A 224,045-nucleotide genomic window follows, 5' to 3' on the forward strand; every position below is an offset into this window, starting at 1 on the left:
CTCGACGGTCTCGGCGTCCATCTTGCCGAAGGGCGTGTGGGCCCAGCCCACGATGCAAGCGGTCATGGCTCGTGTTCCTCGCGTTTCCGCCGGGAGAATGGCGGTTGCGGGCTCGTCCGGCAAGGCGCGTCGCCGCACGGCTCGCGTGCAGGATCGCGCGGGCTGCCTGCGGCCCGGCGGCGACGCGACGAGGGTCCGTCCGCATAGGTCAAGGCGTAACGGAACGGGCGGCTTCCCGGCCGCGTTGACGGCGCGAACCATCGAGGAGGAAAAAACAATGACCGCGAATTCGGCGACTTTGCTCGACGAGGCGGCGCGCCATGGCCAGGGCGACGCTCAGGCCGGCCTGCCCAAGCGCAGCCGGGACGATCTTGTCACGTTGTTGAGCCAAAACGGCGTCCGCGTCAGTGCGAGCGACAGCGACGCGGTGTTTGAACGCTATTCGGAAACCTACGACCAGAAGGAGCGGCAGGAGCAGCTCGTTGACGCCGGGTCCGAAATGTCGTTCCCGGCCAGCGATCCGCCGTCCTACATGGCGGGCGCCTCCGTGGCGGGCGGACCGCCCGAGGGCTCAGAAACCCGCGAGGCCGCCAATACCACCACCGAGGACCCGGCCGAGGTTAAAAAGGTGGCGGAGACGGACGGCACCGGCGGCCACAAGGCCGACCACAAGGGCGGCAAGGAAACCGCCAACGCGTCCCGGCGCTGACGCGACGTCGCAACCGATCTCGCCCGATCATGCGTCTCTGCGTCGGATACGGCGTCGTCGGACGCAGCCGATCGGCCGCCGCCCGGCCGGATGACGCTCTAGGTTCCGTGCGTCCAGAGGAGCAGCACGACGCCGCCCACGATCAGCGTCATGCCGATGATTTCGCGGGCGGTGGTCTCCTGCCCGAAGAGCCGCTTCGAGACCGCCTGAGCGAGCAGGACCTCCACGAGCGCCAGCGTCCGCACATTCGCGGCGCTGGTGAGCGAAAAGCCGAGGAACCAGAACTGGGACGCGAAAGCGCCGGCGAAGCCCGCCATCAGGGACGGACGCCAGGCGCCGAAGCTCTTCATCAAGGCGGGCCTGTCGAAAAGGCCAAGCCAGACCACCAGCAGCGCCGTCTGCATGCCGAGCGACCACGCCAGGGTGGTGGTGGCGCGTAACACGAAGGAGCCGCTCTCCAGCGTCAGGATGGCGCCGCGAAAGCCGATGGCCGAGAGGGCGAAGAACGCGCCCGCCACGATGCCGAGCACGGCGGGCCGTAGGCCGGCGGCGGTAAGGCCGGGCGAGCCGGGTTTCACGGCCATCATGACGACCCCGGCCGTCGCCACCACGATCGCGAGGGCGCCGCCCAAGGTCAGATGGTCGCCCAGGAACAGGAGGCCGAAGATCGCCACTTGCACGGGCTCGGTCTTGATGTAGGCGGTGGTGACCGCGAAGGAGCGCTCGCGCATCGTGGCAAGCATCAGCACCGTCGCGAGGATCTGCGTGACCGCGCCTCCGAGAACCCAGGCGAGGTAGCGCCCCGTGGCGGCTGGCGCGGCCTCCCCGCCGATCTGCGAGACGGCCAGCAGAAACAACAGCGCGAACGGGAAGCCATAGAGGAAACGGACCTGCGACGCTCCAACGGTGCCGAGCGTTTCGGTGAGGCTCCGCTGCATGGCGTTGCGCGCCGTTTGGGCCACCGACGCCACCAGCGTGGTCAGGATCCAGAGATAGGCCATGCCGGCGACCTTCCACGTACGGGGCCTTCGCTCGCCCGAACGTGGCCATGATCGGCGGGTAGCACTCGCCGCCGTGCTAGGCAAATCGCGGGGCGCGGGGTAGAAATCCGTGTCCGCGTCAGGCAGCCCCCGGGCCGCCGTGATCGCCAGAGCGAGCAAGGCCGACGTCACCCCCTCGCCGGCCCCACCTATGCATTGTCTAGGCCCGCACGGTCTCGCTAGGACTGGGCGCGAACCGGAACGATCTGATGACACGAGTGTCCCGCCGCGTATCCGCATTCCCCTCTGGTTTCTTCTCCCTTCTCGACTGTCGCGCCGCACGCATGATCGGCCGCGTGGGACTCATCCTGTCGGCCGTAGCCGTCGGGGCGACCACCGCGCAGGCTGCTGCCCCCTATGTGGTCGCCGACGTGAGCACGGGACGCGTGCTGTTTTCCGAAGACGCCACGATGCCGTGGTACCCGGCTTCGGTGACCAAGCTGATGACCACCTATGTGGCGCTCAAGAAGGTGCGCGAGGGCAAGATTTCGTTCGACACCGCGATCCCGATCTCGGCCGCCGCGAATTCAGTTCCGCCGTCCAAGATCGGCGCGAAGCCAGGCCTCGAGGTGACACTCGAGAACGCTCTCAAGATGATGCTCGTGAAGTCCGCCAACGACATGGCGGTTGTGATCGCCGAGGGCGTCGGAGGCACGGTTGACGACTTTGCCGCGTTGATGAACCAGGAGGCCGCCCGCCTCGGCATGCGCGAAAGCCACTTCGTCAACCCGAACGGGCTCTTTGCAGACGGGCAGCAAACCTCCGCCCGCGACCTCGCAATCCTCACCATCGCACTGCTGCGCGACTTTCCGGATCACGCCGACCTGTTCCACATCGGGTCGGTGAAACTCGGCAAGCGCGTGCTGAAGAACACCAACGGGCTGATCGGCCGGTACCAGGGCATCGAGGGCATGAAAACGGGCTTCATTTGCCCGTCGGGCTTCAACCTCGTCGCGGTCGCAAGCCGAAACGGCCAGCGTCTCGTCGCGGTCGTGATGGGAGCGGCTTCCGGATCAGACCGGACCCTGAAGGCCGCTCAGTTCCTCGACAAGGGCTTCAGCGGCGGCTACGGCGGCATCTTCGGCGGTGGCGGCGGTTCCCTGCAGTCGCTTCCCGCGTCGTCCGTGACCACGCCGCCCAACATGCGCGAGGACATCTGCGTCCACCGCAAGGGCGCGCCCGCCTCCGAGGAGGAGGCCGAGCCGCAGACTACCGTTCAGGCTCCCGGCGGCAACGAGGACGGCCGCGCCGCCCCGATGGCGATGGCCGCCGTGAGCCCGCAGAGCGGCATGGCGACGGGCCCGCGCACGCTGGGCCCGCGCGCCGCGCTGGACGTGCAGACGGTGTTCATCGGGCGGACCGAGCGTTCAGCCAGCGCTCCGCAGGCTGCCAACGCGCTGTTCACGCCCGTGCTGACCGCCCGCAAGGCGCCCGAGAAGGGCGCACCCAAAACGGCCGCCGCCTATGCGGACCCCGCCACCGAGGCGACGCCAGACATCGAGGTGAAGCCCGCCAACGTAAAGCCGCTCAAGGCCGGCGCGATCGCGCCCGGCGTCAAGGCTAAGGCCGCGCCCCGCCACGGCGCCATCGGCAAAGCTCCGGCCGTGGCGGCGACCAAGCCCGCAGACCTCAATAACGAGCAGGCTGAGCCCGCCAAGGCGCTGGAGGGCAAGAGCGCCCGTCCGGCCGGCAAGCTCGTGTCGCCGACATTGCGCAAGACTGCGACCGGCAAAGGCAAGCCCGCCATTCACGCGAAAACGCAAGCCAAGCCCGCGCCCGCGAAAGCGAAGCTTGATCCCAAGGGCAAGCCTGTTCAGAAGAAGGTTTCGGCCGCCGCTCCGGATGCCGGTAAGCCGCCCGCCAGCGCCGAGTAACCCGAACCGGCTCGGCCGGCCCGACTGGAAGCCGCCGCCCCATGACCGCGCCACCCTCCGCCTCGGGCGGCTTCCTGCTCGCGCTCGCCGGGGCCGCGGCCTACGGCTTCAACATCACCTTCGCGCGCATCGCCGCCTTCGAGGGCGTGCAAGGGCCCCTGATGGTGGTGTTCCGCGTCGTCGTCATGCTGGCGCTCGCGGTCTGCATGGCGATCGTGCTGCGCGGCGGCCTCTCGGTGGCGACACGCGATCGCCCCGCGCTCGGCGTTCTCGGCGTCGCGAGCGCCGGCGTTGGCATCTGCTACCTCTCCTCCGTGGCGTTCATCCCGGTCACGGTCGCGGCGGTGGTGTTCTACACCTATCCGGTGCTGATCGTGCTGCTTAGCCCCTTCGTGGAAGGTAAGCGGCTCTCCGCGCCGCTGCTCGGCGTCGCCGCGCTGGCGTTTGTCGGCATCGTGCTGGTGCTGGGCCCGGCCTTCGACAGCCTCGATCCGCGCGGCCTTGCGCTCGCCTTCGGAGCAAGCCTGTCGGCGGTGGCGCAGTTCTTCGCCGCGACGCGCTGCGGCGGCGTCGGGGCGGCCCCGAAAGTGTTCTGGGTGCACGTGATCTGCCTGCCCGCCGCGCTTGCGGCGGCGCTCGCGACCGGAGGGCTGCGCGGCCCCGAGGCCCTGCTGGCCGCACCCTGGGCGGTGGCGCTGACGATTGGCGGCTTCGTGCTCGGCTTCGTGTTCCAAATGGCCGCGCTTGGGCGCGTCAGCGCAGTGGCGGGCGGGCTCGCCTTCTGCCTCGAACCCGTCGTGGCCGCCCTCACCTCCGCGCTGGTGCTGGGCGAGCGGCTCGCGCCGGTCCAGTATGCGGGCGGCGCGCTGGTGATCGGGGCCATCATGGCCAATGTCGCCTTGCAGGGACGCCGGCCCGCCAAGCCCGCGATCGCGTGAGGACCAGCATGCAGGCTCCCATTCCGCTCACGATCCTCACCGGCTTCCTCGGCGCGGGCAAAACCACGCTGCTGAACCGTCTGCTGCAGGATCCCGCCCTCGCCGACACGGTGGTGATCGTCAACGAGTTCGGCGAGATCGGGCTCGACCACCTGTTCATCGAGGCGGTGGACGGCGACATGGTGCTCCTGTCGTCCGGCTGCCTGTGCTGCACGGTGCGGGGCGACCTCGTCGCCGCGCTGGAGGATCTTCTCACCAAGCGCGACGCTGGCGACATTTCGCCGTTCCGCCGCGTGCTGGTTGAAACCACCGGCCTCGCCGACCCCGCCCCGATCCTGCAAGCCGCCCTGTCGCATCCCTATCTGGCCACCCGCTACGCCATCGACGGCGTCGTCACCGTGGTGGACGCTCTCACGGGCTTCGCCACGCTGGACGAGCATTCCGAGGCTGTGAAGCAGGCCGCGGTGGCGGACCACATCGTGTTCACCAAGACGGACCTGCTGGACGAAACAACACAGCCGACCTTCGAGCGCCTCAAGGCGCGCATCAGCCGCCTCAACCCGGGCGCGCCGCTGCTGGACGCCGCCGCCGGAGAGGCTGACGCGGCCGCCCTGCTGGGCGCGGGCCCGTTCGACTTCGCCGGCAAGATCCCGGACGTCGCCGCCTGGCTGCGCGAGGAGGCCTATGCCGACGCGAACCACGGCGCGCACGACCACGTCCATGACGAGCGCGACCAACACGCCCATGACGTGAACCGGCACGACGCCCGCATCCGGGCCTTCTGCCTCGCCACCGACAAGCCCGTCCCGCTGGCCGCGCTGGACATGTTCCTGACGCTGCTGCCCTCCGCGCACGGGGCCAAGCTGCTGCGGATGAAGGGGATCGTCCATCTCGCCGGCCAGCCGGAGCGGCCGCTGGTGATCCACGGCGTCCAGCACGTGATGCACCCGCCGGTGGCGCTTCCCGCCTGGCCGGACGCCGACCGCCGCACCCGCATCGTGTTTATCACGCGCGATCTGGACGAGAGCTTCGTCCGCCGGATGTGGGACGCCTTCACGGGCACGCCCGCCATCGACACGCCCGACCGCGCCGCCCTGATGGAAAACCCGCTCTCGCTGCGTAACGGCTGAGCGCCGCGGCGGCTGAGCGCGTCAGCCTTTCAGGATCACAAACAGCAGGCCTTCGCCGTCCCGTTCGGCGGCCAGCAATACATCGCCGGTTTCGTTCAGCAGATGCGGGATGTCGATCGCCGCCATCGGATCCGTCGCGTTGGCGCGCAGCACCGCGCCGGCGGGCAAGCCGGCCAGGGCCTTGCGCACACGCAGCGCAGGCAGCGGACATTTCAGCCCGCGCAGGTCGAGGTCGTGGATGGGCTCGGGGGTGGGCGTCATGCGGGCCGTCTACCACGGCTGGCCCGGCGAGCGGAACGTCGATTTAACCCCTCGCGTCCCATGCTCGCTCCATGATCGTCACCCCGGCCGCAGCTTCACCCGTCCGCGTTGCGGCGTTCGGCGCCGCCGACGCCGCGCCGCCTATGGCGGCTTGGCGCACGCTGGCCGCGCAGGGCGACGACCGCAATCCGTTCTGGGAGCCCGCCTTCGCGCTTCCGGCCGCGACGCTGCCCGGCGTCGCACCGCCGTTGTTCGTGGCGTGCTGGCGCGGCGAGCGCATGACGGCGCTGCTGGCGCTGGAGCGCCCCCGACTGGGCGCTGCGTCGCCGCTGCTGCGCGCCTGGTCGCACGATCAGGCCGTGCTCGGTGCGCCCTTGCTGGATCCGCTTCACGGCGCCGAGGACATCGGCGTCGCGCTCCGTTGGCTCCAGTCGCGCCACCGGCTCGCCGGGGCGTTGCTGTGGCGTTGGATGCCGGAGGACGGCCCCGCGGCCGCGGCGCTGGCGGCCGCAGGGGCGCGGCCCGTCCGGCTCGACGCGCATGAGCGCGCCGCCCTGGCGAACGCCAGCCCGCTGCCGGTCAAGAAGCGCAAGGAACTCGGCCGGCTGCGCCGCCGCCTCGCCGAGCAGGGCCGGCTCGAGAGCGTGTCCGCCGCGGCGCCGGACGACGTCGAAACGGCCTGCACGGCATTCGCGGCGCTTGAGGCACGAGGCTGGAAGGGGCGTCGCGGCAGCGCCTTTGCGAGCCACCCCGACCGGCTCCGCTTTCTGCAGGCCGTCACGCAGGGTTTGGCCCGCGATGGCGGCTGCCGCATCGACCGCCTCACGCTGGACGGCGAAACGATTGCGGCCGGCGTCTTGCTCGGAGGCGGCCCGCGCGCGCTGTATTGGAAGACAACCTATGACGAGCGCTTCGCCGCGTTCTCTCCCGGCGTCCTGCTGACGGTGGATGTCACCGACCGCCAGCTCGCCGACTCTTCCGTCCGGCTCACCGACAGCTGCGCGGTCGCGCATCATCCGATGATCGATCGGCTCTGGGCTGGCCGCGTCCGCGTGTCGGACTGGTGGATCCCGCTTGGCCCCACGAGCACAGCGATGCTCGCCACCGAACGCGCCCGCCGGGCGCTGCGCGCAACCGCCAAACGCATGCTCGGCCGCGGTTAGCCGCGCGCCCTGAGCTCGCGGCGGATCACCTTGCCGGTGGTGGTGAGCGGCAGGTCCGGCACGAAGGCGATCTCACGCGGGTACTCGTGCGCGGAGAGCCGCTCTTTCACGAAGCGCTGGATCTCGGCCGCGAGCGCGGGCGTCTCGGCCACACCGCGCTTCAGCACCACGAAGGCCTTCACGATCTCGGTGCGCAACGGGTCCGGCTTGCCGATCGCCGCCGCGTTGGCGACCGCCGGATGGCGCAGGAGGCAATCCTCGATCTCGGTGGGGCCGATGCGATAGCCCGCGGACGTGATCACGTCGTCATCGCGGCCCACGAAGCGCACATAGCCGTCAACGTCCGTCTCACCCTGGTCGCCCGTCGTCATCCAGTCGCCGATGAACTTGTCGCGCGTGGCGTCCGGACGGTTCCAGTAGCCCAGGAACATCACCGGGTCGGGGCGCCGCACCGCGATCTGGCCAAGTTCGCCGGGCGCGCAGGGCGACCCATCTGGGCGGATCACCGCCACGTCATGGCCCGGGATCGGCTTGCCGATGGAGCCCGGCCGCACCACGCCCAGCGCCGCGCAGGAGCCGAGCACGAGGTTGCATTCGGTCTGCCCGTAGGCCTCGTTGAAGGTAAGGCCCAGCGCCTCGCGGCCCCAGTTCAGCGTCTCGGCGCCCAGCGCCTCGCCGGCGGATGCGACAGTGCGCAGCGCCAAACCGGGAAAGCGGGCGCGCGGGTTCTCGACGGCTCGCAGCATGCGCAGCGCCGTGGGCGGCACGAAGATGTTGCGAACCTCCAAGTCCGCCATCAACCCGAAGGCCTCCTCGGCGTCGAACTTCTCGAATTTCCGCGCCACCGCGGTTACGCCAAAATGCAGCGAGGGCAGCAGCCCGTTCAGGAGGCCGCCCGCCCAGGCCCAGTCGGCCGGCGTCCAGAGGCGGTCGCCGGGCTGCGGAAAGAACTCGTGCACGAGCTCGAAACAGGGCAGGTGCCCGAGCAGCACGCGGTGCCCGTGCAGCGCCCCCTTGGGCGGCCCAGTGGTGCCGGACGTGTAGATCATCAGGGCCGGATCGTCCGGCGTCGTGACGAGCGGCGTGAATACGGCGCTTTCGCGCGCCAGCTCCTGGTGAAAGCCCAGGGCGTCGCCCTCGGGGCCTTCCACCGAGAGCAGCAGGGAGAGCTGCGGCAGGTCGGCCCGCAGGGCCGCCATGCGCACAACCCCGGCCGCGTTGGTGATCAGCGCGGAGACGCCCGCGTCCGCCAGCCGGTAAGCCAGCGCGTCCGCCCCAAACAATACCGCCAACGGCAGCGCGATCGCGCCCATCTTATAGGCGGCCACATGCGCGACCGCGACCTCGCTTGCCTGCGGCAGGAGAATGCCGACCCGGTCGCCCGGCTTTACGCCATGGCGCGCCAGCAGATTGGCGAGGCGGTTGGAGGCGTCCCGCAGGGCGCCGAAAGTCATCGGCGTCACCACGCCGGCCGGCGAGACGTCGAGCACGGCCTCCCGCTCGGGATCGACCGCGGCCCACTTGTCGCAGACGTCGACGCCCATGTTGTAGCGGGCCGGAATGTTCCACTGGAACTCAGCCCGGAGGCGGTCGAAATCGCGGATATCGGGAAGCATGGCGGGAGACCTGAACGCGGACGCGGCGCGACGTTACGCTCTTTGCTGCAGTGCGAAAAGAGTGACGAAGGGGATGGGGTTAAGGCGCGCTTCGGTTTGGGCCGAGCGGCCCCGCGGATCCCTCTCCCGCGTCAGCGGGGAGGGCAGGGAGGGGTGGCGCTGCGCTTGCGGGATTGGGGCGCAGGACTGCCCCCTCGGTCGGCTTGCGCAACTCTCTCCCCGCTGCGCAGGAGAGAGTTGCGCGCCCTTTCACGTCGCGTTCACCTTCAGGCTCTCACTCTCCCCTCATGCACGCCGCCGACGATCTTCGCGCAGCCCTCGCGGTCTGGACCCGCCATCTCGCTTCCGAGCGTCGGCTGTCGCCCAAGACGCTGGAGGCGTACGAGCGCGACATGCGCCAATTCGTGGCGTTTCTGGCCGAGCGCGCCGGCCTGCCCGCCGGGATCGCAGAGGTGAAGCGCCTGCGGCCGGCCGACATTCGCACCTTCATGGCGGCGCGGCGCGCCGAGGGGGTGGGCAGCCGCTCGCTGATGCGGGCGCTGGCCTCCATCCGGTCGGGGCTGCGCTTTCTGGAGCGCGAGGGGCTGGTGGACGCCTCGGCGCTGTCGGCGATTCGCGGCCCAAAGCTGCAGAAGAGCCTGCCCAAACCGCTCTCGGCCCCAAACGCGCGCCGCCTCTCGGATGCGGACCTCCGCGCCGGCGAGGATCGCGAAACCTGGGTGCTGGTGCGCGACGCCGCCGTGCTGGCGCTGCTGTATGGCTGCGGCCTGCGCATCTCCGAAGCGCTGGGCCTGAAGCGCAGCGAGGCGCCGGTTGGCGGGCAGGACATCGTCACGGTCACCGGCAAGGGCGGCAAGACCCGCATGGTGCCGGTGATCCCGGCCGTGTCGGCCGCCATCGCCGAATATCTCGAGCTCTGCCCCTACACGCTGGCGCCCGGTGAGCCGCTGTTTCGCGGCCAAAAGGGCGGGCCGCTGTCGCCCCGCATCATCCAGCTCGCCATGGAGCGCCTGCGCGGCGCGCTGGGCCTGTCCGACACCGCCACCCCGCACGCGCTGCGGCACTCCTTTGCGACGCACCTCCTGGCGCGCGGCGGCGACCTGCGCGCGATCCAGGACCTGCTCGGCCACGCTTCGCTGTCCACCACGCAGATCTACACCGAGGTGGACACCTCCCGCCTCCTCGCCGCCTACAACGCCGCGCATCCGCGCGCCGGTTGACTGCCGGACAGGCGAAGCCGTGCCACGCCTCAGACCGGCAGCAACCCGTCGGTCTTCACTTCCTCCATCACCGCATAGGTGCGGCTTTCCTTCACGCCCGGAAGGGACAGGAGAACGTTGCCGAGGAAGTTCCGGTAGGCCGCCATGTCGGCCACGCGGGTTTTCACCAGATAGTCAAATCCGCCCGCCACCATGTGGCATTCCAAGACCTCGGGCGAACGGCGCACCGCCTCGGCGAAGCGCTCGAAAACATCGGGCGTAGTCTTGTCGAGGCTGACCTCCACGAACACCAGAAGGCCGCGCCCGAGCTTTTGCGGATCAAGCGTTGCGCGGAAGCCCGTGACGAACCGCTCGCGGAACAGGCGCTTCACACGCTCGCTCGTGGCGGTCGGCGACAGGCCGATCTTGTCGGACAGGTCTACGGTGGTGATGCGGCCATCCTCCTGCAAAATCCTGAGAATCTTGCGGTCTGTGCGGTCCAGATCATCCATGCGAGATTTCCACTATGGTTGGCCGGATTCATAGTGGCTTCTGTTGAGATTTGGCAATAGCCGGCAGTTTAGATACGGCGAAAGACGAGCTATGGTGACGAAGTCGCCACTCCTTCAGGTCGCAGGACGCCTCTGATGCAAAGCTTGTCCCCGTTCCGCGCGGCCTATGCGGCCGATGACGTCGTGATCGCCCGTACGCTGCTGGCCCGCGCGACGCTTCCAGCCGATCGCGAGGCTCGGATCGACGCCACGGGCCGCAAGCTCGTGGAAGCGATTCGGCAAAAGGGCGGCGGGTTGGGCGGCGTCGAGGAGTTGCTGCGCGAGTATTCGCTGTCCAGCCGCGAAGGGCTCGCCCTGATGGTGCTGGCGGAGGCGCTGTTGCGTGTCCCGGACAGCAAGACGGCTGACAAGCTGATCGAGGACAAGCTCGGCCAGGGCGACTTCGCCAATCACGAGACGCGCTCCAATGCGTTGCTGGTCTCGGCCTCGTCCTGGGCGCTCGGCATCACGGCCCGCATCATCCAGCCGAACGAGACGCCCGAGAGCATCCTAGGCTCGCTGACCAAGCGCATCGGGCTGCCGGCGGTTCGCACCGCGACGCGCCAGGCGATGCGGGTGCTGGGCAGCCATTTCGTGCTCGGCCAGTCGATCGGCGAGGCGCTGGACCGCGCGCGCTCGGGCTCCGGGCGGCTGTTCCGCTACTCGTTCGACATGCTGGGCGAAGGCGCCCGCACGCAGGAGGACGCCGACCGCTATGCGGCGTCCTACGCGGCCGCCATCGAGGCCATCGGCCGCGCCGCCGGCAACGAGCCGCTGCCCAACCGGCCCGGCATCTCGGTGAAGCTCTCGGCGCTGCACCCCCGCTATGACGCGCTCTCGCGCGACCGCGTGATGGCCGAGCTCGTGCCCGTCGTGGTGGAACTGGCCCAGAAGGCCAAGAGCTTCGACCTGAATTTCACCGTGGACGCCGAGGAGGCCGACCGCCTCGAGTTGTCTCTGGACGTGATCGCGGCCGTGCTGGCCGACCCTAGCCTCGCCGACTGGGACGGCTTCGGCCTCGCCATCCAGTCCTACCAGAAGCGCGCCCCCGAGGTGATCGACTGGATTGCCGCTCTGGCGCGGCAGCACGGCCGCAAGCTGATGGTGCGCCTGGTGAAGGGCGCCTACTGGGACACCGAGGTGAAGCGCGCGCAGGAGCGCGGGCTCGCCGACTACCCGGTCTTCACCCGCAAGGCGATGACCGACCTGAACTACGTCGCCTGCGCCGAGAAGCTGCTGGCCGCCCGGCCGGCGATCTACCCGCAATTCGCCACCCACAACGCGCTCACGGTGGCGACCATCCTGGAGCGCGCCGGCGACACGCAGGGCTTCGAGTTCCAGCGCCTCCACGGCATGGGCGACGCGCTCTACGGCAAGCTGCTGGAGGGCGCGCCCGGCCTCGCCTGCCGCACCTATGCGCCGGTCGGCGGCCATCGCGACCTGCTCGCCTATCTGGTGCGCCGCCTGCTGGAGAACGGCGCCAACTCGTCCTTCGTGTCGGTGGCGGCCGACCCGAACGTGCCGGTCGAGACGCTGCTCACCCGCCCGGCGACCATCATCGGCCATCCGGACGCCGCCCGGCACCCGCGCGTGCCGTTGCCGAAGGATCTCTACGGCCCCGGCCGCCGCAACTCGGCCGGCGTCGAGCTCGGCCACGAGGCGAGCCTGCACGCGCTCATTGCCGAGATCGAGGCGGCCCGCTCGTCCGGCCTTGTCGCCGCCACGCTGATCGACGGCGCGCCCCAGCCCGGCGCCGAGCGCCCGGTTCTGTCGCCATCCAATGGCGCGACCGCCGTCGGCCGCGTCCGCGAGGCCGACGAGGCCACGGCCGACCGGGCCGTCGACGCCGCCCAGCGCGGCTTCCGCGACTGGGAGCGCGCGCCCGCCGCCAAGCGCTCCGCCGCGCTCGAAAAGGCCGCCGACCTGCTGGAAGCGCGGCGCGGCCTTCTGCTCGGCCTGCTGCAGACCGAAGCCGGCAAGACGCTGGACGACGCCGTCGCGGAGCTGCGCGAGGCGGTCGATTTCCTGCGCTACTACGCCGCCCAGGCGCGCGACCTCTTCGGCGAAGGCGAGGTGCTGCCCGGTCCCACCGGCGAGGACAACCGCCTGCTGCATCGCGGCCGCGGCGTGTTCCTGTGCATCAGCCCCTGGAACTTCCCGCTGGCGATCTTCCTCGGCCAGGTCTCGGCCGCGCTGGCGGCCGGCAACGCCGTGGTAGCCAAGCCCGCCGAGCAGACGCCGCTGATCGCCCACGAGGCCGTGCGCATGCTGCACGAGGCGGGGGTGCCCGGCTCGGCCCTGCACCTCGTCACCGGCGACGGCCGGGTCGGCGCGCGGCTCGTCGCGCACAGGCGCATCGCTGGCGTCGCCTTCACGGGCTCGACCGAGGTGGCGCGGCGCATCAACCAGACGCTCGCCGCCAAGGACGGGCCGATTGTGCCGCTGATCGCCGAGACGGGCGGCATCAACGCCATGATCGTGGACGCCACGGCGCTGCCCGAGCAGGTGTCGGACGACGTCGTGATGTCAGCCTTCCGCTCCGCCGGCCAGCGCTGCTCTGCGCTGCGCCTCCTTTGCGTGCAGGAGGACGTGGCCGACAAGATGATCGACATGATCGTCGGCGCATCGCGAGAGCTGAAACTCGGCGACCCGCGCGACCTCAGCGTGCAGGTCGGCCCGGTGATCGACGCCGAAGCGAAACAGCGCCTCGAACAGCACATCGCCAAGCTGAAGGGCTCCGCCCGCGTTCATCTCGCCGCCGAGGCTCCTGCTACGGGCTACTTCGTCGGCCCGCATGTCTTCGAGCTGAAGCGGCAGGGAGACCTCGCCGAGGAGGTGTTCGGCCCCGTGCTGCACGTGGTGCGCTGGAAGGCGGGCGAACTCGGCCAAGTGCTCGACGCCATCGAGGCGAGCGGCTACGGCCTGACGCTCGGCGTCCATTCGCGCATCGACGGCACGATCGCCGAAGTCGTGTCGCGCCTCGACGTGGGCAACTGCTACGTCAACCGCAACATGATCGGTGCCGTGGTGGGCACGCAGCCCTTCGGCGGCTCCGGCCTGTCCGGCACGGGCCCAAAGGCGGGCGGCCCCAACTACCTGAAGCGCTTCGCCGTGGAGCAGACCGTCACGATCAACACCGCGGCCGCCGGCGGCAACGCCAACCTGATCGCGATGGGCGAATAGGGCGCCCCGCAGCGTCACCAACGAAAAAGGGCCGCGCGAGCGGCCCTTTGCGTATCCGGTGAAGCTTGGCCTCAGTGTGTCGGGTGCGACAGCGTCTGGCGCAGCGTCACGAGGTGCGAGAGGCGGTCCGACGCGGCGCGGCGGCTGTCCTCGCTGCCGGCCTTGTCGAAGTCGGCCTCGGCGGCCTTGATCTCGGCGGCCAGCACCTCGTCCGACACGTCCTCCACCGGAATGGCCTGCTCGGCAAGGATGGTGAGGCCGCGCGGGGACACTTCGGCGAAACCGCCGCGCACGAACAGGCGCTGCGTGTTGTTCTGCGGGCCGGTGACCACGACCACGCCGGGGCGCAGCGTCGACATCAGCGGCGCATGGTCCTTCAGCACGCCGAAGTCGCCCTCGCTGCCGGGAACAACGACCTGCTCGACCTCGGCCGAGATCAGCAGCCGCTCGGGCGAGACGAGTTCGAACGGGAACGTGGCCATAAGATTCTCCAACCGGAACAAGCGAACCCGGCGACCGAGGCCGCCAGGATCAGCAAAGGCTTACGCGGCCTCGGCGGCCAGGCGCTGGGCCTTCTCGATCGCCTCCTCGATGGTGCCGACCATGTAGAAGGCGGCCTCCGGGAGGTGGTCGTACTTGCCTTCCACCAGGCCCTTAAAGCCCTTGATGGTGTCGGCCAGCGGCACGAGCTTGCCGGGCGCGCCGGTGAACACTTCGGCGACGAAGAAGGGCTGCGACAGGAAGCGCTCGACCTTGCGGGCGCGCGCCACCGTGGTCTTGTCCTCTTCGGAGAGCTCGTCCATGCCCAGGATCGCGATGATGTCCTGCAACGCCTTGTAGCGCTGGAGCACCTGCTGCACCTGGCGGGCCACCGCGTAGTGGTCCTCGCCGACGACGAGCGGCGAGAGCATGCGGGAGGTGGAGTCGAGCGGATCCACGGCCGGGTAGATGCCCTTCTCGGCGATCGAGCGAGACAGCACGGTCGTGGCGTCGAGATGCGCGAAGGACGTGGCCGGAGCCGGGTCCGTCAAGTCGTCGGCCGGCACGTAGATGGCCTGCACGGACGTGATCGAGCCCTTGGTGGTGGTGGTGATGCGCTCCTGCAGGGCGCCCATGTCCGTCGCAAGCGTGGGCTGGTAGCCCACCGCCGACGGGATGCGGCCCAGAAGCGCCGACACCTCGGAGCCCGCCTGCGTGAAGCGGAAGATGTTGTCCACGAAGAACAGCACGTCCTGGCCCTTGTCGCGGAAGTTCTCCGCGATGGTCAGGCCGGTGAGCGCCACGCGGGCGCGGGCGCCCGGGGGCTCGTTCATCTGGCCGAACACGAGGGCGCACTTGGAGCCTTCGCCGCCGCCCTTCTTGTTCACGCCGGACTCGATGAACTCGTGGTAGAGGTCATTGCCCTCGCGGGTGCGCTCGCCGACGCCGGCGAACACCGAGAAGCCGCCGTGGGCCTTCGCGACGTTGTTGATCAGCTCCTGGATGAGCACGGTCTTGCCCACGCCCGCGCCGCCGAACAGGCCGATCTTGCCGCCCTTCGCGTAGGGAGCAAGCAGGTCCACCACCTTGATGCCCGTCTCGAGGATCTGCGCCTCGGTGGACTGCTCGGCATAGCTCGGGGCCGGCGCATGGATCGGGCGAACGCCCTCGTTGGCGACCGGGCCGCACTCGTCGATCGGCTCGCCGATGACGTTGATGATGCGGCCGAGCGTGCCGTCGCCCACCGGAACCTGGATCGGCGAGCCCGTGTCGGTGACCGGCTGGCCGCGGACCAGACCTTCGGTCGTGTCCATCGAAATGCAGCGCACCGAGGATTCGCCGAGATGCTGGGCGACTTCGAGCACGAGGCGCGCGCCGTTGTTGGTGGTCTCGAGCGAGTTCAGGATCTCGGGCAGATGTCCGTCGAACTGGACGTCGACGACCGCGCCGATCACCTGGGTGACGTGTCCCGTCGCGACGCCTGCCTGGAAGGTGGTGGCCATGGTTTCAGTCCTTAGGTCTGGCGAGCGCTCGCGCGCCCGGGGTCTGGCTCAGAGCGCTTCCGCGCCCGAGATGATTTCGATGAGTTCCTTGGTGATCATCGCCTGACGAGTCCTGTTGTAGGTCATCGTCTGCTTCTTGATCATCTCGCCGGCGTTGCGGGTAGCGCTGTCCATGGCGCTCATCTGCGAGCCGTAGAAGGAGGCCTGGTTCTCCAGAAGCGCGCGCAGCACCTGCACGGAGATGTTCTGCGGCAGCAGCGTCGAGAGGATCTGGCTCTCGTCCGGCTCGTACTCGTAGGAGGCCGTGGAGCCGCCCGCGGCCTGCGCCGGGATTTCGGCCGGGATGATCTGCTGCGCGGTCGGGATCTGGGCGATCACCGACTGGAAGCGCGAGAAGAAGATCGTCGCGACGTCGAACTCGCCGGCCTCGAACATGCCGATGATCTTCTTGCCGATCATGTCGGCCGTATCGTAGCCCAGCGTCCGCACCGAGCGCAGCTCGATGAAGTCGACGATCAGGCTGGCGAACTGCCGGCGAAGGATGTCGTAGCCCTTCTTGCCGACGCACAGGATCTTCACCGTCTTGCCCTGCGCCTGCAGCGACAGGATGCGCTCGCGCGCCAGACGGGCGATCGACGAGTTGAACGCGCCCGCAAGGCCGCGCTCACCCGTGAACACGACGAGCAGTTGCACGTCGCTCTTGCCATTGCCGGAGAGCAGCACCGGGCCGCCCGACGTGACGCCGCCCGCCACGTTTGCGAGCACCGCCGACATGCGCTCCGCAAAGGGACGCGCGGCCTCAGCCGCCATCTGGGCGCGGCGCAGCTTAGCCGCCGCGACCATCTGCATGGCCTTGGTGATCTTCTGCGTCGCCTTCACGGAGGCGATGCGATTGCGCAGATCCTTCAGCGAAGCCATTGCCCGCCCTTCCTCGTATCAGCTCAGGCGATGCGTCAGGCGAACGACTTGGCGAACGAGTCCACCGCGTCCTTCAGCTTCTTGGCGCTGTCGTCCGACAGGTCCTTCGAGGTGCGGATCGCATCCAGAAGCTCCTTGTGGGACGTGTGCAGCAGCCCGAGCAGGCCGTCCTGGAACGCGCGGACGCGGTTCACGGGCAGCTGGTCGAGGTAGCCGTTCACGCCGGCGTAGATCACCGCGACCTGCTCTTCCATCTGCAGCGGCGAGAACTGCGGCTGCTTCAGGAGCTCGGTCAGGCGTGCGCCGCGGTTCAAGAGGCGCTGCGTGGTGGCGTCGAGATCGCCGCCGAACTGCGCGAAGGCCGCCATCTCGCGGTACTGCGCCAGCTCGCCCTTGATCTTGCCGGCGACCTTCTTCATCGCCTTCGTCTGGGCCGAGGAGCCCACGCGCGACACCGAGAGGCCGACGTTCACGGCCGGGCGAATGCCCTGGTAGAACAGGTCGGTCTCCAGGAAGATCTGGCCGTCCGTGATCGAGATCACGTTGGTGGGGATGTAGGCCGACACGTCGTTGGCCTGCGTCTCGATCACCGGCAGAGCCGTCAGCGAACCCGAACCCTGGTCCTTGTTCAGCTTGGCGGCGCGCTCGAGCAGACGCGAATGCAGGTAGAACACGTCGCCCGGGTAAGCCTCGCGGCCCGGAGGACGACGCAGCAGCAGCGACATCTGGCGGTAGGCGACGGCCTGCTTGGACAGATCGTCATAGATGATCACGGCGTGCATGCCGTTGTCGCGGAAATACTCGCCCATGGTGCAGCCGGTGAACGGCGCCAGGAACTGCATGGGGGCCGGATCCGACGCCGTGGCGGCGACGATGATCGAGTACTCCAGCGCGCCCTGCTCTTCGAGCACCTTCACGAACTGGGCGACGGTCGAGCGCTTCTGCCCGATCGCGACGTACACGCAGTAGAGCTTCTGGCTCTCGTCCGTGCCGGCGTTGATCGCCTTCTGGTTCAGGATCGTGTCGAGCGCGATCGCGGTCTTGCCGGTCTGGCGATCGCCGATGATCAGCTCGCGCTGGCCGCGGCCGATCGGGATCAGGGCGTCCACGGCCTTGAGGCCGGTGGCCATCGGCTCATGCACCGACTGGCGCGGGATGATGCCGGGGGCCTTCACGTCGACCCGCATGCGCTTGTCGGCGACGATCGGGCCCTTGCCGTCGATCGGGTTGCCGAGCGCGTCCACGACGCGGCCGAGCAGGCCCTTGCCGACGGGGGCGTCCACGATCGCGCCGGTGCGCTTGACCGTCTGGCCTTCCTTGATGTCGCGGTCGGAGCCGAAGATCACGATGCCGACATTGTCGGTCTCGAGGTTCAGCGCCATGCCGCGCACGCCGTTCTCGAACTCGACCATCTCGCCCGCCTGGACGTTGTCGAGCCCGTACGCGCGGGCGATGCCGTCACCGACGGACAGAACCTGCCCGACCTCGGTGACCTCTGCCTCGGAGCCGAAATTCTTGATCTGCTCCTTGAGGATCGCGGAGATTTCTGCGGCGCGGATATCCATCAGCCGACCTCTTTCATCGCAGTACGAATGCCGTTGAGTTTCGTGCGCAGGGAAGCATCGACCATCTTGGAGCCGAGCTTCACGACGATGCCGCCGATGATCGCCGGGTCGACCTTGACGTCGACCTCGACCATCTCACCGGCCACATCCTTCAGGGCCTGCTTGATGTCGCCCAACACCTTCTCGGAAGGCTGCTCGGCGACGGTGACTTGTGCGCGAACGACGCCCTTCTGCTTGTCCGCCAGGGTGCGATAGGCACGCACCATGTCGTGGACAGCGAAGAGGCGGCGCTTGGCCGCGACCAGCTTCAGGAAGTTGGCCGAAAGCCCGCTGATCTGGAGGTTCGCCAGGATGGGGCCCATGGCCTTCTCCTGGTCTTCGGCCGAGAACACCGGGCTGCGCACGAAGCGCTCCATGTCAGGGTTCTGGCGGATAGCGGCGTCGAACCGGTCGAGCTCGCCGCCGACGGAATCGATGGCGTTCGCCTCATGGGCGAGTTCGAAAAGCGCAGCCGCGTAGCGGCCCGCCACACCGGAAACGATCGTGTTCTCTTGAGCCACCGGCCGTCTCTCATCTGTCCGGACGCTTCGCGCCACGAACCTGCGCACGAAACGATCGGCGTAGGACTGTCGTGGGCGCCACGTCTGGGGTGGAACGGACCCGCATGCAAGAACCGGCCGCGCTGCGCGCTGACCCGTCCCGACGCCGGTCCGAAAGGCGCGCGTGAACTAGCATGATGATCTTGGGTGCGCAACCCGAGCGGCGCCCTTGAGGTGCGCGACTTTCGGGGAGGAGTGGGCTTCAGTCTTCAACCCAAGATGCGTGGCGCTGACGCCAGCGTTTCGACAAAATTGGCTGAAAACGCAGGCTGGCCATGGTCCTTTTAAAAGTATGCTCGTCCCTTGCCTTGCTGGCGATCGCGATCCTTTTGCTCATGCACGGCGCACTTTATGCGCGTTTCGGGCTTACAGCGTGGGGCGAGGTGATCGAACATACACCTGGCAAGGACGCCGATACCATGGACGACGCACTTTTTCAGTTTAGCGATCACGAGGGGAATGAACACACGGTCGAGCTAAGCTTGTTCCGTAGCCATCTCGGCGATAAGCGGATGCTCGCTTATCTGCCCTGGAACCCCAGCGGTTGCCGTGTAGCCACAGAGCCTATCTGGTCAGATGATGTGTGGGCGGTGTTCTTTTGCGTTATCGGGATAGTGGCGATTTGGGATTGAAATTAGCTGTCGTCGGCATGTCGGGCGCGCACTTACAAAAAGCTCATCGGGTCGACGTCCACCTGCACCCGCGTGTTGCCGGTCGTCTTCGGCGCCTCGCGCAGCCAGTGGCGAAGCCAGTCCTGCAGCGGAAACTCGCGGGCGGTCTTCACCAGGAGGCGAAAGCGGTGGCGGCCGCGCACCACCGCGATGGGGGCCTCGGCGGGGCCGAGCACCATGACGTCGGGGTGGCGCGGGGCGCAACGCGCCAGCGCGCGGGCGTGGGTTTCGGCCGGGCCGCGCTCGTCGGCCGATACGACAATGGCCGCAAGCCGGCCAAATGGCGGCAGACCCGCCGCCTGCCGCATCGCGATCTCTTCCTTATAGAAGCGCTCTGCATCGCCCGAGAGCAGCGCCTTCAGCACCGGGTGATCGGGCTGGAAGCTTTGCAGCAGCGCCCGTCCGGACGTCGCGCCGCGGCCGGCCCGGCCGGTGACCTGCTGGAGGATCTGGAACGTCCGCTCGCCGGCGCGCGGATCGCCGGACGCAAGGCCGAGATCGGCGTCCACGACGCCCACCAGCGAGAGCATCGGGAAATTGTGGCCCTTGGCAACCAGCTGCGTGCCGATAACGATCTGGAACTCACCCTCGGCCACCGCCTCCAGCTCGCGTTTCAGCCGCTCGGTCCCGCCCGGAAAATCGGAAGAGAGCACCAGCGCGCGGGCGCCCGGGAACGTCTCGGCCACCTCCTCAGCGAGGCGCTCGACGCCGGGGCCGCAGGCCGCGAGGCAGTCCAGCGCTCCGCAGGACGGGCAGGCGTCCGGCCGGCGCTCCACATGGCCGCAATGGTGGCACACCAGCGCCCGGCGAAAGCGGTGCTCCACCAGCCAGGCCGTGCAATTGGGGCATTGGAAGCGATGCCCGCACGCATTGCACAGCGTCAGTGGCGCGTAGCCGCGGCGGTTGAGGTAAAGCAGCGACTGCTCGCCCCGCTCCAGCGTCTCGCGCACGGCGGTGACGAGCCTGGGCGACAGCCAACTCCCGCGCGGCGGTCCATCCCGGCGCATATCGATGGCGGCGAGGTCCGGCATCGCCCGGCCGCCGAAGCGCTCGGGCAGCCGCACATGTCCGTAGCGCCCGAGCTGCGCGTTGACGCGGCTCTCGATCGAGGGCGTCGCGGAGGCCAGCACCACGGGCGCGCCCTCGATGCGGCCACGCACCACCGCCATGTCGCGGGCGTGGTAGTGGACGCCGTCTTCCTGCTTGAACGCGTGCTCGTGCTCCTCGTCGACGACCACGAGGCCGAGATCCCGGAACGGCAGGAACAGCGCCGAGCGCGCGCCCGCCACCACGAGCGCCTCGCCGGACGCCACCGCCGCATGCGTGCGCTCGCGCCGCCGCCCGGTCGCGCCCGAATGCCACTCCGCCGGCCGCACGCCGAAGCGCTGCTCAAACCGCTGGAGAAACTGCGCCGTCAGGGCGATCTCGGGCAGCATGATGAGGGTTTGCCGGCCGAGCCGGATCGCTTCGGCGACCGCCTCGAAGTAGACCTCGGTCTTGCCCGAGCCGGTGACGCCTTCGAGCAGCGTCACCGAAAATGTTTTGGCGAGAACGGCGTCGCGCAGGATTTGGGCCGCGTCGGCCTGCCCGGCTTCCAAAACAGGATGCTGGTGGTCGGGATCAGGCCGCGGCGCGATGGGCGGCGGCGGGATGCCGACCGTTTCGAGCGTGCCCTCGTCGACAAGGCCGTCGATCACGCCGACGCTCACGGCCGCGGCGTCCGCCAGCGCGCGCTTGGGCAGGGCGAAACCGCCCTCTGCGGCCGCCAGCACGCGCTGCCGGGCCGGCGTCATGCGGCTCGGCGGCGGGCCCGAGAGGCGCACGCCCGTGGTGATGCGCTCCGGCGAGGCGTCCGGATCTGGCGCGCGCAGGGCCATGCGCAGCACCATGCCCTTCGGCGCGAGCGTGTAGCGCGCCACCCAGTCGACCAGCTTGCGCAAGTTATTGGACAGCGGCGGGCAGGCGATCTTCGCGGTGATTTTCTTGAGGTTGGAGCCGGCAGCCCCACGGCGAAGCTCCCACACGACGCCCACCGTCTCGCGCGGGCCGAACGGCGCCTGCACGACGCAGCCGGGCGCAAGATCGAGGTGATCAGGAACCGCGTAGGAGTAGCACTGGTCCAGCGCGACCGGCGTCAGCACCTCGGCGATCAATGCGCCTTGCGCTTCGGTATCCGTGTCGGGAGCGTCCGCCATCGCCATTGGGCAGGCTTACCAGATTCGATCGACGGCCGCGCCAGCTTGGACGCCGGGCAGCGCCGCGTCGGGCCCGGGCCTCAGCGCGCCGGCTGCGGCTCGGCCTTTTCCACAGGCAGGATCACGGCCATCAGCGCGCCGTAAGGCAGGAGCGCCAAAAGCGCGATCACGAGCTTCACGGCGAAGTCGCTGATCGCAAGGCTCTGCCAGAGCGCCATCGGATGCTGGCCCAGGAACGGGATCATCACGGACATTTCCGGGTCGCCCGCAAACGCGATCGAGAAGAACAGCAGCGTATCGAGCGCCGAACCCACGACGCTGCCCACCAGCGGGGCGCGCCACCAGGTCTGCCGCCGCAACTGGTTGAACACCGAGACGTCGAGAAGCTGGCCGACCAGGAACGCTGTTCCGGACGCAATCGCGATGCGGGGCGTCGCCAAAGCGAAAGACAGCGCCACCGCGATTACGAAGCCCACGATCACGAGCTTGCGTGCGACGCCGACGCCATAGCGGCGGTTGGTGAGGTCCGTCACCAGAAACGAAACCGGATAGGTAAACGCACCCCAGGTGAGGTAGTCGCCGAGCCCCCAATACATGAAGGGGTGCTGCACCAGGATGTTGGACGCCACCACGACCAGCGTCATTGCGACGACCGGCAGGGCCAGGGTCCTGAAATCAGGGATCAACATCATGGCGACGCTCCTGGGCCGGTGCCCGTCCGATACGCGAAAAGCCCCGCCAAGGGGCGAGGCTTCAGGCGTGACAATCCAAAAAGGATGTAGGCGCTTACAGCGCCGCCACGGCCTCGTTGGCCACGGCCTTCTTGGCGATCTCGCGCTTCAGCTCGCGGGCCCCCTGCGACAGCGTCTCTTCCGAAGACTTCGCCAGGAACGCGTCGAGGCCGCCGCGGTGCTCCACGGAGCGCAGCGCATGGGCCGAAACGCGCATGCGCACGGCGCGCTGCAGCGAGTCCGACTGAAGCGTCACATGGAACAGGTTCGGCAGAAACCGCCGCTTGGTCTTGCGGTTCGAATGGCTCACCAGGTGGCCCGACTGCACACCCTTGCCCGTCAACTCACACCGACGCGCCATGGTCGATCGTCCTTCGTGTTCTGAGCCGCGGGTCTCACGACGACGATGTCGCCGAAAAGCAGAAGGCGGCCGAGGCCGCCGCCGGAACCCACGCAGCAATCAAATGGTGGCTGCTCTATAGTGGCGAGCCGCAGCAGCGTCAACCGCCAAACCGGCGACGAAAGCGTGCTCCGGTGCTGCCATTCGCCTGTTAGCCCGCGAATCAGCCATGATCAACGCGCCACGAATCCGACGCTTTCGCGCGCGAAACAACCTTATCGTGCGGATCTGGCGAGGCCAGACCGGGAAACCATGATCGCCATGACTAAAAATCCCCCCCAAGGCTCAAAGGCTCGCCTCGCCGCTGCGGCCTCGATCGCGGCGGCCGTTCTGATCGCCGCCATTCCGGCCCGCGCCGACAACGTCGCCATTCAATATGGCCTCACGCTGGCTGGCCTTCCGATCGGCACCGCCTCCATGACCGGGTCGGTGACGCGCGAAAGCTACAAGCTCGACGTCCAGGCCAGGATGACCGGGCTCGCCGGCATGCTGACCAGCGGGCGCGGCGCCGGCGTGGCGACGGGCGCCAACGCGGGCGGCAAGCTCCTGCCCGCCACCTACGCGCTCTCCTCCGGGGGCGGAAGCCAAGTTTACACCGTCCAGATGGCGCTCAAGGCCGGCGACGTCGCGGCCGTTGAGATCAACCCGCCCCTGGACGTCAAGGTCGACCGCGTGCCGGTGCTCGACAGCCACAAGCGCGGCGTGGTGGATCCCGTCAGCGCGCTCCTGTTCCCGGTGGCGGGCCGAGGGCCGCTGCTCGAGCCGGCGTCCTGCGATCGCACCATCCCGGTCTTCGACGGCGCCGGCCGCTTCGACGTCACGCTCAGCTATACGGGCAAGAAGGACGTGGACGTCCCCGGCTACAAGGGGCCTGTGGTCGTCTGCTCGGCGCGCTACACGCCGATCTCGGGCCATCGCACCGGCCGCAAGGCGACGCAGTTCATGGCCGACAACCGCGACATGGAGGCCTGGCTCGCGCCGGTCGAATCCGCGCACACGCTTGTGCCGGTCCGGATCGCGGTGCGCACCATGGTGGGCTCCACCGTGATCGAGGCGACCAAGTTCAGCATCACCCGCACGGCCGACGCCGGCGGCGCGCCGACCGCCACGGCGGCCCGGGCCACTCCGGCCGAGCAGCAGCGCAATTAACCAACCTCTGCCCCCGCGACGCTCCATAACGAAGCGCTCCGGTTAACGCCGGAGCGCTTTTTTGCTGCGCATTTGAACGGCCCGAGAACGCCCAAGCGCCTGTCCGGACAGGGTTGCCGCTGATTCGTGCCCGTCCCGTTCCGGGTTACGGCTAATCGTAAAGGCAAGCGCCCCGTTCTGCTCCCGGGCTGGTTCAGACTCTGTCCACCTTGACCGCCACTCAGCGAGTCCCGCACCGGGACGTCAGGTTAACGGCGCCGCGTCGTGAAGGCGCGCGTCGGCGCAGGCCGGCGTTAGCGGCCCTAGGCCGGCGCTGGCGTCGCAGTGATTCGTGCATGCTCCGTTCGGTGCTGTTCCGCTTCATGAACGGGGGACGAGCTATGATCGAGTTGAGTAGGCGCCGCTCGTTAACCTTTGACGAAAACCGAGGCTCGTTCCAGCCGATCCCACGCCGGGACACTCGTTAACCAACGCCCGCTACGGAGCCTGCTGACAAACCGCTCGAGGGCCGCGCCGCTCGAGGACGCAAACCAGTGCGCGCCGATTCGTGCCGGCTCTGTTCCGGCCTGTTCCGCTCCGTTAATCGGCCGTCGAAAGGCATTGGGCGTTCGCTGCTCGACGCCGCGTCCCGCGACGGGATTGCGGGTTAACGTTCTAGGGGCGCGGCAGGTCATCGGGAGCCCCCTTCGTCCCATAGGCCGCCTTGCACACCAGTGATTCGTGCCCGCTCCGTTCTGGCTTCCGGCTCATCGTTAACTCTGCGGGTCCATGCGCATCTTGAGGTTCCCGCTTCGGCACGAAACATCTAATGCCTGCCCTATCGCGCGGTCCGCACGCTCCAATGCAGAGCGTCACGCGACCAAGGCGTTGCTTGGGATTGCGGTGATTCGGGCCCGATCTGTTCGCGCCCTGGCCCAATCGTTAACCCGAGCAGGAAAGATCCCGCATGCAGATGCAAGACTTCGAACACGAACGGTGAGTCTTGCCGGGACTGGTCGACTCTGGGGTGAATCCAGCCTGCCTGCCTCTTTCCGGTTGCCGCAGGCGCCGAACCTGATGATCTTGACGAGCCTCGACCTGCCGCTCCGCAAAACTTTGCCCGAGTCCTGGAAGACTCGCCCGCAAGCGCCGATTCGACCCCGATTCGTTCGGGGCTCGTTCGCTTTATTTTGTGCCAGCGTCGCCCGGCTCCGTGCTAAACGACTCCGCGAAACAACTCCCGACCTTGGCCAATGGCCGCGCCCATGCTCGCCGGCGCACCGGCCTCTCCCCATATCCAGGTCCGATGCTGCCACGCTCCCTTCCGCCTTCCATTCGCGCGCGCGGCGTCACGGCCGTGCTCGGGCCGACCAACACCGGCAAGACGCATCTGGCGATCGAGCGCATGGTGGCGCACGGCGGCGGGCTGATCGGCCTGCCGCTGCGACTGTTGGCCCGCGAGGTCTACCAGCGTCTCGTCGAGCGAACCTCCGTGGACGCGGTCGCGCTCGTGACCGGCGAGGAGAAAATCAAGCCGCCGGGCGCGCGCTTCTGGGTCGCAACCGTGGAGGCGATGCCACGCGATCTCGAAGTCCCTTTCGTGGCCATCGACGAGATTCAGCTCGCGGCCGATCGCGATCGCGGCCACGTCTTCACCGATCGCCTGCTCAACATGCGCGGCCGGTCCGAGACCCTGCTGATCGGCGCCGCCACCATGAAGCCGCTGATCGAGCGGCTGTTGCCCGGCGCCAACATCGTTTCGCGGCCTCGCCTGTCGCAGCTCACCTTCGCGGGCGAGAAGAAGCTCACCCGCCTCCCCCGGCGCAGCGCCATCGTGGCCTTCTCGGCCGAAGAGGTCTACGCGATCGCGGAGCTGATCCGCCGCCAGCGCGGGGGAGCCGCGGTCGTGATGGGCGCTCTGTCGCCCCGAACCCGCAACGCCCAGGTCGAGATGTACCAGTCGGGCGACGTCGACTACCTGATCGCCACGGACGCGATCGGGATGGGGCTGAACCTCGATGTGGATCACGTCGCCTTCGCGGCCGACCGCAAGTTCGACGGCGCCATGCACCGGCGGCTCAATCCGGCCGAGTTCGGCCAGATCGCGGGCCGCGCCGGCCGGCACCTGCGCGACGGCACCTTCGGCACCACGGGCCGGTGCGAGCCCTTCGACACGGAGCTCGCGCGGTCGTTGGAGGACCACGTCTTCGACGCCGTGAAGGTGCTGCAATGGCGCAATCCCGAGCTCGATTTCGGCACCGTCGCGCGGCTGGTCGCCTCGCTGGACCGCAATCCCGCCGAACAGGGCCTCACCCGCGCGATCCCGGCCGATGACGTGATCGCGCTCGAGACGGTTGCGCACGATCCTGAACTGAAGGCCTTCGCGTCGAGCCCCACCGCGGTGTCGCGGCTGTGGGACGTCTGCCAAGTGCCGGACTATCGCCGCGTGGCGCCGGCCGCCCATGCCGACCTGGTGGGCACAATCTATCGCCAGCTCATGCGCGACGGCCGCCTGTCGGAGGACTGGTTCGCGGCCCGGGTGGCCGAAGTGGACAGGACGGACGGCGACCTCGACACCCTGTCGAACCGCATCGCCCAAGGTCGCACCTGGACGTTCGTGGCCAACCGGCCGGACTGGCTTCGCGATCCTGAGCATTGGCAGCGCGTCACCCGTCAGGTAGAGGACAGGCTGTCCGACGCATTGCACGAGCGTTTGGCGCAACGATTTGTGGACCGCCGCACGAGCGTGCTCATGCGGCGCCTGAGAGAGAATGCGATGCTCGAGGCGGAAATCACGGCGGCGGGCGACGTGCTCGTCGAAGGCCACGCGGTCGGCCGGCTGCACGGATTCCAGTTTGCGCCGGATCCGCAGGCCGGGGGCCCTGAGGCCAAGGCGTTGCGCAATGCGGCCCTGAAGGCGCTCGCCAACGAGATCGACACGCGCGCCGCGCGGCTGTCGGGCGCGGGCGACGACGCTTTCGTGCTCGCCAATGACGGCGCTGTGCGCTGGCAGGGCGAGGTGGTCGCCAAGCTCACGGCCGGCGAAAAGCTGCTGGAGCCGCGCCTTCGCCTTCTGGCGGACGAGCAGCTCACCGGCGGCTCGCGCGAGCAGGTCCAGGCCCGCCTCGATCTCTGGATCAAGGCGCATGTCGAAAAGCTGCTCGGGCCGCTGCTGAAGCTCGAGAACGCCGAGACGCTGACCGGCATCGCGCGCGGCCTCGCGTTCCAGATCGCCGAGGCGCTGGGCGTGCTTGAGCGCTCCAAGGTTGCGGACGAGATGAAGCATCTGGACCAGGAAGGTCGCGGCGCGCTGCGCAATTTCGGCGTGCGCTTCGGCGCCTACCATCTCACCGTCCCGGCCTTGCTGAAGCCGGCCCCGCGGGGTCTCGCGGCCCAGCTTTGGGCGTTGAAGCATGGCGGTTCCGAGCCCAAGGGCCTCGACGACATCCTGCATCTGGCGGCTTCGGGCCGCACCTCCATCCCGGTCGACAAGGAAGTGGCGCGCGGCCTTTACCGCGCCGCCGGCTTCCGCGTTTGCGGCGAGCGCGCCGTGCGCGTCGACATCCTGGAGCGCCTGGCGGACCTGATCCGCCCGGCCATCCACTATCGCCCCGGCGTGACGCCCGGCGAGCCGCCGGCCGGCGCGGCCGATGGCGAAGGCTTCGTGGTCACCACCGCGATGACGTCGCTTTGCGGCTGCGCGGGCGAGGATTTCGCCTCGATCCTGCGGTCGCTCGGCTACCTCGTCGACCGTCGCCCGGGCCCGGCCATCACGGTCGCGCTCGCCCCGATGGCGCCGACCACGCCGGCCGTGCAGGCCGCCGCTCCGGCGGCCGATGCGCCTGCGGAAGCCTCCGCCGCCGAGGCAGCCGCCACCGACGCGAACGTCGCGGAAGCAGCCTCGACCGAAACGGTCACGGACGCCCCAGGGGGCGAAACGGCTGCGCCGGCCGAGGCCGCGACGGCCGACGTCGGCTCCGAAGCCGCCGAGCCCACGCCCCTCGACGCCATCGCGGCAGACTTCGCTGTCCGCGGGGTCGCGCCCGAGGCCGCAGACGCTGCCGCTGCTCTCGACGCCGAGGATGCGGCTCAGCCCGCCATCGCAGAGGCGGTCGCCCAGCCGGCTTTGGCCGACGAGTCCGAGACCGCCCTCACGGCCCAGCCGATGGTCGATGCGGCCGGCTCCGACGCTCCGGCCGAAACCGCCGAGCCGGCGGCTCCCGCCGAGCCGATCCTGATCGAGGTCTGGCGCCAGCATCGCCACCAGGGTGGGCAGCGCCCCGCCCGCGATCGCAATGCGCGTGGCCAGGAACGCAACGGCCAAGCGCGCAACGGCCACGCCCGCAACGGCGCAGCCCCCGGCGAAGCGCCGCAAGGCGAGCGCGGCCCCCGTCCCGATCGTGGCCCCCGGCCCGAGCGCGGACCGCGCCCCGCGCGCCCCGAGGGCGGCGGCGAAAATCGGCAGGATGCTCGGCCGGCCGGTCGGCCGGATCACCGCGGCGACAACCGCCCGCAGGGCGAACGCCCCGACCATCGTGGTCCACGGCGCGACGACCGCTTCGGCAAGGGCGGCCCGAACCGTGGCGGCCCGGCCAAGTTCGGCGGCAAGCCGGGCGGCGGTGGAAAGCCCGCCGGCGGTTGGACCGATCGTCCGCCGCGCGAGAAGGCGCCTGATCCCAACTCGCCCTTCGCCAAGCTGCTCGCCCTGAAGGCTGAGCTCGAGTCCAAGCAGAAGGGCTGACCACATGGCGCGCCGCCACGGGTCCGGGTCCGCGCAAGACCGTGAGCCTGAAGGCGGCGCAGCCGATCGCCAGCGCCTCGACAAGTGGCTGGTCTACGCGCGCTTCGCCAAGACCCGGACGATCTCGTCGGAGTTGATCGAGAACGGGCGCGTCCGGGTGAACGGCGCGCGCGTCACCAGCCCGGCGCGTGGGCTCGCGGTGGGCGATGTCCTGACCCTGGCCCTGCCGCACGCCGTACGGGTGATCCGTGTCACCGGTGTGGCCGAACGACGCGGCTCCTTTCCGGACGCTCAGACCCTCTATGAGGACGTGAGCGGCTAAGGCGCGACGGCGGCGTATTGCCAGCGCTTTGCGTCTCGGCTAGGCATCCGACCGTGAGGGACCAACCCGACGTCTTTTCGCGATCGTGAAAGGCGACGGATATTCGAAGGACGTGCGCGCGGATCGCAGATCGCGCCTCGTCCTTGCGCCGGCACTGCCGGCCCGGGAGTTCGCAATGACGTATGTCGTCGTCGAAAACTGCATCAAGTGCAAGTACATGGACTGCGTGGAAGTGTGTCCGGTAGACTGCTTCTACGAGGGCGAGAACATGCTCGTCATCCACCCCGACGAGTGCATCGACTGCGGCGTCTGCGAGCCGGAATGTCCCGCCGAGGCGATCAAGCCGGACACCGAGTCCGGGCTCGAGCCCTGGCTGAAGCTGAACGCCGAATACGCCAAGGGCTGGCCCAACATCACGGTGAAACGCGACGCGCCCGGCGACGCCAAGGAGCATGACGGCGAACCCGGCAAGCTCGACAAATATTTCTCGCCGAATCCCGGCCAGGGCGACTGATTCCACCCAGGGGTCGCCCCGCCGCAAGGGAGAGTCGCTGCCGCAACAAAGCGACAGCGGCTCGAAACCTTTGATTCACACACCCATTTGTGATAGGGTGTGTTTAGTCGATCACATCTGGCGCGCTCGCCCCTTACTCTGTCCCAATCTTTGAGTGAAATGCCCCGCTAGTGGCTGAGCGGGACTGGCAAGCGTTTTCGATTTTTCGGCTGAATCATGAGACGGCGTGGGTATTCAATTCGCGCCGCGGGGTTATTCGTCGGCTTCGGCCGGCCTTCGCACGTGGCGGCTTGGCCCACTGGGCCCGGCCTCAGGGAGATGTCCTGAATATGACGACCGCTAAGAAGAGCGCCAATCGCCAAGGTTACAAGACGGGTGAATTCGTCGTCTACCCGGCGCACGGCGTCGGCCAGATCATGGCGATTGAGGAGCAGGAAGTCGCCGGCTTCAAGCTGGAGCTGTTCGTCATCTCCTTTGAGAAGGACAAGATGACCCTGCGGGTGCCGACCGCCAAGGCCACTTCGGTGGGCATGCGCAAGCTGGCCGAGAACACGCTGGTCACCAAGGCGCTCGAGACCATCACGGGCCGCGCCCGCATCAAGCGCACCATGTGGTCCCGCCGCGCGCAGGAGTACGAGGCGAAGATCAACTCGGGCGACCTGATCGCGATCGCCGAAGTGGTGCGCGACCTCCATCGTTCCGACGCTCAGCCCGAGCAGTCCTATTCCGAGCGCCAGCTTTATGAGGCGGCTCTCGACCGGATGGCTCGCGAAGTCGCGGCCGTGAACCGGCTTCACGAGACCGAGGCCCTGAAGCTGATTGAATCCCAGCTCGCCAAGTCGCCGAAGCGCCTCAAGACCGCTGACGCCGATACGGACGCCGAGGTCGAGCCGGAGGCCGCCAACGAGGCCGAGGACGACCAGGAAGAAGCCGCCTGACCGTTTGCGGCTTCCACGAGATTCAGAGAGAGCCCGGCTTCGCGCCGGGCTCTTTCGTTGAACGGGACCGCTCGGCCTAGTCGCGCGCGGGCCTCATGACGCGAGCTTTTCCTTGAAGAACGAAACCGTCCGGTCGAAGGCCAGCGTGGCGGCTTCCTGGTTGTAGCGCTCGGCGCTCGTGTCGTTGTGGAACGCGTGGTTGACGCCCTCGTAGACATAGATCGTGTGCGGGACGCCGGCCTCCTTCAGGGCGGCGTCATAACCCGGTATGCCGGCGTTCACGCGCGCATCCAGCCCCGCATAGTGCAGCATCATCGGCGCCTTGATACGCGCCACGGCTTCGCTCGGCGGCGCGACGCCATAGAACGCGACTCCGGCGCCGAGGCGCGGCTCACGGATGGCGAGAATGTTGACCATGCCGCCGCCCCAGCAGAAGCCGACCGCGCCGACCTTTCCGCCGCCATTCGGATGGTCTCTGAGAAAGGTCAGCATGGCGCCGGCCTGGCTGACGACGCTCTCGCCCGTGAGCTTCGAGAACAGGTCGCGCGCCGCATCGGCGTCCGACGGCGTTCCCCCGAGCGGCAGCAGGAAGTCGCCCGCAAGAGCGAGAAAGCCCGCCGCCGCAAGGCGGCGCGCCACGTCCTCGATATGGGCGTTCAGCCCACGGTTCTCGTGCAGCACAATCACGGCCGGGTGTTTGGCGTCATCGTTTGGGCGCGCCAGGTAGCCGGCGATCTCCACCCCCGCAACTTTGGTTCGCACCCGCTCGGCGACGATGCGCGGATCCGTCTCGGGAACCAGAGCCGCGTGGGCGTAGTTCGGCTCCAACGCGACAAGGGCGGCGCTCGCCGCAGCCGACGAGCCCGCCAAGGCCGACAGGCGTTCGAGGAACGTTCTGCGGGCCAGGGGCTTGTGAGTGTACTCGTCGTAGAGTTCGATGATGCGTCGATCGAGCGCCATGCGGCGATGCTCCCTTTTGACGTTGAACGTGAGGCCCCCGGCCACGTCAGGGTGGCGGCGATCGCGGGGGACCACAAGGCCGGAGCGGCCCTTGGGAGGGCTGGCGGTGATCCGGACCAATCACGAACGCGTAGAGACAATCAGGATCCGATACGGAGGCCGGCATGGGTGAGATCTCGGGTGTGCGACGCACCTTCGTGAAGGCGGCCATGGACGCCCCGTTCCTCTCGCGAGAAGAGGAACATGGCCTTGCGGTGCGATGGAAGGACTGCAAGGACCAGGTGGCGCTCCACAAGCTTGCCTCAGCGCACATGCGCCTGGTGATCGCGATCGCGGCCCGCTTCCGCCACTACGGCCTGCCAATGGCCGACCTCATCCAGGAAGGCCATGTTGGCTTGCTGGAGGCGGGAGCCCGCTTCGAGCCCGAGCGTGAGGTTCGCTTCTCCACCTACGCGACATGGTGGATCAGGGCGTCGATCCAGGACTACATCCTGCGCAACTGGTCCATCGTGCGCGGCGGCACCAGCTCAGCCCAGAAGGCGTTGTTCTTCAACCTCCGGCGCATCCGCGCCCGGTTGTCGCAGTCGGCCGCTGGCGACAGCACGATCGACGTGCATCAGGAGATCGCGACCGCGGTGGGCGTGTCGCGCAACGACGTCGCCCTCATGGAAGCGCGTCTGTCGGGGTCGGACATGTCGCTCAATGCGCCGCTGACCGACAACGACTCAGGCGCGGCCGAGCGTGTCGACTTCCTGGTCGACAACGCGCCGCTGCCGGATGAAGCCGTCGGAGAGGCGATCGATTCCGAGCGCCGCGTGAAGTGGTTGCGGTCCGCCCTGACGGTGCTGTCGGAGCGCGAGCTCAACATACTGCGGGAACGCAGACTCTCGGAGCAAACCGCGACCTTGGAGTCGCTAGGCGACCGCCTCGGCATCTCCAAGGAGCGTGTCCGCCAGATCGAGAGCCGTGCGCTGGAAAAGCTCCGCCGCGCCCTGCTGGAGAGCCATCCGGAGCCGAGCGCTGTGCTGATCTGAACGGCGTTCGGCGCGTCCCTACTCGACGATGATCTTGTAGACCGTGCCGGCCCGAACCGGGCCGTTTCGCTCGATGCCGTTCAGCAGTTGGAAGCGCTCCACAGGCCGGTCCGTCGCCATCCGGGTTGCGAGCGTCTCCACCGTATCGCCTGCCTGGGCGGTCACCAGCCCGACCTTGAGCGGCTTGACGCCGGAGGCCTCCTCGGGGCTCATCAGGTGAAGGCTTTCGATCGCCTGCCGAAAAGACCTGTCGGTCTCGGGCGTGTAGTTCTTCGCCGCCAGAATGAAACGATAGGTCGCTTGTCCCGCCTGAACGGCTGCGAGCCGGAACGTCCACTCCTCGCCTTTCGCCACCGTGGTGACGGCCGGCAAGCCGTTCACCGTCAGCGTTTCAACCGGCCCGACCTCGACGCCCTCGATCCAGCCCGACACGATATAGGCTGGCAGCGCGACTCCGTCGGGCATCTTGACGCTGTCGAAGCGCAACGCCTGGGCTCCTCCGGGCGCAAGGCCCAGCACCGCCGACGCGGAGTTCTCCAGCACGAAGCTTGCTGGCGCGGTGAACGCGAAGCCGAGTTGCGGATGCATGAAACGGTTGCCGCGCACGACGCCCTCGGAGGGGTCGTCGCCGAACGTCATTCCGGAAATGGCCTGGAGGTAGCGTTCGCGATCCGTGTCGCCGATCCCGGGCGCCCGGATCTGGCGAGCCGCCGTGAGCGCCTGGGAGACGCGCTCGGGCGTCGACGGGTGCGTGGACAGGAAGTTCGGTCCCTGTGATCCCTTTTCGCCGAGCATGGTGGCCCGCATGGCGGACTGGCGTCCCAGCGAAGCGAGGAAGCGCGCGGCCCCGAACGGATCGAATCCCGCCTTTGCGATCGTTCGCACCCCGATCTGGTCCGCCTCAAGCTCCTGCGAGCGCGAGAAGCTCGCCAACGTGAGCTTGCCCCGCGCCTGCACGACCTGCTGGGCGTCCCGATCGTTCAGGACCTCCGAGACCACCCTGCTGACGATCTCCGACCGGCGCTCCAGCTCGGCCCGCTGCATGGCGTGGCTCAGCGTGACGTGCGCGACCTCGTGCGCCATCACGGCCGCGACCTCGGACGTGTCGTTCGCCAGCGCCAACAGGCCGCGCGTCACGTAGAGGTTGCCGCTCGGCAACGCGAAGGCGTTGACGACCGGGGAGTTCAGGATGGTCACCTGATATTGCTGGTCCGGCCGATCAGTGGCGGCCGCGACGCGTTTCATCACGTCGTTCAGCAGGCGCTCGGCGACAGGTGCGCGGTATTCGCCCCCGAAATTCGCCACCAGCCGCTTGTGTTCGCGGTTGCCGACCGGCTCCACGCCGGTGACCCGCGGCGCGGATGCGGGGAGGCTCGGCGCCGTGCCGGCCCCGAACCCGATTCGGTCGGACGCACAACCCGCCAGCCCCAGGGCAAGCGCCAGTGCGGCGGCAAAAGGGACCACGCGAGCGCGGACGCGAACAGCGACGCCTGTCAGGTTCATGCTCGAATGGGCGTGTCCGCCCCTACAGACTGGCAATCTCGACACACCCGCGATCAGCCGCAACCACGACGCCGTAGACGCCGAATCCGCATTTCCGGAGCTGAGCCTCCGTTGTCTCTCCGGCCGACATGAGCGTCATTCGATTCGCTCGATGTCCTCAGGAGCGTTGATCTCGATCACGGGACCGCCGCTTTCGGCCACGACCCCGCGCACCCGTACGCGAAGCCCTTTCAGAGATGACCACCTCATGCCCGATGCTTCAATCCTGTTCAAGGAGCGTTTCGAAATCGTGACGGTGAAGTCTTCGCTCCAGTTCTCCCCGAAATTGAGGTAGGCGCGGGCTTTGCGCTCGCTGGTGCTGACAACGCGCCCTTCCACGACGGCGAAACGTCCGACCTGCTGGAGAATAGCGGCCGGTTCGGCGGCGTTGAAGAAAGCTTGCGCCTGAGCCCATGCGCCCTTTGCGCCGCGCCTTGCAAGCGCCTCCGCGGCGGCGAGCGCCGCCCCGCAACGCGCCGGCAATTCGGCCGGGTTGGCGGATGCGAGTCCCTCGCGCACCAGCGCCAGCGCAAGATCGTCGCCTTGGTCCGCCCTGCCGATCACGCCCGAGAGCCGGCCCCAGCGGTCCGGCCGCCCGGCGACTGGATAAATCACGAAAGGCCCGACCTCGGTGAAGCGTTTCACCGCGTCCACCCTGCGCCGTTCAACATCCACGTCGCCACCTGCCACCGCAATCGCGCCGGCCGCGATCCAGGTTCGCCCATCGGGCGACGCAAGATCGCCGTCAGGATTGATCTTCAGGTCGGCGACCCCGACAGCGGCTCCAAGCCGACAGGCCGACATCTGGGCCTCGGACGCCTCACTGCCGCAAAGCAGCGTGACGGCCAGCACGAGCCCTCGCGAACAAGCATTGGATGGCCGCATGCGCATTCTGTGCATGGAGATCGCCTTCTGGCTTTCGTGACAGTGCGGCTCCCGCAAGTGCACGTCAACCGGGCGCGGCAGCAACCCCCCGTGAAGTATTTCCAGTAAAACCCTGTATTTCGCACAATCCACAAGAACGTTGTGCGACCTCGCGAATTGAGACTGCAAGCGAGGAGCATTCAGGATGGTTGATGAAGCAGAGGACGAATGGACCGGCGTTTCTCGCCCCGGTCTTCAGCATGTCGTCCCTGATCGCCACGACTCCGCCTTGGAGCGGGTCGCACGGGGACTGAAGGGGGAACTTGGCAGAACCCTGCTCGAGCCGCTGCCGCCGGGGTGGCACTCGTTGCTCCGGCAGCTCGGAGAGGCCGAGCAAGGCTCCCAGAACTGGGGCGCGACAGGCCCGCACGCCTGATTCGGACAGAGCCGGGAGGCTTGGAACCGAACCCGAGACGCCGGGTTGAGGGCGCAGTGAATTCATAATTTGGAGGACCGAATGGCCACGACCGCAAAGCAAAAAACCTTGAATGATCTTTTTCTGGAGACGCTCAAGGATATTTATTACGCCGAAAAGCAGATTCTCCGGAACCTGCCCAAGATGATGAAGGCCGCAAAGACGCCCGAACTGAAGCAGGCTTTCGAACGTCATCGCGACGAGACGGAAGGCCAAGTCGAACGTCTGGAGCAGATCTTCGAACAACTCGGCAAGCCGGCACGCGGCAAGACTTGCCAGGCGATTATCGGCATAGTTGAGGAGAGCCAGGAAGTCATCGAGGAGTTCAAGGAATCCGAGGCGCTGGACGCTGGGCTGCTCGCCGCCGCGCAGGCGGTCGAGCACTACGAAATCTCCCGCTACGGCACTCTGAAGACCTGGGCCGGCCAGCTCGGAATGAAGGACGCCGTGAAGTTGCTCGACCAGACGCTTCAGGAAGAAAAGAAAACTGACGAACTGCTGAGCAAGCTCGCCGAGCAGCAGGTAAACCAGAAAGCCGCCTGACGCACCCCAGTCGAAACGCTCGCCAACGAGGCCCCGGGTTCACGCCCGGGGCTTTTCCATACGCCGATCCCCGGACGCCGAACTGCCCTGCGCGGCGCGGGGTTGCGGCTGCGCCCTGACGTCACACATTGGGGAGACCGCCGCGCTGGAGCGCCCCATGCTGCCCTTATCGATCCTCGACCTTTCCTTTGTGACGTCCGGCGCGTCGTGCGGGCAAGCGCTGCGCAACACCATCGACCTCGCCCGCATGGCGGACGAAGCCGGTTTCACACGGTTCTGGGTGGCGGAGCATCACAATCTTCCGTCGGTCGCCAGCCCGGCTCCCGAGATCATGATCGGTCAGATCGGAGCTGTGACGGAGCGGATCCGCATCGGCTCGGGCGGCGTAATGCTGCCCAATCATGCGCCCCTGATGGTGGCCGAGCGCTTCCGTGTGCTGGAAGCCCTGTTTCCCGGGCGGATCGACCTTGGCATCGGCCGGGCCCCCGGCACCGACCCGGTCGCCTCCTACGCGCTCCGGCGCCTGCAGGGCGACGTGCAGGCCGACGATTTTCCCCAGCGGCTCGAAGAGCTGATCGCCTTCGGGGGAGCGGGTTTTCCGGCCAACCATCCGTTCAGCCGCATCACCGTGATGCCGTCCGACGTGCCGCTGCCTCCCATCCTGATGCTGGGGTCCAGCGATTTCGGCGGCAAGCTCGCCGCCCAGCTGGGCGTCGGCTTCGCGTTCGCGCATCATTTCGCCAGCCATGACGCCGCCGATGCGCTCCTCACCTACAGGGCGCGCTTCGAGCCGGGCGCACTCGCCAAGCCGCATGCCATTCTGGCCACCGCGGCCATCTGCGCCGAGACGGACGCCGAAGCCCAGCGCCTGGCGTCGGGCGCGGATCTCAGCGCGCTGCGCCGGGCGCGCGGCCATTACGGCCCGCTTCCACGCCCCGAGGAGGCGGCCGCCGAAACCTACGACGCTCAGGACCTCGCCTTTATTCGCCGCAACCGCTCACGCCTGTTCGTCGGAACGCCGGACGCTTTGCGCGATCGCCTGATGGACCTCGCCACGAGCGTACAAGCCGACGAGGTGATGCTGACCTCGGCGATCCACGACCATGCGGCGCGCAAGCGTTCATTCCAGCTTCTCGCCGACGCCTTCGGCTTGAAAGCCACATCCACTTCGGCTGTTCTTTAACCTTCGAGAAAGACCTGCGACGGCATTGCGGCCGCAAGCAGCGAAAACGGGGCTTTGCGTCGACAACTTGGCGGGATGCTGGAAACGGTCCCGCAACATTGCATGGGTATGCTTCCGAGATCGCGCTTCTGATCCCGCTCTGGGAAGCGCAAGAACAAGCGACCCACCCGAACCCGCGAGCCCGCCGTGAGCCCCCCGCCCATCGTTTCCGACGCCGTCGATGCCCGCAGCCTGGGCGTCGCCGCTTTCCCGGTTGCGCCCGCGCGCGCGCCGGCCGCTTCCGGCGACAACGTCGCGCTCGGCATTGCCTATATCGTCGGCTCAACGGTGTTCTTTTCGGCGGGCGACATCGCCGCCAAGATGCTGACCGCCACGATCCCGGCAGTCGAAATCGCGTGGATGCGCTACGTCGTGCTCTGCGCGCTTGTGCTCCCGGCCGTGTTCTGGATGGGCGGCGCCAAGCGGCTCGCCACCACCCGCATGCAGTTCCACATCCTGCGCGGGCTCGGCATGGTGATCTCGTCGCTGGTCTTCATGGTGGCGCTCGCCCATATGCCGGTCGCGGAAGCGACCGCCATCAATTTCGTCTCGCCCATCTTCATCACCGCGCTCTCCATCCCGCTCCTGGGCGAAAAGGTCGGCATGCGCCGCTGGATCGCGGCTGCGGTCGGCCTCACCGGCGTGATCATCGTCGTCCAGCCGGGCGGCGCCTCGTTCCAGCTCGCGGCGCTGCTGCCCGCGGCCTCCGCGGCGATCTGGGCCTTCACGGCCATCCTCACGCGCCTGATGAGCGACGAGCGGCCCGAGGCCACGCTGGCGTGGTCCGGCATCGTCGGCCTGGTCACCCTCTCGATGGCCCTTCCTTTCGCCTGGGTCACGCCCACCGGCGCCGAGATCGGCTACGCGCTCCTCATGGGCGTCGGCTCGACGGTTGGCCACTGGCTGCTGGTTCTGGGCTATCGCCGCGCCGGCGCGTCGCTGCTCGCGCCCTTCACCTATGTGCAGCTCCTATGGGCCAGCGCGTTCGGCTTTCTGGTGTTCGGCGCGCTCCCGGGCGCCTCGACGCTGCTGGGCGGCGCCGTGATCGCGGCCAGCGGCCTCTACACGGCTCACCGCGAGCGCGTCCGAGCCAGGATGGCGAGAGCCTGAGCGGCGATTGCGCGCTGTCATGAGAATGAAGCGCTGTTGAGCTTTCGTGCGGGCAGGCTCGCCGGATGCTGCGCCCATGCTCGATCTCTCCCTCGCGTTCACGTCAGCGTTTGAGCGCCCGCCCGCCCGCCCGGCGCGCCGTCCGTCGCGGCGTCCGTCGGGCGGCCCCTTCCGGGTCCTGATCGCGACCGACGCGTGGCGGCCGCAGGTCAACGGCGTGGTGCGCACCCTGGAAGGTCTCGTCGCCGAAGCCCCGAAGCTCGGCGCCGAGATCACGATCCTGGGCCCGGACCGCTTTGCGTCGGCGCCCATGCCGGGCTACCCCGACATTCGGCTCGCCGCCCCCTCCCCGCGGGCGATCGCGGCGGCCATCGAGAGCGCCCGGCCGGACGCCATCCACATCGCAACCGAAGGTCCGGTGGGCTTCATGACGCGGCGGCATTGCATCCGGCGCGGGCTGCCGTTCACGACCTGCTACCACACGCGGTTTCCCGAATACCTCGCCGCCCGCGTGCCGGTGCCGCTGGCCTGGTCCTATGCGGCGATGCGTCGCTTCCATGCGCCGGCTGTCGCCACCATGGCTGCGACGCCGGCGCTCGCGCGCGAGCTGGGGACCCGCGGCTTCGGGCGGCTGGTCCTGTGGACGCGCGGCGTCGACGTCCCGACATTCGCGGCGGGCCGCCCGGGCATGCTGCGTTTCCCGGGCCCGATCTTCCTCTGCGTCGCCCGCTTGGCTGTCGAGAAGAACATCGAAGCATTCTTGGCGCTCAATCTGCCCGGCTCCAAGGTCGTGGTCGGCGACGGCCCGGCGCGCGCCGAACTAGAGGCGCGTTTTCCGGACGCCCATTTCCTCGGCATGCTGAGCGGGTGCGAGCTGGCCGACGCTTATGCGTCCGCTGACGTGTTCGTGTTTCCGAGCCGGACCGACACGTTCGGTCTCGTGATGCTGGAGGCGCTTGCCGCTGGAACGCCTGTTGCGGCTTTTCCGGTGACGGGCCCCCGGGACGTACTCGGCTCGTCCGGGTGCGGTGCGCTCGACGAGGATCTGCGCCGCGCCGCCTTGGCGGCCCTTTCCATCCCGCGCGATCGATGCCGCGCTCATGCGCAGCGGGCCACGATGGCGGAGAGCTGCCGAAGCTTTCTGGAAAATGTGAGCCTCGCGGCCCTCTAGCCGCGGGAGTCAGGCAGCCGGCGCGAGCGCGAGCTGCCGGGCGGGGGCGGACGCTTCGACGTCCGCCCTGCTGTCGCGCTTTGTCCAGCGCACCAGTTCGAGCCGCCCGTCCATGTGCTCCAGAACCGCCGAGCAGGACTCCACCCAGTCGCCGGTGTTCACATACAGTACGTCGCCGATTGTCTCGACGGTCGGCTGGTGAATGTGGCCGCACAGCACGGCGTCGACGCCATGCCGCCGCGCATCTTCGACGACCGCGTCCTGGAAGGCGCCAATGAAGTTGACGGCCGTCTTTACCTTGCCCTTGCTCCAGGCCGAAAACGACCAATAGGGCAGGCCCAGGCGCCGGCGCACGCGGCTGATATAGACATTCAGGAACAGCGCGAGGTCGTAGGCCCAGTCGCCCAGCAGGGCGAGCCACTTCACGTTTCGGACCACGATGTCGAACTTGTCGCCATGCAGGATCAGCATGCGCCGGCCGTCCGCCGTCATGTGGACGTACTCTTCCATGATGTCGATGCCGCCGAAATTGGAGCCGACGTAATCGCGCAAGAACTCATCGTGGTTGCCCGGCAGGTAGACGAGCCGCGCGCCCTTGCGAACGGCCCTGAGCAGCTTCTGCACCACGTCGTTGTGCGCCTGCGGCCAATTCCAGCTCACCTTGAGCCGCCATCCGTCGACGATGTCTCCAACGAGAAAAATCGTCTCGGCCTCATGGTGCTTCAGGAAATCGAGCAGCATGTCCGCTTGGCAGCCGCGCGTGCCGAGATGGATGTCCGACAAAAACAGGGACCGGACCTTTGTGGCGCCGCTCATGACAGCATTCTCCGCAGGCTGCTCACACACCAACAAGCGGATTCTTGTCTCAGTTTGGTGACGGCGGCGCGGATCGCCATCCTGGCCGAACAACACGCGGCATGGGCAGGAAGCGGCGCGTCGAGAAAGCCTGATGGTGCCCCTGGCCGGAATCGAACCAGCACTCCTTGCGGAAACCGATTTTGAGTCGGTCGCGTCTACCAGTTCCGCCACAGGGGCCCGCCCTATCGGGAGGCGGCGCGGACTATAGCGGGCCGGAATCGCACGTCAATCTCCCGCACGGTTCAGGCGACGTCGCGGGGCGCGGCGCCGCTTCCGTGCTCCGCGCCTTTTTCGCCCGGCACCGGCGTGGCCTCGCCCAATGTCTCGCGGACGTAGAGCTTCTTTACGGCCACAAAGGCCACCACGGCCAGCGGCGCGGCCAGAAGCACGCCGAGCGCGCCAAACAGCGCCCCGAACGCGATGACGGCGAACAGCAGCAGCGCGGGCGGGATCGCGACCGACCGGCGGGTCACGACCGGCTGGATCAGGTTCGATTCGACTTGCTGGATGGCGATGAAAGCCGCCGCCGTCCACAGTACGGCCGGCAAACCCATTCCGGAGGCGACCAGCAGCGCCGGAACCGCGCCCGCGAAGGGTCCGACGAGCGGGATGAACTCCAGCAGGCCAGCGATGAGCCCCAGAGCGGCTGCGCTCGGCAGGCCGATCATCGCAAGCGCGCCCCAGGTGAGCGCGCCGGTCACCACCATGGCGAGAAGCTGGCCGAGCAGCCAAAGCCGCAGCGCCCGGCCGGCGACGCCCATGGTTTCGTCCACGTGCTCGCGGGCCTGGGCGGGAAACAGCATCACGACGCCACGGCGATAGACCTTGGGGTCGAGCGCAAGATAGACGCCGCCAAAGATCACCAGGACAAGGTCGGTCACGGCGCCGAGCGCGGACACGCCGTAGGTCGTCACCTTGCCGATGAAGCTCTGGCCCGAGAGGATCTCCTTCGCGCGCCCGCTGATCTGGTTGGCGAGATCCGGCGCGCCGACCTTCTGCCCCAGCGCCTCCAGAGCTCCCGTGGCCGTTTGTGCCGCTGTCGCCAACTGCGCGGCCACCTGCGCCTGAAACAGCCAGATTGCCACCCCGAGAGCCCCGAACACAAGGACGCCAGCGACCAGCAGCGCGAAGCCCGGCGACAAAGGCGTGTGTTTTTCCAACCCATCTGCAATGGAGCGCAGCACAACGGCAATCAGCGCCGCCGCGAAGCCGAGCAGCAGCACGTCCAACATCGCGTATAGAACCGCGAAGAGCACCACGATCGCGCCGACCACCAGGGCCGCGATGGTCACCCTCCTGGCGAACTCGCCTTCGCTCACGAGCGCCGCGGACCGAACGGCGTTGTCCGGGGCCGTAGCCTGAGTTTCAGGCAAGGTCGTGTCGATCGCCATCGCGGCCCCTTTTCTGTCGGCATTGCAACGTGCCAGAGGAGCCTTCGTTCACTCTGCGCTGACCCCGCCCGGGTTCCGGCTTCGTGGTGCGGAACAGCTTCGCCGTGACGGCGTTTCTGCATCATCAAACGGAGGATCACACCATGAGGAATTTCGTTCTTGGCCTGGCGGCCGTCACTGCCGTCGTTCTCGCCCAGCCGGCTTTCGCAGATGACAGCGGCGCAGCCGCAGGCGTCGCCACGGGCGCGATTGCGGGCGGCGTGGCCGGCGGCCCCGTCGGCGCGGCGGTCGGCGCGGGCGTGGGCGGCGTCGTGGGCGGCGCGGTCACGGGCCCGAACAAGGAGCGGGTGATCGTCGAGCAGCGCGGCCCTGCGGTGGAGACCGGCACGATCTCCAACTGCTCCAGCAAGACGGTCCAGAAGGAAAATTCCTTCGGCGACACCAAGACCACCACCACGCAGTCCTGCGACTGACCACAGAGCGCTCGCCAAAGGGCCTGCCACGAGAAGCCCGCCCAAAAGGCGGGCTTTTTCGCGCCTTGTCGCGATCGACGCACGTTTCCGTTAACGCCCGCGCGCGCAAAATCGCGAACGCGGTCGTGCGCAAGCGGAGGTTGATGAACGGTGCGAAAGGGTCGAAGCCTCGCGATGGCCTGCGCGGGCCTGATCTGCGCCGCCCAAACGGCCGGCGCACAAGGCGCGGCGAACTCGTCCGCCACTCAGGCGCGCCCTGAAGCCTGCGCGGATCTCGGATCCTTTGCGGTGGTCGACCCGCCGGGCGGCGGCCGCGGCGCGCTGTCGGCGCAATCCTACACGCCCTGCGCCGATCTCGACGGCCGACGCCGGGACGACTCCGTCCAGATCGGCGTCGACGTCATGCTCGGCGGCCAGAACTCCAACGCGTCCCAGCCCTCGCCGACCGGCGGGATGCAACCCGGCCAAACGCTTCGCCGGCGCCCGTAGCGGGATTCGGGTGGCGGCCCAGCCACGATCCTGCCAAGACGCCCGCAGGAGATGCCGATGTCCCTCGCTCAAAAATCCATGCGTCCGCGCGAATGGCTCATGCTGCTTGCGCTTTCGATGATCTGGGGCGGATCGTTCCTGTTCGCCAAGCTGGCCGTCAGCGCGATACCCCCGTTCGGCGTGGTCGCAGGACGTGTGGCGATCGCATCCCTGTGCCTCGCGATGACGCTGGCGGCCCTGGGCGTCGGTTTCCCGCGCTCCGCTGCGACATGGCGGGCATTTTTTGGGATGGGCCTGCTCAACAACGTGATCCCGTTCAGCCTCATCTTCTGGGGCCAGACCACGATCGGGGCAGGCATGGCGTCGATTTTGAACGCCACGACCCCGCTCTTCACCGTCCTGGCGGCGCATGGCTTGACCCGCGACGAGCGGCTGACCTGGAACCGCATCGTCGGCGTCCTGGTCGGCTTCACGGGCGTTGCCGTGATGATCGGGCCCGAATTGCTGGAGGGGCTCGGATCGAATGCGGCCGCCCAAATCGCCTGCCTGGGTGGAGCGGTTTCCTATGCTTTCGCCGGGCTGTTCGGACGTCGCTTCGCCCGAATGGGCGTTCCGCCGCTGCATGCCGCTTTCGGGCAGCTCACCGCGTCGAGCCTGATCGTCGTGCCCCTGCTGCTGTTCTTTGGAAAACCATGGACGTGGACGATGCCCGGAGCAGCGCCCCTGGGCGCGCTCGTAGCCCTCGCCGTCCTGTGCACGGCTTTCGCCTATGTTCTGTTCTTCAGCATCCTTGGCAGCGCCGGCGCGACGAACATCTCTCTGGTGACGTTCCTGATCCCGCCAAGCGCGATCCTGCTCGGCGCCGTCTTTCTGGGCGAGCGCCTGGGCTGGACCGATTTCGCCGGCATGGGCCTGATCGTCACCGGGCTCGCGGCCATCGACCCGCGGGTCGCCAGGCGTCTGGAACGCCGAGCGCGCACAACTCGGGTGGACGAACTCACCCCGCCGCAAGCGGCCGGAACGTCTCCACCACCCGCTCATAAACCGGCCGCTTGAACGGGATGATCAACTCCGGCAGGCGATCCATTCTCTCCCAGCGCCACGCTTCGAACTCGGCCTTATGGCCGCCCGCGGGGGCGTGGATGTCGATTTCCGAATCCTCGCCGACGAAGCGCAGCGCGAACCAGCGCTGGGTCTGTCCGCGATACTTGCCTCGCCAGGCACGGCCCGCCACCGGGCCGGGGAGATCATACGCGAACCAATCGGGCGCCTCGGCCAGCAGCTTTGTCGAGGTGACGTTGGTTTCCTCCTGCAGCTCGCGCAGCGCCGCCACATAAGGGTCTTCGCCCCGATCGATCCCGCCCTGCGGCATCTGCCAGGCGTGGCGATCGTCGACGTGCTCGGGCCCGGCCTCGCGCTTGCGCTTGCCGATAAACACGAGTCCATCACGGTTCAGCAGCATGATGCCCACGCAGGGGCGGTACGGCAGTTTGGCGATGTCCATTCTTGCTACTCACCGGCGGGGGGAAGCGCGATGATGTCAGACGCGCCCGGGCTTGGCGATGGCCGCGCTCAGCGGCACCAGCACGAAGCCCCGCGCCTCGAGGTTCTTGGCCCAGGCCGCGATCCGGTCGATGCTCACCGGCAGCGCGCTCGCGGTTCCGACCGCGACGCCGCGCTCGCGCGCGATCGCCTCGAGGCGTGCGAGCTGGTCGTCGATCGCCGAGGCTTTGGGCGTGGCGTCGATCACCGTGTCGGCCTTCGCAGCCGGCAGCTTCAGCCCGCCCGCCACCGCCGGAATCAAGCTGCGCGCCGAGGCGCCGTCGTCCAGCACCACCAACCCGCGCGCAGCGAACTCCTTCAACACCGGCGTGAGCGCCGCCTCGCTGGCGGTGAACTTCGCCCCCATGTGGTTCATCACCCCGATATAGCCGCTGAAGCGCGACATCACCCAGAACAGGCGATCGAGGTTTTCCGCCGCGCCGCTCGCTAGAAGCGTATGCGGGCCGGGATCGTTGTCCGGGTAATCGAACGGCTCCATGGGCGCCTGAAGCATCACCTCGTGGCCGTCCTCTCGCGCGCGCGCGACCTGCCGCTCCAGCTCCGCCCCATAGGGCGCGAAGGCCAGCGTCACCTCGCCCGGCAGTCGAACGATCGAGTCGGAGGTCGAGGACTGGCTCAGCCCCATGCCGCTCATCACGATCGCGATGCGCCCTACCGTCTTGGCCGGCAGCATCGGGGCTGGGCGGGCATACACGTCGGCCGGCCGGGAGCCGTCGGGCCCGAGCTTCGGCAGGGCGCCGTGCCGGGATCGCTCGATCAAGCGCTTGTCGGGCGCGACCGCCAGCTTGATCGGCGTTTGTGGCACCTGGATCACGATCCCGCCGGCGCGCTCCCCATTGCCGCGCACCACGCGGACGCCCGTGGCCTTCTCGATGTCGGCCGCCGATTGGCCGTTCGGCGGGGCGATGTCGGGCGAGCCCTCGACCACCCGCGCCTGCGGCGGGTCGACGGCCTCCACCGGCGGCGGCTCGACCTTAGCGCGCGTGATGGTCGCGACCGCATAAGGCTCGCCGCCATAGGGATCCTTCACGACCACGATGTAACCCGCCAGCGCCAGCAGGAGCATCGCGACCGCCATCGCGAACAGGTTGCCAAGCGGCGCGGCCACGCGGCGACGCGGCCGGCTGGCCGTTTCCATGCCCAATGGACGTGTGAGTTCGTCGTGGCCCAGCGTCACGCTTCGGTCTCGGAGGATGAAATGCACAAATCCGGAAACGGCGGGGCCGAACGCACCGGAACTTGCGAATCATAGCTCAGATCGAACTGGTCGTCTGTCGGCATTGCCCACGATACGAAAAAGCGGCGACGCCTGTGGCATCGCCGCTTCATTTCTACGCAGATCCGTCGTGTGGATCAGCGTTCAGTTCGGAGACTTCTGCGGCTTATCGGCCGCGGCAGGAGCGCTGGCCTTGCTTCCGGCGTCGTTCACTTTCACGCCGCGCAGCAAGTCGTACGCATAGTTGAGCTGCTTGTCGTTCTTGGGATCCGGCGGAACGTAGGCGGAGCTGCCGCCCTGCTCCTCTTCGCCGTTCTTCAGGTGGCCCTTGAGGCTCGCCTCGCCCTTGGTCTCGTCCTTGCCCTTGAGCTCGGCCGGGACCTCGTTCAGCACCTGCACGTCGGGGTCAATGCCCTTGGCCTGGATCGAGCGGCCGGACGGCGTGTAGTAGCGCGCCGTGGTGAGCCGCACCGCGCCGTTCGAGCCGAGCGGGATGATGGTCTGCACCGAGCCCTTGCCGAAGGAGCGGCTGCCGATGATGGTCGCGCGCTTGTGGTCCTGCAGCGCGCCAGCCACGATCTCGGACGCTGACGCGGAGCCGCCGTTGATCAGCACGATCACGGGCTTGCCCTTGGTGAGGTCGCCCGCGCGTGCGTTGTAGCGCTGCGTCTCGTCGGCGTTGCGGCCGCGCGTCGACACGATCTCGCCGCGCTCCAGGAAGGCGTCGGACACCGCGATGGCCTGGTCAAGCAACCCACCGGGGTTGTTGCGCAGGTCGATCACGTAGCCCTTAACCTTGTCGGCGCCGCCGAGGTCCTTGTTGATCGTGTCGATCGAGTTCTTCAGGCCCTCGAAGGTCTGCTCGTTGAACTGGGTGATGCGCACGTATCCGACGTCGGTCTCGCTGCGCGAGCGCACCGACTTGATGCGGATCACGTCGCGCGTCAGCTTCAGCTCCAGCGGATCGCTGTTGCCCTTGCGGGTGATCTTGAGGCGCACGGCAGAGTTCACCGCGCCCCGCATTTTGTCGACGGCCTGGTTCAGGCTAAGGCCCTGCACCGAATCATCGTCGATCGCCGTGATGATGTCGCCGGCCTGCACGCCCGCCCGCGAGGCCGGTGTGTCGTCGATGGGCGATACGACCTTGATCAGGCCTTCCTCCATCGTGACCTCGATGCCGAGGCCTCCGAACTCGCCGCGCGTCTGCACCTGCATGTCCCGGAAGCTTTTTGCGTCCAGGTAGCTCGAATGCGGATCGAGGCCGGAGAGCATGCCGTTGATGGCACTCTCGATCAGCTTCGACTCGTCGGGCTTCTCGACATAGTCGGATCGGATTTTTTCGAACACGTCGCCGAACAGGTTCAGCTGCCGGTAGGTGTCCGACGCAGCCGCGACCGCGCTGGTGGTCGACAGCAGGCGATCGTTTGTCGCCAGCGTGGAGGCGCCGGCCCCTAGGACGACACCGAGCATGAGCATAGGGAGCTTGCGCATTATCCGCGAACTTTCTCGTTCGTCGATGCCGCCCACCAGGGCGACGGATCGATCGATGTACCGTCCTTCCGGAACTCCACATAGAGCACCGGTTGCGATGTTTCGCTACCCACCGATGCGGCGGTCGCCTGCGACCCCTCGCCCATCACGGCGACTGGTTCGCCAGCGAGGACGAATTGGCCAAGGCTGACATTGCTTCGATCCATGCCGGCCAGAAGCAGATAGTACCCGCCACCGGCGTTGATGATCAAGAGTTGCCCGTAAGTCCGGAACGGTCCCGCATACGCGATCCAGCCGTCGCAGGGCGCCGTCACGACGGCCCCGGCCCGGGTGGCGTAAGCCATGCCTTTGAGGCTGCCGCCGACCGCGTCCGGAGCGTTGAAACGCTTCAACAAAGAGCCGTTTACCGGCAAGGGCAGCAGGCCCTTGGCTTCGGCGAAAGCGAGCTTCGGCGCAAGCCGCGCCGGGTCCTTGAACGCCAGCGCGGCGAATTTGTCGCGGGTTTCCTTGACCTCGTTCTCGCGCTGCAGGCGCGCCTGCTCCTCGGCCGACAGCGCCGCCAGCCGGGCCGCCTCGGCGGCGCGCGCTGATGCCTCGATCTCAGTCTCGAGCCGCCCGATCAAATCCTTGAGAGTTTGCGCTTTGGCGGCGAGACCGGCGGCCTTCTCGGCCTCCTGAGCGACGGTTTTCTCGGTTCCGGCGATCTGCTGCTGGCGCGCCTCCACGAGGGCGGACAGCCGCTGCCGGTCTTCCACCAGCGTCGCGACCTCGCCGCGCAGGGTCTCGCGCTCGGCGTTGGCGGCGGTGCGCAGGCGAACCATCTCGCCGAGATCCGAAGCCAGCGCCTCGGTTTCCTGCCTGAGTTCCGGCAGCACCGCGCCCAGCAGCATCGAGGTCCGCACCGCCTGCAGCATGTCCTCGGGGCGCACCAGCACGGCCGGCGGAGGGCTGCGGCCAAGCCGCTGCAACGCCGCCAACACCTCGATGATCACGGTCTTGCGCCCCTCCAGCGAGCGCCGGATGGCGTCCTCGGTCTGCCCCAGCGTGGTGAGGCGCTCCTCAATGGCGGTGATCCGGTTCTCGGTGGCGCGCAGGCGATTGGTGGTCTCGATCATGGTGGCGTTGAGCCGCGCCCGGTCGGAGCGCAGGCCCGCGGCTTCGCGCTCCAGCCGCTGCCGGTCCTGGCTTGTCGCCTCAAGAAATTTCTGGGTGGCGTCGAGCTCGAGCCGCCGGGTGGCCCGCTCGGCCGCCTTCGGGGCCATGTCGGGCGGCGCGGGCGCGGGCGCCTGTTCCTGGGCGGCGGGATCGAGCGCCGCGGCCGGCCATGCCGCAACCGAGGCGCTAGCCGCAACGGCGCAGAGCAGGATGAAACGGGAAAGGATCAGGCGCATCGGCCCCAGAGCGCCCCTGGCGATTCGGTCGTGTCGAGTGTGCCATGATCGGGCAGCATTGCGGCAGCCTCGTGAGCGTCAGGCCCGATGGTAGGGATGGCCCGACAGGATCGTCATGGCCCGATAGAGCTGCTCCGCCGCCAGAACGCGCACCAGCTGGTGCGGCAGCGTCATGCGCCCAAACGAAACCCGCTCCTGGGCCTGGGCTGCCAAGGCAGGATCGAGTCCGTCGGCGCCGCCGATCAGCAGCGCGAGGCTTCGCAGGCCCGCGTCCCGTCGGGAGGCGAGCGATTGAGCAAAGGCTTCGCTGGTCGGGTTTGCGCCTCGTTCGTCGAGAGCGATCACGGCTGGATCGCCAAGGCCCGCGAGGCGGCTACGGATCGCCGCCGCTTCCTCGGCCTTGCGGTCGGCGGGACGGGAGGCGCGGCTTTCGGCGAGTTCGAACGCCTCGAAGCCGGTGAAGCCGAGCGTGCGCCCCGAAGCGCGCGCGCGCTCGTCGTAACGTGCGACGAGCTCCCGCTCCGGGCCGTCCTTGAGGCGGCCGACCGCGATCACGGCGATGCGCATCGCGTCAGCCCGGTGATGAGGTCAGGAGACCGCGCGCTCCGCGGGACGGTCGCCGCCCCACATCTTCTCGAGGTTGTAGAAGTGCCGAACCTCCGGCCGAAACACGTGAACAATCACGTCGCCGGCGTCGATCAGCACCCAGTCGCAATGCGGCAGGCCTTCGACCCGCACGTCCTTGCGGCCGCGTTCTTTCAATCCCTCGATGACGCGATCGGCGATCGCCCCAACATGCCTGTTGGAGCGCCCGGAGGTCACGATCATGCTGTCTGCGAGAGATGTTTTTCCCGTCAGGTCTATGGAGACCGTTTCCTCGGCCTTGGCGTCGTCCAGGAGCCCGAGGACCAGCGGGAGCGTCGCGTCGTCGTGCGGCTCGACCGAGCCGGTCGCGGCGAGGTGCGAAGTCGTTTCGACTTCGCGCGTGGTGGTCATTGTCAGCGGTCGACCCTCTTGCGGATCGCGCGCCAGTTGCGCGCTTGATCTCAATATAGTCGAACTGGGCCAAAGTTCCAACGATGACGCGGGGAGAACCTTTTAGATCTTCCGGACGGGTTTTTCGGCCCTTGCCGCCCGCAGCGCCGTGGAGGAGAGCGGCGAGCGTCGCCCATGTAGAAATGCCCAGGCGGGCGTCGGCGAGCCGGGCAGCAGCACGGCGTCGGCTTCGTCCATCCGCCTGTCCGCCAGCGCGATCGCCGCGATGGAGCGCGTCGCCCGCAGGGTGGAGCCCGGTCGGTCGATCACGGCGAACGGCATCATCCGCGCGATGTCGCGCCACCGCCGCCAGCGATGGAAACTCGCCAGATTGTCGCCGCCCATCAGCCAGACGAACTGCGCGCCGGGGCAGCGCCGCCGCAGATAAGCGAGCGTCTCGAACGTGTAGGGCGTCCCGATCGCGGCCTCGAACCCCGTGACGTCGATGCGCGGATCCCGCGCCAGGGCCCGCGCCTGCGCGATCCTGTGCGCCAACGAGGGAAGACCCGCATTGTTCTTCAGCGGGTTGCCGGGCGTCACGATCCACCACACGCGATCCAGCCCGAGCCGCCGCAGCGCCGTTTCGCTGACCAGCATGTGCCCGCCATGCGGCGGGTTGAAGCTGCCGCCGAGCAGCCCGATCCGCATGCCGGGCGCGAGGCGCGGCAGGGTCGGGACGGGCGAAGCGGGGAAGAAGGCGTCGGCGGGCATCCGCCGGACCATGGGGACTACGCCGCCGCCGCGCAAGGCGAGCACCCGGCGAGCCGCATGCTTGCGGGGCGAAAAACCTGCCCGCATAGTCGACCGGAACGCGAGGCCCCATGCCGTACCGCACCACCATCGGCGTCCATTCCTGGGTTTTTGGCGACCTCAAAGACCTCATGGCCAAGGCGACCCCGCCGCGCGCCGGGGACCGGCTGGCCGGAGTCGCGGCCGGCAGCGCCGAGGAAAGCGTCGCCGCCCGCATGGCGCTCGCGGACTTACCCTTGAAGCAGATCCTGGCCGAGCCGCTGATTCCCTACGAAGATGACGACGTCACGCGGCTCATCATCGACACGCACGACCAAGCCGCCTTCGCGCCGATCGCGTCGCTCACCGTCGGCGAGTTCCGGAACTGGCTCCTCTCGGAAGCCGCCACGGGCGAAGCGCTGGCCGGCGTCGCCCGGGGGATCACGCCCGAAATGGCGGCGGCCGTATGCAAGCTCATGCGCAACCAGGATCTCATCCTGGTCGCCCGCAAATGCCGGGTGGTCACGGCGCTGCGCAATACCATCGGGCTGCCTGGAACAATGGCGGTGCGGCTGCAGCCCAACCACCCCACGGACGATCCGAAAGGCGTGGCCGCCTCGGTGCTGGACGGGCTGCTGCTGGGCGCGGGCGACGCCTGCATCGGCATCAACCCGGCCAGCGACAACGTCGCGGTGATCGGCGACCTCATGCGCCTGCTCGATGAAATCATCGAACGTTTCGACATCCCGACGCAGTCCTGCGTCCTCACCCATGTCACCACCACGCTGGAGCTGATCCGCCGCGGCGCGCCCGTCGACCTCGTGTTCCAGTCCGTGGCCGGCACGCAGGCGGCGAACCGCTCATTCGGGGTCGAACTCCCGATGCTGCGGGAGGCCCGGGACGCGGCGCTGTCGCTGAACCGCGGCACGGTGGGCCGCAACGTCATGTATTTCGAAACCGGACAGGGCTCAGCGTTGTCCGCCGGCGCGCATCACGGCGTCGACCAGCAGACCTGCGAGGCCCGCGCCTACGCGGTCGCGCGCGCCTTCGATCCGTTGCTGGTCAACAGCGTGGTGGGCTTCATCGGCCCCGAATACCTTAATGACGGCAAGGAGATCATCCGGGCCGGGCTGGAGGATCATTTCTGCGGCAAGATCATGGGCCTGCCGCTGGGCGTAGACGTTTGCTACACCAACCACGCCGAAGCCGACCAGGACGATATGGACACGCTGCTGACGCTGCTGGCAGCCGCCGGCATTACCTACGTGATGGGCGTGCCGGGCGCCGATGACGTGATGTTGAACTACCAGTCCACCTCGTTCCACGACGCGCTTTATGTCCGCGAACTCTTCGGGCTAAAGCGCGCGCCCGAGTTCGAAGCCTGGCTCGCCCGCATGCGGCTTGTCGGCGACGACGGCCGCCTTCTCGACGGAGTCGGCACGCCGCTGCTGGCCGGCGCGCGCGAGATCGCGGCGTGAGCCGGGAGCTCTCGCCCGCCGAACTCATGCAGGCGCTGCGCCGCCTCACCCCGGCGCGCATCGGCCTCGCCCGCGCCGGCGCCAGCCTCGGCACCGACGAGGTGCTGCGCTTCGCCCTCGCGCACGCGCAGGCCCGCGACGCCGTCCACACCGCCTTCGACCCTGCGCCCATCGCGGCGGCGCTCACGGCGCTCGATCTGGACGTCATCGAGGTGCAAAGCGCGGCCGCGTCGCGCGACGTCTACCTGCGCCGGCCGGACCTCGGCCGCACGTTGTCCGGAGAATCGCGAGACCTCCTGAGCCAAGCGGGCGCCACGGGCCCGGACCTCGCATTCGTGGTCGCGGACGGGCTCTCGGCCAGGGCCGTGCACGAGCACGCCGTCCCGTTCATCCAGGCGCTGCTCCCCTTGCTGGCGCGCGCCGGTCTGCGGGTGGGCCCCGCCGTTCTGGCGCGGGAGGCCCGCGTGGCGCTCGGCGACGAGGTCGGGGCCCTGCTCGGCGCACGCGCGGTCGCGGTGCTAATCGGCGAACGCCCGGGCCTGTCGTCGCCCGACAGCCTTGGGCTCTACCTCACTTTCGCGCCCCGGCCCGGGCGCCACGACGCCGAGCGAAACTGCATTTCGAACATCCGAACCGCCGGTCTCGCCTACGCGGAGGCGGCCCACAAGGCGGCCTGGCTCATCAGCGAAGCGCTGCGTCGCGGGCTCACCGGCGTGGACCTCAAAGACGAGAGCGGGCCGGCGCTCACCGCTCAGCCCGCGAAGGAGCGTATCGGCCCAGCCTGACGCAGCCGGCCAGCATCACGGCCGCGTCTGGCCCGTCCCGCGCACCTGGTACTTGAAGCTCGTCAACTGCTCCACCCCCACCGGCCCGCGTGCATGCATGCGGCCGGTCGCGATGCCGATCTCGGCCCCGAAGCCGAACTCGCCGCCATCCGCGAACTGCGTCGAGGCGTTGTGCAGCACGATGGCCGAGTCCACCTCGGCCAGGAACCGCGCCGCCGCGGCCTCGTCGGCCGTGACGATCGAATCCGTGTGGTGCGACCCATGCGTCTCGATGTGCTGGATCGCGTCCTCGAGCCCGTCCACCACCCGCACGGCGATGATGGCGTCGAGATATTCCGTGCGCCAATCCTCCTCGGTCGCGGGCGTCACGCGCGGATCAGCCGCCTGCGTGGCCGCGTCGCCCCGCACCGCGCAGCCGGCGTCCAGCAGCGCCGTCACGAGCGGCCGCAGATGTGTTTCCGCGCAGGCGCGGTCCACCAGCAGCGTCTCGGCCGAGCCGCAAACGCCGGTGCGCCGCAGCTTGGCGTTGAGCACGATGGTGCGCGCCATGTCGAGATCCGCGGCCGCGTGCACGAAGACGTGGCAGATCCCCTCCAGATGCGCGAACACCGGCACCCGCGCCTCGCTCTGCACGCGCGCCACCAGGCTCTTGCCGCCGCGCGGCACGATCACGTCCACGTTGCCGTCGAGACCCGCCAGCATCAGGCCGACCGCCGCGCGATCGGCCGTCGGCACGAGCTGGATGGAGTCCTCGGGCAGGCCCGCCCGCGCCAGTCCCTGCCGCAGCGCCGTCGCGATCGCGCCGGAGGTCCGCAGGCTCTCCGAGCCGCAGCGCAGGATGGCGGCGTTGCCGGCCTTCACGCACAGCGCCCCGGCGTCCGCCGTGACGTTGGGGCGGCTCTCGAAGATCACCCCGATCACGCCCAGCGGCGTCGCGACGCGCTCGAACCGGAGGCCGTTCGGCCGCTCCCACCGCGCCAGCACGCGCCCGACCGGGTCAGCCAGCGCGGCGATCTCCTCCACGGCGACCGCGATGGCCTCCAGGCGGGTCGGATCAAGCACAAGCCGGTCGATGAACGAGCCCTTGGTCCCCCGCGCCTGCGCGTCCGCGACGTCCAGCGCATTGGCGGCCAGGATGGCCGCCGAATCCGCCCGCAGCGCCGCCGCGCCGGCGAGAAGCGCGTCGTTCTTCAGCTGCGGGGAGCATGTCGCCAGTCTGCGCGCGGCCGCGCGGGCGCGCCGCCCGACATCGGCCATCAACGCCGCCACGTCGGCGGCTGCCTGATCCTCGGCCTTGCGGATGCTCTGCAGCATGTTGAACTCCGAAGCCGCTTACTCGACGGCCAACGCCATGTCGTCCCGGTGCACCATTTCGGCCCGGCCCGCATAGCCCAGAATGGCCTCGATGTCGCGCGAGGAGCGTCCCGCGATCGCGGCTGCATGGCCGGCGTCGTAGGCCGCCAGCCCGCGGCCGATCTCGCCGCCGTCCGGGCCGCGCATCACAATGGCGTCGCCCCGCGAGAACTCGCCTTCCACGCGCGCCACCCCGGCCGGCAGCAGGCTCTTGCCCTGCCGGATCGCCCGGGCCGCGCCCTCGTCGAGATGCAGCACGCCGCGCGCCTCCAGCGAGCCCGCGATCCATTTCTTGCGCGCCGCAACAGGGTTCGACGCGGTGAGGAACCACGTGCAGCGCCCGCCGGCCGCTATGGCGCCGAGCGGGTTCTTGACGCGGCCATTCGCGATCAGCATCGCGGCCCCGCCGGCCGTCGCGATCTTGGCGGCCTCGACCTTGGTGCGCATGCCGCCGCGCGAGAACTCCGAGGCCGCGCCGCCCGCCATCGCCTCGATCTCGGCCGTGATGCGGGGCACCACCGGGATAAGCCGCGCGTCCGGATCAGTCTGCGGCGGCGCCGTGTAGAGCCCGTCGATGTCCGACAGGAGCACCAGCAGGTCCGCCCCCGCCATGGTGGCGACGCGCGCCGCCAGTCGATCGTTGTCGCCGTAGCGAATTTCGGTGGTCGCCACCGTGTCGTTCTCGTTCACGACCGGAACGGCGCGCAATTCCATCAACCGCCCGAGCGTTGCCCGGGCGTTAAGATAGCGGCGCCGCTCTTCGGTGTCGCCCAGCGTCACGAGGATCTGCGCCGTGGTGAGTCCCTGATGCCCCAGCGCCTCGGCCCAGCTTCGCGCCAGCGCGATCTGGCCGACGGCCGCCGCCGCCTGGCTTTCCTCCAGCCGCAGGGGTCCGCGCGCCAGCTTCAGCACGCCGCGGCCGAGCGCGATCGCGCCGGACGACACCACCAGCACGTCCGTTCCGCGCGCATGCAGCTGGCCGATGTCCTCGGCCAGCGCGGCCAGCCAGGCATGCTTCAGTCGTCCGCGCTCCTGGTCCACCAGCAGCGACGAGCCCACCTTCACCACGACCCGGCGGAACTGGTCCAACCGGGGCAACGCCGGGGCGCCGCTCTCCCCGTCCTGGACCAGCGCGCTGCTCACGGCCGCCACTCCGCGTTCTTCACCACAGTGGTTTCGCGCTCGGCCTCGCTCGCCCGCGCCTCATCAATGATGCGCAGCAGAGCGTCCAGCACCTCGGAGACGCCCTGTCCGGTCGCGGCCGACAGCAGCATGGGCTCGCGCTTGGCGGCCCGCTTGAGCCGAGCCTTCTGCTCCTTGATCTGCTCGGTCGTGAGCGCGTCGATCTTGGTCAGGGCCACGATCTCGGGCTTCTCGTCCAGCCCGCCGCCATAGGCCGATAGCTCGCCGCGGATCACCTTGTAGCTCTGCCCCGCATGTTCGCCCGTGCCGTCGACGAGATGCAGCAGCACCTGGCAGCGCTCCACATGGCCGAGGAACCGGTCGCCCAGCCCCAGTCCCTCATGTGCGCCCTCGATCAGGCCGGGAATATCCGCCAGGACGAACTCGCGCCCGTGCACGCCCACCACGCCGAGGCCCGGATGCAGCGTTGTGAAGGGGTAATCGGCGATCTTGGGCTTGGCGGACGTCACGGTCGCCAAGAAGGTCGACTTGCCGGCGTTCGGCAGCCCGACGAGTCCAGCGTCCGCGATCAGTTTCAGCCGCAGCCAGATGGTGCGCTCCTCGCCGTCCTGGCCCGGATTGGCCCGGCGCGGCGCGCGGTTGGTGGAGGTCGTGAAATAGGCGTTGCCAAAGCCGCCATTGCCGCCCTTGGCGAGGCGGACGCGCTGGCCGATCTCAGTGAGGTCGGCGATCAGCGTTTCGCCATCCTCGTCGAGCACCTGCGTGCCTTTCGGAACCTTGAGCACCACGTCCGAGCCCTTGGCGCCCGCGCGGTTCTTACCCATGCCATGAACGCCGGACTGCGCCTTGAAATGCTGCTGGAAGCGGTAGTCGATGAGCGTGTTCAGCCCCTCGACGCACTCCACCCAAACGTCGCCGCCTTTGCCGCCGTCGCCGCCATCCGGCCCGCCGAACTCAATGAACTTTTCGCGCCGGAACGAGACGCACCCGGCGCCGCCGTTGCCGGAGCGAATATAGACCTTGGCCTGATCGAGAAATTTCATAGCGCTTCGATACCGGAGGGCAGCCCCGGGAGCAATGTCGAAGCGGGTGCGGCAGCCCTCGCAACCTCAATCAGGCAATCAGAATCAACGACGCCGCTTCAGCGAAACGCACGCCCCTTGCGGATGTGAAGCTCCACCGTTCCGACCGTAAAGAACAGGAACGACAGGTCGGCGGTGTTCAGCACGTCGCGCGGACCGGTCTTGCGCAGGAGGTCGGCGAAGCGGATGTTATAGGACGAGCCGCCCTGCGTCTTCACGCGCGCCGTATAGGCGAGCCGAACCGCGTCGCCATCCTGTCGAATGTCGGCCGTTCCGATGACGTCTTCGCGTGTTCCCACATAGGTCCCTTCGCCCGTCTTGGTGAAACGCCATGTCTTCACGTCGCGCTCGCCGTCCGAGTACACGAAGTTCTCGCGCAGCGTCAGCGTGCGGCCGTCCCAGCGGCCGTTCATCCGCACTTTCAGCCCGCGCTGCGTCCCGTCCCGCGTGTTGCGAAACACGCCCTGGGCGGTGAGAGGCCCGCGGAAGAAGTCTTCGAGCACGAGCTTCTGCGCGCTTACATCCCGCATCGGGCGTGCGTGCGCTGCGCCGGCGGGGAGCGGGGCGACGAAGATGGCGGCGAGCAAGGCGGCGGCGATGCGGGTCATGCGGAACTCCAGGCTGATCTCAGCCCCCGCAGCCAATACGGCCCTGCCGCCGCTTCGGACCACGACCGCGGCGAAACGCTCCCGGTCGGCCGCCGGGAGCGCTGCGATCGGACGCGCTTTCTACGCGCAGGTCGCGCCTTCCAGCACGCCGCGCGTTTCCGGGTCCGCCTGCCGGAACCGGGGCTCGCCCCAGCCCTTCAGGCTGCGCCAGACCTTGCGGTCGAGCCGGAACCGGTCCACCGGGAACAACCCGCCGCGCGCCTTCATCTCGACGAGGCCGGAGCTCTCATACGAGAAGCCCGCCTTGCGGAGCACCCGCTGCGAGGCCGGATTGATGACGCGCGCCTGGGCGGTCACCGCCTCGGCGTCCGTGAGCGTGAACACGGCGTCGACCACCGGCTGAAGCGCCTCGGTGGCGAACCCCTTGCCCCAGTGCTCCACCCCGTAGGCGTAGCCCAGCACCACGCTGCCGTCCGGCTCCCACTTCGCCGACACGAAGCCGATCACGTCGCGCCCGCCCCGGTTGAGGGTGGCGACGAGCCCGAGCTGCGTTCCGGCCGTGTTGCGGGTCCGGGCGTCCAGGATCCAGGCGTCGGCCGCGCCGGCCGGGTAGGGATGCGCGATATTGGCCGTCATGTCCGCCACCTCTTTGCGGGCGGCGATTCGGGCTACGGCTTGCGCATCGTTCGCCCGTGGCCAGCGCAGCCAAAGGCGGCGCGTTTCGAGCCTGAAAACGTCGTCGCGGGTGATCTCTGGGAACATGACCGAGCCTCCGGTCCGAGTGAGAGTCACGCTGAATCGTGACCCGGATACGACGAAGGGGGAGCGGTTGTCCCACTCCCCCCGGTCAAATCCCAGGATCTCTCCTGGCACTCTCGGATTTCGGCTCGCTGTCGCGACTTTGGAAATCCGCCGGGTCTCGTGGGATCCGGCGGAGGTCCTTCGTCTCGACCTACGCCGTCATTCTGCTGCTTCTTGGGCTCGTACGACCACGAACATCCGGTCGTTGGCTTTGGCCTGGAACTCGACCGTGCCGGCCGACATGGCGAAGAGCGTATGGTCTTTGCCCATGCCGACATTCGCGCCGGGATGCACTTTCGTGCCGCGCTGACGCATAATGATGTTGCCGGGAATGACGCGCTCGCCGCCGAACTTCTTCACGCCAAGGCGGCGGCCAGCCGAGTCGCGCCCGTTGCGCGAGGAACCGCCTGCTTTTTTGTGAGCCATGATGGTGCTCCGTAACCGTTGCGGGCTTTATACCCGAAAAATTCCGATGCGTCAGGTCCTGCAGGACCCGACGATCTCGTGAGAGGCGGGCTTGGCGGCCCTAGCCTACGCTCAGGCCTGCGCCGCCTCGGCGGCTTCGCCCTCGGCCTTTTTGGCCCGGGGAGCGCGCTTGGGCTTCTCCTCGCCGGCGTCCGCCTTCGCGGTCGGCTTGGCTCCGCCGAGCAGGATCTCGGTGATCCGCACGACCGTGAGGTCCTGGCGATGGCCGCGCTTGCGCTTGGAGTTCTGGCGACGGCGCTTCTTGAACGAGATCACCTTGGGGCCGCGGGTCTGCTCGACCACTTCGCCCGCCACGGACGCGCCCGCGACGGTCGGCGCGCCGACCTCGCCGTCGACCATGAGAACCTGATCAAACGAAACGGCCTGGCCGGCCTCAAGGGCGAGCTTCTCGATCGTGATAACGTCGTTGGCGGCAACCTTGTATTGTTTGCCGCCGGTCTTGATGACTGCGAACATCGTTTTGTCCTCGTGTTCATCCGGCTCTGTCCGCGTGTGCGAACGGCCGTCTTCTTTGCAGTTGTGATCCGGCGTGGATCATGCGCCGGCGAGAACAGCCTTTCAGCCAGGTCCCGCGCCAGCACGAAGCCGCGCGCAAGCCTTGCGGGCTGCGCGCGAAGCGGTTTGCCTACAGGCGGCCGGCTTGCGTGTCAATCGCCGCCGGGCTCATCCCGGCGCGAACACGCCTCCCGCAGCGCGCGCCGAACGCCCTTGCCATGCCGACGACGGCTGTGTAGAACGCCCACGCTCGACCGGGCCAGTCCACCACGACTGCCCACCGAGCCGCGTCCGGGATCGCCAACCACGCCCCGAACGCCGCCGGTTTCGCCCGGACCTCTGCGGAGAGGTGGCAGAGTGGTTGAATGCACCGCACTCGAAATGCGGCATGGGTGCAAGCCCATCGGGAGTTCGAATCTCCCCCTCTCCGCCACTGCCCCTGCAAGCTATTAATGTCGCTGAAGTTTCTCTATCGCGTCACCGTAGACTTATATTGGGTTGAATAACCCTCGTGTCCCGTGCGTCGGCGCAAGCCGTCATTGCTGCACCGCAGTTGGAAATTAACTTCAACGCCAAAATAGGCAGTGCCTTGGCGCGATCGCAGCGGAGGACGCGATGGTTTCGGCCGACGAAATCCATCGGCTTGCGGTAGGCTACTTTCTCGACGATCCGGGGTTCGAAGACATTGCTCCCCAAGTAGTACAGGCCGCAAACCGTTTTCGAGACAAGGGATGATCATTCCTGCTTGTTTGGACGAACCCGAATTGCTCGCGCGTCCACACATTGAGCATCATGAGCAAAGGCCTAAACCGCCGGTGGGGGCGTTGGGCGGCTCGCCGCAGTTTCGGTGGTCGGTCCGGACCGTTGGTTCGACTTCGGAATACTTAAAGTCCTATTGGACCGCTCAGAGAGTTCCGCCACTCGCACTCGGGCCTCCATTCGATGGCGTAAATCTTGGCGAGATGTCTGCAGATGGCCGGAGATGGTGAAAACGTCTGGAATTCACTGAGCGAACACGAAGTTTTTTATCGGCCTTGCGACACCAGACGCATTCGTTCCATTTCGCTGCTAATCGCATTCCATCGTGAGAAACGAAGGTGTCAGATCTCGATTTCGTCAATCGGTTGCGGGGGTAGCTGGCTTTCGATCTTCAGCACGGCGTCCATGTAGGCTCTCGTCGCCGGGGACAGTGTCCGAGCCTTGCGCCATATGAAGCCGTAGTTAAGGGTGAGGAACGGCGCCTTGATAAGAGGCGCCAGCCTGCCGGTTGAAATCTCGGCCGCAACCATAAACGGCAGAGCTGCGGCAAGCGCGTCGCTGGCCATAGCCATCTCTGTCATGGCCTGGAACGTTTCCGTCACGATCCGTGGCTCGAATCGTTGATTAACGGGGTCGAAGCATCCGTAGGGCTTGTCAGCTGCGGGAAGGCTTCGTCCGACCCTGCCGGGGACAACCGGGCCGACCCAGGGGAAGTCCAAGCAATCGGAGAGCGTAAGGCCCGGTCGGGAGGGCAGCGGATGGCCTGCCCGGCAAAAAAACGTGACCGCGCCCCGGCGAACTGGCCTTACGTCGAGATCTGCTGAGCCTTCCGCTTCGCTCAGGTCGGCAAATGCGAGGTCGACGTGGCCTCCTTTGGCCGCTTCAACAGCATCCACCCAGTTCATGACGCGCAGATCGATCGAGAGCCGCGGGTGCTCGTTCGATAGCAAGGCTGCGGCCGCTTGCCCCGATATGGCTGCAGGATAGGGCCCCATGGCGACGACCAGCTCGCCAACCTCGAGCCCCTTAAGCAGGGTGATCTCCCGCGAGAGATCCGAAAAGCTGTTGACCACCTGTGCCCCGTGTTTGAGCACGATCTTACCGAAAGCGGTCGGCAGCATCGTCCCGCGATCGAACAACAATTCGCCGACATCGGATTCAAGCAGGGCCAGCGCCCGCGATACCGCTGGCTGGGTTATTCCAAGCACCGAAGCGGCTCGACCGAAGGGTCGGTGCTCGGCCAAGGCTCGGACGAGCTCGACGTCCCTGAGGGATGTTAATGACATCGTGTTATAACCGGATCACCGACGGTAATCGCTCAGGCTGATTTTATTATAACTACTTATTGACCGCTATGGCCTCTGGCGGCGAAGGTTTCGGTGCTCCCGACCCCCGGCCTGAGGGGAGCGCGATATCCCCCGATCTGCCATTAGGGGCTAACCCCCCTCTCATTGGGAGGTCACCATGTATCGTTTCGTCGCCAGGCCCTCGGCGTCTATCGCCACAAGCCTCCTGCTGATCGGCATTGCCGCTTCGGCAAACGCCCAGCAGCCGCAAAAGCCCAACATTCTCTTTATCGTCTCCGATGACACAGGCTATGGCGACCTCGGTCCCTACGGGGGCGGCGAGGGCCGCGGGATGCCAACGCCCAGCATTGACCGTCTCGCGAGCGAAGGCATGACCTTCTTCTCCTTCTACGCTCAGCCGAGTTGCACCCCAGGCCGTGCCGCGATGCAAACGGGTCGCATTCCCAACCGCAGCGGCATGACAACCGTGGCCTTCCAGGGCGAGGGCGGCGGCCTGCCGGCGGCCGAGTGGACGCTCGCATCCGTGCTTAAACAGGGCGGCTACAAGACCTACTTCACGGGCAAGTGGCACCTCGGCGAGGCCGACTATGCACTGCCGACCGCCCAGGGCTACGACGTGATGAAGTACGCCGGGCTCTACCACCTAAACGCCTACACCTATGGCGATCCGACCTGGTTCCCCGACATGGATCCGGAACTGCGGGCCATGTTCAACCGTGTCACAAAGGGCGCACTGTCGGGCAAGGCCGGAGAGACGCCGGTGGAGGAGTTCAAGATCAACGGCCAGTACGTCAACACGCCGGCGATCGACGGCAAACCGGGGGTGGTGGGCATCCCCCACTTCGACAGCTATGTGGAGAAAGCCGCCATCGAGTTTCTCGACGACGCCGCAAAGACTCCGAACCAGCCGTTTTACATCAACGTGAACTTCATGAAGGTTCACCAGCCCAACCTGCCGGCTCCCGAGTTCGAGAACAAGTCGCTCAACAAGACAAAATACGCCGACAGCGTCGTCGAACTCGACACGCGCATCGGCCGCATCATGGAAAAGCTGCGCGCCACCGGCATGGATAAGAACACGCTGGTGTTCTACACCACCGACAACGGCGCCTGGCAGGACGTGTATCCGGACGCGGGCTACACCCCGTTCCGTGGCACCAAGGGCACCGTGCGCGAGGGCGGCAACCGCGTGCCCGCCATTGCCGTGTGGCCCGGCAAGATCAAACCGCAGCTCAGGAACCACGACATCGTCGGCGGCCTCGACCTGATGGCCACCTTCGCTAACGTCGCCGGCATCAAGCTGCCCGAGAAGGACCGCGAGGGCCAGCCGATCGTCTTCGATAGCTACGACATGACGCCGCTGCTCACCGGCGCCGGCAAGTCGGCCCGCAACAACTGGTTCTATTTCACCGAGAACGAACTGACCCCCGGCGCAACGCGCGTGGGCCACTACAAGGCGGTGTTCAATCTGCGCGGCGACAACGGCGTGGCCACCGGCGGCATGGCTGTCGACACCAACCTCGGCTGGAAAGGCCCGGAGAAGTACGTCGCGATCGTGCCCCAGGTCTTTGACCTCTGGCAGGACCCGCAGGAGCGCTACGACATCTTCATGAACAACTACACGGAGCGCACCTGGACGATGGTGACCATCAGCGCCGAGATCAAGAAGCTGATGGAGACCTACGTGAAGTACCCGCCGCGCAAGCTCCAGAGCATGGGCTACGACGGCCCGGTGGAGATCTCGAAGTACGAGAAGTTCCAGTGGGTGCGCGAGCAGCTCGCCAAGGAAGGCGTCCGCATTCCCCTGCCCACGGGCAACTGACGACCGGCGCGGGCCCACGGAGGTCCGCGCTTCCGTCTCTCTGCGTGAACGCCGCGCCCTCCGACCAAGGACCAGACCCTTACCAGAATCCTCGCAATAAGCAGCAGATCACGGTTCCCACGGACCAAAACGCCTTCGACTTCGGCGCCTAGGGCCCCGATCCCTGGGCCTACTGACCACCACAGCACGGACCGGAGCATCCCCATGAAGACTATCGCTCTCCTCGCCTTCGCCGTGCTCCTGGCCGGGTGCCAGACCCAGGGGGATCGGATGGCCCAGCTGCAGCAAATCTGCGCGGACCCCGGCAACCGAGCGGCGGGGAGCTTCTACTACCAGGAATGCCAGAGCCTTTATCCGCTCACCGCCCAGCAGCGGCAACAGGGCGAGGCGTTGGCGCGCGGAGTCGGAGCCGAGTAGCCCCGGCGCCGCCTCGAACGCGGAAGGGAGCGCACCATGCACAACATCACGCGTCGCGCCATCGGCCAGGGGGCCCTCAGCCTGGCCATGCTTGGGGGGCCGCTGCTCGGCTCACCGGCCCTGGCGCAGTCCGATCCCCTGCCGTTGTGGAACGACGGCGCCGCGAGGCGCGCGATCCTCGCCTTCGTCGCAGCCGCGACCACACCCGGAACGCCGGACTTCGTGCCCCCCGACCAGCGGATCGCCGTGTTCGACAATGACGGCACGCTGTGGCCGGAGCAGCCGATGTACGGCCAGCTCGCCTTCGCCCTGGACCGGGTGAGAGCTCTGGCGCCGCTTAACCCCGCCTGGAAAAACCGCCAGCCCTTCAAGGCGGTGCTCGACGGCGACCTGAAGGCGTTGGCGGAAGCTGGCGAGCGCGGTCTCGTCGAGTTGGTTATGGCTGCTCATGCGGGCATGACAGCAAGCGATTTCACCGGGATCGTGGAACGCTGGCTGGCAAGCGCCCGACATCCGCATTTCGGCCGGCCTTACACAGACCTCGCCTACCAGCCGATGCTGGAGGTCATGGCCTACCTACGCGCCAACGGCTTCCGCACGTTTATCGTCTCCGGCGGCGGGGTCGAGTTCATGCGGCCATGGACCGAGCGGGTCTACGGCGTGCCGCCGGGGCAGGTCATCGGCTCCAGCATCAAAACGAGGTTCGAGATGCGCGACGGCCGGCCCGAGCTGTTCAGGCTGCCCGAAATCGACTTCATCGATGACGGCCCGGGCAAGCCGGTGGGCATAAACGCCCACATCGGCCAGCGCCCCGTCGCCGCCTTCGGCAACTCCGACGGGGACCTCCAGATGCTGCAATGGACGACGCTCGCCGGCCGCCGCAGCCTAGGCGTCCTGATCCACCACACGGACGCCGCCCGCGAATTCGCCTATGACCGCGATTCGGAGTTCGGGCGGCTCGACAAAGCGCTGGATGCCGCTCCTGGCAACGGCTGGTCCATTGTCAACATGAAGGACGACTGGAAGCAGGTTTTCGCCTTCGACAGGTGATGCCCGTCGTCGCCCGCCTCCGCGGGAACCGGTCCACAGCGCCTTCGCGGGCTCGTCAAGTTGGAACGGCGTCGTCGCGGAATTGAACGGTCTCCCGGCCCTCGCTCCAGGCGACGCCTCGGCCCCGACCAAACAGATTTCCATCATGCCTGGGTTAGGCCAGTCTCCTGCACCGTGCGAATTGGACCAAGTTCGCGGGCTTTTGAAAAGCTGATTGGACGTCGGGAACGCCGCACCCCGACATCCCGCCCCGGCGGGGGGCCGGTCTCTTACCCCAGCACATAGCGGCCAGGAGCCCGGACCAACGCCTGCGGGCCCCGTCCGGAGACAGGCGGCTCTCTCCGTTCCCCTTGGCCGTGCTGCGTCAGCCATGCGAACCAGAACGGCCACCATGAGCCATTCTGGACAGCGACGTCACGAAGCCAGTGTTCGGGCTCAAGATGGGGAGCCTGGGGCCGGGACGTTGCGACGCGGAAGTGTCGGTCGGTACGGCCTGGGGGCGAGACGATGCCCTGATTGTGTCCTCCGTTGGTGAGCACGAACGTCACCTCCGACTGGGTGAGACCGTGCACCTTGAAGACCGAGCGCCAGGGCGCGACGTGGTCCCATTCCGTGCCGACCGCGAAAATCGGCACGTGGATATCGTGGAGCGAAACGAGATCCGAGCCCACCGCTAGGCGGCCCTCAACGAGGTCGTTGTTGAGGTAGAGCTTGCGCAGGTACTCGCTGTGCATGGCCGCGGGCATCCGCGTGGCGTCGGCCGCCCAGGCAGCGATGTCGCCGACCGGCTCGCGCTCGCCCAGCAGATATTGGTGGATCATGCGCGACCAGATCAAGTCGTTGGAGCGCAACAGGTGGAACGTGCCGGCCATGCGCGAGGCGTCGAGCACGCCGCGCTCCAACATCATGTCCTCCAGTATCGAGATCTGGCTATCGTTGATGAAGAGGCTGAGTTCGCCCGCCTCCCGGAAATCCGTCTGCGCGGCCAGCAGGGTGAGGCTCTGGAGCCGATTGTCTGCATCGCGCGCCATGGCGGCCGCCGTGATCGCCGCGAGCGTACCGCCGATGCAGTAGCCGACCAGATGAGCCCTCCGTGCGTTGGACGCCTCAAGGGCGGTTGCCAAAGCTGGCAACACGCCCAGTGTGCGGTAGTCGTCCAGCCGCAGGTCGCGGTCACTCTCGTCCGGGTTCTTCCACGAGATCATGTAGACCGTGAAGCCCTCATCGACGAGATGCTTCACAAGAGAGTTATGAGGCTGCAGGTCGAGAACGTAGTATTTCATGATCCAGGCCGGGACGATGACCACCGGCTGCGGCTGGACGAGTTCGGTTGTCGGCTCGTACTGGATCACTTCGACGAGCCGGTTCTGCAAGATGACCCGGCCTCTGGTGCGTGCGACCGTCTCGCCGGGCCGAAATGCGTCGGCTCCCGCGGGCGGCGTGCCTGTTGCAAGGCGGCGCCAGTCGTCGAGCGCGATGCCCGCGCCAGCAAGGAGATTGGCTCCTCGGCTCTGCACCGTCGCTTCGAGCACTTCCGGGTTGGTGAGCGGGCTGTTCGAAGGGGCCATGCAGTCGAGCAGTTGCCGCCCCACGAAGCGCAGTAGGGCCAAGTGATGCTCGCTGGGTCCATGGATATCCCGCGTAGCCTCATCGACCCCACGTTCCAGAGCCAACAGGCTCTCGGCGAAGATCGCGAAAGGCCAGCGCCCCCAGGACAGGCTCCTGAAGCGACGATCCTGCGGCAGGGAGTGGTTGCCGGGCTCGCATTCGCGGCTGTTGAGCAGCATGCTGATATTAAGGGCGGCGAGGCGGCCGGCTTCCCGCGTCCAGCTTGCGCCAATCTCGGCGCCGCGCGCGGGCGAAATCGCGAGGTGCATGGCCCAATCCATCCAGGCCTCGGCGAGGCCGATGGGCGAGAAGCCCCAGCACAGGTTTCCGATCGCGGCGTGCAGCAACCGGTCTGCGGGGTTCTCGTCGAAAGCCGCAGACGTCGCTATCCCGGCAGGCTCGACCGGCGCGTGCCTCATCTGCGTAGCGCCCACCTTACCCTGGACGGTCACGGCGAGCCCCCCGTTGTGAGTCCCCGCCCGCAACGCGAGGGGCTTCCGGGACGACGTCGTTCGTCCGCGGCAGTCTACGAGACCCGCGCGGCAGCGGCGTTGATGCAGATCACGGCCCCGCCATACGCGGGCATGCGAGGCTAACGCTTGGACGTTGCGCACCAAGCGCGGCCCAAACTGGGAGACGAGCGATGACAAGTTCTAGCCATCCCAAGACGGCCACAATCCCGCTTCAACAGCCGTTCGGAACAGTCGAGGATGTTTCGAGGGCCCTGCAAGGCCAGATGGCGGCAGTGGCTGCCATTCCCCGCGCCATCATGGAAGCGCAGCTCACAATTGGGTCCGAGCTGTTTATTTTCCTGGCCCGCCGGCTCAAGGCGCAGGCGGAGCTCTGGCACGAGTTGAGCCAGAGCCGCGAATTCCTGGGTGCGGTGCAGGCACAGCGTCGATTTGCCGACAAGGCGGCGAGCGACTACTCCGCCGAGGCCAGCGAGATGGCCACGATGCTGAGCCGGGAGGTGGGTGTCGTCTCGAACGCGGCAAGCGAAGCCGTCGCCGCCGCGACTGCATCCGGAAAGATCGCCGCGTGATCGATGGGTCATCGCCGCCTAGCGATCCCCGGAGGCGGGGCCAGCAGCCGGCGCCGTCCCTTGCGACGGCGCCGCCCTCGACGACGCCTCCGACCTAATCGTCAGAGCTGCCGCGGGCTGGGTGCCCAATCATCCGCTCGCGATCTGCCCATCGACAACCTGCACGATGCGATCGCAGCGCTGCGCCAGGCTAAGATTGTGCGTCACGATCACGAAGCTGGTCGCCTGGTCTCGGTTGATGGACCGCATGAGCGCGAAGACGGCCTCGGCCGATGCCGTGTCGAGGTTGCCGGTGGGTTCGTCGGCCAGCACGAGCGCGGGCTTCATCGCCAATGCGCGCGCAATAGCGACGCGCTGTTGTTGGCCGCCGGACATGTTTGTAGCCTTGTTGTTCCGCCATTTCGTCAGGCCCACAAGCGACAGCAATTCGTCCGCACGCCGCTCCATGGCTGGCGATGGGCGGCCCCGGTCCACCAGCATCGGCATCATTACGTTCTCGCCCGCCGTGAACGCGGAGATCAGGTAGTGGTGCTGGAACACGAAGCCGATCGCGTGGCCTCGCAGCCCGGTGAGCGCGGCGTCGGAGAGGTCGCTGACGTCCAGGCCCGTGATGAACAGGTTGCCGGAGGTCGGACGGTCCAGGAGCCCGATGATGTTGAGCAGCGTGCTCTTGCCCGACCCCGAAGGACCTATGATGGCGACGAATTCGCCTGCGCGCACCCGTAGGTCGATGCCGTGAAGCACCTCCGTCTCGACGGATGTCCCGATGTTGAACGACTTGCGGATCCCTTCCAGAACGAGAACGTCAGCCACGGATCGCCTCCACGGGATCGAGCTTCGCGGCGCGCAGAGCCGGCGCGGTCCCGGCCGCAACGCCCGTGATTGTCGCAAGAGCCATCGCGGCTACGAAGAGCGTGGGCTCCAGAATGAGGGGGAAGAGCTCGGCGCCATCCGCTTGTCGCGCATAGCGGTGCCACACGACAAGGGCTGCAGCGCCCAGGACCGAGCCGAAAGCCGACCCCGCGAACCCGAGCACTCCGCCCTGGATCAGGAACACGCGCAGGACCTGCGCGCGGCGGGCTCCCATCGCGCGCAAGATGCCGATGTCCTTTGATCGCTGGATCACGGAAACAACCAGAACGGCTGCGATGCCGAATGCGACTGACAGCCCCACGAACAGCCGGATGATCGTATTGGAGGTTTGTTGCGCCTTCACGGCAGTGAAAAACTGGGCGTTAGTCTTGATCCAGCTGTCCGCCTCGACGGGGCTGACAGCGGCGATGTCCTGCGCGATGGTCTCGGCCGCGTAGATGTCCTTCACGGTTACATCGATGGTGGTCGCGCCGCCGATCAGGTTCAGGAGGCTTTGCGCGGTCCGAAGGGCCACGTAGGCGTTGCGTCCGTTCACCCCCTTGTTGCCGAGGTCGAAAATCGCCGTGATGGTCAGGCTACGACCTTCGGCCGCCGCCGAAGCGACGTTCAACTTGTCGCCCACCGATGCGCCGAGCTCCTTCGCGAGTTCAGTCCCGACGATGACGTCGTCGCTGCCGAGCCGCATCTCTCCGGCGACGATATAGTCAGGCATTCTGACGATCTGGAAATACAGAGCGGGGTCCATTCCGGTGACATTGATGCTGCGGCTCGCGGAGCCGCGTACCGCGAGCGCTGAACCCGTCGCCGTGGGCGCGACCATGTTCACGTCGGGGCGTCCGCTAATCTCGGCGGCGATCCGTTGCCACTGGTCGATCGAGATTACCCGCTGAGTTGGACGCTGCACGATCGCGGCCTCGACGACCCCCGGCCCGGCGCGAAGCGGCCGCGCCACCTCGTCGGGCGGCAAGATCTGAATGTGGGGCTGGGACGTCAGAACCCGCCTGATGAAGTTCGCCTGCAACCCGGCCAGCATGGCCGACATGAAGACTATGACGGCGACGCCGATCGACACTCCGCCAAGGATGAACCCGGTTTGCAGGCGGCCTTCGGCGAGGAAGCGAAGCGCCGCGATCCACTCGAAGGGCAGCCAGCGTGTCATGGCATCACGGCGCGAAGGCGCTGCCCAGCTCGAACGCCGGCTGCGACAGGGATGAGCAGGTCGCCGGCATTCACGCCGTCGGTGAGCTCGACCTTGTCTCCGGCCCGTAAACTGACATGGACCTGCTGCACGCTGGCGCGGCCGTTCCGGAAAATCAAAACCCAAGGTCTGCCGCTGGTCGGGTCATGGATGACGCGCGTCGGCGCGATCAGGGCGTCCTTGCGCCTGTCCACTTCGATGTCGACCGAAACCGTCATGTCCTGCCGCAGATATGGCGGCGGGTCCACGCTGGTGAGCTTCACCTCGACGGACGCCCGGGAGATGTCGACGCCGGGATTGATGTAGGTGAGCTTGGCCGGAAACGTCTTGTCCGGGTAGGCGTCCGCGGAGGCCTTTGCGTCCTGCCCGAGAGAAAGGAGGCCAAGGTTTTTCTCGTCGATCGGGACGACGAGTTGCACGTTTCCGCTTGGCGCTAAAACAAAGAGCGCCTTGCCCGGTTGCACGACCGCGCCGCGCTCGACTTTCCGGCTGATGAGCACGCCGTCGCGTGGCGCGGCGACAGTGGCGTATCCCAATCTGGCGTTTGCGGTGGCCAAGGTGGCCCGCGCCTGCGTCAGTTGCGTTTGGGCGATCACGAAGTTGCTTCCGCCTGGGCTCATCGTGAACACCGCAAGTTCCGCCGAGCGGACCTGGGTTCTGGCGACGTCGAGATCCCGGGTCGCTGCGTCCAGGGCGGCATGGGTGCCATAGCCAGATGCGGCAAGGCGAGAGGCGCGGTCGTAGGCTTCCTTCGCGTTGACCAAGGTGGCTTTCGCTTGCTTCAGATTTTCCTGGGCGGAAGGGAGCGAAAGCTCCTCCATTTGCCGCAGCTGCGCCTCGGCCTGCTGGACGAGGCCTTCCGCCTGCACAACCGCCGCCTGCAGCTCGCTGGCGTCCAGCGTGATCAGCGGCTGCCCGCGCGTGACGGCCTGTCCTTCGTTGACGAGGACCTCGGCCACCGTCCCGGTGATCTGGCTGCCCACCTCCACCCGGAAAGGGGTTTCAACGTGGCCGCTGGCCACCACGGTCCTGACCAGATCGCCGCGGATGACGGGGTAGCACACAACCTCGGGTCCCAGCATGGCGCGAGTCAGCCAGCCTAGCGCGAGACAGGCCACCGCGAGCCCGCCGAGCAGGCCCCACTTATGGTTCCGGACGGCCGCGGCGGCCAACAGGAACCAGGAGGGCCCTGCACGCGTGAGCGGCTCGCGGGGGAATGATTCCACGGAGTGCTCTTGGGGGTTCGGAACGCACGCTTACCTAGGTCCGAACGGCAGGACCGGCATTGCGCTGGATCATGTCGCCTCATCGTCGACCCGGGCGGCCTGAATGCCGGGCCCGCGGCCGGCAAGGCCGCACGTCGCGCCGCAACGCAAAGGGCTTCAGCATTTCAGCCGTCGCCAGGTAGGCGACCACGATGGCGCCGATCGCCGCGAGGGTCGTGGCCGGCGGGGGCTCGAAGCCGAAGGAGGCGCCAAGCGGCGAAAAGGGCAGGATTAATGCCGCCAAGAGTGCCAGCATGGATGAGGCGACAAGCGCGCCTCCTGGCCGGTCGGCCCATGGCCTGGCCGTGGTACGGATCACGAAGATGACGAGGATCTGCGTCGCCATGGACTCCATAAACCACGCCGTCCGGAAGGCCTCAGGGGTGGCTCTCAACCCGTAAAGCGTCCCAAACGTCAGCGCGTCGAAGAGAGACGAGAGAGGCCCCATCACGGCCGCGAAGCGTATGAGGCCGTCCATATCCCAAACTTGCGGCCGCGCCGTGCCGTCGGCCCGCACGCCGTCGAACGGAATGCCAATCTCGGAAAGATCATAGAGCAGGTTGTTGAGCAGGATCTGCGTGGGCAGCATCGGCAGAAACGGCAGCACAAAGGAAGCGGCTGCCATCGAGAGCATGTTGCCGAAATTCGAACTCGCGCCCATCCGCACATATTTGAGGATGTTGGCGAAGGTGCGCCTGCCCTCCTCCACCCCGTCCGCCACAACGGCGAGGTCGGGCGCAAGCAGGATCATATCGGCGGCCGCCTGGGCGACGCCGGTGGCCCCGTCGACCGACAGGCCAACGTCGGCCGCCTGGAGGGCCGGCGCGTCGTTGATGCCGTCGCCAAGGAAGCCAACGATCGCGCCTTTCGCCTGCAAAGCGCGAACGATGCGCGATTTCTGGTCGGGCGCGAGTCGGCCGAACGCGTCCACGGTCTGGATCTTCACCGCGAGCGCTTCGTCGCTCAGCTGCGCCACCTCGTCGCCCGAGAGGACCGTGACGGCGTCCTGGCCGACGAGGCCCGCGACGTGCTGCACCACCGCCGGGTCGTCGCCCGAGAGGATTTTGAGGCTCACGCCAGCTTTGGCCAGCCGCGCGATCGCGCTTCGGGCGGTGGCTTTGGGCGGGTCCGCAAAGACGCACAGCCCCTCGAAGATCAAGTCCCGCTCGTCCTCGGCGCCGAGTTCAACCGCGCCTTTGGTCCAGGGTCGGGATGCAACCGCGATGCTGCGCAGGCCATCCCCGGCCAGTGACCTGATGCGCGCCTGAACAGCGGCACGCATCTCGGCCTCTATCGGCTGGACGCAAGCCCCCGTCCTCGTGCGCGCGCACAAGGCCAGCACCTGCTCGGGCGCACCCTTGAGGATCAGGATACCGCCTTCAGGGCCGTTTGCGAGGATCGCGCCGGTCCTGCGGGAAAAATCGAAGCTGCGCCGGCCTTTGAGCGACCAGCCCGTAGCGGAGTCCGGCAAGCTTTTGCGGAGCGCTTCGTCTAGCGCTCCACGGTCACCCCCGAGTTCCGCCGCCGCGGCGGCAAGCCTGACGGGGCGCGAATCCTCCGCCCCATCGGGTGCGATGCTACGATTCAGCTCAATCTCGGCCGCTGTCAGCGTGCCGGTCTTGTCTGTGCACAGCACCGTCATCGCGCCGAGGTCATGAATTGAGGCCAGCCGCTTGACGATGACCTTTCGACGGGCCATGCGCGTCGCCCCGCGCGACAGCGTGACTGTGGTAATCATGGGTAAAAGCTCGGGCGTCAGCCCAACCGCGAGAGCGACGGCGAACAACAGGGAGCCCAGGAGGTCACGGCCGACGATCATCCGCGCCGCCAGCACGACAACCACAAGGCCGAGCGTCAGCCGGGCGATCGTGAGCCCGAAAGCGTGCAGGTCACGCTGAAAGGGCGAAGCCTCCTGCGGGCCCGCCAACGCGGCGGCTGCCGCGCCAAACACCGTATTGCGGCCGGTGCCGACCGCCAGCGCTGTCGCCTCTCCGGAGAGCGCCACAGCACCGCGATACAGCAGGCTCGCCGTGTCGCCGCCCTTGGAGCCGGCCGTCGGCGACCGCTTTTCAACAGGATAAGGCTCGCCCGTCAACGCGGCCTCGCCGGCCGTGAAGGCCGCGGCGTCGAGGACAAGCGCGTCGGCCGGGATGATGTCGCCCGCCCGCACTCGCAGCAGATCGCCCGGCACTACCTGCTCGACGTCGATCTGCAAAGAGGCGCCGTCGCGTAGGACCTCCGCTTTGAGGGCCACGGATTGGCGGAGCACTTCGGCGGCCCTGATGGCCTGCCCTTCCTGGACGGTATCCAGGCCGATCGACAGTGTCAGGATCGCTACGATGATCCCGCCCCCGACCTCGTCGCCGGTGACGACCGAGACCAGCCCGGCGCTCAGCAGGATCAGAGAGAGCGGCTCAAGCAGCCTGCGTAGGACGGCTCTTGGCCAGCCCTCGCGCCTGCTCTCCGCGTCACGGTTCGGGCCGAAGCGTTCGAGCCTGCTCGCAGCCTCCGCGGCGGTGAGGCCGCTCGTTCCGCAGCCAAGGCGACCGCAGACCTCCTCGACGCTCAGCGTCCAGAACTGGGCCAGCGCGCCGCCAGGTCCCGAATGGGTATCGGACATCTCCATCTCACGCCTCAGGCGGCAAAGACGCGAGCAGTTGAAGACCACTGGCGAATTGCCGCAATGCGCTGCGTCAACGAGAGGGCCGGCTCGGCTAAGCGCGGCCACGGTTTGGTTTGTTGACGTTCGGCGGCATTCTGGGGCGACCGGCAAACTGCCTGATCGGTCGAGAGCGGCCTGTTAGATCAACGCCGGGAGGATTTGGCCGACCAGGTCCAGGGCGGGCGGTGATCCGCACGCATAAGCGAGCTTGTCGCTCAGCTCCAGTGCGGGCCAGTCGAGAGTGCTCTCGATCCCCAAGCTGGCCAGGATCGGCAGGGCCGCCATCACGTCCCAGGTCGACTCGCCGACGCCCACATAGCCGTCGACCTGGCCGCAAGCCAGCTCCATCAGGGATACCGTCGATGACCCGCAGCACCGGATCATCATATTCTGCTGCATCACGAACTTCAGCAGCTCCAGGCGCTTAGCAGCCGGAATGCGAGGATGCATTCCGACGCCGATGCAGCCCCGGCTCCGGTCGAAGTCGCCAGGGCGGATAATAGGCGCGCCATTGAGAGTTGCAGGCGCGCCTAAACCGCCCGCGAACGTCTGCCGCTTGACCGGAGCATAAATCACGCCGGCCTGAGGGCGCCCTTTGTCGTATAGGCCGATCGAGACCGCCCACTGATCGCCGCCCCGAACGAAATTGAATGTGCCGTCGATCGGGTCGATCACCCAGAGCCGGCCCGAGCGGCCTTGGGCGGACGCACCCTCCTCGCCAAAGACGCCGTCGTCAGGAAAGAGCTTGGCGAGGCCGGCCGTGATGAAGGCCTCGGCCTCGCGGTCCGCGACCGTGACGAGGTCGAGGTGGCCCTTCGCCTCGACGGCGTCGACGCCAAGGCGTTCGAAATGGCGGAGCGCAATCTCGCCCGCATCCTGCGCGAGACGCGCGATGTCACCCAACATGGAAGGTCCTTTCGGATCAGATCGCGACGTAGCGGGTGTGGATGACGCCTGCGCCGTCCGGCCCGAGTCGATGGAGGAAATAGCTGTATGGCTCGGTGACGGGGCCGGGCTCCTCGATGTCGGCAGCGAGATCGAGGCCGATCTGGAAGGCGGGGCTGCCCGCCACCGCCGCGACGGCGCCGTTCCACATCGCCTGGAAAGGCCGGTGGATATGGCCGCTCAGGATGCGGGTGGGCGCCCGCCGCGCCGCAACCAGCCGGCCGAACTCCTCGCCCCCCTCGATCAGGGCGTTGCGGTCGAGCGTCGCCATCCCGGATGGGAACGGCGGGTGGTGCATCACGATCAGCAGAGGCTTGTCCCGCAAGGGCGCTATCGTCTCGCTCACCCATTTCAATCGTGTTGAGCACAGGCGGCCCGGCACACGACCAGGGATCAGCGTGTCGAGCGCCAGGACCCGCCAATCGGCGACCTGCGTCTCGTAATGCAGGTACTTGCCGGGCGGGTAGTCCACCAAGTCCGCAAAAGCGGCCCTCATCGTGTCGCGCCTGTCGTGGTTGCCCGGGGCAATCACGAGCCGCGCCTGCAGCGGCCCTAGCACGTCGCGAAGCAGGGCATAGTCGGCTTCGGACCCGCCATCCGTCAGGTCGCCGCTGATCACGATCGCATCGAGGGACCAAGGAAGTGAGGCGAGATCGGCGACCACGGCCCTGGCCGCCCGTTCGGCGTCGGGGCGCACGAGGTGGGTTTCACCCCTCTCGCTGAAAACATGGAAGTCGGACACATGCGCGATCAGCATGGGAGAGGCCTCATCGAATGCCGGCGCGCAGGAAACTTTGCACAAACTGGCGCTGGAACAGCAGGAACGCGAGCAGGAGCGGTGCGACGGACAGGATCGTGGCGGCCGTGACGAGGCTCCAGTCGACGCCCTGCTCGACCGTGGAGAACACCTGCAGGCCCACCGTGATGGGCCGCGTCTCCACCGAGTTGGTGACGATGAGCGGCCACAGGAAATTGTTCCAGTGGTAGCTCACGGTGACGAGCCCATAGGCGATGTAGGTGGGCTTTGCGACCGGGATGAACACCCGCAGCAGCACCTGGATTGGGCCCGCGCCTTCCAACCGCGCCGCTTCCTCGAGCTCCTTGGGGACGCTCTTGAAGGTCTGCCGGAACAGGAAGATGCCAAAGGCCGACGCCAGGTAGGGCAGCCCCATCCCCAGGATGGTGTCGAGCAGCCCGAGGCGCGACAGCGTCCGGTAGTTCTCCACCAGGAGCACCTCGGGCATGATCATGAGCTGCAGCAGCACGGCCATGAACAGCAGGTTCGAGCCCCGGAACGGGAAGCACACGAAGGCGTAGGCCGCCATGGTGCAGATCACGAATTGGCAGACCAGGATCAGCGACACCAGCATGAAGGTGTTCAGGAAATACCGCGCGAAGGGCGCGGCGTTCCAGGCCCGGCTGAAGTTCTCCAGGGTCCAGGGCGCCAGCAGGTCCAGCCTGGCGGCGTAGATGGCCGGGTGGAAGGCGGTCCAGATCGCGTAGGCGAGCGGCAGGATCCAGAGGATCGCCAACCCCCACGCCCCGGCGGTGACCAGGGCAGTCGAGAACGGGCTCGTACGTTCCACACTCATCTATAATGGACCCGCTTGTCGGCGTAGCCGAACTGGAACAGCGCGATCAGCGCCAGCATGGCGAGCAGCACGACCGTCAGGGCTGCGGCGTAGCCCGTGTCCCAATAGCCGAAACCGACCTGGTAGACGTAGAACAGCAGCAGCACGGTGGCGTTGTCGGGCCCGCCCCGCGTCATCGCGATCACGTGGTCCACCAGCCTGAACGCGCCGATCACGGCGTTGATGGACACGAACAGCGTGGTCGGCATCAGCAAGGGCAGCGTCACGCGCCGGAAACGCTGCCACGGGCTCGCACCCTCCAGCGCCGCGGCCTCCATGAGGGTGGGCGAGATCTGCTGCAGGGCCGCCAGGTAGAAGATCATGAAGAACCCGGCCTCCTTCCAGATCGTGATCACGATCAGGGCGCCGAGCGCGGTCTCCTTGGAGCCGAGCCAGTTGGCCCCTCCACCGCCGAAGTGGCGAAGCAGCTGGTCCACGAGGCCGTAGTCGGGCGTGTAGAAGAACAGCCAGATGTTCGCCACCGCCACCATCGGCAGCACGGTCGGGGTGAAATAGGCCATGCGGACGATGCCGCGCCCGCGCAGCTTGCCGCTGACGAACAGCGCCATCGCGAGCGCCAGCGCCATCGAGATCGGGATGGTCGTGAAGGCGTAGATCGCGTTGTTGACCAACGCCTTCCAGAACACCGGGTCGGCGACCATGGTCTCGTAGTGTGTCGACCCGATGAAAACCGACGGCCGGCGTCCGCGGGCGGTGGAAAAGAAGCTGTCGATCACCGTGGTGACGATCGGCTGGTAGGTGAACACCCACAGCAGGACGGCCGCCGGCAACAGCAGCAGCGCGCTGGTGAGCGCATTGCGTGATCCGGCGAGCCGCCCTGCCCTCATGGGAATGCCTCTTACTTCTTGTACGGCTTCAGGATGCGGTCGATCTCGGCCTGCCCGTCGGCCAACGCCTGCGCGGGCGTCTTGGCGCCTGTGAGCGCGGCCGCGAGCGCGTCGTTGAGCGCCTTGGTGGTCCGGTTGTTCTCATGCGTCGAGAATTCCGGGACCGACACGGCGATCTGCTTCTTGGCGACTTCGGCGGCCGGCGTCTTGGCGACATAGGCCTTGAGGCTCGGCTGTTCCCAGGCCCCGTCGCGCGGCGCGACATAGCCGGTCTGGATCGCCCAGTCGGCCAGGGTCTCGTCCGAGGTCAGGAACTTGATGAACTTGAAACCCGCCTCCTTCTCGGCCTGCGGCGCGCCCGAGAAGATGTAGAGGTTGCCGCCGCCCAGCACGGAGGCGGGCGAAACCTTGCCCGGATACGGCGCGAGGCCGAAGTCGAAGGTGGCGTTCTTGCCGATATTGGTCAGGTTTCCGGTGGTGGTCCACACCATCGCGATGCGCTGTTCCAGGAAGTCGGCCGGAGTGGTGCCCCATTCCTGGATGCCTGGCGGGTGAATGCCGTGCACCTTGCTGAGGTCGACCCAGAACTGTAGCGCCTCCACGACCTTGGGGTCGGTCAGGTAGGCCTCCGTTCCAGCGTCGTTCATCAGGCGCGCGCCGTTTTGCGCCGCCAGCGCGCCGAACAGCCATTGCGCCGATCCGACATTGCCCGGGATGCCGACGCCCCAGCGGGTGGTCTTGCCGGCGTCGTCCTTCTTCAGCACGGCCTTGCCGGCCTTCACCATGTCGTCCCAGGTCGTCGGCGGCTTATGCGGATCGAGCCCGGCCTCCGCGAACGCCTTCTTGTTGTAGTAGAGCACCGCGGTGGAGCGCTGGAACGGCGCGGCCCAGAGGTGGCCGTCCACCTGCGCGCTCTTCAGGAAAGCCGGCATGAAGCCTGCGATCCAGGCCTTGTCCTCCGGCGTCTTGGCGAAGTCGTCGATCGGCTGGACCACGTCCTCGTCGATCAGCGTGAAGATGTCGGTGGCCAGCAGCACCGCGACGGTTGGGGGCTTGCCGCTCTTGGCGGCCGTGAGCGACTTCGTCGTGGTGTCGATGTAGTTGCCCGAATAGACGGGCTGGACCTCGATGTCCGGATTCGCGGCCTTGAACTTCGCCACGTAGCCGTCGATGACCTGCGTCAGCGGCCCGCCCACCTGGATTGGGTAGTAGAACATAACCTGCGTCTTCGCCTGAGCGGCTCCGGCCGTGATCGCGGCCGCAAAAGCCGCGGCCGCCGCCAGGACTGTCCGTCTCGTCGCGCTTTTCATAAGCTCTCTCCCGTTGCGCCCGTATCTTGTTGCGTCGGCAGAACGGCGTCCGGGCGCCGCCGTCCAGTGTCTCGATCGAACAGATGTGCGGCCGTAGCGGGCCAGTGCAGCTTCACGGCCGCTCCGGGGGAGAGCGACGGCTTGCCCGGCGTGCGAACCAGCATCCGCTGCGCGCCGACGCGACACGCCGTGATCGTATCGGCTCCGAAGTATTCGGAGCCCTCCACCACCGCCGCGAAGCCCTCGTCCGCGAAAGTGATGTGCTCCGGCCGAATGCCGAGCTGCAGCGGCGTATCGCCCAGAGCCGCCAGCGGCGGTCCGTCGGCGCCCGCGATGGTCGCGCCGCCCGGGCCGGGCTCCAGGTCCACGACGTTCATGGGCGGCGTGCCGATGAAGCGCGCCACCGCCACGGAGGCGGGCTGCTCGTAGAGTTCAGCAGGCGCGCCGTTCTGCTCGATGAGGCCGTCGCGCATCAGGATGACACGATCGGCCATGCTCATCGCCTCGGTCTGGTCGTGGGTGACGAACACCATCGTGATGCCCAGCCGGCGCTGCAGGGACCGGATCTCGTTGCGCATCTCGGAGCGCAGCTGCGCATCGAGGTTGGACAGCGGCTCGTCGAGGAGGCAGACTGGGGTTTCGGCGATCAGCGCCCGGCCGAGCGCCACACGCTGCTGTTGCCCGCCCGACAACTGGCTCGGGCGACGGCTCAACAGCGTTCCGAGGCCAAGGAGATCCACAATCCGCGCCAGGCGCCTGGCCTGCTCGGCCTTGGGCACGCGGCGCACCGAAAGCCCGAACGTGATGTTCTCGCTGACGCTGAGATGCGGAAACAGCGCGTAGGACTGAAACACCATCGAGAGATTGCGCTCGGCCGACGGGAGGTCGCTGACATCGCGCCCGTCGATCACGATGCGGCCGGACGTGGCGGTCTCCAGCCCGGCGATCAGCCGCAGCGTCGTCGACTTGCCGCAGCCGGACGGGCCCAGCAAGGCCACGAATTCGGCCGGCTTCGTCTCGAAGCTGATGCCGCCAACAGCCCGGAAATCGCCCCAGACCTTGGCGAGGCCTTCGACCTTGATACCCGACAACGCTCTTCCTCCCTTCGCCGATCAGGCAAAGACGAACTTCTTCTTGGTCTTGTCTTGCAGGCCCGCCACCAGGCCGCGGGCCGCATTATCCGTCACCACGTAGTCGACCCGCTCCAGCGGAGCGATCACGGCCAGCGACGTACGATCGAACTTGGAATGGTCGGCCACGACGATGACCGATTGAGCGACTTCGATCATGGCCTGCTGCACGCACGCGAATTCAGGCTTCTGGGTGCAGATGAGCGATCGCCGCACGTCTACGGACGACACGCTTAGGAACGCCTTGTCGACATTGAACTTGCGCACCATGTCGGCCGCCAGCGGGCCCGCGAAGGAATGGTTGACGTCGATATACTCACCGCCGACCACATGGATGCGGCGCGCGCCGCCGGCCGCCAGCACGGCCACCACGTCGGCTCCGTTGGTGACGAAGGTCAGCGTGTCGTTTCCGGCGAGACGCCGGGCGACCTCGAGGGCGGTCGTGCCGCTGTCGATCAGGACGGCGTCGCCGGACACCACCATGGCGGCCGCAGCGTCGGCGATCCGGGCTTTCTCCGCGGCGTTGCTCAGCGCCCGCTCGGCGTTGGCGCTGTCGCGCGTCACCTGGTTGACGCTGATCGCGCCGCCGTGGGTCCGCTTCAGGAGCCCGCGGGATTCGAGTTCGGTGAGATCGCGCCGGATGGTCGCGATGGAGACGCCGAGCTCATCCTTGAGCGCCTGAATGTCGACGAAGAGATTGGCGCGCAGATGCTCCAGCACGCGCGCCTGACGCTGCGGCGCCAGTCGCGCCGCGCCGAACGGCTCCAGAACTCCTGCTCCGCCGGGCGGAGGAGTTGGGCTGGATGTGGCTTTGGTCGCTGAATGGTCTTGCATACGCGCCGGATGATTGGTTTCGATCAACATACGAGCGTTTTCGATCGTGTCAACGCGATATCTCGTTGTTGCAAGCAGCTTGGTTCTCTATCCCGCGCAGGAGCATTTCCCTTGCCTGCCCCTGTCGGCATGACACACTGCGGCGAAACCAAAGACTGAAGAGCTGCTCTGGGAGGAGCGAAATCATGAAGCGTTGGATTGGGCCGCTCGCCGGTTTCATTGCTTGTGGCCTGCTGGTCCCCGGCGCGTCCGCACAATCCAAGGGCGAAGTCGTCGTGTATTGCAGCGTGCTCAACGAATGGTGCCTCGCCGCGTCGCAGGCCTTCGAGCGCAAGACCGGCGTCAAGGTGATCCTCAACGTGAAGGGCTCGGGCGAGGTCGGCGCCCAGTTGCGCGCCGAGGCCAGCAATCCGCGCGCCGACGTGTGGTGGGGCGGCACCGGCGACCCGCATTTGGCGGCCGCCGAGGCGGACCTCACGGTCGCCTACAAGCCGGCCGCTCTGGGCGAGCTTCATCCCTGGGCCGTGAAGCAATGGGAACAGTCCGGCGGCAAGACGATCGGCATCTACGCCGGCGTGCTCGGCTTCACCTGGAACACCGAGTTGATCGCCTCGAAGAAGCTGCAGGCGCCGAAGTGCTGGGCGGACCTGACGCGCGCCGAGTTCCGCGACGAGATTCAGATGTCGAACCCGTCTTCGTCTGGCACCGCCTATACGGCGCTGGCGACGCTGATCCAGGTCATGGGTGAGGACAAGGCCTTCGGCTATCTCAAGGGCCTGCACCGCAACATCAGCCAGTACACCCGCTCCGGCCCCGCGCCCGTGCGCAACGCCGCCCGTGCGGAAACCATGATCGGCATCATTTTCCTGCATGACGCGGTCGCGGAAGCCAACGAGGGCTTTCCGCTCGCCACCGCGGCGCCCTGCGAGGGCACAGGCTATGAGATCGGCTCGATGTCGCTCGTGAAGGGCGGGCGCAATCCGGACAACGCGAAGCTCTGGTACGAGTGGTCCCTCAGCGCCGAGGCGCAGTCTCTGGCGAAGGAGAACAAGTCGTTTCAGGTCCCATCCAACCGCTCAGCAGCCGCACATCCCAAGGCGCCCCGACTGGAGGACATCAAGCTCGTCGACTACGACTTCGCCAAGTATGGAAGCTCCGAGGAGCGGAAGAGGATCGTTAGTCGTTGGGAGCAAGAAGTCGGCATGCTGCCGAAATGAGTGGACTTAGCGGGTGCGGGCCATCGTCCAAGGAATACTGCGACGTGTCGCACCCCCCAAGAGGTAGCGGTGCAGTCAGAGAGGACGCGATATGCTCAAGCCGAGGGTTAAATACGCCGAGAACGGCGATCGCTGATGAGGGCCTTCGTTCTTGGAACCGTGAAACGTCGCCTTCAGCGGGCGAAGGATTTGGCGGGAGTGATGTGCTGAAGACCTGAGTGCGCGAAGCAGGGGTATGCCTTGGCCCTGCTTCGCCGGGCGCCAGTTCTCAACAGTTACGCGCTGAAGGCCTGAACATTCCCGCCCTCACTCCTCCCCGTGACGGGGTCGTGCCTGCGGCCTCAGGGACGCGTCCCTATCAGTGACTTCGGTTCGAGGTAGGCTTCCAGCCCGAAGGTGCCGTATTCGCGTCCGAGGCCGGACTGCTTGAAGCCGCCGAAGGGCGCCTTCGGGTCATGGGCGAGCGTGTTGACGAGGACGCGGCCTGCCTGCAGCCGCTCGGCGACCCGCTCAGCGCGCGTTTGGTCTCCCGACAGGACATAGGCCTGCAGGCCGTAGACCGTCTCGTTGGCGATGCGGATGGCGTCGTCCTCGTCGTCGTAGGCGATCAGCGACAGGACCGGACCGAAAATCTCTTCCTGTGCGATCGTCATGGCGTTGGTCACGCCTCCGAAGAGCGTGGGACGGACGAACCATCCAGACAGTCCGGCGGGACGCCCTTCCCCGCCGGCGAGCAGCCGGGCGCCTTCCTCGGTGCCCAGGCGGATGTAGCGCTGCACCCGCTCCCACTGCCGCTCGCTGACCATCGGTCCCACCGTCGTCCGGGGGTCTCGGGGATCCCCGACCTGCACGGCGGACACCGCGGCACTGGCCAGCAGCTCGATCTCGGCAAGCCGGCCGCGCGGCGCCAGCAGGCGTGTGCCGGCGATGCAGGCCTGGCCGCTGTTCATGAAGGCGGCCTGGACGGCGATCGGGATCGCTGTCTCCAGGTCGGCATCGTCGAGGACGATCGTAGGCGACTTGCCGCCGAGTTCCAGCGTCACGCGCTTCAGGGTCGCCGCACCGGCCTGCAGGATCGCCTTGCCGACGGCCGTCGAGCCGGTGAAGGAGATCTTGGCCACGTCGGGGTGCCGGCTGATCTCGGCGCCGACCGTTTCGCCGCGCCCCGTGACGATGTTGACCACGCCGGGGGGAAGCGCCGCGGCGTGAAACGCCTCCATGATGACCTGCGTCTGCGTGGCGCTCATCTCGCTCGGCTTGACCACCACGGTGCAGCCCGCCGCCAGCGCCGTCGCGACCTTGCCGCAAATGAAGCCGGCATTGCTGTTCCACGGCGTGATCAGCCCGGCGACGCCGGACGGAGTCATGACCACCTCGGACGCGCCGACGCGCCGGCGAAACGGGTAGGTCTCCAGGAGATCGATCGCCTCGTCGAAGGCCGCGACGGGATGGTCGACCATGAAGGCCGCGCGAGACGCGGGCGCTCCGTATTCCTCGATCACGGCATCGAGCAGCGCCTCACGCCGCGCGGCGACCTCGTCCCGAAGGCGGCGGAGCCACGCGATTCGTTCGGCCGGGGTCGTGGCGGCGAAGGCAGGCAAAGCGCGACGCGCGGCGGCGATGGCCCGCCGGGCGTCCTCCTCGTCCGCCAGGCGCACCTGACCGATGACAGCTCCGGTCGCGGGGTTGTGGAGCGGGAACATCTCGGTTCCGTGGGGAACGGCCAACTGGCCGTCGATGAAAATCCTGTCGATCGTGGTCACGGGTGGCTCCCTGATGAGTGGCGTTGCTCGTCAGGTAGCCCCTCCCTATAACGCTGAATAGCCGGACAGTCTGGCATGCAGTGGTGAGTGGAGCAGGACAATGATGACCACGGGCCTGACGGAGCTCGAGGCCGTGCAGGCGGTGGCGCGGCACCGCAACTTCCGCTCCGCGGCGACGCAGATCGGCATTTCCCGGTCCGCTCTCAGCCACATGGTAGCGGCGCTCGAAAGCCGCCTGGGCGCTCGCCTGTTCCATCGCACCACACGAAGCGTGACGCTGACGGAGGCCGGCGAGCGGTTCGTCGCCGACACGGCGCCCGCGCTGCGCGACATCCGCGAGGCTATCGGGCGGCTCACGGATCATCAGGCCGAGCCGTCCGGGACGCTGCGCATCAACGCTTCCTCCGGCGCCGCGCGGCAGATCATGGCGCCTATCATACTCGAATATGTCCGGCGCCATCCGCGGGTCATTATCGACATCGTAACGGAGGGAAAGCTCGTCGACATCGTGCTCGAAGGCTTCGACCTCGGCGTGCGTTTGGCCGAAACGGTGCCACGGGACATGATTGCCGTCCCGCTCGGGCCCTCGCAGCGCTTTGCAGTCGTCGGCTCGCCAGACTACTTCGCGACCTACCCGACACCGCTCACGCCGAGCGACCTTGCCGCTCACCGGTGCATCCGCAGCCGCCTGCCGGGCGGCGGGATCTATCGCTGGGAGTTCGAAAGACGCGGCGAATTCCTGGAACTCGACGGGACCGGGCCCCTGCTCCTCGACGACCCCCTCCTCATGCTGGAGGCCGCGCGAGCTGGCGTGGGGCTGGCTTACCTGACCGAGTGGAACGTCGCGGACGACCTTGCTGCGGGACGGCTCGTCCGGGTGCTCGAGGACTGGACGCCTCCCTTTCCCGGCCTTTGCCTCTACTATCCCGGGCGCCGGCACCTCGCGGCCCATCACCGCGCCTTCGTTGATCTCGTCAGGGAAACTGCGCGGAACGCAAACCTTTCGCCTACCCACAGAAAGACTAGGCGCGCGTCAAACGCCTAGCCTGCCTCTGCCCGCAGGGCCGCAAGGCTCGATGCCGCTCGAAGCTCCCAGCCGCGCGCCCCCTGCTGGCGGGCGAGAGCCAGCGACTGCCGCAATAGGTCCTTCGCCCTGTCCCGAGAGGCCGCCTCGTCTTCTAGCGCAAGCAGGGCTTTCATTCGCAAGAGCTCCGGCATGGAGCAGAGATCGCCATGTGTCTCGGCGTCTTCCATCGTGCGGATGACGAGGGCGCGTGCCTCGGGGCTCCGCCCCGAATGCATGAGCCCCAGGATTAGTGCGAGGGTCAGCGGCATCGAGAGCAACTCGTAGGGCATCGCATGCAGCTTTGCGAGGCTCTCCTCGAGGATGGCGACGCCTGCCGCCGTTTCGCCCCGGCGAATCGCCACGACGCCCCGCCAGCCCCTTCCCACTTCCAGGTAGGGTGCGAAGGCGTTCGGCGCCGAGCGGGAGATGAATCGGTCGACATGCTCTTCGAGCGCCGGTAGGTCACCGACCCAATCGAAGACCGAAATGCCCCAGCCCAGCGCGATGCAGAGACTGAGGGCATGATCCATCGCCGCGGCTTCCGCGATGGTGCGGCGGGCGCGGTCGACCGCCTGGTCAGGATAGCCTTGCAGCCACAGCGTCCGCGCCATGATGGCGCCGGCCAGGACGTGCCCGTCGAGACCGAGGTAGAGCGTGGATGTCCGCTTGGAGCGCGGAGCGGCGGCCAGGGCCGCTTCCAGCTCCGTCCGGGCACGGCCGTGCTCGCCGGCGAAGTGGAACGACATTCCGAGAATGGAGCGGGCCATGGCGGCTGCCCCGGGATCGGATTGCGAGTCAGCCAAGGCGACGCAGCGCTCGGCATAGCGGAGCGCCACCCGGAATGCGCCCGTCCGCAAGTGGAACATCTGAAGGGAGCCAAGGACCTGGACCTGGTCCAGGGACGCTCCCGCCTCGTCGGCGATGTCGAGGCTTCTGACGAGAGCCTCACACGCGGCCTGCGTCCCGCCCCGCGTGAACATCAGGGAGACGCCGAGGGCCGATTGCAGATGCATTTCATCGCGCGTTCCGCGCGATGCCGGATCGAGGGTGGCGAGCGCCCGCTCAGTCCAGCGGTGACACTCCGAGAGGAGCGACATCGCGAGGAAGACAGGGCCGGCCTTGGCCGCAAGCCGTCGGCCGAGGGTCGGGTCGCCATGCTCGCCAAAGCACCAATCGAGCGCCGCGCGCAAGTTGGCGAGGCCCGACAGGTGCCGCGCTCTCTCCGCCACGTTCGACAGGCGCGACCACTCGGCGCCGGTCTCCTCCAGCCAGGCCAGGACATGGCGAGCGTGCCGTGTTGAGACAGCCGACCTGTCTGCTTCCGGCCCCGGGCTCTGGAGCATGAAGGCGCGCGTGGTGTCGAGGAGCCGATAGCGCACCATGGCCCCGACCGGCCGGGCAGCCACCATCGACTTGGCCACGAGACTGTCGAGGGAGGCGAAGAGTGCTTCGGCGCCCAAGCTTTCGTCCGTGCACACTGCAAGTGCAGCGTCGACCGTGAAGCTCCCGACGAAGACGGCGAGGCGGCGCAAGACGGTCCTGTCTTGCTCAGCAAGCAGTCCGAAGCTCCAGTCCAGTGTTGCGTGCAAGGTGCGCTGGCGCGCGGGTGCATCGCGTGCGCCCGTCCACGTCAGGGAAAGCCGTTCCTGGAGCAGGGCCGCCGTCCGCTCCAGGCCGAAGGCCTCGACACGCCGCGCGGCCAACTCGATGGCGAGCGGGATGCCATCGAGCTTTCGGCAAATATCGGCGATCAGGGCTGCGGCGGCCTCGTCCGTGGCAAGCCTTACACCGGATGATACCGCTCGCTCCGTGAAGAGCCGCGTTGCCGGGGAGCGACAGATGGCATCGGCCGTCAGGGGCGTGCTGGCGTCCGGGCAGGCGAGCGGCGCCAGCCGGTACACCTGCTCGCCCTCAACTTTCAGCGGTTCCCGGCTCGTGGCCAGGACCAGGACATCCGAAGTCTCCGCAAAGAGGCGCCCGGCGAAGATGGCGACGGCGTCGATGACGTGCTCGCACGTGTCGAAAACCACGAGAGAGGGGTTGCCACGGAGCGCCTCGATGACGGTGGCCGCCACGTCGTCGGCGTCGCCTTGCACGCCGAGCATGGACGCCACCGTCACCGCGACGAGGTCGGCATCCCCGAGCATGCTCAGGTCCACGAAAAGAACGGCTCCGTCGACATGGGACGCGAGGTCGTGGGCCACGTCCAGGGCGAGCGTCGACTTGCCGACCCCGCCCGGTCCGACGATCGTGACGAAGCGGCGAGACGCTAGCACCTGCCTGACCGTTCGGCTGTCCTCCTCGCGGCCAAGGACCAGCGGTGGCCGATTGGGCATGTTGGTCCGCTGGCGCGCCGGATCCGGAGAGCTGACGGTTCCGCGACGCACGCGCGCAACCGTCGCGACAAAGCAATAGCCGCGGCCCGGCAGGGTCGTGATGTAGCGAGCCCCATCCCTCCCGTCGCCAAGCGCCTTGCGCAGGTTGGCCATATGGAAGCGCAGGCTTCCCTCTCCCACCGTCATGTCCGGCCAAACGCGCGCCAGGAGCTCATTCTTGCCGACGGGTTCGTTCGGGCTGGCCGCCAGAGCGGCGAGAATATCGAAGGCGCGCGCTCCCACGTCGACCGTCTCGGCCCCGCGCAGCAGCAGCCGTTCCCTCGGCTTGAGGGTGAACGGCCCGAAGGAGAGCACATCGGCTTCGGGGGAAGGCAGCTCTGGCATGACCTCGTTCGCTTGTTCGATTCAAGACTATCCATTTGGAGCCGTGGTCGCCACGCGCCACGTGCGGGCTCTCATCGGCTGATTAGCGCTCATGGCGGCTGACAAGCGCTAACGGGCTTGCAGGCATCGCCTCCGCTACGACGGCAGGACGCGATCTATCGCCCCTTCGCTGACCATCGACCAGGAGACACGTCCCATGACGGACGCCAAGGTGCTCTACACAGGCCAGGTCCACACGACCGGCGGACGCGACAAGGGCGCTGCACGCAGCTCTGACGGCAGGCTGGACATCGCGCTCTCCGTGCCGGGCGGGACAGGGTCAGGCGCCAATCCCGAACAGCTCTTCGCGGCGGGGTGGTCCGCGTGCTTCGAGGGCGCCATCGCCATCGCCGCCCGCCGCATGAAGGTTACGGTTCCGGCCGATCTTGCCATCGACGCCGAGGTCAGCCTGAACCAGGGGAGCGAGGGCTATTTCCTGTCCGCCCGCCTGACCGTTTCGCTGCCTGGTCTTGATCCAGGCACGGCCCGGGCGCTCATCGATGCCGCGCACGAGACCTGCCCGTACTCCAAAGCGACCCGCGGCAACATCGATGTCGCAATCGTGCTCGCCGATCTCCGCCCGGCCGGACCTTGAGATCAAGGGGCCTGCGATGAACCGATCCAACGTCCTGTCTGCCCTAGTCGCCCTCGCGGCCTTGGCGACGCCTCCCGCAGCCTCGGCCGCTTCCGTCCGCAACGTCGTCATCGTCCACGGCGCCTTCGCCGACGGCTCGGGCTGGCGCAAGGTGTCCGACCTCCTGACGGCCAAGGGGCTGCGCGTCAGCATCGTCCAGGAGCCGCTCACCTCGCTTTCCGACGACGTAGCCGCGACGCGCAGGATCCTCGCCCTGCAGGACGGCCCCATTATCCTCGTCGGGCACAGCTACGGCGGCATGGTGGTCACCGCCGCGGGAGATGATCCCAAGGTGGCGGGCCTCGTCTACGTCGCGGCGTTCCAGCCCGACCGGGGCGAGAGCTTGGCGAAGCTCGCCGACAGCAAGCCCGTGACCGGAGCGAAGCCCGATGCGATCCAGGCGACGCCCGACGGCTTCCTCTATCTAGCGCCGGCCGACTTCCCCGCCGCCTTCGCCGCCGACCTGCCCCACGCCGAGGCGGCCTTCATGGCGCAATCACAGGTTTTCGCCGCGAGGGCCGCCTTCGCGCAGGAGGCCGGCGAGCCGGCCTGGAAGTCGAAGCCGAGCTGGGCCCTCGTGGCGACCCAGGACCGCTCGATCAATCCGGACCTGGAGCGCGAGATGGCCAAGCGCGCCGGCAGCACCGTCCGCGAGGTGAAGGCCAGCCACGCCGTTTACCTCTCGCGCCCGGCGGATGTGGCGGCTCTGATTGTTGAAGCGGCGGCCAAGGCGCCCTCGCGATGATCGCCGCATCCTTTCTCGCGGTCTGCTTCCTGGCCGGCGCACTCACCATCGCGAGCCCCTGCATCCTGCCGGTGGTGCCGTTCGTGTTCGCCGGGCATGGCCAGCCGTTCTTGCGTGGAACCTTGCCGCTCCTCGCCGGCCTCGTCGCGGCCTTTGCGTCGGTCGTCGCGCTCGCAGCGACAGGCGCCGCTTGGGCGGCGGAGGCGCATGAGGTTGGCCGTGCCCTGGGGCTCGTCGTGCTGGCCTTCGCCGCCGCCACGCTCTTGTCGAGCCGCCTCGCAGCCTTCGCCGCGCGCCCGTTCACGAACTTGGGCGGCCGCCTCTCGGAACAGGTCGGGACCGGCGCGGGCGCTTCCGTCGTGACGGGGTTAGCTGCCGGCCTCCTCTGGTCCCCTTGCGCCGGGCCGGTGCTCGCGCTCATCCTTGCCGGCGGCGCCGCATCGGCATCGCCGCTGGCGACGGGGGTGGCGGCCGGCGCCTATGCCGCGGGGGCGGCGGCGTCCCTTGCCGTCATTGTGCTGGCGGGACGCCGGCTGGCAACCGGGCTGCGTGCCGCGGCCTCCATGACGCACCGGCTGAGACAGGTGGCTGGTGTCGCCGCACTCGGTGGTGTGGTGGCCATCGCGTCCGGCTTCGACGCGACTGTGCTCGCGCAGCTTCCCGCCCCGGCTGCGGGGCGGATCGAGAGCGCTTTAGTCGGAAGGCTCCCGGCAACGGCCAAGGTGGTCCTGGCGCCCGCGTCCAAACCATCCTTTCGCAGCAGCCTGCCCGTCCTCGGCGACCTGCCGTCGCTCGCCGGCGCCACCGGCTGGCTGAACGGCCCTCCCCTGGCGGCCGAAGCCCTGCGCGGCAAGGTCGTTCTCGTCCAGTTCTGGACCTACTCCTGCATTAACTGCATTCGGACGCTCCCCTTCGTCAGGACCTGGGCCGAGACCTTCGCCGCCAAGGGACTGGCGGTAGTTGGGGTTCACACGCCCGAGTTCGCCTTCGAGCACAACGAAAGCAACGTCCGGCGTGCGCTCGCCCGCTTCGGGCTGACCTATCCCGTCGCCATCGACAACGGCTTCAAGGTCTGGCGCGCCTTCGGAAACGAGTCGTGGCCGGGCTTTGCTTTGGCCGACGCGCAGGGCCGGATCCGCTACCGCACGGCTGGGGAGGGACAGGAGGCCCGCACGGAGCAGGCGATCCGGGACTTGCTGGCCGAAGCGGGCGCGGCCCGCGATCCGGCCTCCACCCCGGCTGCGCCGCCGGCGCCGGGCGAACAGGCCGCCGCGGATTGGGATCACCTGCGCTCAGACGAAACCTATCTTGGCTATGCCCAGGCGAGCCGCTTCGCCTCGCGGGAGATTGTCGCCGCCGACCGTCCACAGGTCTACTCGTATGCAGACCTGCCCGCCAACCGGTGGGGCCTGTCGGGCGCCTGGACCATCGCCGCGGACCGCGCCATCGGTGCTGGCGTGGACGGCCGGGTGGCCTATCGCTTCAACGCTCGCGATCTCCATCTCGTCCTCGGCGCCGGTCGGGCTGCCAACTCGATCCGATTCCAGGTCACGGTGGACGGCCATGCGCCGGGACCGGACCACGGCTCCGACATCGACGCGGAGGGCTTCGGCGCGGTCTCGGAGACACGGCTCTACCAGCTCGTTCGACAGGCTGACGGTCCCCGCGTCCGGACGGTCGAGATCCGGTTCCTCGATCCCGGAGTGGAGGCCTATGCCTTCACCTTCGGCTGAGGGAGATCGCACCCATGCCGCTCCGCTCCGTCCTGCGTCTTCTCGTGCTCGTGACGGCCGGCTTCGCCGTCGGCGCCGGTCCCTGCGCCTGGGACACGCCTCCCACACGTCCGCAAACGTCCCGTCCGACACAAATCACTCCCAAACCCCTGCAGCTCTCGTCCCCGGAGATCCGCCATGACAATCGAGCCCATTGATCCCTCACGCCGCGCCCTCATTGGTGGCGCCGCCTTGGCGCTCGCCACGGCTCCTTTCGTCACGCGGAAGGCTCACGCCCAGGCCGCCGAACCGAAGACGTTCGGCCCGATCCGGCAGGTGCAGGCCGGCGTTCTCGACATCGGCTATGTCGAGCTTGGACCGGCCGACGGCCCGCCCGTGCTGCTGCTGCACGGCTGGCCCTACGACGTCCACAGCTACGCCGAAGTCGCGCCCATCCTCGCCGCCGCAGGTCACCGCGTGCTTGTCCCGCACCTGCGCGGCTACGGCGCCACGCGGTTCCTCTCGGCCGGGACGATGCGCAACGGCCAGCAGGCGGCGCTCGCTCTCGACATCCTCGCCTTCATGGACGCCCTGAGGATCCAGACGGCCGTCGTCGCCGGCTACGACTGGGGCGCCCGCACCGCCAACATCCTCGCCGCCCTCTGGCGCGAGCGCTGCAAGGGGCTCGTCTCGGTAAGCGGCTACCTCATCGGCAGCCAGGAAGCGAACCGTGCGCCTCTGCCGCCCAAGGCCGAGTTGCAGTGGTGGTACCAGTACTACTTCGCGACGGACCGCGGCGCGGCGGGCTATGCCAAGTACACCAGGGACTTCGCCCGGCTTATCTGGGAGCTGGCCTCGCCGCAGTGGCGCTTTGACGAGGCGACGTTCGCCCGCACGGCGACGTCGCTGGAGAACCCGGACCACGTGGCGGTCTCCATCCACAATTACCGCTGGCGTCTCGGCCTCGCGCCGGGAGAAGCCCGCTACGACGAGACGGAGCGCAGGCTCGCGAGCTTCCCCGCCATCGGCGTCCCCACGATCACAATGGAGGGCGACGCGAACGGGGCGCCCCACCCCGATCCATCCACTTATGCCAAGCGGTTCACCGGACGCTACGAGCACCGTATCGTGAGCGGGGGCATCGGCCACAACCTGCCGCAGGAAGCGCCGCGAGACTTCGCCCAAGCGGTGCTCGACGTGGCGAAAGCCTGATCCGCCGCCCACGCCGCTCCTTGCCCTTTCAGTCCGACCAGCGCCGGACACTCCGGCGCACGGAGACCTGTGACCATGACCTACTCCTCGGGTGACCAGCGCCCCGCGGCGCTCGTGTTCGGCGGCTCGCGCGGCATCGGCGCCGCGACAGCGACACGCCTCGCTGCCGACGGCTTGCGCGTCGCCCTCACCTATGCCTCGCGGACGGCTCACCCGACCGTCGGAGGTCGCCGGAATGGCGTCGTACCTCGCCGAGCCCGAGGCGGGCACGATCACCGGCGCGAGCCTCACGGTGGATGGCGGCTTCGTGCTCTAACGGTCGCTTCCGCGACCTGGCAGCGAAGGCCAGGAGACGGCGGGCGGGCCAAATATCGCGCGTCTATCGCATCGATCGACGATACCGCCGAAGACGCCGCCTCCCCTAAGCGGTTCTGTGGTTGAGCTAAACGAGCATCCTTTCGTCTTATTGCGTGCCTAGGTCCCGCAGATGAGTTCCATCGCCTTGGCCGATCTCGGCTGGTCGACGCCGGACGGCAGAGTTCTATTTTCTGGCCTCACCCTGACCTTCGGTCCCGAACGTGTGGGCCTGGTCGGGCGCAATGGCGTAGGCAAGTCCACGCTCCTGAAGATCATCCGGGGCCAGATCGCGCCGACATCCGGTCGGGTCTCCGTCCAGGGCAAGGTGAGCTCGCTGGAACAAACCGTCCAGATCGGGCCGGAGGACACGATCGCCGACCTGTTCGGTGTCGCGTCGCACCTCGCCCTGCTGTGCAGGGCCGCGGCCGGGGACGCGAGCGGCGATGAACTCGCAGACGCCGACTGGACGCTCGAAGCCCGGCTCGCGGCCAGCCTGGAACGGATCGGCCTCCAGGTCGGACCCGAAGCCCGTCTGGCCGACCTGTCCGGCGGACAGCGGACCCGGGCTGCACTGGCGGCCGTGACCTTTCACGATCCGGATATCCTGCTCCTCGACGAACCAACCAACAATCTCGACAGGGCCGGTCGGGACGCGGTGCGCGCGCTCCTACAGGACTGGCGAGGTGGCGCAGTCGTGGTGAGCCACGACCGCGAGTTGCTGGAGGACATGGATGCAATCGTCGAGCTGACGTCGCTCGGGGCGTCGCGCTATAGCGGAGGCTGGTCGGCTTACCGCGCCCGAAAGGACATCGAATTGGAGGCTGCCGCGCACGAGCTGGAGAGTGCGGAGAGAGCCGCAGCGAGCGCCCGGCGACGGGACCAAGAGAAAGCTGAGAGGCGGGACCGGCGGGACTCGGCCGGGGCGAGACAGGCGAAGGGCGGCGGGATGCCCCGCATCTTGCTTGGCGCCCGGAAGAACCAGGCCGAGGTGTCGGGCGGAGCGCAGGCAAAGAGTGCCGAAAGACGGCAGGCGGAACTCGACGCTGCTGCCGCCCGGGCGCGGGGGCTGGTCGAAATCCTCCAGCCTTTCGTGGTGAGCCTTCCACCGACCGGACTGGCGTCCGGCCGGACAGTGTTGCGGCTCGACGACGTGGCAGCAGGTTACGATCCCGCGCGGCCCCTGATTGAAGGCCTGTCGTTTGCGATGACAGGGCCGGAACGGATCGCCATTCTCGGCCCCAACGGATCCGGCAAGTCGACACTATTGAAAGTCATCGTCGGCGATCTCGCCCCGCTTCGCGGCCAGGTGACGCTTTCAGTTCCAACTGCCACTCTGGACCAGCGTATGGATCTTCTGGATCCGGCGACGACCATTCGGGACAACTTCCTTCGATTGAACCCGGGCGCCACGGAGAATGCCTGCCGTGCCGCGCTCGCGACGTTTCAGTTCCGCGCGGATGCAGCCCTGATGAACGTCGGAACCCTGAGCGGAGGCCAGATGCTTCGCGCAGGCCTCGCCTGTGTTCTCGGCGGCCCCAAACCGCCTCTGCTCCTCGTGCTGGACGAACCGACCAACCACCTCGACCTCGAAGCGATCCAAGCCGTCGAGGCTGGCCTGGCCGCATACGACGGCGCACTGCTGGTCGTCAGCCATGACCAAACCTTCGTTGCTGCACTGGGCATACAGCAGACCATCTCTTTGGATCCTGTCTCTCGATAGGACCTTCCGACGGGCGCTGCTGCCTGTCGTACCTCTCTTTGAAGGGCGAACTCTGCAAACGTCCGCCTTGGGTCACCCGCAGCGTGATCACTGTATCCGGGAAGTCGGGTCCGGCTCGGCCGCAAGGGCCTGCGTAACGTGGCGAAGCTTGTCGGGATTGCGGGTGATGTAGATCGCCGTGATCCGGCCGTCCTCGATGGCGAGCGCCGTCGTCTGGAGGACATCGCCACGCTCGCGGCTGACGTAGCCGGGCAGCCCGTCGATCCAGACGGGTTCGAGCAGTGTCGCCCAGCCCTCTCCCCATTTGCGCCGCACAGCCTCATACAGGCGCAGGAGGCGGTCCAATCCCGTGATGGGGTTAATGAAGGCCAGAACCTTGCCACCGCCGTCCGCACGCAGCACCGCGTTCTCGGCAAGAAGCGTGCGGAGCGTCGCGGTATCGCCACTGGTGGAAGCCGCGAAGAAAGCAAGTGCGATCCGCTCGCCCTCCCCTCGCTCGACTGGGAAGCGCGGACGCGCGGCTTGTACATTTCTCCTTGCCCGGACGGCGAGTTGGCGCACGGCGGCGGCTTCCCGGCCGAGCGTATCAGCGACTTCCCCGAGCGGAACCCCGAAGACGTCGTGGAGGAGGAAGGCGGCCCGCTCAAGCGGTGAGAGGCGCTCCAGCGCCATCATCAACGTCAGCGTGAGGTCGTCCTCGTCCACGCCGTCATCGTCCGCGTTCAACAGAGGTTCGGGCAACCAGGCGCCGACGTAGGTCTCGCGGCGGGCGCGAGCCGACTTCATCTCGTCGAGGCAGAGCCGGGTGACGACGCGCGCAAGGAAGGGATACGGAGCGGCGACCTTCGTCTGGTCCACCGTCACCCAACGCAGCCATGCATTCTGAACGACATCCTCGGCTTCGCTGCGCGAGCCAAGCATGCGGTACGCGATGCGCAGGAGCCGCGCCCGATGGGTCTCGAAGATGACCGTAGCGTCATCGATCTGCTGCATGTGCGTCCCTCAATGATGACTTCGGCTGCCTGGGCGATGATGGCCACGGAGGAGCCCCGCCGCCCAGGATTCAGGGGTGCGCTACGTCTGGTCCGGCGTCGTCAGCTCGGTGTCTTTCGTATCCACGACAAAGACGGCAAGGAGTTTGGACGGCTCGACGTTACTCGCGTTGGCGCTGACGCCGTGGTGGTCGCCTGGCAATTCAACAAAGCTCTCGCCGACCCGAAAAATCTTCTCCGGACCGTCGTTGATCCGGCTGCGCACGGCGCCCCTGATCACCGTCGCCGTGATGAAGGCGGAGGCGGCGTGGGTGTGGGAGGGCGAGGAGCCACCAGGGCCATACTCCACCAGGACACCGCGCAGGCTCTTGCCGGGAACCGAAGGCAGAGGATTGTCGAAAATCGTGGTCACGCGTGCCTCGCCCCTCGCGACATCTGCTGCCATGGCAGGGACGGCCGAGACGGAGGATACGGCAAGGAAGGTTCCCAGCAGGATTGTTCTGAACATGGGATGGATCTTTCTTCGTAGGTGGGGGAGCGCAGGGTTCAGGCGGTGGCGAGCCAGTTCTCGAACCGCGTCGGCCCGAGCCGCGCCGCTCCCACGTGCTCGGGAACAAGCGAACCCGACTCGAGCGCGGCGCCGAAGTAGAGCGCCGCCCTGTCGGCCTGCACCTCCCGATGGTCGCCGCCAGCGGCGATGCGGCGGGCGACGAAGTCGCGGAACGGCAGGCGGTCGGGCCCGGCGATCTCGACCGTGACGTTGCGGGGCGGCGAGATGGCGACCTCGGCGAGCGCTGCGGCGACATCGGCGGCGGCGATGGGCTGGAAGTCGGCATCGGGTACGACGAGGCGGTCGCCGTCGACGGCTGCTTCGGCGATGGTGGCGACGAACTCGAAGAACTGGGTCGCGCGCACGATGGTGAAGGGGATGCCGGAGTCCTTGATCAGCCGCTCCTGCGCGACCTTGGCCCGGAAGTAGCCGTTTCCTTCGAGGCGGTCCGTGCCGACGATCGACAAGGCGACATGATGCTTTACGCCCGCCTCGCGCTCGGCGGCGAGGAGGTTGCGGCCCGAGCGCTCGAAGAAGTCGAGCACCGCCGCTTCCTCGAAGGAGGGCGAGTTCGAAACGTCAACGACAGCGTCGGCTCCGGAAAGAACGTCCGCAAGGCCTTCGCCGGTCAGCGCGTTCACCCCCGTGCTCGGCGATGCCGCGATGGCCTCGTGGCCCTGTCGCGAGAGTTTGGCCGTCAGGTTTCGACCGATGAGCCCGCTTCCGCCGATCACCACGATCTTCATGGCATCCGTCTCCTTGTTCGAGAACGCACCTGGCGGCTCCATGCCGCTGTCAGGCGTCCGTTGAAACAAAGGACGATGTGGGAAGGGCCGGATGTGACATGGCTTGGTAAAATGAGCGACGCGAGACGCAACCTGAGATCGACATCGGCGGAGGCGGAACGACTCTAGCGCCGCCCCTGCCCCTACGAGTGAGCTAGCTAGGCTTTTGCCTGGACGGGGAGGCGGAAGGGAGCGCCGAGGCGGTTGAATGCGTTCATCGCCGCGATGGTGATCGTCAGGTCGACGAGGTCCTTCGGCGCGAAGGCGGCGCTTGCGGCGGCATAGGCCTCATCGGAGGCGTGCGTCTCGCTGACCAGGGTGACCTCCTCGGCCCAGGCGAGCGCGGCGCGGTACTGGTCCGAAAAGAGGTGCGGCGCCTCGGCCCAGACCGGAACCAGGACCACCTTCTCGATCGGCATCGTCTTGAGCAGGTCGCGCGTATGGAGGTCGATGCAGTGCGCGCAGCCGTTGATCTGAGACACCCGCAGGAAGATGAGGTGGATCAGCTCATTCGGCAGATCAGTGGCGGTGGTGATGTAATGGTGGATGCCGTAGAGCGCTTTGGCGCCTTGCGGAGCCACTTCGTTCCAGACCAGTCGGTTAATCTCGCTCATGTCTCGTCCTTGTGCTCGGAACGTGAATATCGACGTTCGGAGCAGTGACGAGGGCAACGACCCTCGTGTGACATGCGAGGCGGCACTTTCGCCGACACGGGCGCATCTCGCCGAGGCCAACCACGTGTGCTTTTGCTTACGAAGCGGAGCTAGGCTGGGGCGCCGAACAAGACTGGTCGGCGATTCATCCCAAGCAGACACACGACCGCGCTCGGGTAAAAGTCCTTTTTGTGTCAAGGGCGCGCCGTCGGGTGAGCACTCCTGCCTAGACGCAGCGGCATCAAGTCCGCACCATAACTGGAGCTCGTGTCGCGCTCCAGGATCATTCGCCTTCGCTCCGCACTGCGACGAGTTCGACCTGGTCGCTGACGATGGCCGGTCGGGACCGGGCGATTGCATAGCCGGCGCGGGCTGCCAGAGGAGCAAACCCGTCGAGCCCTCTGGGAATAACCTTCACGGAGCTCTCGGCCACCATGCGGCGGCGATGCTCGTCGCCGCTGGTCACCGAGCCGATCACCGCTCTAGCGCCCCGGCCCGCGGCATGGAGGCTCGTCAGGTTGCGGACGATGGCCTCGTCCGACCCGTACTCGAAGAGGCCGCCTTCCGACGAGGCGACGATCACCGCGCCGCTCGCCGTCGCGGCGGCGACGCAATCGTCGAGGGGGGCCGTGGCGGCCCAGTCGTAGGCAATTCGCTGCATGGAGACGTCCAACCCGTGCAGCGATCGGCCGGGCTGCGCGAGCTCCCTGAGGGCCGCCGCGCCGAAGGCCGGACCCGACTCGTCGGGATCGAGGACGACGATCCGGACCGGGCCCAGCAGCTCGGGCGCGGACCGTGCCAGGAATATGAGGGCGTTCACCGCGTCCATCGCGGGACCGCCGGCGATGTCGACGAGGTGCAGCGGCCGGCCCGGCATTTCGCTCAGCTCCCGCGCCGCGGCATCGGCAATAAGGGCCGCCGTCTGCTGCATGCGCAGGCGCAGGCAGGTGACGTGCGGGGATCGGGCAAAGCTCCGGTCCACTTCGCCGTCGAACGGGGGCAGCAGGTTGGCCTCGCCGAGTTTCATGGCGTAGGTCGTGATGCCGTCCAGGAACGTCGCTCCCGGGTTGAAGACGGCTTGGAGAAAGCGGGATTTCCGTGCCGCCGAGGCGATGATCCAGCGCATGAGGAACCGCGGCGCCCTTGCGTGGCCACGCTCGTTCTCCATGAAGGCTCGGCGCAGCGCCCCGACGCTGGCGTCGTCGTCGGGGACGGCGAAACGGGGATGGGTCACGTCGATCACCGGCAGCGCGAATCCGCTCGCCGCACGGGCGAGCAGCACGCCGTCCCGGGCCAGGGCGTCGGTGCGCTCGCTCATGGGCGCTCCGTCTCGGCCCTGTCGGAGAAAGCCGGCGCGGCCAGCCGGCGGGCGTGGTCGCGCGGGTCGGCCGGCCAATCTTCTGTCAGCTCCGTGAAGCGCGACCGCTCGCCCCGGTAGAGCGCCCGCGATGCGTCCTCATAATGCGGCGCGTTGCCCAGCATCGCCCCCATGAACCGGTCCGCGGCCTCGCGCGCGCGGCGACCCGCCGTCTCTTCGCCATCGACCTTGCGCGCAGCCTCGACCAGCTTCCGCAATGTGACCGAGGCGCCGCCGGGCTGGTTCGCGAGCCACTCCCAGTGGCGCGGCAGGAGCGTGACCTCCCGCGGCACGACGCCGAGCTTCGGGCGACCAGCCCGCCTCGCCGCGACGTCCTCCTCGCCCCCCGCCGATGTCGGCGGCTCCGGCGCAGCTGCGCGGAAGTCGAGATCCACCTGCGCCCCCGTTTCGTCGTCGAAGACCAGGACGGCGCCGTCGGCGCCCTGCGTTCCCGCGTCGCGGAGCAGCCGGACCACCTCGTCCCAGCTTCCCGTCGCGACACGCCTCTCGCCCTTGAAGGCCGTTACCGTCCCGCCGTGCTGCATGGCTCTCCTCCTGTACGGGAGGCTTTTACCCGGACGAAATGGGCCAGTCAATATTATCCGGGTATAATTTAGCAGCCTGAAACCGGAACGGACTGCAAGTGTCCCCTTCTCATAGGGCGGGAAATTCGCGAGCCAGCTGGTCGATGAGCGCGCGGACGGCCGGGGGCAGCCCTCTTCTGGTCGTGAAGACGATGTGCACGATGCCATCCCTGCTCCGCCAGCCGTCGAAGACGCGAACCAGCTTGCCCGAGGCGATGGAGCCGGTGCAGGCATGGTCTGGCAGGAAGGCCACGCCCAGGCTGTCCGCCGCCGCATCGCAAAGAGCGGCATAGTCTGCGCAGGTCATGCGCGGCTCGTGGCGGAGCACATGGGTTCCACCGCCCTCGTGTTCCAGCGCCCAGGTCACCTCGCCGGTGCATCGCTCGTCCCCAGGGTGGGAAAGCCGGCGAGAGCGGTGATGTCGGGCCCGAGGCCGCTCGCGACCTGCGGGCTGGCGACGAGGATCCAGCGGGATCGTCCCAGCGAACGCATGGTCAGCGACGCATCGCTCGTCAGCTCGTGTTGCACGACTTCGCCCTGGATCCCACGGTGCGCAAGCAATGCTCTCGCAAGGTTGAGATGTCCGCAACCCGAGACCAAATCCACCAAGTGAGCTGGCGGGAATGCCGTGCTAACATGCTAGCAAGCTACTAGGCTATACAGGTCAAATGAATACAGTCTTGACGTATGTCTTTCGACAATTGTTGCTGAATTGGTGTCGAGCGTCCTTGCCAAAACGCCTGCCTCGAGCCAAGTTGTACAAGAGATTGCACCAGTTCGTCGCGCCAGTCCCGTCCCGTTCCTAAGCGGCTAAGACAAAGCCGGCACTGAAACCAGTGTGCCGGGGAGCATGGCTTTCTCAAACGCTGTCACGGAGATGAACGGCTTGCCCTTGGCGCGCAGCGCCTCTGCGGCCGGGTATGAAGGCCCATCGTTCAGGTTCACGTTCACTGACGGTCACGACCTCACGATTGGGGGCCCGCTCCTCCAGAGGAAACTGATCTCGCTCAGCCGCAATTCAGCGGAGTTTGCCTAAAGTTCATGGGTGGAGCACGCCCTCAAAACAAAGAACAATCGCGAGGTTGCGTCGGCTTCCGGCAGGCGGCTTGGCTTCCTGCAAGACCTCACGGGGGGTCTTACGGCCGCGGCTGTCGTGCTGCCGAAGGCCATGGCCTACGCGTCCGTGGCGGGCTTGCCGGTTGCGGTGGGCCTTTACACGGCCTTTACGCCGATGGCGATCTACGCACTCCTGGGATCGTCACGCGTGCTCAGCGTGAGTTCGACGACCACGCTCGCCATACTGACAGGCGCGGAACTGGAAGGCTTGGCCATCGATGGCGGATCGGCGAGCCGAGCGGTCGCAACCCTCGTAGCGCTTGTCGGGATCGTCCTGGTGTTGGCCCGGGTTCTCAAGCTCGGCTTCGTGGCAAACTTCATCTCGATTCCTGTCCTGACGGGGTTCAAGGCCGGAATAGGCCTCGTGATCGTGCTGGACCAGGCCCCCAAGCTGCTGGGCCTGCATGTGCCTAAGCAATCCTTCTTCACTGACGCGTTGAGCGTCGTAAGATCTCTGCCGGAAACGTCTGTTTACACCGCATCTGTCGCAGCCGTGAGCCTATGCGCCCTCGTGGCCCTGAAACAGCTGAAACCCGGCGCCCCGGCTCCGCTTTTGAGCGTCGCCGCGGCCATTCTTGCATCCTGGGCGCTCGGGCTCAGCGCGTCGGGAGTCGGTACGGTTGGATTCATCCCGAAGGGATTGCCGTCACTGACACCGCCAGACCTTACTCTGGTTCGAGACCTTTTGCCCGGCGCGTTCGGCATTGCCCTGATGAGCTTCACGGAGACCATAGCGGCCGGGCGAGCTTTCGCCGATCAGGACGACCCTCCGATCAACGCCAACCGCGAATTGATCGCCACCGGCGCGGCGAACCTTGGCGGAGCGCTGCTTGGTGCGATGCCCGCGGGGGGCGGCGCCTCGCAAACGGGGGTGGCCCGCGCTGCAGGCGCCAACTCGCAGCGAGCCTCGCTGGTCACCTCCGCGGCCGCGCTCGCCACAATGCTGGTTCTTGCCCCGCTGCTTGGCTTCCTGCCCCAAGCAACGCTGGCTTCAATCGTAATCCTCTACTCAGTGGTCCTCATTCAGCCCGCGGAGTTCCTGTCGATCTATCGCGTGCGGCGCATGGAATTTCATTGGTCTGTGGTGGCGGCTGTCGGCGTCCTGGTCTTCGGCACTCTGCAAGGGATCGTCGTAGCGATCATTCTGTCCGTGGTGGGTCTCGCGCGGCAGACGGCGCAGCCCCGTGTTTCTGTGATTGGCCGCAAGCACGGGGCCGACGTGCTGCGGCCTGTGTCGCCCGAGCACCCCGACGATGAGACTTTCGAAGGGCTCCTCATCCTACGCCCTGAAGGCCGCCTCTATTTTGGCAACGCCCAAGTCGTCGCCGACCGGATTGCGACCTTCGTGGCGGATCGTCGGCCACGTGTGCTCGTGCTCGACCTGAGCCGGGTTCCGGACCTGGAATACACGGCATTGGAAATGCTGCGCGATGGCCTGCGCCGCGCAGAGAAGGCCGGGGTCGAATTCTGGCTTGTGGGATTGAACCCTGAGGTGCTGGCCGTCGTGCGCAACGCCCAACTTGACAAGGAGCTTGGCCCAGGCCGCCTCCTGTTTAACGCCAGAGCCGCCATCGAACTGTACAACCGTGTAACCGGCCAGATGAACCGGCCTTGACGCCGTTTGAAGGGCTGGGGACGTCAGCGGCTGTTCTTGACGGCACGCGGCGTCGTGACCGTGCGCGGGGTGCTGGACGCCTTTTCGGACGAGCCTGAGGCGATCGTGTCGCGGCTTGTGCTCGATCGAGAAGAACCTTGGCGCGAAGCAGGCAACGCCACCTGGCGAGTTCACACGCAACAATCGGTCGGTGTTCTCCTCCGCGGAACCGGCCTGTCGGGCGGCGATTGAGATAACGCCGAGATTGGAGTGGGAGCGCTGCGGATGAAGCTCACCGTCTTGTTCAGTTGCGGGGCCGCCGCGGTCACGTGGTCACAACCATCTCTGGCCATGCCGTCGTTCTTGCCGGAGAGCCAAGCCTCCGTTCATCGCGTGCGCATGGTGTGCGACGAGTGGGGTCGCTGCTGGGACCAGCCGACCTATCGCACGCAGCGACCTTACGGCTACGGCGACCCTTATGTTCGGGGCGAGGACCGGCGGCCGCCCAGCAAATGGGAGCGGAAAGGATTTTGTCCGCCTGGCCAGGCCAAAAAGGGAAACTGCTGAGCAACATTCGCATGAGAGAAGCAGATTTCTCGCCCGGCGCCAGGGACGCCCGGAGATCCGGGGGTTGCCTTTGTAGAGTCACCGGGTTCGGCCGGGGAGGCAGCCCGCCTGCGTTGACCAGATGCTCACTCGACAGCAGACGATCATCGTCAAGCGTGACGATACGCATCAGGACGTGCGGCTGAGCGAAGATCGCCGGAAGAGAGCCGGGATAAGCTCCCGTTTCATCGCGCCGTATCCCGTCTGGCCGGCATTAATACGCGATGAACAGCCTGGCCATTCCGCATTCAGGTCGCCGATGTAGGGTGCGCCCTTGTTAGGAGGGCCCCATGGCCACGTTCAAAATCGGACTTGTTTCTAGAGATTTCCTCCACGACGACGGGCTCGTTGAATTCGTCGCCGAGGTGGACGGACTGACATTTTATGATGCGTGCCAAAGACACGCTTCCACCAACGCAGCTTTTCGTGAGAGCTTCGATCCGAGCTCGATGACTTGCCGAGGACAAAGGCTCGTCTCGCTGGACCACTATGTCCGGGCGAAATTGACGCCACCGTTATAACCCCTCCTCCGCGCATATCGGCTCCAAGCCGACCGCCTTGCGACGGATCACTTAACGTAAACCGGGTCTGCCGCGAGAGCAGAGGCGCTGACTACATTTTAATGATTTAACGCCAAACCTGCGAACTCCAGCCTCCGGGAATAGGCTCTAGGGTTCCATTTGTTCAATTTCGGAGTCTGGCTTCTTGTGAGCTTTGTCACCGCTGCAGCGGTTGCGGTGGCGGGTGCAAGCTCAGATCGTGCCGGCGAACAGGCCTTCCTGGTGGTGACAACCTACGTCGATGTTGCCGTGGCCGAAACGGTAGCCGCGGGTGGTCTGCCTGTTCGGACGTCCGGCCGATTTACGCTCGTGGTTGCGGCCGACGAACCGGGCTTTTCCGCCCGAATGCGGTCCCGTGGCTACCTGCTGCAGATCGGCGTCGGCGGGCTAATCGGTTGTTTGTCAACTTCTTATCGCAGGAAATAACAATGGCGCCCGTCGACTCACTCACGCCCGTTCGCCTTGCCTACGGCCGCTGGGTCATCGCGACTTTGTGGGTTTGCGCCGCGGCGGTTGCGGTTGTCGCGGCGCTCTCGCCGGGTGCTTCGGTCGGGTATCTGTCCGCGGTGGCCGTGGGGGCTGCGGGCGCTCCAACAATTTTGTGGCGCTCCAATCCGGCGGGCGACGCGACCCGGTACGCATCGGCGATCGGGCTCTCGGCCATAGTCGGGCTGCTGGTCCAGGCCAGCGCCGGCACACACTATCAGGTCGACATGCATATGGCCTTTTTCGCCGCCCTCGCAATCCTTTGCGGCTGGGTGTGCGTGGTCTCGATCGGCCTGTCCGTCGCCTTCGTTGCTGTTCACCATCTCATGCTCAATGTCGTTCTTCCGAGCGCCGTGTTCCCCGACGGGGGCGATTTGAGCCGCGTGCTTCTGCACGCCGTGATCCTCGTCGTAGAAGGGGGCGCGCTTGTTGCGGCTGTTTCCACGATCGCTCGGTGCCTCAAAGAGGCGGATGCGGCGACCGCGCGCGCCGAAGCCGCCTCGCTAGCGCGCGACCAAGCCGAAGTGGAGCGCGCCAGGTTGGCGCAGTTGGCGACGACAACCCAGTCGTCGGTGGAGGAGCAGATCCTCGGCGCCGTGGGCGCGGCGGTTCAGGCTGCCCGAGAGGGCGACTTCACAGTTCGGGCCGACGTCAGTGCGGAACTTGGCAGGTTGCGCCCCTTGGTCGACGGCATGAACGAGATCAACGCAGTGATCGACGGGGCCACGACCGAGTTTGCAGCCGTTCTTGGCCGTGTCGCCGCCGGCGACCTCACGCAATTGATCCAGACGCCCTACATGGGCCGGTTCGCCGACCTGAAGTCGGCCATCAACGACACCGTCGAGCGCCTCTCCGAGACGGTGGCGACCATCCAGGTGACCGCGACGGACGTCGGCAGCGCCGCACGGGAGATCAACTCGGGCGCGGACGACCTGTCGCGGCGCACCGAGGACCAGGCCGCGTCCCTGGAGGAGACCGCCGCCACCACCGAGCAACTGGCCGCTTCCGTGAAGGCGTCCGCAATGTCCTCCCGTCAGGCCGTGGAGCTGGCCGAGGACGCCACCAAGGTGGCCGAGAACGGCGGCAAGATCGTTTCCCAGGCGGTGGACGCGATGGCGCGGATCGAGCTCGCGTCGCAGAAGATCACCGACATCACCAGCGTGATCGACGACATCGCGTTCCAGACGAACCTGCTGGCGCTGAACGCCGCCGTGGAAGCCGCGCGCGCCGGCGAGGCCGGCAAGGGCTTCGCCGTGGTGGCGTCGGAGGTCCGGACGCTGGCGCAACGCTCCAGCGAGGCCGCCAAGGACATCACCGGGCTGATCAACTCCTCGACCCAGGAGGTCGCGCAGGGCGTCAAGCTGGTGCGTTCGGCCGGCGAGGTGCTGGACAAGATCGTGGGCGCGTCGCAGCGCGTCGCCAGCACGGTAGGCGAAATCTCGACGGCCTCGGCCGAGCAGGCCAACGGCATCGACGAAATGAGCCAGGCGGTCGCCCAGATGGACCAGATGACGCAGCAGAACGCCGCGCTGGCTGAGGAGAGCGCCGCCTCGGCGTCGTCGCTGTCGTCCCAGATCGAGCGTCTGAACGAGATCGTGGCGACGTTCCGCACGCGCGCAGAACCGGCCGGGCATGCGGCTCGTCCGGCCGGGACCGAGCCGGCCCGCCTGCGCGAGCTGGCGGCCGAGGCTTTCAAGTCCAAGGCCGCGAAGGCGCCGGCGCGGGGCCGTGACAATACCGCACCACGCCAAGTCACGGGCACAAGAGGCGTCGCGGGCAGTTGGGACGAGTTTTAGTGTGAAACGCTGCCATCAAATCGGGGTTGCGGAGCCCGCACAGGGACAAGCCCGGAGCTCTCGCAGCTTGTATCTGCCTAAGATGAAGGAGCTGGAGGCGGACATCCGGCTCAGCGAAGCTCCGTGGGGGCCCTGTCCATGGCAGGCCCGCGCGTGCTCCTGCACGAGCGCCGTTTGCAACTCGGGTGCTTGGCTGCGCTACGGGCAGGGCTGGCCCCGCTCCCGATTGCGAGTGCAGGCTAGTCGACCCGGTGCTGGTTGACGTGCGAACCACTCACCAGGCGCAAAGCGCCGGCCAGGAGAAAGATTGAAAGTGGAATAACGAGGTTTGGCCAGGACGCGTGGCTTTCGCTTTCTGCGATGTCCGTCACAAAGTCCACCGCAAGATAGACAAGGATGACCTCGATCAGTGACTGCTTGAGCTCGCTGATCTGCTCAATACGCATCCACCGAGGTAAGCGTGACCTCACGTCTTCGGGAACTTGAAAAACAAAGCCGAACGCAATTCCGTACGCGAAGATGACGAGCACAACTCCGAACAGAAACGCGTCTGTTGCACCCATCACGGCGCTGATTGGTTGCTGCGCGGTGTCGCCGGAAACGATGTGCCTGAAGCCGCTAGCGAGCTTTACCAGCGCCTCCCAAAACATCAGCAGTGCTCCGAAAGCCGCCCCTAGGCTGGCCAGAAGCATAACGTAGCGCAATGACAGAACGACTCGGAGCATAGCGGGTCCTTGAGACCGGGCGGATGCTCACACCATGGCAATCGCGCGTGAGAACACTTTACACGGCGCCGACGCGAGGGCCAGCGGACCGAAGTCAGGGCCAGGCCAACGACAACGCAGTGCGTCGCATTGGCCCGCGGCGAAAGCCGGTAGGCGCTCAGCACAGGGCGGCGCTGCCCCTTTCGCGGCAATGCTTGTAGCTCAGGAGCTTCGCAAAGCGCCATGCGAAACAAGCTTTCACTCCAATTGATGCAGCGCAACGCACAACCCGACACAACTCTTATGATTGGATGCGTGGGTTCCTGCGGCGTGGCGCCGCTCGCACCGGTCGTGCGTGAGCAACCGACGCTGGGCCGAAACTGTGCAACCCGTCGCACTGGATGACCTCAGGCCCGCAAGCCCCTCCACCAAGCGAAGGAGAAGCTCCATGCCCAAGTCGCTCGCCATCGCGGTCGCCGCTCTCTCGATGTGGTCGATCACCGACGCCAGAGCTCAGGTGACAGAGGCCGAGGCGCACGCGATCGGGGTGGAGGCCTACACCTATTTCTATCCGCTTCTCTCCATGGAGATCACCCGAAAGCAATTCACGAACGTGGAGCCCGGCAAGGAGTTCGGAAAGGGGCCGATGAACATGTTCGTCAGCGTTCCCGAGTATCCGCCGGGAGATTTCAAGGGCGTCGTACGCTCGAACTTTGACACGCTCTATTCGATCGCCTGGCTAGACTTGAAAAAAGAGCCGATGGTTATCTCGGCTCCTGACACGAAAGGCCGGTACTACCTGCTGCCGATGCTCGACATGTGGACGGACGTCTTCGCCTCCCCCGGGTGGCGGACGACCGGAACGGGTGCGGGAACCTTCCTGGTCGTTCCGCAAGCCTGGCGGCCCGACCTGCGCGACCGCTTCGTCGAGGAGTTCAAGCTTCCTCCGTTCACGCAACGGATCGAGGCTCCGACCCCGTTCGTATGGATCATCGGCCGCACGAAGACGGACGGCCCGGCCGACTATGGCGCCGTTCACGCCATTCAGGCCGGCTACAAGGTCACGCCGCTGTCCGAGTGGGGGAAGCCGCCCAAGGCTCCCGAGGTCAAGATCGATCCTTCGATCGACATGAAAACGCCGCCCAAGATCCAGGTGGATACGATGCCGGTCGGCAAGTACTTCGCCAGCGCGGCGCAGCTCATGATGGATAACCCGCCGCATTCGACCGACCAGCCGATCGTTGCCCGAATGAAGCGCATCGGGATCGAGCCGGGCAAGGCATTCGACATCGACAGCCTCGATCCCGCAATCCGCAAGGGCCTGCAAGGCGTGGCGGAAGACGCTCAGAAGCTGATGGAATGGAAAATTCCCACGATCGCCCGCGTCGCCAACTATTGGTCCATGAATACGGACACCATGGGCGTGTACGGGAACTACTATCTGAAGCGCGCCATCGTCGCGCAGGTCGGCCTCGGCGCCAATCTGCCGGAGGACGCCATCTACCCGTTGAACCTCGGCGACCAGGACGGCCGGCCGCTCGAGGGGACGCAGCGCTACGTGCTCCACTTCGACAATGGCGCCACCCCACCCACAAACGCGTTCTGGTCGATCACGCTGTATGATTCCGATGGCTTCCAGGTCCCCAATGCGCTGAACAGGTTCGCGGTCTCCAGCTGGATGCCGTTCCAATACAACGCCGACGGATCCCTCGACCTGTACATCCAGAACGACAGTCCCGGGGCCGGCCGGCAGGCAAATTGGCTGCCCGCGCCTAAGGGTCCGTTCAACCTGACCATGCGAATCTATGGGCCGAAGTCGGAGGCCCTGACGGGACGCTGGAACCCGCCCGCGATCACCAGGGTCCAGGCTGTTCCGGCGCTCGTGGTGCAGTAGGGGCGCGGATCACGCGCCACGTTCGGGCGTTCCACCCGCCAGCCGAACGTGACTCAGGCTGGTGAGCGGCGCCTCCTCACCCCGGCAACCGATGCGGAGGCGGCGCTCCGGGCGCGGCTGACGCCGCTTCAGTATGGACACGTCGCGTCCTTCAGGCCTCGGCGCGGTGGAGCATGCCGAGCAGATCGCGCGGCTCGTCCGGATCGGCGAGGAGGTCGAGCTCCTCGTGATAATCGCCCCCGCGCAGGCGCGCATGGACGTAGCGGAGCGCGGCAAAGTCCTCGATCGCGAACCCGACGCTGTCGAACAGCGTGATGTCGCCGGCGTTTCGCCGCCCGGGTTCTTCGCCGGCCACGATGCGCCAGAGCTCCCGGACCGGGTAGTCCGGCGGCAGCTGCTGAATCTCGCCCTCGATGCGCGTCTGCGGCGGGTACTCCACAATGATATCGGACCGCCGGAGGATGTCTGCGTGGAGTTCGGTCTTGCCCGGGCAGTCTCCGCCGACCGCGTTGATGTGCACGCCGGGCCCGACAAGGTTGTCGGTCAGGATGGTGGCGCACTGCTTGTCGGCCGTCACCGTGGTGATGATCCCCGCGCCCTCCACGGCGGCCTCGACGCTGTGGAGGATCGTCGCCGCGATTCCGTGCCGGGCCAGGTTCGTGGCGCATTTGGCGCTCGCGGCCGGGTCGATGTCGTAGAGCCTGAAGCGTTCGACGCCGAGCACGGCCCGAAAGGCCAGCGCCTGGAACTCCGATTGCGCGCCGTTGCCGATGATCGCCATGGTGTCGACGCTCGCCGCCGCGAGATGCCGGGCCGCGAGGGCCGAGGTCGCAGCCGTACGCAATGCCGTCAGGATGGTCATTTCGGTGAGCAGGATGGGATAGCCGGTCGCGACGTCGGCCAGCATCCCGAACGCCGTGACGGTCTGCAGCCCGCCGCGGCCGTTCTTCGGGTGGCCATTGACGTATTTGAACCCGTAGGTCGCGCCGTCGCTGGTAGGCATGAGTTCGATCACGCCGTCGAGGCTGTGGGACGCGACCCGCGGCGTCTTGTCGAACAGTGGCCAGCGGCGAAATTCCGTCGCAATGGCGTCGGTGAGCTCGGCGAGCATGCGCTCGACCCCGATGGCGTTCACCAGCCGCATCATGTTGTGCACGCTCACGAACGGAACCACGTTCGTCTTGAGCCGGGGAAGATCGTGCGATGCCAGCATGGGGAACCTCTCGTGGGCGCGCGTCAGAAGCTCTTTGTAGGGCGGTCCAGCACGGTGCGGCCCATCAGGCTCGCGACAAGATCGACCAGCAGCAGCGCCGTCCGGCCGCGCTCATCCACGAAGGGATTGAGCTCGACGAGGTCGAGGCTGGCGACCAGGCCGGTGTCGTGCAGCATCTCCATCACGAGATGCGCCTCGCGGAACGTGGCGCCGCCCGGCACCGTCGTCCCTACGCCCGGCGCGATCCCGGGATCCAGGAAATCGACGTCGAGGCTCACATGCAGCAGGCCGTTGGCGGCCCGGACCTTGTCGAGGAAGTCCGCCAGCAGGGTCGCGATGCCGTTCTCGTCGATGGCCCGCATGTCATGGACCGTGACCTTGCTGTCGCGCAGCGCCTGCCGCTCGGCGGGATCGACGCTGCGCAGGCCGATCATGCACACGTTCTCGGGCTTCAGCGGCGCCGGATTCGGCGGAAGGAAGCCCTCGAACCCGGGGCGCCCCACCGCGTAGGCCATCGGCACGCCGTGGAGGTTGCCGCTGCGGGTGCTGTCCAGCGTGTGGAAGTCGGGATGGCTATCGAGCCAGAGCACGAAGAGCTCGCGCCCCTCCTCGGTGGCGCGGCGGCTCAGGCCCGTCATCGTGCCGGCCGAGAGGCTGTGATCGCCGCCGAGAAAGATCGGCATGCCTTCGCGGCTGGCCGCATGGGCGGCGTCGGCCAGCGCCTTTGTCCAGGCCGCGATTTCGCCGAGATGGCGGATGGCCGGATTGGCGTGCTCCAACACGGGCGCGGACGGGATCGTGAGGTTGCCGCGATCCTCGACGCGATATCCGAGATCCTCCAGCGCCGGGCCGAGGCCAGCGGCGCGAAATGCGCTCGGGCCCATGTCGCACCCCAGCCGGCCGGCGCCGACCTGGACGGGCGCGCCGATCAGCAAACAGGTGCGTGTGGGGAGTGTGGGCGTCTGCATGGCGTTCATCAGGATCCTCGCGGCTTTCCAAGGTACCCCAACGCGCCGGCGGATCGAACGGACCATATTGGCAGATCGAGAAGCCTCATCTATCATTCTGAATAGCCGAACAATGCAGATCGAGAACCCGTGGACGCTACCGACCAACGCCTCGTCTCGATCCTGCGTCATGACGGCCGCCGCAGCATCTCGGACATGGCGACCGAGCTCGGCCTGTCGCGCGCCACCGTGCGCTCGCGCATCGAGCGTCTCGAGCAGACTGGCGTCATCATCGGCTACACGGTGGTGCTGCGGGCCGACACGGTGGCTCAGCCCGTGCGCGGGCTGGCAATGATCGAGGTCGAGGGCCGTATGCTCGACAAGGTCGTGGACGCGCTCGGCGGCTTTCCGGAGATCGGCGCCGTCCACACCACCAACGGTCGCTGGGACATCGTGGTGGAGCTCTCGGCCGAAAGCCTGACGGACCTCGACGCGGTGCTGCGGCGCCTGCGCCTCGTGCCCGGCATCACGGCCTCGGAAACGACCCTGCTGCTGGCCACGCCCCGCAGCACCCGCGCCAGGCTTTAAGCGTTTTCGCGTTCAACGTGCGTGACGGTAGGCTACAGCCCGGAAAGCCACTAAGCTTGTGCGGCAAGAACGTGCAATCGTTGCGACACGAAGGCGATCACAATGCAGAATTCTGGAATCCGCAAACCTGGCTGCCTGCTCGGCGCCGCGGCGTTCGCCATGCTCATGGCCGGTTCCGCGCTGGCGGCCACTCCCAAGGACACGCTTGTCGTGGTCTGGGCGTTCGACGACACGATCACGATGGATCCCGCGGAATCCTTCGAGATCTCGGCCGGCGAGTTCATGGGCAATTCCTATGACCGGCTGCTGCGCTACGACGTCAACGATCCCTCCAAGCTCCTGCCCGACCTCGCGAAGTCCTGGACCGTATCGCCGGACGGCAAGACCTTCACGTTCGAGCTGCGCGAAGGGGCCAAGTTCGCGTCCGGCAACCCGGTCACGTCCGAGGACGTCGCCTTCTCGCTGCAGCGCGCCGTGACCCTCGACAAGACGCCCGCGTTCATCCTCACCCAGTTCGGACTCACCAAGGACAACGTGAAGGACAAGGTGAAGGCCACGGGCCCGCTCACCGTCACGCTGGAGACCGACAAGTCCTACGCGCCGAGCTTCGTCCTTAACTGCATGACCGCCAACGTGGCCGCCATCCTGGACAAGAAGCTCGTGATGTCGAAGGAGCAGAACGGCGACCTCGGCTATGCGTGGCTGAAGACGAATTACGCCGGCTCCGGCCCACTGAAGATCCGCGAATGGCGCGCCAACGAAATCCTCGCGATGGAGCGCAACGACAACTACTACGGCGAGAAGTCCAAGCTGGCGCGCGTGATCTACCGTCACGTGAAGGAAGCGGCCACGCAGCGCCTGTTGCTTGAGAAGGGCGACGCCGACATCGCCCGCAACCTGACGCCGCAGGATCTCGACGCCCTGAAGGCCAACAAGGACATCAAGGAGACCGGCACCCCGAAGGGCACGGTCTACTACATCAGCCTCAACCAGAAGAACCCGAACCTCGCCAAGCCCGAGGTCCGCGAAGCCATGAAGTGGCTGGTCGACTATGACGCCATCGGCGACACGCTGATCAAGAACATCGGCATCGTTCACCAGAACTTCCTGCCGGTCGGGCTGCTCGGCGCCTCCACCGAGAAACCCTTCAAGCTCGACGTCGACAAGGCCAAGGGCCTGCTCGCCAAGGCGGGCCTGCCGAACGGCTTCAAGGTCACGATGGATGTGCGCACCGTCCAGCCGGTGCAGGGCATCGCCGAGGCCGTCCAGCAGACGGCCAAGCGCGCCGGCATCGACATCGAGATCATCCCGGGCGACGGCAAGCAGACGCTGACCAAGTACCGCGCCCGCACGCACGACATGTATATCGGCCAGTGGGGCGCGGATTACTGGGACCCCCACACCAACGCGGACACCTTCGCGCGCAACCCCGACAACTCCGACGACGCCAAGTCCAAGCCGCTGGCCTGGCGCAACGCCTGGGCCATCCCGGAGCTGACCAAGAAGGCCGACGCCGCCGCCCTGGAGCGCGACACCGAGAAGCGCAAGGGGATGTACACGGAGATGCAGGCCGAGTTCCGGCAGACCAGCCCCTTCGTGTTGATCTACCAGATGAACGAAGTGGCGGCCTACCGGGCCAATGTCGAGAACCTGAAGATCGGCCCGACCTCGGACGCCACCTACATGTTCAAGGTGACGAAGCAGTAAGGCGTCATGACGATCGCTGAACAAACACGGGGAGGCGGGCGCCGCAGCGCCCGCCTTCTGCGCGGCGCCGATACGGTCGGGCGCTTTCTTCTCGTGATATTTCTCACCTATCTCGGCCTGTTGGCCGTGACCTTCTTTATCGGCCGCGTCATCCCGATCGACCCCGTGCTGGCCGTCGTGGGAGACCGCGCGCCCGAGCACGTCATCCAGCGCGTGCGCGAGGAGATGGGCCTCAACAAGCCCTTGTGGGAGCAGTTCTTCATCTACTGCCGCAAGGTGCTGCAGGGCGACTTCGGCACCTCCGTGCTGACCTCCAATCCGGTGATGCAGGACATCCGCCGCGCCTTTCCGGCGACCATCGAGCTCGCCACGCTCGGCACCATCATGGGGGCCGGCCTCGGCGTCCCGCTCGGCGTCTGGGCCGCCGTTCGCCGCGGCGGCGTCGCCGACCAGCTCGTGCGTGTGATGGGGCTGATCGGCTACTCGGTGCCGATCTTCTGGCTCGGCCTCATGGGTCTGCTGGTCTTCTACGCCCGGCTTGGCTGGGTGGGCGGTCCCGGCCGCATCGACGTCGCTTACGAATATTCGCTCACGCCCGTCACCGGCTTCATGCTGCTCGACACCGCCATTGCGGGCGAGTGGGAAGCCTTCGGCAACGCCTTCTCGCACCTCATCCTGCCGGCGTCGCTGCTCGGCTATTTCTCGCTCGCCTATATCAGCCGGATGACGCGCTCGTTCATGCTCAACGAGCTGAACCAGGAATACGTGATCGCGGCCCGCGCCAAGGGGCTCACAGAAACCCGCATCATCTGGCGCCACGCCCTGCGCAACGCGATGGTGCCGCTCGTCACCGTGATCGCGCTTTCCTATGCGGGGCTGCTGGAAGGCTCGGTGCTCACCGAAACCGTCTTCGCATGGCCGGGGCTTGGCCTCTACATCACCAACTCGCTGCAGAACGCCGACATGAACGCCGTGCTGGGCGGCACCATCGTGGTCGGCTCCATTTTCATCGGCCTCAACCTGCTGTCGGACATCCTCTACCGGCTGCTCGATCCCAGAACCAAAACACGATGAGGACGAAAACACGATGAGCGCCGTGAACGCCCCGTCGCCCGGAGGCTGGCGCGAATGGCTGATGTCGGATCGGCCGCAGTCGCGCCGGCAGGCCGCGCTCGGCCGCGCCTATGGCGGCTGGCGCACCTTCTCGCGCAACCGCCTCGCCATGCTGGGGCTCGCGATCGTGATCGCGCTCTTGCTGGTGGCGCTGTTCGCCAACCAGTTGGCCCCCTACTCCCCCTATATCGGCGACCTGCGGACCACCCGGCTGCTGCCGCCCTCGGCCGCCCACTGGTTCGGGACGGACGACCAGGGCCGCGATATCCTTTCGCGCATCATCCACGGATCGCGGATCACGCTCTTCGTCGTCGTGCTGGTCGCCATCCTGGCCGCGCCGATCGGCCTCGTGGTCGGCACGGTCGCGGGATACTCCGGCGGCCTGATCGATGCGGCGCTGATGCGCATCACCGACATCTTCCTGGCCTTCCCGCGCCTGATCCTCGCCCTGGCCTTCGTCGCCGCGCTGGGGCCCGGGATCGAGAACGCCGTGATCGCCATCGCGATCACGTCCTGGCCGCCCTACGCCCGCATCGCCCGCGCCGAGACGCTGACCATCCGGCAGGCCGACTACATTGCGGCCGTGCAGTTGATGGGCGCTTCGCCCTGGCGGATCGTGCTGCGCCACATCATGCCGCTGTGCGTCTCCTCCGTGATCGTGCGCGTGACGCTCGACATGGCGGGCATCATCCTCACCGCCGCGGGGCTCGGCTTCCTGGGTCTCGGGGCGCAGCCGCCGACGCCCGAATGGGGCGCGATGATCGCCAATGGCCGCCTCTACGTGCTGGACCAGTGGTGGGTCGCCGCCGCGCCGGGCGCGGCCATCTTCTTGGTCAGCCTCGCCTTCAACCTGCTCGGCGACGGCCTGCGCGACGCCCTCGACCCCAAGGGTGTGAAATGAACGGGCCTTCAGTGGCGGACATGCTCGTGGTCGACGACCTGCGCGTCGCCTTTCCCAACCGCGAAGGCGGCATGACCGAGGCCGTGCGCGGCGTCTCGTTCAGGCTGGGCCGCGAGCGGCTCGGCATCGTGGGCGAATCCGGCTCCGGCAAGTCGCAGACCGGCCGCGCCATCCTGGGTCTCACCGCCCCGGAAGGACGCGTCACCGCGAACCGGATGGAGTTCGACGGCATCGACCTGCTGCACAGCTCCGCCAGGCAGCGGCGCGCGCTCCGTGGCGGTCGAATCGCAATGGTGCTGCAGGATCCGAAATTCTCGTTGAACCCGGTCATGAGCATCGGCGACCAGATCGTCGAGACGCTGGACGCCCATGCGCGCGTGTCGCGCCGCGAAGCGCGCGATCGGGCGCTCGAAACGTTGCGACAAGTTCAGATCGACAACCCCGAGCGGGTTTTCGACCTCTATCCGCATGAGGTGTCCGGCGGCATGGGCCAGCGCGCCATGATCGCCATGATGCTGATCGCGGACCCCGACCTGCTGATCGCCGATGAGCCCACCTCGGCGCTTGACGTCACCGTGCAGCTGCAGCTCCTCGCCATCCTCGACCGGCTCGTGACCGACCGCGGCATGGGGCTGGTCTTCATCTCGCATGACCTGCGGCTTGTCTCAACGTTCTGCGACCGCATCCTGGTGATGTATGCCGGCAAGGTCGTCGAGGAGCTCTCGGCCGGCGGCCTGCAGGACGCCCAGCATCCCTACACGCGCGGCCTGGTGAACTGCCTGCCGCGTCTGGGTGAGCACCGCCATCCGCTGCCGACGCTCGACCGCCGCCCGGAGTGGGCGCTGTGACGGCCCGTCCCGTGGCGGCGGGTCTCGCCATCGACAACCTGAGCGTCGTCTATGACGAGTTCACGGCCGTGGACAACGTCTCGATCCGCGTCGAGCCAGGCCAGAGCTTCGGCATCGTGGGCGAATCCGGTTCCGGCAAATCAACGATCCTGCGCGCCGTCTGCGGGCTTGCGCCCCGCACCGCCGGGGCGGTCTCGCTGGTCGCTCCGCCGGGCGATCGAACCGGCGCGCTTCCTGCCCCGGGCTCGCGCGAGTTCCGCCGCCGCGTCCAGATGGTGTTCCAGGATCCCTACGGATCGCTCCACCCGCGCCAGACGATCGACCGCACCTTGGCGGAGCCGCTCGCCATCCATCGGATGGGCGACGCCGAAACGCGCATCGAGCGCGCGCTCGACGAGGTCGGCCTGGGCAAGGGGTTCCGTTTTCGATACCCGCACCAGCTCTCGGGCGGACAGCGCCAGCGTGTCGCAATCGCGCGCGCGCTGATCCTGGAGCCTCAGATCCTGCTGCTGGACGAACCGACTTCGGCGCTCGACGCCTCCGTGCAGGCGGAAGTGCTGAACCTGCTGGAGGAGATGCGCCGCCGGCACGGGCTGACCTTCGTGCTGGTCAGCCACGACCTCGCGGTCGTCACCCACATGTGCGAGCGCCTGATGGTGATGCAGCGCGGCCGCCGCGTGGAGGAGCTCTCCGCCGACGATCTCGCGCTGTCGCGCGTCTCGGACCCCTACACGCAGCGCCTGATGGTGGCTTCAAGGGGCTTTCGACGAGGCGGCCCCGAGGCGGCTTGAGCGTGTCCTCGCCGCCCCGGCCCGCAGCAACGGCGAGACAGCGTCTCGCCGCCGTGGTCGGGATCAGCGGACCGACGAGAATGCGGTCGGCTGGAGGAAGCTGTTCGCCACATTGGCCAGGATGGGGCCGTCCGCCTCCGAGGCGGTCCGCGCCGCGATCCACTCCGGGTCGCTCATGAACGCCGCCCATTTGCGTTCGCGATCGGCGAGGGACTCCCAGGCGACCAGGTAGACGAGTTCGTTGTTGGACGGACCGACCGCGTAGGTCCAGAAGCCGGCCTGCTGGATCCCGTGTCGCTCCCAGAGCCTCAACGTGTGATCCTCGAAGCGGCGCAGGAGAGCAGGCAGCCGCCCGGGAAGGCAGCGGTAGTTTCGCATTTCGTAGATCATGGGCCTCTCGGATGCGCTGGATGCGGTGGCCGCACAACCTACGCGCAATCGCAACGCGGCGTCGATGGCGTCGCGGTCTTGCCTGGGCGGCTCGGCCGCAACGGACGAGCGGCTCACCTCCGTGTCGCTTCGGCCGGCCAGATCTTCAGGTGCGCGCCAACGCGACCCTCCGGGCCAGCAGAAGTTGCTTGAGCTTATCCTGGAGGTGGCGCTCCGGGCCGGTCTGCACCCAGATGCTGATGGCCAGGATCGTCGACGTCGTGATGATCAGGGTAGCGACCGAATTATAACCGTGCGCTACGAGTGCGCTCCCGACCACACCCCCCACCGTGTAGTGGTTGAGATACAACGTATAGCTGAGCAGTCCGAGGCTCGTGACCGTGCCGGCCCAGGGCCCCACCAGGGACGCGATCTCGGCCCGGCGGCGGATGCAGACCACAAGAGCCGCGATGGCCAGGAGCCAGATGCCTGCCTTGATGACGCTCGACGCTGCCGCCAGTTCGATCGACGGGGCGCTAAGGTGTTGGAAGAGCACGATCTGAAAGGCGCCCACCGCCGTGAGCGCGATCGCGCATGTCCGCTTGCTACGGTCGGAGTTCCCGTGGCTCAAGTCGTGGATCAGCATGCCAAGCGCAAAGAAGACGCCGTGGCGCACCAGCGAGATCTTCCAGTAGTACCGGATCGCGCTGCTCGCAGCCTCCTGCTGGAGGCCGTGCAGGTCGAGGTAAAAGACGGCCGCAACCGCGAGCGTGAAGACAGCGCTAGAAATTCCGAGCCACGCTGCGAGCATTAAGCGTCCCCTCGCGCCGAGAGGGATCAAGAACGCAATCACGCAATAGAAAACAATTTCGACCGCCAGCGACCAGAGAACGCCGTCTATCCAGGGGCCAACGGGCAAGAGCGTCAGCGAGCGAAGGAGGGCCGGGATGTGGGACGCGGCATTCCCACTGGCCAGACACAACGCGCCAAAAGCGATGAAGCTGCTCACGAGAACCGCCGGATAGATCCGGATGAACCGCTTGAGCAAAAACTGACCAGGCCTGGAATTCGCGGCGCTGAACGGGATCACAAAGCCTGAGATAACAAAGAATATCTCGACACCGATGTCGCCAATATGCATGAAACCTTTGAGCGCCGGAAAGATAAGCGCGCCTTGATTGTCCGGAAACTCACCAAAGTGGTTCAGTACGACGAGAGCGCAGGCCAGAATTCGGATAAGATCGATGCCATGGTATACACGCGTACTCAAACGAACACCTTGACCAAGAGCAAACGCCACCCGCCAGAACGTTAGACGTGACAGGTAAACGATGTAAGTCCCGACAGTGGCCATAAGGTGCAAGTATCGAAACGGAGTCAACGGAACGAAAAGGAGTACGATCCAACGCGCCCACTCCCGTCGGAGGAGCCCTCGCAGTTGGCGGAGTTCGTGATCGAGAGGCGCGGCCGAGGTGGAAAGCGCCCGCTTGGGTAGATAATTGTTAAGTGTTTGTTTGCCATCCGTTGACCATGCTGCGTGCGGCTTCGCCTGATGGTCGGCGTGGAGAATAGCGGCAAACCTGATGCTCAGCATAATGCCGATGAGTGACGTCGCCCAGCGCGAGCGCGTTCGCGCTGTCGCCAGGCTGGCCGACGAATGGCGCCTGCTCGGCCGCCACGACCCGCGTCGCCGCGAGGTGGAAGCCGGTCTCACGCGCGTTCTCGACGACCCGTCGCCGTCGGTCCGTCTCGCTCTGGCGTGCGAACTCGCCGCGGACCCAACCGCGCCCCATCACCTCGTGATGGCGCTCTGCTACGACAAGCCCGCCATCGCGGCCGAGATCGCCGCCTCCACGCCGGTGCTGATCGATTCCGAACTCGTTGACCTCGTGGCCCTGTCGCCCGCCGCCGTGCAATGCGCCGTCGCGCTGCGTCCGTGTCCCAGCGCCGCCCTGTCCGCCGCCATAGCGGCCGTGGGCGAGCGGGAGGCCTGCCTGACCCTGCTCGCCAACCGCGACGCCGCCATGGTGAAATCCGTTTTCGCCACCCTCCTCTCCCGCTTCGGCGCCGACAGGTCGATGCTGGACGCTATCTTCGTGCGGCCGGACGCGCCCGTGACCGTGCGGCACGAGATTGTGGAGCGCGCGTTGGCGGCCCGGCGGGCGCCCGCATCCGGCGGCCGCGCCCGGGAGGTTGAGGTCGAGCGCCTGCGCGCCGAGCAGGACCACGCCACGATCGCGCTCGCGTCCGAGTGCCCGGCCCGCGACGCGCCCGACCTCGTCGCGCACCTGATCTCGCGCGGGCGCCTCACAACCGCGCTGCTCGTGCGCGCGGCCGCGAGCGGCGCATTCGCGCTCATCGAGCACAGCCTCGCGAACCTGGCCGCGGTCTCGGTCGACCGCGTGCGCGCCATCATGGGCGAGCCTGGCGGGCCCGCCTTCCGCGCCCTATGCGCGCGCGCGGGCCTGCCCGAGCGCGCGCTCCAGGCCCTGTGCGTCACCGCGGAGGTGCGCCGCGAGGCGGGCCCGGACGAGGCGGGCGCGGCCATCACGCGCGCGCTCGACCGCTACGAGACGCGCGCCGGCGACCAGCTGGACGACGTGCTCGCGCTCATGCGCCGGGTCTCGTCCGAGATGAGCGGGCGCTCGGCGCGCGAGCCGGCGCGTCGCGCCCGGCCGGAACCCCGCGTCCGCTCAAACTACTTAGGCGCCCAGCACGGATTCCGCAGTCGGCCGCCGGATGGCAAGGTGTCGGCATAACCGAATAGTCCGGTGAGCAAAGCAGGAGATCGACATGGCAGACGCAATTTCCGGTACGGGCGGCACGGGCTCTTCAACGGCTGCTGGCGGCGCGACCGCTGACTTCTCCAGCCTGTCGCAGTCCTTCGACACCGCCATCGCGAACGCCACCAAGCTTCGCGAGATCGAGACCGAGAAGCAGAACGCGCTGAATATCGCGAAGTCCAAGCCGCAGACCTGAGCACGGAGCCACGCAGCCCATGAGCCTGGTCGACCTGTTGCAGACGAGGCGCGCCGCCCTGGAGGGCGGCGTGTCCCTGCAGGTGACGGCAGGGTCCCATGCGGGCGCCCTGGCGGCGCTCCGTACCGGTGTGGCGATCATTGGCTCGGGGCTCGACAACGACATCGTTCTGATCGGCGACGGGCTCCAGGAGCGGCATTTCGCGATCGAGGTCACCAACGAATGGCTCGGAAGCGTGCGCGTCGAGCCGCTCGACGCCGCGATCCGGGTGAATGGCCGGTTGATCGACATCGGCCGCGACCTCGTCGCCAAAACCCCGCTCACGATCGAGGCAGGACGCGCCTCCATCGAGTTGAAGCCCAAGTTCGAGCTCGAGACGTTCCGGCGCCCCGCGCTGGCGCTGGTCGGCTTGGCCGCTCTCCTTTTGGTGGGCTGGCCGCTTGTCAACGGCCTCGCGTCAACGTCCGCGGCCATGTTCCGGCCAGCCGAGCCACAGCCCTTCCTGGCAGCGCTGCCGACCGATCCCGCCGCGCACATCGCCGCCCTTCAGGACCGAATCCGCAAGGCGGACCTCGGCGGGACGGTGACGGCGGAAGCCGGCCCGGCCGGCGCAGTCGTGGCGACCGGCGAAGTCGACGAAGCGGGCCTCGCGCGCTGGCGCAGCGTTCTGCAGTGGAACGACAGCGTCCCGGGGGCGCCGCTGCTGCTCAACAATGTCGGCAAGGTCTCGGACGTGCTCGGCGCCAACATCCGCAGCGCCTGGCTGGACGGCGAACCCGAGCTGATCCTCACCAACGGCCAAACGGTGCGCATCGGCGGCACGCTGGCGAGCGGCTGGCGCGTCAGCCAGATCGACGGCTCCGGGATCGTCCTCACCAAGGACAAGCTCAGCCGCAAGATCGAGTTCTGACCGGTTCGGCCGGCTGACCCCGGCTCGAAAGCTATTTCGCGTGCGGAGGCGCGACCTTTTCCTCGCCGTAGCGGATGACCCGGATCACGCCGTCATTGTTGCCGCGCCCGAGCGTCTCCACCACGGCGACGATTCGCGAGACGTAGCTTGCCGGCGCGCGAACGATCACGGCGTCGGCGTCCTTTACCATGCGCAGTGGATAGCGGCCGGGATCAAGGTCGCTGGTCTTCAACGCCTCGTTGAGGTCCTCGAGCCTCACGGACCGGAGGCTGATCACCCGGGTGGTGAGCTCGCTGCGCGGCGTGACCCGAAGGGAATCGCCTTCCAGATACCACTCGATGTCGAAGCGCCCGTTCAGCTCGCTCATCAGCATGGGGAAATCGAGCGGCAACTTGACCTTGCTGAGCCGCCCCCGCACCGCGCCGTCGATTTCCGCCCGCAGGCCGACATGGCGGCAATAGTCGGCCAGAAACGAGCGCAAGTCCTGTTCGAACACGAATACGAAGCCGCTCTCAGGCGTAGCCTGCATCCTGGCGGCGGCCACCGCCGCGGGAGGCGGAGCGCTAGGGCGCGTGGACAGGGGGAGAATGGCGCCAGTCGGGTCGGCGTTCAGCACGGCCCCGGCCTGCGCGAGGCTGCCCCGCAGCGGCTCAGCGGCGTCCGCCGCACTGGACCACGTCCCCAACGCCACGAGCGCGGCCAGGAGGCCGCGCGTCGCCTCGAGCGTTGGAGTTGGTGTGGACATGCGCAATCTGGGGTTCCGTGTGGGATAGCGCTCAAGAACAGGAGTGATCGTCGTCAACCATCGTCACATCATCATGGTTAACGTCGCGTCAACCATCGGCATGTTCGCCGGAGAAGTCCGCTCTGGCGACAGCCGCCGGGCGATCTCGAGCAGGTCCTTGAAGCGCGTCGCATTGGTCTTCTTGCGGATGTTGAGGCGGTGCGTCTCCACGGTGCGGACACTGAGATCGAGCCGGCGCGCGATGTCCTTGTTGCTGAAGCCCGACCCGATCTGGCGCAGGATCTCGAGCTCGCGGGTGGTGAGGCCATACATGTTCACCTGCCCGCCGCCCTTTTTCTGGCTGCGGTTCATCAGGCTGAGAACCAGCGCGTTGGAGAAATACGCGCCCCCGCTCGACACGGCCCGGATCGCGGTCGTGAACTCGGACGCCGCCGTGTTGCGGGCCAGAATGCCGTTGGCGCCGGCTTGCACGAATTCCTGCACGTCGAAGGTTTCGTTAGCGTTGAGGCTGACGAGGATGCGCAGGTCGGGGTTCTGGGCCCGCAGCCTCACGATCGTCTCGTAGCCATCGAGGCGAGGCAGCGCCGAGTCGAGCACCACCACGTCGGCCGCGTGGCTGGCGGTGGCCAGCACGGCCGCGTATCCGTCGCCGGCTTCGGCCACGACCTTGAAATCCGCGACCTTGTCGAGCGTGGCCTTGAGGCCCTCGCGCATCATCGGGTGAGCGTCGGCGATCACGATGCGAATGGCGTTGGACATGAGAATGCTCCTCGGTGCGGCGGTCGGGATCAGACGGGCTTGGCGGGCGAGATCAGCAGCACAAACGGAACGGCAGTTCCGGTGCGGAAGGTGATCGAACCCGTCGCGGTCACGCTGACGGAGGCGCTCGAACGGTAGGCGTTGGCGGAGTTGATTTCGTGATCGACGGGGACGTCCGGCAAATCCAGGCCGTCAACCGTGTTCAGGAACGCGTCGACAATCCGGGTGGCGGATCCCTGCATGAAGGTCGCAGGCGCTTCGAACTCGTAGCGCGCTTCGCCGGAGTTCTCTGGGAAGATCAGAACGGCCCGAAATCTTGGCATCTTCGACGCTCTCCACGATGCTCGCCCAATCGGGAACGAGTACGTAGGAGCATCAGCTATTTACGTGCCATCGCGTTCCGTGCTGAAACCGAACTACTGACGTAAAGTACTAATTACCTCAGGTTGTATTATGCAACCGTAAGTAAAGCACGCGAGAGAGCTTTCATTCGGCGGTTCAATGCAGTGGTTCGCGGCGGGACAGCGGCGGCAGGTCGCGCGTGCCACCCTGGAGCATCTGCTGGTCCCGCAGCGCCGTCAGCGCATTGGCGAGCGCGTGGAGAAAGGCCGCATCCTCGCGCCCCTCGGCCCAGTCGCCACACGCGTCGGCGTCCATGAACACGGCGCCGTTCAGCACCGAGTAGACGGTCGCGATGGCCGCGCCCGTTCCGGCGCGCCGAATTACCGCGATGTCGGGGGCCGCCGCGGCCGACGCCGATTTCAGCGCATCCGCGATCGCGACGACCCGCCGGGCCTCGGTCGCGCGTTCGGCAGAAGCCTCGACCCAGCGCGTCGAACTCGCCAAACGGCGGCCCAGCGTCGTGCGCAACTGGAAGAGTGGGATAATCCGGACGGTTTCGAAGGTTGGCGCGGCCTCGGGCGGCGGCAGGACGGTGGGCAAGTCGACCGAGATCGTCCGGGCCGAAACTGGCGGCGCAGCATCGACTCGCTGGAGGCTGATGGGGCCTGCGTCTTCGTGCGGTCGCTTCGGCTTGCGGCTATCCAGCGTCATCGTTCCCGAACCATGGCTCAGCTCAAGCTGCACTGTCGCGGACGTCCGCCGACCGCGCAAGTCGGCCTCAAAGGCGCAGCGTGTTGGTTCTGAGCAAGAGCGCTGCCACGGCGTCGAAGCACCGTTGGGGAACGAGAGCGCCGACGCCTCCGGATTCATACAGCGCCACCGCGAGGTCCGGGTCGGACTCCACCGGCACGCCGAGCCGGCCGGCCGCCTCGATCATCCGATCGGCGTTAGGACCCCTTCCTTTCGCCATCACGATCGGGACCGGTTGTTCATTGCGATCATACCAGAGCGCCACCGCGTAGGCGGCGCTGACCACCATCACGTTGGCCTGCCCAAGCGAGCCGACGCCGCGCGCGGCCTCCTGGTGCGCCTCGCGCCGGCGGTTGCGAACCTCGGGCGCGCCCATCATCTGCTTCATCTCCTGCTTCACCTCGGAATGCGACATGCGCATTTCCTTCAGGAAGAAAGCGGTCTGCAGCGGCAGGTCCAGCGCGCCCGCCACCATCAGGATCACGACGGCGATCAGTAGCAGGGTTTTCAGGAGGTCGTAGCCGCTCTGCAGCACGCATGGCGCTCCGCATGTCGCGGCATTGAACACGGTGGGGAGCACAGCCCAGACCGCGATGCCGGCGGCCACGAACCAGATTCCGCAGCGCAGCAGCGTGATCCCAAACTCGGTTGCGCTCCTGGCGCTGAAGATGCGTCCGAAGCCGGCCGAGATGCTGATCCGCTGCAGGTCTGGCTTCAGGGGCTCGGCCGACACCACGAGCCCGCGCTTGTGGCCGATATTGGCCAGGACGCCGGCCCCGGCCACGATCACCAAGAGCGGAGCGAGGGAGGCGAGAAGGTCCATGCCCATCCGCTGCACGGACCCTGCCGCCAGCGCGTGGGGGTGGCGGATTGCCTTTGTGGCGAAGTCGAACCAGGTCAACGCCTGTCGCAAGAAGACGTGGCCCTGGCTCACCACATAGGCGAGGCCGGCCAGCAGGACCGCCATCTCGACGAAATCGGAGCTGGATGCGACCTGGCCCTTGCGGCGGCTCTCCTCGAGCTTCCGCGATGTTGCGGGAAGCGTTTTTTCCTCGGACCCGCCCGCCATCGTTCAGCTCACCGCAACATGGCGCGCAGCGCCGTTTCGACGGGATCGACGGCCGTGACGGACGGGCCGATCAGGCGCACGAGCGCAAGCGCGAACAAAGGCGCGATCAGCAGCATCACCATGCCCTTCACGGAAGCCGACAGGAACACGACGTTGAGCTGCTTGCCGAGGCGGCCCGAGATCATGAACACGAGGTCGCAGGCGATCATCACGATCACGGCCGGACCCGCCATCACGAGCGTGGCGCGCATCAGCCCCATGATCATCGCCAGCAGCGCCGGCAGCGCCGCGGTGGACAGGGGCGGAAGGAGCTCGCCGGCCGGCCAGACCGCGTAGCTGCGGTAGAGCAGATCGGCCAGCAGCCAGAAACCGCCCAGCGAAGCGAAGAGCCACAGGCCCATGATGATGAACATCTGCCCGTAGGCGGTGATTTCGCCGCTCGGCGACGAGCCTCCCACGGTCGCGCCCCGATAGCTGTCGATAACGCCGCCCGCCGCCACCAGCGTCTCGAACGGCAGCGACACCAGGAAGCCCAGCAGAAGGCCGATCAGCATCTCCTTGGCCACATAAAGGAGAAATGGCCCTTCCAGGCCGGCGAGATAAGGCTGCGTGCCCATCCAGAGCGGCTGCATGAAGGGAAGCGCCAGCGCCATCGCGAAGCCGGCCCGCAGGAGGCCCGAATTAAGATGCGCCCAGGCGAAGATCGTGCACAGCAGCGTGACGCCGAAGGGCCGCGCCATCGCGAGCGACAGCAGGCTGAACTTGGCGTAGAGCGCATCCACCACCGCGGGCGTGAGCAGCGACTCCACGGTCAGCGCCGATACAGGTAGAAGCTGCTGAAAATCTCATTGGTGGACGCGTAGAGCGGCCCTGCGAGCACGCCGCCGAAGGCCAGCAGCACGAAGCCGATCACCACGATCTTCACGGTTTGGGGCAGCGTCTGCTCCTGCAACTGCGTGACGGCCTGCAGCAGCCCGATGATGAACACCACCACGGTGGCGATCAGCAGCGGCGGCCCGACGAACACCACGCAGTCGAACAGGATGCGATACAGCGCCAGCGCCAGGGTCGAGTTGGCCATCGCGCCCTCAGATGTAGCTGAGGACGAGGCCCTGGACGATCTTGGTCCAGCCGTCCACGAAGGTGAAAAGGAGCAGCTTGAAGGGCGTCGCGATGGTGTTGGGCGGGATCATCATGAGCCCCAGCGCCACCAGCACGGTGGTGACGATGATGTCGATCGCCATGAACGGCAGATAGAGCAGGAACCCGATCTCGAAGGCCTTGGTGAGCTCGGTGAGCAGAAAGGCCGGCACCAGCACGGCGAGGCTGTTCTCGGCCAGCGGCGGGGCGCGATCGCCCGCCCAGATCTTGCCGGTGGACTGGACGAAGAAGGTGAGCTTGGCCGGGTCCGTATGCTTGCGCAGAAAGGTTTCGAGTGGCTTTGACGCGCGCGAGCCGGCTTCCTCGTAGTCGCTGAAAGTCTTGTAGGTAAGGCGCGCGTCGCGAACCGCGGTATAGGCCGTGTTCATCACCGGCATCGCGATATAGACCGACAGGATCAGCGACAGACCGTAGACGATGATGTTTGGCGGCAGTTGCTGGATGCCGAGCGCGTTGCGGACGATGAAGATTACGATCGAGATCTTGGCGAAGCCCGTCACCGTCACGGCGATCAGCGGCAGGAACGACATCCCGGCCACGAACAGCAGGATCGCGAAGAGGTTGTCGGACGGGTTCATCGGTCTGCTTCCACGGAGCTGATTGACAGGCCAATCCGGCCGTCCGTCTCGACGAGTTCCCCCAGCGCGATCACCGCCCCGAAGCGGCGCAGGCGCACGCGGCCGTCCTCGAACGAGCGGAACGGCGCCACGGCGCCAGGCTCGGCCATCACGGGCGCGCGCACCGATCCGATCAGGAGGTCGACGGCGCCGACGCGCTGCATCTGGGCGGCCGACGCCATTTCGGCGTCCGCCAGCGTGGCGGCGCCGCCTTGGATCGTGACCGGACGCGCCGAACCGTCGTCGTACAGGATGGCGCCGTCGAGGAAGTCGGTGGCTGCGCCGTCCAGCATGATGGTGTCGCCGGGCTGCAGGTCGGCGAGTTCTGCGTCGTCGAGATCCACCGGCCCGACCACGAGCAACTGCCCGGGCATGACGGCCGGGCCCCAGCCAACGATCCGCAGGAGGTCCTGCGCCATGCGGCCGCGCGGTTCGCGGCCGTGCAGAAAGGCGGCGCAAGGGTGGATTGCGCCCGGGGTCATGATCTCGAAGGTCAGGGCCGCCTCGTCGGTGGCCCCCATCGCCGGGATAACGCTCTCGAGGCTGATCGGCAGCCCGAGGCGCGTCTCAAGCGCGCCCAGCGCGTCGCCGAGCAGGCATTCCAGCACCAGGGCGGCGTCGGCCGGGGCCAGCGCGTTCCAGCCGATCGGCTCAGGGGCGCGCGCCAGCGTGGCGGCGACGAGATCGTCCGGCAGCACGAGCGCAAAGCGATCGGACCCGATCAAGCCCGCGATGGCGGGGCCCTGCGGCAGCGACCCGGACGGAGCGCGCGGGCGCAGCACGAAATCCACGCCGCCGGCCTCCAGCCGCAGGATCCAGGCGGTCGCGAACCACAGCTCCTCCAGCCGGTCCGCGATGCGGCGCTGCGGCTGGCTCCGGCTCCCTCTGGGGTGGGCGGCGTGGACGGTCATCGGTCGCCCGCGTCCTCTTCGGACGCGCCCTCCTCGGCCAGCCGCTCGCCTCGCCCAATCCGCTCCAGCGAGGCGCCGAGCTTGATCTCGCGGTTGTTGGCGATCCGGGCCTCGGCGCGCTCGCGCTCCAGATCGCGCAGCTTGACGGCCGCCTCGGCCTGGCTCTGCGCGATGCGCCGTTCCTGCGCGGCGAGGTCCTCGGCGTCGATGTCGTATTGCAGCCCGATGCGCGCCAGCCGCACCGGCGTCGCCGGGCCGGCCAGCATGCCGGCGATGCGCTCGGCGCGCTGATCGGCCTGCGTGGCGACGAGCTTGGTCCTGGCGTCGCGCTCGGCCGCGGCGGCGCGCTGGGCTGCGGTCGCCCGCGTCTCGGCGGCAGCGACGCGCTGCAGGGCCGCGCTCGCGCGCATGCGCGCGAGTTCATGGATGCGCGCCAGCGGGGTGCGGGTGCTATTCGCCATGGCCGACCACCACGCGGAGCCGGTCCAGCGTCTCGCCCATGGGCGTGGCCTCGCGCCCGGCCTGCACCAGGAAGTCCATCATGGCGCCGCGCCGGCGCAGCGCCTCGTCGGCCAACGGATCGGAGCCGGCCGCGTATTCGCCGACCTGCACGAGCAGCTCGATGTCGCGATAACGCGCCAGGAGGGCCCGGAACCGAGCCGCCGCGGCCCGGTGCTCGGGCGTGGCGATCTCGCCCATGAGGCGGCTGACGCTGCCCAGCACGTCCACGGCCGGGTAGTGGCCCGATTGGCCGAGCTTGGAGTCCAGCAGGATGTGCCCGTCCGCGAGGCTTTTCACCTCCTCGGCGATGGGGTCGCCGAAGCCCTCGTTCTCCAGCAGAACCGTGTAGATGGCCGTGATGGCGCCGTTGCGGTCGCCGCCGCAGCGCTCGATCAGCCGCGGCAGCTCGGCGTAGACGGAGGGCGTGAAGCCGCGCCGCACCGGCTGCTCGCCGGCTGCCAGCCCGACCTCGCGCAGCGCGCGGGCGAAGCGCGTCACGCTGTCGAGCAGCAGCAGCACGTGCGCGCCCTGCTCGCGGAATTGCTCCGCCACCGACGTCGCCACATGCGCGCCGATGACGCGCTCCATGGCGGGACGGTCCGACGTGGACGCCACCACGACGCAGCGGTCGCGGAACGCGGGCGGCAACTGCCGGTCCAGGAACTCCCGCAGCTCGCGGCCGCGCTCGCCGATCAGCGCCAGCACGCAGACGTCCGCGGCGGCGTTGCGGGCCAGCGCGCCAAGCAGGGAGGATTTGCCGCCGCCCGGCGGCCCGAATACGCCGATGCGCTGACCGACGCCCAACGTGTTGAGCCCATCGATTACCCGTAACCCGGTCTGGATGGGCGTGGAGATCAGCGGGCGCTCCAGCGGCGGCGTGGAGCGCGGCGCCACGCCGCGAGTTTGCATGCCGTCGCGGGCCAGCGGTCGGCCGTCCATGGGGCGGCCGAGCCCGTCGAAGACGCCGCCCAGCATCCCTGTCCCGCAGCGAAACGTGAAGGGATCGTGCTGCGGCAGCACTTCGGTGCGCGACGACAGCCCGTCGATCACGCCCAGCGGCGCCAGAACGGCGCCGCCATCGCGCAATGCGATCACCTGCCCAAGGATTTCGCTTCCGCCAGGCTCCACGAGCCGGCAGATCTCCCCGACAGACAGGTCGCTCAGCGTCGTGACGAGGCCGCCCGGCCCGATCTCGGTCAAGCGCCCCACGGTGCGCCGCAGCGGCCGGCGGGCGATCCCCGCCGCCATCCTGTCAGCCGCTTGTCCCAGAACCCTCATGGCGTTCATTGGTGCGGGCTCATGCGGGCCCAAGGCGGATGTCGTCCTGCAGGGCGGCCGAAAGAACGCCCGAGAGCATCTCGACCTGCGCGCCTGCGCCGATCTCGATCGCGACGCCGCCGGCCTCCAGCCTCCAGGCCTCGGCCTCGATCAGCGGGTCCGCAGTCACGGCCGGGACCAAGCGCGCCCCCTCGGCCCGAATGGCGTTGACGGCGATCTCGGCGCGGTCGACGTCCCCCGGCGCGCAGCGCAACACCACGTCGCGATGCGGCAGGTCGCGCAGGGCGCGCTTCACCAGCTTGGTCGCCAGGGCCGCCGGCGGCATTTCGTCCAGGATTTCCTCGACGGCGCGCCGCACTAGTTCGGCCAGACGCGGTTGCAGGTCGACCAGATCGCGCCGGTAGTCGCGGTCCAGCGCCGCGAGCCTCCCGGCGAGTTCGATCTCGGCGGCGTCGCGGGCGGAGGCCAGCAGGCCCTCGGCCTCGGCGCGCGCAGCCGCCACGATCGCGGCCGCCTGCTTGTGGGCGATCTCGACGGCAGGCGGCACGGCTTGCACGGCGGCGCTTGACGGGGACGCCTGGTCGGGCGCGCGTCGCCTGATCACACGGCCTTTGTAGAGACTCTGCGCGCTCTCCACCCGTGCCCCCATCCTTACGGGCGACGCAACGCCTCCGCGACCCGATGGACAATCAATGCCAGATAATGGTTTTCGAACTCTAACTGATCAAAATTTAGATTGATGTTTTTAGGAACACAGAAAGCGACCCTCGCCCTGTAGGCAGCCGGGAGGCCGGCCGCCCAAGCCTGGATCAGCCGCAACGCGACGGTTTCGGCCGCCTGCAGCAGACGCCCTGGCTGCGGCAGCGCTTCGCATTCCGTCTCGATGTCGGCGAAGCTCATTACGATCGGCAGGTCGGTGGCGTCGATCTGCCCGCCATGCGCCCGCAGGAGGTCGCCGTCGATGACCCGGCTGAGCGCGCGCGCATGCCAGGCCAGGCCGAGCAGGTGGCGGAAGCGCGCCGGATCGGCCACAAACGCCCGGTAGGCGCCGAGATCCGCCACGCTGACGGCCGCCGCCTCGAGTCGGCCGGCCTGGTGGGCCACCGCCAGCATGGACGGCAGACGCTCCCGCAGCCTGGGATCGCGGGAGATCATCGCGCGCATGGAGGGGGATGCGAGGCTGGCGGCCCAGTCCGCCGCCCAACTCGGGTCGAGGCTTGCGAAAGGCGGCTCGGGCGCTTCCGCGACGGCGGGGTGCAGCAACGTGAGCATTCTCACAAATCCTGCGAGCCGATGAGGCGGAGAAGCGGGCGGCGAAACAGCGCCAGCCCGAGGCCGAGCAGCGCAAGCACACCAAAGGGCGCGAGGCTGCCGACCGAGAGAGGCTGCCGGCTAAGTTCCGTGCCCTGCGCGGAGGGAAACAGCGCTACCGCCACGTCCTCGTAGTTCAGCCCCGCCACGCTGTTGGTCACCAGGTATTTGATTGTCGCGACATGGCGAGACATGTCGAGATCGGCGCGATGGTAGATAAACACCGACGCGCGGGGCGAGCGGCGATCCCTTTCCAGCGGCGAGTCCTCGGGCAGCATCACGTGGACCCGGGCCGAAACCACGCCGGCGATCTGCGTGATGCTGTTCGCCAATTCCTGGTTCATCGCGTACATGAACCGCGCTCGCTCCTCCATCGGGGTGGAGACGATGCGCTTGCTGTCGAAGATGCCGCCAAGCGACTCGAAGCGCTGCCGTGGCAGGCCGCGCGCGCTGAGCACGTTGATCGCCCGCGTCGTCTGGTCGCGTTCCACCGAGAGCGCGTAGGTTCCGTCCTTGGCGCGGGTGCGGCCCGCCTCGATGCCGGCGTTCTGAAGAATGCCGACGATCTCGAGCGCCTCGCGCTCCTGCAGGCCGTCATAGAGATCGGCCTTGCAGCCGGCCAGCGCCAGCACGAGGCCGGTCGCCACGAGAACCCGTAGCGCCAGGCGACCGAGAGCGGAATAGCCGGGCATGAACCGGGCGTCACGCATCATGACTGCCGCACGAGGGTGCTGACCGAATGGGAGACGCCCCCCATGACCTGGCTGACGAGGTTCACAAAAATGGCGTGGTCGTAGCTCTTCTCAAGCGCCTTGAAGCCGTCGGCCGGCGTCATCTGCGGTTCTGGCCCGGCGGTCGCGCCCGCCCGCGCCACCCCGGAGTTCACCCAGGGCGATGGGAGCAGTTCGCCGACCTGCCGTTCGATCGGGTCGGTCGCCATGGTCGGCGACGGGCGGAGGCTTTGAATGGTGTCGTGTACGGAACCGAGCGTCTCGGTGAGCGAGCCGGTTGGGGCAGGCGCGGCGGCCTGCGTCTGCACCGAAGCAGCCGCCACGCTGAACGTGTCGCCCGCGGCGGCGCGCGCCTGCGTGGCCGCCTGGGCGGATGCGCCGGGAAGTTGCGACGTCGCCGCGCCGATCGCCTGGATGCTCATGCGTTTGACCTCGTCGGAATGGCGTCAGTCGCCGCCATCGGCGAGAAGCGACGAGAACAGGCTCGTGAAGACGCTGTCGGCCAGCTTCTCGGTAAACTTCATCACCATTTTGTTCAGTTCTTCGGCGTTGCCCGTGCTGGCGGCCGCCGTGTTCGCCGTGGATGCGGCGCCGGTCGCCGCGCCTTGGATTTCACCAGCCATGGCGGGATCTCCTCGTGGTGTCTGAAAGGGTTTTGCGTCCGCCGGTCTGTGATTCACCGAGGGCGGAAAGCTGCGCAATCTGCTCGGCCGCCTGTGCGGCGACCTCGCGTTTGCTGAACCGCAACGTGCGCAACTTGGCGACAGCATCCGCCATGCGCCCCTGGTCCTTGTCGCGCATCGCGAGCCCGAGCGTCCGGAAACGACCGGCTGGGTCGCGTTCCTCCACCAGGCGGGAGAGTTCGCTGTCCGGCTGCAAGGCGCCGCGCTTCACGGCGTCCACATAGTCGGCCGCCAGATCACGGAACGGACGCCCACGATTGGCTTGCGGGCGGGTCGCTTGAACTGCCTGCGGATCGAACTTGCGGTTGGGCATCACGGTTCTCCGATGCCGCATGATGACGCAAAGGCGACCCGGAGAAGATCCGCGCCGGGCGCCGAGGCGCCTACGTAGAAGCGCCCCGTCATGCCACAGACCTCAGCTCGCCCCGGGGCTCCGCCACGAGCGTGCCAACCGGCTGGCACGTGAACTCCGGCGCGATTTCCTGGAACGATAGAACCGCGAAGCCCACATCGTGGGAGCGCAGGTAATGGGCGAGATGACGCCGAAGGTCGACCGCCGTCACCACCACGGGCGGCGGAGCGGCAGGATCTTCCGGCCGCACGATGGTCTCGATCTGCTCGAGAAGCGTATTGGACAGCCGGCTCGACATCATCAAAAACACGCCCGACTCGGTCATGCGCAACGACTCGCGCAGCTGCTGCTCCAGGCCGGGCTCGACCACGTAGGCGGGCAGCACACGGCTGGCGTCTGCGATCTGGTCACAGATCTGCCTCCGCATCGCGCGCCTTACGTGCTCGGCCAGCACGGCCGCATCGGTTTCGCGCTGTCCCCACTCGGCAAGCGCCTCGAAAAAGGTCTGGGCGGGGACGAGCGGAACCTGCTCGCCGGCGAGCCGGCGCATCACGTCCAGCATGCGCGGCATCGGCACGGCGTTGCCGGCCTGCTCGGCCAGGCGCGGATGCGAGGTGCGCAACTCGGCGAACAGCGCATGCGCCTCCTCGAAGCCGAGCGTCAGGGCGGACTGCGCCTTCAAGTGCTCCACGCCAGCATGCGCGAGGAGGTCCTCGAACGAGATGAGGCGCAAGCCGGCGTCGATCAGGCGCGCCGCCTCCGCGCTGTCGACCCAGAAGCCGTGCGGCCGCCGCCAGCCGCGGGCCAGGGGGCGACGCGGCGCCCCCGCGGCGTCGAGGATGGCGGCGTCGCCTTCCAGCACGGTCGCGTCCGCCGCAACGGCTTCGGCGAAAAGCGCCACGCCATCAAACAGCACCTTCACGGTGTCGGGAGGGAGCTCGTCGGCGAGTTCGATCCCGAAGCGCGGCGTTTGAACGCCGAGCCGCCGGCGGCACGCGTCCATGCGGGCGTCGCGGGCCTGCGCGAAGGCCCGCCCATCGAGCCGCCCGAACGCGTTTGCGCCGAGCCGGATCGCGAGGCGCTCATGAGGATGCGAATCCGCGGAGGGCGTCGGTTCGGCGTCCGTGGCGCCGTCCGCCGTGCGGCCGCGCGACGCGCCGGAGCGTCGGCCCGGCGCCTTGCCGGGCATGAACCACGCGACCCAGATCAGGACGCCGCCGAATGCAAAGAACAACAGCGCCGGAAACCCCGGCACGAGCCCGATCGCCGACACGACCACGCCGGCCGCCCCGATGCTGCGCTGGCTGCCCGCGAGCTCCGCCGCGATGTCGCCGCCCAGGTCGGCCCCGCCCTCCGTGGTGACGCGGGTCACGATCGCGCCCGCGCAGAGCGCCAGCAGCAGCGCCGGGATCTGCGCCACCAGACCGTCGCCGATGGTCAGCAGCGAGTAGGTGGACGCGGCTTGGCCGAGCGGCATGCCCTTCTGGAAGGCCCCGATCGCGATGCCGCCGACGAGGTTCACGACCACGATGAGCAGGCCCGCGATGGCGTCGCCCTTCACGAACTTCATCGCGCCGTCCATGGCGCCAAAGAACTGGTTCTCCTTGTCGAGATTGCGCCGCCGCTCGCGCGCCTCGGCCGGATCGATGTCGCCGGCGCGCAGCTCCGCGTCGATGCTCATCTGCCGGCCCGGCAAGGCGTCGAGCACGAAACGGGCCGCCACCTCGGCGACGCGCTCGGCGCCCTTCGTGATCACCACGAACTGCACGATCGTGATGATCAGGAAGATCACCAGTCCGACCACCAGGTTGCCGCCGGTCACGAAGTTGCCAAAGGTGGCCACGATGTCGCCGCCGTCGGCCTCGGTCAGGATCGTCCGCGTGGTCGAGATCGAGATCGACAGCCGGAACGTCGTGGCGATCAGGATCACGGCCGGAAAGGTCGAAAAGCTGGTCGGGCGCTCGATGTAGAGCGCCACCATCAGGATCACCATTGTCATCGTGATGTTGAGCCCGATCAGGACGTCGAGCATCAACGTCGGCATCGGGATGATCATCACCAGCACGGCGGTGAGCAGGATCGCGATCAGGGCGACGTCCTGCCGGCCGCGCATGCGGTGGAGGGTGCGGGTGAGAAACGCCATCATCGGCCGGACCGCCGCAACTGCACGAATTGCGCAAAGGCTTCGACGCCCTCGCCGAACCGCCGCAGCGCCGTCATCATGCGCGCCCGCCGCAGCTGGAAGCCCGCCGTGGCTGCCTCACGGCCGGCCGCCGCCTCGTAGGCCATATGCGCAGCATGCGCGGTTTCGCCGTCGCCCGTCGCCAGGAAGGCTTCCGACAAAAGCCTGAGGCTCTGCGCGTCGCCGGGCGCCAGCCGCACCGTGAGCTGCAGCATCGCCAACGCCTCGGCGGGCTTGCCGTAGCGGATCTGGTGGGCCGCAAGGGCGTTCAGCAGGCGGATATCGGCCTCCGCGAGCGCGAGCGGGCGCACGGCCGACTGGGGCGGCGCACCGAAGCCGTCCGCCCGGTCGAAGGCGGGCGGGATCAAGGTGGAAGGTCGCGGCCGGGACGGCGCGCCCAAGCCGGCGAAGCGGGCCGTCATGGTCATTGCTCCCCGGTCACCAGGGCGTCGGCCGCCGTGATCACGAGGCGCATGCGGCGCAGAACCTCCCGCACTGCTTCCGCGCCCATGTCCACGGACTGGCTCTCCTGCGGGGACGCGCCAAGGCGAGACAAGGTGATTTCAATGCGCGACAGGTCGGCGATCAGCGCGTCGGCCGGGCGGGCGAGGGGCGCGAGGTCGGCCGCGATGAGCCTGACGCTCTCGACGGGAGCCTCGGCGCTCGGCGTGAACCGCTTTTGCGCGGCCGGCGCGACCGCCGTGACCGGGAGCTCCCGCCAGGGCTGCGCCGGGCGGGCCTGCGGCTCAAACGCGCCCGCGCGAATGCGGTCCGGCGTCGATCCGCGCTCGGCAGATTTCGCAGCATCCCAGCGTGACACGGACGACCTCCTCGATGAGCGAAGAATGACATCCGCTAGCTTTTGGATTGCTTAAGGATACGGAGACTCCGCCCGGCATGGTGAATGGTCGGTTAACGAGGCTACGCAGATCTCAGTGTTCCGCTCGGATGGCGGTCAGGGCTCACGCTTGCGATGAACAACGATCCTAGAACCGGAACCACCGCGATGAGCATAACCATCCAGGGCCAGGGCCGCACGAGCGCGCCCGGCCCGCTTTCGGCAGGAGGCGGCTCAGCCGAGTTCGCCGAAGCCCTGCGGGCGAGGCGCGAAGCCGCGGCCCAGCCTTCGGGACGCGAGGCCATTCAGCAGCGGCCCCGCGATCCGCAAACTTCGATCATCGGGCTGATTTCCACGCCCGCGAACCCGCCGCGCGAAAAGTTGGTCAGCTGCGGGGCGCACCGCCCCGGCGAGCGCCTCCCAGGTGCGCTGGTGCGGATCGTGGCCGAGCCGCCGACACCCAGGTTGATCGGGGGGCCCTGCGCCGACGTGGCCCCCATCATCGGACGCTACTGACTTCTCTCCCTGATCGTCCTCGCCCTCCGGGCGTTGCGCCGCCGCTTCGGGTGATCCCGCAGCGGCGTTTTTTTGTCTGGCTGCTCGGACCCCTTTCGAAACGCCGTGTCGGCGCGCCGGGCGCCAACGCAGAAAGGGCGGCCGCATCGCGACCGCCCTTCAGAGTTGAGGCTTGAGAGAGGTTAGTGGGCCTTGACGCCCTTCTCGGCCTTGTCGACGTCACCCTGGGTGACGGTCTTGCCGTTCAGGTCCCAGCCGCCCTTCTTTTCCTTGACGGTCACGCCGTCGTCGGTGGCCTTGTCGATCTGCCTGCCGTGGCCGGAGGTCGTGACCTTCACGTTGTCCTTGCCGTCATGGTTGCCGGCGAGGCCGGTCACCTGGATGGCCTTGTCGCCCTTGGTGATGGTCAGCTTGGACGAGTAGCTCACATGGTCGTTCTCGGAGGCCTTCTTGCCCTCGCCGTTCACGGTCCCGACCGTGATCTTGGTGCCGTCCTTCAGCTGGAAAGTAGAGTCCTTCTTGAAGTTCCAGTCATTCTTTCCGTCATTCTTGACGTCCACATGGGGGTCGCCCCAGACGCGGGTCACGTCGCCGGTGCAGTTGTTCTTCACAAGGAACTCTTCCTTGCTCTCGTCGAAGTTGATTGTGTAGTCCTTGCCGAGCTTGATCTCGCCCTTGCCGTCCTTCACCTCGCCCACAGACCACTTGTCATCGCAACCGGGCTTCGGCTGGACCGGCGGGCACACGACCACCGGAGGAGTGGTGGGGCAATCCACCGGCGGCTTGACGACCGGGGGCTTGGTGTCGATCGGCGGCTTCGGCTGGGTCGGCGGGCACACCACCACCGGCGGCTTCGGGCAGTCAACCGGGGGCTTGGTGTCGATCGGGGGCTTCGGCACGTCCACCGGGATCTTGCCGGGCGGGCAGTCGACCGGGGGATGCTTGATCGGCGGCTTGCAGTCGATCTGGCCGCCGTTCCAGTTGCCGCCGGGGTGACCCACACGCGGGTGATCCGGGGTCGGGCAGGGCGCGGGCTGGCGGGCGCAACCTCCGTCGCCGGCCACAGGCGAAGGCTGCGGGTTGTAGCCGCCCTGCTGGCCGCCATAAACGCCGTTCTGGCCGTAGCTGCGGCCCCATCCCTGCTGGTCGCCGATCTGCGACAGCGTGTTCTGGATGGAGTCGAGTTCGCTCTGCAGGCCCTTGATGACGCTGCCGGTGTCCGTCTGCCCCGAGCCGGACGTCGAGGCGCCGCTGTTGGCGGAGCCGCCGCTCGACCCGCAGCCGCCCTGGCCGCCGCCGAGCTGCGACACGAGCTGCTGCAGAAGCTTATCGATGTTCTTAAGCTCGCTCCGGATCTCGCTCAGGATGGAGCTGACGTTGCCCGACGAAGAAGTCGGGGCGCAGGTCGAAACCGAACGGTTGAATTCAGAACCGCTAACCCTGCTGCTAGCCGAGGCGTTGCTCGAATACTGCGCCGACTGAATGTTTCCCAACATCGTAGTGCTCCCTTACCTGAAGACGTGGAGGATGCGTTGCTTCCTCATGTCCTTAACTTCTCATTCAGGAAGGTTTTCGAATAGCCGCTCCGACTACAGAGAGCTGCGTAGACTACTTAACAACCGCAAGTTGTTCGTTGGCTGCAATTCTTGCGGCTGCACATGACGCAAGCGCCGGAATGCGCCATGATCCCGGCCCTCGGCCGCGCAAAGGCGATCCATGCTGCTGTCCTACGCCCAGAATCTGGAAGACATTCACCTCTCGCTCGCCTTTGCGGGCCAGGCGCAAGGGTTCTACATCGACGTAGGCGGCGGCCACCCGACGGCCGACAACGTCAGCCAGTTCTTCTACGAGCGGGGGTGGCGCGGGATCGTGGCGGAGCCGCAAAACGAGCTGGCCGCGCTTTATCCCCGGCTTCGCCCGCGCGACGTCATCCACGAGGGCCTGATCGGCAGGGAGAACGGCGAAACCCGCTTCCACCAGGTGGAGCGCCTGCACGGCTTCTCGACCACCGTGGAGGAGCACGCCCGCGCGGCGGACGCTTTCGGGGCCGCCTACACCACCGTGGTGCTCCCCTGCGTGACGCTCGCCACCCTGTGCGAGCGCAACCACGTCACCGCGATCGACTTCCTGAAGATCGACGTGGAAGGCGCCGAGGCGGACGTGCTAGCCGGCAATGACTGGGCAAGGTTTCGTCCGGCGGTTGTGGTGGCCGAAGCCGTAACGCCCGGCGCCGGGGAACGCGCTTGGGAGGCTTGGGAGCCGTTCTTGCTCGCGCAGGGCTACCGGTTCCGGCTCTTCGATACGCTTAACCGCTTCTATGTCGCGCACGAGCGGCCGGACATCTTCGAGCGCCTGCCCGCCGAACGGGTTGACTGGGGATCCGCGACGCACATGTACGAGATCGGCCGCGCGCCCGAGAACGCGCGGCATCCCGACCACGCACTTGCGGGCGTGCTTGCCAAAGGCTTTTGGGCCGACCTGCCGCATCTGGATGCGGACGCGCTCGCCCGGATCCTCGTGCGCGGACGCGGCCTCGCCGCTACGCCCGACGCGCTCGCGGCGGCGCGCGCCGAAATCGACACGGACGCATTCCGCGCCGCAATGGGACGAATTGCGTGCGGGTACGACGGCGGACAGATCCACGACGGCTGAGCCGGCCCGCAAGGGCCGGACGTCGGCCCACGAGGGCCGGACGCCGTGGGATCCGTGAAATCAGCCGTTCGACAGGCGCCGACCCCGATCGTTCACCTCGATCTCCTCGATGATCTTAAGGATCATGCCGAGGCGTGCGATGTCGCCGGTCGTCATCTCGTCCATCTGCCGGCCGGCCACCGTCGCCAGATAGCTGTGATAAGCGTTGACGACCCGCGTAACTGCTTGCAAACGCTTGCTTTCCGCCAACAGCCCGCGGGGCATGTCGGAGGTCTGCTTGGCGTCTGCAAGCAACACCCGGCTCAGGCTGTCGAGTATGGCTGTATCGTTCGGCGCCGGACGCGGTGGAGCCGAAGTGACTACTCCGTTTGGTGCTCCCGCGATCGCTGCAGCTTCGCCCATCGTAAGTCTCCCTCTGGAAAGACCCCCCGGCTGTACGAACTCGCTTGTAGTCTTTTCTTTCCATCCCTTAAAGACAAAAGTTAACGACTCGGCGCTGAGTCCGATTTCACCCCTCCGCAAATAGAGACCGAGGGCGCGATGAGTCGACCCGACGGTCTCAACTTTCTGCGCCGCATGGCCAGACTCATCGATAGATTCGGACCATGCGTTTGAGCTTTCAGGACCGGTCGATAGAGTCCCGCAAGACTCCGTGCACCATGTACGGACGCCAACCTGTCTGGACACATCTGGAGGCCGGTGCGGCGGCCGGCGCGTCCCGTGCTCAGCCGCCCGTCCGGACGCTCGCGACGCGGTGATGCTCGAAGAAGCGGATCATCTCCCGGCTGGCGTCGGGCCCGCGCGCATCCGTGTAGGAGCCGGCCGGGCTGCCGCCGGACCACGAGTGGCCGAGGCCGTGGATGACCCAGTGCTCGAGCACCGGAACGCCGTTGCGGTCCGCCTCGACCCGACGCGTGAAGCGCACGCCCTGCGGCGTTTCTCCCTTCTGAACATCCCGCTCAGCCACCGCGCCGGCGTCGACCTGCGAGGCGACCAGCGCGGCGTTGGCCGGATGCACGGTCTTGTCGTGGTCGCCGTGGAAGATGATGGTCGGCGGCGCGGCCGCCCCGCCGCGCGGCAGGTTCACGGGCGAAGCGCCGCCGCGCATGGCCGAAAGCGCCGAGGGAAGATCGCGCGCGGCGCCGCAGGCAAGGCCGGAATGCACCCCGACGGCCGCGAACAGATCGGGATAAAGGACCCCCATGATGGCCGCCGTGGCCCCGCCGGCCGACAGGCCCGCCACGTAGACGCGCCCGTCCGCGACCGTGAATTCGGCCATGACCTGGCGCGCGACGCCGGCGATCAGGGCGGGTTCGCCTCGGTCCCGCTGCTGGTCGGCCGCGCTGAACCAGTTCCAGCAGCGCGACGCGTTGGCGGCCTTGGTCTGCGCCGGATAAGCCACCAGGAAGCCGTGTTCCTCGGCAAGCTCGTTCATGCGGGTGCCCGCCGCGAAGTCGTCTGGCGACTGCGTGCAGCCGTGCAGCATGACCACCAGCGGCATGGGCTGGGCGCCGTGTCCGCTCGGGACATAAAGCTTGTAGCCAAGCCTTCCTGCCGTCCCCGAAAAGGCGCGCTCCTCGAAGCGCGCGCCGGCCGGAACCGCGGGCGCACGTCCGGGAGCGGGCGTCCCCTGCGGGTTGAGCCACGCGGCCGCCCCGCCAAGGCCGGACAGGCCTTGGCCGAAGGCTCCGGCGCCGACGCCCGGGCGCGGCGGCAGGGCGCCTGGCGCGCGTTTCTCATCAGCGGCCGGCGCGGGGCTGGCGCCCGTCGCCAGGGTCCGGCGGATCGTCGCCAGCGCTTCGGAGACGCGGCCGTCCCGGGTCAGGCGTGTGGCGTCGGCAAGGCCGGCGAGGATGCGGGTCGTCATGGGGGATCCTTTGATCATGGGGGCCTCAGCGAATGCGATCGCGGAGGGCGGTCTTGACGGCGGGGCTCGCCTGGAGCGCGCCCAGCACCTGGATGGACGCGATGGCGTCGCGTGCGAGTTCGGCCGGAACGTCGTTTTCGATCACCGCGAGCCCGACGACCTGGATGTGCAGCGTCTCGCCGGCGGCGCGAGCCTCCTCGAGCTCGACACGTCCATAGCGGCGCAAGCCGAGATCGAAGCGGTGCCGGGCGAGCGATTGGCGCAACACGTCCGCGTGCTGACCGAGTTGGTTGCGGATGGCGGTGCGGATCAGGTCCGTGCGGTTGGAGTAGAACCCCTCGCGTACGAGCAGGTCGATCTGGCCGAGATCGACAAAGCCGAGATTGATCGTGATCTTCTCACTGTCGGGAATTCGCTTTGACGCCTCGCCTGTCACGTTCGCAACCATCTTACCATCCAATCACCATCCCGGTGGATGGTAAATGGGTGTGCGCCGCCATTGTGCAACCCCCGGCGGCGAAACCTGTGCGGCGGCGCCCCGATCGCAGGCGACCTGTGGCTCAGGCTTCGACGTTCACCTTCAGGTAGTTGATGGTCGCGAGCGCCTTCTGGATCGACTTCAGCATCGAGTTGACGGGCGCGGTCAGGCCGCCCTCCGGATAGCTTGCATAAACCCGCCCGTGGATCAGGTCCGGCGTGGGCCGCAGCACCTGCACGCGCCCGGCCTCGACCTCCGGTTCGATCATCCTCACCGGCAGAACGCCCAGCGCCGCCCCGGAGGAGACGAGATGCCCGATCACCGCCACGCTGGAGCAGATGTCGAGACGGGACGGCTCCAGCCCGGCCGTTGCGAACCAGTCCTTGATCTGCCGGAACATGGCCGAGCGCGGCGGATTGCTGACGATCGGCAGGTGGTGGAGGTCCGACGGCCGCACCTGCGGGCCGAGCCCCCATTTCACCGACGCCGCCCAGGCGGTGTCCTGCACGCCCAGCGGAACGAGTCGCATGGCGTTGCGGCCCGTCGGATTCACCAGCACGGCGAGATCCAGATGCCGGTCGCTCAACTCCCGCTCGAGCTCATAGCTGATTGACACCACGTACTCGGCCTTCAGCAAGGGATGATCCGCCCGCACGGTTTCGAGCAGAGTCGGCAGGCACGTCATCGCGAAGCCTTCCGCGAAGCCGACCCGGATGCTGCCCGTCACCACGGCAGGGTCCGTCTGCAGGGTGATGCGGTCGGCTTCCTCCAGCAGCGCGGAGGCGCGCGGCAGCAGCGCCAGGCCATCCGCCGTGAGCGCCAGCCCGCGCCCGTTGCGGGCGAACAACTTCACCGCGAGCGCCGCCTCGAGGTCGCGCAGCCGAAGCGAAATTGTCGGCTGCGCCATGTGGAGGTGGCTAGCCGCGCGGCTCAGCGAGCCGAGCCTCGCGGTCCAGAAGAACGCCTCGATCTGCGCGATCGTGAACCGCATGTTCGCTCCACACGAATTTGAAAACCTGATCGATCCGGGTCCAGATATTCCAATTAGATTAAATTCCGCAAAGCTGGTTTATCTGGCTCACCGCTGGAGCACCACGCCGAAATGCTGTCTACCCCGCCCAGGATCGTCCGCGTCGAAGGGTTCGAGCTGTCTGTTCAGCTGCGCGAGATGGTCGGCAATTCCCGCCAGATGTTCGACCGCCGGGGCGCCCTTCTGTTTCGCGTCACGGCCGACACCGGCGCGAGCGGCTGGGGCGAGACCTGGGCTTATCCGGGCGCCGCCGCGGCGCTTGCGCGGGAATTCTTTGCTCCGGTGCTTTTGGGCCGCGACGCCACCACGCCACGGGCGGGCTGGCACGCCATGGCGGTCAAGCTCGGCTACGACCGGCGCGGCCTCTCGACGATGACGCTTGGCGGCCTCGACGTCGCGCTCTGGGACCTCGCCGGCCAGATCGCCGGCAAGCCGGTCCACGCCATGCTGGGCGGCAAGCTCCGCGACCGGATCGGCGCCTATGTGAGCGGGCCTTTCATGAAGCCCGGCCCGGATCCTTATCGCGACTTCGAGGCCGACATCGGCGGCTATCTCGATGCGGGCTTTCGCGCCATCAAGCTGCGCATGGGTACCGACCCCGCGCAGGACGGGGCCGTCGCCCGCAAGGTGCGGGACCAGATCGGCGACGCCATGCCGCTGATGGTCGACCTCAACGAGGGCTTCAGCGTCGAGGGCGCGGCCGCGATCGCCGCGCGGCTCGCCGAGGTGGATCCGGTCTGGCTCGAGGAGCCCATCGCGCATGACGATTTGCCAGGCTACCGCCGGCTCGCGGCCCGCTGCCCGGTCCCGCTCGCGGGCGGCGAGGCGCTGTTCGGCCTGCGCGCCTTTCGCGACTACCTGACGGCGGGCGTGTTCGAGTTCATCCAGCCGGACCTCGGCCTCTGCGGAGGCCTGACCGAGGCGATGCGGATCGCGGCGCTCTGCGACGCCTTCGAGGTCGCGGTGGTGCCGCATGTCTGGGGCTCGGCCGTGAACTTCCAGGCCTCGCTCCATTTCGCCGCCTGCCTGCCGGAGCGACGCGGCCGCCAGCGCTGGCCGCTGTTCGAGTACGATCCGTCCGAGAACCCGCTGCGCACCGCCCTGGCCGACCATCCGTTGGACCAGAATGGCGCGGTCGCGGTCCCGGACGGTCCGGGCCTCGGCCTCGACCTCTCTCCCGAACGGCTCGCGCCCTTCGTCACCGACCACTGGACCATCGCCTAGCGGATCGCGGAGCCCAACCGCGACCACATCCCGGAGGACACGACCTTGAAGTTGAAAACCCTGCTGCGTTCCGCGCTGATCGGCGCGGCCTGCCTGGCGGCCGCCGCCCAGGCCTCCGCCCAGCAACCCACCGTCCTCAACCTCGGCTTTGTCGGCCGCGCGACCGCCCCCGAGGGCGTCGCCATGCAGAGCTTCGCGGACGAGATCAAGGCCAAGACGAACGGCCGGATAGAGATCCGCCTTCATCCGGGCGGCGCGCTCGGCGGCGACCGAGAGGTGCTGGAAGGCCTGCAGCTCGGCACCGTGGACCTCGCGGTCCCGTCCACCTCCGTGATTGCGAACTTCGTGCCCGACGTTCAGGTCTTCGACATCCCGTTCCTGTTCCGCGACTTCGACCACGCGCAGGCCGTGCTGGACGGACCGATCGGCCAGGAGATCCTGGCGAAGTTCAAGGCCAAGGGCTTGCAGGGGCTCGCTTTCGGGGGCATCGGCTTTCGCCAGCTCACCAACAGCAAGCGCCCGGTGAACGGGCCCGAGGACGTGAAGGGCTTGAAGATCCGCACCCAGGAAAACCAGATCCACCTCCAGGTCTGGCGCGCGCTCGGCGCCCTGCCGACCCCGATGGCGCTGCCGGAGGTGTTCACCGCGCTGCAGCAGGGCGTCGTCGACGGCCAGGAGAACCCGATCGGCGCGATCCTGAACAACAAGTTCGGCCAGGTGCAGAAATATCTGACGCTCACCAACCACGCCTTCACGCCCGTCGGCTTCGTGATGGGGCCGCGCCCCTTCGAGGCGCTCTCGGCCGCCGACAAGCAGCTCTTCCTGGACGCAGCCAAGCGGGCCATGCAGGTCTGCAAGGACGAGGTCGCCAAGGTGGAGAAGACGGGCGTCGACGAGTTGCGCAAGCAGGGCCTGCAGGTTGTGGAGAAGGTCGACACCGCCAAGTTCCAGGAGCTGCTGAAGCCTGCCTTCGCGGAGCTCGGCAAGCGCTTCGGCGACGCCACCATCGCGCGCATCAAGGACCAGAAATGACGCGCGCGCGCCACCCGGCCGTCGCCACGTTGCTGGCGGTCGAGAACGTCGTCACGCAGGCCGGCCTCTGGCTGGGCTGCGCGGCGCTTTCGGCCGCCGCCTGCGTGGGCCTCTTCCAGGTGCTCACCCGCTTCGTGCTCGGCGAACCCGCCACCTGGTCCGAGCCCCTGATCCGGGTGCTGCTGATCTGGATGGCCTATCTGGGCCTCGCCTCCGCGGTGCGGGCCGGCTCGCTGGTGTCCGTCGACCTTCTCTACCGGCTGGTCAGCGGCCCGCAGCGCCGCGCGCTGGAGGCCGCGATCGCGGTCGCCACCATGGGGCTGCTCGCCATCCTGGCCTGGTACGGCGTCGACCTCACGTCCCGGGTGCGCTTCCAGAACCTCGCCGGTCTCGAAATCCCGGTGAGCTTCGCGTACGCGGCGGTTCCGGCAGGCGCCATGGTGGCGATGCTGGCCGTGGTGGCGCACTTTTTCGATCCCAAGCGCGAAGAACTCGAAACCGCGGTCTGAAGGGCCCTTACGATGACCGCCACGATGCTGCTCACCATGTGCGCGCTGTTCATGCTGTCCGTCCCGGTCGCGGTGGCGGTCGGGCTGGCGGCCATCGCCGGCATGGCGCTGCACACGCCGCTGCCCCTCGTTCTGGTGGCCCAGCAGGCCTTCGCGTCGCTGGACAAGTTCCCGCTCGCGGCCGTGCCCTTCTTCATCCTGGCCGGCAACCTGATGGGCGAAGGCGGCATCTCGCGCCGTCTGGTGGACTTCGCCAAGAGCCTCGTCGGCGGCGTGCAGGGCGGGCTCGCCTGCACGTGCATTCTCACCTGCATGATCTTCGCGGCCGTGTCCGGCTCCAGCGTCGCCACCACCTTCGCGATCGGCGCGATCCTGATTCCCGCCATGGTGAAGCACGGCTACCCGGTGTCTTTTGCAGCCTCCCTGCAGGCCAGCGCGGCCGAACTCGGCGTCATCATCCCGCCCTCGATACCGATGATCCTCTACGGCGTCGCCGCCGAGGTCTCGATCGGCGAGCTCTTCGTGGCCGGCTTCGGCCCCGGCCTGCTGATCGCGGTGGCGCTGATGGTCGCCGTATGGGTCTGGTGCCGCATCCAGGGCTACGGCCGGCACGACCGCGAGGGCCGCCTGCCGGTGCTGGAGGCGACCCGCGCGGCCGGTCTGGCGCTGCTGATGCCGGGCATCATCCTGGGCGGCATCTATGGCGGCGTGTTCACCCCCACGGAGGCCTCCATCGTGGCGGTGTTCTACGCCCTGGTGGTGAGCTGCTTCGTGTATCGCGAGCTCGACCTCGCCGGCGTGCTCACGATCCTGCGCAAGTCGGTGGTGTCGTCGTCCGTGATCATGATGATCATCGCGATGGCGGGCCTGTTCAGCTTCCTGCTCACCCGGGCGGGTGTGCCGGCGATGATCGGCGCCTACATCACGTCGAGCTTCGACAGCGGCTGGAGCTTCCTCCTCGCCGTGAACGCCTTCCTGTTCGTGATCGGCATGTTCATCGAGACCTCGGCGGCCATCATCGTGCTGGCCCCGATCCTCGCGCCCGTGGCGACCAATTTCGGCATCGACCCGGTGCATTTCGGGATGGTGATGGTGGTCAACCTGGCGCTCGGAATGATCACGCCGCCCTTCGGCGTGAACCTCTTCGCGGCCTGCTCGGTGGCCCGGATCTCGCTCGACCGGATGACGAAATCGCTGATCCCCTTCATCGCGGTCGTGCTCGCCTGCCTGATGCTGATCACCTACGTGCCGCAGATCTCGCTGGCGCTGCGCGACCTCGTTTACCGCTGAGGCCGATCAGGCCAGCGCCTTCGCGTCCTCGCGCATCATCGCCGCGCCCTTCTCGGCGATCATCATGGTGGGCGAGTTGGTGTTGCCGGACGTGATGCGCGGCATCGACGAGGCGTCGATCACCCGCAACCGGTCGACGCCGCGCACCCGCAGGCGCTCGTCGAGCACCGCCAGGGGATCGTCCGCGACGCCCATCTTGGCGGTGCCGACCGGGTGGAAGATGGTGGACGACACGTCGCCGGCCGCCTTGGCGAGGTCTTCCTCTGAGGTCAGGTGCGCGCCGGGCGTGTACTCCTCCGGCCGGAAACGCTCCAGCGCCCGGGCGCTCACGATGCGGCGCACGAGCTTCAGCGCGTCGGCGGCGACGCGGCGGTCCTCGTCGGCCGCCAGGTAGTTTGGCGAGATCGCCGGGGCGGCGGCCGGGTCTGCGGAGGCGAGCCGCACCGTGCCGCGGCTGGCCGGACGAAGGTTGCAGACGCTGGCCGTGAACGCCGCGAAGACGTGCATCGGGTCGCCGAACTTGTCGAGCGAGAGCGGCTGCACGTGGAACTGCAGGTTGGGCGTCGCGTAGTCCGCCGACGAGCGCGTGAACAGCCCGAGCTGCGACGGCGCCATGGTGAGCGGCCCGGTGCGCAGCAGCGCCCATTCGGCCGCCATCAGGCCGCGCTTCACCAGCGACTGGTAGTCGATGTTCAGCGTCCGCACGCCGTTGACCTTGAACACCGGCCGGATCTGCAGGTGGTCCTGCAGGTTTTCGCCCACCCCGGGCAGGTCGCGCAGCACCGGGATCCCGTGCTGCTGCAGCAGCCCGCCCGGGCCGACGCCCGACAGCTGCAGGATCTTGGGCGACGCGACCGCGCCGGCGCTGAGCACAACCTCGCCGGCCGCGCGCGCGACCTTCTCCTGCCCGCCCTGCCGGTAGACCACGCCCGTGGCGCGGCCTTCCTCGATCAGCACGCGCTCGACCATCACGCCGGTTTCGAGACGCAGGTTGGGGCGCTTCAGCGCCGGCCGCAGGAACCCCCGCGCCGCGCTCCAGCGCCGGCCGCGCTTCTGGTTCACCTGGAAATAGGACGAGCCCTCGTTGTCGCCGGTGTTGAAGTCCTTGACCTTGCGGATGCCGATCTCCTCGGCCGCCGCCTGGAAGGCGTCCAGGATGTCCCAGCGCATGCGCGGGTACTCGACGCGCCATTCCCCGCCCGAGCGGTGGAATTCGTTGGGCGGCGCGATGTGGTCCTCCTGCGCCATGAAGGCCGGCAAAACGTCATCCCAGCCCCAGCCCTGCAGCCCGAGCTGGCGCCAGCCGTCATAGTCGGCCGCCTGACCGCGCATGTAGATCATGGCGTTGATGGCCGAGGACCCGCCGATCACCTTGCCGCGCGGATACGCGATGGCGCGGCCGTTCAGCCCGGCCTGCGGCTCGGTCTTGAACATCCAGTCGGCGCGCGGATTGCCGATCGCGAACAGGTAGCCGACCGGGATGTGGTACCAGATCCAGTTGTCCATGCCGCCCGCCTCCAGCACCAGCACGCGGTTGCGCGGGTCGGCCGAGAGCCGGTTCGCCATCACGCAGCCGGCCGAGCCGGCCCCCACCACGATGTAGTCGAAGGTTCCGGCGTCGTTCACGGTGTCGCGCATGGGGCGTTCGCTTCGCAGTGCATGGATCGGGTGGACTTCTTTGTGCCGCCGGCAGGGTTGCGCAGTTTCGTCCCCGCTGTCGAGAGCGCAACCCGGTTGTCACCCCTTAGCGGCCAGATGAAGTCTCATCGGGAGCCGGCGCGCCGAAAAGGCTGCGGTCCGGCTTGAGGTCGAGCAGGGGCGTTCCGTCCAGGCAGTCGAGGCCGCGCACGTGCAGGATCGCGCCCTCAAGGCGCACGAGGCGGACGATCGCGGTTCCGATCGGGTTTGGCCGAACCGGCGAGCGGATCGAGAACGTCCCCCGGACCACCCCGCCGCGCGGGCTCTGCGCGACGAGGTCGCGCCGCGACTCGTGAAGCCAGTAGAGCACTTCCAGTCGCTCCCGCCCGTCGACGCCATCGAGCGCCTCCACCCAGGGCGGGAAGACTTCGATGACGCAGACCGGCCCATCAGGGCTGCCCTGCCGGGGGCATTGCGCCCGGTCGGTCCAGGGCGTGCGGATCACGCCCACAAACGTCAGCGACGCGTCGGTTGGGGCCGGAGCCGCGACGGCGCGCTCGCCGGGACGTAAGTCGTGCTCCCGGTTGTTCAAGTCGATCTCCCGTTCGGCTTTGAAGCGCACTATACAGAACAGGTCGCCCGCCTCGCCAGCAGCGCGGCGTGATCCCGCCAGCGTTTCGCAGGACCGCTCATGTTCGCCCATTCCCTCCTGCGCGCTTGTCTCGCCGCCTTCGCGCTGGCGGGCGCAGCGCTCTCGGCGGAGGCGGCGCAGTTCAACGTGGCCGTGGCCGCGAATTTCACCGAACCGGCCCGCGAGATCGCGGCCGCCTTCCGGGCGCGCACCGGGCACGAGGCCGTGCTGAGCTTTGGCTCGTCGGCGCAGCTTCTCGCCCAGATCTCCCAGGAAGCGCCCTTCCAGGTGTTTCTCTCGGCCGACCAGGAGCGTCCCGCCAAGGCCGTGCAGGACCGGCTCGCGATCGCAGACAGCCGCTTCACCTATGCGGTCGGCAAGCTGGCGCTCTGGAGCCGCGACCCCGCTCTGGTGAACGGCGACGCGACGCTGAAGTCCGGCCGCTTCGACAAGCTCGCGATCGCGAACCCGGCCGCAGCCCCCTACGGCGCCGCCGCCATCGAGACAATGAAGGCGCTCGGCGTTTTCGAAGCCTTGCAGCCCCGCATCGTGCAGGGGTCGAGCATCGCGCAGGCCTACGCGTTCGTGGACACCCGCAACGCCGAACTGGGCTTCGTGTCCTTGTCGCAGCTGGCGAACACGCCGGAAGGCTCCCGCTGGATCGTCCCGCAAGCGCTTTACAATCCGATCCGGCAGGACGCCGTGCTGCTCGCCAAGGGTCGTGACAGCGAGGCCGCCCGCAACTTTCTGGACTTCCTGAAAGGCCCCGAAGCCCGGGACGTGATCCGCCGCTTCGGCTACGAGATCGCGGCCCCATGACGGCAAGCTTCGCGGCCGAGATCGGGCCGCCGATCCTCCTGACCATCCAACTCGCCGCTATCACGACGGCTTTGCTGCTCGTGGTCGGAACGCCGCTGGCGTGGTGGCTGGCGCGTTCCCGGGCGTGGTGGAAGGAGGGCGTCGGCGCCCTCGTGGCGATGCCGCTGGTGCTGCCCCCGACCGTGCTCGGCTTCTACCTGCTCGTGCTGCTCGGCCCCGACGGTCCGGGCGGCTGGATCGCCGAGCTATGGGGAGCGCGAACGCTGGCGTTCACATTCACCGGCCTCGTGATCGGCTCTGTGTTCTACTCGTTGCCTTTCGTCGTGCAGCCGATCCGCAACGCCTTCGAGGCCTTCGGCGAACGCCCGCTCGAGGTCGCCGCCACGCTGCGGGCGTCGCCGCTCGATGCCTTCTGGAACGTCGCGCTGCCGCTGGCGCGCCCGGGCCTGCTCACGGGCGCTGTGCTGGGCTTCGCTCACACGGTCGGGGAGTTCGGCGTGGTGCTGATGATCGGCGGCAACCTGCCGGGTCAGACCAAGGTGCTGTCCGTGGCGATCTTCGATTACGTCGAGACCCTGCAATGGGCCAAGGCGCACGCGGTAGCGGCCGGCATGACGCTGTTCGCCTTCGCGGTCATTCTCGCCACGACGCTCGCGGAGCGCCGCTGGCGCCGGGCGCGCGTAGGATGACGGGCGCCGCGGCCGACCCCAACAGCTTTGCATTCGCTGGCCATGTCGGCGCGTTCGCGCTGGACGTCGCGTTCGACGCGCCCCCAACCGGCGTCACGGCGCTGTTCGGCCCCTCGGGCTGCGGAAAGACCACGGTCCTGCGCAGCATCGCGGGACTGCAGCGGATGGCCCGAGGGCGCGTGATGGTGGCCGGTGCGCCATGGCAGGAGGGCGAGATCTTCGTTCCGCCGCATCGCCGGTCGGTTGGCTACGTCTTCCAGGAAGCCAGCCTCTTCGCGCATCTCTCCGTGAAGCAGAACCTCCTGTTCGGGGCGAGCCGGGCGGGCCCGGCCGGTGCGGGCGCGGCGGCCGCGTTCGACGACGTCGTCGACCTGCTCGGCGTCGGGCCGCTGCTCGGCCGCGCGACGGCGGCGTTGTCGGGCGGGGAACGACAGCGTGTCGCCATCGGCCGGGCCTTGCTGTCGCGGCCGTCGCTGCTGCTCATGGACGAGCCGCTGGCCGCGCTGGACGCCGCCAGCAAGAACGACATCCTGCCCTTTCTGGAACGGCTGCATGGGGCCCTGTCGCTGCCCGTGCTCTATGTCACGCACGACATGGCCGAGGTGGAGCGCCTCGCCGACTGGCTCGTTCTGCTGCAAGCCGGCCGTGTGCTCGCGTCCGGCCCGCTCGCCGCACTCCAGAGCGACCCCACCCTGCCGCTCGCGGCGCGCCGTGACGCCGCCGTCAGCCTCGAAGCCGTGACGGGCGCCTATGACGCCGCCTACGGACTGCTTGCGCTGGATGTTCCTGGCGGGCGCTTCCTTGCCCCGTCGGCCCCGGCCCAGGCCGGCGAGGCGCGCCGCATCAGCATCCAAGCCGCGGACGTCAGCCTTGCGCTGCGTCGGCCCGAACAAAGCACCATCAGCAATATCCTGGGCGCCCGCATCATCGAGGCCGCGCCGCTGGGTTCGCAGGAACTCGCCGTGCTGGTCGGCCTCGGCCAGGACGGGGCCGGGGCGCGCCTGCTCGCGCGAGTGACGCGCCGGTCGTGGGACCAGCTCGGCTTGCGGACCGGCCTACCGGTCTTCGCGCAGATCAAGGGCGTCGCGCTGGTTCCTGGCGCGCGCTGAAGCTCCGCGTGGGTGCGGCTGGTGCGCCCGGATGCCCCTTATTGGAGGAACTTTACCGTACGGCTGGGGTTGCCCACCCGGGTCCTTTTTCGCCGGGGCTCCGCATTCGACGAGGTCGCCATGAAAATCGCACAAGTCGCTCCCCTGGCCGAGGCTGTTCCGCCGAAGCTCTACGGGGGGACTGAGCGCGTCGTCTCCTGGCTGACCGAGGCTCTGGTCGAGTTGGGCCACGACGTCACGCTGTTCGCCAGCGGCGACTCGGTCACCAAGGCGAAGCTCGAGGCGATCGTGCCCGAAGGGCTGCGTCTGGCCGGCATCCGCGACCACCTCGCCAGCCATCTGGTGATGATCGACGAAGTGCGCCGGAGGGCCGACGAGTTCGACATCATCCATTTCCATCTCGACCTGATCCAGTTCCCCCTGTTTCGCGAGCTTGCGGGCAAGACGCTGACGACCATGCACGGACGCCTGGATCTCCCGGACTTCCACCCGATCTACAAAGCCTATCCGGACATGCCGCTGGTCTCGATCTCCAACAACCAGCGCAAGCCCGTGCCGACGGCCTGCAATTGGCGCAGCACGATTTATCACGGGCTGCCGAGCCAGCATTGCGCGTTCAACCCCAAGGGGGGCGACTACCTCGCCTTCCTGGGCCGGATCTCGCCCGAGAAGCGGCCCGACCGCGCCATCGAGATCGCCAAGCGGGCTGGCGTGCCGATCCGCATCGCCGCCAAGGTCGACAAGGCCGATCACGACTATTTCGCCAAGGTGATCGAGCCCATGCTCGACCATCCTCTCGTGCATTTCGTCGGCGAGATCGATGATCGGCAGAAAAGCCAGTTTCTGGGCGACGCCATGGCTCTGCTGTTTCCGATCGACTGGTGCGAGCCGTTCGGCCTCGTGATGATCGAGGCCATGTCGTGCGGCACGCCCGTGATCGCCTGGCCGCACGGCTCCGTGCCGGAGGTGATCGACGACGGCGTCACGGGCTGCATCGTGTCGTCGGTCGAGGCCGCGGCCGCGGCCGTTCCGCGGGCCCGCGCAATGGATCGCGCAGGCGTGCGCCGGCGCTTCGAGCAGCGCTTCACAGCGCATGCCATGGCGCGCGGTTATGTGGACGTCTACGAGGCGCTGCTGGCCGAGGACGACGTTTTGCCGACCCTGCCCCTCTCTCGTCACGCTGCCGGGCTCCTATCCGCCCAGGGGCGCCTCGCGACGGCCTGATTCGGCCCCGCGCGGCCACGGAACGGCGAGCGTTCGACGCTCGCCGCAGTTGGAGACGACACGACCATGCTGGGAATTACCAAGCCGCGACCGGCTGACGGCGAGCCGGAGAAGCTTTCCGAGCACTACATCGAGACCGATGTCTCGCTGGTCGAACGAACCCTCCGCTCGCTGAAGCATGGCGATTCCTTCGCGGTGCTGGACGGCTATGGCGACATCGGCTCGACGCCGGGCGCGCCCGAGGGCCTGTTCTTTCGCGACACGCGCTATCTGTCGCGTTTCGAGCTGCGTTTCGAAGGCAAGCGGCCGCTGCTGCTGAGCTCTGTGATCCAGGACGACAACGCCGCCCTGTCGGTGGATCTCACGAACCAGGATGTCCGCGCCCAGGACCCGGACGGCATTCCGCGCGACCTCATCTCGCTCGACCGCACCAAGTTCCTCTGGCGCGAGGCCTGCTACGAGCGGATCGGGCTGCGCAACTTCGCCGACCGAGAGGTCACGTTCCGCCTTGATCTGTTGTTTGACGCCGATTTCCGCGACCTGTTCGAGGTGCGCGGCGTCGATCGGCTGCGCCGCGGCGCCGTGTCGTCGCGGGTGGTGAGCGAGGATCAGGTCGAATTCGTGTATGACGGCCTCGACGGCGCGCGCCGGCGCACCCTGATCGCGATCGAGCCCGCGCCCGAGCGGCTCGACACGCACAGGGCGACCCTCGTGGTGACCTTGCCGGCCGGAGGACGCGCGTCCGTGATCGTGCGCGTCGCCTTTGAGGAAGGCGGCGAGAGCCGGTTTTCCGATTTCGTCACCGCCTTCCGGGACAAGCGACGCGAGAACCGCCGCCTGACGCGCCGGATCGCCACGGTCGAGACCTCCAACGAACATTTCAACGAGGTTTTGTGCCGCTCGACCTCCGACCTGTACATGCTGACTACGCAGACGCCCGAGGGGCTCTACCCCTATGCGGGCATCCCTTGGTACAGCACCGTGTTCGGCCGCGACGGCATCATCACGGCCATGCAGATGCTGTGGGCCGATCCGGCCGTGGCGCATGGCGTTCTCGGCGTTCTCGCGGCCACGCAAGCGACCGACTATGACGCCGCCAAGGACGCCCAGCCGGGCAAGATCATGCACGAGCGCCGGCAAAGCGAGATGGCCCGCACCGGCGAGGTGCCCTTCCAGCGCTATTACGGCACCGTGGACGCGACGCCGCTCTTTGTGATGCTGGCCGGCCTCTACCATGACCGCACCGGCGACAGCGCCTTCATCCGCTCGATCTGGCCGGCCATCAAGGCCGCGGTCGCGTGGTGCGACCGCGACGGCGACCGCGATCGGGACGGCTTCGTGGAGTATTTCCGCGAAACGGACCACGGGCTCGCAAACCAGGGTTGGAAAGACAGCCACGATTCCGTGTTTCACGCGGATGGATCGCCTGCCCTGGGTCCGATCGCGCTGTGCGAAGTGCAGGGCTATGTGTTCGCCGCCAAGCAGCATGCAGCGCGTCTCGCCGACCTGTTCGGAGAAGCTGACTGGGCCTCGTCCCTGCGCAACTCCGCCGAGGACCTTCGCCAGCGCTTCGAGGATACGTTCTGGTCGGAGGAGATGGGCAGCTACGCGCTGGCGCTGGATGGCGCCAAGCGCCCCTGCCTCGTGCGCACCAGCAACGCCGGCCACGCTCTGTTCGCCGGCATCGCCGCACCCGATCGCGCCGCCCGCACGGCCGCGACGCTGATGTCGCAGGACGGCTTCAGCGGCTGGGGCCTGCGCACGCTGGCGCGCGGCGAGCCGCGCTACAACCCGATGTCCTACCACAACGGGTCGATCTGGCCGCACGACAACGCCATGGTGGCGCTCGGCATGGCGCAATACGGCCTGAAGCACGACGCCGCGACCATCTTCGGGGCCGTGTTCGACGCCGCCCTGCACCAGGAATCGCGACGGCTGCCCGAGCTCTATTGCGGCTTCCTGCGCAAGCGTCGCCGCGGGCCGGTCGGCTACCCGGTGGCGTGCTCGCCGCAGGCCTGGGCTGCCGCGACGCCGTTCGCCTTTCTGGAGGCCTGCCTTGGCCTGAAGATCTCGGCCGCCGACCGCATGGTGGCGCTGCGCGATCCGATCCTGCCGGCCTTTGTCGACGAGGTCGTTGTCCGGGGGCTGCAGGTGGCCGACGCGACCCTCGACCTGCGGATCCATCGCCACAACGGCGACGTGTCCGTCAACGTCCTGAACAAACGTGGCGACGTCCGGCTCGTGGTGGTGAAGTAGGGGCGGCCTTCATGTTCCCGCCGCATAGGTCGACGACACCGGCGCGGTGATCGTGCAGCGCACGCCGTCGGGGCCCAGCTCGTAATGGGTCTCGGCCGCGAGCTGGTACGGCAGGGCGCGCTCGATCAACTCCCGGCCGTAGCCCTTCCGGGTCGACACGAGCGCGCCGGGGACGCCCGTCTCGCGCCACTCCACCCGCAGGCGCTGCGCGCCGTCGCCCGCAACGATCAGCCGCCACGTGACCTCGACGTGGCCATCCGGCGTCGACAGCGCGCCGTATTTCACGGCGTTGGTGGTGAGCTCGTGCAACGCCAGCCCGAAGGTCTGGATCGTGGCCGAGCGCAGCCGGATCCCGCGCCGGCCCTTCAGGGTCACCTGGTCGCCGAGCCCGTTCTCGTCCGCGACGCCGTGCGCGGCGAATTCGGCCCGCAGAAGTTCGTCGAAACTTACCCGGTCCCCGTCCTCCAGCCGCGACAGAAGGCCGTTCACCCGCCCCAACGCGTCCAGCCGCGCCGTGAAGCTCTGGGTGAACGCTTGGAGCGACGTCGCGTCGGCCGCCGTACGCGTCGCGATCGCGCGAATCACGCCGATCAGGTTACGGGTCCGGTGCTGCAATTCGGCCAGCAGCACCTGCAGGCGATCTGCAATCGCTTTCTCGTCCGTGAAGTCATGCGCGATGCCGCCAATCCAGCGCGTCCTGCCCTGCGCGTCCGGAATCGGGAAATCGTGGCTCGTCAGCCAACGCACCTCCCCGTCGGACTGGCGCCGGAAGCGATAGCGCGAACTCACAGTTTGGCCGTCCGACACGCGCTCGATCGCCGCCAGGGCCTCTTCGCGGTCTTCGGGCAGGATGAAGTCGACCCAGTTCGGAATGGTTTCGCTGCGCAGCCCCTGCGCAAGCGCCGCACCGAAAACCCGCTCGAAGGCCGGCGAGAGGTAAACCCACTGCAGCGACCCTGCGTCCCTGATCCACAGCACGTCCGTGGAGGCTTCGCCGAACAGCCTGAACCGCTCCTCGCTTTCCTGCAGCGCCTGTCGCACCCGGCGGCGCTCGGTCATGTCCTGCCCGATTTTCAGGAACCCTTGCAGGACGCCGTGTTCGTCTCGCAGCGCACGGGTCGAGCCCTCGATAAAGGTGCGGCGCCCGTCGGCGCGCAGGTGCCACCGGATATCGGGCGTTACGCCGTCGCGGGCCGCGCCGGCCAACTCCTTTTCCACCGCGCCGGCCGCGCGGTCCTCCGGCGTGAACGTCGCCGCAAAGTGTCGGCCTTCGATCTCGCCTGCTTTCCAGCCGAACACCGCCTCCGCGCCCGGGGACCAGCGCTGGATCACCCCTTCGGTGTCGAGCAGCAGGATCGCGTAGTCGCGGGCGCTTTCCATTGTCAGGCGGTAGCGCTCCTCGCTCTCGCGCAACGCCGTGGTGGTCCGCACGCGCTCGTGCACGTCGATGGCGAGCCCCGCCCACGCCGTGATGGCTCCATCCGGGCCGATCACCGGCGCCGCGTGGCACTGCATCCAGCGCCAGCCGCCGGCCGCCATGGCGACACGGCATTCCAGCGCCATCGGGGCCCCAGCCCGCAGCGCCTCGGCCCAGCGCCGCTCCGCCATTCCCCGGTCGTCGGCTTGAAGGGCGCCGAGCCAACCCTCGCTGGCCCAGCTCTCGGCGGTTTGGCCCGTCAGGCTTCGCCACGCGATCTGGTCGCCCCCCGTCCTCCCGTCAGGTCCGGCGCTCCACCGCGCATGCGGTCGGTCGTGCAGCATGGAGCCGAGTAGCGCTTCGGCGACCGAAAAAGATTGCGGAACTGCGCTCACGTCGATCCATCGCTGTGCTGCCGGAAGGCCACGCTGATCTGGCGCGGGACACTGTGGATTCATAATTCCCGGAGGCCGGCAGCGTTTCGCAATCGGCCCCAAGAATCGATCGTCCCTGAATCCGGCGTCGAAATCCCGTGGCATATTCACGCTGGGCGAACTCCCAACTTACCCGAACCCGCCGCCTGACCTATGATGCGACGGCTGGTGAGGTTGGTCGGGAACAGTGTCGTGCAGGGGTCTCGCATTCTGATTGTCGAGGACGAAATGCTCGTCGCGATGATGATCGAAGACATGATCACCGACATGGGCCTTATCCCGGCCGGCGTCGCCGGACGTCTGCAGCAAGGCGTCGACCTGGCCGGCCGGCTCGATCTCGACGGGGCTGTTCTCGACGTGAACCTGGATGGGGAACAGTCCTTCCCGGTGGCCCGCGTGCTGCAGGGACGCAGCATCCCGTTCTTTTTCGCCACCGGCTATGGGGCAAAAGGCATTGCGGACGAGTTCAAGCAGTCGCTCGTGCTGCAGAAACCGTTCAACGCCGCCGAGTTGGAAAGCGCGTTCCGTCGGATCCTGCGCTGAGCCATCCCGTGTTCCAGCCGAACCGTCGGCCTTGAAGGTCGTTGTCCTTCGGACAGCAACCGCTCACGGAGCCTTTCATGCCGACCGAACTCCCCAACGAACGCGCGCTTCGAACGCCGGGCTCGATGGAGCTCGACCCCTCGGGCGGCGAGGGTGTGGCGATCAACGAAACCCGCAAGCTGATCGCCTCCGACAAGGTCGAGGGCACCACCGTGTTCAGCGCCGCCGGCGACGAGCTTGGGACCGTCCACAATTTCATGGTCGACAAGGTGTCGGGCCAGGTCGCCTACGTGGTGATGTCGTTCGGCGGGTTCCTTGGCGTGGGCGAGAGCTATCATCCGCTGCCGTGGCGCGCCCTGCGCTACGACCGCCAGCTCGGCGGCTATGTGGTCGACATCGACAAGAGCAACCTGGAGGCCGCGCCCCACTACGGCGCCGGCGAGGACCCGTTCGTGGACGACGAATACGGGGCCAAGGTGGACGCCTACTACCGCACGGCCCCCACGGCCTGAGCGCACGGCTGATCAAACAGCGTTCGGCGCCGCCACCGGGCTTGCGGTCGCGGGCGCGAGCCTCTATCGGCTAGGCGGACGGCAAGCGGAGCCCCGAAGGGCGGCTCCGCCTCGCCGGGCGGCTTCACGTCGCCCCGAGGCTTCGCCGTCGCGCCCAGCGAGCGAGGAAGAGCGCATGAAAGCCCGCGTCACCGTCACCCTGAAGACCGGCGTCCTCGACCCCCAGGGCAAGGCGATCGAGGGAGCGCTCCGGTCGCTCGGCGTCGACGGCGTCGACAGCGTGCGCCAGGGCAAGGTGTTCGACATCGAGCTCGCCGGCAAGGACAGGGCCGCCGCCGAGGCGACTCTCCAGGCCGCGTGCGAAAAGCTGCTCGCCAATACGGTGATCGAGAACTACCGCGTCGAGATCGTGGGGTGAGCCGATGAAGAGCGCCGTTATCGTCTTCCCCGGCTCGAACCGCGACGGGGACATCATCCGCGCCATCCGGGCCGGCACCGGCCACGAGCCCGCCTCCGTGTGGCACGCCGACCACGAACTGCCAGCCGGAACCGATCTCGTCGTGCTGCCGGGCGGCTTCAGCTATGGCGACTATCTGCGTTGCGGTGCCATCGCAGGGCGGGCCAACATCATGGACGCCGTGCGGGCCCACGCGGCGCGCGGCGGCCTCGTGCTGGGCGTCTGCAACGGTTTCCAGATACTGGTGGAATCCGGCCTGTTGCCGGGCGTGCTGATGCGCAACTCGCAGCTGAAGTTCGTGTGCAAGATGCAGCACCTGCGCGTCGAGCGCGCCGACACGCCCTTCACCAACCGCTACACAACCGGCCAGGTGATCGAGGTCGCGATCGCGCACGGCGAGGGCAACTACATCGCGGACGACGAGACCGCGCATCAGCTCGAGGCCGAGGGCCGCGTCGCGTTCCGGTATTGCGACGCCGACGGGCAGATCGGCAGCCGAACCAACCCCAACGGATCGTTCAACGACATTGGCGGCATTTACTCGTCGGGCTTCAACGTGCTCGGCATGATGCCGCATCCCGAGAACCTGATCGACCCGCTCGTCGGCGGCACGGACGGCCTGCCGCTGTTCCAGAGCCTCGTGGCCGACTGGAAGCCGCTGGCGGCCTGAGGCGGCTTGGAGCGCCAGCGCCGCCAAGCCCTACGATCCCCTCATCCTGAGAGCCTGGCCGGCCAATCGTTCGAACACCCTCGATACCCTCATCCTGAGGAGCAGGCCGTCTTCGGCCTGCGTCTCGAAGGACGAGGGAGACCAGCTTGGACGAAAAATTCAGCCTTCTGGAACCCCTCGTCCTTCGAGACGCCATGCGAAGCCGCATGGCTCCTCAGGATGAGGGGCATGGTTGGGGTTGCGCCATCGTGACACCCACAAACAGCCACGGCCCCGGCCGGGGGGCCGAGGCCGTGCTCCATCCTCACCGGTACGCGGTTACATGGTGAGGCGGATGGACGTGATGTCGCTGGCGATGCGCTTGAACACGGCGTCGAGCTGGCTGGCGCTGGTGACATCGAAGAATTTGGACGAGTCGGTGGCGCAGCTTTTCAGCAGGGCGGCGTTCCCGTTGATCACCCGCACTGTGTAGAGCGTGATCTTGTTGGCGCTCTTCTTCACCTCGTCGCAGGCCGCCTTGGTGCGCGTGTCCATCTGGTAGACCGAATCGCCAAAGCGGTTCTGCGTGTTGTCGCCGTCCGTCAGCAGGATCATGAATTTCTCGACCCCATCCGTGCCGAACGCCGCTCCGCCCGTCAGCGGCGCGCCGGGCGACAGCGCCGCCAGGCCCCAGGCCAACCCGATCGTAATGTTGGTGTTGCCGACCGCGTTCATCGCGTCCACCGAGGTGCGCAGGCCGGCGAAATCCGTCGAGAGCGGCCGTACGGGCGCCAGCGCGGTTCCCCATTGGCAGGTCTGCACGGCCGGGTATTTGGCCATGGGGGAGTCGTTGGTGTCGTAGCCGCTGTTGCGATCCGCCACGCAGCCCTGCCACGTGGCCTTGTTCACCGCGTTGGTGGAGAAATCGAGCCAGGTCTCGTTCTTCCACGCGGTGTCGAGATGCACCTGCGTGTTGAACGGCACCAGCGCGATCTTCACCTGGTCAGTCTCCTTGGAGGCCGCCTCCAGGGTGGTGACAAGGTTCTTGGCCGCCTTTTTGAGCTCGGTGATCTTGTTGGAGCTTGCCATGGAGCCGGTGTTGTCCAGCACCATCGCGACCTCGATCTTGCGAACGCCCCAGGCCGCCTGCCCGGCCGCGGCGAGCGCCATCTCTGTCTTGCCCGCCATCTTCATGAAGGTGGTCGGGTAAAGCCCCTGCACGTCCACGACGACCTTCTTGTCGGCCGTCTTTGAGATCGTCAGCGCCGTGCGGACGAAGTCCTTGGCGATCCGGTTCGCGCCGGCGTCCGCCCAGTTCGCCGCGAAAGCCGCTTCAAAGAACGTCGTGCCTTTGCTCTGGATGTCGGCGTCGCTGAGGTCGCCCGCCTGCCGGGCCATCGCCAGGGCGGTTGCATCGGCGGCGGCCTGAACACGGGCGCGCATCGCCAGTAGCCGGTCATAGTCCACCGCGCTTCCCACCGCCAACAGCATGGGGATGATCGAGACCGCGAACAGCGTGCTGACGGAGCCGCGGGCGTCGGTCTTGAAGCGGTTCAGAATGGACATTGCAGCGATCCTCGAAGGGTTCTGCAACTCCAGGTTTCAAATCCGGCGCCATGGGTTTCATGCCGCGTATCGCGCCATCCTGAACCACAACCTGTGCGTTTAGGTCGGTTGCACCGCACGCTGCGCAGCTTCAGCCCGCGGGCGTCCCGAAACGAAACAGGCGCCCGGCGCGGGCCATTCGCCATCCCATTGCGGCGCGGCATTGCCATGGCGCCTGTCGGGCTTTATGCGAAAGGCGAGACCGGCGCGCGCGCCGCGCCGCCCTGCGCCGGCCCGAGCCGCTGACCATGACCCCAGACCCGAGAGGGCGACCGTGATCCCCAACGCCGTCAAGATCACCCCCGAACTCGTGGCCGAGCATGGCCTCAAGCCCGACGAGTACCAGCGCATCCTGGATCTCATCGGCCGCGAGCCCTCGATCACCGAGCTCGGCATCTTCTCGGCCATGTGGAACGAGCACTGCTCGTACAAATCCTCCCGCCTTCATCTGAAGACGCTCCCCACCAAGGCCCCCTGGGTCATCCAGGGCCCGGGCGAGAACGCCGGCGTGATCGACATCGGCGACGGCATGGCGTGCGTGTTCAAGATGGAGAGCCACAACCACCCGAGCTACATCGAACCCTACCAGGGCGCGACCACGGGCGTCGGCGGCATCTTGCGCGACGTCTTTACCATGGGCGCGCGGCCCATCGCGTGCCTCAACGCCCTGCGCTTTGGCGACCCGTCCCACCCGCGCACGCGCCATCTCGTGGCCGGCGTGGTGGCGGGCGTCGGCGGCTACGGCAACTCCTTCGGGGTGCCGACCGTGGGCGGCCAGTTCGGCTTCCATACCCGCTACGACGGCAACATCCTGGTCAACGCCATGGCGGTCGGCATCGCCAAGGCGGACGAGATTTTCTACGCCGCGGCCACGGGCGTCGGGAACCCGATCGTCTATCTCGGCTCCAAGACCGGCCGCGACGGCATCCACGGCGCCACGATGGCGTCCGCCGAGTTCGACGACAAGTCGGAGGAGAAGCGCCCCACCGTGCAGGTCGGCGATCCCTTTGCCGAGAAGCTGCTGCTGGAGGCCTGCCTGGAGTTGATGCAGACCGGCTCGGTGATCGCCATCCAGGACATGGGCGCGGCCGGCCTTACCTGCTCGGCCGTCGAGATGGGGGCCAAGGGCGACCTCGGCGTCGAGCTCGACCTCGACAAGGTGCCGTGCCGCGAGGCCGGCATGTCGGCCTACGAGATGATGCTGTCGGAGAGCCAGGAGCGCATGCTCATGGTGCTCGACCCCGCCAAGGAGGCGCAGGCCAAGGCCGTCTTCGTGAAGTGGGGTCTCGACTTCGCCGTGATCGGCCACACCACCGACACGCTGCGCTTCGTCGTGAAGCACCGGGGCGAGGTCATGGCCGACCTGCCTATCAAGGAGCTGGGCGACGAGGCCCCGCTCTATGACCGGCCGCACATCGCCAACACGCACCAGCCCGTGCTCGCGCCCGACAGCGTCCAGCCGCCGGTCGGCGCCGCGGACGCGCTGCTGCGCCTCGTCGGCTCTCCGGACCTCTGCTCCAAGCGTTGGGTCTGGGAGCAGTACGACCACCTCATCCTCGGCAACACCGTGCAGCAGCCGGGCGGCGACGCCGCCGTGGTGCGCGTGCTGGACGGCCCCAAGGGCCTGGCGCTGACCTCCGACGTCACGCCGCGCTATTGCGAGGCCGATCCCGTCGAAGGCGGCAAGCAGGCCGTCGCCGAGGCCTGGCGCAACATCACGGCCGTGGGCGGTCAGCCGCTGGCCATCACGGACAACCTCAACTTTGGCAATCCGGAGCGACCGGACGCCATGGGCCAGTTCGTCGGCTGCATCCGCGGCATCGGCGAAGCCTGCCGGGCGCTGGACTTCCCGGTCGTGTCCGGCAACGTCTCGCTCTACAACGAGACCAACGGCCGCGGCATCCTGCCGACGCCGACCATCGGGGGCGTCGGCCTGCTGGACGATGTCACCGTGAACGCCTCGGTGGGCTTCAAGGCGGCCGGAGAGGCCATCATCCTGGTGGGCGACACGCAGGGCTGGATCGGTCAATCGGTGTGGCTCAAGGAGATCGCCGGCCGGGAGGAGGGCGCGCCGCCGCCCGTCGACCTCGCGGTCGAGCGCCGCAACGGCGACTTTGTGCGCGGGCTCATCCGCAACTGGGGCATCCGCACGGTCCATGACCTGTCGGACGGCGGCCTCGCGGTCGCGCTCGCCGAAATGGCGATGGCCAAGCGCATTGGCGCGACGATCGAGACGCTACCGGCCGGGCCCGCCCACGCGGTGCTGTTCGGCGAGGACCAGGCGCGCTACCTCCTGGCCGTTCCAGCCGACGAGGCCGACGCCGTGCTCGCGCAGGCCAAGGCCTCCGGCGTTCCCGCCATGCGTCTCGGCGTCACCGGCGGCGACACGTTGAACCTGCCGGGTGAAGCGCCCATATCGGTCGAGGCCCTGCGGTCGGCGCACGAGAATTGGCTGCCGAACTACATGGCCGGCCACCCCACCACGGCCGAAGCGGCCTGACGGAGCAAACCCCTATGGCCATGGACGCCCGCGAGATCGAGCGGCTGATCAAGGAAGCCCTGCCGGACGCCGTTGTCGAGATCCGCGATCTCGCCGGCGATGGCGACCACTATGCCGCAACCGTGGTGTCATCGGCCTTCAAGGGCCTGCCGCGCGTCAAGCAGCACCAGCTGGTTTATGCGTCGCTGAAGGGCAACATGGGCGGCGTGCTGCACGCCCTTGCGCTGACGACCTCCACGCCCGAATAATCACACGACAGCCAACCGGCGCGCCTTGACCGCGCACGAGGAAAGGACCGGACCATGAGCATCCAGGATACCATCAAGACCGAAGTCACCTCCAACGACGTCGTGCTGTTCATGAAGGGCACGCCCCAGTTCCCGATGTGCGGGTTCTCGGGCCAGGTCGTGCAGATGCTGGACTACCTCGGCGTGCCCTATAAGGGCATCAACGTTCTCGAGAACGACGAAATCCGCCAGGGCATCAAGGACTACGCCAACTGGCCGACCATTCCGCAGCTCTACGTCAAGGGCGAGTTCCTGGGCGGCTGCGACATCGTCCGCGAGATGTTCCAGTCGGGCGAGCTGCAGACGCACTTGACCGAGAACGGCGTCGCCCTGAAGCAGGCCGCCGGCGCCTGATCGAGAGCGGTCGGACGGTCTGAAACTCCGACGCTCGCGCCTCAGGCGGGAGTGTCACGCGGGTGTCACGCAAGAGGTCTATGGCGCGCCATGGACATCATCATCTACCACAACCCTGACTGCGGCACGTCGCGCAACACCTTGGCGCTGATCCGCAACGCTGGCATCGAGCCACACGTCGTCGAATACCTGAAGACGCCGCCGGCCACTGCCCTCCTGCGCTCCCTGCTGGCGCGGGCCAGCCTTCCGGTGCGCGACGCAATGCGCCAGAAAGGCACGCCCTACGCCGATCTCGGGTTAGAAAACCCAGCGGTGTCTGACGACCAGCTGTTCGACGCCATCCAGGCGCACCCAATCCTGCTGAACCGGCCGTTGGTGGTGACTCCGCTGGGCGTGAAGCTCTGCCGGCCATCCGAGCTCGTGCTCGATATTCTTCCTGAGGGCTCCCAGCGCGGCGAGTTCAACAAGGAAGACGGCGAACGCGTGGTCGACGAGCACGGCCGGCGGGTGGCGACCGCTTGATCTACTCGCCCGCCCAGCGGCTCGCCGCCGAAGCGCTCGGAACGGCGCTCTTGGTGGCCGCCGTGGTCGGCTCCGGCATCATGGCCGAGAAACTCGCGGGCGGCAGCTTGGCGCTGGCCCTGCTCTGCAACACCATTCCGACCGGCGCGATCCTGTATGTGCTGGTCACCGTGTTTGGGCCCGTTTCTGCCCATTTCAATCCGGCGGTCAGCCTCGTGTTCGCGATCCGGGGCGAGTTGCCCTGGGCGAGGCTGGCCCCCTATGTGATCGGACAGGTGCTCGGCGGGATAGCCGGCACGCTGCTCGCGCACGTCATGTTCGACCAGCCCGCCTTCCAATTCTCGGTCACGGCCCGCACCGGCCTCGCCCAGTGGATCTCGGAAGCGGTAGCCACCTTCGCGCTGGTTCTGACGATCCTCGGCGCGATCAGGGTTAAGCCGGACGCCGTCCCGGTCGCGGTCGCACTCGTGATCACGTCGGCCTACTGGTTCACCTCGTCGACGTCGTTCGCCAACCCTGCGGTGACCATCGCGCGCGCCTTGTCCAATACCTTCGCGGGCATCGCGCCGGCGGACGTTCCGGCCTTCGTCGTCGCGCAGCTCTGCGGCGCCGCAACCGCCATGCTGGTGGCCGAGCGGGTCTTCGGATGGCGGAGACCGAACACGGCCGGATGAGCCAACCACGATGCCGCCGATGAGAAAAGGCCGGCATCGCTGCCGGCCTCATGATTTGGGTGAGCTGCGGCTTACTGCTCGGCGGCCAGCGACGCCTGGCGTTGCGGCATCGGCTTGAGGGGCGGCTCGGATCCGTCGGCCTGACGCCGCGGCGGCATCGGCGCGCGGGCGGGCTGCGGCGTCGTCGGCTCGGCCGAGACGGCGGCCGGCGTCGGCTCTTCCGAGGCGCCAAGCCAGCGCTTGTAGAACGGCTTGCTCTCGCCCGATGCCGTCGCGACCGGCGCTTCAGTCTTCGGCGCCGTCCTGGACCCAAACAGCGAGCCGATGGCGCTGAAAGCGCCGCTGGGCGGCGGAGCGGGCGCAAGCGCCGTCACGTTGGCGGGAATTGGCTGGGCGGCCACCACGACGGGCGCGGGCTTGCCAGGCTTGTTTTTGCCAAGCGTACCGACCACGGCGGGTTCGCTCTTGGCCGCGACAACCACCGGGGAAGCCTTGGCGGGCTCGGCCTTCACGGCTTCGGCCTGCGCGACCGCGACCGTCGCCTGACGGCGCTGGCCGCGCTCGTCCACGGCGTATTCCTCGATGGAGTCCAGCGCCTCAGGCCGGCTGATGTCGCCCAGCGAGGCCACCTTGGCGGGCGTCATGCCGAGCGTGGCGTAGCGATCGTCCGACTGGCCCATGGCGTAGCGGCCGGTGCGGAAGCTCATGTGCTGGCCGCCATCGGCGTATTGCACCCGCACGGCGGGCGTGCCCTTGCCGACCAGCTCGGCGACCTTCTCCTGGTCGTGCCGGTCCTTGGCGGCGACCTGCTGGGCGAGCTCGGGGTCCATCTTCAGGGCCGGGCAGGCGGCGGTCGGGTCGAGGCGGCTCGCGCCGTCGGCGTCGAACACGTACTTGCCGCCGCAATACGCGACCTTCGGCTCCTGCTTGGTCACCTCGAAGTGGTCGGAGCCTTCCTTCAGGTTCTTCCAGTAGGACATGTTCGGGTCGTGGCGGAACTTGGCGAGGTTCTCGGCCGTCATCCGGAACGGATAGGACTGGAACTGCACCGCCTTCTGGCCGCCGTTGAAGGCCTCGCGCATGACCGCGTAGATCTCTTCGATCTGCTCGTTGGTCATCGCGAAGCAGCCGCGCGACGAGCAGGTGCCGTGCACCATGATGTCGCCGCCGTTGCGCCCCATGGCGCGCTCCATCGGGTTCGGATACCCGACATTGAACGACAGCCAGTAGGCCGAGTTCGGGTTCATCTGCGCGGTCGTGACCGTGTAGAAGCCCTCGGGAACCTGGCGGTCGCCTTCGCGTTTCTTGGGTCCGAGCTGACCCGACCAGCGGCAGATCGGGTAGGTCTTGATGTGCTCGTACTTGCCGTTCGAGGCCTGCTTCCAGACCTCGATTTCGGACTCTTTCTTGTAGGCGCGGATCAAGACCGGCGAGCTGCGCGTGGCGCCCTTCTCGGTCATCAACGCCAGCGTGTCGGACGGGATCGGCGCGTAAGCGCGGGCTGGGTAGCGGCCGGAATCGGCGTTGCAGCCTGCCAAAAGCACGGCCGCGACGGCGGCGTAGGCCAGCTTGGCGATCGGGAAACGGGACAGCGTCATCGACATCAGGCAACCCCCGAGGTCGTCATTGCGACCCCTGTGCTCGATTAGAACCGTCAACCTTTACGGAACCTTACCGGCCGGGGGCATCCCACGCCAGGCTGGTTAACGAAGTGTCAACAGCCGAGCGTCTGCCGCGCCCTGGCTAGAGTTTCCGGCCGATGGCCAGGAACTTGTCCGCACGTTTCGCACGAATTTCGTCGCGGGAAAAGCCCGCCCACTGGGAGAGTGCGCCTTCGAGCGCAGCGCCGGCGGCCGTCACGGCCTCCTCGGGCGCGCGGTGCGCGCCCCCGCGCGGCTCCGGCACGATGCCATCGATAACGCCAAACTTCAGCAGGTCCTGGGCGGTGATCTTCATGTTGGTGGCGGCGTCCTGCGCCCGGGCGCTGTCGCGCCACAGGATGGAGGCTGACGCCTCCGGCGACGCCACCGTGTAGATGGCGTGCTCCAGCATCAGGACGGTGTTGCAGCTTGCGATCGCGACGGCGCCGCCTGAGCCGCCCTCGCCGATCACCAGCGCGACGTTGGGCGAACCCAGCGCGAGGCACGCGTCCGTGGAGCGCGCGATAGCCTCGGCCTGCCCGCGCTCCTCTGCGCCGATGCCCGGATAGGCCCCGGCCGTGTCGACGAAGCTCAGCACCGGAATGTCGAAGCGGTCCGCAAGCTCCATCAGGCGCGCCGCCTTGCGGTAGCCCTCCGGCATCGCCATGCCGAAATTGTGCTTGAGGCGGGTCTCGGTGTCCGAGCCCTTCTCCTGCCCGATCACGCACACGGACTGGCCGCGAAAACGCCCGAAGCCGCCGATGATCGCCTCATCCTCGCCAAAGGCGCGGTCGCCCGCCAGCGGGGTGAAATCCTCGATCAGCGCGCGCAGGTAATCGACAAAATGCGGCCGCATGGGGTGGCGCGCCACCATGGTCTTCTGCCACGGCGTCAGCGCCCCATAGAGCTCCCGCAGCTGCGTGGCCGCCTTGGCCTCCAGCTGCTCGATCTCCTTGGCGAGCGCGGGCGAACCGCTGCTCTCGGCGACGCCGCGCAATTCGTCGGCCTTGGCCTCGAGCTCGGCGACGGGCTTTTCGAAATCGAGATAGCTTCGCATCGGTTGGATGGCCGGGCGCCTGTCTGTGTGGGCGGCGGGGGCCACCCTGAAATCGCGCCCGCGCGGGGGCTGAGCGGCGGATAAGTGGCCTCTCGGGACCTCTTAGTCAAGCGACGCCGTGTGAACGGGAGCGAGGGACGCCATGCCCTCCCCCCGCGTCAGGCGCGGCGCCGGCACCAGAACGGGGCGCATCTGGGTGGCCCCCACCCGCCGCGTCTGGCGGATCGCCACCGGCCGGTACAGCGTCTTGGTGGCCTCGATCATGTGCACGCCCGCGAACGGGAGCGCGAGCGTGGCGCCGACCCGCTCCCACGTGGCGGCGGAACGCAGAAAGGTTCGGCGCGGGATGGGAGGCACGTAGAGCGCCTCGGCCCAGTGCACCGGCGAAAACAGCGCCTCGCGCAGGACCGTGGTGAGCTGCCCGCGCGAAAACGGCTGGCCAAAGCCGAAGGGGGTCGTGTCCATGCGGGCCCAGAGCCCGCGCCGGTTGGGCGCGACCAGGATCAGGCGGCCGCCCGGCGTCAGGATGCGCCACATCTCGCTCAGGATCTCACGCGGGCTCTCGCCGATCTCGAGCGCATGCACGAGCAGCACGCGATCCACGCTGGCGTCGGCCAGCGGCATCATGTCGAGATCGCATAGCGCCGCCGCCGAGAGCCCGCCCGACGGCCAGTTCACCACCCCCTGCGCGGCCGGCATCACCGCGATGACGCGTTCCGCCTCGCCCGAGAACAGGTCGAGATACGGCGTCGCGTAGCCGACGCCGAGCACCGCCAGGCTGGTCACGTTGCTCCAGCGCGCCCGGATGGCGCGGCCGAGCAGCCGGCGCGCCACAGCGCCGAGCGGGCCGGTGTAGAAGGTGCGCAGATCGACGACGTCGAGGCTCATCGGCTCAGCACGAGGGTTCGGCCCGCGGAGCTGGATCCGCAAGGCTGGAGCCCCATGTGGCAGAACGCCGTTGCGACGCGCAAGGCGCCACCCGACAATAGGGTTGACCAGTTCCCCCTGATCGGGTCCACCCTCCCGGTCCCCGCCCCCTCCTCCATGGTGACGAGATGCCCGCAGAGATCCGCCAGTTCCTGATCGGCTCCGACAATTTCGGCGTGCTGATCCACGACCCCGAGACCGGCGCCACCGCGACGATCGACGCCTGCGAGGACGCCCCCATCCAGCGCGCGCTGGACGAAGCCGGCTGGAAACTCACCCACATCCTGGTCACGCACCACCACGACGACCACATCGCCGGCATTCCGGCCCTGAAGGCGCGCAGCGGCGCGCGCGTGATTGGCCCTGCGCGCGACCGGGACCGCATCCCCGGCATGGACCGCGGCCTCGACGAGGGCGACACCGTGATCGTCGGCGCCATGGCCGCCACCGTGATCGACACCCCCGGCCACACGGCCAACCACATCAACTTCCATTTCGCCGGCGAGAAGATCCTGTTCTCGGGCGACACGCTGTTCTCGCTCGGCTGCGGCCGCCTGTTTGAGGGCACGCCCGCGCAGATGTGGACCTCGCTGCAAAAGCTAGCCGCCCTACCGGACGACACGCGCGTGTATTGCGGCCATGAGTACACGCTCTCCAACGCCCGCTTCGCCCTGACGGTGGACCCCGACAACGCCGCCCTGCGCGAGCGCGCCGCCGAGGTTGAGCAGCTGCGCGCCGCCGGCTCCTTCACGCTGCCCACCACCATCGGGCGAGAAAAGGCCACGAACCCCTTCCTGCGCGCCGCAGACCCGGCTGTGGCGGCTGCGGTCGGCATGGCGGGACGGACGCCGCTGGAGGTCTTCACCGAACTGCGCGAGCGCAAGAACCGGGCCTGAGATCCGCATGAATCCGAGCCTGCCCGCCGGATTGAGCGCAGCCGACATCGTGCGGCTGCTCGACCTCGCCCCCCATCCGGAAGGCGGCTTCTATCGCGAGACGTTCCGGGATCCACGCGTGGACGCGGACGGCCGCGCCGCCTCGACGCTGATTTACTTCCTCCTCGGCGCGGGCGACATTTCCGAATGGCACCGCGTCGACGCCGTCGAGGTCTGGCACTACTACGCGGGCGCGCCGCTGGTGCTCACCCAGTCGCCCAATGGCCACGACGCGCACGCGCAGCATCTCGGGCCCAACCTGGCGACCGGCCAGCGCCCGCAGATCGTCGTGCCGGCCGGCTGCTGGCAAACCGCCGTGAGCCTCGGCGCCTGGACGCTGGTGGGCTGCACGGTGGCGCCCGGCTTCGAGTCCGCGGGCTTCGAGCTCGCGCCCCCGAACTGGCGGCCCACGCCGCGCTGAACCAACCGTCGCACCCGGAGCCTCGCCTTGGACGTCGCCGCCCTGCAGCAACCCACCTGTGTGTCGCTCGATCGCGTTCGCGCCTTCGAGCTCCATAGCGCCCGCGCCTGGCCGGCGCCCGAAGTCTTACGGCTCCATGGCTGGGAAGCGCGGCTCACGCCCGGGTCGCGCTCGCGGCGGGTGAACTCCCTCAACGCCATCACGCCGGTTCCGGGCGGCTTTCCGGACGCGCTCGCGGAGGCGCGTCGCCTGTGCCAAGCCCGCGGCCTGCCCTGTACGGTGCGGCTAACGCCGTTGACCCCGCCGGACGCTCTCTCCCTGCTGGCGACCGGCGAAGCCGCTCCGGCAGGTGAAACCATCGTGATGGCGGTCGATCTCTCGGCTGAGCCCCCGCCCGCGGCCGACGGCGTCGAAATCACCTCCGCGGCCACGCCGAGCTGGCTCGACGGCATGGCGGCTTCCGGCGCGGACGCCGAGGAGCGCGCCCTGATCGCCCGCCTGGTCGGCGCGGTCGCGATGCCGCAGGGCTTCGCCACCGTGTGGCGGGACGGGGCGGCGGTCGCGTTCGGCCGCGCGGCGGTTGAGAACGGCATCGCGGGCGTATTCCATGTCGCGACCCCGCCCGAGGCGCGCCGCCGAGGCCACGGGCGTACGATGACGGCCGCCCTGCTCGCCTGGGCGCACCGCCAGGGCGCTCGCGAAGCCTACCTGCAGGTGGTGGCCGAAAATGCGCCCGCGGCCGGGCTCTATCGCGGTCTCGGTTTCACCGAGGCCTATCGCTACAGCTACCTGCGCGCGTGACGCTCACGACACCTTGCGGCGGAGCATGTCGAGCGAGGCGAGCAGGGCGCCCCCCACGATCAGCGCCGTCGCGACGCCCAGCGACCAAGTTGCGGCCGCCGCGCCCGCCGCAACCAGGATGATGGTCGACAGCACCGGCGCCGCATAGGAGGCGACGCCCAGAACCCTGATCTCGCCGTGCTTCACGCCGTGGTCCCACAGGTAGAAGGCCGCCCCGACCGGCCCGAGCCCCAGGCCGATCACGGCAAGCCATTGCGCGGCTCCGTTCGGCCATACCGTTGTCTCGAACGCAAGATGGCACACCAGCGCCAGCGCGGCCGTCACGAGGCAGAATCCCACCACGGCGTCCGTCGGCACCGCGCCGAAGCGCCGCGACAGCACCGAATAGCCGGACCACACGAAAGCGCAGCCGAGCGCCAGCAGGTAGCCGGGCGTCGCAGCCGGGTCCAGCGTCAGCCCGCCGCTTCGCCCCGTGATCAGCACCGCCACGCCGGCGAGGCCCAAAAGCGCGCCCACGACATGGTTGCCCTTCAGGCGTTCGCCCGGCAACAGCGCCGAGAACAGCACGATCAGCAACGGCCACAGATAGGCGACGAGGCTCGCCTCGGCGGGCGGCGCGAGCCGGAGCGCGGCGTAGTAAAGGGCATGGTAGCCAAACAGGCCGCCCACGCCCAACGCCCAGACTGGCCATGGCTGCCGCAGGCTGCGCCAGGCGCCGGGTCGAAACGCCCAGCTCGCCGCCCCCATGCCGCCGCCGATCGCGAAGGTGAGGGCAAGCAGCTGGAAAGGCGGGACCGCGCCGGACGCCGCCGTCAGGAGCGCCAGGGCGGACCAGAGCAGGATGGCTCCGAACCCGGAGAGCGTTGCGAGAAACAAAGGGGACCTACCGCAGAGGATGCCGGCCGGAAAACGCCGGCAGGTCGATTCACGTGAACCGCGCGCGAGCCATAAAACCCGGCCCGGCAAAAGCAACAAGGGAATGCGGCGGTCGAAAGCGTCATGCCGCAGCTCGCGACCGCCGTCCAGGACGCTCACGCGCGGGTCGGCGGTGGTCGTGCGTCAAAGGAATTGCAGAAACCCTGGCGATTAATCGCATCTCGAAGGTTGGCGACCTCGAACATTACTGTCGTCGCGAACGTGGTTTGCCAGAATAATCGTTCACCATAGGTTTAAAGGCGTGGTTCATCAAAAAGCCAGCGTTGACAAGCTTTAGACCATAACCCGGGTTCAGCACGCCTCTTTGCCGACATGTGCCTGCCAGTAGCTAACATCATGAACACAAGGTTAAGTTGTAGAGGTTGCCAAAAAATCTTATTTGATTTTTATCATGCGCGCCTTTATCGTGGTCTAAACGCAGTTCCAACAAGACGATTGTCCCATGACCGATCAATCTTACACGCGCGCCTTGAGTGATCTCGCGGTCGGGCTCCGCTCGAAGCTGATGAACTCATCAGAGGAATTCCGACTTCTGGCGTCTCTCGAGAAGCTGATCGAGGAGATGTCGTCCCAGACCGGCGGCGAGCCGGCCCCCGGGAGGGCCCGCACCGTGGCCCCGCCCGCGCCGCAGTCCTCGCAATCATTGTCGTCGAAGTCGCTGCGCACCAGCGCCTACGAGATCCTGCGTGAAGCAAACGGTCCGCTGCCGATCGGCGAGATCCTGGAGCGGTTGAACCAGCGGGGCGTGACGTTCAGCGCCCGCAATCCCCGAGCGGCGCTGTCGTCGAACATGTCCCAGGACGCCCGCTTCGAGAATGGCGTGGTTGGCGGCCGCCCGATGTGGCGGCTCAAGGAAACCGCCCAGGACGAGGCGGCGGAAGACCTCGGAGCAGCCCAGCGCGTCGCCCGCCGCTGAACCGTGTCAGCGGCCCAGCGTCGAGCGCTAAGCAGGCTCGCTTCGCCTTGGCCTCGCAACGAAGGCCAGGCTCGGCGAACGATTGGATAATTCCGTCATCCCCCGGCGACTAAGCATCTGGGAGGGAACCAGGCGACTGGGCTCAGCAGGGCGCCGTTGGCCCTGGACCCCTTCCCGAGCTGCCGCGCAGGTCGCCGGGGATGACGGCCGACATTGTTTGCGACATCAGGCAGACCGGTGCTCGAACACCCGGCCCAACTCCCGGCGTTGCGATCGCGGCAAAGCAATCCAGCTGAACGCCGGGCGTTCACGCGGGATTGCTTCGCGGCTGGCTCACAATAACGGAGCGCCGTCAGATCATCGCCTGGCCGCCATTGGCCGAGATGGTCGACCCGGTGATGAAGCCGGCGTCGTCGGAGGCCAGGAAGGCCACGATGCGGGCGATCTCCTCCGGCTCGCCGAGGCGGCCGACCGGGATCTGCGGGATGATGCGGGTCTTCAGCACGTTCTCGTCGATGGCGCGCACCATCTCGGTGCCGATGTAGCCGGGGCAGATGGCGTTCACGGTGATGTTCTTGGCCGCGCCCTCCTGGGCGAGCGCCTTCACGAAGCCGAGGTCGCCGGCCTTGGCGGCAGAGTAGTTCACCTGGCCCATCTGGCCCTTCTGGCCGTTGATGGACGAAATCACGATCACGCGGCCGAAGCTGCGGTTGCGCATGCCTTCCCACACAGGGCGGGTCACGTTGAACAGCGAGTCCAGATTGGTGCGGATCACGGCCGACCACTGATCCTTGGTCATCTTGTGGAAGAATCCGTCGCGGGTGATGCCGGCGTTGTTCACCAGCACATCGACCGGGCCGAGCTCGGCCTCGACCTTGGCGATGCCCGCCGCCGTGGCGTCGAAATCGCCCACGTCGAACTTGAACACCGGAATGCCGGTCTCGGCCTTGAACGCGTTGGCGACTTCGTCATTGCCGCCGTAATTCGCCGCGACCGAGAAGCCGGCGGCCTTCAGCGCCTTGCTGATCGCCGCTCCGATGCCGCGCGTGCCGCCCGTGACCAGTGCAACCCTCGCCATGTCGTTCCCCTCTCGATGATGATTTGAACGCGCCTTCACGGGCGCTTGCCTATGCGGTCGGGAGCCCGCGAGGGGCTCCCGCTCAGGTTCTCAACGCTCGACGCAGAGCGCGATGCCCATGCCGCCGCCGATGCACAGCGTGGCGAGGCCCTTCTTGGCGTCGCGGCGCTTCATCTCGTGCAGCAGGGTTACGAACACGCGGGCGCCGGACGCGCCGATCGGATGGCCGATCGCGATGGCGCCGCCATTCACGTTCACCTTGTCGGTGTCCCAGCCCATGTCCTTGTTGACCGCGATCGCCTGGGCGGCGAAGGCCTCGTTGGCCTCGATGAGGTCGAGGTCGCCGACGCGCCAGCCGGCCTTTTCGAGCGCCTTGCGGGAGGCCGGGATCGGGCCCGTGCCCATCACGGCCGGGTCCACGCCCGACGTCGCCCAGGAGGCGATGCGGCCGAGCGGGGTGAGGCCGCGGCGCTGCGCCTCGGCTTCGGTCATCAGCACCACGGCGGCCGCGCCGTCATTGATGCCCGACGCGTTGCCGGCCGTCACAGTGCCGTCCTTGGAAAAGGCCGGGCGCAGCTTGGCGACCGCCTCATAGGTGGTGCCGGGGCGGATATACTCGTCCTGATCCACCACGATGTCGCCCTTGCGGGTCGAGACCGTGAAGGGGACGATCTCCTCCTTGAACTTGCCGGAGCTCTGCGCCGCCTCGGCCTTGTTCTGCGACGCGGTGGCGAAGCGATCCTGCTCCTCCCGGGTCAGCTGCCACTTGGACGCTACGTTCTCGGCCGTGTTGCCCATGTGATAGCCATGAAAGGCGTCCAGCAGGCCGTCCTTCAGCATCGTGTCGATGAGCTTCAGCTCGCCCATTTTCTGGCCGCTGCGCAGATAGGCGGCGTGCTGAGAGGTCGACATGCTCTCCTGGCCGCCGGCCACGATCACCTTGGCGTCGCCGTTGGCGATCTGCTGCATGCCGATCGCAACCGCGCGCAGGCCGGAGCCGCAGAGCTGGTTGAGGCCCCAGGCGGTTTTCTCCTGCGGCACGCCGGCCTTCATGGCGGCCTGACGGGCCGGGTTCTGGCCTTGGCCGGCGGTGAGGATCTGGCCGAGGATCACCTCGTCGACCTCGTCGGGCGAAACGCCGGCGCGCTCGATGGCGGCCTTCACGGCTGCTGCGCCGAGGTCATGGGCGGCCGTGTTGGCGAAAACGCCGTTGAATGATCCAACCGCCGTGCGCGCCGCGCTGACGATGACGATGTCGTTTGCCGCCATGAGGTCCTCCTCGATTTCGGGTCGCCAGGGCGGACGCGGGACGCGCGGCCTTGGTGTTAACGGCATCTTTCCGCCCTGCCCCGCTGAGCGTCAAGCGGGCGGACCCCGCCTGGATCTCAGTCTTTGGTGTCGAATCGGCCCAGATGTTGACCAAAGTCTCATGAAACCGGTTGTGCAGTGCGCAGAACTGCTTATCGTCTTGGCACAGATGTCGACCCTGCTCCCGGGGGCGTAATGAATTCACCGAAGGCCATGGCTCAGGACAAACAACCGACCGTCATCAAGAAATACGCGAACAGACGGCTCTACCACACCGGAACGAGCACCTATGTGACGCTCGACGATCTGGCCGGCATGGTGAAGAAGGGCGAAGACTTCGTGGTGTTCGACGCCAAAACAAGCGAAGACATCACCCGTTCGGTCCTGACGCAAATCATCTTCGAACAAGAAGGCAAAAGCGGCCAAAATCTTCTGCCGATTACCTTCCTGCGTCAGCTCATCCGCTACTACGGCGACAGCATGCAGGCTCTCGTGCCCAGTTATCTGGAGCATTCGCTCCAGATGCTGACCGAAAACCAGCAGAAGTTCCGCGATCAGCTGACCACGACCTTTGGGGCTTCGCCCTTCGGCTCCGCCGCGTTCACCGCGATGGAAGACCAGGTGCAGAAGAACATGATCGCGTTTCGCGACGCCGTGAAAATGTTCAGTCCCTTCCCGATCCCGGCCACCGGCGAAGAAGGCGCCCCCGGCGCGGCGAAGCCAGCCGACAAGGACCCGGGCGAGATCGACGAACTGAAGCGCCAGCTCACCGAAGTGCAGAAGCGGCTCGACAAGCTCTCGGGCTGAGCCGCTTGGGGAAGGCCGAGAATCTGCGGCCGGGCGAAGGGCCTCAGGCCAGTCGCGACGCCGCGTCGCGCAGTCCGATCCCGCCAGCGCCCAGCACGAAGCATGGCTCGCCGGGCACGCGCGCGAGTTCGGTCGGGCCAAACAGCTCGCCTTGCAGGTAGTCGACGCCCCACCCTTCCAGGATGCGGGCCGTTTCCTCGTCCTGGACCCATTCGGCCACCGTCGGCACATGCAGGTGCCGGGCGAGGTCCACCAGCGTCTGCACGAAGAAGCGATCGTCCGTGGATCGCTTCAGGTTCTGCACGAAGGCGCCGTCGAGCTTGATGAGGTCGACCTGCAGGTCCCGCAGGTGCCGAAACGAGGTGTGGCCGGAGCCGAAATCGTCGATCGCCACGCGCACGCCGAGCGCCCGCATCGCCTCGAGGGCCCGGCTGGTCGCCGCGAGGTCGTCGATCGCGAAGGTCTCGGTGAGCTCCACGATCAGCCGTCGCGCCACGTCCGGGGCAGACGACAACGCGCCCGACAGGGCCTCCACCCATTCGGGCTCCCGCAGCGTCGCGCTCGACACGTTGATGGAGAGCTGGGCCTCGGGATCGGCCGCCAGCGTCACCAATGACATTTCCAGCATGCGATGGTCGATCAGTTGGATCAGTCCGAGCTTCTCGGCCGCCGGCACCACCTCGGCGGCGGACAGCAGCATGCCGTCGCGTCCGACGATCCGGATCAGGGCTTCGTGATAGGCGATGTGGCGTGATCCCGCCTGCACGATCGGCTGCAACGCCATGGTCACCCGCCGGTCGTTCAGCGCGGCCACGATCTCGTCGGTGAAGCGCCGGTTGCTCTGGCGGCGCTGGTCGCGGCGCCGGTCCGGCGCGAAGGTCACGAAGGCGCGGGTCGGCGACTGCTTGGCGTCCGCCAACGCCTCCTCGGCGTGCTGCATGGCCTGGGCGGCCGTTTGGCCGAAACGCGGCAGCATCACGCCGCCGATGCGCACCGTGGCGGCCAGCGGCCCCGCCGCGGTCGGGATCGGTTCGGCCCGCACGGCGTCGATGAAGCGCCTGCCCGCGATGGGCAGTTGCTCCTCGGCGCAGCCCATCAGCACGATGGCGAGCTTGTTGCCCGTGTAGCGGGCCAGCGAGTCGCCCCGCCGCATCACCGAACGCAGCCGTTTGACGACGCCCGCAATGATCTCGTCGGCGGCGTCCAGCCCATAGGCCTCGTTGACCTGCGCCAGCCCCTCGATGCCGATCAGCGCCACCGCGAAGGCCCGCTGACCGCGCCGCGCCTGCGAGATCTCGTCGTTCAGCAGGTCGGCGAGTTGCGTGCGCGTGAGCGCGCCCGTGAGGCCGTCCGCCGGCGCGGTCGCGAGGCCGGCCGCCTCGCGCACGGGCTGCGGCACCACGCGCACCACGCCGTGCACCCGCACGGGCTTGCCGTCCGCGCCCGCGAACCAGCGCCCGGTGTCCTGCAGCCAGAGCGGCGCGCCGTCGCGCTGCTCGATGGCGTAGAGCGTCTGGAAGGGCGCGCCATGGCCGTCGTCGCGCTGGCCCGAGCGCGTCACGGCCTCGAAGCGGGTCTGCCCGGAGTCGGGCGTCACCAGCCGGGCGAAGCCGCGGCCGCACGCGAGCGCGACCGGGTCGTCGACGCGCAGCACCGAGGCCGCATTGGCGCCCCAGGTGAGTTCGTCTGTCTGCATGTTCCAGGTGTAGAGGGTTTCGCCGATCGAATTCAGCACCGCCCGCAGGTCTGCGATCGTGGATGCGACCAGGTCCTCGACCCGCGTGTCAGGGCTTTCGCTCGGCCGGTCGTCCATGGGCGGGACCTCTGCATCGGCGCGCGACCCCACTGTCCCCAACGGACCCTGTCCGCGCGATTGCATCCCGACGTTGCGTGCGGCAGGGTTAAGACCTCGTTAACTCCGGCGCGAAGCTTGCAACGAAAGCGGCTGTGGAACGTCGTTGTTCCGATCTGGCACGAACTGGCGTCGTGATGACCCTTGACCCTCAACCAGCACGTGTTCTGGCCGTTGTGGAAACGGACAGCGCGGAGCGTCGGGATAGCGCCGGCCGGGCCGCGCGACGCGCCGACGCGGGGTTCGTCGCGCAGCTTTTGGCCTTGCGGGCCGGCTTGCCGGCGCAGCGGCTGAAACGCAGAGCGGCCCCGGAAACCGGAGCCGCCGCCTATGAGACATCGCTCTCAAGGAAACGGCCGCTCGCGCGGCCGGATCTGGATATCATCGCCTGAACAGGCTGCCTTCGGGGCCGCCGGGCGGACCCGAGGTCGCCGTCGGCCGATCAATCGGCCGACTTCACCTTCAGCACCTGGCGACCGCGATACATGCCGGTCTTCAGGTCGATGTGGTGCGGGCGGCGCAGCTCGCCGGAATCCTTGTCTTCCACATAGGTCGGCTGGGCCAGCGCATCAGCGGACCGGCGGAAGCCGCGCTTCATGGGTGACGTCTTTCGCTTCGGAACGGCCATGGAACTCTCCGATGGATTTGGCTTGCGATCGGGCGTGAACGGGCCATCGGCCGCCAGCCGCAAATTCGAAGTCGGCCTCATACAGGAAAGGATCGCGGCTGACTAGCCCGCAGGGTGGGATTCTTCATCCCGGTCGCGTCGACCGGCCCCGATGGTGGCCTGCGCCACGCGCCGTGCTATGCGATGCGGCCCGCCCCAGTGCTAGCAGAATGACCGCAGCTCCGCGACCCAAGCTCCTTTACGTGGCGACCGAAGACTGGTTCTTCTGCTCCCACTTCCTGCCCATGGCCCGCGCGGCGCGCGACGCCGGCTACGAGGTCGTGGTCGCTTGCCGGGTGCGCCAGCACGGCGAAGCGATATCCCGCGAGGGCTTCCGGCTCGCGCCCGTGGAGGCCGAGCGCCGCGAGCGCGGACCCGCCGGCGTGTGGCGCTACGTCCAGCTGCTCGCCGCGCTGATGCGGCGCGAGAAGCCCGCCATCGTGCATCTGGTCGCCATGCAGCCCGTGATCCTCGGCGGGATTGCGGCGCGTCTGGCTGGCGTGCGCCGCCGCGTCTGCGCCATCACGGGCCTCGGCCCGGTGGGCGGCTCGCCGTCGCCGAAATGGCGAGCCGCCCGCGCGGCCATCCGCCTGCTGCTGCGCGGTCCGGTCGGCGGCCGGGGCGCCATCGTGGTGTTCGAGAACGCCGACGATCCGCCGCTGCTCGGCCTCGACCCGCGCGATCCCGACCAGGTCGCGGTGGTGAACGGCGCCGGCATCGATCCCGCCGCCTACCCGGCCGCGCTCCTGCCGCCCGCCCCGCCGCTGCGGCTCGCCATGGTGGCCCGCATGCTCTGGACCAAGGGCGTGGACGTGGCCGTCGAGGCGGTTCGGATCGCCCGCGAGCACGGCGCCGACGTGGAGCTCTCGCTTTATGGCGCGCCCGACCCGTCCAACGCCACCACGATCGACGAGGCGACGCTGCGCGCATGGTCGGCCCGGCCGGGGATCGCCTGGCATGGACCCACGCGGGACGTCGCGGGGGTTTGGCGCGACCATCACGCCGCCGTGCTGCCGTCCCACGGCGAAGGCATGCCGCGCATGCTGATCGAGGCCGCCTGCTGCGGCCGCGCCCTGCTGGCGACCGACGTATCGGGTTGCCGGAGCCTGGTGCGCGACGGCCAGAATGGCTTCCTGTTCCCCCTGGGCGACGCCGCCGCGCTGGCGGAGCAAATCGTCCAGCTCGCGGCCGATCCGGCCTTGCTGGCCCGCCTGGGCGCGGCGGCCCGCGCCACCGTGCTGAACGGCTACACGGAAGCGGACGTTTCGGCCGCCATGCTGGCGGTCTATCACCGCCTTCTCGGGCGCGACCCGTGAGCCAGCCCGCCACGATCCTCGACCGCCCCGCCTTTATTCTCGCGCATACGCAGCTCGTCCCCACCCCACACGCCCCGGAGGTGCGCCTCCACGTCGCCACCGAGTCCACGGCGCTGTGGCAGAAAACCGAGGACGAGCTCGGCGCCATCGGCCTGCCGCCGCCCTTCTGGGCCTTCGCGTGGGCGGGCGGGCAGGCGCTGGCCCGCTGGCTCATCGACCACCCGGACGCCGTGCGCCGCAAGCGCGTCCTGGACTTCGCCTCCGGCTCCGGGCTCGCCGGCATCGCGGCCGCGCTGGCGGGCGCGGCGCGGGTGGAGGCGGTCGACATCGACGCCTTTGCGCTGGCCGCCATCGGGCTCAACGCGGCCGCGAACGGCGTCGCCGTGGAGGCGACCTGCGAGGACCTGGTCGGGCAGGATCGCGGCTGGGACGTCGTGCTGGCCGGCGACGTCTGCTACGAGCGCGACATGGCGGGCGTAGTGACGGACTGGCTCGAAGCGCTCGCCAGGCGCGGCGCGCTGGTGCTGGTCGGCGACCCCGGCCGCTCCTACCTGCCGCGCGAGCGGCTGGTCGCGGTGGCGACCTATCAGGTGAAGACCACGCGCGACCTGGAGGACGCCGAAGTGAAGCGCACCACCGTGTGGCGCTTCGCCGAACCCGAGGACGCGTGAGCTGCCCTCCGCTGCCTCGCCGTCATTGCGAGCGACAGCGAAGCAATCCATCCTGATGCCGGGCCGTTAGGGCTGGATTGCTTCGCCTCCGGCTCGCAATGACGGGAGGGTGGCATGCCCGTTGCGGCGCTTTTCCGTGAGTGGGCGGCCGCGGATGGGCAAGGAGGCCGGCTCACGCCAGCTCGGCCCTGAGGTCCAGAGTTCCCTCCACTCCGATGCTGTCGAAATGCTTCTTCAGAAACGTCTGCGCAGCCTTGCGCCCGATGGCGTGAAGCTCCTCGAAGAACGTCCAGTCGGCGCTCATCTTGGAGGCGGCTCCAAACTTGAGAAGCTCGTCCTGCGCCTCGATGCGGTGCATGCGGATGCGCTTGTAATGCGTGTCGCCGAGGCGGCCCGCGTCGATCAGCCGGCGCACGAAGTCGATGGCGCGCAGTTCATGCAGCAGCGAGGCGTTGAACGTGATTTCGTTCACGCGCTCCATGATCTCGCGCGAGGTGTCGGGCGTCTCGTCCCGCACCATCGGGTTGATCTGCACCAGGATGATGTCCTCCGTCTTCGTCTCGGTGAAGAACGGGAACAGCACCGGGTTGCCCATGTAGCCGCCGTCCCAGAACGACTGGCCTTCGACCTCCACGGCCTTGAACACCGACGGTAGCGCCGCCGACGCCATCAGCATGTCGGCTGTCATCTCGTGGCGGTGGAACACCCGCACCTTGCCGGTGTGGACGTTGGTGGCCGCCACGAAGAGCTTCAACGGCTCATAGCCGCGCACGCGTTCGAAATCGATGTGCTGGGTGACGACGTCGCGCAGCGGGTTGATGTCCAGCGGGTTGAACGTGTAGGGCGAGGGCGGCTGGAACTGCGGAAACCAGCCCGAGGCCCCGCCGGAGCCGAACTTCCAGGCCCCGAGCAGCATGTCGAATAGCGCCCGCTGCGGCGCGTTCAGGTCGCCGTCCACCGCCACGGCGCGCCAGAACTTTTCCAGCTTGCGCCGCGCCGCGTCCGGGCCGCCGCCCGCCAGGCCGCACACCACCATGGCGGCGTTCATCGCGCCCGCGCTGGTTCCGCTCAGCCCCTCGATCTCGAGCCGGCCGTCGGCCAGCAACACGTCAAGCACGCCCCACGTGAAGGCGCCGTGCGCACCGCCGCCCTGCAGGGCGAGGTTCACGGCCTTGCGGGGCGCGGCGGGGCCGGGCGAGCCGGCCGTCGTGGATGCGCGCGCGCTCATTCGGCCGTCCAGCCGCCATCCATGGAGAGGTTCGCGCCCGTGATCTGCGAGGCGGCGTCGCCGCACAGAAACAGCGCCAGCGCGGCGACCTGGTCCACGGTGACGAATTCCTTGGTGGGCTGGGCTTCCAGCAGCACGTCGTTGATCACCTGCTCGCGGGTGAGCCCGCGCGCCTTCATGGTGTCGGGGATCTGCTTCTCCACGAGCGGCGTCCACACATAACCGGGCGAGATGCAGTTCACGGTGACGCCGTGCGGGGCCAGTTCCAGCGCGGCCGTCTTGGTGAGGCCCGCGATGCCGTGCTTGGCCGCCACATAGGCGGACTTGAACGGCGAGGCCACTTTCGAATGCGCCGAGGCGGTGTTGATAATGCGGCCCCACTTCCGGCTCTTCATGCCCGGGATCGCGGCCCGGGTGGCGTGAAACGCCGCCGACAGGTTGATGGCGATGATCTGGTCCCACTTCTCGACCGGGAACTCCTCGATCGGGGCGACAAACTGGATGCCGGCGTTGTTGACCAGCACGTCCACGGAGCCGAACGCCTTCTCGGCGTCCGCCACCATGGCGGCGATCTGGTCCGGCTTGGTCATGTCGGCGGCGGAGTACAGCGCCTTGACGCCGAACTCCTGCTCGATGCCGGCGCGCTCCTTTTCAATCGCGGCGGCGTCGCCGAAGCCGTTGATCACCACGTTGGCCCCGTCCTTCGCGAAGACGCGCGCGATGGCGAGGCCGATGCCCGAGGTGGAGCCGGTGACGACGGCGGTTTTGCTGGCGAGCGACATGGGGGTGCTCCGAGGTGGTTTGCGGCGCTATGCTGCAACGCACAACGTCAAGGGCCATATTTTGTGGCGCCGCAGCATGGCGTCAAGCCGTCGCGCCCGGGTGGCTGATCCGCGTCGGCGTGCTACATGATGACCATGGTCGACAGCCCGTCAGTTCACCACGATCACGCGAATGGCCACCCGCATGCGGGGCCCTGCGCGCATGCGCACGATCATGCGGCTCGCCGGCCCGCCGCCCTGGCGGAAGCCGAAAATGCATGCCTCGAGAGGGGCTTGCGCCTGACGCCCATACGCCGGCAGGTGCTCGACGCGCTTTACGCCACGCATCGGCCGATGAGCGCCTATGATCTTATCGACCGGCTCGCGCCGCACGAGGGCGACAAGCGTCCCGCCCCGATCACGGTCTATCGCGCGCTCGATTTCCTGCTCGACAACGGCTTTGTTCACAAGCTCGAGAGCCGTAACGCGTTTATCGCCTGCCCGTTTCGCCATGCGCCCGGCGACCTTGTGGTGTTCATGATCTGCGAGCAATGCGGCGGCGTCGACGAAGCCTGCTCGGACGAGCTACGCGGCGCGCTGACTCATCTCGCTCAGATCCAGGGCTTCAGCCCCCGCGCCAACATTCTCGAGCTCGCCGGTCGCTGCGCCCATTGCGCCGGCCCGACCGAGACAGCCGCGCAAAGCACACCCTCCTCTTGAGAGGGACGATGGGCTGCGGCCTCCGTCACCGGATCGCCATGCCGGCGAGCTTGACTTGCCTGGCCAGCCGTGGCGCCTCTGGCGCTGAAAGGTCCTCCCCCAGGAACGTATCCGCATGAGCGCCATCGAATTCGCCTCGCCCCGAGAGCCCGTCGTCGCCGGCTGCTTGCCCGCGCCGGTCGCCTCCGGGCCGCTGCCGCGCCATCGCACCGTGGGGGTGCGGGTCGGCGACGTGATGGTGGGCGGCGGCGCTCCAGTCGTGGTGCAGTCCATGACCAACACGGACACGGCCGACATCGACGGCACGGTCGCGCAGGTGGCCGCGCTGGCGCGCGCCGGCTCCGAGCTGGTCCGCATCACGGTGGATCGGGACGAGGCCGCGGCGGCGGTGCCGTACATCAAGGAAAAGCTCTTGGCGCGCGGCGTGACCGCGCCGCTGGTGGGAGATTTCCACTATATCGGCCACAAGCTCCTGGCCGATCACCCGGCCTGCGCGGAGGCGCTCGACAAGTACCGCATCAACCCAGGCAATGTGGGCTTCAAGGACAAGAAGGACCGGCAGTTCGGCGCCATCGTGGAGCTTGCGGCCCGGCACGGCAAGGCGGTGCGCATCGGCGCCAACTGGGGCTCGCTGGACCAGGAGCTGCTCACACACCTGATGGACCTCAACGCCGCGAGCGCAGCGCCGCTGGACGCTCGCGCTGTGACGCGCGAGGCGATGGTGCAGTCGGCGTTGCTGTCGGCGGCGCGCGCCGAAGAGATGGGGCTGGGGCGCGACCGCATCATCCTGTCCGCCAAGGTGTCGGCCGTGCAGGAGCTGATCGCCGTGTACCGCATGCTGGCGCAGCGCAGCGACTATGCGATCCACCTCGGCCTGACGGAGGCCGGCATGGGCTCCAAGGGCATCGTGGCGTCCTCGGCCGCCATGGGCATCCTGTTGCAGGAGGGCATCGGCGACACGATCCGGGTCTCGCTGACGCCAGAGCCGAACGGCGACCGCACCGTGGAGGTGAAGGTTGCGCAGGAAATCCTGCAGACCATGGGGTTCCGCACCTTCGTGCCGCTTGTCGCCGCCTGCCCGGGATGCGGGCGCACCACCTCGACGGTGTTCCAGGAGCTGGCGCGCGACATCCAGAGCTGGATCTCGACCTCCATGCCGGAATGGAAGGCGACCTATCCGGGCGTCGAGAACCTCAACGTCGCCGTGATGGGTTGCATCGTGAACGGCCCGGGCGAGAGCAAGCACGCCGACATCGGCATCTCGCTGCCCGGCACTGGCGAGGTCCCGACCGCGCCCGTGTTTATCGACGGCAAGAAGGCCGCCACGCTGCGTGGCCCCGCCATCGCGGCCGACTTTAAGGGGATGGTCGCCGACTATATCGAGAAGCGCTACGGGCTCGGCGCCAAAACGGCGGCCGAGTAGAGCGTGCAGCCGGTCTCGTTCACGAACCGCCAGAGCCGATCAGCCCGGCCGCGATGTTGACCGACAGGGCCAGTACGGCGGTGTTGAACAGAAACGCCACCACGCCGTGCACCAGCACGTTACGGCGCATGGCCCCGCTGGTGACGCCGACGTCGGCGGTCTGGGCCGCGCAGCCGATCACGAACGAAAAATACAGGAAGTCGCCGTAATCGGGCTCCGGCTCGTTCGGGAACTGCAGCCCGCCGCGCTCGGATTGATCAACGCACTGGTAGTACTCGTGCGCGTAATGCACGGCGAACACCATGTGGGTGAACGTCCAGGACAGCAGCACGGTGACGCCGGCCAGGGCCATGGGGCCGGGCGGCAGCGCGCCGCCGCTGCGGCCGTTCACGAGCTCTGCCACGATGGCGCCGAAGCTCGACACGGTGGCGAGCAGGATCATGATCAGGATCGTGAAGCGGTTCTCGTCGAACAGCTTGGCGCGCGAGCGGATATCGCCCACCTCCGAGCGCATCATCATGGCGGAGATCAGCGCGATGTAGAGCAGCGTGCCGGCGTCCCAGGCCAGCAGGAGGCGGGTGCTCCAGCGCAAGCTGCCGGGCAGGGCGAAGCACAGCGCCGCGCCGATGGTGGCGGCGATCAGCAGCCGGGCGCGGCCACGCGCGAGGTCGCGGACCCAGCCGGTCAGGCCCGAGCGGCGCGGCGCGGCCGCCCGACCGCTCACGAGCGACGCTCGACGGAAAAGCGCGCCGCGGCCCGAAGCACGTCCGCCTCCGGCCCGAAACCCGCGAGCGCGAGCTCGGCCGCGAGCGCGAGCCGGTCACGTTCCGCCTTGGCCTCCGCGAGTCCGAGCGCGCCCACCAGCGTGGCCTTGCCCCGGCCGGCGTCCTTGCCGGTCGCCTTTCCCAATGCGTCGGCGCTGGACTCGACGTCGAGAATGTCGTCCGCCACCTGGAAGGCTGCGCCCAGCGCTCGCCCATAGGCCGACAGAGCGGCCCTGTCGTCCGAGTCGGCCCCGCCCAGGATGGCGCCGGCCTCCACCGCATAGGCGAGCAGCGCGCCGGTCTTCATCGCCTGGAGGCGGCGCACGTCGCCTTCGCCCAGCGCTTCCGCCGCGCCGTAGCGGCCTTCGGCCTGCAGGTCGAGCATCTGCCCGCCCGCCATGCCGCCGAGCCCGCCGGCGCGAGCCAGGCCAAGCGTGAGCGCAATCCGCACGGCCGGGTCCGGATGCGTCCGCTCGTCGGCCAGCACGTCGAACGCATAGGTCAGCAAGGCGTCGCCGGCCAGGATGGCTGTCGCCTCGTCCTGCGCCTTGTGCAGGGTCGGCCTGCCGCGGCGCAGGTCGTCGTCGTCCATGGCGGGCAGGTCGTCGTGCGCCAGCGAGTAGCAGTGCGCCATCTCGAGCGCAGCCCCGGCCCGGAGCGGGCCCTCGCCCTCTACGTCGAACAGCCGCGCGCTTTCAACCAGCAGGAAGGGCCGCAGCCGCTTGCCGCCGCCCAGCGTCGCATACCGCATGGCCGCCACGAGGCGCTCCGGCCTGGCGATCTCGCCCGCGAGCGGCTCGGGGCCGAGCAGCGCGTCCAGCGTCCGCTCCACCGCCTCCGCGCACGCGCCCAGCCGGGCGTCGAACTCCGCGTCCATGGCGGCCTCCGCTTTTTAGGGGTCGCCCGAACGGGCGCCGCTTGGCATCATAGCCCGGATGGGACCAATGCGCCCCGTCGGGAGTTGCTTCGCCGCTTGCCCCAACGGGGCGCTGGGGTCAAGGCTCCGCCACCATGACGCAAACCGCCGAGGCCCCTCCCATCGGACGTCGCGCTTCATCGCTGGGCTGGATCGGCGCGCTGTTGCGGTGGCTGCTCTGGATCGTGCTCGCGGTTGTGGGGCTGCTGCTGCTGCTCACGGCCGTCTACGCGGTCGCGCACCCGCCCTCCACGCTGATGCTGGGCCGCTGGGCGACGCTGAAGCCCGTGGACCGGCGATGGACGCCCATTGAGGCGATCTCGCCCCGGCTCGTGAACGCCGTAATCCTGTCCGAGGACGCCCGCTATTGCCAGCACGGAGGGGTTGATTGGGACGCGCTGCGCACCGTGCTGGACGACGCCGACGACGCCGGCCCCTCGCGCGGCGCCTCCACGATCCCGATGCAGACCGCCAAGAACCTCTTTCTTTGGCCCTCGCGCTCCTATGTGCGCAAGGGATTGGAGCTGCCGCTGGCGCTCTGGCTCGACCTCGTCTGGTCGAAGCGGCGCATCATGGAGGTGTATCTCAACATCGCCGAATGGGGCCCGGGCGTGTTCGGCGCCGAGGCGGCCGCGCGCTCCTATTTCAACAAGTCCGCCTCCGAGCTCACGGCCCGCGAGGCGACGCTGCTCACCAAGGCGCTCCCCAACCCGATCTTGCGCAATCCCGGCAAGCCCGGGCGGGGGCTGCAGCGGCTCGCCGGGCGCCTTGCCGGCCAGCTCGGCGACGCAGAGCCCTACGTGCAATGCGTGAAGGTCGCCCGGCGCTAGGCCCGCTTGAGCTTGCGACGCACCGCCTTGGGGCGGCGGCGCAACGCCTTGCCGCCCTGCAGGGCGGCCGTTTCGGCAAGGGCCTCCGCCCGCGCTTCCACGTGATGGACAAGGCGACCCAGAAGACGGGATCCCACCCCCGAGCCGTCCAGCCGCCGCTCGAGCTCGGCGAGATCATGGTGCTCGCCGAGAACCTGGCGCAGCCGGCCGGCTTGGCGGCCGAGCTTGCGCATGCGGCCGCCCAGCGCCGGCCCGAGCGCCTGCACGTGGATCTGCAGGCGCACGAGATTGCGCCGCGCCTCGTGCAGGACGTCGGGGTCGTCCGCCCGCAACCCGGTCCGCAGCAGCCGCCGCGCCTTGGCGTAGACGCCCGCCACCGCGCGGGCCACGTCGCCGCGGGAGGCCGAAAGGGGCAGCGCCGCCAGATGCTCGGCGATCGCGGCCTCGCTGCGCCGGGCCTGTTCGGCCCCGAGATGGTCGGATGCCGTCTCCCGCCGCGCCGCTTCGCCCAGCCATTCGGCCGCGAGCCGGGTCAGGGCGGCCCGCGCGGCCTCGTCGTCCACCTCGTCCACCAGGCTGAGCGCGGTGGCGGCCGCGACGCGCAGGTCACGCGCCGTGGCCAGCGCGTCCGCCAGAGCCTTCAACTCGGCGTCGAGAGCGCGCACCTGGAAACGTCGGGGATCGTCGGAACCGGAGGGGCGCACCAGCCGCAAAAGCGCGCGCAAAGCCTTGATGGCCCGACGCGCGCCATGCACGCCGAGATCGCGATCCCCATGCGCCAGCGCGTCGCGCAGCGCCAGACGGTGCAGGTCGAAGGCTTCAGATAGATCGATGGTGCGGGCCATGCGGGCCCAGATGGCCCTAAAGCGCGGCCATGATCAAGCGCGCGGGTTCAAGCGCGGCGGAGCGCCGGGATCGGCATGGACCGGCGGCGCAGGGAAGCGCCGCCATTGCGGCGGGTGACGAGCGGCAGGCTGATCGCGACCATCCGGCGCGCCACGGCGGCGCAGCGGTTCTCATAGCCGTCGTCGGTGGCCAGCACGGCGCGCAAGCGGGCCATTCCCTCGGGGTCGATCGCAAGAGCGTCGGCGCTCAGAATGGTCATCGTCGCCTCCAGGGCCGCCGGATATCGCGCCGGTAGCCTTACCATCCACTTTCGGGCTCGATGCCGGTGTGCGCGAACGCACGTGGCGAATCGCCCGTTAAGAGAAAGTTGACGGCGCAATCGGACGGCCGGAGGGCGCAATTCTGTCCGCTTTCGGGCATCTCGGAATTGTGGCGCTCCCGCTGGCGGCTTTTCGCTCAGAGGCCGTTCAGATCGAGCTTCCAGTACTGTCCGACGAGGTCCTTGCCAAAGCTGTGATGCCGTTCCTCGGTTTCGAGCCGGAAGCCCTCGCCCTCATAAATCCGTCGCGCCGCAAGGAGGATGTCGTTGGTCCACAGAGTCACCGACCGGTAGCCGGCAGAGCGTGCGAAGGCGAGGCATTCGCGCACCAGCCCGCGGCCCACCCCGAGCCCGCGCGCGGCGGGCTCGACATACAGCATGCGAAGTTTCGCGGAGCCGTCCTCACCGTCCACCAGAAACACCGAGCCCAGCGCCTCGCCGCCGCGCTCGGCGATCCAGCAGCGCTCCCGGCCCGGCTTGAACTCGCGGATGAACTTCGCCGCGATCTCGGCCACGAGCGCCTCGAACTCTTCGTTCCAGCCATATTCCCGGGCGTAGAGCACGGCCTGGCGATGAATGATCCAGCCCATGTCGCCGGGCCGGTGCTCGCGATAGGTGACGTCCTGACCCGCCAAGGCGCTTCTCCCGACGCTTCGTCCTGCGAATCATAGGCCCACCCGGGCGCGGCGCCACCCGCAAAGAAAAACCCCGGAGCGCACGGCTCCGGGGTTGCTGCAGGCGGAGGCGCTTGGCCTCCGCCCTGACTACTCGTGGGACCTTACTGGTCCGAGGCGCCCGCGGGCTTGCGCGCCGCGCCGGCCGCGCCGCCGGAGGTCGAGCCGCCGCCCGCCGCGCCGCCCGCCTCGCCGCCCGAACGGCCGCCAGCGGCGCCCTCCGGGTTACGGCTGCGGGTCGCGCCCGTGGTGACGTCGGCCGGGGTCGAACGACCCTGGGCACGCTGCGGCGAAGCCGCGCCGGTCTCGCGCTCGGCGGAGCTGGGCGAAGCCTGGCCGCCGCTGCGCTCGGCGCCCTGGCTGCGGGGCTCGCCCGAACCGGAGCGCTGAGCCTGGCCGGAGCGGCTGTTCGGGCTCTTCTCGTCCGATGCGGCGGCCGGAGACGGGGCGCCGTTCGGCGAGCGACGCTCGGCCGAGCTGGTCCCGCTCTTCTGGCCCTCTTCCGTGGCCGACGACTTCGTCCCGGCGCCCGACTCCTTGGCGTCGCGCTTCCGCTCTGCAGTGGCGTCGGTCTTGCTCTTGTCGCCCGCGCGCTCGGCCTGGCTGCGGTTGCGGTCCTTGGATCCGCTGTCAGCCTGCTCGGCCGCCGATTTGCCGTCGTTCGACTTGGCATCGTTCGACTTGGCCTCGTTCGACTTGGCTTCCGTAGCCTTGCCGTCGTTGGCCTTGCCATTCGCGGCCGCGTTGGAGCGGTCCGTTCCGGGCTTCGCCGCCGTGGTGCTGCTCTTGTCGTCGGCCGGCTTGCCGGTGGACGCCGCGTTGGAGGGCGTGTCGGTGGGCTTCGCCGCCGTCGTTCCCGCCTTGTCGTCCGTCGGCTTGCCGCTCGAGGCGCTCGAGGCCGGCTTGTCGGTCGGCGACGTGCGATCGGTCGGCGCAGCGGCCGATCCGGTCGGGGCCGCACCCGGCTGGCGCTGCTGATCGCCTGTGGCGGAGGTCGAGGAAGAGCCCGAGGTCGACGCCGCGCCGGACGTGGTCGACGTGGTGCGCGCCTCCGTGGCGATCGACTGCACCTGCGAGGGCACCGGCACGGCCTCGGCCCGCGGCAGGTTGCGCGATTGGATGCGGATATTGGTTTCGCGCTCGATCACGCTCGGCTGGATCGCGAAGTTCACCGCTATGGAGCCGCGGCGCTCGACGCGGCCGATCGGCCGGGTCTCGGTGTAGATCTCGGTGACGCGCTCAGGCCGCACCTCGACCTCGGTGATCCGTTCGGCCGTGATGTTGCGGGTCTCCACGAAGGTCCATTCTTCCTCCTCGACCGTGGTGGTCGAGCCGCCGCCGCGGCGCGACGCCGTGGTGGTCGACTTCGTGCTCGTCCGGGTCGCGCGCGGCGCGTTCTCGGGCGGCAGCGGGCGCCAGCCCACATGCTGCTTGCTGCGGCGCCATTCCACCCAGGCCGGGGCCCATTCGGTGTCGGCAACCCAGACCCAACCCTGGCTCGGATCCTCGTACCAGCGGCCATAGTGGTAGGTCACCTCGGCCCAGGGCTCGTCGGATTCGAAGTACCAGCCGACCTTCTCGTTGAAGATCCAGTGGCCGTTTGTGTAGGGCTTCCAGTCGCGGCCGACGTCGCGCGGCCGGAACACTTCGCCGAGTTTCTCGACGCGCGTGAACTCGCCATTGTCGCGCACACGGTCGCGCAGCTCGGTGACGCTCACCTTCACGTTGGCGCTGGCGCTCAGGTCGGCGCGGTTCTGGCCCTGGCGGGACGAGCCGCCCTGGGGCGCCTGGGCGCTGTCCTGGCGCTGCGTGTTGGAGCGCATGTCTCGCGCCTGGCCGGAGCGCGGCGCTTCGCCCTGGGCGGCGCTGTTGCGCGACGCCGACGGTTCGGCGTCTGAGCCGCCCGTCTGGGCGCTACGGCCGTTCTGGTCCTGGTTGCCGCGTGCGGAATTCTGGCTCATGCCGCTGCGGCCCGAGCCCTGGTCGGCGGCTGCGCCGTTGCGGCGCATTTCGGTCGGAGCCGACCCGGAACTGGCCGAGCCGCCCCCTGCGGAGCCGGCGGACGACGGGCTCGAGGCCGTTGAGCCGGCGGACCCGGCCGAACCACCCGTCTGGGCCTGAGCGCCAATACCGGGGGCCATCACCACCGCGGCGGCGGTCAGAAGAGCGGCAAAGGCCGCGCCGGACAAGAATTGGTTACGTCTCACGGGGGAGTCCTCCACCTGCTGTGTTCTTCGGACCCTTCAACGCGACTTTGCAGGTGTTGTTCCCTTACCCGAATCGGGCAGCGCTAGGGGCTGACCGGTTGTCAAGCGTCGTCGCCGCCGCACCCAGCAGTTCCGCCGGCGCATAGGGCTTGGCCACGAAGCGCGAGCCGGGCGCACACGAATCAGCCTGCAGGCGGGCGCGTCCGGACGCATAGACGATCGCCAGATCCGGCTGGACCAGCCGCGCCGCGCGCGCCAGCTCGTAGCCGTCAGGCCCCGGGCCGAGGTCGAGATCCGTCACCAGAAGATCGAAGCTGTGCTGTGACAGAAGCTCGACGGCCGTCGCGGCGTCCGCCGCCTCGGTCACCGCGTAACCTTCGTCCGCGAGGATCTCGCCCGCCATCCAGCGCAGCAGGTCCTGGTCTTCGACCAGCAGCACCCGCCGAGGCTCCGAGAATCCCGCCATGCCGGCCGGAGCCGAGGCGGTGGGGCGATGAAACGCGATCATGGGGCCTCCTCAGACGCGTTGTGCGGCGACGGTTCGACCGTCCCCTCACCAACTCGGGCCCCCGCCCGCCGTTCAGGCAGATCGTTAAACTTGTAACGACATGGTCAACGCATAGTTAACCGTGCAGACAGATGCGCGCCGCGGCGGAAGGCCAAAAGCAGCCTGAAACGCGGGGGACCTCTTCAGCTGCGCATCCTGAGGCGCTGTCCAACCGTTCGAATGCCTCAATACCCTCGTCCTTCGAGAGGCCTCGCTGCGTGAGGCTCCTCAGGGTGAGGGGCCTGGAAGACGCTCGAGCGATACGCACGAGGCAGGGCGCCAGCCGGCCGAGCCCGCCAGCCCCCAAACGGCATTCAGCCCGCGTCCGGTTTCCCGAAACGCGGGCTGATGGCCCGGCGCCCCCGCCAAATGAAACTCTGAGCCGCTTCAGCGGTCCGTCTGCTTGGCCTTGGCCAGCGCTACGTGATGCAGATGCTCGTGCGCGGCCTCGGGCAGGCGGAAGCCGAAGCCGCCGGCCATTTCGAGGCTCTGGCCGATGCGGCCATTCACGAAGCCCTCGCGCGGCCACCGCACATGGGTCGAAACGCCGAACTTGCGCTTGCTGACAGGCCGGCCAGAGGGATGCTTCTTGCTCACGCGCAGACTCCGAAGAACGTGCAAGAAATGTGAGCGAAACCACTCCGCTAGGCTATTAGGGGAAAGCCGTATTTCTCAATGCAATCAGCAACTTCCACTCAAGCTCAAGCTCAGTTGGCCGGAAGAACCTTGCCTGGATTGAGGATGTTCTGCGGGTCCATGGCGGTCTTGATCAGCCGCATCAGGTCCACGGCCGCGTCGCCGTGCTCGGCGCGCAGGTATTTGGACTTGCCGGAACCCACCCCGTGCTCGCCCGTGCAGGTGCCGTGGAGCTCCAGCGTGCGCTGCAGGAGCACGCCGTTGAGGCGTTCGGCCTCGGCGAGTTCGGCCGGGTCGTTCACGTCGATCAGGAAGCCCATGTGGAAATTGCCGTCGCCCACATGGCCCAGGCTGGTGACGTAAAACGGCGCGTCCTTGGTCTGCTCGCGCATGTAGAGGATGAGCTCGCCGAGCCGCGAGATCGGCACACACGCGTCCGTGCTCCAGGACTTCGCGCCCGGCCGCATCGCCAGGCAGGCGTAATGGACGTCGTGGCGCGCCTGCCACAGCCGGCTGCGCTCCTCGGGCGTGGTCGCCCACTGGAAGTTCTCGCCGCCATTGCCGAGCGCCAGCTCGCGCACGCGCTCGGCCTGCTCGGCGACGCCCGCCTCCGTGCCGACGAATTCGAAGAACAGCGTCGGCTTCTCGGGGTAGTCCAGCTTGGCGTAGCGGTTCACCGCCACCATGCTCCGGTCGTCCAGGAACTCGACGCGCGAGATCGGGATGCCGGACTGGATGGTCTCGATAGCGGTCTGCACGGCCGCGCCCACGTCCGGGAAGGCGCAGACGGCCGCCGACATCGCTTCCGGGATGCCGTAGAGCTTCACGGTGACCTCGGTGATGATCCCGAGCGTGCCTTCCGAGCCCACGAAAAGCCGCGTGAGGTCATAGCCGGCCGAGGACTTGCGCGCCCGGCTGGCGGTCTTCACCACTTTGCCGTCGGCCAGCACCACCGTGAGGGCGATCACGTTCTCCCGCATCGTGCCGTACCGGACCGCGTTGGTGCCGGACGCGCGCGTCGCCGCCATGCCGCCGAGGCTGGCGTCGGCGCCTGGGTCCACCGGAAAGAACAGGCCGGTGTCGCGCAGATAGGCGTTGAGCTGCTTGCGGGTCACGCCGGCCTGCACGGTGGCGTCGAGATCCTCGGCATTCACTTCCACGATGGCGTTCATGCGCTTGAGGTCGATCGTGATCCCGCCTTCCAGCGCGGCCACGTGGCCTTCCAGCGAGGTGCCGGTCCCGAACGCCACGATGGGCGCCCCGTGCTTGCCGCACAGCCGCACGATCGCGCTGACCTCCTCTGTGGAGAGCGGATAGCAGACGGCGTCGGGCGCCGCGTCCGCGTGGTAGGATTCGCCCCGGCCATGGTGCTCGCGCTCGGACGCCGACGTGGTGCATCGCTCGCCAAGCAGATCCTTGAGCTCGGCGATAAGCGACGCGGTGCGGTCGTCCGGCAGTCTCCGGCGCTGGACCTGCTGAGCCATGGCGTTGTCCTCGGGCGTGTTTTCGTTCCTCGCCATCCGGCCTTAGCAGGCCGCCCGGTTTTGGCAAGATCGCAGACGGACCGCGACCCCGGACCGCGAGCCTTTAGGCTCGCAGTCAAGCCGGGCGAGCCTGAAGGCTCGTGGTCCGGGGCGCTTTGACCCCGCGCTGGCGACCACGCTAAAAGCGCGGCCCCACGCCGGCGGGACGGGGGCGATTCTCTTCGGGAGCTTGGGCCATGCAATCCATCAACCAGCGTATCGCGGACGCCATCGCGGGCGAGGAGCGGCAGGTCGAGGCCGCCGTGGCGTTGCTGGACGGCGGCGCGACGGTGCCGTTCATCGCGCGCTACCGCAAGGAAGTGACAGGCGGGCTCGACGACGCGCAGCTACGCACCCTCGAGGAGCGGCTGCGCTATCTGCGCGAGCTGGAGGAGCGGCGCACCGCGATCCTCGATTCGGTGCGCGAGCAGGGGAAGCTCGACGCGGCCCTGCAGCGGCAGATCGAGGAGGCCGACAGCAAGGCGCGGTTGGAGGACATCTACCTGCCCTTCAAGCCCAAGCGCCGCACCAAGGCGCAGATCGCCCGCGAAGCCGGGCTCGGGCCGCTGGCCGAGGGCCTGATCGCAGACCCGACGCGCGATCCCCGCCGCGAGGCGGAGCGCTTCGTGAGCGCCGACAAGGGCGTGGCCGGCGTCGACGAGGCGTTGGAAGGCGCCCGCTCCATCCTGGTGGAGCGGTTTTCAGAGGATCCCGAGCTGATCGGCCGGTTGCGCGAGGACTTCTGGACGCAGGGCCGAGCCGTTTCCAAGGTCCGCGACGGCAAGGCGACCGAGGGCGCCAAGTTTTCCGACTATTTCGACTACGCCGAGAAGCTCACCCGGCTGCCGTCGCACCGCATCCTCGCGCTGTTTCGCGGCGAGAAGGAGGAGGTGCTCGAGCTGCGGCTGGAGGCCGAGCCCGAGCAGACCGGACCCCTGTCGCAGCGCCAGCCCGGCGCCTTTGAGCTCGCGATCGCGCGCCGCTTCAACGTGGCGGATCGGGGCCGGCCGGCCGACAAGTGGCTGATGGACTGCGTCCGCTGGGCCTGGCGCACCAAGATTGCGGTTCATGTCGGCCTCGACCTGCGCATGCGGCTCTGGCAGGCCGCCGAGGATGAGGCCGTGAAGATTTTCGCCGGCAATTTGCGCGACCTGCTGCTCGCCGCCCCGGCCGGCGCCCGCGCCACCATGGGGCTCGATCCGGGGTTCCGCACCGGCGTCAAGGTCGCGGTGGTGGACGCCACCGGCAAGGTGGTGGACACGGGCGTGATCTACCCGCACGAGCCGCAGCGGCGCTGGGACGAGGCGCTGCGCACGCTGGGAGCCCTGGCGGCGCGCCACAAGGTGGAGCTGATCGCCATCGGCAACGGCACCGCCTCGCGCGAGACCGACAAGCTCGCCGGCGAGCTCATCGCCAAGTTCCCCGAGGCCAAGCTCACCAAGGTAGTGGTGTCGGAGGCCGGCGCCTCCGTGTACTCGGCCTCCGCCTTCGCGTCCGCCGAGCTGCCGGACCTCGACGTCTCGATCCGCGGCGCGGTCTCGATCGCCCGCCGGCTGCAGGACCCGCTGGCCGAGCTGGTGAAGATCGACCCGAAGTCGATCGGCGTCGGCCAGTACCAGCACGATCTCGCCGAACACAAGCTGTCGCGCTCGCTCGACGCCGTGGTGGAGGATTGCGTCAACGCCGTCGGGGTGGACGTCAACACGGCCTCCGCGCCGCTGCTGGCGCGCGTCTCGGGCGTGGGCGAGACGCTGGCGCAGAACATCGTCAGCCACCGCGACACCACCGGGCCGTTCCGGACGCGCGCGCAGCTGAAGCAGGTGCCGCGGCTGGGGCCAAAGGCCTTCGAGCAATGCGCCGGCTTTCTGCGCATCCAGAACGGCGACGATCCGCTGGATCGCTCGGGCGTCCACCCGGAGGCCTATCCGGTGGTCAGGCGGATCATCGCGGCGACAAAGAGCGACATCAAGGTGCTGATCGGCAACGGCGCGGTGCTCCGCGGTCTCCAGGCCAAGGCCTTCACGGACGCGACCTTCGGCGTCCCCACCGTCACCGACATCCTGAAGGAGCTCGAAAAGCCTGGCCGCGATCCGCGCCCGGCGTTCAAGACCGCCACCTTCCAGGAGGGCGTCGAGACGCTGAACGACCTTCAACCCGGCATGATCCTGGAAGGCGTGGTCACCAACGTGGCGGCCTTCGGGGCCTTCGTGGACATCGGCGTGCACCAGGACGGGCTGGTGCACATCTCGGCCCTGTCCAAGACATTCGTGAAGGATCCGCGCGACGTCGTGAAGCCCGGCCAGATCGTTCGCGTGAAGGTGCTGGAGGTCGACAAGGCCCGCAAGCGCATCGCACTGACGATGCGGCTCGACAACGCCGCCGAGCCGCGCCCGCCGCGGGACCGGGCCCCGGAGGCGGCGCGCCCACAACGCTCCGCCCAGCCGCAGCAGCGCGCGCCGGACCGGAGCGCCGCGCCCGCGAACCCCTTCGCGGACGCCTTCCGCAAGGCCGGCATCGACAAGGGACCGCCCGGCAAGCGCTAGCGGCTGCGCCTTGACCGCAACCCTCGCGGGCGCCCATCATTCGCCCGGGAGGACCCATGGCCGAACCGAAGCCCTTCGGGACCGAGCCGTTCCGGCCCGGCGCCGGCGACACCAGCGCGCTGCGCGAGCCGGACCTCGCGCTTCTGCGCACCATCCTGGACAGCATTCCGGGACGCGTCGCCTTCGTGGATTTCGAGAACCGCTACGTCTACGTCAACCGCGAGTTCCTGACCTTTCACAAGCGCACCGCCGAGGAGGTGATCGGCCGCGAGGTCCGCGAGGTGCTGGGCGAGGCCGCCTATAATCAGGTGAGCGGATACAACGCCCGGATCCGCGCCGGCGAGATCGTCCGTTGGGAGGGCTGGATCACCTACGCGACCGCGGGGCGGCGCTACATTCAGCAGACCTACACGCCCTACTCCCCCGGCGGCGGCGCGCCGCAGGGCAACATTGCGTTCGGGCGCGACCTTACCGAGATGAAGGAGCAGGAGCGCGAGCTCGCCGAGCGCACCGCCGAGATCGAGCGCCAGCGCGTCCGCATTGCCGAGATCGAGAAGCTGTCCGCCATGGGGACGCTGCTGGCCGGCGTCGCTCATGAGCTCAACAACCCGCTCGCGATTGTCCTGGCCCAGTCCACGCTGCTGCTGGAACGCGCCGAGAGCGACGACGTGAAGGCCCGCGCCGCTCGCATCCATGCCGCCGCCGAGCGCTCGGGCCGCATCGTGCGCAGCTTCCTCGCGATGGCGCGCGAGACGGCGCCGACCCGCCGGCCCGTGCTGCTGAACGACATCGTGGCCTCCGCCGTGGACGTGATGGCGTATGGTCTGCGAGGCGCTTCCGTCGACGTGGACCTCGATCTCGCGCCCGACATGCCGCCCATCAGCGCCGACGCGGACCTCCTCGGCCAGGTGGTGTCGAACCTGCTGATCAACGCCCAGCAGGCGCTCGCCGAGCAGGCCCGCCCCCGCCGCGTGGTCGTGCGCACCCGCCGCGAGGCCGGCGGGGTGGCGCTGGAGGTGGAGGACAACGGTCCCGGCGTGCCCGAGCCGGTGGCGGCGCGGATCTTCGACCCTTATTTCACCACCAAGGCGCCGGGCGCGGGCACAGGCATCGGGCTCTCGATCTGCCGCAACGTCGTCACCGCCCATGGCGGCCAGATCGCGCTTGTCCGTTCGGCCGGCGGCGCCCTGTTCCGCGTCACCCTGCCGACCGGCGGCGGGGCCGAATAGCGCGGCTGGGCACCTGCGCGCCAAGCTCGCTCAGCGGCGCTCGGCGTTTAGCATGTAGTTGACCGCCATGTCGCCAGAGAGGCGCCAGTCGCCTCCGATCGGGTTGAACACCACCCCGGTCTGGTCGCGCACCGCGAAGCCGCCTTCGTCCAACGCGTCGGCGAGCTCGGCCGGGGTGACGAACTTCTCCCACTGGTGCGTGCCCCTGGGCAGCCAGCCCAGCACGTATTCGGCGCCCACGATCGCGAGCGCGAAGGCCCTTAGGGTGCGGTTGAGGGTGGCCATGAACAAAAGCCCGTCCGGCCGCACGGCCGCGCAGCAGCTCTTCACGAAGAGGCGCACGTCCGCGACGTGCTCCACCACCTCCATGGCGAGCACCACGTCGAAGCGCGCGCCCTCGGCCACGAGCTCCTCCACGGTGGCGCGCCGGTAGGTCACCGGCGCCCCGACCTCCTCGGCATGCAGGCGGGCGACTTCCACGTTGGTGGGCGCGGGATCGACGCCCGTGACGATCGCGCCGAGCCGGGCCAGCGGCTCGCAGAGGAGCCCTCCGCCACAGCCGACGTCCAGGATCGTGACGCCCTCCAGCGGCAGCCCCGCCTGCGGATCGCGGCCCAGATGCTCCGCCACAGCGTCGCGGATGTACCGGATGCGGACCGGGTTGAACCGGTGCAGCGTCTTCATGGCGCCGTTCGGATCCCACCAGGTCCGGGCGATGCGCTCGAAGCGGGCGACTTCGGCTGCGTCGATCGTTCCGGTTGCGGGCTGCATGGCGCTCATCCTTTTCTCCACCCCTTGGACGGCGGCCGATGCGCGGGCGGGCGTTGACAGCCCCAGGCGTCGCCGTCATTGAGTGTGCCGCCCTTTTCCGACGGCCACAGCCTTGACGCAAGTCGCGCGTGGCCAGAACCGTTCAGCAACCCGGGACCCCGCATGGCCCGCCTCGTCATGAAGTTCGGCGGAACCTCCGTCGCCAACCTCGAGCGCATCAAGAACGTCGCCCGGCACGTGAAGCGCGAGGTCGAGGCCGGCTACGACGTCGCCGTGGTGGTCTCCGCCATGTCGGGCAAGACGAACGAGCTCGTGGGGTGGTGCAAAGAAGCCTCCACGCTCTACGACAACCGCGAATACGACGCCGTGGTGGCGTCCGGCGAGCAGGTCACGGCCGGCCTGCTGGCGATCGCCTTGCAGGACATCGGCTTCAAGGCCCGTTCCTGGCAGGGGTGGCAGATCCCGATCCTGACCTCCGACGCGCATGGATCGGCCCGCATCGCCGGCATTGACGGCAAGAACCTGCTGGATGGCTTCGCGGCCGGCGAGGTGGCGGTGATCTCGGGCTTCCAGGGCGTGCATGAGGCGACAGGCCGCATCACCACGCTGGGCCGCGGCGGCTCCGACACCAGCGCGGTCGCGATCGCGGCCGCCATCGGGGCCGAGCGCTGCGACATCTACACGGACGTGGACGGCGTCTACACCACCGATCCGCGCATCGTCACCAAGGCCAAGCGCCTCGACAAGGTGGCGTTCGAGGAAATGCTCGAAATGGCGTCGCTCGGCGCCAAGGTTCTCCAGGTGCGCTCGGTGGAGCTCGCCATGGTGCACAATGTGCGCACCTATGTGCGCTCATCCTTTGACGACCCTGCCAACCCGCAGGCGGGAACTCTCATCTGCGACGAGGAGGAGATCGTGGAACAGCAGATCGTCACCGGCATAGCCTATTCCAAGGACGAGGCCCAGATCACGCTTCGGCGCGTGGCCGACCAGCCGGGCGTCGCGGCCGCGATCTTCGTGCCGTTGGCCGACGCCAACATCAATGTCGACATGATCATCCAGGTCGTGTCCGACGACACCACCACCACGGACATCACCTTCACGGTGCCGACCGCCGATTTCGAGCGCGCCCGCGCCATTCTGGAGAACGCGCGCGAGAAGATCGCCTACCAGTCGCTGCAGGGCGCGACCGACGTCGTGAAGGTCTCGGCCATCGGCATCGGCATGCGCTCGCACGCGGGCGTCGCCGCCAAGGCGTTCAGGGCCCTGGCCGAGAAGGGCATCAACATCCGGGCGATCACCACGTCGGAGATCAAGTTCTCGATCCTGATCGACGCCGCCTACACGGAACTCGCGGTCCGGACGCTGCATTCGCTGTACGGTCTCGACAAGGCCTGAGCGGCGGCTCGGTCCCGGCCTGGACTTTGCATTCAGGTCGGGTGCTAGGGTAAAGCTCTGGGGACGGCGGCGCCGTCCCAACACGATTCGCGGCCACGCTGGCGCTGCGGTCGGCTGAACGGTGAGGATGGAATGCGAGGCGCTCTCGGCGGTCCGCGCCTGTTGCTGCGACGCCTCCGCGAGGTCATGGCGGAGCCCGTCAGCGCGCAGGCTCGCCTCGACAAGATCGTCGTCCTGATCGCCTCCAACATGGTGGCGGAGGTTTGCTCGTTTTATGTGCTGCGGGCCGACGGCACGCTCGAGCTGTACGCCACCGAGGGCCTGAAGCGCGAAGCCGTCCACCTCACCACCATGCGGGCCGGCGAGGGCCTGGTTGGCCTGATCGCCCAGAAGGCGCAGCCCCTTAACCTGCCCAACGCGCAATCCCACCCGGCCTTCTCGTACAAGCCCGAGACCGGCGAGGAGATCTACCAGTCCTTCCTGGGCGTTCCGGTGCTGCGCGCCGGCAACACGCTGGGCGTGCTCGTCGTGCAGAACCGCGCCCACCGCCTCTATTCCGAGGAAGAGGTCGAGGCGCTGCAGACCACCGCGATGGTGCTCGCCGAGATCATCGCCTCCACGGAATTCCAGACGCTGGCGCGCCCTGGCGCCGACATCGCGCTCAGGCGGCCGTTCAGCCTCATGGGCCAGCCGCTCTCGGACGGCGTCGGCCTCGGCCACGTGGTGCTGCACGAGCCGCGGGTCGTGGTGTCCAACCTCATCGCGGACGATCCGGCGCGCGAGACCCGCCGCCTCGACGAGGCGGTCGCGGACCTGCGCTCATCCATCGACACGCTGATCGACCGCGGCGACGTCTCGCATAACGGCGAGCACCGCGAGGTGCTCGAGACCTTCCGGATGTTCGCGCACGACCAGGGCTGGATCCGGCGCCTGCGCGAGGCCGTGGCGAGCGGCCTCACGGCCGAGGCCGCCGTGGAGCGCGTCCAGTCGGACAACCGCGCCCGCATGATGCGGCAGACCGACCCCTATCTGCGCGAGCGCCTGCACGACCTCGACGAACTCGCCAACCGGTTGCTGCACAGGCTGGTCGGCCGCGACATGGTGGGCGGGCAGGCCGCCCTGCCCGAGAACGCCATCCTGGTGGCGCGCTCCATGGGGCCGGCCGCGCTGCTGGACTACGACCGCAAGCACCTGCGTGGCCTTGTGCTGGAGGAAGGCGGCCCCACCAGCCACATCGCCATCGTGGCGCGCGCGCTCGGCATCCCGGCCGTCGGCAATGTCGAGAACATCGCCGGCCTCGCCGAAACCGGCGACGCCCTGATCGTGGACGGCGGCGTCGGCCAGGTGCACCTGCGCCCGCAGCCGGACGTGGAAGCCGCCTTCCGCGAAAAGGCGCGCCTGCGCGCCCGCCGGCAGGAACAGTACCGCGCCCTGCGCGACCAGCCCGCCGTGACGCGCGACGGCGTGCGCATCGGCCTCAACCTCAACGCCGGCCTGGTGATCGACCTGCCGCATGTCGAGGAAGCCGGCGCCGACGGCATCGGGCTGTTTCGCACCGAGCTGCAGTTCATGGTGGCCGAGCGCCTGCCCTCCACGGCCGAGCAGCTGGCGCTCTACCGCACCGTGCTGGACGCCGTGCCGGGCAAGTCCGTCACCTTCCGCACGCTCGACATCGGCGGCGACAAGGTGCTCCCCTACATGCGCGCCATGGAGGAGGAGAACCCGGCCCTTGGCTGGCGTGCCATCCGCATCGGCCTGGATCGGCCGGGCCTCCTGCGGGCGCAGGTGCGGGCGCTGCTGAAGGCTGGCGGCGGCCGCGAGATGAAGATCATGTTCCCGATGGTCGCCACCGTGGACGAGTTCGCCCGCGCCAAGGCCATCGTTCAGCGCGAGATCGGCCATCTGGAGCGCCACGGGCACGAATTGCCGTCCGACGTGAAACTCGGCGTCATGGTCGAAGTGCCGTCGCTGCTGTTCCAGATCGACGAAATGGCCCGCGAGGCCGACTTCCTGTCGGTCGGCTCCAACGATCTCATGCAGTTCCTGTTCGCGGCCGACCGCGAGAACCCGCAGATGGCGGACCGCTTCGATCCGCTGCACCCGGCCTGCCTGCGGGCGCTGCGCTGCGTCGCCGAGGCGGGCGCGCGGGCCAACATCCCGGTGACACTGTGCGGCGAACTCGGCGGCAAGCCGCTGGAGGCCATGGCGCTGCTGGCGATCGGCTACCGCTCGCTGTCGATGTCGCCTGCGTCGGTCGGCCCCGTAAAGGCCATGCTGCTGTCGCTCGACCTCGAGGCGCTGGTGGAAGCCGCCAGCGGCTGGCTCGACGACCGCGCCGCCGGCGAGACGCTGCGGCCGCAATTCGCCGCCTTCGCCAAGAAGCACGGCGTGGCGTTGTAGCGGGCCTTCCGAAGGCCCATCTGCCCAACGCCACACCACCCGAGCGCCCATGTCCCTCCCGCTGCAGAAACTCGACGCCATCCTGGCGCGCCACGCCATGATCACCGACCGGCTCTCGTCGGGCCCGGACAGCGACACCTTTGTCACGCTGTCGCGCGAGCTTGCCGAGCTCGACCCCGTCGTGGAGGCGCTGCACGCCTATCGGGCGGCCGCCGCCGAACTCGCCGGCCTGGACGCTATGCTGGCCGACGCCGCCACCGATCGCGAGATGCGCGCCTTGGCCGAGGAGGAGCGCCGCGAGGTCGAGGAGCGGGTCGAGCGCCTCGCCCATCAGGTGCGCCTCATGCTGCTGCCGCGCGACGCAGCCGATGAGCGCGCCGCCATCCTCGAGGTGCGCGGCGGCACGGGCGGCGACGAGGCGGCGCTGTTCGCCGGCGACCTGTTCCGCATGTATCAGCGCTACGCCGAACTGCACCGCTGGAAGGTGGAGGTGCTCTCCGCCAGCGAAGGCACGATGGGCGGCTACAAGGAAATCATCGCCGAGATCCACGGCCAGGGCGTGTTCGCCAAGCTGAAATTCGAGAGCGGCGTCCACCGCGTGCAGCGCGTGCCCGACACGGAGGCGAGCGGCCGCATCCACACCTCGGCCGCCACCGTGGCGGTGCTGCCGATCGCCGAGGAAGTCGACGTCCACATCGACGACAAGGACCTGCAGATCGACACCATGCGGGCCCAGGGCGCGGGCGGCCAGCACGTCAACAAGACCGAGAGCGCGATCCGCATCACCCACCTGCCCACCGGCATCGTCGTGATGATGCAGGAGGAGCGCTCGCAGCACCGCAACAAGGCCAAGGCCATGGAGCTGCTGCGCACCCGCATCTTTGACCAGGAACGGCAGAAGCGCGACAGCGAGCGCTCGGCCGACCGCCGCTCGCAGGTGGGCTCTGGCGACCGCTCGGAGCGCATCCGCACCTACAACTTCCCGCAGGGCCGCGTCACCGACCACCGCATCAACCTGACGCTCTACAAGCTCCCGCAGGTGATGGACGGAACCGCCCTGGACGAAGTCGTGGACGCTCTGACGACCGAGCACCAGGCCGCCCTCCTGGCCGCCCAGGACGGGTGAGCGGCCGATAGAGGATTGACCAACCAAGCTCGCCGTGAACCAAAAGGAGAGCGCCGCATGCGCGATGCCGACCTGATCCAGCCCGAGACAACGCGCCTTGCCGCCTTGAAGCAGCTGGGCGAAGCCTTCCGAGAGGTCGGGATCGAGACCGCCCAGCGCGACGCGCGCCTGTTGACGCTGGACGCCGCCGGGCTGACGCACGCGCAGCTGATCCAGGCGCCGCGCGAGCGGCTCGGCGACCAAGCCGCCGCGAAGCTGCGCGAGCATGTGCGGCGCCGGCTCACGCGCGAGCCGGTGGCGCGCATTCTGGGCGAATGGGAGTTCTGGAGCCTGCCCTTCACGCTCGCGCCGGACGTGCTGGTGCCGAGGCCTGACAGCGAGACCGTGGTGGCGGCCGCCCTGCTCGCCCTCAAGGAGCGTCGCAACGCCAGCGACGGCCTGCGCGTGCTGGATCTCGGCACGGGCTCGGGTTGCCTTCTCGTGGCGCTGTTGACCGAGCTGAAGGGCGCCACCGGCGTCGGCGTCGACCTCGCCCCCCAGGCCGTCGAAACGGCGCGCTTCAACGCCGCCCGCAACGGCGTGGCCGACCGGGCCGAATTCACCGAATCGGACTGGGCGCAAGCGATCACGGGCCAGTTCGATCTCGTGGTCTCGAACCCGCCCTATATCGCGAACGCCGTGATCGAAGGGCTGGAGCCCGAGGTGAAGCAGCACGATCCTCGCCTGGCGCTGGCCGGCGGCCCCGACGGGCTCGACGCATACCGGGCCATCGCGCAAGCGCTTCCAGGCATTCTCGCTCCCGACGGCGTGGTGGCGCTCGAAATCGGCTCCGACCAGGCCGAGAGCGTCCCGGCCATATACCGCGCCGCCGGCTACGCGGTGGAAGGCCCTTTCGCGGATTTCGGCGCCCGGCCGAGGGCGATCGTGTTGCGCCGGACGTAACAGCCAGACGAGAACCGAAGCAAGGCAAGAAGAAGCAGTGCATTGAAGACACAGGCCTTGAAATTTCGAACAAAAGACCGATCTGTAGAGTGGAAAGCGCTTGGCCTGCGGGCTCGAAGCGACTAGGGTGACGGCCAATGACGTCGTCGGGCGACGCCGCGCACTGCGCAGGCCAGCACCGTCGAGATCGCTCCCTTTGAGGATCAGCCGGCAGGTTCAGCCACGGGATCGATCTCCGGGACTTCAAGCACGACTCCAGAAGAGTCTTGCGTCGGTCCGATGACATTCTCCGGAAACGGAAGCGCCTCTTCGATCGCAAGGCTGCGTCGGGGAGTGGGCGACCGCACCGCGCGGGCGATGGCCCGCAGCAGCGACGGAAGGGCTTAGAAAGCCTCGAGTGAACCCTGACCACTGAGCAAAGAGCAGCGACCCGCATGGGCTCGGTCTCGCGGCGGCGGTCCGGCATGGACAATGCACACCACTGAAGGACGTTCGATGAGACCTAATCATCAGAACAATAACAACAACAACAAGCAGCGTATGCGCGGACGCAACCGTGGCGGCGGCAAAGGGCCGAATCCTCTGTCGCGGAGCTATGAGTCGAATGGCCCGGACGTGAAGATCCGCGGCACGGCCCAGCACATCGCCGAGAAATACTTGCAGCTTGGCCGCGACGCCAACGCCTCCGGCGACCCCGTGCAGGCGGAAAGCTACTACCAGCACGCCGAGCACTACCTGCGCCTGATCGCGGCCGCGCAGGAGCAGTTCCGGATCCAGAACCCGAACTATCGTCCTTTCGAGGTCAACGACCCGGATGCGGACATGGACGACGAGGACACCACGCCGTATGCGGGTGGCCCGCAGCCGGATGTGCGCTTCCCGCAGGGCGGCGACCAGGACGGCGGCCAGGACTACCAGCCCCGGCAGGACCAGCCCCGGCAGGACTATCAGCCTCGCCAGGATTACCAGCCGCGGCAGGATTATCAGCCGCGCCAGTTCCAGCCCCGCGAGCGTGGCGAGAACCGCGGCGACCGCGAGTTCCAGCCGCGCCAGCCGCGTGAACCGCGTGGCGACTTCCAGCCCCGGCATCAGCGCGAAGGCGGCGAGCAGGGCGAGCGGCAGTTCCAGCCGCGCCGCGATCGCGAGCAGCGGGACTACCAGCCGCCGCGCGAGCAGCCTCAGCCGCAGAGCCGCGAGCCGGCCGTCGACGCTCCCCAGGCTGAGCAGCCGCGCGAGCAGCGCGAGTTCCAGCCGCGTGAGCGCTTCCCGCGCCGTGGCCGGCCGGAGCGCCAGGACCGTCCGGAGGCGCGCGCCGAGGGACAGGATCGTCCGGAGCGGCAGGATCGCCCCGAACGCCAAGAACGCCCCGAACGCCAAGAACGCCCCGAACGCCAAGAGCGCCCCGAGCGTCGCGAGCGCGCCGAACGCCCGGCCCCTGAGGCCGCCGAGCAGACCGCCCTGCCGGCCTTCATCACGGCCCCGGTGCGCGTCGCCATCGCGCCCGAGCCCGAGCCGCAGCCGGCCGCCGAGGCAGCCCCGACCGCGCCCACCGAGGACGCCTTCGCGGTCCGTCCCCGCCGCCGTCGCGTGACCAAGAAGGCCGACGAGGCCCCGGCCGACGCCCCAGCGGGCGAATGAGTCGCCAAGGCCCGCACTGACGCCAAAAACCCGCCGGGCTCTCCGGCGGGTTTTTTCTTGGCGACGCCCGCGCGGCCTCAGGCGAGCGCGCCCCCTTTCCCTCCGGCGTGACTTCCCACGCGGGTTCGGCTAAGCACCCCGGCATGTTCAAAGGCCTTTACCGCTGGACGCTGTCGCTGGCCGAGAGCAAGCGCGCCGAATGGGCGCTTGCCTTCATCGCCTTCGCGGAGAGCTCGTTCTTTCCCATCCCGCCCGACGTGGTGCTCGCGCCGATGTCGCTGGCCAAGCCCGCAAAGGCCTGGCGCTATGCGGCGATCTGTACGGTGTCTTCTGTGGTCGGCGGCATCCTCGGCTACGCCATCGGGGCGCTGCTTTACGACACCGTCGGGCAGTGGCTGATCAATCTCTATGGCTACGGCTCCAAGATGGAGCAGGTGCGCGAGGCCTACGCCAAGTGGGGCGCGCTGCTGATCCTCGTGAAGGGCGTAACCCCGATTCCGTACAAGCTCGTCACCATCGTGTCGGGCCTGCTGGCGTATAATTTTCCGCTGTTCGTGCTGCTGTCGATCATCACACGCGGCGCGCGGTTCTTTATTCTGGCCGGGCTGCTGAACCGCTTCGGCGATCCCATCCGGCATTTTCTGGATCGCCATTTCGCCGTGTTCATCGGCGTCATCCTCTTCTTTATCGTGTTCGGGTTCTGGATCGCCGCGAGGCTCGTGTGATGAACGCCGTGGATGTCGCCGCCTCCCGCTCCGCCGGGCCGCTCGCAGCGCTTAAGCCGGACCGCGCGGCGCTTGCGGTGGGGCTTGCGGCGGCCGCCACGGTGGGCGGCGCACTGGTGCTGGAGCACGGGTTCGGCGTGAAGCCCTGCGAGCTCTGCCTCGTGCAGCGCATCCCCTATTATGTTGGCGCTCCCTTTGCGCTTCTGACCGCCATCGTGGCGTCGCGGCGGCCCCGCAACCTGTTCACCACCGCGATGCTGGCCTCTCTGGCGTTGCTGTTCGTGATCAGCGCCGGGCTCGGCTCCTATCATGCGGGCGTCGAATGGAAGTTCTGGGCCGGCCCCCAGGACTGCACGGGCGCGGTCGTGAAGCCCGCCGCGATGGGCGACTTCCTGAAGCAGCTGGAAACCACCAAGGTGATCCGCTGCGACGAGGTCGCGATGCGCATTCTCGGCCTGTCCCTGGCGGGCTGGAACGCCGTGATCTCGGCCGGCCTCGCGCTGGTGGCCGGCCATGCGGCTTGGCGCACCCGCACGCGCGAGATCTGAAGCACGCAGCCGACCGGCCAGCTTGACGCGCTCCCGGCGTGGGCGCTCCCATTGTGCGTGATCCAGAGTTGCGTCCACCGCAGGCAAACGCATCCCGGCGCCCCTAGCGTGGTGGAAATGCCACACCTATCTAAGCCTCGGGACGTTCGCCTCCGGGAGGGAGCGCCCCGTCGGAGCGCATGATCCGCGCCCATTGGGGCGGACGAAAACGCGCGGCCGCAGGAGGACGATATGGATTTTGAGAAATATACCGACCGCGCCAAGGGCTTCGTGCAGGCGGCCCAGACGATCGCGATGCGGGATGGCCACCCGCAGCTTGCGCCCGAGCACATGCTCAAGGCGCTGCTGGACGACAATGAGGGACTGGCCGCCGGCCTCGTGACTCGCGCGGGCGGCGACGCCAAGGCGGCGCTTCTGGGCGTCGACCAGGCGCTCGCCAAGATGCCGAAAGTGTCCGGCGCGGCCGCCCAGCCGCAGCCCACGCGCGACCTCGTGCGCCTGTTCGACACGGCCGAGAAGATCGCCCAGAAGTCGGGCGACAGCTTTGTCACGGTGGAGCGCCTTCTGCTCGCGCTTGCGACCGAAAAGGACATGGAGGCCGGCAAGATCCTGGCCCGCGCCGGCGTCACGCCGCAAAGCCTTAACGGCGCCATCAACGAGCTGCGCAAGGGCCGCACGGCCGACAACGCCTCGGCCGAGAACGCCTATGATGCGCTTAAGAAATACGCCCGCGACCTCACCCAGGCGGCCCGCGACGGCAAGCTCGACCCGGTGATCGGCCGCGACGAGGAAATCCGCCGCGCCATCCAGGTGCTGTCGCGCCGCACCAAGAACAACCCCGTTCTCATCGGCGAGCCCGGCGTCGGCAAGACCGCCATTGCGGAGGGCCTCGCGCTGCGCATCGTCAACGGCGACGTGCCCGAGAGCCTGAAGGACAAGCAGCTCCTCGCCCTCGACATGGGCTCGCTGATCGCCGGCGCGAAATATCGCGGCGAGTTTGAGGAGCGGCTGAAAGCCGTGCTCAACGAGGTGACGTCGGCCGAGGGCGGCATCATCCTGTTCATCGACGAGATGCACACGCTGGTGGGCGCCGGCAAGGCGGACGGCGCCATGGACGCCTCCAACCTGCTGAAGCCCGCGCTGGCCCGCGGCGAGCTGCACTGCATCGGCGCGACCACGCTCGACGAGTACCGCAAGCACGTCGAAAAGGACGCCGCCCTGGCGCGGCGCTTCCAGCCCGTGTTCGTGAGCGAGCCCACCGTGGAGGACACGGTGTCGATCCTGCGCGGCCTGAAGGAGAAGTACGAGCTGCACCACGGCGTCCGCATCACGGACGGCGCGATCGTGGCGGCCGCGACGCTGTCCAACCGCTACATCACCGACCGCTTCCTGCCCGACAAGGCCATCGACCTCGTCGACGAGGCGGCGTCGCGCCTGCGCATGCAGGTCGACTCGAAGCCCGAGGAGCTGGACGAGCTCGACCGTCGCATCGTGCAGCTGCGCATCGAGCAGGAAGCCCTGAAAAAGGAGACCGACCCGGCCTCTCGCGATCGGCTCGGCCGCCTGGAGACGGAGCTTGCCGGCATCGAGGAGAAATCCGCCGCTCTCACGGCCCGCTGGAAGGCCGAGAAGGAGAAGCTCGGCAGCGCCCAGAAGCTCAAGGAGCAGCTGGAGCAGGCTCGCACCGAACTCGCCAACGCACAGCGCCGCGGCGAGTACCAGCGCGCCGGCGAGCTGACCTATGGGGTGATCCCGGAGCTGGAACGCACCCTGAAGGAGGTGGAGGGCCGCGAGAACACCGCCCTGGTAGCCGAGGCCGTGACGGCCAACGACGTCGCCCAGGTGGTGTCGCGCTGGACCGGCGTGCCGGTTGACCGCATGCTCGAGGGCGAGCGCGAGAAGCTGCTCAAGATGGAGGAGCAGATCGGCAAGCGTGTCGTTGGCCAGGCCGAGGCGGTCGCGGCCGTCTCCACGGCCGTGCGGCGCGCCCGCGCCGGATTGCAGGACCCGAACCGGCCCATCGGCTCGTTCATGTTCCTCGGACCAACAGGCGTCGGCAAGACCGAGCTCACCAAGGCGCTCGCGAGCTTCCTGTTCGACGACGAAACCGCGCTCGTGCGCATGGACATGTCCGAATACATGGAGAAGCACTCGGTCGCCCGGCTCATCGGCGCGCCTCCGGGCTATGTCGGCTACGAGGAGGGCGGCGCCCTCACGGAGGCCGTTCGCCGGCGGCCCTACCAGGTGGTGCTGTTCGACGAGATCGAGAAGGCGCATCCGGACGTGTTCAATGTGCTGCTGCAAGTCCTCGATGACGGGCGCCTCACCGACGGCCAGGGCCGTACGGTGGACTTCCGCAACACGCTGATCATCATGACCTCCAACCTCGGGGCGGAGTTCCTGGTGAACCAGCGCGAGGGCGAGGACACGGACGCGGTGCGCGACGAGGTGATGAGCGTGGTGCGCTCGCATTTCCGGCCGGAATTCCTGAACCGGGTGGACGAGATCATCCTGTTCCACCGCCTCCAGCGCGACCAGATGGGCGCCATCGTGGACATCCAGCTCAAGCGCCTGCAGAAGCTCCTCGACGAGCGCAAGCTGGTGCTGGAGCTCGACGCCACGGCGCGCGACTGGCTGGCCCACAAGGGCTACGACGCCGCCTACGGCGCTCGCCCGCTGAAGCGCGTGATCCAGAAGAACGTGCAGGACCCGCTCGCCGAGCTGATTCTGAGCGGCTCCATCAAGGACGGCGAGCACGTGCCCGTTTCGGCCGGCCCGGATGGGCTGGTGATCGGCGACGTGCTGGTCGCCCAGGACGCGCCGCCCAAGGGCGCGCTGCTGAACTGACCTGAAAAGGCCCGGCCCTCGCGCCGGGCCTTTCTTGTTCCCCCGGGCTTTTCAAACGCCGGTCAGTCCGGCCTGCGGCACGCGTCCCGCAGCAAGCCCGCATAGGCGGCCTGGTAGCGCACGAGATGCAGTCCTTCGGTCGCGCCCTCGCGGGCGACGCCGAACGCGGCCGCCCGCTCCGCTTTGAACGGGTCCACGAAGACGCAGTGCGGCTTGCGGCAGGCTTCCTGCAGAATTGCCGAGTAACGCTCCACCGCATCCGCATCCACGGCTGATAGCTGGTTATTACCGACCGGCGGAATGGCCGTCACGATCAGGCTCTCCGACCGCTCCCCCAACGTCGCGATGATGGTCGCCGCCGCGCCGGCGAAGCGATCGATGTTATGGGCGGAAAGCGGCTCGCTTTTTCGCAGAAGATCATTGGTCCCGATGGTGAGCACCGTCGCGTGCGCCCGGGCCCAGGGAACCAGTCTGCGGGCGACCGTATCATAGTTCTTGACCGTCGCCCCGCTCACGCCGGCATTGACCAGCTCTCGCCCGCAGCCCTCGCGCGGCGCTCCGAAAAGTTCGATGTTGGAGTCGCCGGCGAGCAGCACGTGTCCCGGGCCGGCAGCCGCCATCTGGTGCTTCACCACCGCCAGCCGGCTCTCCGCATAGTCTGCGACACGGGCCACGCGGGCGGTGGTCCGACCCGCGCCAAATACCAGCAGCGCGGCGGCGGCCACGACGGCGACGAGCGCCAAGGCCCAGAACAGGCGAGAAGCCAACAAAGGTCGGGGCACGGCGCTCAGAAGAATTGACGAATGTTAAGCGTTTATAGGCGGCGATCGCTTCGCCCCGCAACCCCGTTTGCAGGCGCCATCCGGGAGCCACTAAGAAGAGCGGATGAACCCGCAGATCGCTTCGCCGCCCGATCCCGCTGTGGCCCCGCCCCGCCTGCCCGTCGTCGATGTCGCCCGCGGCGTCGCGATCGCGGCGATGTTCGTCTATCACTTCACGTGGGACCTCGGCTTCTTCGGGTTCATCGAGCTGCAGGCGAGCGTCGATCCCGGCTGGCGCTGGTTCGCGAAGGGCATCGCGTCGTCGTTTCTCATGCTGGTGGGCGTCGGGATCGTGCTGGCCGACCGGGGCGGCATGAACTGGCGCGCATACGGCCGCCGCCTCGGCTTGGTCACGGCGGCCGCTGCCGGCATCTCGCTCGCGACCTGGTACGCGACGCCGGACGAGTTCATCTTCTTCGGCATCCTCCACTGCATCGCGCTCTCGAGCGTGCTGGCCCTGCCCTTCCGGCGCGCGCCCGCCTGGTTCACCGCCATTGTGGCGGCGGCCGTGGTCGCGCTGCCGAACCTAGCCCGCTTCCCGGCGCTCGCGTCCCCGGCGCTGCTCTGGCTCGGCCTGGGCGACACTGTTCCGCGCACCAACGACTACGAGCCGGTCTTCCCGTGGTTCGGTCTCGTGCTGGCCGGCGTCGCGCTGGCGCGCTTCAGCCTAGCGGCCGGATGGGACCGGCGCCTCGCCGCCATCCGGGCGAGCGGCCCGGTGGGCCGGACGCTCGCTTTCGCAGGCCGCCACAGCCTGCCTTTGTACCTCCTCCACCAGCCTCTGTTCTTCGGCGCGCTGTCCCTGCTGGCGTCCGCGGCCCCGCCGCGGCCCGCCGTTCAGCCGGCCGATTTCCAGACCGAATGTCGCACCTCCTGCCGTGCGTCGGGCGCCCGGGAGGCGCTCTGCGTCTCGGCCTGCGGCTGCGTGGAAGGCAAGATCAGGGCGGCCGAGCGGGCCGAGATCAGCCTCTCGCAGGCCGAAATCGACCGCCGGATGCCTGGTTTCGTGGCCGCATGCCAGCGCGAGCGCACGCCGGCCGCGCCGGACAGCCAGGAGCCGAAGCCTTGAGCTTCGCCCCACCGTCTGATTTCGCACGGAGTTCCGCGACCGTGCGCTAGCGCTCACCAACAAAGGAACCAATCTCGCAAAGGAGGAGTTTGGCGCGGGTACAAGCATGGTTTGTTCCGGGAGCGTCAGCATGAGCGAGGCCAAGGTCACCACGGATCATGACGAGATCCGCAAATGGGCCGAGGAACGCGGCGGGCGCCCCTCCCGGGTCAAGGACACGGGCGGCAAGGGCGGTCCCGGCATCCTCCGGCTGGACTTCGGCGAGAAGGAAGAAGGTCTCGAGGAGATCTCCTGGGACGACTTCTTCAAGGCCTTCGACGAGAACGAACTCGCCTTCCTGCATCAGGACGAGGCCGGCGGCAAAGGCCACAAGCCGAGCCGCTTCAACAAGTTCATTCACCGCAACAGCGACAAGAACTGAGGCTTGCCCGTGTCGGATCGCATCCTGATCACCGGCGGCGCCGGATTCATTGGCCGTTACGTCGCCAGGGCCTGCCTGGAGCGCGGCTATGACGTCCGCGTTCTGGATAGCCTCATCGACCAGGTGCATGGCGGCAAGCAGCCGGACCATCTCGACCGCGCCATCGAGGTGGCGGTCGGCGACGTCCGCGACGAGGCCGCGGTGGGGCGCGCCCTCCAGGGCGTCGACGCCGTGATCCACCTCGCAGCCGAGGTCGGCGTCGGCCAGAGCATGTATGCGGTGGACCGCTATGTCGGGGTCAACGACCTCGGCACCGCGGTGCTGTTCCAGAAGCTGATCGAGAAGCCGGTGCGCCGCGTCGTCGTGGCCTCGTCCATGAGCATCTATGGCGAAGGGCTCTACCGCGACGCCGACGGCCACATGGTGGAGGACGCCGAGCGCAAGCCGCGCACCTCCGACGTCCAGGGCTGGGACCCGGTCGACCGCCAGGGCCGCGCGCTGACGCCGCTGCCCACGCCCGAGTGGAAGCGCCCCTCCCTCGCCTCCGTGTATGCGCTCACCAAATACGTGCAGGAGCGGCTGACGCTCACGGTCGCGCCCGCCTACGGGATGGAAGCCGCCGCGTTGCGGCTGTTCAACGTCTACGGCCCTGGCCAGGCGCTCTCCAATCCCTACACGGGCGTATTGGCGATCTTCGCGTCGCGCATTCTCAACGGCCAGCGACCGATGATCTTCGAGGACGGCCTGCAGCGGCGCGACTTCGTGCATGTCACGGACGTCGCCAAGGCGTTCATGCTGGCGCTGGAGAAGCCCGCCGCCAACGGGCAGGTCTACAATGTCGGCAGCGGCCACGACCGCTCGGTCGCCGAGATCGGCGAAATGCTCGCCGCCGCGATGGGCCGGCCGGAACAGACGCCCGAGATCGTCGCGAAGGCTCGCATCGGCGACATCCGGCACTGCTTCTGCGACATCTCCAAGGCTCGCGACGAGCTCGGCTTCACGGCCTCGATGGACTTCTCGCAGGGCCTCGCCGAACTCGCCGAATGGGTCGAGCAGCAGACCGCCGAGGACCGGGTCGCCGAAGCGCGCCAGGAACTCGAGCGCCGGGGGCTCGTGGCATGACGGGCGATCCCGGCATCGGCGCGGGCGGACCCATTCTGATCACTGGTGGGGCGGGCTTTATCGGCTCCAATCTCGCCGACCGCCTGGCCGAGGCCGGCCGCAGCGTGATCGTATTCGACGCGCTGACCCGCCCGGGGGTGGAGCGCAACCTCGGCTGGCTGCAGGAGCGGCACGGAGATCGCATCCATGCGGTGCGGGCCGACATCCGTGATCGCGACGCGCTGGCGTCCGCCATCCGGGAATGCGACGCGGCCTTTCATTTCGCCGCCCAGGTCGCGGTGACGACCAGCATGGTGGACCCGCGCGACGATTTCACCGTGAACCTCGAGGGCACGCTGAACCTGCTGGAAGCGCTGCGCGAGAGCGGCCGCCGCGTCCCGGTGGTGTTCGCCTCCACCAACAAGGTCTATGGCGACCTCGCCGACATCCCGCTCGCGATCGAGAACGACGCCTATATGCCGACCGACCCGGCCGTGCGCGGCCGTGGCGTGTCGGAAGACCGGCCGCTCGACTTCCACACCCCCTATGGCTGCTCCAAGGGCGCGGCCGACCAGTATGTGCTCGACTACGCGCGCAGCTTCGGGCTGCCCACCGCCGTGCTGCGCATGAGCTGCATCTACGGCCAGCGCCAGATGGGCACCGAGGACCAGGGCTGGGTCGCCCACTTCCTGATCCGCGCGCTGGATGGCGAGCCGATCAGCATCTATGGCGACGGCCGGCAGGTGCGCGACATCCTCGACGTCGCGGACGCCGTGGACGCCTACCTGGCCTGCTGGAAGCGCATCGAGGCCGTGTCCGGCCAGGCCTTCAACCTCGGCGGCGGTCCGCAGAACGCCGTCAGCCTGCGCCAGCTCATCGCCCATATCGAGCAGTCGATCGGCCGTTCGGTCGAAACCCGCTACGCAGACTGGCGGGCCGGCGACCAGCGCTATTACGTTTCCGATCCGAGCCGCGCCCAGGCGGCGCTCGGCCTTGGCGCGCCCGTGCCGTGGCGCACCGGCGTCGGGCGCCTCGCCCGCTGGCTGGAAGGCGAGCGCGCCGCGCGCGCGGTGGCGGTTCAATACGCGGACGCCCGCCTGGAGGCGGCGTCGTGAACGCCGCCGATCCGTCGCCCCGCCGCATTCTTGTGACAGCCGACGCCGTTGGGGGCGTATGGACCTACGCGATTGACCTGGCGGCCGGTTTCGCCCGGCGCGGCGTCGAAACCGTGCTGGCCGTGCTCGGCCCGGCCCCCGACGCCGCGCAGCGCGACGCCGCCTCGGCCGTGTCCGGCCTCACTGTGGTGGAGACCGGCCTGCCGCTTGACTGGACGGCCGCTTGCGACGCCGAACTCGCAGCCACGGCCCGGCGCCTCGCCGCGCTCGCGGACCAGCACGGCGTCGACACCGTGCATTGCCACGCCCCGGCCCTGATCGCGGACGCGCCTTTTCGCGTTCCGGTCGTGGTCGTCAACCATTCCTGCCTCGCCACCTGGCACGCCGCCATGCGGGGGCCGGACGCCCCCGTGCCGGAGGACTTCGCCTGGCGGATCGCCCGAGCCGGCGCAGGCCTCGCGCAGGCCGACCAGGTGCTGGCCCCCACGGCGGCCTTTGCTGACGCCACCGCCCGCGCGTACGGGCTCGCGACGGCGCCGAGCGCTGTCCACAACGGCCGCGCGGCGCCGATTGCAGCCGCTCCCGGCGGCCGGCTGGACCCGAGCGTCTTCACCGCCGGGCGGCTCTGGGACGAAGCCAAGGGCGCGGCCGTGTTTGACGCCGCGGCCGGATGCGTGGATGCCCTGATGCGCGCAGCCGGCCCGCTGATCGGCCCCAACGGAGCCCGAGCAGGGCTGAACGACGCCGTCGCGCTCGGCTCGCTCACCGCGCCCGAGATGGCCGAGGCCCTCGCCCGCCGCCCGGTGTTCTGCTCGGCTGCGTTCTACGAGCCCTTCGGCCTCAGCGTGCTGGAGGCCGCTCAGGCCGGATGCGCGCTGGTGCTGTCCGACATCCCGACCTTTCGCGAACTCTGGGACGGCGTCGCGGTGTTCACGCCCCCGGGCGACTCTGACGCGCTCGCGGCGGCGTTGCGCGACCTCCTTCCCGACGAGGCCGGCCGCATCGCTCTGGGCGAAGCCGCCCGCGCCCGCTCGACCCGCTTTACGGTGGACCGCATGGCCGCCGCCACCCTGGCGGCGCATGCCGAGGTCGCCGGCGCGCGCAGCCGGCGGGAGCGCGCCGCATGAAAGTCGCGTACTGGACGCACTCGCTCCAATCCTGCTGGAACCACGGCAACGCGCATTTCCTGCGGGGCGTGCTGCGTGAATTGATGCATGCGGGCCACGAGGTCGCCGTGCTGGAGCCCCAGGGCGCCTGGAGCCTGCAGAATCTGCTGCAGGATCACGGCGAGACCGGTCTCGACGCCTACCGGGAGAACTACCCGGAGTTGTGCTCGCGCACCTACGCGCCCGGCGACGCCCTCGCGCCGCTGCTGGACGGGGCCGACCTCGTCATCGTGCACGAATGGAACGAGCCCTGGCTGGTCGCCGAGATCGGGCGCATCCGCCGCGCCGGCGGGCGTTTCCGGCTAATGTTCCACGACACACATCACCGCGCGGTGAGCGACCCGGACGCGATCCGGACCTTCGATCTCGACGGCTATGACGGCGTGCTGGCCTTCGGCGAAACCCTGGCCGAGGTCTACCGCCAGTGGGACTGGGGCGACCGCGTCTTTGTCTGGCACGAGGCCGCCGACACCCGGCTGTTCCATCCGCCCACGATCGAGACCGAGCGCCACGGCCTTGTCTGGATCGGCAACTGGGGCGATGGCGAGCGCACCGAGGAGCTGGAAACCTTTCTGTTCCGCCCGGCGCGGGACGCCGGATTGCCGCTCGACATCCACGGCGTGCGCTATCCCGACGAGGCGCTGGCCACGCTGGCGCGCTACGGCGTCCGCTACCGCGGCTGGCTGCCCAACGCGGCCGCGCCGGCGGTGTTCGCCCGGCATCTCGCCACCGTGCATGTGCCGCGGCGTTTCTACGTGGACCTGCTGCCCGGCATCCCGACCATCCGGGTGTTCGAGGCGCTGGCCTGCGGCATTCCCCTCGTCTCCGCGCCCTGGCGCGACAGCGAGGGGCTGTTCACGCCCGGCGAGGACTTCCTGGTCGCGCCGGACGGCCCTGCGATGACGGCGCATCTGCGCGCGCTGGCGCACGACGCCGACCTTCGCGCCGCGCTCGCCCGGCGCGGCCTCGCCACGGTCCTGGCCCGCCACACCTGCGCGCACCGCGTGCGCGAGCTCCTCGGCTTCGCCCGGACACTCGGCCTAGCCGACGAAAACGCCGCCCCGGCCGCATCCCCCCATGCCTCCGCGCTGCTGGAGACCACCCCATGAAAATCGCCTTCTACGGCTCCAGCCTGCTGTCCTCGTACTGGAACGGTGCCGCCACCTATTACCGCGGCATGCTGTTCGACCTCGCCCGACGCGGCCACACGGTCACGTTCTACGAGCCGGACGCCTACGACCGGCAGAAGCACCGCGACATCGAGCCGCCCGAATGGGCCGCCGTGAAGGTCTACGACGCCACCGAGGACGCCGTGCGGAAGGTGGTGGCGGAAGCCGCGGCCGCCGACGTGGTCGTGAAGGCGAGCGGCGTCGGCGTGTTCGACGACGAGCTGCTGGACGGCGTCATCAAGGCCTCGCGGCCGGACGCGATCCGGATTTTCTGGGACGTGGACGCGCCCGCCACGCTGGCCGAGATGCGCGGCTTCGACAAGCACCCGCTCCGCAAGGCGTTGGAGAGCATCGACCTCGTGTTCACCTACGGGGGCGGCCCGCCCGTAGTGGCGGCCTACGAGGGTTTTGGCGCCCGCCGCTGCGTGCCGATCTACAATGCGCTGGATCCCGCCACCCACCATCCGGTGGCCGCCGACCCGCGCTTCTCGGCCGATCTCGGTTTTCTGGCCAACCGGCTGCCCGACCGCGAGAAGCGCGTCGAGAGCTTCTTTTTGGAGCCCGCCGCCCGCATTCCCGAAAAGTCGTTTCTGCTGGGCGGCTCGGGCTGGGAGGACAAGGCCATGTCGGCCAACGTCAACCGGGTCGGCCACGTCTACACGCGCGACCACAACGCCTTCAACTGCACCCCGATGGCGGTGCTGAACGTCGCCCGCGACAGCATGGCGGAGATCGGCTTCTCGCCGGCCACCCGCGTGTTCGAGGCCGCCGGCGCCGGCGCGTGCCTGATCACGGACGCCTGGGAAGGCATCGAGCAGTTCCTGAAGCCCGACGAGGAAGTGCTGGTCGCCCGCGACGGCCAGGACGTGCTGGACCACATGGCCGGCCTGACGCGCGACCGCGCCAACCAGATCGGCCAGGCCGCCCTGCGCCGCGTTCTGGCCGAGCACACCTACGAGAAGCGCGGCGAACAGGTCGACGTCATTCTGGCCGAAGAGGCCGGCCGTATCCGCGAGCGGAGCGCCGCATGACCGCTGAGCCGCGCCCGCTGAAGCTGGTCGTGCTCGGCCTCAGCCTCTCGTCGAGCTGGGGCAACGGCCACGCCACCACCTATCGGGCGCTCCTGCGCGCTTTTGCGGAGCGCGGCCACGATGTGCTGTTCCTGGAGCGCGACGCGCCCTGGTACGCGGCGCATCGCGACCTTCCCGAGCCCGGTTTCTGCCGCTTCGCGCTCTACCGCGACCTCGCCGAACTCAGAAACTGGACACGCGAGATCGCGGACGCCGACGCCGTGATCGTTGGCTCCTATGTTCCGGACGGCGTTGCGGTGGGACGTTTCGTGCAGGAAACCGCGCGCGGCGTTTCGGCCTTCTACGACATCGACACGCCGGTCACGCTGGCGCGGCTGGAGCGCGGCGACCGGGAGTACCTCGCGCCCGAGTTGATCCCCCATTATGGCGTCTACCTGTCCTTCACGGGCGGTCCCACCCTGCGCACGCTGGAGCGCCGATGGGGGTCGCCGGCCGCCCGCGCCCTTTACTGCTCGGTGGACACGGACGCCTACCGGCCGCAGGACGCGGAAAAGCGCTGGGACCTCTCCTATCTCGGCACCTACAGCCCGGACCGGCAGCCCGTGCTGGAGCGCCTGCTGATCGAGCCTGCGCGCCGCGCGCCGGAGCTGCGCTTCGTGGTCGCCGGGCCGCAATATCCGGCCGACATCGCCTGGCCGGCCAACGTCGAGAGAATCGAGCACGTGCCTCCGGCCGACCACCCGAGCTTCTACGCAGCGAGCCGTTTCACCCTGAACGTCACACGCGCCGACATGGTGCGGGCCGGCCACAGCCCGAGTGTCCGGCTGTTCGAGGCCGCCGCCTGCGGGACCCCCATCGTGTCCGACCGCTGGGAGGGGCTCGACGACCTGTTCGTCCCCGGCGCCGAGATCGCCCTCGCGGACGGCCCGGATGACGTGTTGCCGGTGCTGAACGGCTGGACCGAAGCGACCCGGCGCGAAGTCGCCCGCCGGGCGCTGGAGCGCGTGCGCCGCAACCACAGCGCCCGCCGCCGGGCCGAGGAGCTGGAAATGTGCCTGCTGGAAGCGGTCGCGGCCGCCGCTCCGCCGCGACGAAAGCTCGCAGGCGCCCCCGCCTGAGAGGTCGCAGCGCGCCAGTCAGATTCGGTAACGATTCGATGTACTTCGCTGCGAAAGTCTTCCTCCGTACGATGGATTGAAAACAAAGATGCGCGCCAAGGATATTTGAACCATCTACAATCCTGCAGCGTTGGCGTACGAATGAGCGAAAGGTCGGGACCATGAAGAACGGGAAGCGTCATCTGGTCGTCGTCGCCGGCGGAGCAGGCTTTGTTGGCTCGCATCTTTGCGATGCCCTGTTGGCCGATGGCTCACACGTGATTTGCATCGACAATCTGCAGACCGGCCGCACGCAGAACATCCGCCATCTTGAACGCGAAGCGCGCTTCGAGATGATCGAGAGCGACATCATAGATCCGGTTCCGGCCGCGATAGCGCGCCTCGGCAAAGGCAAGGTCGACTTCGTCTACAACCTCGCCTGCGCGGCCTCGCCGCCGCAATACCAGGCCGATCCCGAGCACACGATGATGACCAGCGTGCTCGGCAGCCGCAATCTGCTGCGCCTGTGCGAGAGCACCGGGGCGCGGTTCCTGCTCGCGTCCACCAGCGAGGTCTACGGCGACCCGGAGGCTCATCCGCAGGTCGAGACCTATTGGGGCAACGTCAACTCCACCGGTCCACGCGCCTGCTACGACGAGGGCAAGCGCGCCGCCGAGGCGCTGACCTTCGACTTCGCCCGCTCCGGCCGGGCCGAGGTGCGGGTCGCCCGCATCTTCAACACCTATGGCCCGCGCATGGCCGCCGATGATGGCCGCGTGGTGTCAAACGTGGTCACGCAGGCCGTGTCCGGCCGCGACATCACGGTGTATGGGGACGGCTCGCAGACCCGTTCGTTCTGCTACGTGGACGATTTGGTCGAGGGCCTGATGGCGCTGATGCGCCACGACGGCGGCCTGCCCGGCCCGGTGAATCTCGGCAACCCCAACGAGCTGATGGTGAGCGAGCTGGTCGAGCTCGTGCTCGCCATGACGGGCTCGGCCTCCAAGATCGTCAGCCGGCCGCTGCCCGTCGACGATCCACGCCGCCGCCGGCCAGACATCAGCCGCGCCCGCGAGATGCTGGGCTGGGCCCCGTCCACCGACCTCAAGACCGGGCTGGAAGCCACCATCGCGTGGTTCACGGACGAGTTCGAGCGCGCCAACGCCCGCCCGGCCGCTCGCGCCGCCTTTGCGCTGACCGAAGCCGCCCGGGTTTGACCCCGGACGGCGTGCGCCCGCCCGCAGGGCGCAACATGAGGAGAGACGTGATGAGCCGCAACACACTGCGCATCGGCATCGTGGGCGTCGGCAACTGCGCGTCGTCCCTCGTGCAGGGCCTCACCTACTACCGCGACGCCAACTCCAACGAGCCCGTGCCCGGGCTCATGAACGTCGAGCTCGGCGGCTACCACGTCGGCGACATCGCGGTGGCGTCCGCCTTCGACATCAACGCCGCGAAGGTGGGCAAGGACGTCAGCGAGGCGATCTTCGCCGCCCCCAACAACACCGAGCGGTTCGCCAAGCCCGAGCCCACCGGCGTGCGCGTCAGCCGCGGCCCGACGCTGGACGGCGTCGGCAAATACATGCGCGACGAGATCCCCGAGTCCGACGAGCCCGTCGACGACGTGGTCGACATCCTGCGCCGCTCCGGGACCGACGTGCTGGTGTCCTACCTGCCCGTAGGCTCGCAGGCCGCCACCGAGTTCTATGCCGAGCAGGCGCTCAAGGCCGGCTGCGCCTTCGTGAACTGCATCCCGGTGTTCATCGCCTCCAACCCGGATTGGGCCAGGCGCTTCGAGGAGCGCGGGCTGCCGATCATCGGCGACGACATCAAGAGCCAGGTCGGCGCCACCATCGTGCACCGCGTGCTCACCAACCTGTTCAAGGAGCGTGGCGTGCGGCTGGACCGCACCTACCAGCTCAATTTCGGCGGCAACGCCGACTTCCAGAACATGCTGGAGCGCGAGCGCCTCGAGTCGAAAAAGATCTCCAAGACCCAGGCTGTCACCAGCCAGCTCGACGTGCCGCTCGCGCCCGAGAACGTGCATGTCGGCCCCAGCGACCACGTGCCGTGGCTGACCGACCGCAAGTGGTGCTACATCCGCATGGAAGGCACCACCTTCGGGGGCGTCCCGCTGAACTGCGAGCTGAAGCTCGAAGTGTGGGACTCGCCCAATTCGGCCGGCATCGTGATCGACGCCGTGCGCTGCGCCAAGCTGGCGCTGGACCGCAAGATCGGCGGCGCGCTGACAGGCCCGTCGAGCTACTTCATGAAGTCCCCGCCGCAGCAGTTCACCGACGGCGAGGCGCGCGAGCGCACGCTCTCCTTCGTGAACGGCGACGCGTAAGCGGGGCGAAGCCGTGACCACCACGCTGTTTCTTGTCCGCCACGGCGCGCACGACCAGGTGAACCGGACGCTGAGCGCCCGCACGCCCGGCGTGCATCTGTCCGAAGAAGGCCACCGCCAAGCCGAGTGGGCCGCCGAGCGGCTGTCGCGGGAGAGCATCGCGGCTATCCACGCCAGCCCTCGCGAGCGCGCCCAGGACACCGCCGAGCCCATCGCCCGGCGCCTCGGCCTGCCGGTGACCACCGACGCGGACCTCGAGGAATTCGACGCCGGCGACTGGACGGGCAAGACCTTCGAGGAGCTCGCGCCCGACCCTGCCTGGGCCAATTGGAATCAGAACCGCAGCCTCGCCCGCGCCCCGAACGGCGAAAGCGCGCTCGACGTCCAGAACCGCGTGGTGCGCTGCGCCCTGAAGCTCGTCGCCCGGCATCCGGGCGCGGGCGTCGCGCTGGTCGCCCACGCCGAGCCGCTGCGCGCGCTCGTGCTCTACGCGCTCGGCCTTGGGATCGACGGCTGGAGCCGCATCGAGATCGCGCCCGGCTCCGTCACCACGCTCGTGATGGGCGAGTGGGGCTGCCGCCTCCATCGCCTCAACGAGGAGGCCGCCGCATGAAGATCGTGATCTTCGGCCTCACGGTCTCGTCCTCCTGGGGCAACGGCCACGCCACCCTCTGGCGCGGCCTCATCCGCGCGCTCGCCAACGAGGGCCACCGCGTCGTCTTCTTCGAGCACGACACGCCCTACTACGCGGAGAATCGCGACCTCACGGCGCTGCCCAACGGCGAGCTCGTGCTCTACGCCAACTGGCGCGACGCCTATGCGCGCGGCCGGCGCGAGCTGGCGGACGCCGATGTCGCCATGGTGACGAGCTTCTGCCCGCACGGCGTCGAGGCCACCGCGCTGATCATGGACGCCCCGCGCCCGCTCGCGGTGTTCTACGACCTCGACACCCCCGTGACGCTCAGCCTCATCGGGGGCGGCGCCGACGTGAAAGCAATCGGACCCCGCGGGCTGCGGGATTTCGACCTCGTGCTCAGCTACACGGGCGGCGAGGCGCTGGACGCGCTCCGCACCCGCCTGGGCGCTCGCCGGGTCGCGCCGCTCTACGGCCATGTCGACCCCGACGTGCACCACCCCGAGCCGCCGGCCGAGCGCTTCCGGGCGGATCTGTCCTACCTTGGCACCTACGCGCAGGACCGGCAGGCCGCCCTTGACGCCCTGTTCATCGAGCCTGCCCGGCGCCGGTCGGGGCAGCGCTTCCTGCTGGCGGGCGCGCAGTATCCGCAGGATTTCCCCTGGACGGACAACATCTTCTTTGTCCGCCACCTGCCCCCGGCCGAGCACCCGGCCTTCTACGCCTCCTCGCGGCTGACGCTGAACGTCACCCGCCGGGCCATGGCCGAGATGGGGTGGTGCCCGAGCGGCCGCCTGTTCGAGGCCGCAGCCTGCGGGGCCGCGATGCTATCGGACGCCTGGGACGGGCTGGACGATTTCTTCGAGCCCGGCCGCGAGATCCTGCTCGCCCGAACCACCGACGACGCCCTCGCGGCGCTGGATCGTTCGCCGGACGAGGTCGCCCTGATCGGCAAGCGGGCGCGCGAGCGCGTTCTGGCCGAACACACCTCGGCGCGCCGCGCCCGGGATCTGCTGGATGCGCTCGGGGCGGCGAAAGCCGCGAGCCGCCAGTCCATGGCCGCAGAGGCCTGAAGGAGGCGAGCATGTGGGGAATCGTTCCGGCCGCGGGCCGCGGCAGCCGCATCCAGCCGCTGGCCTTTTCCAAGGAGCTGCTGCCCGTGGGCAGCCGCCTCGACGGCGAGACCGAGCGGCCCTGCGCGGTCAGCGAATACCTCGTCGAGCGCATGCTGCGCGGCGGCGCCACCAAGATCTGCTTCGTGATCTCGCCCGGCAAGTCGGACATCATGGAGTATTACGGCGGCGGCTATGGCGCGGCCACGATCGCCTATGTGGTGCAGCCGCGCCCGAGCGGCCTTTGCGACGCGATTTTCCGCGCCACCCCGCTGGTGCCGGCCGACGAGCAGGTGATCGTCGGCCTGCCCGACACGGTCTGGTTTCCGGCCGACGCGTTGGCCGAGCTGCCGGACAACAAGCTCTCGTTTCTGCTGTTTCCGGTCGACCATCCGGAATTCTTCGATGCGGTCGCGATGGACCGCGACGGCAACGTCCTGGAGATACAGGTCAAGAGCAAGGACGCCACCTCGCGCTGGATCTGGGGCGCGTTCAAGATGTCGGGCGCCATTCTGGCCGAGCTGCGCGACCTCTGGCAGGCCCGCAACGGCCGCGACGAATACATCGGCACGCTCGTGAACGCCTGGCTGGCGCAGGGCGGCAAGGCCGTCGGCGTCAAGGCCGGCGAGCGCTACGTCGATGTCGGCACGCTCAACGGCTACCGCACCGCCATCGGCATGCTGGGCGAAACCGCCCAGCCGGACGAGCGCCCGACGCCCGGCCTGCGCGTCGAGCTCGGCCGGCCGGACGGCCGCCCCTTTGAAACCGCCGACATCCTCGCCAACAGGAGCCCGCGCCCATGACCGTCACCATGAGCCCGGACGAGATCCGAAGCCGCGCCGCCGCGCTCGGCCCGTGGTTCCACAACATCAACCTCAACGGCGTCCAGACCGCGCCCGAGCACTTTCTGGGCGACTACCCCAACATCAAGTGGAAGAGCTTCGCGAGCGCGATCCCGGCCGACCTCTCGGGCAAGACCGTGCTGGATATCGGCTGCAACGCCGGCTTCTATTCCATGGAGATGAAGCGCCGCGGCGCGGCCCGCGTCCTGGGCGTCGACTTCGACGAAGACTATCTCCGCCAGGCTCGCTTCGCCGCCGAGGTGCTGGGCTTCAGCGAGATCGAGTTCCGCCAGCTCTCCGTCTACGACGTCGGAGCGCTGGGTGAGAAGTTCGACGTCGTGATCTTCATGGGCGTGCTCTACCACCTGCGTCACCCGTTGCTGGCGCTGGACCTGATCCGAGAGCATGTCTGCGGCGACCTCATGGTGTTTCAGTCCATGCAGCGCGGCGCCGAGCAGGCCGAGCCCGTGGAGCCGGACTACCCCTTCACCGAGACCGCGATGTTCGACCGGCCCACCTGGCCGAAGATGCACTTCATCGAGCATCGCTATTCGCAGGACCCCACCAACTGGTGGGCCCCGAACGCCGCCTGCGTGGAAGCCATGCTCCGCAGCTCCGGCTTCAGCATCGTCGAGCACCCCGAGCAGGAGGTCTATCTCTGCCGGGTCGCCGACAAGAACCCAGACGCCGCGCCGGTGTACCCGGCCCGCCCCGACCGGGCGAGCGGCGTTACCGGCACGAATGGGAGGCCCGCGTGATCGAAGCCGCGATGATCTGGAACGAACCCAACAACAAGTCCCACTGGGACCCGAATATCGACCCCGACTGGACCATGTTCGCCGACATGGCGGTGGCGGCGGGCCGGGCGATCAAGGCCGAGAACCCCGACATCCCGCGCGTGCTCGGCGGCATGTCGCCGATCGATCCCGGCTGGGTCAACAACATGGCCTCCAAGGGCGTGCTCGACAATGTCGACGCCGTCGCGGTGCACGGCTTCCCGCTCGACTGGAACTTGTGGAAGCTCGACGAGTGGCCGGAAAAGATCCGCGAGATCAAAGCCGTCACAGACCTGCCCGTCTGGGTGTCGGAGGTCGGCATTTCGACCTTCGGGGCCGAGGAGGTGCAGGCCTGGGGCCTGAAGCGCACGGCCGAGCTCCTGATCGGGCAGGCGCCGCGCATCCACTGGTACAGCCTCTACGACCTGCCCCGCGCCTGGCCGGCCACGACGCGCCACCGCGAGGCGGAGGGCTCGTCCTATTACCGGCACTTCTACATGGGCCTCCTGCGCGAGGACGGGACGCCCAAGCCGTCCCTGGAGGTCTTCGGCGAGTATGCGCCGCAGCTCGGCCTGTGCCAGTGGTTCCACTACGAGGACCACCGGCTCGACGACGCGGTGGCGTGGATGAAGCGGCTCGGCGTCACCTACCTGCGCACCGGCCTGTCCTGGGCCGACAGCTTCCGCCCCAACGCGCTGGACTGGTTCGACCGCCAGATGGAGGCGCTTCAGGACTTCGACGTCACCGTGACGTTCTGCTTCACGCCCGAGCACCGCGGCATCGAGCCCCACCACACCAGCCCGCCGCTGGACAAGCAGGAATTCGCGGATTTCTGCGCCAGCATGATCCGGCGCTATGCGCCGCGCTCTGCCGTCGCGCGGCCGCCGGTCCAGGCGATGACCGGATGAGCGACATCCCGCGCCATTCCACGCCGGCCCTCCACGCGCTCGCCCAGCTGGCCGAGCCGTCGCGCCCGCGCCTGGACGCGTCACGCATGGTGGCGGTGTTCGCGCATCCGGACGACGAGACGCTCGCGCTCGGCGCTCAGTTGTGCCGCCTCAAGGGGCTGCGGATCGTGATTGTCACCGACGGCGCCCCGCGCGACCTCGCGGATGCGGGCCGGCACGGCTTCGCGGACGCCGCCGCCTACGCGCAGGCCCGCCGCGAGGAGCTCGCCGCGGCGCTGCGCGAAGGCGACGCCGCGGATATGCAGGTGTCGTTCCTCAACGTGCCCGACCAGGGCGTCGCGCACGCGCTCGCGGATGTCGCCCGCCGCCTCGTCGCCGCACTGGGCGACGCCGACATCGTGATCACGCACGCCTATGAGGGCGGCCACCCGGACCATGACGGCGTCGCCTTCGCGGCGCACGCGGCCGTACGCGCGGTCAACGCGCAGGGTCGGGCGGTGGAAATCATCGAGGCGCCATTCTACCGTCTCGGCGACGAGGGCGAATTCCAGCCCCAGCATTTCGAGCCGATCCCGGGCTCCGTCGCCGTGCAACTCGTGCTCGACCCCGAGGACGTGTCCCGCAAGGCACGCATGATCGCCGCCTACGCGACCCAGCACGAAACGCTGGCGCAGTTTCCGCTTCAGGCCGAGCGTTTCCGCAACGCGCCCGACTACGACTTCGGCGCACCGCCGAACGGCGGCCACATCCTCTACGAGCGCCACAGCTGGGGACTCGACGGCCCACAATGGCTCGCCAAAGTCGCCGCCGCCCGTCAGGAGCTCGGCCTCCCCGATCAAGCGCCGGACCCCACGGCGCCCGCCCCATGACGGCGCTGCGCCGCAGCCCACCCTCCCCTCGAGGGGGAGGGTCGACGGGCGAAGCCCGGCGGGGTGGGGTGCGGCCGGGGTTGGGCGCGCTCTCGCAGGATTTCTCTTTCAGACCGGCTGAACAGTTGGAGCTAAACGCCCGGAGCCACCCTACCCCGCCGCTGCGCGGCGACCCTCCCCCTCGAGAGGAGGGTGGGCCTGCGGCCTGCCTCGGCGCGCGCTGCGCCGCATTGGCGGGGCGACGGGCGTGACCGGGGCGATCCTCAGCGTGGCCTACCCGTTCGCGGCCGTGGGGCCGGATGCGGCGGGCGGGGCCGAGCAGGTGCTGTCGGCGGTGGAGAGCGCCATCGTGAGGTCGGGCCGGCGCTCGATCGTGATCGCCCAGGAGGGATCGAGGGTGGCGGGCGAATGCGTCGCGCTGCCGCGCGTCGACGCGGTGCTGACAGAGGCCGCCCGTGACGCGGTCCGGCGGCAATGCCGAACCGCGATCGAGGCCGTGGCGGCCCGCGAGGCGGTTGACCTCATCCATTTCCACGGGATCGACTTCCCGTCCTACCGGCCCGATCTCGACGTTCCGATGCTCGCGACGCTGCATCTGCCAGCGGACTGGTACGACCCGTCGATCTTTCGGCCCGGCCCGCGTCCACTCTGGCTCAATCCGGTTTCGGCCACGCAGGCCGCCGCGTGCCCGTCTTCCGCCAACCTCCTCGCCCCGATCGAGAACGGCGTGCCGGTGGACCGGCTCCAGGCGATCCGCGTCAGGAAGCGCGATTTCGCGCTGGTGCTCGCCCGAATCTGCCCTGAAAAAGGTGTCCACCTCGCGATCGAGGCCGCCAGGGCGACCGACATCGACCTTGTGATCGCCGGCGAGGTCTTCGCCTATCCGGAGCACCAGCGCTATTTCGCCGACGAGATCGCGCCGAGGCTCGACAGCCGGCGCCGCTTCGTCGGGCCGGTCGGCTTCGCGCGCAAGCGCCGGCTCCTCCATGCGGCGCAATGCCTGCTGGTTCCGGCCCTCGTGGACGAGACCAGCTCGCTCGTGGCCCGCGAGGCCATCGCGTGCGGCACGGCCGTGGTGGCGTTCCGGCGCGGCGCCCTGCCGGAGGCGGTGCGGGACGGCGAAACGGGCTTTCTGGTGGACGACGTCGCCGGCATGGCGGCCGCCATAGCGCGCGCCCGCGACATCGATCCCGAATGGGCCCGGGCCGTTGCGCGCGAACGCTTCTCGCTGGACGGCATGACCGGTCGCTACCTCGGGCTCTACCGCGAACTGACCGCCGCACATCGGCGCCGGGGCGCCGCATGAGCGCGCTGCAGGCCGAGATCATCCGGGACGAAGCCGCGCTTGCGGCGCTCGAACCGGCATGGCGCTCTCTTTGGCGGCGCTGCCCCGCCGCGACGCCCTTTCAATCGCCCGCCTGGCTTCGACCCTGGTGGGCGG

The 224,045-nt window shown here is 68.2% G+C and carries 217 protein-coding genes, 2 tRNA genes and 2 pseudogenes (2 of these 221 running past the window's edge); 111 read left to right on the top strand and 110 right to left on the bottom strand.

The window, feature by feature from the left end; all coding sequences use genetic code 11:
• Positions 1-66, bottom strand: partial view of an acetyl-CoA acetyltransferase gene (locus IEV99_RS21060; RefSeq protein WP_188519820.1) — the 5' end (the start) only. It extends 1,101 nt beyond the left edge of the window; 66 of the gene's 1,167 nt are visible here — the first part of the coding sequence; it begins with the start codon at positions 64-66; its stop codon lies off the left edge, out of view.
• 211 nt (positions 67-277) lie between these two features.
• Here IEV99_RS21060 and IEV99_RS21065 point away from each other — a divergent pair, with 211 nt between their 5' ends.
• Positions 278-709 (top strand): hypothetical protein, encoded by a 432-nt coding sequence (locus IEV99_RS21065; RefSeq protein WP_188519821.1) that lies wholly within the window; start codon positions 278-280, stop codon positions 707-709.
• Positions 710-807: 98 nt separating this feature from the next.
• Here the strand turns inward: IEV99_RS21065 and IEV99_RS21070 are convergent, their stop codons facing one another.
• Positions 808-1,710, bottom strand: a complete 903-nt coding sequence (locus IEV99_RS21070; protein ID WP_188519822.1) for a DMT family transporter — start codon at positions 1,708-1,710, stop codon at positions 808-810.
• 335 nt (positions 1,711-2,045) lie between these two features.
• Between IEV99_RS21070 and IEV99_RS21075 the strand changes: the two genes are divergently transcribed.
• The 3 genes from IEV99_RS21075 to IEV99_RS21085 are packed head-to-tail and all read left to right on the top strand — an operon-like array spanning position 2,046 to position 5,691.
• Complete coding sequence (locus IEV99_RS21075; RefSeq protein WP_188519823.1) at positions 2,046-3,623, top strand: serine hydrolase; 1,578 nt, start codon at positions 2,046-2,048, stop codon at positions 3,621-3,623.
• A 41-nt stretch (positions 3,624-3,664) separates the two neighbouring features.
• On the top strand, positions 3,665-4,561 hold the full coding sequence (locus IEV99_RS21080) for an EamA family transporter (protein WP_188519824.1): 897 nt from the start codon (positions 3,665-3,667) through the stop codon (positions 4,559-4,561).
• Between the two features lie 8 nt (positions 4,562-4,569).
• The gene (locus IEV99_RS21085; protein WP_188519825.1) at positions 4,570-5,691 is read left to right on the top strand and encodes a CobW family GTP-binding protein; all 1,122 of its coding nucleotides are present in this window, start codon (positions 4,570-4,572) and stop codon (positions 5,689-5,691) included.
• A gap of 21 nt (positions 5,692-5,712) precedes the next feature.
• Here IEV99_RS21085 and IEV99_RS21090 read toward each other — a convergent pair whose 3' ends face one another.
• A complete protein-coding gene (locus IEV99_RS21090; RefSeq protein ID WP_188519826.1) occupies positions 5,713-5,952 on the bottom strand; it encodes a sulfurtransferase TusA family protein in 240 nt (79 codons plus the stop codon).
• A gap of 71 nt (positions 5,953-6,023) precedes the next feature.
• Here IEV99_RS21090 and IEV99_RS21095 point away from each other — a divergent pair, with 71 nt between their 5' ends.
• Positions 6,024-7,115, top strand: coding sequence for a GNAT family N-acetyltransferase (locus IEV99_RS21095; protein ID WP_188519827.1), 1,092 nt, complete (start codon positions 6,024-6,026; stop codon positions 7,113-7,115).
• Here IEV99_RS21095 and IEV99_RS21100 read toward each other — a convergent pair.
• Positions 7,112-8,731, bottom strand: a complete 1,620-nt coding sequence (locus IEV99_RS21100) for an AMP-binding protein (protein WP_188519828.1) — start codon at positions 8,729-8,731, stop codon at positions 7,112-7,114. The genes IEV99_RS21095 and IEV99_RS21100 overlap by 4 nt on opposite strands.
• A gap of 287 nt (positions 8,732-9,018) precedes the next feature.
• Between IEV99_RS21100 and IEV99_RS21105 the strand changes: the two genes are divergently transcribed.
• The gene (locus IEV99_RS21105) at positions 9,019-9,951 is read left to right on the top strand and encodes a tyrosine recombinase XerC (protein WP_188519829.1); all 933 of its coding nucleotides are present in this window, start codon (positions 9,019-9,021) and stop codon (positions 9,949-9,951) included.
• A gap of 29 nt (positions 9,952-9,980) precedes the next feature.
• Here IEV99_RS21105 and IEV99_RS21110 read toward each other — a convergent pair whose 3' ends face one another.
• A complete protein-coding gene (locus IEV99_RS21110; RefSeq protein ID WP_188519830.1) occupies positions 9,981-10,442 on the bottom strand; it encodes an Lrp/AsnC ligand binding domain-containing protein in 462 nt (153 codons plus the stop codon).
• Between the two features lie 135 nt (positions 10,443-10,577).
• Between IEV99_RS21110 and putA the strand changes: the two genes are divergently transcribed.
• Positions 10,578-13,664 carry a bifunctional proline dehydrogenase/L-glutamate gamma-semialdehyde dehydrogenase PutA gene (gene putA / locus IEV99_RS21115; protein WP_188519831.1) on the top strand — a complete coding sequence of 1,029 codons (3,087 nt, stop codon included), beginning with the start codon at positions 10,578-10,580 and terminating at the stop codon, positions 13,662-13,664.
• A gap of 71 nt (positions 13,665-13,735) precedes the next feature.
• Here the strand turns inward: putA and IEV99_RS21120 are convergent, their stop codons facing one another.
• The 5 genes from IEV99_RS21120 to IEV99_RS21140 are packed head-to-tail and all read right to left on the bottom strand — an operon-like array spanning position 13,736 to position 18,689.
• Positions 13,736-14,146, bottom strand: coding sequence for a F0F1 ATP synthase subunit epsilon (locus IEV99_RS21120; protein ID WP_188519832.1), 411 nt, complete (start codon positions 14,144-14,146; stop codon positions 13,736-13,738).
• A 60-nt stretch (positions 14,147-14,206) separates the two neighbouring features.
• Positions 14,207-15,646: a F0F1 ATP synthase subunit beta gene (gene atpD, locus IEV99_RS21125; RefSeq protein WP_188519833.1), complete on the bottom strand. Its 1,440-nt coding sequence runs from the start codon at positions 15,644-15,646 to the stop codon at positions 14,207-14,209.
• 48 nt (positions 15,647-15,694) lie between these two features.
• Entirely contained in the window at positions 15,695-16,564 is an 870-nt protein-coding gene (locus tag IEV99_RS21130) for a F0F1 ATP synthase subunit gamma (protein ID WP_188519834.1), read from the bottom strand.
• A 35-nt stretch (positions 16,565-16,599) separates the two neighbouring features.
• Entirely contained in the window at positions 16,600-18,129 is a 1,530-nt protein-coding gene (gene atpA / locus IEV99_RS21135; RefSeq protein WP_188519835.1) for a F0F1 ATP synthase subunit alpha, read from the bottom strand.
• On the bottom strand, positions 18,129-18,689 hold the full coding sequence (locus IEV99_RS21140) for a F0F1 ATP synthase subunit delta (protein WP_188519836.1): 561 nt from the start codon (positions 18,687-18,689) through the stop codon (positions 18,129-18,131). Before IEV99_RS21140 ends, atpA begins: the two co-directional genes overlap by 1 nt.
• A 314-nt stretch (positions 18,690-19,003) precedes the next feature.
• Here IEV99_RS21140 and IEV99_RS21145 point away from each other — a divergent pair, with 314 nt between their 5' ends.
• Positions 19,004-19,360, top strand: coding sequence for a hypothetical protein (locus IEV99_RS21145; protein WP_188519837.1), 357 nt, complete (start codon positions 19,004-19,006; stop codon positions 19,358-19,360).
• 32 nt (positions 19,361-19,392) lie between these two features.
• On the opposite strand, the gene IEV99_RS21150 is transcribed toward IEV99_RS21145, so the two are convergent.
• The 3 genes from IEV99_RS21150 to rpmB form a co-directional block, all read right to left on the bottom strand.
• Entirely contained in the window at positions 19,393-21,600 is a 2,208-nt protein-coding gene (locus tag IEV99_RS21150; protein WP_244644003.1) for a primosomal protein N', read from the bottom strand.
• A 74-nt stretch (positions 21,601-21,674) separates the two neighbouring features.
• The gene (locus IEV99_RS21155) at positions 21,675-22,283 is read right to left on the bottom strand and encodes a queuosine precursor transporter (protein WP_188520286.1); all 609 of its coding nucleotides are present in this window, start codon (positions 22,281-22,283) and stop codon (positions 21,675-21,677) included.
• 97 nt (positions 22,284-22,380) lie between these two features.
• Complete coding sequence (gene rpmB, locus IEV99_RS21160; RefSeq protein WP_188519838.1) at positions 22,381-22,686, bottom strand: 50S ribosomal protein L28; 306 nt, start codon at positions 22,684-22,686, stop codon at positions 22,381-22,383.
• A gap of 300 nt (positions 22,687-22,986) precedes the next feature.
• Between rpmB and IEV99_RS21165 the strand changes: the two genes are divergently transcribed.
• The 5 genes from IEV99_RS21165 (at position 22,987) to IEV99_RS21185 (ending at position 30,368) form a co-directional block, all read left to right on the top strand.
• On the top strand, positions 22,987-23,874 hold the full coding sequence (locus IEV99_RS21165) for a DUF3108 domain-containing protein (protein ID WP_188519839.1): 888 nt from the start codon (positions 22,987-22,989) through the stop codon (positions 23,872-23,874).
• A 1,285-nt stretch (positions 23,875-25,159) separates the two neighbouring features.
• Positions 25,160-28,594, top strand: coding sequence for a helicase-related protein (locus IEV99_RS21170; protein ID WP_188519840.1), 3,435 nt, complete (start codon positions 25,160-25,162; stop codon positions 28,592-28,594).
• 4 nt (positions 28,595-28,598) lie between these two features.
• A complete protein-coding gene (locus IEV99_RS21175) occupies positions 28,599-28,916 on the top strand; it encodes an RNA-binding S4 domain-containing protein (RefSeq protein WP_188519841.1) in 318 nt (105 codons plus the stop codon).
• Positions 28,917-29,091: 175 nt separating this feature from the next.
• Entirely contained in the window at positions 29,092-29,430 is a 339-nt protein-coding gene (gene fdxA, locus IEV99_RS21180; protein WP_188519842.1) for a ferredoxin FdxA, read from the top strand.
• A 329-nt stretch (positions 29,431-29,759) separates the two neighbouring features.
• Positions 29,760-30,368: a CarD family transcriptional regulator gene (locus IEV99_RS21185; RefSeq protein WP_188519843.1), complete on the top strand. Its 609-nt coding sequence runs from the start codon at positions 29,760-29,762 to the stop codon at positions 30,366-30,368.
• A 93-nt stretch (positions 30,369-30,461) separates the two neighbouring features.
• On the opposite strand, the gene IEV99_RS21190 is transcribed toward IEV99_RS21185, so the two are convergent.
• Complete coding sequence (locus IEV99_RS21190; protein ID WP_188519844.1) at positions 30,462-31,328, bottom strand: dienelactone hydrolase family protein; 867 nt, start codon at positions 31,326-31,328, stop codon at positions 30,462-30,464.
• A 164-nt stretch (positions 31,329-31,492) separates the two neighbouring features.
• On the opposite strand from IEV99_RS21190, the gene IEV99_RS21195 reads away from it, so the two are divergent.
• The gene (locus tag IEV99_RS21195) at positions 31,493-32,362 is read left to right on the top strand and encodes an RNA polymerase factor sigma-32 (protein WP_188519845.1); all 870 of its coding nucleotides are present in this window, start codon (positions 31,493-31,495) and stop codon (positions 32,360-32,362) included.
• Positions 32,363-32,380: 18 nt separating this feature from the next.
• On the opposite strand, the gene IEV99_RS21200 is transcribed toward IEV99_RS21195, so the two are convergent.
• On the bottom strand, positions 32,381-33,826 hold the full coding sequence (locus IEV99_RS21200) for a M48 family metalloprotease (RefSeq protein ID WP_244644004.1): 1,446 nt from the start codon (positions 33,824-33,826) through the stop codon (positions 32,381-32,383).
• A gap of 174 nt (positions 33,827-34,000) precedes the next feature.
• Positions 34,001-34,756, bottom strand: coding sequence for a hypothetical protein (locus IEV99_RS21205; protein WP_188519847.1), 756 nt, complete (start codon positions 34,754-34,756; stop codon positions 34,001-34,003).
• Positions 34,757-35,285: 529 nt separating this feature from the next.
• On the opposite strand from IEV99_RS21205, the gene IEV99_RS21210 reads away from it, so the two are divergent.
• The 4 genes from IEV99_RS21210 to IEV99_RS21225 all read left to right on the top strand — a co-directional run bounded on the left by IEV99_RS21210 (position 35,286) and on the right by IEV99_RS21225 (position 39,289).
• On the top strand, positions 35,286-35,786 hold the full coding sequence (locus IEV99_RS21210) for a YciE/YciF ferroxidase family protein (RefSeq protein WP_188519848.1): 501 nt from the start codon (positions 35,286-35,288) through the stop codon (positions 35,784-35,786).
• Between the two features lie 157 nt (positions 35,787-35,943).
• Positions 35,944-36,969 carry an LLM class flavin-dependent oxidoreductase gene (locus IEV99_RS21215; RefSeq protein WP_188519849.1) on the top strand — a complete coding sequence of 342 codons (1,026 nt, stop codon included), beginning with the start codon at positions 35,944-35,946 and terminating at the stop codon, positions 36,967-36,969.
• 186 nt (positions 36,970-37,155) lie between these two features.
• Entirely contained in the window at positions 37,156-38,118 is a 963-nt protein-coding gene (locus IEV99_RS21220) for a DMT family transporter (protein ID WP_244644005.1), read from the top strand.
• Between the two features lie 76 nt (positions 38,119-38,194).
• Positions 38,195-39,289: a glycosyltransferase family 4 protein gene (locus tag IEV99_RS21225; protein WP_188519850.1), complete on the top strand. Its 1,095-nt coding sequence runs from the start codon at positions 38,195-38,197 to the stop codon at positions 39,287-39,289.
• 9 nt (positions 39,290-39,298) lie between these two features.
• Here IEV99_RS21225 and IEV99_RS21230 read toward each other — a convergent pair whose 3' ends face one another.
• The 3 genes from IEV99_RS21230 to IEV99_RS21240 all read right to left on the bottom strand — a co-directional run bounded on the left by IEV99_RS21230 (position 39,299) and on the right by IEV99_RS21240 (position 41,538).
• A complete protein-coding gene (locus tag IEV99_RS21230) occupies positions 39,299-40,105 on the bottom strand; it encodes a UDP-2,3-diacylglucosamine diphosphatase (RefSeq protein WP_188519851.1) in 807 nt (268 codons plus the stop codon).
• Between the two features lie 134 nt (positions 40,106-40,239).
• A tRNA-Leu gene (locus tag IEV99_RS21235) sits at positions 40,240-40,324 on the bottom strand.
• Between the two features lie 65 nt (positions 40,325-40,389).
• Positions 40,390-41,538, bottom strand: a complete 1,149-nt coding sequence (locus tag IEV99_RS21240) for an AI-2E family transporter (protein WP_188519852.1) — start codon at positions 41,536-41,538, stop codon at positions 40,390-40,392.
• A gap of 143 nt (positions 41,539-41,681) precedes the next feature.
• Between IEV99_RS21240 and IEV99_RS21245 the strand changes: the two genes are divergently transcribed.
• The 3 genes from IEV99_RS21245 to IEV99_RS21255 all read left to right on the top strand — a co-directional run bounded on the left by IEV99_RS21245 (position 41,682) and on the right by IEV99_RS21255 (position 43,556).
• Positions 41,682-42,011 (top strand): hypothetical protein, encoded by a 330-nt coding sequence (locus IEV99_RS21245; RefSeq protein ID WP_188519853.1) that lies wholly within the window; start codon positions 41,682-41,684, stop codon positions 42,009-42,011.
• Positions 42,012-42,161: 150 nt separating this feature from the next.
• The gene (locus IEV99_RS21250) at positions 42,162-42,500 is read left to right on the top strand and encodes a hypothetical protein (RefSeq protein WP_188519854.1); all 339 of its coding nucleotides are present in this window, start codon (positions 42,162-42,164) and stop codon (positions 42,498-42,500) included.
• Between the two features lie 57 nt (positions 42,501-42,557).
• Positions 42,558-43,556, top strand: coding sequence for a DMT family transporter (locus IEV99_RS21255; RefSeq protein WP_244644006.1), 999 nt, complete (start codon positions 42,558-42,560; stop codon positions 43,554-43,556).
• On the opposite strand, the gene IEV99_RS21260 is transcribed toward IEV99_RS21255, so the two are convergent.
• From IEV99_RS21260 to IEV99_RS21290, 7 genes are all read right to left on the bottom strand, one after another.
• Positions 43,498-44,004, bottom strand: a complete 507-nt coding sequence (locus IEV99_RS21260) for an RNA pyrophosphohydrolase (RefSeq protein WP_188519856.1) — start codon at positions 44,002-44,004, stop codon at positions 43,498-43,500. The genes IEV99_RS21255 and IEV99_RS21260 overlap by 59 nt on opposite strands.
• A 36-nt stretch (positions 44,005-44,040) precedes the next feature.
• Positions 44,041-45,240, bottom strand: coding sequence for a divergent polysaccharide deacetylase family protein (locus tag IEV99_RS21265; RefSeq protein WP_188519857.1), 1,200 nt, complete (start codon positions 45,238-45,240; stop codon positions 44,041-44,043).
• Between the two features lie 183 nt (positions 45,241-45,423).
• Positions 45,424-46,770 carry a S41 family peptidase gene (locus tag IEV99_RS21270; RefSeq protein ID WP_188519858.1) on the bottom strand — a complete coding sequence of 449 codons (1,347 nt, stop codon included), beginning with the start codon at positions 46,768-46,770 and terminating at the stop codon, positions 45,424-45,426.
• Complete coding sequence (locus tag IEV99_RS21275; protein WP_188519859.1) at positions 46,770-48,161, bottom strand: murein hydrolase activator EnvC family protein; 1,392 nt, start codon at positions 48,159-48,161, stop codon at positions 46,770-46,772. Before IEV99_RS21275 ends, IEV99_RS21270 begins: the two co-directional genes overlap by 1 nt.
• 78 nt (positions 48,162-48,239) lie before the next feature.
• Positions 48,240-48,728, bottom strand: a complete 489-nt coding sequence (gene rlmH / locus IEV99_RS21280) for a 23S rRNA (pseudouridine(1915)-N(3))-methyltransferase RlmH (protein ID WP_188519860.1) — start codon at positions 48,726-48,728, stop codon at positions 48,240-48,242.
• 21 nt (positions 48,729-48,749) lie between these two features.
• Positions 48,750-49,157, bottom strand: coding sequence for a ribosome silencing factor (rsfS, locus tag IEV99_RS21285; protein WP_188519861.1), 408 nt, complete (start codon positions 49,155-49,157; stop codon positions 48,750-48,752).
• 102 nt (positions 49,158-49,259) lie between these two features.
• Entirely contained in the window at positions 49,260-49,907 is a 648-nt protein-coding gene (locus IEV99_RS21290) for a nicotinate-nucleotide adenylyltransferase (RefSeq protein ID WP_188519862.1), read from the bottom strand.
• 110 nt (positions 49,908-50,017) lie between these two features.
• Between IEV99_RS21290 and IEV99_RS21295 the strand changes: the two genes are divergently transcribed.
• Both IEV99_RS21295 and eutC read left to right on the top strand, forming a co-directional pair.
• The gene (locus tag IEV99_RS21295; protein WP_188519863.1) at positions 50,018-51,403 is read left to right on the top strand and encodes an ethanolamine ammonia-lyase subunit EutB; all 1,386 of its coding nucleotides are present in this window, start codon (positions 50,018-50,020) and stop codon (positions 51,401-51,403) included.
• Complete coding sequence (gene eutC, locus IEV99_RS21300) at positions 51,400-52,188, top strand: ethanolamine ammonia-lyase subunit EutC (protein WP_188519864.1); 789 nt, start codon at positions 51,400-51,402, stop codon at positions 52,186-52,188. Before IEV99_RS21295 ends, eutC begins: the two co-directional genes overlap by 4 nt.
• Positions 52,189-52,203: 15 nt before the next feature.
• On the opposite strand, the gene IEV99_RS21305 is transcribed toward eutC, so the two are convergent.
• The 7 genes from IEV99_RS21305 to rplU form a co-directional block, all read right to left on the bottom strand.
• Complete coding sequence (locus tag IEV99_RS21305) at positions 52,204-53,499, bottom strand: glutamate-5-semialdehyde dehydrogenase (RefSeq protein ID WP_371875826.1); 1,296 nt, start codon at positions 53,497-53,499, stop codon at positions 52,204-52,206.
• A 21-nt stretch (positions 53,500-53,520) separates the two neighbouring features.
• Positions 53,521-54,684 (bottom strand): glutamate 5-kinase, encoded by a 1,164-nt coding sequence (gene proB / locus IEV99_RS21310; protein ID WP_188519866.1) that lies wholly within the window; start codon positions 54,682-54,684, stop codon positions 53,521-53,523.
• Positions 54,681-55,727 carry a GTPase ObgE gene (obgE, locus tag IEV99_RS21315; RefSeq protein WP_188519867.1) on the bottom strand — a complete coding sequence of 349 codons (1,047 nt, stop codon included), beginning with the start codon at positions 55,725-55,727 and terminating at the stop codon, positions 54,681-54,683. Before obgE ends, proB begins: the two co-directional genes overlap by 4 nt.
• A 98-nt stretch (positions 55,728-55,825) precedes the next feature.
• Complete coding sequence (locus IEV99_RS21320; RefSeq protein WP_188519868.1) at positions 55,826-56,374, bottom strand: DUF3833 family protein; 549 nt, start codon at positions 56,372-56,374, stop codon at positions 55,826-55,828.
• Positions 56,375-56,494: 120 nt separating this feature from the next.
• A complete protein-coding gene (locus IEV99_RS21325) occupies positions 56,495-57,136 on the bottom strand; it encodes a GNAT family N-acetyltransferase (RefSeq protein WP_188519869.1) in 642 nt (213 codons plus the stop codon).
• 198 nt (positions 57,137-57,334) lie between these two features.
• Complete coding sequence (gene rpmA / locus IEV99_RS21330; protein WP_188519870.1) at positions 57,335-57,601, bottom strand: 50S ribosomal protein L27; 267 nt, start codon at positions 57,599-57,601, stop codon at positions 57,335-57,337.
• Positions 57,602-57,712: 111 nt separating this feature from the next.
• Complete coding sequence (gene rplU, locus IEV99_RS21335) at positions 57,713-58,117, bottom strand: 50S ribosomal protein L21 (protein ID WP_188519871.1); 405 nt, start codon at positions 58,115-58,117, stop codon at positions 57,713-57,715.
• Positions 58,118-58,499: 382 nt separating this feature from the next.
• Between rplU and IEV99_RS21340 the strand changes: the two genes are divergently transcribed.
• Positions 58,500-58,589 (top strand) — tRNA-Ser (locus IEV99_RS21340).
• A gap of 667 nt (positions 58,590-59,256) precedes the next feature.
• On the opposite strand, the gene IEV99_RS21345 is transcribed toward IEV99_RS21340, so the two are convergent.
• The gene (locus tag IEV99_RS21345) at positions 59,257-60,201 is read right to left on the bottom strand and encodes a LysR family transcriptional regulator (protein WP_244644007.1); all 945 of its coding nucleotides are present in this window, start codon (positions 60,199-60,201) and stop codon (positions 59,257-59,259) included.
• 178 nt (positions 60,202-60,379) lie between these two features.
• On the opposite strand from IEV99_RS21345, the gene IEV99_RS21350 reads away from it, so the two are divergent.
• The 3 genes from IEV99_RS21350 (at position 60,380) to IEV99_RS21360 (ending at position 63,511) form a co-directional block, all read left to right on the top strand.
• The gene (locus IEV99_RS21350; protein WP_188519873.1) at positions 60,380-62,044 is read left to right on the top strand and encodes an arylsulfatase; all 1,665 of its coding nucleotides are present in this window, start codon (positions 60,380-60,382) and stop codon (positions 62,042-62,044) included.
• 204 nt (positions 62,045-62,248) lie between these two features.
• Complete coding sequence (locus tag IEV99_RS21355; protein ID WP_188519874.1) at positions 62,249-62,461, top strand: hypothetical protein; 213 nt, start codon at positions 62,249-62,251, stop codon at positions 62,459-62,461.
• Between the two features lie 87 nt (positions 62,462-62,548).
• The gene (locus IEV99_RS21360) at positions 62,549-63,511 is read left to right on the top strand and encodes an HAD family hydrolase (RefSeq protein ID WP_244644032.1); all 963 of its coding nucleotides are present in this window, start codon (positions 62,549-62,551) and stop codon (positions 63,509-63,511) included.
• Positions 63,512-63,780: 269 nt separating this feature from the next.
• Here the strand turns inward: IEV99_RS21360 and IEV99_RS21365 are convergent, their stop codons facing one another.
• Complete coding sequence (locus IEV99_RS21365; protein ID WP_188519876.1) at positions 63,781-65,571, bottom strand: PHA/PHB synthase family protein; 1,791 nt, start codon at positions 65,569-65,571, stop codon at positions 63,781-63,783.
• Between the two features lie 191 nt (positions 65,572-65,762).
• Here IEV99_RS21365 and IEV99_RS21370 point away from each other — a divergent pair, with 191 nt between their 5' ends.
• Entirely contained in the window at positions 65,763-66,161 is a 399-nt protein-coding gene (locus tag IEV99_RS21370) for a hypothetical protein (RefSeq protein ID WP_188519877.1), read from the top strand.
• A gap of 129 nt (positions 66,162-66,290) precedes the next feature.
• On the opposite strand, the gene IEV99_RS21375 is transcribed toward IEV99_RS21370, so the two are convergent.
• The 11 genes from IEV99_RS21375 to IEV99_RS21425 all read right to left on the bottom strand — a co-directional run bounded on the left by IEV99_RS21375 (position 66,291) and on the right by IEV99_RS21425 (position 78,887).
• Positions 66,291-66,974 (bottom strand): ABC transporter ATP-binding protein, encoded by a 684-nt coding sequence (locus tag IEV99_RS21375; RefSeq protein WP_188519878.1) that lies wholly within the window; start codon positions 66,972-66,974, stop codon positions 66,291-66,293.
• Entirely contained in the window at positions 66,967-68,193 is a 1,227-nt protein-coding gene (locus tag IEV99_RS21380; RefSeq protein ID WP_188519879.1) for an ABC transporter permease, read from the bottom strand. Before IEV99_RS21380 ends, IEV99_RS21375 begins: the two co-directional genes overlap by 8 nt.
• Positions 68,190-69,407, bottom strand: coding sequence for an efflux RND transporter periplasmic adaptor subunit (locus IEV99_RS21385; protein WP_371875827.1), 1,218 nt, complete (start codon positions 69,405-69,407; stop codon positions 68,190-68,192). The genes IEV99_RS21380 and IEV99_RS21385 overlap by 4 nt, the downstream gene beginning before the upstream one ends.
• Before the next feature lie 130 nt (positions 69,408-69,537).
• Positions 69,538-72,117, bottom strand: coding sequence for a magnesium-translocating P-type ATPase (gene mgtA, locus IEV99_RS21390; protein ID WP_188519881.1), 2,580 nt, complete (start codon positions 72,115-72,117; stop codon positions 69,538-69,540).
• A gap of 180 nt (positions 72,118-72,297) precedes the next feature.
• On the bottom strand, positions 72,298-73,065 hold the full coding sequence (locus tag IEV99_RS21395) for an inositol monophosphatase family protein (RefSeq protein WP_188519882.1): 768 nt from the start codon (positions 73,063-73,065) through the stop codon (positions 72,298-72,300).
• Positions 73,066-73,081: 16 nt separating this feature from the next.
• Complete coding sequence (locus IEV99_RS21400) at positions 73,082-73,861, bottom strand: metallophosphoesterase (protein WP_188519883.1); 780 nt, start codon at positions 73,859-73,861, stop codon at positions 73,082-73,084.
• Positions 73,862-73,871: 10 nt separating this feature from the next.
• Positions 73,872-74,696: a carbohydrate ABC transporter permease gene (locus IEV99_RS21405; RefSeq protein WP_188519884.1), complete on the bottom strand. Its 825-nt coding sequence runs from the start codon at positions 74,694-74,696 to the stop codon at positions 73,872-73,874.
• Entirely contained in the window at positions 74,693-75,583 is an 891-nt protein-coding gene (locus tag IEV99_RS21410; RefSeq protein WP_188519885.1) for a carbohydrate ABC transporter permease, read from the bottom strand. Before IEV99_RS21410 ends, IEV99_RS21405 begins: the two co-directional genes overlap by 4 nt.
• A gap of 11 nt (positions 75,584-75,594) precedes the next feature.
• Positions 75,595-76,893: an ABC transporter substrate-binding protein gene (locus IEV99_RS21415; RefSeq protein WP_188519886.1), complete on the bottom strand. Its 1,299-nt coding sequence runs from the start codon at positions 76,891-76,893 to the stop codon at positions 75,595-75,597.
• A complete protein-coding gene (locus IEV99_RS21420) occupies positions 76,890-77,984 on the bottom strand; it encodes an ABC transporter ATP-binding protein (protein ID WP_188519887.1) in 1,095 nt (364 codons plus the stop codon). The genes IEV99_RS21415 and IEV99_RS21420 overlap by 4 nt, the downstream gene beginning before the upstream one ends.
• Positions 77,985-78,005: 21 nt before the next feature.
• Positions 78,006-78,887: a DeoR/GlpR family DNA-binding transcription regulator gene (locus IEV99_RS21425; protein WP_244644008.1), complete on the bottom strand. Its 882-nt coding sequence runs from the start codon at positions 78,885-78,887 to the stop codon at positions 78,006-78,008.
• Positions 78,888-79,042: 155 nt separating this feature from the next.
• Here IEV99_RS21425 and IEV99_RS21430 point away from each other — a divergent pair, with 155 nt between their 5' ends.
• The gene (locus tag IEV99_RS21430) at positions 79,043-80,074 is read left to right on the top strand and encodes an ABC transporter substrate-binding protein (protein ID WP_188519888.1); all 1,032 of its coding nucleotides are present in this window, start codon (positions 79,043-79,045) and stop codon (positions 80,072-80,074) included.
• Between the two features lie 341 nt (positions 80,075-80,415).
• Here the strand turns inward: IEV99_RS21430 and IEV99_RS21435 are convergent, their stop codons facing one another.
• A complete protein-coding gene (locus tag IEV99_RS21435; protein WP_188519889.1) occupies positions 80,416-81,837 on the bottom strand; it encodes an aldehyde dehydrogenase family protein in 1,422 nt (473 codons plus the stop codon).
• A 100-nt stretch (positions 81,838-81,937) separates the two neighbouring features.
• On the opposite strand from IEV99_RS21435, the gene IEV99_RS21440 reads away from it, so the two are divergent.
• Positions 81,938-82,882 carry a LysR family transcriptional regulator gene (locus IEV99_RS21440; protein ID WP_188519890.1) on the top strand — a complete coding sequence of 315 codons (945 nt, stop codon included), beginning with the start codon at positions 81,938-81,940 and terminating at the stop codon, positions 82,880-82,882.
• On the opposite strand, the gene IEV99_RS21445 is transcribed toward IEV99_RS21440, so the two are convergent.
• Entirely contained in the window at positions 82,879-85,623 is a 2,745-nt protein-coding gene (locus IEV99_RS21445) for an ATP-binding protein (RefSeq protein ID WP_188519891.1), read from the bottom strand. The two genes, IEV99_RS21440 and IEV99_RS21445, sit on opposite strands and share 4 nt — an antisense overlap.
• A gap of 196 nt (positions 85,624-85,819) precedes the next feature.
• On the opposite strand from IEV99_RS21445, the gene IEV99_RS21450 reads away from it, so the two are divergent.
• The 7 genes and pseudogenes from IEV99_RS21450 to IEV99_RS21475 all read left to right on the top strand — a co-directional run bounded on the left by IEV99_RS21450 (position 85,820) and on the right by IEV99_RS21475 (position 92,042).
• Positions 85,820-86,257: an organic hydroperoxide resistance protein gene (locus IEV99_RS21450; protein WP_188519892.1), complete on the top strand. Its 438-nt coding sequence runs from the start codon at positions 85,820-85,822 to the stop codon at positions 86,255-86,257.
• A gap of 16 nt (positions 86,258-86,273) precedes the next feature.
• A complete protein-coding gene (locus tag IEV99_RS21455) occupies positions 86,274-87,041 on the top strand; it encodes an alpha/beta fold hydrolase (RefSeq protein WP_188519893.1) in 768 nt (255 codons plus the stop codon).
• On the top strand, positions 87,038-88,774 hold the full coding sequence (locus IEV99_RS21460) for a redoxin family protein (protein WP_188519894.1): 1,737 nt from the start codon (positions 87,038-87,040) through the stop codon (positions 88,772-88,774). The genes IEV99_RS21455 and IEV99_RS21460 overlap by 4 nt, the downstream gene beginning before the upstream one ends.
• A gap of 177 nt (positions 88,775-88,951) precedes the next feature.
• The gene (locus IEV99_RS21465) at positions 88,952-89,965 is read left to right on the top strand and encodes an alpha/beta fold hydrolase (RefSeq protein ID WP_188519895.1); all 1,014 of its coding nucleotides are present in this window, start codon (positions 88,952-88,954) and stop codon (positions 89,963-89,965) included.
• 75 nt (positions 89,966-90,040) lie between these two features.
• Positions 90,041-90,166: pseudogene (locus IEV99_RS23830) on the top strand (oxidoreductase); the annotation flags it as partial.
• A 34-nt stretch (positions 90,167-90,200) separates the two neighbouring features.
• The gene (locus IEV99_RS21470) at positions 90,201-90,281 is read left to right on the top strand and encodes a hypothetical protein (RefSeq protein ID WP_244644034.1); all 81 of its coding nucleotides are present in this window, start codon (positions 90,201-90,203) and stop codon (positions 90,279-90,281) included.
• A gap of 171 nt (positions 90,282-90,452) precedes the next feature.
• Entirely contained in the window at positions 90,453-92,042 is a 1,590-nt protein-coding gene (locus tag IEV99_RS21475; RefSeq protein ID WP_188519897.1) for an ABC-F family ATP-binding cassette domain-containing protein, read from the top strand.
• A gap of 87 nt (positions 92,043-92,129) precedes the next feature.
• On the opposite strand, the gene IEV99_RS21480 is transcribed toward IEV99_RS21475, so the two are convergent.
• The 7 genes from IEV99_RS21480 to IEV99_RS23835 form a co-directional block, all read right to left on the bottom strand.
• Entirely contained in the window at positions 92,130-93,035 is a 906-nt protein-coding gene (locus IEV99_RS21480; protein WP_188519898.1) for a sigma-70 family RNA polymerase sigma factor, read from the bottom strand.
• An 81-nt stretch (positions 93,036-93,116) separates the two neighbouring features.
• Positions 93,117-93,542 carry a cupin domain-containing protein gene (locus IEV99_RS21485; RefSeq protein ID WP_188519899.1) on the bottom strand — a complete coding sequence of 142 codons (426 nt, stop codon included), beginning with the start codon at positions 93,540-93,542 and terminating at the stop codon, positions 93,117-93,119.
• A gap of 38 nt (positions 93,543-93,580) precedes the next feature.
• Positions 93,581-94,330 (bottom strand): SDR family oxidoreductase, encoded by a 750-nt coding sequence (locus tag IEV99_RS21490; RefSeq protein WP_188519900.1) that lies wholly within the window; start codon positions 94,328-94,330, stop codon positions 93,581-93,583.
• A 197-nt stretch (positions 94,331-94,527) separates the two neighbouring features.
• Positions 94,528-94,983: a carboxymuconolactone decarboxylase family protein gene (locus tag IEV99_RS21495; protein WP_188519901.1), complete on the bottom strand. Its 456-nt coding sequence runs from the start codon at positions 94,981-94,983 to the stop codon at positions 94,528-94,530.
• A 322-nt stretch (positions 94,984-95,305) separates the two neighbouring features.
• Positions 95,306-96,340, bottom strand: a complete 1,035-nt coding sequence (locus tag IEV99_RS21500; RefSeq protein ID WP_188519902.1) for a hypothetical protein — start codon at positions 96,338-96,340, stop codon at positions 95,306-95,308.
• Positions 96,337-96,924, bottom strand: coding sequence for a DUF2239 family protein (locus tag IEV99_RS21505; protein ID WP_188519903.1), 588 nt, complete (start codon positions 96,922-96,924; stop codon positions 96,337-96,339). Before IEV99_RS21505 ends, IEV99_RS21500 begins: the two co-directional genes overlap by 4 nt.
• Positions 96,925-97,033: 109 nt before the next feature.
• Positions 97,034-97,330: a LysR substrate-binding domain-containing protein gene (locus IEV99_RS23835; protein WP_371875818.1), complete on the bottom strand. Its 297-nt coding sequence runs from the start codon at positions 97,328-97,330 to the stop codon at positions 97,034-97,036.
• A 747-nt stretch (positions 97,331-98,077) separates the two neighbouring features.
• Between IEV99_RS23835 and IEV99_RS21515 the strand changes: the two genes are divergently transcribed.
• From IEV99_RS21515 to IEV99_RS21535, 5 genes are all read left to right on the top strand, one after another.
• Complete coding sequence (locus IEV99_RS21515) at positions 98,078-99,694, top strand: SulP family inorganic anion transporter (RefSeq protein ID WP_280514690.1); 1,617 nt, start codon at positions 98,078-98,080, stop codon at positions 99,692-99,694.
• A 36-nt stretch (positions 99,695-99,730) separates the two neighbouring features.
• The gene (locus IEV99_RS21520; protein ID WP_194483085.1) at positions 99,731-99,925 is read left to right on the top strand and encodes a hypothetical protein; all 195 of its coding nucleotides are present in this window, start codon (positions 99,731-99,733) and stop codon (positions 99,923-99,925) included.
• 644 nt (positions 99,926-100,569) lie between these two features.
• Complete coding sequence (locus IEV99_RS21525) at positions 100,570-100,800, top strand: hypothetical protein (RefSeq protein ID WP_188519905.1); 231 nt, start codon at positions 100,570-100,572, stop codon at positions 100,798-100,800.
• Positions 100,801-100,986: 186 nt separating this feature from the next.
• Positions 100,987-101,265 carry a hypothetical protein gene (locus tag IEV99_RS21530; RefSeq protein WP_188519906.1) on the top strand — a complete coding sequence of 93 codons (279 nt, stop codon included), beginning with the start codon at positions 100,987-100,989 and terminating at the stop codon, positions 101,263-101,265.
• Between the two features lie 2 nt (positions 101,266-101,267).
• On the top strand, positions 101,268-103,121 hold the full coding sequence (locus IEV99_RS21535; protein WP_188519907.1) for a methyl-accepting chemotaxis protein: 1,854 nt from the start codon (positions 101,268-101,270) through the stop codon (positions 103,119-103,121).
• A 239-nt stretch (positions 103,122-103,360) separates the two neighbouring features.
• On the opposite strand, the gene IEV99_RS21540 is transcribed toward IEV99_RS21535, so the two are convergent.
• Positions 103,361-103,846 carry a YqhA family protein gene (locus tag IEV99_RS21540; protein WP_280514686.1) on the bottom strand — a complete coding sequence of 162 codons (486 nt, stop codon included), beginning with the start codon at positions 103,844-103,846 and terminating at the stop codon, positions 103,361-103,363.
• Between the two features lie 466 nt (positions 103,847-104,312).
• On the opposite strand from IEV99_RS21540, the gene IEV99_RS21545 reads away from it, so the two are divergent.
• Entirely contained in the window at positions 104,313-105,719 is a 1,407-nt protein-coding gene (locus IEV99_RS21545; protein ID WP_244644036.1) for a DUF1254 domain-containing protein, read from the top strand.
• 151 nt (positions 105,720-105,870) lie between these two features.
• Here IEV99_RS21545 and ocd read toward each other — a convergent pair whose 3' ends face one another.
• A complete protein-coding gene (ocd, locus tag IEV99_RS21550; protein ID WP_188519910.1) occupies positions 105,871-106,932 on the bottom strand; it encodes an ornithine cyclodeaminase in 1,062 nt (353 codons plus the stop codon).
• A 23-nt stretch (positions 106,933-106,955) separates the two neighbouring features.
• Positions 106,956-107,909 carry an arginase gene (gene rocF, locus IEV99_RS21555; RefSeq protein ID WP_244644010.1) on the bottom strand — a complete coding sequence of 318 codons (954 nt, stop codon included), beginning with the start codon at positions 107,907-107,909 and terminating at the stop codon, positions 106,956-106,958.
• A gap of 120 nt (positions 107,910-108,029) precedes the next feature.
• On the opposite strand from rocF, the gene IEV99_RS21560 reads away from it, so the two are divergent.
• The 6 genes from IEV99_RS21560 (at position 108,030) to IEV99_RS21585 (ending at position 113,827) form a co-directional block, all read left to right on the top strand.
• The gene (locus tag IEV99_RS21560) at positions 108,030-108,467 is read left to right on the top strand and encodes an Lrp/AsnC family transcriptional regulator (RefSeq protein WP_188519911.1); all 438 of its coding nucleotides are present in this window, start codon (positions 108,030-108,032) and stop codon (positions 108,465-108,467) included.
• A 102-nt stretch (positions 108,468-108,569) separates the two neighbouring features.
• Positions 108,570-110,174: an ABC transporter substrate-binding protein gene (locus IEV99_RS21565; RefSeq protein ID WP_188519912.1), complete on the top strand. Its 1,605-nt coding sequence runs from the start codon at positions 108,570-108,572 to the stop codon at positions 110,172-110,174.
• A 6-nt stretch (positions 110,175-110,180) separates the two neighbouring features.
• Positions 110,181-111,248: an ABC transporter permease gene (locus IEV99_RS21570; protein WP_188519913.1), complete on the top strand. Its 1,068-nt coding sequence runs from the start codon at positions 110,181-110,183 to the stop codon at positions 111,246-111,248.
• 13 nt (positions 111,249-111,261) lie between these two features.
• Entirely contained in the window at positions 111,262-112,188 is a 927-nt protein-coding gene (nikC, locus tag IEV99_RS21575; RefSeq protein ID WP_188519914.1) for a nickel transporter permease, read from the top strand.
• Entirely contained in the window at positions 112,185-113,036 is an 852-nt protein-coding gene (locus IEV99_RS21580; protein ID WP_188519915.1) for an ABC transporter ATP-binding protein, read from the top strand. Before nikC ends, IEV99_RS21580 begins: the two co-directional genes overlap by 4 nt.
• A gap of 11 nt (positions 113,037-113,047) precedes the next feature.
• The gene (locus tag IEV99_RS21585) at positions 113,048-113,827 is read left to right on the top strand and encodes an ABC transporter ATP-binding protein (RefSeq protein WP_188520290.1); all 780 of its coding nucleotides are present in this window, start codon (positions 113,048-113,050) and stop codon (positions 113,825-113,827) included.
• Positions 113,828-113,890: 63 nt separating this feature from the next.
• Here the strand turns inward: IEV99_RS21585 and IEV99_RS21590 are convergent, their stop codons facing one another.
• Positions 113,891-114,217 carry an NIPSNAP family protein gene (locus IEV99_RS21590; RefSeq protein ID WP_188519916.1) on the bottom strand — a complete coding sequence of 109 codons (327 nt, stop codon included), beginning with the start codon at positions 114,215-114,217 and terminating at the stop codon, positions 113,891-113,893.
• A 145-nt stretch (positions 114,218-114,362) separates the two neighbouring features.
• Positions 114,363-115,550, bottom strand: a complete 1,188-nt coding sequence (locus tag IEV99_RS21595) for an acyltransferase family protein (protein ID WP_188519917.1) — start codon at positions 115,548-115,550, stop codon at positions 114,363-114,365.
• Positions 115,551-115,797: 247 nt separating this feature from the next.
• Between IEV99_RS21595 and IEV99_RS21600 the strand changes: the two genes are divergently transcribed.
• From IEV99_RS21600 to IEV99_RS21610, 3 genes are read left to right on the top strand one after another with little or no spacing between them, the layout of a single operon-like run.
• Complete coding sequence (locus IEV99_RS21600; protein ID WP_188519918.1) at positions 115,798-116,955, top strand: DUF2336 domain-containing protein; 1,158 nt, start codon at positions 115,798-115,800, stop codon at positions 116,953-116,955.
• 34 nt (positions 116,956-116,989) lie between these two features.
• Positions 116,990-117,175, top strand: a complete 186-nt coding sequence (locus IEV99_RS21605; RefSeq protein ID WP_188519919.1) for a hypothetical protein — start codon at positions 116,990-116,992, stop codon at positions 117,173-117,175.
• A gap of 19 nt (positions 117,176-117,194) precedes the next feature.
• Positions 117,195-118,085, top strand: a complete 891-nt coding sequence (locus IEV99_RS21610; RefSeq protein WP_188519920.1) for a SctD/MshK family protein — start codon at positions 117,195-117,197, stop codon at positions 118,083-118,085.
• Between the two features lie 31 nt (positions 118,086-118,116).
• Here the strand turns inward: IEV99_RS21610 and IEV99_RS21615 are convergent, their stop codons facing one another.
• The 20 genes from IEV99_RS21615 to IEV99_RS21710 all read right to left on the bottom strand — a co-directional run bounded on the left by IEV99_RS21615 (position 118,117) and on the right by IEV99_RS21710 (position 132,297).
• A complete protein-coding gene (locus IEV99_RS21615) occupies positions 118,117-118,830 on the bottom strand; it encodes a hypothetical protein (protein WP_188519921.1) in 714 nt (237 codons plus the stop codon).
• A 63-nt stretch (positions 118,831-118,893) separates the two neighbouring features.
• Positions 118,894-119,589, bottom strand: coding sequence for a response regulator (locus tag IEV99_RS21620; protein ID WP_188519922.1), 696 nt, complete (start codon positions 119,587-119,589; stop codon positions 118,894-118,896).
• A gap of 29 nt (positions 119,590-119,618) precedes the next feature.
• Positions 119,619-119,912, bottom strand: coding sequence for a hypothetical protein (locus tag IEV99_RS21625; protein ID WP_188519923.1), 294 nt, complete (start codon positions 119,910-119,912; stop codon positions 119,619-119,621).
• Between the two features lie 175 nt (positions 119,913-120,087).
• Positions 120,088-120,642, bottom strand: coding sequence for a hypothetical protein (locus IEV99_RS21630; protein WP_188519924.1), 555 nt, complete (start codon positions 120,640-120,642; stop codon positions 120,088-120,090).
• A 67-nt stretch (positions 120,643-120,709) separates the two neighbouring features.
• Positions 120,710-121,750 carry an EscU/YscU/HrcU family type III secretion system export apparatus switch protein gene (locus tag IEV99_RS21635; RefSeq protein WP_188519925.1) on the bottom strand — a complete coding sequence of 347 codons (1,041 nt, stop codon included), beginning with the start codon at positions 121,748-121,750 and terminating at the stop codon, positions 120,710-120,712.
• A gap of 8 nt (positions 121,751-121,758) precedes the next feature.
• Positions 121,759-122,559: an EscT/YscT/HrcT family type III secretion system export apparatus protein gene (locus IEV99_RS21640; RefSeq protein WP_188519926.1), complete on the bottom strand. Its 801-nt coding sequence runs from the start codon at positions 122,557-122,559 to the stop codon at positions 121,759-121,761.
• A 2-nt stretch (positions 122,560-122,561) separates the two neighbouring features.
• Complete coding sequence (locus IEV99_RS21645) at positions 122,562-122,831, bottom strand: EscS/YscS/HrcS family type III secretion system export apparatus protein (protein ID WP_188519927.1); 270 nt, start codon at positions 122,829-122,831, stop codon at positions 122,562-122,564.
• A 7-nt stretch (positions 122,832-122,838) separates the two neighbouring features.
• Positions 122,839-123,489, bottom strand: coding sequence for a type III secretion system export apparatus subunit SctR (sctR, locus tag IEV99_RS21650; RefSeq protein ID WP_188519928.1), 651 nt, complete (start codon positions 123,487-123,489; stop codon positions 122,839-122,841).
• Positions 123,486-124,439: a hypothetical protein gene (locus IEV99_RS21655; RefSeq protein WP_188519929.1), complete on the bottom strand. Its 954-nt coding sequence runs from the start codon at positions 124,437-124,439 to the stop codon at positions 123,486-123,488. Before IEV99_RS21655 ends, sctR begins: the two co-directional genes overlap by 4 nt.
• Positions 124,436-124,900 carry a hypothetical protein gene (locus tag IEV99_RS21660; protein WP_188519930.1) on the bottom strand — a complete coding sequence of 155 codons (465 nt, stop codon included), beginning with the start codon at positions 124,898-124,900 and terminating at the stop codon, positions 124,436-124,438. The genes IEV99_RS21655 and IEV99_RS21660 overlap by 4 nt, the downstream gene beginning before the upstream one ends.
• On the bottom strand, positions 124,890-126,227 hold the full coding sequence (locus IEV99_RS21665; protein ID WP_210318692.1) for a FliI/YscN family ATPase: 1,338 nt from the start codon (positions 126,225-126,227) through the stop codon (positions 124,890-124,892). The genes IEV99_RS21660 and IEV99_RS21665 overlap by 11 nt, the downstream gene beginning before the upstream one ends.
• 10 nt (positions 126,228-126,237) lie before the next feature.
• A complete protein-coding gene (locus IEV99_RS21670; RefSeq protein WP_188519931.1) occupies positions 126,238-126,774 on the bottom strand; it encodes a hypothetical protein in 537 nt (178 codons plus the stop codon).
• Positions 126,775-126,869: 95 nt separating this feature from the next.
• Positions 126,870-127,382 carry a hypothetical protein gene (locus tag IEV99_RS21675; protein WP_188519932.1) on the bottom strand — a complete coding sequence of 171 codons (513 nt, stop codon included), beginning with the start codon at positions 127,380-127,382 and terminating at the stop codon, positions 126,870-126,872.
• A gap of 110 nt (positions 127,383-127,492) precedes the next feature.
• Positions 127,493-128,221, bottom strand: coding sequence for a type III secretion system inner membrane ring lipoprotein SctJ (sctJ, locus tag IEV99_RS21680; protein WP_188519933.1), 729 nt, complete (start codon positions 128,219-128,221; stop codon positions 127,493-127,495).
• A 17-nt stretch (positions 128,222-128,238) separates the two neighbouring features.
• Complete coding sequence (locus IEV99_RS21685; RefSeq protein ID WP_188519934.1) at positions 128,239-128,682, bottom strand: hypothetical protein; 444 nt, start codon at positions 128,680-128,682, stop codon at positions 128,239-128,241.
• Positions 128,683-128,706: 24 nt separating this feature from the next.
• Complete coding sequence (locus IEV99_RS21690) at positions 128,707-128,883, bottom strand: hypothetical protein (RefSeq protein WP_188519935.1); 177 nt, start codon at positions 128,881-128,883, stop codon at positions 128,707-128,709.
• Entirely contained in the window at positions 128,873-129,256 is a 384-nt protein-coding gene (locus IEV99_RS21695) for a hypothetical protein (RefSeq protein ID WP_188519936.1), read from the bottom strand. Before IEV99_RS21695 ends, IEV99_RS21690 begins: the two co-directional genes overlap by 11 nt.
• A gap of 88 nt (positions 129,257-129,344) precedes the next feature.
• Positions 129,345-131,441, bottom strand: a complete 2,097-nt coding sequence (gene sctV / locus IEV99_RS21700; protein ID WP_188519937.1) for a type III secretion system export apparatus subunit SctV — start codon at positions 131,439-131,441, stop codon at positions 129,345-129,347.
• The gene (locus tag IEV99_RS21705; protein WP_188519938.1) at positions 131,438-131,899 is read right to left on the bottom strand and encodes a hypothetical protein; all 462 of its coding nucleotides are present in this window, start codon (positions 131,897-131,899) and stop codon (positions 131,438-131,440) included. Before IEV99_RS21705 ends, sctV begins: the two co-directional genes overlap by 4 nt.
• A 2-nt stretch (positions 131,900-131,901) precedes the next feature.
• The gene (locus IEV99_RS21710; protein WP_188519939.1) at positions 131,902-132,297 is read right to left on the bottom strand and encodes a hypothetical protein; all 396 of its coding nucleotides are present in this window, start codon (positions 132,295-132,297) and stop codon (positions 131,902-131,904) included.
• 153 nt (positions 132,298-132,450) lie between these two features.
• On the opposite strand from IEV99_RS21710, the gene IEV99_RS21715 reads away from it, so the two are divergent.
• Positions 132,451-132,831, top strand: a complete 381-nt coding sequence (locus IEV99_RS21715; protein WP_188519940.1) for a hypothetical protein — start codon at positions 132,451-132,453, stop codon at positions 132,829-132,831.
• A gap of 182 nt (positions 132,832-133,013) precedes the next feature.
• On the opposite strand, the gene IEV99_RS21720 is transcribed toward IEV99_RS21715, so the two are convergent.
• Positions 133,014-134,327, bottom strand: a complete 1,314-nt coding sequence (locus tag IEV99_RS21720) for a DUF1521 domain-containing protein (protein WP_188519941.1) — start codon at positions 134,325-134,327, stop codon at positions 133,014-133,016.
• A 220-nt stretch (positions 134,328-134,547) separates the two neighbouring features.
• On the opposite strand from IEV99_RS21720, the gene IEV99_RS21725 reads away from it, so the two are divergent.
• Positions 134,548-135,483 carry an FkbM family methyltransferase gene (locus tag IEV99_RS21725; RefSeq protein ID WP_188519942.1) on the top strand — a complete coding sequence of 312 codons (936 nt, stop codon included), beginning with the start codon at positions 134,548-134,550 and terminating at the stop codon, positions 135,481-135,483.
• Between the two features lie 60 nt (positions 135,484-135,543).
• Here IEV99_RS21725 and IEV99_RS21730 read toward each other — a convergent pair whose 3' ends face one another.
• From IEV99_RS21730 to IEV99_RS21745, 4 genes are all read right to left on the bottom strand, one after another.
• A complete protein-coding gene (locus IEV99_RS21730; RefSeq protein WP_188519943.1) occupies positions 135,544-135,885 on the bottom strand; it encodes a hypothetical protein in 342 nt (113 codons plus the stop codon).
• Between the two features lie 322 nt (positions 135,886-136,207).
• Complete coding sequence (locus IEV99_RS21735) at positions 136,208-137,350, bottom strand: extracellular catalytic domain type 1 short-chain-length polyhydroxyalkanoate depolymerase (protein WP_210318693.1); 1,143 nt, start codon at positions 137,348-137,350, stop codon at positions 136,208-136,210.
• Between the two features lie 25 nt (positions 137,351-137,375).
• Positions 137,376-137,798 (bottom strand): ribbon-helix-helix domain-containing protein, encoded by a 423-nt coding sequence (locus IEV99_RS21740; RefSeq protein WP_188519945.1) that lies wholly within the window; start codon positions 137,796-137,798, stop codon positions 137,376-137,378.
• A 112-nt stretch (positions 137,799-137,910) separates the two neighbouring features.
• Positions 137,911-138,819: a LysR family transcriptional regulator gene (locus tag IEV99_RS21745; RefSeq protein WP_188519946.1), complete on the bottom strand. Its 909-nt coding sequence runs from the start codon at positions 138,817-138,819 to the stop codon at positions 137,911-137,913.
• Between the two features lie 111 nt (positions 138,820-138,930).
• On the opposite strand from IEV99_RS21745, the gene IEV99_RS21750 reads away from it, so the two are divergent.
• Genes IEV99_RS21750 through IEV99_RS21765 form a run of 4 tightly spaced genes read left to right on the top strand, consistent with a single transcriptional unit; the run spans position 138,931 to position 142,913 of the window.
• A complete protein-coding gene (locus tag IEV99_RS21750) occupies positions 138,931-140,082 on the top strand; it encodes a mandelate racemase/muconate lactonizing enzyme family protein (RefSeq protein ID WP_188519947.1) in 1,152 nt (383 codons plus the stop codon).
• A 45-nt stretch (positions 140,083-140,127) separates the two neighbouring features.
• Complete coding sequence (locus IEV99_RS21755; RefSeq protein ID WP_210318694.1) at positions 140,128-141,114, top strand: TRAP transporter substrate-binding protein; 987 nt, start codon at positions 140,128-140,130, stop codon at positions 141,112-141,114.
• Complete coding sequence (locus IEV99_RS21760) at positions 141,111-141,623, top strand: TRAP transporter small permease (RefSeq protein ID WP_188519948.1); 513 nt, start codon at positions 141,111-141,113, stop codon at positions 141,621-141,623. Before IEV99_RS21755 ends, IEV99_RS21760 begins: the two co-directional genes overlap by 4 nt.
• Before the next feature lie 12 nt (positions 141,624-141,635).
• Positions 141,636-142,913 (top strand): TRAP transporter large permease, encoded by a 1,278-nt coding sequence (locus IEV99_RS21765; protein WP_188519949.1) that lies wholly within the window; start codon positions 141,636-141,638, stop codon positions 142,911-142,913.
• A gap of 6 nt (positions 142,914-142,919) precedes the next feature.
• Here the strand turns inward: IEV99_RS21765 and IEV99_RS21770 are convergent, their stop codons facing one another.
• Complete coding sequence (locus tag IEV99_RS21770; RefSeq protein WP_188519950.1) at positions 142,920-144,551, bottom strand: GMC family oxidoreductase; 1,632 nt, start codon at positions 144,549-144,551, stop codon at positions 142,920-142,922.
• Positions 144,552-144,657: 106 nt separating this feature from the next.
• Positions 144,658-145,254, bottom strand: coding sequence for a tRNA (N6-threonylcarbamoyladenosine(37)-N6)-methyltransferase TrmO (tsaA, locus tag IEV99_RS21775; protein ID WP_188519951.1), 597 nt, complete (start codon positions 145,252-145,254; stop codon positions 144,658-144,660).
• Here tsaA and modA point away from each other — a divergent pair.
• The 5 genes from modA (at position 145,243) to IEV99_RS21800 (ending at position 151,279) form a co-directional block, all read left to right on the top strand.
• Positions 145,243-146,001, top strand: coding sequence for a molybdate ABC transporter substrate-binding protein (gene modA, locus IEV99_RS21780; protein ID WP_188519952.1), 759 nt, complete (start codon positions 145,243-145,245; stop codon positions 145,999-146,001). The two genes, tsaA and modA, sit on opposite strands and share 12 nt — an antisense overlap.
• On the top strand, positions 145,998-146,690 hold the full coding sequence (gene modB / locus IEV99_RS21785; RefSeq protein ID WP_188519953.1) for a molybdate ABC transporter permease subunit: 693 nt from the start codon (positions 145,998-146,000) through the stop codon (positions 146,688-146,690). Before modA ends, modB begins: the two co-directional genes overlap by 4 nt.
• The gene (modC, locus tag IEV99_RS21790; protein ID WP_188519954.1) at positions 146,687-147,799 is read left to right on the top strand and encodes a molybdenum ABC transporter ATP-binding protein; all 1,113 of its coding nucleotides are present in this window, start codon (positions 146,687-146,689) and stop codon (positions 147,797-147,799) included. The genes modB and modC overlap by 4 nt, the downstream gene beginning before the upstream one ends.
• Before the next feature lie 120 nt (positions 147,800-147,919).
• Positions 147,920-149,023 (top strand): glycosyltransferase family 4 protein, encoded by a 1,104-nt coding sequence (locus tag IEV99_RS21795; RefSeq protein ID WP_188519955.1) that lies wholly within the window; start codon positions 147,920-147,922, stop codon positions 149,021-149,023.
• Between the two features lie 66 nt (positions 149,024-149,089).
• On the top strand, positions 149,090-151,279 hold the full coding sequence (locus IEV99_RS21800) for an amylo-alpha-1,6-glucosidase (RefSeq protein ID WP_188519956.1): 2,190 nt from the start codon (positions 149,090-149,092) through the stop codon (positions 151,277-151,279).
• Positions 151,280-151,288: 9 nt separating this feature from the next.
• Here the strand turns inward: IEV99_RS21800 and IEV99_RS21805 are convergent, their stop codons facing one another.
• A complete protein-coding gene (locus IEV99_RS21805; RefSeq protein WP_188519957.1) occupies positions 151,289-153,091 on the bottom strand; it encodes a PAS domain S-box protein in 1,803 nt (600 codons plus the stop codon).
• Between the two features lie 231 nt (positions 153,092-153,322).
• Here IEV99_RS21805 and IEV99_RS21810 point away from each other — a divergent pair, with 231 nt between their 5' ends.
• The 4 genes from IEV99_RS21810 (at position 153,323) to purQ (ending at position 155,312) form a co-directional block, all read left to right on the top strand.
• Positions 153,323-153,673 carry a response regulator gene (locus IEV99_RS21810; RefSeq protein ID WP_244644011.1) on the top strand — a complete coding sequence of 117 codons (351 nt, stop codon included), beginning with the start codon at positions 153,323-153,325 and terminating at the stop codon, positions 153,671-153,673.
• 77 nt (positions 153,674-153,750) lie between these two features.
• Positions 153,751-154,185 carry a PRC-barrel domain-containing protein gene (locus IEV99_RS21815; protein WP_188519959.1) on the top strand — a complete coding sequence of 145 codons (435 nt, stop codon included), beginning with the start codon at positions 153,751-153,753 and terminating at the stop codon, positions 154,183-154,185.
• A 175-nt stretch (positions 154,186-154,360) separates the two neighbouring features.
• Positions 154,361-154,603, top strand: coding sequence for a phosphoribosylformylglycinamidine synthase subunit PurS (purS, locus tag IEV99_RS21820; RefSeq protein ID WP_188519960.1), 243 nt, complete (start codon positions 154,361-154,363; stop codon positions 154,601-154,603).
• A gap of 4 nt (positions 154,604-154,607) precedes the next feature.
• Positions 154,608-155,312, top strand: a complete 705-nt coding sequence (gene purQ / locus IEV99_RS21825) for a phosphoribosylformylglycinamidine synthase subunit PurQ (protein WP_188519961.1) — start codon at positions 154,608-154,610, stop codon at positions 155,310-155,312.
• Between the two features lie 318 nt (positions 155,313-155,630).
• Here purQ and IEV99_RS21830 read toward each other — a convergent pair whose 3' ends face one another.
• Positions 155,631-156,857: a TadE/TadG family type IV pilus assembly protein gene (locus tag IEV99_RS21830; protein WP_188519962.1), complete on the bottom strand. Its 1,227-nt coding sequence runs from the start codon at positions 156,855-156,857 to the stop codon at positions 155,631-155,633.
• Between the two features lie 316 nt (positions 156,858-157,173).
• Between IEV99_RS21830 and purL the strand changes: the two genes are divergently transcribed.
• The 5 genes from purL to IEV99_RS21855 all read left to right on the top strand — a co-directional run bounded on the left by purL (position 157,174) and on the right by IEV99_RS21855 (position 161,233).
• Complete coding sequence (gene purL, locus IEV99_RS21835) at positions 157,174-159,396, top strand: phosphoribosylformylglycinamidine synthase subunit PurL (protein WP_371875828.1); 2,223 nt, start codon at positions 157,174-157,176, stop codon at positions 159,394-159,396.
• 14 nt (positions 159,397-159,410) lie between these two features.
• Entirely contained in the window at positions 159,411-159,644 is a 234-nt protein-coding gene (locus tag IEV99_RS21840; protein ID WP_188519964.1) for a BolA family protein, read from the top strand.
• A gap of 54 nt (positions 159,645-159,698) precedes the next feature.
• Positions 159,699-160,037 carry a Grx4 family monothiol glutaredoxin gene (grxD, locus tag IEV99_RS21845; protein ID WP_188519965.1) on the top strand — a complete coding sequence of 113 codons (339 nt, stop codon included), beginning with the start codon at positions 159,699-159,701 and terminating at the stop codon, positions 160,035-160,037.
• A 90-nt stretch (positions 160,038-160,127) separates the two neighbouring features.
• Entirely contained in the window at positions 160,128-160,559 is a 432-nt protein-coding gene (arsC, locus tag IEV99_RS21850) for an arsenate reductase (glutaredoxin) (RefSeq protein ID WP_188519966.1), read from the top strand.
• Entirely contained in the window at positions 160,556-161,233 is a 678-nt protein-coding gene (locus IEV99_RS21855) for an aquaporin (RefSeq protein ID WP_371875819.1), read from the top strand. The genes arsC and IEV99_RS21855 overlap by 4 nt, the downstream gene beginning before the upstream one ends.
• A 71-nt stretch (positions 161,234-161,304) precedes the next feature.
• Here IEV99_RS21855 and IEV99_RS21860 read toward each other — a convergent pair whose 3' ends face one another.
• The 3 genes from IEV99_RS21860 to IEV99_RS21870 form a co-directional block, all read right to left on the bottom strand.
• The gene (locus IEV99_RS21860; RefSeq protein ID WP_244644012.1) at positions 161,305-162,837 is read right to left on the bottom strand and encodes a L,D-transpeptidase family protein; all 1,533 of its coding nucleotides are present in this window, start codon (positions 162,835-162,837) and stop codon (positions 161,305-161,307) included.
• Between the two features lie 139 nt (positions 162,838-162,976).
• Complete coding sequence (locus tag IEV99_RS21865) at positions 162,977-163,930, bottom strand: acetyl-CoA carboxylase carboxyltransferase subunit alpha (RefSeq protein WP_188519967.1); 954 nt, start codon at positions 163,928-163,930, stop codon at positions 162,977-162,979.
• Positions 163,931-164,032: 102 nt separating this feature from the next.
• Entirely contained in the window at positions 164,033-164,818 is a 786-nt protein-coding gene (locus IEV99_RS21870) for a class I SAM-dependent methyltransferase (RefSeq protein ID WP_188519968.1), read from the bottom strand.
• A 167-nt stretch (positions 164,819-164,985) separates the two neighbouring features.
• On the opposite strand from IEV99_RS21870, the gene gloB reads away from it, so the two are divergent.
• From gloB to IEV99_RS21885, 3 genes are read left to right on the top strand one after another with little or no spacing between them, the layout of a single operon-like run.
• The gene (gene gloB / locus IEV99_RS21875) at positions 164,986-165,753 is read left to right on the top strand and encodes a hydroxyacylglutathione hydrolase (RefSeq protein WP_188519969.1); all 768 of its coding nucleotides are present in this window, start codon (positions 164,986-164,988) and stop codon (positions 165,751-165,753) included.
• Between the two features lie 7 nt (positions 165,754-165,760).
• The gene (locus IEV99_RS21880) at positions 165,761-166,213 is read left to right on the top strand and encodes a cupin domain-containing protein (protein ID WP_188519970.1); all 453 of its coding nucleotides are present in this window, start codon (positions 165,761-165,763) and stop codon (positions 166,211-166,213) included.
• Positions 166,214-166,240: 27 nt separating this feature from the next.
• Positions 166,241-167,014: a GNAT family N-acetyltransferase gene (locus IEV99_RS21885; protein WP_188519971.1), complete on the top strand. Its 774-nt coding sequence runs from the start codon at positions 166,241-166,243 to the stop codon at positions 167,012-167,014.
• 3 nt (positions 167,015-167,017) lie between these two features.
• Here the strand turns inward: IEV99_RS21885 and yddG are convergent, their stop codons facing one another.
• A complete protein-coding gene (yddG, locus tag IEV99_RS21890; protein WP_244644013.1) occupies positions 167,018-167,890 on the bottom strand; it encodes an aromatic amino acid exporter YddG in 873 nt (290 codons plus the stop codon).
• A 502-nt stretch (positions 167,891-168,392) separates the two neighbouring features.
• On the opposite strand from yddG, the gene IEV99_RS21895 reads away from it, so the two are divergent.
• The gene (locus IEV99_RS21895; protein WP_188519972.1) at positions 168,393-168,866 is read left to right on the top strand and encodes a hypothetical protein; all 474 of its coding nucleotides are present in this window, start codon (positions 168,393-168,395) and stop codon (positions 168,864-168,866) included.
• A gap of 352 nt (positions 168,867-169,218) precedes the next feature.
• Here the strand turns inward: IEV99_RS21895 and phbB are convergent, their stop codons facing one another.
• Positions 169,219-169,944: an acetoacetyl-CoA reductase gene (phbB, locus tag IEV99_RS21900; protein WP_188519973.1), complete on the bottom strand. Its 726-nt coding sequence runs from the start codon at positions 169,942-169,944 to the stop codon at positions 169,219-169,221.
• Positions 169,945-170,034: 90 nt separating this feature from the next.
• Positions 170,035-171,213, bottom strand: coding sequence for an acetyl-CoA C-acetyltransferase (locus IEV99_RS21905; protein ID WP_188519974.1), 1,179 nt, complete (start codon positions 171,211-171,213; stop codon positions 170,035-170,037).
• 252 nt (positions 171,214-171,465) lie between these two features.
• Between IEV99_RS21905 and phaR the strand changes: the two genes are divergently transcribed.
• Positions 171,466-172,059: a polyhydroxyalkanoate synthesis repressor PhaR gene (gene phaR / locus IEV99_RS21910; protein ID WP_188520296.1), complete on the top strand. Its 594-nt coding sequence runs from the start codon at positions 171,466-171,468 to the stop codon at positions 172,057-172,059.
• Positions 172,060-172,102: 43 nt separating this feature from the next.
• Here phaR and IEV99_RS21915 read toward each other — a convergent pair whose 3' ends face one another.
• A complete protein-coding gene (locus IEV99_RS21915) occupies positions 172,103-173,872 on the bottom strand; it encodes a bifunctional diguanylate cyclase/phosphodiesterase (RefSeq protein ID WP_188519975.1) in 1,770 nt (589 codons plus the stop codon).
• A gap of 173 nt (positions 173,873-174,045) precedes the next feature.
• Here IEV99_RS21915 and IEV99_RS21920 point away from each other — a divergent pair, with 173 nt between their 5' ends.
• Positions 174,046-174,303: a hypothetical protein gene (locus IEV99_RS21920; protein WP_188519976.1), complete on the top strand. Its 258-nt coding sequence runs from the start codon at positions 174,046-174,048 to the stop codon at positions 174,301-174,303.
• Positions 174,304-174,353: 50 nt separating this feature from the next.
• Here the strand turns inward: IEV99_RS21920 and rpmF are convergent, their stop codons facing one another.
• Positions 174,354-174,539 (bottom strand): 50S ribosomal protein L32, encoded by a 186-nt coding sequence (gene rpmF / locus IEV99_RS21925; protein ID WP_188519977.1) that lies wholly within the window; start codon positions 174,537-174,539, stop codon positions 174,354-174,356.
• Positions 174,540-174,748: 209 nt separating this feature from the next.
• Between rpmF and IEV99_RS21930 the strand changes: the two genes are divergently transcribed.
• A complete protein-coding gene (locus IEV99_RS21930; RefSeq protein WP_188519978.1) occupies positions 174,749-175,894 on the top strand; it encodes a glycosyltransferase family 4 protein in 1,146 nt (381 codons plus the stop codon).
• Positions 175,891-176,565 carry a class I SAM-dependent methyltransferase gene (locus IEV99_RS21935; RefSeq protein WP_188519979.1) on the top strand — a complete coding sequence of 225 codons (675 nt, stop codon included), beginning with the start codon at positions 175,891-175,893 and terminating at the stop codon, positions 176,563-176,565. The genes IEV99_RS21930 and IEV99_RS21935 overlap by 4 nt, the downstream gene beginning before the upstream one ends.
• A gap of 172 nt (positions 176,566-176,737) precedes the next feature.
• Here the strand turns inward: IEV99_RS21935 and IEV99_RS21940 are convergent, their stop codons facing one another.
• Both IEV99_RS21940 and IEV99_RS21945 read right to left on the bottom strand, forming a co-directional pair.
• On the bottom strand, positions 176,738-177,793 hold the full coding sequence (locus IEV99_RS21940; protein ID WP_188519980.1) for a patatin-like phospholipase family protein: 1,056 nt from the start codon (positions 177,791-177,793) through the stop codon (positions 176,738-176,740).
• Positions 177,790-178,575: a 3-hydroxybutyrate dehydrogenase gene (locus IEV99_RS21945; protein WP_188519981.1), complete on the bottom strand. Its 786-nt coding sequence runs from the start codon at positions 178,573-178,575 to the stop codon at positions 177,790-177,792. The genes IEV99_RS21940 and IEV99_RS21945 overlap by 4 nt, the downstream gene beginning before the upstream one ends.
• 273 nt (positions 178,576-178,848) lie before the next feature.
• Here IEV99_RS21945 and IEV99_RS21950 point away from each other — a divergent pair, with 273 nt between their 5' ends.
• The gene (locus IEV99_RS21950) at positions 178,849-179,274 is read left to right on the top strand and encodes a Fur family transcriptional regulator (RefSeq protein ID WP_210318695.1); all 426 of its coding nucleotides are present in this window, start codon (positions 178,849-178,851) and stop codon (positions 179,272-179,274) included.
• Positions 179,275-179,389: 115 nt separating this feature from the next.
• A complete protein-coding gene (gene ispG / locus IEV99_RS21955; protein ID WP_188519982.1) occupies positions 179,390-180,697 on the top strand; it encodes a flavodoxin-dependent (E)-4-hydroxy-3-methylbut-2-enyl-diphosphate synthase in 1,308 nt (435 codons plus the stop codon).
• A gap of 19 nt (positions 180,698-180,716) precedes the next feature.
• Here ispG and IEV99_RS21960 read toward each other — a convergent pair whose 3' ends face one another.
• Both IEV99_RS21960 and IEV99_RS21965 read right to left on the bottom strand, forming a co-directional pair.
• Positions 180,717-181,421: a DUF1345 domain-containing protein gene (locus tag IEV99_RS21960; RefSeq protein WP_188519983.1), complete on the bottom strand. Its 705-nt coding sequence runs from the start codon at positions 181,419-181,421 to the stop codon at positions 180,717-180,719.
• Positions 181,418-182,338, bottom strand: coding sequence for a polyprenyl synthetase family protein (locus IEV99_RS21965; RefSeq protein ID WP_188519984.1), 921 nt, complete (start codon positions 182,336-182,338; stop codon positions 181,418-181,420). Before IEV99_RS21965 ends, IEV99_RS21960 begins: the two co-directional genes overlap by 4 nt.
• Before the next feature lie 134 nt (positions 182,339-182,472).
• On the opposite strand from IEV99_RS21965, the gene mtgA reads away from it, so the two are divergent.
• Complete coding sequence (gene mtgA, locus IEV99_RS21970) at positions 182,473-183,207, top strand: monofunctional biosynthetic peptidoglycan transglycosylase (RefSeq protein ID WP_188519985.1); 735 nt, start codon at positions 182,473-182,475, stop codon at positions 183,205-183,207.
• Here the strand turns inward: mtgA and IEV99_RS21975 are convergent.
• The 7 genes and pseudogenes from IEV99_RS21975 to IEV99_RS22005 all read right to left on the bottom strand — a co-directional run bounded on the left by IEV99_RS21975 (position 183,204) and on the right by IEV99_RS22005 (position 189,920).
• Positions 183,204-184,052: a CHAD domain-containing protein gene (locus IEV99_RS21975; RefSeq protein ID WP_188519986.1), complete on the bottom strand. Its 849-nt coding sequence runs from the start codon at positions 184,050-184,052 to the stop codon at positions 183,204-183,206. The two genes, mtgA and IEV99_RS21975, sit on opposite strands and share 4 nt — an antisense overlap.
• Before the next feature lie 47 nt (positions 184,053-184,099).
• Positions 184,100-184,312, bottom strand: coding sequence for a hypothetical protein (locus tag IEV99_RS21980; RefSeq protein ID WP_188519987.1), 213 nt, complete (start codon positions 184,310-184,312; stop codon positions 184,100-184,102).
• Positions 184,313-184,509: 197 nt separating this feature from the next.
• Positions 184,510-184,983, bottom strand: a pseudogene (locus IEV99_RS21985) (GNAT family N-acetyltransferase); the annotation flags it as partial.
• Positions 184,984-185,150: 167 nt separating this feature from the next.
• Entirely contained in the window at positions 185,151-187,253 is a 2,103-nt protein-coding gene (locus tag IEV99_RS21990; protein ID WP_188519988.1) for a DUF6600 domain-containing protein, read from the bottom strand.
• A gap of 64 nt (positions 187,254-187,317) precedes the next feature.
• Positions 187,318-187,761 (bottom strand): response regulator, encoded by a 444-nt coding sequence (locus IEV99_RS21995; RefSeq protein ID WP_188519989.1) that lies wholly within the window; start codon positions 187,759-187,761, stop codon positions 187,318-187,320.
• A gap of 426 nt (positions 187,762-188,187) precedes the next feature.
• The gene (locus IEV99_RS22000) at positions 188,188-188,397 is read right to left on the bottom strand and encodes a hypothetical protein (protein WP_188519990.1); all 210 of its coding nucleotides are present in this window, start codon (positions 188,395-188,397) and stop codon (positions 188,188-188,190) included.
• A 110-nt stretch (positions 188,398-188,507) separates the two neighbouring features.
• Complete coding sequence (locus tag IEV99_RS22005) at positions 188,508-189,920, bottom strand: FAD-binding oxidoreductase (protein ID WP_188519991.1); 1,413 nt, start codon at positions 189,918-189,920, stop codon at positions 188,508-188,510.
• 236 nt (positions 189,921-190,156) lie between these two features.
• On the opposite strand from IEV99_RS22005, the gene IEV99_RS22010 reads away from it, so the two are divergent.
• On the top strand, positions 190,157-192,502 hold the full coding sequence (locus IEV99_RS22010) for a Tex family protein (protein WP_188519992.1): 2,346 nt from the start codon (positions 190,157-190,159) through the stop codon (positions 192,500-192,502).
• A 56-nt stretch (positions 192,503-192,558) separates the two neighbouring features.
• Positions 192,559-193,731, top strand: a complete 1,173-nt coding sequence (locus IEV99_RS22015; RefSeq protein ID WP_188519993.1) for a sensor histidine kinase — start codon at positions 192,559-192,561, stop codon at positions 193,729-193,731.
• A gap of 30 nt (positions 193,732-193,761) precedes the next feature.
• Here IEV99_RS22015 and ubiG read toward each other — a convergent pair whose 3' ends face one another.
• Positions 193,762-194,502, bottom strand: coding sequence for a bifunctional 2-polyprenyl-6-hydroxyphenol methylase/3-demethylubiquinol 3-O-methyltransferase UbiG (gene ubiG, locus IEV99_RS22020; RefSeq protein ID WP_371875829.1), 741 nt, complete (start codon positions 194,500-194,502; stop codon positions 193,762-193,764).
• Positions 194,503-194,664: 162 nt separating this feature from the next.
• On the opposite strand from ubiG, the gene IEV99_RS22025 reads away from it, so the two are divergent.
• The 8 genes from IEV99_RS22025 (at position 194,665) to clpB (ending at position 206,126) form a co-directional block, all read left to right on the top strand.
• A complete protein-coding gene (locus IEV99_RS22025) occupies positions 194,665-195,900 on the top strand; it encodes an aspartate kinase (RefSeq protein WP_188519995.1) in 1,236 nt (411 codons plus the stop codon).
• A gap of 132 nt (positions 195,901-196,032) precedes the next feature.
• Positions 196,033-198,300, top strand: coding sequence for a phosphoenolpyruvate--protein phosphotransferase (gene ptsP, locus IEV99_RS22030; RefSeq protein WP_188519996.1), 2,268 nt, complete (start codon positions 196,033-196,035; stop codon positions 198,298-198,300).
• A 49-nt stretch (positions 198,301-198,349) separates the two neighbouring features.
• On the top strand, positions 198,350-199,426 hold the full coding sequence (gene prfA / locus IEV99_RS22035; RefSeq protein ID WP_188519997.1) for a peptide chain release factor 1: 1,077 nt from the start codon (positions 198,350-198,352) through the stop codon (positions 199,424-199,426).
• Positions 199,427-199,483: 57 nt separating this feature from the next.
• Positions 199,484-200,368 carry a peptide chain release factor N(5)-glutamine methyltransferase gene (gene prmC / locus IEV99_RS22040; protein ID WP_188519998.1) on the top strand — a complete coding sequence of 295 codons (885 nt, stop codon included), beginning with the start codon at positions 199,484-199,486 and terminating at the stop codon, positions 200,366-200,368.
• Between the two features lie 495 nt (positions 200,369-200,863).
• Complete coding sequence (locus tag IEV99_RS22045) at positions 200,864-202,006, top strand: DUF4167 domain-containing protein (RefSeq protein ID WP_188519999.1); 1,143 nt, start codon at positions 200,864-200,866, stop codon at positions 202,004-202,006.
• Positions 202,007-202,149: 143 nt separating this feature from the next.
• Complete coding sequence (locus IEV99_RS22050) at positions 202,150-202,731, top strand: YqaA family protein (protein WP_188520000.1); 582 nt, start codon at positions 202,150-202,152, stop codon at positions 202,729-202,731.
• Positions 202,731-203,279 (top strand): disulfide bond formation protein B, encoded by a 549-nt coding sequence (locus tag IEV99_RS22055; protein ID WP_188520001.1) that lies wholly within the window; start codon positions 202,731-202,733, stop codon positions 203,277-203,279. Before IEV99_RS22050 ends, IEV99_RS22055 begins: the two co-directional genes overlap by 1 nt.
• A 231-nt stretch (positions 203,280-203,510) precedes the next feature.
• Positions 203,511-206,126, top strand: coding sequence for an ATP-dependent chaperone ClpB (gene clpB / locus IEV99_RS22060; protein WP_188520002.1), 2,616 nt, complete (start codon positions 203,511-203,513; stop codon positions 206,124-206,126).
• A gap of 62 nt (positions 206,127-206,188) precedes the next feature.
• On the opposite strand, the gene IEV99_RS22065 is transcribed toward clpB, so the two are convergent.
• The gene (locus IEV99_RS22065; RefSeq protein WP_188520003.1) at positions 206,189-206,869 is read right to left on the bottom strand and encodes an SGNH/GDSL hydrolase family protein; all 681 of its coding nucleotides are present in this window, start codon (positions 206,867-206,869) and stop codon (positions 206,189-206,191) included.
• Between the two features lie 142 nt (positions 206,870-207,011).
• Between IEV99_RS22065 and IEV99_RS22070 the strand changes: the two genes are divergently transcribed.
• The 18 genes from IEV99_RS22070 to IEV99_RS22155 all read left to right on the top strand — a co-directional run.
• Positions 207,012-208,016 carry a heparan-alpha-glucosaminide N-acetyltransferase gene (locus IEV99_RS22070; RefSeq protein ID WP_188520004.1) on the top strand — a complete coding sequence of 335 codons (1,005 nt, stop codon included), beginning with the start codon at positions 207,012-207,014 and terminating at the stop codon, positions 208,014-208,016.
• A gap of 130 nt (positions 208,017-208,146) precedes the next feature.
• The gene (locus tag IEV99_RS22075) at positions 208,147-208,437 is read left to right on the top strand and encodes a hypothetical protein (protein ID WP_188520005.1); all 291 of its coding nucleotides are present in this window, start codon (positions 208,147-208,149) and stop codon (positions 208,435-208,437) included.
• A gap of 9 nt (positions 208,438-208,446) precedes the next feature.
• A complete protein-coding gene (locus IEV99_RS22080) occupies positions 208,447-209,559 on the top strand; it encodes an NAD-dependent epimerase/dehydratase family protein (RefSeq protein ID WP_188520006.1) in 1,113 nt (370 codons plus the stop codon).
• Entirely contained in the window at positions 209,556-210,653 is a 1,098-nt protein-coding gene (locus IEV99_RS22085; protein ID WP_210318696.1) for an SDR family NAD(P)-dependent oxidoreductase, read from the top strand. Before IEV99_RS22080 ends, IEV99_RS22085 begins: the two co-directional genes overlap by 4 nt.
• Positions 210,650-211,780, top strand: coding sequence for a glycosyltransferase family 4 protein (locus IEV99_RS22090; RefSeq protein ID WP_210318697.1), 1,131 nt, complete (start codon positions 210,650-210,652; stop codon positions 211,778-211,780). Before IEV99_RS22085 ends, IEV99_RS22090 begins: the two co-directional genes overlap by 4 nt.
• Positions 211,777-212,928 (top strand): CgeB family protein, encoded by a 1,152-nt coding sequence (locus IEV99_RS22095; protein ID WP_188520008.1) that lies wholly within the window; start codon positions 211,777-211,779, stop codon positions 212,926-212,928. The genes IEV99_RS22090 and IEV99_RS22095 overlap by 4 nt, the downstream gene beginning before the upstream one ends.
• Positions 212,925-214,019, top strand: a complete 1,095-nt coding sequence (locus IEV99_RS22100; protein WP_188520009.1) for a CgeB family protein — start codon at positions 212,925-212,927, stop codon at positions 214,017-214,019. Before IEV99_RS22095 ends, IEV99_RS22100 begins: the two co-directional genes overlap by 4 nt.
• The gene (locus IEV99_RS22105; protein ID WP_188520010.1) at positions 214,016-215,137 is read left to right on the top strand and encodes a CgeB family protein; all 1,122 of its coding nucleotides are present in this window, start codon (positions 214,016-214,018) and stop codon (positions 215,135-215,137) included. The genes IEV99_RS22100 and IEV99_RS22105 overlap by 4 nt, the downstream gene beginning before the upstream one ends.
• 161 nt (positions 215,138-215,298) lie before the next feature.
• Positions 215,299-216,333, top strand: a complete 1,035-nt coding sequence (locus IEV99_RS22110) for a UDP-glucuronic acid decarboxylase family protein (RefSeq protein ID WP_188520011.1) — start codon at positions 215,299-215,301, stop codon at positions 216,331-216,333.
• A 50-nt stretch (positions 216,334-216,383) separates the two neighbouring features.
• Entirely contained in the window at positions 216,384-217,463 is a 1,080-nt protein-coding gene (locus IEV99_RS22115) for an inositol-3-phosphate synthase (RefSeq protein ID WP_188520012.1), read from the top strand.
• Between the two features lie 13 nt (positions 217,464-217,476).
• A complete protein-coding gene (locus IEV99_RS22120; RefSeq protein WP_188520013.1) occupies positions 217,477-218,076 on the top strand; it encodes a histidine phosphatase family protein in 600 nt (199 codons plus the stop codon).
• On the top strand, positions 218,073-219,170 hold the full coding sequence (locus tag IEV99_RS22125; RefSeq protein WP_188520014.1) for a CgeB family protein: 1,098 nt from the start codon (positions 218,073-218,075) through the stop codon (positions 219,168-219,170). Before IEV99_RS22120 ends, IEV99_RS22125 begins: the two co-directional genes overlap by 4 nt.
• A gap of 11 nt (positions 219,171-219,181) precedes the next feature.
• Positions 219,182-220,012, top strand: coding sequence for a nucleotidyltransferase family protein (locus tag IEV99_RS22130; RefSeq protein ID WP_188520015.1), 831 nt, complete (start codon positions 219,182-219,184; stop codon positions 220,010-220,012).
• On the top strand, positions 220,009-220,809 hold the full coding sequence (locus tag IEV99_RS22135) for a TIGR04290 family methyltransferase (protein ID WP_188520016.1): 801 nt from the start codon (positions 220,009-220,011) through the stop codon (positions 220,807-220,809). The genes IEV99_RS22130 and IEV99_RS22135 overlap by 4 nt, the downstream gene beginning before the upstream one ends.
• On the top strand, positions 220,806-221,735 hold the full coding sequence (locus tag IEV99_RS22140; RefSeq protein ID WP_188520017.1) for a glycoside hydrolase 5 family protein: 930 nt from the start codon (positions 220,806-220,808) through the stop codon (positions 221,733-221,735). Before IEV99_RS22135 ends, IEV99_RS22140 begins: the two co-directional genes overlap by 4 nt.
• Entirely contained in the window at positions 221,732-222,604 is an 873-nt protein-coding gene (locus IEV99_RS22145) for a PIG-L deacetylase family protein (RefSeq protein WP_188520018.1), read from the top strand. The genes IEV99_RS22140 and IEV99_RS22145 overlap by 4 nt, the downstream gene beginning before the upstream one ends.
• A 247-nt stretch (positions 222,605-222,851) precedes the next feature.
• On the top strand, positions 222,852-223,910 hold the full coding sequence (locus tag IEV99_RS22150; protein ID WP_244644014.1) for a glycosyltransferase: 1,059 nt from the start codon (positions 222,852-222,854) through the stop codon (positions 223,908-223,910).
• Positions 223,907-224,045, top strand: the 5' end (the start) of a protein-coding gene (locus tag IEV99_RS22155) for a GNAT family N-acetyltransferase (protein ID WP_188520019.1). The gene runs 869 nt beyond the window's last position; the window shows 139 of its 1,008 coding nt (coding positions 1-139); its start codon is at positions 223,907-223,909; the stop codon falls past the right edge of the window. Before IEV99_RS22150 ends, IEV99_RS22155 begins: the two co-directional genes overlap by 4 nt.

The sequence above is a fragment of the Alsobacter metallidurans genome (assembly GCF_014636935.1).
GTDB lineage: Bacteria > Pseudomonadota > Alphaproteobacteria > Rhizobiales > Beijerinckiaceae > Alsobacter > Alsobacter metallidurans.

What these genes read in the sequence shown, in the direction of transcription:
- IEV99_RS21110 (WP_188519830.1), bottom strand. Translation starts at nt 10,442, where the DNA reads ATGGATGATCTGGACCGCACAGACCGCAAGATTCTCAGGATTTTGCAG.
- IEV99_RS21450 (WP_188519892.1), top strand. Translation starts at nt 85,820, where the DNA reads ATGACGGACGCCAAGGTGCTCTACACAGGCCAGGTCCACACGACCGGC.
- IEV99_RS21165 (WP_188519839.1), top strand. Translation starts at nt 22,987, where the DNA reads ATGACTAAAAATCCCCCCCAAGGCTCAAAGGCTCGCCTCGCCGCTGCG.
- IEV99_RS21445 (WP_188519891.1), bottom strand. Translation starts at nt 85,623, where the DNA reads ATGCCAGAGCTGCCTTCCCCCGAAGCCGATGTGCTCTCCTTCGGGCCG.
- IEV99_RS21690 (WP_188519935.1), bottom strand. Translation starts at nt 128,883, where the DNA reads ATGGCTGGTGAAATCCAAGGCGCGGCGACCGGCGCCGCATCCACGGCG.
- IEV99_RS21370 (WP_188519877.1), top strand. Translation starts at nt 65,763, where the DNA reads ATGACAAGTTCTAGCCATCCCAAGACGGCCACAATCCCGCTTCAACAG.
- IEV99_RS21225 (WP_188519850.1), top strand. Translation starts at nt 38,195, where the DNA reads ATGCTCGATCTCTCCCTCGCGTTCACGTCAGCGTTTGAGCGCCCGCCC.
- IEV99_RS21665 (WP_210318692.1), bottom strand. Translation starts at nt 126,227, where the DNA reads ATGAACGCCATGAGGGTTCTGGGACAAGCGGCTGACAGGATGGCGGCG.
- mgtA (WP_188519881.1), bottom strand. Translation starts at nt 72,117, where the DNA reads ATGTCCGATACCCATTCGGGACCTGGCGGCGCGCTGGCCCAGTTCTGG.
- IEV99_RS21940 (WP_188519980.1), bottom strand. Translation starts at nt 177,793, where the DNA reads ATGAGCGCGCGCGCATCCACGACGGCCGGCTCGCCCGGCCCCGCCGCG.
- IEV99_RS21750 (WP_188519947.1), top strand. Translation starts at nt 138,931, where the DNA reads ATGCTGTCTACCCCGCCCAGGATCGTCCGCGTCGAAGGGTTCGAGCTG.
- IEV99_RS21260 (WP_188519856.1), bottom strand. Translation starts at nt 44,004, where the DNA reads ATGGACATCGCCAAACTGCCGTACCGCCCCTGCGTGGGCATCATGCTG.
- atpA (WP_188519835.1), bottom strand. Translation starts at nt 18,129, where the DNA reads ATGGATATCCGCGCCGCAGAAATCTCCGCGATCCTCAAGGAGCAGATC.
- IEV99_RS21865 (WP_188519967.1), bottom strand. Translation starts at nt 163,930, where the DNA reads ATGCGAAGCTATCTCGATTTCGAAAAGCCCGTCGCCGAGCTCGAGGCC.
- IEV99_RS22105 (WP_188520010.1), top strand. Translation starts at nt 214,016, where the DNA reads ATGACCGCTGAGCCGCGCCCGCTGAAGCTGGTCGTGCTCGGCCTCAGC.
- IEV99_RS21190 (WP_188519844.1), bottom strand. Translation starts at nt 31,328, where the DNA reads ATGGCGCTCGATCGACGCATCATCGAACTCTACGACGAGTACACTCAC.
- IEV99_RS22110 (WP_188520011.1), top strand. Translation starts at nt 215,299, where the DNA reads ATGAAGAACGGGAAGCGTCATCTGGTCGTCGTCGCCGGCGGAGCAGGC.
- IEV99_RS21705 (WP_188519938.1), bottom strand. Translation starts at nt 131,899, where the DNA reads ATGACGGCCCGCTTCGCCGGCTTGGGCGCGCCGTCCCGGCCGCGACCT.
- IEV99_RS21085 (WP_188519825.1), top strand. Translation starts at nt 4,570, where the DNA reads ATGCAGGCTCCCATTCCGCTCACGATCCTCACCGGCTTCCTCGGCGCG.
- IEV99_RS21230 (WP_188519851.1), bottom strand. Translation starts at nt 40,105, where the DNA reads ATGAGCGGCGCCACAAAGGTCCGGTCCCTGTTTTTGTCGGACATCCAT.
- IEV99_RS21615 (WP_188519921.1), bottom strand. Translation starts at nt 118,830, where the DNA reads ATGTCCACACCAACTCCAACGCTCGAGGCGACGCGCGGCCTCCTGGCC.
- IEV99_RS22125 (WP_188520014.1), top strand. Translation starts at nt 218,073, where the DNA reads ATGAAGATCGTGATCTTCGGCCTCACGGTCTCGTCCTCCTGGGGCAAC.
- IEV99_RS21485 (WP_188519899.1), bottom strand. Translation starts at nt 93,542, where the DNA reads ATGTTCAGAACAATCCTGCTGGGAACCTTCCTTGCCGTATCCTCCGTC.
- IEV99_RS21240 (WP_188519852.1), bottom strand. Translation starts at nt 41,538, where the DNA reads ATGGCGATCGACACGACCTTGCCTGAAACTCAGGCTACGGCCCCGGAC.
- IEV99_RS21410 (WP_188519885.1), bottom strand. Translation starts at nt 75,583, where the DNA reads ATGAGGGCAGGGCGGCTCGCCGGATCACGCAATGCGCTCACCAGCGCG.
- IEV99_RS21595 (WP_188519917.1), bottom strand. Translation starts at nt 115,550, where the DNA reads ATGGCCACTGTCGGGACTTACATCGTTTACCTGTCACGTCTAACGTTC.
- IEV99_RS21965 (WP_188519984.1), bottom strand. Translation starts at nt 182,338, where the DNA reads ATGGACGCGGAGTTCGACGCCCGGCTGGGCGCGTGCGCGGAGGCGGTG.
- IEV99_RS21490 (WP_188519900.1), bottom strand. Translation starts at nt 94,330, where the DNA reads ATGAAGATCGTGGTGATCGGCGGAAGCGGGCTCATCGGTCGAAACCTG.
- IEV99_RS22095 (WP_188520008.1), top strand. Translation starts at nt 211,777, where the DNA reads ATGAAAGTCGCGTACTGGACGCACTCGCTCCAATCCTGCTGGAACCAC.
- IEV99_RS21860 (WP_244644012.1), bottom strand. Translation starts at nt 162,837, where the DNA reads ATGTCGATGACGCTGTCCCGTTTCCCGATCGCCAAGCTGGCCTACGCC.
- IEV99_RS21095 (WP_188519827.1), top strand. Translation starts at nt 6,024, where the DNA reads ATGATCGTCACCCCGGCCGCAGCTTCACCCGTCCGCGTTGCGGCGTTC.
- IEV99_RS21460 (WP_188519894.1), top strand. Translation starts at nt 87,038, where the DNA reads ATGATCGCCGCATCCTTTCTCGCGGTCTGCTTCCTGGCCGGCGCACTC.
- IEV99_RS21765 (WP_188519949.1), top strand. Translation starts at nt 141,636, where the DNA reads ATGACCGCCACGATGCTGCTCACCATGTGCGCGCTGTTCATGCTGTCC.
- putA (WP_188519831.1), top strand. Translation starts at nt 10,578, where the DNA reads ATGCAAAGCTTGTCCCCGTTCCGCGCGGCCTATGCGGCCGATGACGTC.
- IEV99_RS21740 (WP_188519945.1), bottom strand. Translation starts at nt 137,798, where the DNA reads ATGGTTGCGAACGTGACAGGCGAGGCGTCAAAGCGAATTCCCGACAGT.
- sctR (WP_188519928.1), bottom strand. Translation starts at nt 123,489, where the DNA reads ATGAACCCGTCCGACAACCTCTTCGCGATCCTGCTGTTCGTGGCCGGG.
- IEV99_RS21565 (WP_188519912.1), top strand. Translation starts at nt 108,570, where the DNA reads ATGCAGAATTCTGGAATCCGCAAACCTGGCTGCCTGCTCGGCGCCGCG.
- obgE (WP_188519867.1), bottom strand. Translation starts at nt 55,727, where the DNA reads ATGAAATTTCTCGATCAGGCCAAGGTCTATATTCGCTCCGGCAACGGC.
- rlmH (WP_188519860.1), bottom strand. Translation starts at nt 48,728, where the DNA reads ATGCGCATCGCCGTGATCGCGGTCGGCCGCCTCAAGGACGGCCCGGAG.
- IEV99_RS22135 (WP_188520016.1), top strand. Translation starts at nt 220,009, where the DNA reads ATGACCGTCACCATGAGCCCGGACGAGATCCGAAGCCGCGCCGCCGCG.
- purQ (WP_188519961.1), top strand. Translation starts at nt 154,608, where the DNA reads ATGAAGAGCGCCGTTATCGTCTTCCCCGGCTCGAACCGCGACGGGGAC.
- IEV99_RS21645 (WP_188519927.1), bottom strand. Translation starts at nt 122,831, where the DNA reads ATGGCCAACTCGACCCTGGCGCTGGCGCTGTATCGCATCCTGTTCGAC.
- IEV99_RS21070 (WP_188519822.1), bottom strand. Translation starts at nt 1,710, where the DNA reads ATGGCCTATCTCTGGATCCTGACCACGCTGGTGGCGTCGGTGGCCCAA.
- tsaA (WP_188519951.1), bottom strand. Translation starts at nt 145,254, where the DNA reads ATGGGCGAACATGAGCGGTCCTGCGAAACGCTGGCGGGATCACGCCGC.
- IEV99_RS21130 (WP_188519834.1), bottom strand. Translation starts at nt 16,564, where the DNA reads ATGGCTTCGCTGAAGGATCTGCGCAATCGCATCGCCTCCGTGAAGGCG.
- IEV99_RS21120 (WP_188519832.1), bottom strand. Translation starts at nt 14,146, where the DNA reads ATGGCCACGTTCCCGTTCGAACTCGTCTCGCCCGAGCGGCTGCTGATC.
- IEV99_RS21185 (WP_188519843.1), top strand. Translation starts at nt 29,760, where the DNA reads ATGACGACCGCTAAGAAGAGCGCCAATCGCCAAGGTTACAAGACGGGT.
- prfA (WP_188519997.1), top strand. Translation starts at nt 198,350, where the DNA reads ATGTCCCTCCCGCTGCAGAAACTCGACGCCATCCTGGCGCGCCACGCC.
- IEV99_RS22055 (WP_188520001.1), top strand. Translation starts at nt 202,731, where the DNA reads ATGAACGCCGTGGATGTCGCCGCCTCCCGCTCCGCCGGGCCGCTCGCA.
- IEV99_RS21770 (WP_188519950.1), bottom strand. Translation starts at nt 144,551, where the DNA reads ATGCGCGACACCGTGAACGACGCCGGAACCTTCGACTACATCGTGGTG.
- IEV99_RS21795 (WP_188519955.1), top strand. Translation starts at nt 147,920, where the DNA reads ATGAAAATCGCACAAGTCGCTCCCCTGGCCGAGGCTGTTCCGCCGAAG.
- IEV99_RS21535 (WP_188519907.1), top strand. Translation starts at nt 101,268, where the DNA reads ATGGCGCCCGTCGACTCACTCACGCCCGTTCGCCTTGCCTACGGCCGC.
- atpD (WP_188519833.1), bottom strand. Translation starts at nt 15,646, where the DNA reads ATGGCCACCACCTTCCAGGCAGGCGTCGCGACGGGACACGTCACCCAG.
- phaR (WP_188520296.1), top strand. Translation starts at nt 171,466, where the DNA reads ATGGCTCAGGACAAACAACCGACCGTCATCAAGAAATACGCGAACAGA.
- IEV99_RS21745 (WP_188519946.1), bottom strand. Translation starts at nt 138,819, where the DNA reads ATGCGGTTCACGATCGCGCAGATCGAGGCGTTCTTCTGGACCGCGAGG.
- IEV99_RS21995 (WP_188519989.1), bottom strand. Translation starts at nt 187,761, where the DNA reads ATGATCGCGTTTCATCGCCCCACCGCCTCGGCTCCGGCCGGCATGGCG.
- IEV99_RS21605 (WP_188519919.1), top strand. Translation starts at nt 116,990, where the DNA reads ATGGCAGACGCAATTTCCGGTACGGGCGGCACGGGCTCTTCAACGGCT.
- IEV99_RS21275 (WP_188519859.1), bottom strand. Translation starts at nt 48,161, where the DNA reads ATGCGCCTGATCCTTTCCCGTTTCATCCTGCTCTGCGCCGTTGCGGCT.
- IEV99_RS21065 (WP_188519821.1), top strand. Translation starts at nt 278, where the DNA reads ATGACCGCGAATTCGGCGACTTTGCTCGACGAGGCGGCGCGCCATGGC.
- IEV99_RS21660 (WP_188519930.1), bottom strand. Translation starts at nt 124,900, where the DNA reads ATGGCGAATAGCACCCGCACCCCGCTGGCGCGCATCCATGAACTCGCG.
- IEV99_RS21975 (WP_188519986.1), bottom strand. Translation starts at nt 184,052, where the DNA reads ATGGCCCGCACCATCGATCTATCTGAAGCCTTCGACCTGCACCGTCTG.
- IEV99_RS21840 (WP_188519964.1), top strand. Translation starts at nt 159,411, where the DNA reads ATGGCCATGGACGCCCGCGAGATCGAGCGGCTGATCAAGGAAGCCCTG.
- IEV99_RS22085 (WP_210318696.1), top strand. Translation starts at nt 209,556, where the DNA reads ATGACGGGCGATCCCGGCATCGGCGCGGGCGGACCCATTCTGATCACT.
- IEV99_RS21685 (WP_188519934.1), bottom strand. Translation starts at nt 128,682, where the DNA reads ATGAGCATCCAGGCGATCGGCGCGGCGACGTCGCAACTTCCCGGCGCA.
- IEV99_RS21730 (WP_188519943.1), bottom strand. Translation starts at nt 135,885, where the DNA reads ATGGGCGAAGCTGCAGCGATCGCGGGAGCACCAAACGGAGTAGTCACT.
- IEV99_RS21150 (WP_244644003.1), bottom strand. Translation starts at nt 21,600, where the DNA reads ATGGCGATGGCGGACGCTCCCGACACGGATACCGAAGCGCAAGGCGCA.
- IEV99_RS21930 (WP_188519978.1), top strand. Translation starts at nt 174,749, where the DNA reads ATGACCGCAGCTCCGCGACCCAAGCTCCTTTACGTGGCGACCGAAGAC.
- IEV99_RS21880 (WP_188519970.1), top strand. Translation starts at nt 165,761, where the DNA reads ATGAATCCGAGCCTGCCCGCCGGATTGAGCGCAGCCGACATCGTGCGG.
- IEV99_RS21525 (WP_188519905.1), top strand. Translation starts at nt 100,570, where the DNA reads ATGGCCACGTTCAAAATCGGACTTGTTTCTAGAGATTTCCTCCACGAC.
- IEV99_RS21455 (WP_188519893.1), top strand. Translation starts at nt 86,274, where the DNA reads ATGAACCGATCCAACGTCCTGTCTGCCCTAGTCGCCCTCGCGGCCTTG.
- IEV99_RS21090 (WP_188519826.1), bottom strand. Translation starts at nt 5,952, where the DNA reads ATGACGCCCACCCCCGAGCCCATCCACGACCTCGACCTGCGCGGGCTG.
- IEV99_RS22070 (WP_188520004.1), top strand. Translation starts at nt 207,012, where the DNA reads ATGAACCCGCAGATCGCTTCGCCGCCCGATCCCGCTGTGGCCCCGCCC.
- IEV99_RS21145 (WP_188519837.1), top strand. Translation starts at nt 19,004, where the DNA reads ATGGTCCTTTTAAAAGTATGCTCGTCCCTTGCCTTGCTGGCGATCGCG.
- sctV (WP_188519937.1), bottom strand. Translation starts at nt 131,441, where the DNA reads ATGATGGCGTTTCTCACCCGCACCCTCCACCGCATGCGCGGCCGGCAG.
- rplU (WP_188519871.1), bottom strand. Translation starts at nt 58,117, where the DNA reads ATGTTCGCAGTCATCAAGACCGGCGGCAAACAATACAAGGTTGCCGCC.
- IEV99_RS21625 (WP_188519923.1), bottom strand. Translation starts at nt 119,912, where the DNA reads ATGCCAAGATTTCGGGCCGTTCTGATCTTCCCAGAGAACTCCGGCGAA.
- IEV99_RS21465 (WP_188519895.1), top strand. Translation starts at nt 88,952, where the DNA reads ATGACAATCGAGCCCATTGATCCCTCACGCCGCGCCCTCATTGGTGGC.
- fdxA (WP_188519842.1), top strand. Translation starts at nt 29,092, where the DNA reads ATGACGTATGTCGTCGTCGAAAACTGCATCAAGTGCAAGTACATGGAC.
- IEV99_RS21475 (WP_188519897.1), top strand. Translation starts at nt 90,453, where the DNA reads ATGAGTTCCATCGCCTTGGCCGATCTCGGCTGGTCGACGCCGGACGGC.
- IEV99_RS21505 (WP_188519903.1), bottom strand. Translation starts at nt 96,924, where the DNA reads ATGCAGCACGGCGGGACGGTAACGGCCTTCAAGGGCGAGAGGCGTGTC.
- IEV99_RS21430 (WP_188519888.1), top strand. Translation starts at nt 79,043, where the DNA reads ATGAAGCGTTGGATTGGGCCGCTCGCCGGTTTCATTGCTTGTGGCCTG.
- IEV99_RS21545 (WP_244644036.1), top strand. Translation starts at nt 104,313, where the DNA reads ATGTGGTCGATCACCGACGCCAGAGCTCAGGTGACAGAGGCCGAGGCG.
- IEV99_RS21715 (WP_188519940.1), top strand. Translation starts at nt 132,451, where the DNA reads ATGAACAACGATCCTAGAACCGGAACCACCGCGATGAGCATAACCATC.
- IEV99_RS22075 (WP_188520005.1), top strand. Translation starts at nt 208,147, where the DNA reads ATGAGCGAGGCCAAGGTCACCACGGATCATGACGAGATCCGCAAATGG.
- IEV99_RS21350 (WP_188519873.1), top strand. Translation starts at nt 60,380, where the DNA reads ATGTATCGTTTCGTCGCCAGGCCCTCGGCGTCTATCGCCACAAGCCTC.
- IEV99_RS21610 (WP_188519920.1), top strand. Translation starts at nt 117,195, where the DNA reads ATGAGCCTGGTCGACCTGTTGCAGACGAGGCGCGCCGCCCTGGAGGGC.
- ptsP (WP_188519996.1), top strand. Translation starts at nt 196,033, where the DNA reads ATGCGAGGCGCTCTCGGCGGTCCGCGCCTGTTGCTGCGACGCCTCCGC.
- IEV99_RS21895 (WP_188519972.1), top strand. Translation starts at nt 168,393, where the DNA reads ATGACCGATCAATCTTACACGCGCGCCTTGAGTGATCTCGCGGTCGGG.
- IEV99_RS21630 (WP_188519924.1), bottom strand. Translation starts at nt 120,642, where the DNA reads ATGACGCTGGATAGCCGCAAGCCGAAGCGACCGCACGAAGACGCAGGC.
- IEV99_RS21380 (WP_188519879.1), bottom strand. Translation starts at nt 68,193, where the DNA reads ATGACACGCTGGCTGCCCTTCGAGTGGATCGCGGCGCTTCGCTTCCTC.
- IEV99_RS21760 (WP_188519948.1), top strand. Translation starts at nt 141,111, where the DNA reads ATGACGCGCGCGCGCCACCCGGCCGTCGCCACGTTGCTGGCGGTCGAG.
- IEV99_RS22130 (WP_188520015.1), top strand. Translation starts at nt 219,182, where the DNA reads ATGTGGGGAATCGTTCCGGCCGCGGGCCGCGGCAGCCGCATCCAGCCG.
- IEV99_RS21495 (WP_188519901.1), bottom strand. Translation starts at nt 94,983, where the DNA reads ATGAGCGAGATTAACCGACTGGTCTGGAACGAAGTGGCTCCGCAAGGC.
- IEV99_RS21570 (WP_188519913.1), top strand. Translation starts at nt 110,181, where the DNA reads ATGACGATCGCTGAACAAACACGGGGAGGCGGGCGCCGCAGCGCCCGC.
- IEV99_RS21100 (WP_188519828.1), bottom strand. Translation starts at nt 8,731, where the DNA reads ATGCTTCCCGATATCCGCGATTTCGACCGCCTCCGGGCTGAGTTCCAG.
- IEV99_RS21195 (WP_188519845.1), top strand. Translation starts at nt 31,493, where the DNA reads ATGGGTGAGATCTCGGGTGTGCGACGCACCTTCGTGAAGGCGGCCATG.
- clpB (WP_188520002.1), top strand. Translation starts at nt 203,511, where the DNA reads ATGGATTTTGAGAAATATACCGACCGCGCCAAGGGCTTCGTGCAGGCG.
- IEV99_RS21635 (WP_188519925.1), bottom strand. Translation starts at nt 121,750, where the DNA reads ATGGCGGGCGGGTCCGAGGAAAAAACGCTTCCCGCAACATCGCGGAAG.
- IEV99_RS21355 (WP_188519874.1), top strand. Translation starts at nt 62,249, where the DNA reads ATGAAGACTATCGCTCTCCTCGCCTTCGCCGTGCTCCTGGCCGGGTGC.
- ispG (WP_188519982.1), top strand. Translation starts at nt 179,390, where the DNA reads ATGAGCGCCATCGAATTCGCCTCGCCCCGAGAGCCCGTCGTCGCCGGC.
- rocF (WP_244644010.1), bottom strand. Translation starts at nt 107,909, where the DNA reads ATGAACGCCATGCAGACGCCCACACTCCCCACACGCACCTGTTTGCTG.
- IEV99_RS21405 (WP_188519884.1), bottom strand. Translation starts at nt 74,696, where the DNA reads ATGAGTGTGGAACGTACGAGCCCGTTCTCGACTGCCCTGGTCACCGCC.
- IEV99_RS21270 (WP_188519858.1), bottom strand. Translation starts at nt 46,770, where the DNA reads ATGCGCAAGCTCCCTATGCTCATGCTCGGTGTCGTCCTAGGGGCCGGC.
- phbB (WP_188519973.1), bottom strand. Translation starts at nt 169,944, where the DNA reads ATGGCGAGGGTTGCACTGGTCACGGGCGGCACGCGCGGCATCGGAGCG.
- IEV99_RS22145 (WP_188520018.1), top strand. Translation starts at nt 221,732, where the DNA reads ATGAGCGACATCCCGCGCCATTCCACGCCGGCCCTCCACGCGCTCGCC.
- IEV99_RS21395 (WP_188519882.1), bottom strand. Translation starts at nt 73,065, where the DNA reads ATGTTGGGTGACATCGCGCGTCTCGCGCAGGATGCGGGCGAGATTGCG.
- IEV99_RS22010 (WP_188519992.1), top strand. Translation starts at nt 190,157, where the DNA reads ATGCAATCCATCAACCAGCGTATCGCGGACGCCATCGCGGGCGAGGAG.
- IEV99_RS22115 (WP_188520012.1), top strand. Translation starts at nt 216,384, where the DNA reads ATGAGCCGCAACACACTGCGCATCGGCATCGTGGGCGTCGGCAACTGC.
- rsfS (WP_188519861.1), bottom strand. Translation starts at nt 49,157, where the DNA reads ATGACCACCACGCGCGAAGTCGAAACGACTTCGCACCTCGCCGCGACC.
- IEV99_RS21720 (WP_188519941.1), bottom strand. Translation starts at nt 134,327, where the DNA reads ATGTTGGGAAACATTCAGTCGGCGCAGTATTCGAGCAACGCCTCGGCT.
- purS (WP_188519960.1), top strand. Translation starts at nt 154,361, where the DNA reads ATGAAAGCCCGCGTCACCGTCACCCTGAAGACCGGCGTCCTCGACCCC.
- IEV99_RS21870 (WP_188519968.1), bottom strand. Translation starts at nt 164,818, where the DNA reads ATGAGCCTCGACGTCGTCGATCTGCGCACCTTCTACACCGGCCCGCTC.
- IEV99_RS21725 (WP_188519942.1), top strand. Translation starts at nt 134,548, where the DNA reads ATGCTGCTGTCCTACGCCCAGAATCTGGAAGACATTCACCTCTCGCTC.
- IEV99_RS21215 (WP_188519849.1), top strand. Translation starts at nt 35,944, where the DNA reads ATGCTGCCCTTATCGATCCTCGACCTTTCCTTTGTGACGTCCGGCGCG.
- IEV99_RS21815 (WP_188519959.1), top strand. Translation starts at nt 153,751, where the DNA reads ATGCCGACCGAACTCCCCAACGAACGCGCGCTTCGAACGCCGGGCTCG.
- IEV99_RS21170 (WP_188519840.1), top strand. Translation starts at nt 25,160, where the DNA reads ATGCTGCCACGCTCCCTTCCGCCTTCCATTCGCGCGCGCGGCGTCACG.
- ocd (WP_188519910.1), bottom strand. Translation starts at nt 106,932, where the DNA reads ATGCTGGCATCGCACGATCTTCCCCGGCTCAAGACGAACGTGGTTCCG.
- modA (WP_188519952.1), top strand. Translation starts at nt 145,243, where the DNA reads ATGTTCGCCCATTCCCTCCTGCGCGCTTGTCTCGCCGCCTTCGCGCTG.
- IEV99_RS22100 (WP_188520009.1), top strand. Translation starts at nt 212,925, where the DNA reads ATGAAAATCGCCTTCTACGGCTCCAGCCTGCTGTCCTCGTACTGGAAC.
- IEV99_RS21360 (WP_244644032.1), top strand. Translation starts at nt 62,549, where the DNA reads ATGCTTGGGGGGCCGCTGCTCGGCTCACCGGCCCTGGCGCAGTCCGAT.
- IEV99_RS21600 (WP_188519918.1), top strand. Translation starts at nt 115,798, where the DNA reads ATGAGTGACGTCGCCCAGCGCGAGCGCGTTCGCGCTGTCGCCAGGCTG.
- IEV99_RS21905 (WP_188519974.1), bottom strand. Translation starts at nt 171,213, where the DNA reads ATGGCGGCAAACGACATCGTCATCGTCAGCGCGGCGCGCACGGCGGTT.
- sctJ (WP_188519933.1), bottom strand. Translation starts at nt 128,221, where the DNA reads ATGCCCGGCTATTCCGCTCTCGGTCGCCTGGCGCTACGGGTTCTCGTG.
- IEV99_RS21290 (WP_188519862.1), bottom strand. Translation starts at nt 49,907, where the DNA reads ATGCCCGCCGACGCCTTCTTCCCCGCTTCGCCCGTCCCGACCCTGCCG.
- IEV99_RS21580 (WP_188519915.1), top strand. Translation starts at nt 112,185, where the DNA reads ATGAACGGGCCTTCAGTGGCGGACATGCTCGTGGTCGACGACCTGCGC.
- IEV99_RS21500 (WP_188519902.1), bottom strand. Translation starts at nt 96,340, where the DNA reads ATGAGCGAGCGCACCGACGCCCTGGCCCGGGACGGCGTGCTGCTCGCC.
- IEV99_RS22025 (WP_188519995.1), top strand. Translation starts at nt 194,665, where the DNA reads ATGGCCCGCCTCGTCATGAAGTTCGGCGGAACCTCCGTCGCCAACCTC.
- IEV99_RS21655 (WP_188519929.1), bottom strand. Translation starts at nt 124,439, where the DNA reads ATGACCGTCCACGCCGCCCACCCCAGAGGGAGCCGGAGCCAGCCGCAG.
- IEV99_RS21695 (WP_188519936.1), bottom strand. Translation starts at nt 129,256, where the DNA reads ATGCCCAACCGCAAGTTCGATCCGCAGGCAGTTCAAGCGACCCGCCCG.
- modC (WP_188519954.1), top strand. Translation starts at nt 146,687, where the DNA reads ATGACGGGCGCCGCGGCCGACCCCAACAGCTTTGCATTCGCTGGCCAT.
- IEV99_RS21175 (WP_188519841.1), top strand. Translation starts at nt 28,599, where the DNA reads ATGGCGCGCCGCCACGGGTCCGGGTCCGCGCAAGACCGTGAGCCTGAA.
- rpmA (WP_188519870.1), bottom strand. Translation starts at nt 57,601, where the DNA reads ATGGCTCACAAAAAAGCAGGCGGTTCCTCGCGCAACGGGCGCGACTCG.
- IEV99_RS21320 (WP_188519868.1), bottom strand. Translation starts at nt 56,374, where the DNA reads ATGACCCGCATCGCCGCCGCCTTGCTCGCCGCCATCTTCGTCGCCCCG.
- IEV99_RS21245 (WP_188519853.1), top strand. Translation starts at nt 41,682, where the DNA reads ATGAGGAATTTCGTTCTTGGCCTGGCGGCCGTCACTGCCGTCGTTCTC.
- IEV99_RS21980 (WP_188519987.1), bottom strand. Translation starts at nt 184,312, where the DNA reads ATGACCATTCTGAGCGCCGACGCTCTTGCGATCGACCCCGAGGGAATG.
- IEV99_RS22005 (WP_188519991.1), bottom strand. Translation starts at nt 189,920, where the DNA reads ATGGCTCAGCAGGTCCAGCGCCGGAGACTGCCGGACGACCGCACCGCG.
- IEV99_RS21295 (WP_188519863.1), top strand. Translation starts at nt 50,018, where the DNA reads ATGCCGTACCGCACCACCATCGGCGTCCATTCCTGGGTTTTTGGCGAC.
- IEV99_RS21400 (WP_188519883.1), bottom strand. Translation starts at nt 73,861, where the DNA reads ATGCTGATCGCGCATGTGTCCGACTTCCATGTTTTCAGCGAGAGGGGT.
- IEV99_RS21415 (WP_188519886.1), bottom strand. Translation starts at nt 76,893, where the DNA reads ATGAAAAGCGCGACGAGACGGACAGTCCTGGCGGCGGCCGCGGCTTTT.
- IEV99_RS21675 (WP_188519932.1), bottom strand. Translation starts at nt 127,382, where the DNA reads ATGCGCGCGATGATCTCCCGCGATCCCAGGCTGCGGGAGCGTCTGCCG.
- IEV99_RS22015 (WP_188519993.1), top strand. Translation starts at nt 192,559, where the DNA reads ATGGCCGAACCGAAGCCCTTCGGGACCGAGCCGTTCCGGCCCGGCGCC.
- modB (WP_188519953.1), top strand. Translation starts at nt 145,998, where the DNA reads ATGACGGCAAGCTTCGCGGCCGAGATCGGGCCGCCGATCCTCCTGACC.
- rpmF (WP_188519977.1), bottom strand. Translation starts at nt 174,539, where the DNA reads ATGGCCGTTCCGAAGCGAAAGACGTCACCCATGAAGCGCGGCTTCCGC.
- IEV99_RS21915 (WP_188519975.1), bottom strand. Translation starts at nt 173,872, where the DNA reads ATGGACGACCGGCCGAGCGAAAGCCCTGACACGCGGGTCGAGGACCTG.
- ubiG (WP_371875829.1), bottom strand. Translation starts at nt 194,502, where the DNA reads ATGCAGCCCGCAACCGGAACGATCGACGCAGCCGAAGTCGCCCGCTTC.
- IEV99_RS21325 (WP_188519869.1), bottom strand. Translation starts at nt 57,136, where the DNA reads ATGTTCCCAGAGATCACCCGCGACGACGTTTTCAGGCTCGAAACGCGC.
- IEV99_RS21590 (WP_188519916.1), bottom strand. Translation starts at nt 114,217, where the DNA reads ATGATCTACGAAATGCGAAACTACCGCTGCCTTCCCGGGCGGCTGCCT.
- arsC (WP_188519966.1), top strand. Translation starts at nt 160,128, where the DNA reads ATGGACATCATCATCTACCACAACCCTGACTGCGGCACGTCGCGCAAC.
- nikC (WP_188519914.1), top strand. Translation starts at nt 111,262, where the DNA reads ATGAGCGCCGTGAACGCCCCGTCGCCCGGAGGCTGGCGCGAATGGCTG.
- IEV99_RS21210 (WP_188519848.1), top strand. Translation starts at nt 35,286, where the DNA reads ATGGCCACGACCGCAAAGCAAAAAACCTTGAATGATCTTTTTCTGGAG.
- IEV99_RS21440 (WP_188519890.1), top strand. Translation starts at nt 81,938, where the DNA reads ATGATGACCACGGGCCTGACGGAGCTCGAGGCCGTGCAGGCGGTGGCG.
- IEV99_RS21105 (WP_188519829.1), top strand. Translation starts at nt 9,019, where the DNA reads ATGCACGCCGCCGACGATCTTCGCGCAGCCCTCGCGGTCTGGACCCGC.
- IEV99_RS21080 (WP_188519824.1), top strand. Translation starts at nt 3,665, where the DNA reads ATGACCGCGCCACCCTCCGCCTCGGGCGGCTTCCTGCTCGCGCTCGCC.
- IEV99_RS21945 (WP_188519981.1), bottom strand. Translation starts at nt 178,575, where the DNA reads ATGTCGCTCGCCAGCAAAACCGCCGTCGTCACCGGCTCCACCTCGGGC.
- rpmB (WP_188519838.1), bottom strand. Translation starts at nt 22,686, where the DNA reads ATGGCGCGTCGGTGTGAGTTGACGGGCAAGGGTGTGCAGTCGGGCCAC.
- IEV99_RS21830 (WP_188519962.1), bottom strand. Translation starts at nt 156,857, where the DNA reads ATGTCCATTCTGAACCGCTTCAAGACCGACGCCCGCGGCTCCGTCAGC.
- IEV99_RS21155 (WP_188520286.1), bottom strand. Translation starts at nt 22,283, where the DNA reads ATGTTGATCCCTGATTTCAGGACCCTGGCCCTGCCGGTCGTCGCAATG.
- IEV99_RS21480 (WP_188519898.1), bottom strand. Translation starts at nt 93,035, where the DNA reads ATGCAGCAGATCGATGACGCTACGGTCATCTTCGAGACCCATCGGGCG.
- IEV99_RS21345 (WP_244644007.1), bottom strand. Translation starts at nt 60,201, where the DNA reads ATGTCATTAACATCCCTCAGGGACGTCGAGCTCGTCCGAGCCTTGGCC.
- IEV99_RS21735 (WP_210318693.1), bottom strand. Translation starts at nt 137,350, where the DNA reads ATGACGACCCGCATCCTCGCCGGCCTTGCCGACGCCACACGCCTGACC.
- prmC (WP_188519998.1), top strand. Translation starts at nt 199,484, where the DNA reads ATGCGCGATGCCGACCTGATCCAGCCCGAGACAACGCGCCTTGCCGCC.
- IEV99_RS21425 (WP_244644008.1), bottom strand. Translation starts at nt 78,887, where the DNA reads ATGTTGATCGAAACCAATCATCCGGCGCGTATGCAAGACCATTCAGCG.
- gloB (WP_188519969.1), top strand. Translation starts at nt 164,986, where the DNA reads ATGCCCGCAGAGATCCGCCAGTTCCTGATCGGCTCCGACAATTTCGGC.
- IEV99_RS22050 (WP_188520000.1), top strand. Translation starts at nt 202,150, where the DNA reads ATGTTCAAAGGCCTTTACCGCTGGACGCTGTCGCTGGCCGAGAGCAAG.
- IEV99_RS22045 (WP_188519999.1), top strand. Translation starts at nt 200,864, where the DNA reads ATGAGACCTAATCATCAGAACAATAACAACAACAACAAGCAGCGTATG.
- IEV99_RS21255 (WP_244644006.1), top strand. Translation starts at nt 42,558, where the DNA reads ATGTCCCTCGCTCAAAAATCCATGCGTCCGCGCGAATGGCTCATGCTG.
- mtgA (WP_188519985.1), top strand. Translation starts at nt 182,473, where the DNA reads ATGACGCAAACCGCCGAGGCCCCTCCCATCGGACGTCGCGCTTCATCG.
- IEV99_RS21540 (WP_280514686.1), bottom strand. Translation starts at nt 103,846, where the DNA reads ATGCTCCGAGTCGTTCTGTCATTGCGCTACGTTATGCTTCTGGCCAGC.
- IEV99_RS21620 (WP_188519922.1), bottom strand. Translation starts at nt 119,589, where the DNA reads ATGTCCAACGCCATTCGCATCGTGATCGCCGACGCTCACCCGATGATG.
- grxD (WP_188519965.1), top strand. Translation starts at nt 159,699, where the DNA reads ATGAGCATCCAGGATACCATCAAGACCGAAGTCACCTCCAACGACGTC.
- IEV99_RS21800 (WP_188519956.1), top strand. Translation starts at nt 149,090, where the DNA reads ATGCTGGGAATTACCAAGCCGCGACCGGCTGACGGCGAGCCGGAGAAG.
- IEV99_RS21470 (WP_244644034.1), top strand. Translation starts at nt 90,201, where the DNA reads ATGGCGTCGTACCTCGCCGAGCCCGAGGCGGGCACGATCACCGGCGCG.